This window comes from Polynucleobacter sp. MWH-UH25E (assembly GCF_018687095.1).
Classification (GTDB): Bacteria; Pseudomonadota; Gammaproteobacteria; order Burkholderiales; family Burkholderiaceae; genus Polynucleobacter.
Genome location: NZ_CP061286.1, coordinates 57672 through 288357, shown reverse-complemented (window position 1 = coordinate 288357; position 230686 = coordinate 57672). Strand labels below are relative to the sequence as shown.

General features: G+C 45.2%; 245 protein-coding genes, 2 tRNA genes and 3 pseudogenes (2 of these 250 only partly in view). 79 read left to right on the top strand and 171 right to left on the bottom strand.

Translation table 11 applies throughout. The features are described 5' to 3' along the window. Positions 1–413, top strand: partial view of an adenylate kinase gene (adk, locus tag ICV39_RS01540; protein WP_215390156.1) — the 3' portion only. 253 nt of this gene lie to the left of the window's left edge; the window shows 413 of its 666 coding nt (coding positions 254–666); its start codon lies off the left edge, out of view; its stop codon occupies positions 411–413. A gap of 89 nt (positions 414–502) precedes the next feature. On the opposite strand, the gene nrdR is transcribed toward adk, so the two are convergent. Next, positions 503–949, bottom strand: coding sequence for a transcriptional regulator NrdR (gene nrdR / locus ICV39_RS01535; protein ID WP_068320514.1), 447 nt, complete (start codon positions 947–949; stop codon positions 503–505). A gap of 38 nt (positions 950–987) precedes the next feature. Beyond that, positions 988–2232: a serine hydroxymethyltransferase gene (glyA, locus tag ICV39_RS01530; RefSeq protein ID WP_215390155.1), complete on the bottom strand. Its 1245-nt coding sequence runs from the start codon at positions 2230–2232 to the stop codon at positions 988–990. A 94-nt stretch (positions 2233–2326) separates the two neighbouring features. Here glyA and tolQ point away from each other — a divergent pair, with 94 nt between their 5' ends. The 7 genes from tolQ to queC all read left to right on the top strand — a co-directional run bounded on the left by tolQ (position 2327) and on the right by queC (position 7698). Then, on the top strand, positions 2327–2983 hold the full coding sequence (gene tolQ, locus ICV39_RS01525) for a protein TolQ (protein ID WP_215390154.1): 657 nt from the start codon (positions 2327–2329) through the stop codon (positions 2981–2983). 11 nt (positions 2984–2994) lie between these two features. Beyond that, the gene (gene tolR, locus ICV39_RS01520; RefSeq protein WP_215390153.1) at positions 2995–3414 is read left to right on the top strand and encodes a protein TolR; all 420 of its coding nucleotides are present in this window, start codon (positions 2995–2997) and stop codon (positions 3412–3414) included. A gap of 141 nt (positions 3415–3555) precedes the next feature. Continuing rightward, complete coding sequence (locus tag ICV39_RS01515) at positions 3556–4260, top strand: energy transducer TonB (protein WP_251372701.1); 705 nt, start codon at positions 3556–3558, stop codon at positions 4258–4260. Positions 4261–4272: 12 nt separating this feature from the next. After that, positions 4273–5583: a Tol-Pal system beta propeller repeat protein TolB gene (tolB, locus tag ICV39_RS01510; protein WP_215390151.1), complete on the top strand. Its 1311-nt coding sequence runs from the start codon at positions 4273–4275 to the stop codon at positions 5581–5583. A 127-nt stretch (positions 5584–5710) separates the two neighbouring features. Beyond that, positions 5711–6214 (top strand): peptidoglycan-associated lipoprotein Pal, encoded by a 504-nt coding sequence (pal, locus tag ICV39_RS01505; RefSeq protein WP_215390150.1) that lies wholly within the window; start codon positions 5711–5713, stop codon positions 6212–6214. Continuing rightward, positions 6215–6946: a tol-pal system protein YbgF gene (ybgF, locus tag ICV39_RS01500; protein ID WP_215390149.1), complete on the top strand. Its 732-nt coding sequence runs from the start codon at positions 6215–6217 to the stop codon at positions 6944–6946. A 14-nt stretch (positions 6947–6960) separates the two neighbouring features. Beyond that, complete coding sequence (gene queC, locus ICV39_RS01495; protein WP_215390148.1) at positions 6961–7698, top strand: 7-cyano-7-deazaguanine synthase QueC; 738 nt, start codon at positions 6961–6963, stop codon at positions 7696–7698. A 2-nt stretch (positions 7699–7700) separates the two neighbouring features. On the opposite strand, the gene ICV39_RS01490 is transcribed toward queC, so the two are convergent. The 8 genes from ICV39_RS01490 to ICV39_RS01455 all read right to left on the bottom strand — a co-directional run bounded on the left by ICV39_RS01490 (position 7701) and on the right by ICV39_RS01455 (position 12059). Then, positions 7701–8084, bottom strand: a complete 384-nt coding sequence (locus ICV39_RS01490) for a type II toxin-antitoxin system HigA family antitoxin (RefSeq protein ID WP_215390147.1) — start codon at positions 8082–8084, stop codon at positions 7701–7703. A 2-nt stretch (positions 8085–8086) separates the two neighbouring features. Further along, positions 8087–8389, bottom strand: coding sequence for a type II toxin-antitoxin system HigB family toxin (locus tag ICV39_RS01485; RefSeq protein ID WP_215390146.1), 303 nt, complete (start codon positions 8387–8389; stop codon positions 8087–8089). A gap of 112 nt (positions 8390–8501) precedes the next feature. Continuing rightward, positions 8502–9119: a riboflavin synthase gene (locus ICV39_RS01480; RefSeq protein ID WP_215390145.1), complete on the bottom strand. Its 618-nt coding sequence runs from the start codon at positions 9117–9119 to the stop codon at positions 8502–8504. 31 nt (positions 9120–9150) lie between these two features. Further along, positions 9151–10266 carry a bifunctional diaminohydroxyphosphoribosylaminopyrimidine deaminase/5-amino-6-(5-phosphoribosylamino)uracil reductase RibD gene (gene ribD, locus ICV39_RS01475; RefSeq protein WP_215390144.1) on the bottom strand — a complete coding sequence of 372 codons (1116 nt, stop codon included), beginning with the start codon at positions 10264–10266 and terminating at the stop codon, positions 9151–9153. Between the two features lie 16 nt (positions 10267–10282). Beyond that, on the bottom strand, positions 10283–10831 hold the full coding sequence (locus ICV39_RS01470; protein WP_251372746.1) for a GspH/FimT family pseudopilin: 549 nt from the start codon (positions 10829–10831) through the stop codon (positions 10283–10285). Between the two features lies 1 nt (position 10832). After that, positions 10833–11144, bottom strand: a complete 312-nt coding sequence (locus tag ICV39_RS01465) for a hypothetical protein (protein ID WP_251372700.1) — start codon at positions 11142–11144, stop codon at positions 10833–10835. 14 nt (positions 11145–11158) lie between these two features. Further along, positions 11159–11791, bottom strand: a complete 633-nt coding sequence (locus ICV39_RS01460; protein ID WP_215390142.1) for a hypothetical protein — start codon at positions 11789–11791, stop codon at positions 11159–11161. Then, on the bottom strand, positions 11715–12059 hold the full coding sequence (locus ICV39_RS01455) for a hypothetical protein (protein ID WP_215390141.1): 345 nt from the start codon (positions 12057–12059) through the stop codon (positions 11715–11717). Before ICV39_RS01455 ends, ICV39_RS01460 begins: the two co-directional genes overlap by 77 nt. 123 nt (positions 12060–12182) lie before the next feature. Between ICV39_RS01455 and ribBA the strand changes: the two genes are divergently transcribed. The 4 genes from ribBA (at position 12183) to ICV39_RS01435 (ending at position 15975) form a co-directional block, all read left to right on the top strand. Then, positions 12183–13316 carry a bifunctional 3,4-dihydroxy-2-butanone-4-phosphate synthase/GTP cyclohydrolase II gene (gene ribBA / locus ICV39_RS01450; protein ID WP_215390140.1) on the top strand — a complete coding sequence of 378 codons (1134 nt, stop codon included), beginning with the start codon at positions 12183–12185 and terminating at the stop codon, positions 13314–13316. Positions 13317–13340: 24 nt separating this feature from the next. Further along, positions 13341–13853 carry a 6,7-dimethyl-8-ribityllumazine synthase gene (ribH, locus tag ICV39_RS01445; protein ID WP_215390139.1) on the top strand — a complete coding sequence of 171 codons (513 nt, stop codon included), beginning with the start codon at positions 13341–13343 and terminating at the stop codon, positions 13851–13853. An 8-nt stretch (positions 13854–13861) separates the two neighbouring features. Continuing rightward, positions 13862–14377 carry a transcription antitermination factor NusB gene (gene nusB, locus ICV39_RS01440; RefSeq protein ID WP_215390138.1) on the top strand — a complete coding sequence of 172 codons (516 nt, stop codon included), beginning with the start codon at positions 13862–13864 and terminating at the stop codon, positions 14375–14377. Between the two features lie 119 nt (positions 14378–14496). After that, entirely contained in the window at positions 14497–15975 is a 1479-nt protein-coding gene (locus ICV39_RS01435; RefSeq protein ID WP_215390137.1) for an NAD-dependent succinate-semialdehyde dehydrogenase, read from the top strand. 50 nt (positions 15976–16025) lie between these two features. On the opposite strand, the gene trmB is transcribed toward ICV39_RS01435, so the two are convergent. Genes trmB through ICV39_RS01410 form a run of 5 tightly spaced genes read right to left on the bottom strand, consistent with a single transcriptional unit; the run spans position 16026 to position 20168 of the window. Continuing rightward, a complete protein-coding gene (gene trmB, locus ICV39_RS01430; RefSeq protein WP_215390136.1) occupies positions 16026–16844 on the bottom strand; it encodes a tRNA (guanosine(46)-N7)-methyltransferase TrmB in 819 nt (272 codons plus the stop codon). Continuing rightward, a complete protein-coding gene (locus ICV39_RS01425; protein ID WP_215390135.1) occupies positions 16834–17838 on the bottom strand; it encodes a glycosyl transferase family 90 in 1005 nt (334 codons plus the stop codon). The genes trmB and ICV39_RS01425 overlap by 11 nt, the downstream gene beginning before the upstream one ends. Before the next feature lie 33 nt (positions 17839–17871). Further along, positions 17872–18807 carry a UDP-glucuronic acid decarboxylase family protein gene (locus tag ICV39_RS01420; RefSeq protein ID WP_215390134.1) on the bottom strand — a complete coding sequence of 312 codons (936 nt, stop codon included), beginning with the start codon at positions 18805–18807 and terminating at the stop codon, positions 17872–17874. Between the two features lie 33 nt (positions 18808–18840). After that, positions 18841–19299: a DUF2721 domain-containing protein gene (locus tag ICV39_RS01415; protein ID WP_215390133.1), complete on the bottom strand. Its 459-nt coding sequence runs from the start codon at positions 19297–19299 to the stop codon at positions 18841–18843. Between the two features lie 23 nt (positions 19300–19322). Then, positions 19323–20168: an undecaprenyl-diphosphate phosphatase gene (locus ICV39_RS01410; RefSeq protein WP_215390132.1), complete on the bottom strand. Its 846-nt coding sequence runs from the start codon at positions 20166–20168 to the stop codon at positions 19323–19325. Between the two features lie 107 nt (positions 20169–20275). Here ICV39_RS01410 and ICV39_RS01405 point away from each other — a divergent pair, with 107 nt between their 5' ends. After that, positions 20276–21910 (top strand): TolC family protein, encoded by a 1635-nt coding sequence (locus tag ICV39_RS01405; RefSeq protein WP_251372699.1) that lies wholly within the window; start codon positions 20276–20278, stop codon positions 21908–21910. On the opposite strand, the gene waaC is transcribed toward ICV39_RS01405, so the two are convergent. The 13 genes from waaC to ICV39_RS01340 all read right to left on the bottom strand — a co-directional run bounded on the left by waaC (position 21891) and on the right by ICV39_RS01340 (position 33156). Next, complete coding sequence (gene waaC, locus ICV39_RS01400; RefSeq protein WP_215390131.1) at positions 21891–22937, bottom strand: lipopolysaccharide heptosyltransferase I; 1047 nt, start codon at positions 22935–22937, stop codon at positions 21891–21893. The genes ICV39_RS01405 and waaC overlap by 20 nt on opposite strands. Then, the gene (rfbC, locus tag ICV39_RS01395) at positions 22937–23512 is read right to left on the bottom strand and encodes a dTDP-4-dehydrorhamnose 3,5-epimerase (protein ID WP_215390130.1); all 576 of its coding nucleotides are present in this window, start codon (positions 23510–23512) and stop codon (positions 22937–22939) included. Before rfbC ends, waaC begins: the two co-directional genes overlap by 1 nt. A gap of 11 nt (positions 23513–23523) precedes the next feature. Continuing rightward, on the bottom strand, positions 23524–24450 hold the full coding sequence (gene rfbA / locus ICV39_RS01390) for a glucose-1-phosphate thymidylyltransferase RfbA (protein ID WP_215390129.1): 927 nt from the start codon (positions 24448–24450) through the stop codon (positions 23524–23526). Positions 24451–24471: 21 nt separating this feature from the next. After that, complete coding sequence (gene rfbD / locus ICV39_RS01385) at positions 24472–25425, bottom strand: dTDP-4-dehydrorhamnose reductase (protein WP_215390128.1); 954 nt, start codon at positions 25423–25425, stop codon at positions 24472–24474. Positions 25426–25441: 16 nt separating this feature from the next. Continuing rightward, on the bottom strand, positions 25442–26500 hold the full coding sequence (gene rfbB, locus ICV39_RS01380; protein WP_215390127.1) for a dTDP-glucose 4,6-dehydratase: 1059 nt from the start codon (positions 26498–26500) through the stop codon (positions 25442–25444). 33 nt (positions 26501–26533) lie between these two features. Continuing rightward, on the bottom strand, positions 26534–27346 hold the full coding sequence (locus ICV39_RS01375; protein WP_215390126.1) for a DUF5672 family protein: 813 nt from the start codon (positions 27344–27346) through the stop codon (positions 26534–26536). 35 nt (positions 27347–27381) lie between these two features. Continuing rightward, positions 27382–28302: a DUF6492 family protein gene (locus ICV39_RS01370; protein WP_215390125.1), complete on the bottom strand. Its 921-nt coding sequence runs from the start codon at positions 28300–28302 to the stop codon at positions 27382–27384. Positions 28303–28337: 35 nt separating this feature from the next. Then, entirely contained in the window at positions 28338–29690 is a 1353-nt protein-coding gene (locus ICV39_RS01365) for a hypothetical protein (protein ID WP_251372698.1), read from the bottom strand. 17 nt (positions 29691–29707) lie between these two features. After that, a complete protein-coding gene (locus ICV39_RS01360; protein ID WP_215390124.1) occupies positions 29708–30673 on the bottom strand; it encodes an aspartate carbamoyltransferase catalytic subunit in 966 nt (321 codons plus the stop codon). After that, the gene (gene pyrR, locus ICV39_RS01355; RefSeq protein ID WP_215390123.1) at positions 30673–31173 is read right to left on the bottom strand and encodes a bifunctional pyr operon transcriptional regulator/uracil phosphoribosyltransferase PyrR; all 501 of its coding nucleotides are present in this window, start codon (positions 31171–31173) and stop codon (positions 30673–30675) included. Before pyrR ends, ICV39_RS01360 begins: the two co-directional genes overlap by 1 nt. Before the next feature lie 43 nt (positions 31174–31216). Continuing rightward, positions 31217–31627 carry a Holliday junction resolvase RuvX gene (ruvX, locus tag ICV39_RS01350; RefSeq protein ID WP_215390822.1) on the bottom strand — a complete coding sequence of 137 codons (411 nt, stop codon included), beginning with the start codon at positions 31625–31627 and terminating at the stop codon, positions 31217–31219. Between the two features lies 1 nt (position 31628). Further along, on the bottom strand, positions 31629–32168 hold the full coding sequence (locus ICV39_RS01345) for a YqgE/AlgH family protein (protein WP_251372745.1): 540 nt from the start codon (positions 32166–32168) through the stop codon (positions 31629–31631). Positions 32169–32283: 115 nt separating this feature from the next. Then, a complete protein-coding gene (locus tag ICV39_RS01340; RefSeq protein WP_251372697.1) occupies positions 32284–33156 on the bottom strand; it encodes a YdcF family protein in 873 nt (290 codons plus the stop codon). Between the two features lie 20 nt (positions 33157–33176). Here ICV39_RS01340 and ICV39_RS01335 point away from each other — a divergent pair, with 20 nt between their 5' ends. After that, a complete protein-coding gene (locus ICV39_RS01335) occupies positions 33177–34655 on the top strand; it encodes a deoxyribodipyrimidine photo-lyase (protein WP_215390121.1) in 1479 nt (492 codons plus the stop codon). A gap of 32 nt (positions 34656–34687) precedes the next feature. After that, entirely contained in the window at positions 34688–35527 is an 840-nt protein-coding gene (locus ICV39_RS01330) for a symmetrical bis(5'-nucleosyl)-tetraphosphatase (RefSeq protein ID WP_215390120.1), read from the top strand. Between the two features lie 12 nt (positions 35528–35539). Here ICV39_RS01330 and ICV39_RS01325 read toward each other — a convergent pair whose 3' ends face one another. The 11 genes from ICV39_RS01325 to ICV39_RS01275 form a co-directional block, all read right to left on the bottom strand. Then, complete coding sequence (locus ICV39_RS01325) at positions 35540–37441, bottom strand: acyltransferase family protein (RefSeq protein ID WP_215390119.1); 1902 nt, start codon at positions 37439–37441, stop codon at positions 35540–35542. 15 nt (positions 37442–37456) lie between these two features. Next, positions 37457–38755 carry a glutamate-1-semialdehyde 2,1-aminomutase gene (gene hemL / locus ICV39_RS01320; RefSeq protein WP_215390118.1) on the bottom strand — a complete coding sequence of 433 codons (1299 nt, stop codon included), beginning with the start codon at positions 38753–38755 and terminating at the stop codon, positions 37457–37459. 41 nt (positions 38756–38796) lie between these two features. Beyond that, complete coding sequence (locus ICV39_RS01315) at positions 38797–38967, bottom strand: rubredoxin (RefSeq protein ID WP_071464595.1); 171 nt, start codon at positions 38965–38967, stop codon at positions 38797–38799. Positions 38968–39054: 87 nt separating this feature from the next. Beyond that, positions 39055–40512 carry a class I SAM-dependent RNA methyltransferase gene (locus ICV39_RS01310; RefSeq protein WP_215390117.1) on the bottom strand — a complete coding sequence of 486 codons (1458 nt, stop codon included), beginning with the start codon at positions 40510–40512 and terminating at the stop codon, positions 39055–39057. Positions 40513–40592: 80 nt separating this feature from the next. Then, positions 40593–41018 carry a CopD family protein gene (locus ICV39_RS01305; protein WP_215390116.1) on the bottom strand — a complete coding sequence of 142 codons (426 nt, stop codon included), beginning with the start codon at positions 41016–41018 and terminating at the stop codon, positions 40593–40595. Positions 41019–41045: 27 nt separating this feature from the next. Further along, on the bottom strand, positions 41046–42326 hold the full coding sequence (locus ICV39_RS01300) for a glutamate-5-semialdehyde dehydrogenase (protein ID WP_215390115.1): 1281 nt from the start codon (positions 42324–42326) through the stop codon (positions 41046–41048). A gap of 19 nt (positions 42327–42345) precedes the next feature. Continuing rightward, positions 42346–43407, bottom strand: a complete 1062-nt coding sequence (gene holA / locus ICV39_RS01295) for a DNA polymerase III subunit delta (RefSeq protein WP_215390114.1) — start codon at positions 43405–43407, stop codon at positions 42346–42348. Positions 43408–43435: 28 nt separating this feature from the next. Then, positions 43436–43963 (bottom strand): LPS assembly lipoprotein LptE, encoded by a 528-nt coding sequence (gene lptE, locus ICV39_RS01290; RefSeq protein WP_215390113.1) that lies wholly within the window; start codon positions 43961–43963, stop codon positions 43436–43438. A 19-nt stretch (positions 43964–43982) separates the two neighbouring features. Continuing rightward, positions 43983–46652 carry a leucine--tRNA ligase gene (gene leuS, locus ICV39_RS01285; RefSeq protein ID WP_215390112.1) on the bottom strand — a complete coding sequence of 890 codons (2670 nt, stop codon included), beginning with the start codon at positions 46650–46652 and terminating at the stop codon, positions 43983–43985. 51 nt (positions 46653–46703) lie between these two features. After that, positions 46704–47504, bottom strand: a complete 801-nt coding sequence (gene dapB, locus ICV39_RS01280; RefSeq protein ID WP_215390820.1) for a 4-hydroxy-tetrahydrodipicolinate reductase — start codon at positions 47502–47504, stop codon at positions 46704–46706. A 99-nt stretch (positions 47505–47603) separates the two neighbouring features. Then, on the bottom strand, positions 47604–48293 hold the full coding sequence (locus tag ICV39_RS01275) for an outer membrane protein assembly factor BamE (protein WP_215390111.1): 690 nt from the start codon (positions 48291–48293) through the stop codon (positions 47604–47606). A gap of 76 nt (positions 48294–48369) precedes the next feature. On the opposite strand from ICV39_RS01275, the gene fur reads away from it, so the two are divergent. Then, positions 48370–48825: a ferric iron uptake transcriptional regulator gene (fur, locus tag ICV39_RS01270; RefSeq protein WP_173955007.1), complete on the top strand. Its 456-nt coding sequence runs from the start codon at positions 48370–48372 to the stop codon at positions 48823–48825. 122 nt (positions 48826–48947) lie between these two features. Here fur and gap read toward each other — a convergent pair whose 3' ends face one another. Next, positions 48948–49976 carry a type I glyceraldehyde-3-phosphate dehydrogenase gene (gap, locus tag ICV39_RS01265; RefSeq protein WP_215390110.1) on the bottom strand — a complete coding sequence of 343 codons (1029 nt, stop codon included), beginning with the start codon at positions 49974–49976 and terminating at the stop codon, positions 48948–48950. Positions 49977–50044: 68 nt separating this feature from the next. Then, entirely contained in the window at positions 50045–52048 is a 2004-nt protein-coding gene (gene tkt / locus ICV39_RS01260; RefSeq protein WP_215390109.1) for a transketolase, read from the bottom strand. Positions 52049–52092: 44 nt separating this feature from the next. On the opposite strand from tkt, the gene ICV39_RS01255 reads away from it, so the two are divergent. Then, positions 52093–52851, top strand: coding sequence for a 16S rRNA (uracil(1498)-N(3))-methyltransferase (locus tag ICV39_RS01255; protein ID WP_215390108.1), 759 nt, complete (start codon positions 52093–52095; stop codon positions 52849–52851). Between the two features lie 31 nt (positions 52852–52882). On the opposite strand, the gene ICV39_RS01250 is transcribed toward ICV39_RS01255, so the two are convergent. Next, positions 52883–53503 (bottom strand): barstar family protein, encoded by a 621-nt coding sequence (locus ICV39_RS01250; protein WP_215390107.1) that lies wholly within the window; start codon positions 53501–53503, stop codon positions 52883–52885. Between the two features lie 128 nt (positions 53504–53631). After that, positions 53632–55953 (bottom strand): NADP-dependent malic enzyme, encoded by a 2322-nt coding sequence (locus tag ICV39_RS01245; protein WP_215390106.1) that lies wholly within the window; start codon positions 55951–55953, stop codon positions 53632–53634. Between the two features lie 103 nt (positions 55954–56056). On the opposite strand from ICV39_RS01245, the gene thiL reads away from it, so the two are divergent. Genes thiL through ICV39_RS01230 form a run of 3 tightly spaced genes read left to right on the top strand, consistent with a single transcriptional unit; the run spans position 56057 to position 58166 of the window. Continuing rightward, the gene (gene thiL / locus ICV39_RS01240) at positions 56057–57076 is read left to right on the top strand and encodes a thiamine-phosphate kinase (RefSeq protein ID WP_215390105.1); all 1020 of its coding nucleotides are present in this window, start codon (positions 56057–56059) and stop codon (positions 57074–57076) included. An 8-nt stretch (positions 57077–57084) separates the two neighbouring features. Continuing rightward, the gene (locus ICV39_RS01235; RefSeq protein WP_215390104.1) at positions 57085–57663 is read left to right on the top strand and encodes a phosphatidylglycerophosphatase A; all 579 of its coding nucleotides are present in this window, start codon (positions 57085–57087) and stop codon (positions 57661–57663) included. A gap of 8 nt (positions 57664–57671) precedes the next feature. Further along, positions 57672–58166, top strand: a complete 495-nt coding sequence (locus tag ICV39_RS01230) for a CinA family protein (protein WP_215390103.1) — start codon at positions 57672–57674, stop codon at positions 58164–58166. Between the two features lie 22 nt (positions 58167–58188). Here ICV39_RS01230 and corA read toward each other — a convergent pair whose 3' ends face one another. Further along, on the bottom strand, positions 58189–59154 hold the full coding sequence (gene corA / locus ICV39_RS01225) for a magnesium/cobalt transporter CorA (RefSeq protein WP_215390102.1): 966 nt from the start codon (positions 59152–59154) through the stop codon (positions 58189–58191). Positions 59155–59228: 74 nt separating this feature from the next. Between corA and pyrF the strand changes: the two genes are divergently transcribed. Further along, on the top strand, positions 59229–60068 hold the full coding sequence (gene pyrF / locus ICV39_RS01220; protein ID WP_215390101.1) for an orotidine-5'-phosphate decarboxylase: 840 nt from the start codon (positions 59229–59231) through the stop codon (positions 60066–60068). Positions 60069–60098: 30 nt separating this feature from the next. On the opposite strand, the gene mtgA is transcribed toward pyrF, so the two are convergent. From mtgA to mpl, 6 genes are read right to left on the bottom strand one after another with little or no spacing between them, the layout of a single operon-like run. Further along, the gene (gene mtgA / locus ICV39_RS01215) at positions 60099–60857 is read right to left on the bottom strand and encodes a monofunctional biosynthetic peptidoglycan transglycosylase (RefSeq protein ID WP_215390100.1); all 759 of its coding nucleotides are present in this window, start codon (positions 60855–60857) and stop codon (positions 60099–60101) included. A gap of 48 nt (positions 60858–60905) precedes the next feature. After that, positions 60906–61814, bottom strand: a complete 909-nt coding sequence (gene aroE, locus ICV39_RS01210) for a shikimate dehydrogenase (RefSeq protein WP_215390099.1) — start codon at positions 61812–61814, stop codon at positions 60906–60908. A 21-nt stretch (positions 61815–61835) separates the two neighbouring features. After that, complete coding sequence (locus ICV39_RS01205; protein ID WP_251372696.1) at positions 61836–62702, bottom strand: energy transducer TonB; 867 nt, start codon at positions 62700–62702, stop codon at positions 61836–61838. Positions 62703–62706: 4 nt separating this feature from the next. Further along, positions 62707–64740 carry a ribonuclease catalytic domain-containing protein gene (locus ICV39_RS01200; RefSeq protein WP_215390097.1) on the bottom strand — a complete coding sequence of 678 codons (2034 nt, stop codon included), beginning with the start codon at positions 64738–64740 and terminating at the stop codon, positions 62707–62709. Between the two features lie 2 nt (positions 64741–64742). Continuing rightward, the gene (fabG, locus tag ICV39_RS01195) at positions 64743–65477 is read right to left on the bottom strand and encodes a 3-oxoacyl-ACP reductase FabG (RefSeq protein ID WP_215390096.1); all 735 of its coding nucleotides are present in this window, start codon (positions 65475–65477) and stop codon (positions 64743–64745) included. Between the two features lie 49 nt (positions 65478–65526). Continuing rightward, complete coding sequence (gene mpl / locus ICV39_RS01190; protein WP_215390095.1) at positions 65527–66924, bottom strand: UDP-N-acetylmuramate:L-alanyl-gamma-D-glutamyl-meso-diaminopimelate ligase; 1398 nt, start codon at positions 66922–66924, stop codon at positions 65527–65529. 26 nt (positions 66925–66950) lie between these two features. Between mpl and ICV39_RS01185 the strand changes: the two genes are divergently transcribed. The 7 genes and pseudogenes from ICV39_RS01185 (at position 66951) to ICV39_RS01160 (ending at position 72704) form a co-directional block, all read left to right on the top strand. Then, positions 66951–67478: a TlpA disulfide reductase family protein gene (locus ICV39_RS01185; protein ID WP_215390094.1), complete on the top strand. Its 528-nt coding sequence runs from the start codon at positions 66951–66953 to the stop codon at positions 67476–67478. A 270-nt stretch (positions 67479–67748) separates the two neighbouring features. Next, positions 67749–68198 carry a type II 3-dehydroquinate dehydratase gene (aroQ, locus tag ICV39_RS01180; RefSeq protein ID WP_215390093.1) on the top strand — a complete coding sequence of 150 codons (450 nt, stop codon included), beginning with the start codon at positions 67749–67751 and terminating at the stop codon, positions 68196–68198. 36 nt (positions 68199–68234) lie between these two features. Then, the gene (accB, locus tag ICV39_RS01175) at positions 68235–68702 is read left to right on the top strand and encodes an acetyl-CoA carboxylase biotin carboxyl carrier protein (protein ID WP_215390092.1); all 468 of its coding nucleotides are present in this window, start codon (positions 68235–68237) and stop codon (positions 68700–68702) included. Positions 68703–68754: 52 nt separating this feature from the next. Then, on the top strand, positions 68755–70119 hold the full coding sequence (accC, locus tag ICV39_RS01170) for an acetyl-CoA carboxylase biotin carboxylase subunit (protein ID WP_173954987.1): 1365 nt from the start codon (positions 68755–68757) through the stop codon (positions 70117–70119). 35 nt (positions 70120–70154) lie between these two features. Continuing rightward, a pseudogene (gene prmA, locus ICV39_RS10045) lies at positions 70155–71075 on the top strand (50S ribosomal protein L11 methyltransferase); the annotation flags it as partial. Then, positions 71064–71672 carry a DUF3426 domain-containing protein gene (locus ICV39_RS10040; RefSeq protein WP_251372744.1) on the top strand — a complete coding sequence of 203 codons (609 nt, stop codon included), beginning with the start codon at positions 71064–71066 and terminating at the stop codon, positions 71670–71672. The pseudogene prmA and the gene ICV39_RS10040, both read left to right, overlap by 12 nt. Positions 71673–71744: 72 nt before the next feature. Next, entirely contained in the window at positions 71745–72704 is a 960-nt protein-coding gene (locus tag ICV39_RS01160) for a carbohydrate kinase family protein (RefSeq protein ID WP_215390090.1), read from the top strand. Between the two features lie 202 nt (positions 72705–72906). Here ICV39_RS01160 and ICV39_RS01155 read toward each other — a convergent pair whose 3' ends face one another. The 5 genes from ICV39_RS01155 to ICV39_RS01135 all read right to left on the bottom strand — a co-directional run bounded on the left by ICV39_RS01155 (position 72907) and on the right by ICV39_RS01135 (position 79607). Then, positions 72907–73152, bottom strand: coding sequence for a hypothetical protein (locus ICV39_RS01155; RefSeq protein WP_251372695.1), 246 nt, complete (start codon positions 73150–73152; stop codon positions 72907–72909). A gap of 307 nt (positions 73153–73459) precedes the next feature. After that, on the bottom strand, positions 73460–74653 hold the full coding sequence (locus tag ICV39_RS01150; protein WP_215390089.1) for a ribonucleotide-diphosphate reductase subunit beta: 1194 nt from the start codon (positions 74651–74653) through the stop codon (positions 73460–73462). 44 nt (positions 74654–74697) lie between these two features. After that, positions 74698–77661, bottom strand: coding sequence for a ribonucleoside-diphosphate reductase subunit alpha (locus ICV39_RS01145; RefSeq protein ID WP_215390088.1), 2964 nt, complete (start codon positions 77659–77661; stop codon positions 74698–74700). A 275-nt stretch (positions 77662–77936) separates the two neighbouring features. Next, positions 77937–78755, bottom strand: coding sequence for a 1,6-anhydro-N-acetylmuramyl-L-alanine amidase AmpD (gene ampD / locus ICV39_RS01140; RefSeq protein ID WP_256437478.1), 819 nt, complete (start codon positions 78753–78755; stop codon positions 77937–77939). 3 nt (positions 78756–78758) lie between these two features. Further along, complete coding sequence (locus ICV39_RS01135) at positions 78759–79607, bottom strand: inner membrane protein YpjD (RefSeq protein ID WP_215390087.1); 849 nt, start codon at positions 79605–79607, stop codon at positions 78759–78761. Positions 79608–79627: 20 nt separating this feature from the next. On the opposite strand from ICV39_RS01135, the gene ffh reads away from it, so the two are divergent. Beyond that, positions 79628–81010 (top strand): signal recognition particle protein, encoded by a 1383-nt coding sequence (gene ffh, locus ICV39_RS01130; protein ID WP_215390086.1) that lies wholly within the window; start codon positions 79628–79630, stop codon positions 81008–81010. Between the two features lie 18 nt (positions 81011–81028). On the opposite strand, the gene ICV39_RS01125 is transcribed toward ffh, so the two are convergent. Beyond that, the gene (locus ICV39_RS01125; RefSeq protein ID WP_215390085.1) at positions 81029–82771 is read right to left on the bottom strand and encodes a proline--tRNA ligase; all 1743 of its coding nucleotides are present in this window, start codon (positions 82769–82771) and stop codon (positions 81029–81031) included. Positions 82772–82819: 48 nt separating this feature from the next. Here ICV39_RS01125 and ICV39_RS01120 point away from each other — a divergent pair, with 48 nt between their 5' ends. Both ICV39_RS01120 and ICV39_RS01115 read left to right on the top strand, forming a co-directional pair. After that, positions 82820–83419, top strand: coding sequence for an RNA pyrophosphohydrolase (locus ICV39_RS01120; protein ID WP_215390084.1), 600 nt, complete (start codon positions 82820–82822; stop codon positions 83417–83419). Continuing rightward, positions 83419–83982 carry a CNP1-like family protein gene (locus tag ICV39_RS01115; RefSeq protein ID WP_215390083.1) on the top strand — a complete coding sequence of 188 codons (564 nt, stop codon included), beginning with the start codon at positions 83419–83421 and terminating at the stop codon, positions 83980–83982. Before ICV39_RS01120 ends, ICV39_RS01115 begins: the two co-directional genes overlap by 1 nt. A gap of 15 nt (positions 83983–83997) precedes the next feature. Here the strand turns inward: ICV39_RS01115 and proB are convergent. From proB to rplU, 4 genes and pseudogenes are all read right to left on the bottom strand, one after another. Next, positions 83998–84774: pseudogene (gene proB / locus ICV39_RS01110) on the bottom strand (glutamate 5-kinase); the annotation flags it as partial. 20 nt (positions 84775–84794) lie between these two features. Beyond that, a complete protein-coding gene (gene cgtA, locus ICV39_RS01105) occupies positions 84795–85871 on the bottom strand; it encodes an Obg family GTPase CgtA (RefSeq protein WP_215390081.1) in 1077 nt (358 codons plus the stop codon). A gap of 87 nt (positions 85872–85958) precedes the next feature. Further along, complete coding sequence (gene rpmA / locus ICV39_RS01100) at positions 85959–86219, bottom strand: 50S ribosomal protein L27 (RefSeq protein ID WP_173954974.1); 261 nt, start codon at positions 86217–86219, stop codon at positions 85959–85961. Between the two features lie 19 nt (positions 86220–86238). Continuing rightward, positions 86239–86550: a 50S ribosomal protein L21 gene (gene rplU, locus ICV39_RS01095; protein WP_011902040.1), complete on the bottom strand. Its 312-nt coding sequence runs from the start codon at positions 86548–86550 to the stop codon at positions 86239–86241. Between the two features lie 75 nt (positions 86551–86625). Here rplU and ICV39_RS01090 point away from each other — a divergent pair, with 75 nt between their 5' ends. Beyond that, positions 86626–87630, top strand: coding sequence for a polyprenyl synthetase family protein (locus ICV39_RS01090; RefSeq protein WP_215390080.1), 1005 nt, complete (start codon positions 86626–86628; stop codon positions 87628–87630). Here ICV39_RS01090 and ICV39_RS01085 read toward each other — a convergent pair. Then, entirely contained in the window at positions 87627–88562 is a 936-nt protein-coding gene (locus ICV39_RS01085; RefSeq protein WP_215390079.1) for a glycine/sarcosine/betaine reductase selenoprotein B family protein, read from the bottom strand. The genes ICV39_RS01090 and ICV39_RS01085 overlap by 4 nt on opposite strands. A gap of 54 nt (positions 88563–88616) precedes the next feature. On the opposite strand from ICV39_RS01085, the gene ICV39_RS01080 reads away from it, so the two are divergent. Beyond that, a complete protein-coding gene (locus ICV39_RS01080) occupies positions 88617–89384 on the top strand; it encodes a fumarylacetoacetate hydrolase family protein (RefSeq protein WP_215390078.1) in 768 nt (255 codons plus the stop codon). A 98-nt stretch (positions 89385–89482) separates the two neighbouring features. Here ICV39_RS01080 and ICV39_RS01075 read toward each other — a convergent pair whose 3' ends face one another. Both ICV39_RS01075 and ICV39_RS01070 read right to left on the bottom strand, forming a co-directional pair. Continuing rightward, positions 89483–90502 (bottom strand): 2-dehydropantoate 2-reductase, encoded by a 1020-nt coding sequence (locus ICV39_RS01075; protein ID WP_215390077.1) that lies wholly within the window; start codon positions 90500–90502, stop codon positions 89483–89485. Between the two features lie 101 nt (positions 90503–90603). Then, positions 90604–92019, bottom strand: coding sequence for a sodium:solute symporter family protein (locus ICV39_RS01070; RefSeq protein WP_215390076.1), 1416 nt, complete (start codon positions 92017–92019; stop codon positions 90604–90606). A gap of 119 nt (positions 92020–92138) precedes the next feature. On the opposite strand from ICV39_RS01070, the gene ICV39_RS01065 reads away from it, so the two are divergent. After that, the gene (locus tag ICV39_RS01065) at positions 92139–93137 is read left to right on the top strand and encodes a squalene/phytoene synthase family protein (protein WP_215390075.1); all 999 of its coding nucleotides are present in this window, start codon (positions 92139–92141) and stop codon (positions 93135–93137) included. On the opposite strand, the gene ICV39_RS01060 is transcribed toward ICV39_RS01065, so the two are convergent. Then, complete coding sequence (locus tag ICV39_RS01060; RefSeq protein ID WP_215390074.1) at positions 93134–93646, bottom strand: methylated-DNA--[protein]-cysteine S-methyltransferase; 513 nt, start codon at positions 93644–93646, stop codon at positions 93134–93136. The two genes, ICV39_RS01065 and ICV39_RS01060, sit on opposite strands and share 4 nt — an antisense overlap. 117 nt (positions 93647–93763) lie before the next feature. On the opposite strand from ICV39_RS01060, the gene ICV39_RS01055 reads away from it, so the two are divergent. Genes ICV39_RS01055 through zapD form a run of 6 tightly spaced genes read left to right on the top strand, consistent with a single transcriptional unit; the run spans position 93764 to position 99095 of the window. Further along, positions 93764–95053 (top strand): HlyC/CorC family transporter, encoded by a 1290-nt coding sequence (locus tag ICV39_RS01055; protein ID WP_215390073.1) that lies wholly within the window; start codon positions 93764–93766, stop codon positions 95051–95053. Beyond that, positions 95050–96144 carry a GspE/PulE family protein gene (locus ICV39_RS01050; protein ID WP_215390072.1) on the top strand — a complete coding sequence of 365 codons (1095 nt, stop codon included), beginning with the start codon at positions 95050–95052 and terminating at the stop codon, positions 96142–96144. Before ICV39_RS01055 ends, ICV39_RS01050 begins: the two co-directional genes overlap by 4 nt. Beyond that, a complete protein-coding gene (locus tag ICV39_RS01045; RefSeq protein WP_215390071.1) occupies positions 96135–97181 on the top strand; it encodes a type II secretion system F family protein in 1047 nt (348 codons plus the stop codon). The genes ICV39_RS01050 and ICV39_RS01045 overlap by 10 nt, the downstream gene beginning before the upstream one ends. Next, positions 97181–97690: an A24 family peptidase gene (locus ICV39_RS01040; protein ID WP_215390070.1), complete on the top strand. Its 510-nt coding sequence runs from the start codon at positions 97181–97183 to the stop codon at positions 97688–97690. Before ICV39_RS01045 ends, ICV39_RS01040 begins: the two co-directional genes overlap by 1 nt. Then, positions 97645–98316, top strand: coding sequence for a dephospho-CoA kinase (coaE, locus tag ICV39_RS01035; RefSeq protein WP_371816541.1), 672 nt, complete (start codon positions 97645–97647; stop codon positions 98314–98316). Before ICV39_RS01040 ends, coaE begins: the two co-directional genes overlap by 46 nt. Positions 98317–98342: 26 nt before the next feature. Beyond that, positions 98343–99095 (top strand): cell division protein ZapD, encoded by a 753-nt coding sequence (gene zapD / locus ICV39_RS01030; RefSeq protein WP_215390069.1) that lies wholly within the window; start codon positions 98343–98345, stop codon positions 99093–99095. On the opposite strand, the gene ICV39_RS01025 is transcribed toward zapD, so the two are convergent. The 6 genes from ICV39_RS01025 to secA form a co-directional block, all read right to left on the bottom strand. Then, positions 99092–99508, bottom strand: a complete 417-nt coding sequence (locus ICV39_RS01025) for an NUDIX domain-containing protein (protein WP_215390068.1) — start codon at positions 99506–99508, stop codon at positions 99092–99094. The genes zapD and ICV39_RS01025 overlap by 4 nt on opposite strands. A gap of 11 nt (positions 99509–99519) precedes the next feature. Further along, positions 99520–100377, bottom strand: a complete 858-nt coding sequence (locus tag ICV39_RS01020; protein ID WP_215390067.1) for an ATP-binding protein — start codon at positions 100375–100377, stop codon at positions 99520–99522. 14 nt (positions 100378–100391) lie between these two features. Then, positions 100392–101627, bottom strand: a complete 1236-nt coding sequence (gene argJ / locus ICV39_RS01015; RefSeq protein ID WP_215390066.1) for a bifunctional glutamate N-acetyltransferase/amino-acid acetyltransferase ArgJ — start codon at positions 101625–101627, stop codon at positions 100392–100394. 84 nt (positions 101628–101711) lie between these two features. Further along, entirely contained in the window at positions 101712–103832 is a 2121-nt protein-coding gene (locus ICV39_RS01010; protein WP_215390065.1) for a xanthine dehydrogenase family protein molybdopterin-binding subunit, read from the bottom strand. Positions 103833–103843: 11 nt separating this feature from the next. Continuing rightward, positions 103844–104302: a (2Fe-2S)-binding protein gene (locus ICV39_RS01005; protein ID WP_215390064.1), complete on the bottom strand. Its 459-nt coding sequence runs from the start codon at positions 104300–104302 to the stop codon at positions 103844–103846. A 161-nt stretch (positions 104303–104463) separates the two neighbouring features. Further along, complete coding sequence (secA, locus tag ICV39_RS01000) at positions 104464–107229, bottom strand: preprotein translocase subunit SecA (RefSeq protein WP_215390063.1); 2766 nt, start codon at positions 107227–107229, stop codon at positions 104464–104466. 53 nt (positions 107230–107282) lie between these two features. Here secA and ICV39_RS00995 point away from each other — a divergent pair, with 53 nt between their 5' ends. Further along, positions 107283–107786 (top strand): hypothetical protein, encoded by a 504-nt coding sequence (locus tag ICV39_RS00995; RefSeq protein ID WP_215390062.1) that lies wholly within the window; start codon positions 107283–107285, stop codon positions 107784–107786. Between the two features lie 10 nt (positions 107787–107796). Here ICV39_RS00995 and lpxC read toward each other — a convergent pair whose 3' ends face one another. The 19 genes from lpxC to bioB form a co-directional block, all read right to left on the bottom strand. Next, positions 107797–108711 carry a UDP-3-O-acyl-N-acetylglucosamine deacetylase gene (gene lpxC, locus ICV39_RS00990; protein WP_215390061.1) on the bottom strand — a complete coding sequence of 305 codons (915 nt, stop codon included), beginning with the start codon at positions 108709–108711 and terminating at the stop codon, positions 107797–107799. A gap of 37 nt (positions 108712–108748) precedes the next feature. Continuing rightward, positions 108749–109249 (bottom strand): peroxiredoxin, encoded by a 501-nt coding sequence (locus tag ICV39_RS00985; protein ID WP_215390060.1) that lies wholly within the window; start codon positions 109247–109249, stop codon positions 108749–108751. Between the two features lie 112 nt (positions 109250–109361). Continuing rightward, positions 109362–110705: a cell division protein FtsZ gene (gene ftsZ, locus ICV39_RS00980; RefSeq protein WP_215390059.1), complete on the bottom strand. Its 1344-nt coding sequence runs from the start codon at positions 110703–110705 to the stop codon at positions 109362–109364. A 50-nt stretch (positions 110706–110755) separates the two neighbouring features. Then, complete coding sequence (gene ftsA / locus ICV39_RS00975; RefSeq protein WP_215390058.1) at positions 110756–111985, bottom strand: cell division protein FtsA; 1230 nt, start codon at positions 111983–111985, stop codon at positions 110756–110758. A gap of 19 nt (positions 111986–112004) precedes the next feature. Then, complete coding sequence (locus ICV39_RS00970) at positions 112005–112787, bottom strand: cell division protein FtsQ/DivIB (RefSeq protein ID WP_251372693.1); 783 nt, start codon at positions 112785–112787, stop codon at positions 112005–112007. 71 nt (positions 112788–112858) lie between these two features. Beyond that, positions 112859–113866 (bottom strand): D-alanine--D-alanine ligase, encoded by a 1008-nt coding sequence (locus ICV39_RS00965; RefSeq protein WP_215390056.1) that lies wholly within the window; start codon positions 113864–113866, stop codon positions 112859–112861. Next, positions 113859–115295 carry a UDP-N-acetylmuramate--L-alanine ligase gene (murC, locus tag ICV39_RS00960; RefSeq protein WP_215390055.1) on the bottom strand — a complete coding sequence of 479 codons (1437 nt, stop codon included), beginning with the start codon at positions 115293–115295 and terminating at the stop codon, positions 113859–113861. The genes ICV39_RS00965 and murC overlap by 8 nt, the downstream gene beginning before the upstream one ends. Further along, on the bottom strand, positions 115292–116365 hold the full coding sequence (gene murG, locus ICV39_RS00955; protein ID WP_215390054.1) for an undecaprenyldiphospho-muramoylpentapeptide beta-N-acetylglucosaminyltransferase: 1074 nt from the start codon (positions 116363–116365) through the stop codon (positions 115292–115294). The genes murC and murG overlap by 4 nt, the downstream gene beginning before the upstream one ends. Then, positions 116362–117633, bottom strand: a complete 1272-nt coding sequence (gene ftsW, locus ICV39_RS00950) for a putative lipid II flippase FtsW (protein WP_215390053.1) — start codon at positions 117631–117633, stop codon at positions 116362–116364. The genes murG and ftsW overlap by 4 nt, the downstream gene beginning before the upstream one ends. Then, positions 117630–119249, bottom strand: a complete 1620-nt coding sequence (gene murD / locus ICV39_RS00945; protein WP_215390052.1) for a UDP-N-acetylmuramoyl-L-alanine--D-glutamate ligase — start codon at positions 119247–119249, stop codon at positions 117630–117632. The genes ftsW and murD overlap by 4 nt, the downstream gene beginning before the upstream one ends. Before the next feature lie 13 nt (positions 119250–119262). Further along, a complete protein-coding gene (gene mraY / locus ICV39_RS00940; RefSeq protein WP_215390051.1) occupies positions 119263–120432 on the bottom strand; it encodes a phospho-N-acetylmuramoyl-pentapeptide-transferase in 1170 nt (389 codons plus the stop codon). Next, positions 120423–121865 (bottom strand): UDP-N-acetylmuramoyl-tripeptide--D-alanyl-D-alanine ligase, encoded by a 1443-nt coding sequence (gene murF / locus ICV39_RS00935; RefSeq protein ID WP_251372692.1) that lies wholly within the window; start codon positions 121863–121865, stop codon positions 120423–120425. The genes mraY and murF overlap by 10 nt, the downstream gene beginning before the upstream one ends. Beyond that, entirely contained in the window at positions 121865–123415 is a 1551-nt protein-coding gene (locus tag ICV39_RS00930) for a UDP-N-acetylmuramoyl-L-alanyl-D-glutamate--2,6-diaminopimelate ligase (RefSeq protein WP_251372691.1), read from the bottom strand. Before ICV39_RS00930 ends, murF begins: the two co-directional genes overlap by 1 nt. A gap of 5 nt (positions 123416–123420) precedes the next feature. Continuing rightward, entirely contained in the window at positions 123421–125193 is a 1773-nt protein-coding gene (locus ICV39_RS00925) for a penicillin-binding protein 2 (RefSeq protein ID WP_215390049.1), read from the bottom strand. Beyond that, positions 125190–125456, bottom strand: a complete 267-nt coding sequence (ftsL, locus tag ICV39_RS00920) for a cell division protein FtsL (RefSeq protein ID WP_215390048.1) — start codon at positions 125454–125456, stop codon at positions 125190–125192. The genes ICV39_RS00925 and ftsL overlap by 4 nt, the downstream gene beginning before the upstream one ends. Beyond that, positions 125453–126403 (bottom strand): 16S rRNA (cytosine(1402)-N(4))-methyltransferase RsmH, encoded by a 951-nt coding sequence (gene rsmH / locus ICV39_RS00915; RefSeq protein WP_215390047.1) that lies wholly within the window; start codon positions 126401–126403, stop codon positions 125453–125455. The genes ftsL and rsmH overlap by 4 nt, the downstream gene beginning before the upstream one ends. Positions 126404–126415: 12 nt before the next feature. Beyond that, on the bottom strand, positions 126416–126844 hold the full coding sequence (gene mraZ / locus ICV39_RS00910; RefSeq protein ID WP_173956651.1) for a division/cell wall cluster transcriptional repressor MraZ: 429 nt from the start codon (positions 126842–126844) through the stop codon (positions 126416–126418). Positions 126845–127109: 265 nt separating this feature from the next. Beyond that, a complete protein-coding gene (gene coq7, locus ICV39_RS00905) occupies positions 127110–127739 on the bottom strand; it encodes a 2-polyprenyl-3-methyl-6-methoxy-1,4-benzoquinone monooxygenase (RefSeq protein ID WP_215390046.1) in 630 nt (209 codons plus the stop codon). Between the two features lie 14 nt (positions 127740–127753). After that, positions 127754–128791, bottom strand: coding sequence for a biotin synthase BioB (gene bioB / locus ICV39_RS00900; protein WP_215390045.1), 1038 nt, complete (start codon positions 128789–128791; stop codon positions 127754–127756). A gap of 89 nt (positions 128792–128880) precedes the next feature. Between bioB and bioA the strand changes: the two genes are divergently transcribed. From bioA to ICV39_RS00880, 4 genes are all read left to right on the top strand, one after another. Then, positions 128881–130227 carry an adenosylmethionine--8-amino-7-oxononanoate transaminase gene (gene bioA / locus ICV39_RS00895; protein WP_215390044.1) on the top strand — a complete coding sequence of 449 codons (1347 nt, stop codon included), beginning with the start codon at positions 128881–128883 and terminating at the stop codon, positions 130225–130227. Next, positions 130224–131468 carry an 8-amino-7-oxononanoate synthase gene (locus ICV39_RS00890; RefSeq protein WP_215390043.1) on the top strand — a complete coding sequence of 415 codons (1245 nt, stop codon included), beginning with the start codon at positions 130224–130226 and terminating at the stop codon, positions 131466–131468. Before bioA ends, ICV39_RS00890 begins: the two co-directional genes overlap by 4 nt. Further along, positions 131468–132193: a dethiobiotin synthase gene (bioD, locus tag ICV39_RS00885; RefSeq protein WP_215390042.1), complete on the top strand. Its 726-nt coding sequence runs from the start codon at positions 131468–131470 to the stop codon at positions 132191–132193. The genes ICV39_RS00890 and bioD overlap by 1 nt, the downstream gene beginning before the upstream one ends. 68 nt (positions 132194–132261) lie before the next feature. After that, positions 132262–133458 (top strand): M20 aminoacylase family protein, encoded by a 1197-nt coding sequence (locus ICV39_RS00880; RefSeq protein ID WP_215390041.1) that lies wholly within the window; start codon positions 132262–132264, stop codon positions 133456–133458. Positions 133459–133468: 10 nt separating this feature from the next. Here ICV39_RS00880 and ICV39_RS00875 read toward each other — a convergent pair whose 3' ends face one another. The 3 genes from ICV39_RS00875 to apaG form a co-directional block, all read right to left on the bottom strand. Beyond that, positions 133469–134245: an enoyl-CoA hydratase gene (locus tag ICV39_RS00875; protein WP_215390040.1), complete on the bottom strand. Its 777-nt coding sequence runs from the start codon at positions 134243–134245 to the stop codon at positions 133469–133471. Positions 134246–134302: 57 nt separating this feature from the next. Next, a complete protein-coding gene (locus ICV39_RS00870) occupies positions 134303–135442 on the bottom strand; it encodes a murein transglycosylase A (protein WP_215390039.1) in 1140 nt (379 codons plus the stop codon). Positions 135443–135602: 160 nt separating this feature from the next. Then, a complete protein-coding gene (gene apaG, locus ICV39_RS00865) occupies positions 135603–135977 on the bottom strand; it encodes a Co2+/Mg2+ efflux protein ApaG (protein ID WP_215390038.1) in 375 nt (124 codons plus the stop codon). Between the two features lie 49 nt (positions 135978–136026). Between apaG and rpe the strand changes: the two genes are divergently transcribed. From rpe to trpC, 5 genes are read left to right on the top strand one after another with little or no spacing between them, the layout of a single operon-like run. Beyond that, positions 136027–136752: a ribulose-phosphate 3-epimerase gene (gene rpe, locus ICV39_RS00860; RefSeq protein ID WP_215390037.1), complete on the top strand. Its 726-nt coding sequence runs from the start codon at positions 136027–136029 to the stop codon at positions 136750–136752. Next, a complete protein-coding gene (gene trpE, locus ICV39_RS00855) occupies positions 136752–138257 on the top strand; it encodes an anthranilate synthase component I (protein WP_215390036.1) in 1506 nt (501 codons plus the stop codon). Before rpe ends, trpE begins: the two co-directional genes overlap by 1 nt. Further along, on the top strand, positions 138241–138804 hold the full coding sequence (locus ICV39_RS00850; protein WP_215390035.1) for an aminodeoxychorismate/anthranilate synthase component II: 564 nt from the start codon (positions 138241–138243) through the stop codon (positions 138802–138804). Before trpE ends, ICV39_RS00850 begins: the two co-directional genes overlap by 17 nt. A gap of 31 nt (positions 138805–138835) precedes the next feature. Continuing rightward, positions 138836–139861, top strand: coding sequence for an anthranilate phosphoribosyltransferase (gene trpD / locus ICV39_RS00845; RefSeq protein ID WP_215390034.1), 1026 nt, complete (start codon positions 138836–138838; stop codon positions 139859–139861). Positions 139862–139894: 33 nt separating this feature from the next. Then, positions 139895–140698: an indole-3-glycerol phosphate synthase TrpC gene (trpC, locus tag ICV39_RS00840; RefSeq protein WP_215390033.1), complete on the top strand. Its 804-nt coding sequence runs from the start codon at positions 139895–139897 to the stop codon at positions 140696–140698. On the opposite strand, the gene ICV39_RS00835 is transcribed toward trpC, so the two are convergent. Further along, complete coding sequence (locus ICV39_RS00835) at positions 140679–141269, bottom strand: hypothetical protein (protein ID WP_251372690.1); 591 nt, start codon at positions 141267–141269, stop codon at positions 140679–140681. The two genes, trpC and ICV39_RS00835, sit on opposite strands and share 20 nt — an antisense overlap. A gap of 105 nt (positions 141270–141374) precedes the next feature. Between ICV39_RS00835 and ICV39_RS00830 the strand changes: the two genes are divergently transcribed. Then, complete coding sequence (locus ICV39_RS00830; RefSeq protein WP_215390032.1) at positions 141375–141725, top strand: hypothetical protein; 351 nt, start codon at positions 141375–141377, stop codon at positions 141723–141725. Between the two features lie 97 nt (positions 141726–141822). Here the strand turns inward: ICV39_RS00830 and ychF are convergent, their stop codons facing one another. Further along, positions 141823–142917, bottom strand: coding sequence for a redox-regulated ATPase YchF (ychF, locus tag ICV39_RS00825; protein ID WP_215390813.1), 1095 nt, complete (start codon positions 142915–142917; stop codon positions 141823–141825). 40 nt (positions 142918–142957) lie between these two features. Here ychF and ICV39_RS00820 point away from each other — a divergent pair, with 40 nt between their 5' ends. The 10 genes from ICV39_RS00820 (at position 142958) to ICV39_RS00775 (ending at position 154167) form a co-directional block, all read left to right on the top strand. Further along, on the top strand, positions 142958–144232 hold the full coding sequence (locus tag ICV39_RS00820) for an FAD-dependent monooxygenase (protein WP_215390031.1): 1275 nt from the start codon (positions 142958–142960) through the stop codon (positions 144230–144232). Beyond that, positions 144225–144965: a DsbC family protein gene (locus tag ICV39_RS00815; RefSeq protein WP_251372689.1), complete on the top strand. Its 741-nt coding sequence runs from the start codon at positions 144225–144227 to the stop codon at positions 144963–144965. Before ICV39_RS00820 ends, ICV39_RS00815 begins: the two co-directional genes overlap by 8 nt. 14 nt (positions 144966–144979) lie before the next feature. Then, positions 144980–146758, top strand: a complete 1779-nt coding sequence (locus ICV39_RS00810) for a M61 family metallopeptidase (RefSeq protein WP_215390030.1) — start codon at positions 144980–144982, stop codon at positions 146756–146758. Positions 146759–146765: 7 nt separating this feature from the next. Then, on the top strand, positions 146766–147545 hold the full coding sequence (locus ICV39_RS00805) for a uracil-DNA glycosylase (RefSeq protein WP_215390029.1): 780 nt from the start codon (positions 146766–146768) through the stop codon (positions 147543–147545). A 302-nt stretch (positions 147546–147847) separates the two neighbouring features. Continuing rightward, on the top strand, positions 147848–149164 hold the full coding sequence (gene hemA, locus ICV39_RS00800) for a glutamyl-tRNA reductase (protein ID WP_215390028.1): 1317 nt from the start codon (positions 147848–147850) through the stop codon (positions 149162–149164). Continuing rightward, positions 149165–150244, top strand: coding sequence for a peptide chain release factor 1 (gene prfA, locus ICV39_RS00795; protein ID WP_215390027.1), 1080 nt, complete (start codon positions 149165–149167; stop codon positions 150242–150244). Between the two features lie 18 nt (positions 150245–150262). Then, positions 150263–151141, top strand: a complete 879-nt coding sequence (gene prmC, locus ICV39_RS00790) for a peptide chain release factor N(5)-glutamine methyltransferase (RefSeq protein ID WP_215390026.1) — start codon at positions 150263–150265, stop codon at positions 151139–151141. Between the two features lie 68 nt (positions 151142–151209). Next, a complete protein-coding gene (gene grxD / locus ICV39_RS00785) occupies positions 151210–151518 on the top strand; it encodes a Grx4 family monothiol glutaredoxin (protein ID WP_215390025.1) in 309 nt (102 codons plus the stop codon). A gap of 20 nt (positions 151519–151538) precedes the next feature. Continuing rightward, positions 151539–152813, top strand: a complete 1275-nt coding sequence (locus ICV39_RS00780; protein ID WP_215390024.1) for a DNA recombination protein RmuC — start codon at positions 151539–151541, stop codon at positions 152811–152813. Beyond that, entirely contained in the window at positions 152788–154167 is a 1380-nt protein-coding gene (locus tag ICV39_RS00775) for an MFS transporter (protein WP_251372688.1), read from the top strand. The genes ICV39_RS00780 and ICV39_RS00775 overlap by 26 nt, the downstream gene beginning before the upstream one ends. Before the next feature lie 44 nt (positions 154168–154211). Here the strand turns inward: ICV39_RS00775 and ICV39_RS00770 are convergent. Beyond that, positions 154212–154283: transfer RNA gene (locus tag ICV39_RS00770), tRNA-Ser, on the bottom strand. A gap of 441 nt (positions 154284–154724) precedes the next feature. Here ICV39_RS00770 and ICV39_RS00765 point away from each other — a divergent pair. The 3 genes from ICV39_RS00765 (at position 154725) to ICV39_RS00755 (ending at position 157205) form a co-directional block, all read left to right on the top strand. Then, a complete protein-coding gene (locus tag ICV39_RS00765) occupies positions 154725–155204 on the top strand; it encodes a HEPN domain-containing protein (protein WP_215390023.1) in 480 nt (159 codons plus the stop codon). 577 nt (positions 155205–155781) lie between these two features. Continuing rightward, positions 155782–156225 carry an MbcA/ParS/Xre antitoxin family protein gene (locus ICV39_RS00760; protein ID WP_215390022.1) on the top strand — a complete coding sequence of 148 codons (444 nt, stop codon included), beginning with the start codon at positions 155782–155784 and terminating at the stop codon, positions 156223–156225. A gap of 11 nt (positions 156226–156236) precedes the next feature. Next, positions 156237–157205 (top strand): RES domain-containing protein, encoded by a 969-nt coding sequence (locus ICV39_RS00755; protein ID WP_215390021.1) that lies wholly within the window; start codon positions 156237–156239, stop codon positions 157203–157205. A gap of 98 nt (positions 157206–157303) precedes the next feature. Here the strand turns inward: ICV39_RS00755 and ICV39_RS00750 are convergent, their stop codons facing one another. Continuing rightward, a complete protein-coding gene (locus ICV39_RS00750; protein WP_251372687.1) occupies positions 157304–157543 on the bottom strand; it encodes a hypothetical protein in 240 nt (79 codons plus the stop codon). A gap of 255 nt (positions 157544–157798) precedes the next feature. Between ICV39_RS00750 and ICV39_RS00745 the strand changes: the two genes are divergently transcribed. After that, entirely contained in the window at positions 157799–157963 is a 165-nt protein-coding gene (locus ICV39_RS00745) for a hypothetical protein (RefSeq protein WP_215390020.1), read from the top strand. Positions 157964–158912: 949 nt separating this feature from the next. Here the strand turns inward: ICV39_RS00745 and ICV39_RS00740 are convergent. From ICV39_RS00740 to ICV39_RS00725, 4 genes are read right to left on the bottom strand one after another with little or no spacing between them, the layout of a single operon-like run. Beyond that, the gene (locus tag ICV39_RS00740) at positions 158913–159614 is read right to left on the bottom strand and encodes a hypothetical protein (RefSeq protein ID WP_215390019.1); all 702 of its coding nucleotides are present in this window, start codon (positions 159612–159614) and stop codon (positions 158913–158915) included. Further along, positions 159615–160478, bottom strand: coding sequence for a hypothetical protein (locus ICV39_RS00735; RefSeq protein WP_215390018.1), 864 nt, complete (start codon positions 160476–160478; stop codon positions 159615–159617). A 28-nt stretch (positions 160479–160506) separates the two neighbouring features. Further along, positions 160507–161394 (bottom strand): DUF1376 domain-containing protein, encoded by an 888-nt coding sequence (locus ICV39_RS00730; RefSeq protein ID WP_215390017.1) that lies wholly within the window; start codon positions 161392–161394, stop codon positions 160507–160509. A gap of 10 nt (positions 161395–161404) precedes the next feature. Further along, on the bottom strand, positions 161405–161593 hold the full coding sequence (locus ICV39_RS00725) for a hypothetical protein (RefSeq protein ID WP_215390016.1): 189 nt from the start codon (positions 161591–161593) through the stop codon (positions 161405–161407). A gap of 116 nt (positions 161594–161709) precedes the next feature. Between ICV39_RS00725 and ICV39_RS00720 the strand changes: the two genes are divergently transcribed. Both ICV39_RS00720 and ICV39_RS00715 read left to right on the top strand, forming a co-directional pair. After that, positions 161710–162369 (top strand): hypothetical protein, encoded by a 660-nt coding sequence (locus ICV39_RS00720; protein WP_215390015.1) that lies wholly within the window; start codon positions 161710–161712, stop codon positions 162367–162369. Then, the gene (locus ICV39_RS00715) at positions 162362–163354 is read left to right on the top strand and encodes a tyrosine-type recombinase/integrase (protein WP_251372686.1); all 993 of its coding nucleotides are present in this window, start codon (positions 162362–162364) and stop codon (positions 163352–163354) included. The genes ICV39_RS00720 and ICV39_RS00715 overlap by 8 nt, the downstream gene beginning before the upstream one ends. Before the next feature lie 73 nt (positions 163355–163427). Here ICV39_RS00715 and ICV39_RS00710 read toward each other — a convergent pair. The 6 genes from ICV39_RS00710 to petA all read right to left on the bottom strand — a co-directional run bounded on the left by ICV39_RS00710 (position 163428) and on the right by petA (position 167464). Then, positions 163428–163503, bottom strand: a tRNA-Thr gene (locus tag ICV39_RS00710). A 17-nt stretch (positions 163504–163520) separates the two neighbouring features. Further along, positions 163521–163928 carry a ClpXP protease specificity-enhancing factor gene (locus tag ICV39_RS00705; RefSeq protein ID WP_215390013.1) on the bottom strand — a complete coding sequence of 136 codons (408 nt, stop codon included), beginning with the start codon at positions 163926–163928 and terminating at the stop codon, positions 163521–163523. A gap of 22 nt (positions 163929–163950) precedes the next feature. Further along, positions 163951–164562, bottom strand: coding sequence for a glutathione S-transferase N-terminal domain-containing protein (locus ICV39_RS00700; RefSeq protein ID WP_108468304.1), 612 nt, complete (start codon positions 164560–164562; stop codon positions 163951–163953). Between the two features lie 84 nt (positions 164563–164646). Beyond that, on the bottom strand, positions 164647–165420 hold the full coding sequence (locus tag ICV39_RS00695; protein ID WP_215390012.1) for a cytochrome c1: 774 nt from the start codon (positions 165418–165420) through the stop codon (positions 164647–164649). Between the two features lie 30 nt (positions 165421–165450). Beyond that, on the bottom strand, positions 165451–166851 hold the full coding sequence (locus ICV39_RS00690) for a cytochrome bc complex cytochrome b subunit (RefSeq protein ID WP_215390011.1): 1401 nt from the start codon (positions 166849–166851) through the stop codon (positions 165451–165453). 10 nt (positions 166852–166861) lie between these two features. Beyond that, positions 166862–167464 carry a ubiquinol-cytochrome c reductase iron-sulfur subunit gene (petA, locus tag ICV39_RS00685; protein WP_215316770.1) on the bottom strand — a complete coding sequence of 201 codons (603 nt, stop codon included), beginning with the start codon at positions 167462–167464 and terminating at the stop codon, positions 166862–166864. Between the two features lie 137 nt (positions 167465–167601). Between petA and mscL the strand changes: the two genes are divergently transcribed. Next, entirely contained in the window at positions 167602–168024 is a 423-nt protein-coding gene (gene mscL, locus ICV39_RS00680) for a large conductance mechanosensitive channel protein MscL (RefSeq protein WP_215390010.1), read from the top strand. A 9-nt stretch (positions 168025–168033) separates the two neighbouring features. Here mscL and ICV39_RS00675 read toward each other — a convergent pair whose 3' ends face one another. The 4 genes from ICV39_RS00675 to ICV39_RS00660 all read right to left on the bottom strand — a co-directional run bounded on the left by ICV39_RS00675 (position 168034) and on the right by ICV39_RS00660 (position 174398). Continuing rightward, positions 168034–169443 (bottom strand): efflux transporter outer membrane subunit, encoded by a 1410-nt coding sequence (locus ICV39_RS00675; RefSeq protein ID WP_215390009.1) that lies wholly within the window; start codon positions 169441–169443, stop codon positions 168034–168036. A gap of 1 nt (position 169444) precedes the next feature. Next, positions 169445–170683: an efflux RND transporter periplasmic adaptor subunit gene (locus tag ICV39_RS00670; RefSeq protein ID WP_215390008.1), complete on the bottom strand. Its 1239-nt coding sequence runs from the start codon at positions 170681–170683 to the stop codon at positions 169445–169447. Next, positions 170680–173880, bottom strand: a complete 3201-nt coding sequence (locus ICV39_RS00665; RefSeq protein ID WP_215390007.1) for an efflux RND transporter permease subunit — start codon at positions 173878–173880, stop codon at positions 170680–170682. The genes ICV39_RS00670 and ICV39_RS00665 overlap by 4 nt, the downstream gene beginning before the upstream one ends. A 176-nt stretch (positions 173881–174056) precedes the next feature. Next, complete coding sequence (locus ICV39_RS00660; protein ID WP_215390006.1) at positions 174057–174398, bottom strand: hypothetical protein; 342 nt, start codon at positions 174396–174398, stop codon at positions 174057–174059. A gap of 580 nt (positions 174399–174978) precedes the next feature. On the opposite strand from ICV39_RS00660, the gene ICV39_RS00655 reads away from it, so the two are divergent. Beyond that, positions 174979–175698, top strand: coding sequence for a hypothetical protein (locus ICV39_RS00655; protein WP_215390005.1), 720 nt, complete (start codon positions 174979–174981; stop codon positions 175696–175698). Between the two features lie 179 nt (positions 175699–175877). Here ICV39_RS00655 and ICV39_RS00650 read toward each other — a convergent pair whose 3' ends face one another. Both ICV39_RS00650 and ICV39_RS00645 read right to left on the bottom strand, forming a co-directional pair. After that, positions 175878–177221: a porin gene (locus tag ICV39_RS00650; RefSeq protein ID WP_215390004.1), complete on the bottom strand. Its 1344-nt coding sequence runs from the start codon at positions 177219–177221 to the stop codon at positions 175878–175880. A 157-nt stretch (positions 177222–177378) separates the two neighbouring features. Next, positions 177379–178812 carry a porin gene (locus ICV39_RS00645; protein ID WP_215390003.1) on the bottom strand — a complete coding sequence of 478 codons (1434 nt, stop codon included), beginning with the start codon at positions 178810–178812 and terminating at the stop codon, positions 177379–177381. A 208-nt stretch (positions 178813–179020) separates the two neighbouring features. Here ICV39_RS00645 and ICV39_RS00640 point away from each other — a divergent pair, with 208 nt between their 5' ends. Then, positions 179021–180481: a tetratricopeptide repeat protein gene (locus ICV39_RS00640; RefSeq protein ID WP_215390002.1), complete on the top strand. Its 1461-nt coding sequence runs from the start codon at positions 179021–179023 to the stop codon at positions 180479–180481. 1 nt (position 180482) lies between these two features. Here ICV39_RS00640 and tatC read toward each other — a convergent pair whose 3' ends face one another. The 10 genes from tatC to hisB all read right to left on the bottom strand — a co-directional run bounded on the left by tatC (position 180483) and on the right by hisB (position 186314). Beyond that, entirely contained in the window at positions 180483–181253 is a 771-nt protein-coding gene (tatC, locus tag ICV39_RS00635; RefSeq protein ID WP_215390001.1) for a twin-arginine translocase subunit TatC, read from the bottom strand. Positions 181254–181319: 66 nt separating this feature from the next. Continuing rightward, positions 181320–181796 carry a Sec-independent protein translocase protein TatB gene (gene tatB / locus ICV39_RS00630; RefSeq protein ID WP_215390000.1) on the bottom strand — a complete coding sequence of 159 codons (477 nt, stop codon included), beginning with the start codon at positions 181794–181796 and terminating at the stop codon, positions 181320–181322. Between the two features lie 64 nt (positions 181797–181860). Next, positions 181861–182082 carry a Sec-independent protein translocase subunit TatA gene (gene tatA, locus ICV39_RS00625; protein WP_215389998.1) on the bottom strand — a complete coding sequence of 74 codons (222 nt, stop codon included), beginning with the start codon at positions 182080–182082 and terminating at the stop codon, positions 181861–181863. 64 nt (positions 182083–182146) lie between these two features. Further along, the gene (locus tag ICV39_RS00620; protein ID WP_215389997.1) at positions 182147–182503 is read right to left on the bottom strand and encodes a histidine triad nucleotide-binding protein; all 357 of its coding nucleotides are present in this window, start codon (positions 182501–182503) and stop codon (positions 182147–182149) included. Between the two features lie 40 nt (positions 182504–182543). Then, the gene (locus ICV39_RS00615; protein ID WP_215389996.1) at positions 182544–182945 is read right to left on the bottom strand and encodes a phosphoribosyl-ATP diphosphatase; all 402 of its coding nucleotides are present in this window, start codon (positions 182943–182945) and stop codon (positions 182544–182546) included. Positions 182946–183010: 65 nt separating this feature from the next. Continuing rightward, positions 183011–183436: a phosphoribosyl-AMP cyclohydrolase gene (gene hisI, locus ICV39_RS00610; protein ID WP_215389995.1), complete on the bottom strand. Its 426-nt coding sequence runs from the start codon at positions 183434–183436 to the stop codon at positions 183011–183013. A gap of 39 nt (positions 183437–183475) precedes the next feature. Next, entirely contained in the window at positions 183476–184234 is a 759-nt protein-coding gene (gene hisF / locus ICV39_RS00605) for an imidazole glycerol phosphate synthase subunit HisF (RefSeq protein WP_215389994.1), read from the bottom strand. Beyond that, positions 184234–184995: a 1-(5-phosphoribosyl)-5-[(5-phosphoribosylamino)methylideneamino]imidazole-4-carboxamide isomerase gene (gene hisA, locus ICV39_RS00600; protein ID WP_215389993.1), complete on the bottom strand. Its 762-nt coding sequence runs from the start codon at positions 184993–184995 to the stop codon at positions 184234–184236. The genes hisF and hisA overlap by 1 nt, the downstream gene beginning before the upstream one ends. 28 nt (positions 184996–185023) lie before the next feature. Next, complete coding sequence (gene hisH, locus ICV39_RS00595) at positions 185024–185680, bottom strand: imidazole glycerol phosphate synthase subunit HisH (protein ID WP_215389992.1); 657 nt, start codon at positions 185678–185680, stop codon at positions 185024–185026. 46 nt (positions 185681–185726) lie between these two features. Beyond that, a complete protein-coding gene (hisB, locus tag ICV39_RS00590) occupies positions 185727–186314 on the bottom strand; it encodes an imidazoleglycerol-phosphate dehydratase HisB (protein ID WP_173954894.1) in 588 nt (195 codons plus the stop codon). Positions 186315–186430: 116 nt separating this feature from the next. Between hisB and hisC the strand changes: the two genes are divergently transcribed. Further along, on the top strand, positions 186431–187498 hold the full coding sequence (gene hisC, locus ICV39_RS00585) for a histidinol-phosphate transaminase (protein WP_215389990.1): 1068 nt from the start codon (positions 186431–186433) through the stop codon (positions 187496–187498). Between the two features lie 22 nt (positions 187499–187520). Here hisC and hisD read toward each other — a convergent pair whose 3' ends face one another. The 16 genes from hisD to ICV39_RS00505 form a co-directional block, all read right to left on the bottom strand. Beyond that, on the bottom strand, positions 187521–188843 hold the full coding sequence (gene hisD / locus ICV39_RS00580) for a histidinol dehydrogenase (RefSeq protein WP_215389989.1): 1323 nt from the start codon (positions 188841–188843) through the stop codon (positions 187521–187523). A 14-nt stretch (positions 188844–188857) separates the two neighbouring features. Beyond that, complete coding sequence (hisG, locus tag ICV39_RS00575; protein WP_215389988.1) at positions 188858–189484, bottom strand: ATP phosphoribosyltransferase; 627 nt, start codon at positions 189482–189484, stop codon at positions 188858–188860. 42 nt (positions 189485–189526) lie between these two features. Then, entirely contained in the window at positions 189527–190801 is a 1275-nt protein-coding gene (gene murA / locus ICV39_RS00570; protein WP_215389987.1) for a UDP-N-acetylglucosamine 1-carboxyvinyltransferase, read from the bottom strand. A gap of 51 nt (positions 190802–190852) precedes the next feature. Further along, on the bottom strand, positions 190853–191101 hold the full coding sequence (locus tag ICV39_RS00565; RefSeq protein WP_215316732.1) for a BolA family protein: 249 nt from the start codon (positions 191099–191101) through the stop codon (positions 190853–190855). 81 nt (positions 191102–191182) lie between these two features. After that, positions 191183–191989 (bottom strand): ABC transporter permease, encoded by an 807-nt coding sequence (locus ICV39_RS00560; protein WP_215389986.1) that lies wholly within the window; start codon positions 191987–191989, stop codon positions 191183–191185. Continuing rightward, complete coding sequence (locus ICV39_RS00555) at positions 191986–192738, bottom strand: ABC transporter ATP-binding protein (RefSeq protein ID WP_215389985.1); 753 nt, start codon at positions 192736–192738, stop codon at positions 191986–191988. Before ICV39_RS00555 ends, ICV39_RS00560 begins: the two co-directional genes overlap by 4 nt. A gap of 13 nt (positions 192739–192751) precedes the next feature. Further along, positions 192752–193009 carry a lipid asymmetry maintenance protein MlaB gene (locus ICV39_RS00550; RefSeq protein ID WP_215389984.1) on the bottom strand — a complete coding sequence of 86 codons (258 nt, stop codon included), beginning with the start codon at positions 193007–193009 and terminating at the stop codon, positions 192752–192754. 13 nt (positions 193010–193022) lie between these two features. Further along, positions 193023–193664: a phospholipid-binding protein MlaC gene (locus ICV39_RS00545; RefSeq protein WP_215389983.1), complete on the bottom strand. Its 642-nt coding sequence runs from the start codon at positions 193662–193664 to the stop codon at positions 193023–193025. A gap of 82 nt (positions 193665–193746) precedes the next feature. Beyond that, positions 193747–194475, bottom strand: a complete 729-nt coding sequence (locus ICV39_RS00540) for a VacJ family lipoprotein (protein WP_251372685.1) — start codon at positions 194473–194475, stop codon at positions 193747–193749. A gap of 29 nt (positions 194476–194504) precedes the next feature. Beyond that, on the bottom strand, positions 194505–194987 hold the full coding sequence (gene mlaD, locus ICV39_RS00535) for an outer membrane lipid asymmetry maintenance protein MlaD (protein WP_215316721.1): 483 nt from the start codon (positions 194985–194987) through the stop codon (positions 194505–194507). Between the two features lie 21 nt (positions 194988–195008). After that, positions 195009–195809 (bottom strand): lipid asymmetry maintenance ABC transporter permease subunit MlaE, encoded by an 801-nt coding sequence (mlaE, locus tag ICV39_RS00530; RefSeq protein ID WP_251372684.1) that lies wholly within the window; start codon positions 195807–195809, stop codon positions 195009–195011. Further along, positions 195809–196657 (bottom strand): ABC transporter ATP-binding protein, encoded by an 849-nt coding sequence (locus ICV39_RS00525; protein WP_215389980.1) that lies wholly within the window; start codon positions 196655–196657, stop codon positions 195809–195811. Before ICV39_RS00525 ends, mlaE begins: the two co-directional genes overlap by 1 nt. A 9-nt stretch (positions 196658–196666) precedes the next feature. Further along, entirely contained in the window at positions 196667–198130 is a 1464-nt protein-coding gene (locus ICV39_RS00520; RefSeq protein WP_215389979.1) for a glutamate synthase subunit beta, read from the bottom strand. Positions 198131–198175: 45 nt separating this feature from the next. Beyond that, on the bottom strand, positions 198176–202921 hold the full coding sequence (locus tag ICV39_RS00515) for a glutamate synthase-related protein (RefSeq protein ID WP_215389978.1): 4746 nt from the start codon (positions 202919–202921) through the stop codon (positions 198176–198178). A gap of 183 nt (positions 202922–203104) precedes the next feature. After that, positions 203105–203809 (bottom strand): transposase, encoded by a 705-nt coding sequence (locus ICV39_RS00510; RefSeq protein WP_215389977.1) that lies wholly within the window; start codon positions 203807–203809, stop codon positions 203105–203107. A 12-nt stretch (positions 203810–203821) separates the two neighbouring features. After that, positions 203822–206158, bottom strand: coding sequence for a penicillin-binding protein 1A (locus ICV39_RS00505; protein ID WP_215389976.1), 2337 nt, complete (start codon positions 206156–206158; stop codon positions 203822–203824). A gap of 120 nt (positions 206159–206278) precedes the next feature. Between ICV39_RS00505 and ICV39_RS00500 the strand changes: the two genes are divergently transcribed. Genes ICV39_RS00500 through aroB form a run of 4 tightly spaced genes read left to right on the top strand, consistent with a single transcriptional unit; the run spans position 206279 to position 209708 of the window. Continuing rightward, positions 206279–206983, top strand: coding sequence for a hypothetical protein (locus tag ICV39_RS00500; protein WP_215389975.1), 705 nt, complete (start codon positions 206279–206281; stop codon positions 206981–206983). Continuing rightward, positions 206980–208080 carry a secretin and TonB N-terminal domain-containing protein gene (locus tag ICV39_RS00495; RefSeq protein ID WP_215389974.1) on the top strand — a complete coding sequence of 367 codons (1101 nt, stop codon included), beginning with the start codon at positions 206980–206982 and terminating at the stop codon, positions 208078–208080. Before ICV39_RS00500 ends, ICV39_RS00495 begins: the two co-directional genes overlap by 4 nt. 12 nt (positions 208081–208092) lie before the next feature. Beyond that, the gene (locus tag ICV39_RS00490) at positions 208093–208617 is read left to right on the top strand and encodes a shikimate kinase (protein ID WP_215389973.1); all 525 of its coding nucleotides are present in this window, start codon (positions 208093–208095) and stop codon (positions 208615–208617) included. 8 nt (positions 208618–208625) lie between these two features. After that, entirely contained in the window at positions 208626–209708 is a 1083-nt protein-coding gene (gene aroB, locus ICV39_RS00485; protein ID WP_215389971.1) for a 3-dehydroquinate synthase, read from the top strand. An 11-nt stretch (positions 209709–209719) separates the two neighbouring features. Here the strand turns inward: aroB and cyaY are convergent, their stop codons facing one another. Further along, positions 209720–210103, bottom strand: coding sequence for an iron donor protein CyaY (gene cyaY, locus ICV39_RS00480; protein ID WP_215389970.1), 384 nt, complete (start codon positions 210101–210103; stop codon positions 209720–209722). Here cyaY and ICV39_RS10115 point away from each other — a divergent pair. Further along, positions 210072–210230 (top strand): annotated as a pseudogene (locus ICV39_RS10115) (lipoprotein); the annotation flags it as partial. The gene cyaY and the pseudogene ICV39_RS10115 overlap by 32 nt on opposite strands. A gap of 119 nt (positions 210231–210349) precedes the next feature. After that, positions 210350–211648 (top strand): diaminopimelate decarboxylase, encoded by a 1299-nt coding sequence (gene lysA / locus ICV39_RS00470; protein ID WP_215389968.1) that lies wholly within the window; start codon positions 210350–210352, stop codon positions 211646–211648. A gap of 94 nt (positions 211649–211742) precedes the next feature. On the opposite strand, the gene ICV39_RS00465 is transcribed toward lysA, so the two are convergent. After that, positions 211743–212471 carry a cytochrome c gene (locus tag ICV39_RS00465; protein ID WP_215389967.1) on the bottom strand — a complete coding sequence of 243 codons (729 nt, stop codon included), beginning with the start codon at positions 212469–212471 and terminating at the stop codon, positions 211743–211745. A gap of 114 nt (positions 212472–212585) precedes the next feature. On the opposite strand from ICV39_RS00465, the gene yihA reads away from it, so the two are divergent. Continuing rightward, positions 212586–213251, top strand: a complete 666-nt coding sequence (gene yihA, locus ICV39_RS00460) for a ribosome biogenesis GTP-binding protein YihA/YsxC (RefSeq protein ID WP_215389966.1) — start codon at positions 212586–212588, stop codon at positions 213249–213251. Beyond that, a complete protein-coding gene (gene hemB, locus ICV39_RS00455; RefSeq protein WP_215389965.1) occupies positions 213229–214257 on the top strand; it encodes a porphobilinogen synthase in 1029 nt (342 codons plus the stop codon). The genes yihA and hemB overlap by 23 nt, the downstream gene beginning before the upstream one ends. A 55-nt stretch (positions 214258–214312) precedes the next feature. Here the strand turns inward: hemB and dsbD are convergent, their stop codons facing one another. The 31 genes from dsbD to rpsJ form a co-directional block, all read right to left on the bottom strand. Continuing rightward, complete coding sequence (gene dsbD, locus ICV39_RS00450; RefSeq protein WP_215389964.1) at positions 214313–215992, bottom strand: protein-disulfide reductase DsbD; 1680 nt, start codon at positions 215990–215992, stop codon at positions 214313–214315. A 2-nt stretch (positions 215993–215994) separates the two neighbouring features. Next, positions 215995–216351: a divalent-cation tolerance protein CutA gene (cutA, locus tag ICV39_RS00445; protein WP_215389963.1), complete on the bottom strand. Its 357-nt coding sequence runs from the start codon at positions 216349–216351 to the stop codon at positions 215995–215997. A gap of 75 nt (positions 216352–216426) precedes the next feature. Then, the gene (rplQ, locus tag ICV39_RS00440) at positions 216427–216822 is read right to left on the bottom strand and encodes a 50S ribosomal protein L17 (protein ID WP_215384400.1); all 396 of its coding nucleotides are present in this window, start codon (positions 216820–216822) and stop codon (positions 216427–216429) included. A gap of 16 nt (positions 216823–216838) precedes the next feature. Then, the gene (rpoA, locus tag ICV39_RS00435) at positions 216839–217819 is read right to left on the bottom strand and encodes a DNA-directed RNA polymerase subunit alpha (RefSeq protein ID WP_173954864.1); all 981 of its coding nucleotides are present in this window, start codon (positions 217817–217819) and stop codon (positions 216839–216841) included. A gap of 23 nt (positions 217820–217842) precedes the next feature. Then, on the bottom strand, positions 217843–218466 hold the full coding sequence (gene rpsD, locus ICV39_RS00430; protein WP_173954863.1) for a 30S ribosomal protein S4: 624 nt from the start codon (positions 218464–218466) through the stop codon (positions 217843–217845). A gap of 116 nt (positions 218467–218582) precedes the next feature. Then, positions 218583–218990, bottom strand: a complete 408-nt coding sequence (gene rpsK / locus ICV39_RS00425; RefSeq protein WP_173954862.1) for a 30S ribosomal protein S11 — start codon at positions 218988–218990, stop codon at positions 218583–218585. An 18-nt stretch (positions 218991–219008) separates the two neighbouring features. Further along, on the bottom strand, positions 219009–219374 hold the full coding sequence (gene rpsM / locus ICV39_RS00420) for a 30S ribosomal protein S13 (RefSeq protein WP_173954861.1): 366 nt from the start codon (positions 219372–219374) through the stop codon (positions 219009–219011). Positions 219375–219398: 24 nt separating this feature from the next. Next, positions 219399–219515: a 50S ribosomal protein L36 gene (gene rpmJ / locus ICV39_RS00415; RefSeq protein ID WP_012357167.1), complete on the bottom strand. Its 117-nt coding sequence runs from the start codon at positions 219513–219515 to the stop codon at positions 219399–219401. A 34-nt stretch (positions 219516–219549) separates the two neighbouring features. Beyond that, positions 219550–219768: a translation initiation factor IF-1 gene (gene infA, locus ICV39_RS00410; RefSeq protein ID WP_068320132.1), complete on the bottom strand. Its 219-nt coding sequence runs from the start codon at positions 219766–219768 to the stop codon at positions 219550–219552. 4 nt (positions 219769–219772) lie between these two features. Beyond that, positions 219773–221110 carry a preprotein translocase subunit SecY gene (secY, locus tag ICV39_RS00405; RefSeq protein WP_215389962.1) on the bottom strand — a complete coding sequence of 446 codons (1338 nt, stop codon included), beginning with the start codon at positions 221108–221110 and terminating at the stop codon, positions 219773–219775. Between the two features lie 18 nt (positions 221111–221128). Then, positions 221129–221569, bottom strand: coding sequence for a 50S ribosomal protein L15 (rplO, locus tag ICV39_RS00400; RefSeq protein ID WP_215389961.1), 441 nt, complete (start codon positions 221567–221569; stop codon positions 221129–221131). 27 nt (positions 221570–221596) lie between these two features. Further along, positions 221597–221785 carry a 50S ribosomal protein L30 gene (gene rpmD, locus ICV39_RS00395; protein ID WP_068947704.1) on the bottom strand — a complete coding sequence of 63 codons (189 nt, stop codon included), beginning with the start codon at positions 221783–221785 and terminating at the stop codon, positions 221597–221599. Positions 221786–221808: 23 nt separating this feature from the next. Then, complete coding sequence (rpsE, locus tag ICV39_RS00390; RefSeq protein WP_114639443.1) at positions 221809–222327, bottom strand: 30S ribosomal protein S5; 519 nt, start codon at positions 222325–222327, stop codon at positions 221809–221811. 17 nt (positions 222328–222344) lie between these two features. Then, positions 222345–222698, bottom strand: a complete 354-nt coding sequence (gene rplR, locus ICV39_RS00385; protein WP_173954858.1) for a 50S ribosomal protein L18 — start codon at positions 222696–222698, stop codon at positions 222345–222347. Between the two features lie 13 nt (positions 222699–222711). Further along, complete coding sequence (gene rplF, locus ICV39_RS00380) at positions 222712–223245, bottom strand: 50S ribosomal protein L6 (RefSeq protein WP_173954857.1); 534 nt, start codon at positions 223243–223245, stop codon at positions 222712–222714. Positions 223246–223255: 10 nt separating this feature from the next. Then, positions 223256–223651: a 30S ribosomal protein S8 gene (gene rpsH / locus ICV39_RS00375; RefSeq protein WP_068947700.1), complete on the bottom strand. Its 396-nt coding sequence runs from the start codon at positions 223649–223651 to the stop codon at positions 223256–223258. 24 nt (positions 223652–223675) lie between these two features. Next, entirely contained in the window at positions 223676–223981 is a 306-nt protein-coding gene (rpsN, locus tag ICV39_RS00370; RefSeq protein WP_173954856.1) for a 30S ribosomal protein S14, read from the bottom strand. A 9-nt stretch (positions 223982–223990) separates the two neighbouring features. After that, positions 223991–224533, bottom strand: coding sequence for a 50S ribosomal protein L5 (gene rplE / locus ICV39_RS00365; RefSeq protein WP_173954855.1), 543 nt, complete (start codon positions 224531–224533; stop codon positions 223991–223993). Between the two features lie 16 nt (positions 224534–224549). Continuing rightward, positions 224550–224858 carry a 50S ribosomal protein L24 gene (gene rplX, locus ICV39_RS00360; RefSeq protein WP_173954854.1) on the bottom strand — a complete coding sequence of 103 codons (309 nt, stop codon included), beginning with the start codon at positions 224856–224858 and terminating at the stop codon, positions 224550–224552. Between the two features lie 9 nt (positions 224859–224867). Then, positions 224868–225236 carry a 50S ribosomal protein L14 gene (rplN, locus tag ICV39_RS00355; RefSeq protein WP_173954853.1) on the bottom strand — a complete coding sequence of 123 codons (369 nt, stop codon included), beginning with the start codon at positions 225234–225236 and terminating at the stop codon, positions 224868–224870. A 183-nt stretch (positions 225237–225419) separates the two neighbouring features. After that, entirely contained in the window at positions 225420–225689 is a 270-nt protein-coding gene (gene rpsQ / locus ICV39_RS00350; protein ID WP_114639437.1) for a 30S ribosomal protein S17, read from the bottom strand. A 12-nt stretch (positions 225690–225701) separates the two neighbouring features. Then, positions 225702–225896: a 50S ribosomal protein L29 gene (rpmC, locus tag ICV39_RS00345; RefSeq protein ID WP_068947697.1), complete on the bottom strand. Its 195-nt coding sequence runs from the start codon at positions 225894–225896 to the stop codon at positions 225702–225704. Positions 225897–225910: 14 nt separating this feature from the next. Further along, the gene (gene rplP, locus ICV39_RS00340) at positions 225911–226324 is read right to left on the bottom strand and encodes a 50S ribosomal protein L16 (RefSeq protein ID WP_011901907.1); all 414 of its coding nucleotides are present in this window, start codon (positions 226322–226324) and stop codon (positions 225911–225913) included. A gap of 2 nt (positions 226325–226326) precedes the next feature. After that, positions 226327–227154 carry a 30S ribosomal protein S3 gene (gene rpsC / locus ICV39_RS00335; RefSeq protein WP_215389960.1) on the bottom strand — a complete coding sequence of 276 codons (828 nt, stop codon included), beginning with the start codon at positions 227152–227154 and terminating at the stop codon, positions 226327–226329. Positions 227155–227162: 8 nt separating this feature from the next. Next, positions 227163–227495, bottom strand: a complete 333-nt coding sequence (rplV, locus tag ICV39_RS00330) for a 50S ribosomal protein L22 (RefSeq protein WP_215317762.1) — start codon at positions 227493–227495, stop codon at positions 227163–227165. Positions 227496–227502: 7 nt separating this feature from the next. After that, positions 227503–227781: a 30S ribosomal protein S19 gene (gene rpsS, locus ICV39_RS00325; protein WP_011901904.1), complete on the bottom strand. Its 279-nt coding sequence runs from the start codon at positions 227779–227781 to the stop codon at positions 227503–227505. A gap of 19 nt (positions 227782–227800) precedes the next feature. After that, the gene (gene rplB, locus ICV39_RS00320) at positions 227801–228631 is read right to left on the bottom strand and encodes a 50S ribosomal protein L2 (protein ID WP_068947694.1); all 831 of its coding nucleotides are present in this window, start codon (positions 228629–228631) and stop codon (positions 227801–227803) included. A 2-nt stretch (positions 228632–228633) separates the two neighbouring features. Continuing rightward, complete coding sequence (gene rplW, locus ICV39_RS00315; protein WP_068947693.1) at positions 228634–228948, bottom strand: 50S ribosomal protein L23; 315 nt, start codon at positions 228946–228948, stop codon at positions 228634–228636. Then, a complete protein-coding gene (gene rplD, locus ICV39_RS00310) occupies positions 228945–229565 on the bottom strand; it encodes a 50S ribosomal protein L4 (protein ID WP_114639433.1) in 621 nt (206 codons plus the stop codon). The genes rplW and rplD overlap by 4 nt, the downstream gene beginning before the upstream one ends. 11 nt (positions 229566–229576) lie before the next feature. Continuing rightward, a complete protein-coding gene (gene rplC, locus ICV39_RS00305; protein WP_173956647.1) occupies positions 229577–230233 on the bottom strand; it encodes a 50S ribosomal protein L3 in 657 nt (218 codons plus the stop codon). A gap of 198 nt (positions 230234–230431) precedes the next feature. After that, on the bottom strand, positions 230432–230686 hold the 3' portion of the coding sequence (gene rpsJ, locus ICV39_RS00300; RefSeq protein ID WP_011901899.1) for a 30S ribosomal protein S10. 57 nt of this gene lie beyond the right edge of the window; 255 of the gene's 312 nt are visible here — the last part of the coding sequence; its start codon lies beyond the right edge, outside the window; its stop codon occupies positions 230432–230434.

The window sequence follows — 230686 nt, the reverse complement described above, 5'->3', positions numbered from 1 at the left end:
GTTTTCCAAGAACCATTCCTCAGGCACAAGCTATGAAAGATGCTGGTGTACCGATTGATTACGTTTTAGAAATCGATGTGCCATTCGATGCCATCATTGATCGCATGAGTGGCCGTCGCGTTCACCCTGCCTCAGGTCGCACCTATCACGTCAAATTCAATCCACCAAAAGTGGAAGGTAAAGATGATGTTACTGGTGAGCCCCTCATTCAGCGTGATGATGACAAAGAAGAAACCGTTCGCAAGCGTTTGCAGGTTTACGATAGCCAAACGCGCCCACTGGTTGAGTACTATTCATCATGGGCTGCCCAAGCGAGTCCCACTGACAAAGTGAAAGCGCCAGCTTATAGAAAAGTGAATGGTACCGGTAGCGTTGAAGACATTACAACTTCTATCTTTGCGGTATTGAAATAATTTTTAGTTCAAACGCCTTGCAAATAAAAAAGACTGCAATTGCAGTCTTTTTTACTGTCGATATAAACAAGCACTTCAAACAAGAGGGCTTACTTCAGTTCTTTAAGGGCGCTCTCAAAAGACTCAATATCGGCAAAGCTTCGATATACAGAAGCAAATCGAATATAAGCAACCTTATCAAGTCGCTTGAGCTCGCGCATCACCAACTCACCGACACGCTCACTCGGAATTTCTTTTTCACCCAAGCTAAGCAGTTTTTCCTCAATGCGAGCAATAGACTCATCAACAGAATCTGACGAAACAGGGCGCTTTCTAAGAGCAAGCTTTAGTGAGCTTGCCAACTTATCGTGGCTGTATTCAACGCGACTGCCATTCTTTTTAACGATTGCAGGTAGGGCCAGTTCAACCCGCTCATAAGTCGTAAAACGCTTATCGCACTTGGCACAACGGCGACGGCGGCGAATGGTATCCCCCTCGTCAGATACCCGGGTATCTAGAACCTGGGTATCGTCATTATGGCAAAAAGGGCAGCGCATTCGTTATTGATTATTGTTACTTGCTGTTACTTATTAAGTTAACCGTAAACAGGGAAGCGCTTAGTTAACTCTGCAACTTGCGCACGCACTTTGGCAATATTGCCAGGATCATTTGGATTATCCAAAACGTCCGCAATGAAATTACCCACCTGTCTTGCTTCAGCTTCTTTAAATCCACGCGTTGTCATCGCTGGTGATCCCAAACGAATACCACTAGTGACCATTGGCTTCTCTGGATCATTCGGAATACCGTTTTTGTTACAAGTGATATGAGCCTCGCCTAGAACACGTTCAGCTTCTTTACCGGTCATGTTCTTTGCACGCAAATCTACCAACATCACATGAGAATCTGTGCCGCCAGAAACAATACGTAAGCCGCGAGAGATTAAGGTCTCTGCCAATGCTTTTGCATTTGCAACAACTTGCTTTTGATAATCCTTAAAGCCTGGCTCTGCTGCTTCTTTGAAAGCCACCGCTTTAGCAGCAATCACGTGCATCAATGGGCCGCCTTGCAAGCCTGGGAAGACTGCAGAGTTAATTGCCTTCTCATGCTCAGCCTTCATCAAGATGATGCCACCACGTGGGCCGCGCAAGCTCTTGTGAGTAGTGGAAGTCACGATATCCGCATGTGGCACTGGATTTGGATACACGCCTGCAGCAACCAAACCTGCATAGTGCGCCATATCCACCATAAAGATCGCGCCCACTTCTTTGGCTAATTTACCAATGCGCTCAAAGTCAATTTTTTTGGAGTAAGCAGATGCGCCTGCAATGATCAATTTGGGTTTGTGCTCACGAGCCAAACGCTCCATTTGCTCATAATCAATTTCTTCATTTTTATCCAAGCCGTATGCGATTGGGTTAAACCACTTGCCACTCATGTTCAATGCCATACCGTGAGTCAAGTGACCACCTTCAGCCAAACTCATTCCCATAAAGGTATCGCCTGGTTTTAGGAACGCCAAGAAAACTGCTTGGTTTGCGGAAGCGCCGCAATGGGGTTGCACGTTTGCCGCTTCAGCACCAAACAAAGCTTTCACGCGATCAATCGCTAACTGCTCCGCAACGTCCACGAATTCACAGCCACCGTAGTAACGCTTGCCTGGATAGCCTTCAGCATATTTATTGGTTAATTGAGAGCCTTGAGCTGCCATAACCGCTGGAGAGGTGTAGTTCTCAGAAGCAATCAGCTCAATATGGTCTTCTTGACGCTTGTTTTCATTCTGGATGGCTTCCCATAACTGGGGGTCTATTTTGGCTAAGGTGTTTTGGCGGTCAAACATGATAGAAATCCTAGGGTGTTGAGTAATGAACTAACTAAGAATTGGGTTATTCCATTAAGTAAGTAAAATCAACCTACATCATACAAAATCCGCCATGACTACTACACAAGACCTTTCTTTTCTATCCCTAGTCCTCAACGCCAGCCTATTAGTACAGTTGGTAATGGTGTTATTAATGGGGATGTCTATAGCCTCTTGGACCATTATTTTTAAGAAAACCGCGATTTTGCGGGGGGTTCGCCAAGATACGGACCGTTTTGAGCGAGATTTCTGGTCTGGTGGCGACCTCAATACCCTTCTGGAGGCAGCCCAACGCAATACTCGTAGCGATGCCGTGCTGGAGCACATCTTCGAAGCCGGCATGCAAGAGTTCATGAAAGTTCATGAAATCGATGCTGCTCGCAGGGCAATGAAAGCCACCTACCAAAGAGAGATGGATGCATTGGAAGCGAATTTGCCATTTTTGGCTTCAGTTGGCTCTGTCTCTCCTTACATCGGCCTCTTTGGCACAGTATGGGGAATCATGCACTCTTTCCGCGGTTTAGCAAACGTACAAAATGCAACGCTCTCTGCAGTTGCCCCTGGTATTGCTGAAGCCTTGATTGCAACTGCGATTGGTTTATTTGCAGCGATTCCGGCGGTGGTTGCTTACAACCGTGCAGCAACCGATGTAGATCGTCTAGCGATTCGTTTTGAAACTTTCATTGAAGAGTTCACTAACATCTTGCAACGTCAAACGGCGGGTCGCTAAGGAGTATCAGCATGGCTAGCTCTTCCCTGCGCAACTCCAAACGTCGCGCCAAAGCTGAGATCAATGTAGTTCCCTACATTGATGTGATGCTAGTGTTGCTTGTGATCTTTATGGTCACTGCTCCCATGGTGAATCCAGGTGTAGTTAATCTTCCCACTGTTGGTGGCGCTAAAGTGCAAGCATTACCACCCATCTTTTTAACTATCGATGCCAATGAAAACGTCATCGTGCGTAAAGATGGTGAACCCGTTCAAACGCTCACTCCATTTGAACTAGGGGCCTTTGCTAGAACACAAGCCGAGAAATCAGCCGATCAACCCGTTGTGCTTGCTGCAGATAAATCCATTAAGTACGAGACTGTAATGAATGTCATGTCTAAGCTCAAAGAAAATGGCGTCAAACGCGTTGGCCTTGCGGTCAAGAGCCAGTAGGACTTTGGCCTATTTCAGCCATTTCATTTGCCCATGAATAGCGCAGCCACTTTTCAATCATCTCCCTCGCCATTCAAGCGGGGACGGTTGACCAAGCAAGAGAGCACGAAACGCGCCTTTACATTTTCGCTAATAGCACATTTGGGATTACTCGCTTTTTTAGTCATTGGCATCAGTTGGAATAACTCCACGCCATCTGGTGTTGAGGTAGAACTTTGGGACTCCACTCCTCAAGTTGAAACACCGCCAGAACCTGAAGTAAAAACAGTGGTTAAGGAAGAAGCTGCTGAGATTGCCATCAAGAAAAAGAAGGTAGAAAAAGAGCCGCCAAAGAAAGAGGTAGTCAAAGAAAAACCAAAAGCGGTAAAGCCTCCTCCACCTAAAGAAAAAGAGCAGCCAAAGAAAGTAGAGCCAGCCAAAAAGGTTGAAGCAAAATCACCGACGGAAACAAAAGCTAATGCTGCTGCAGAAAAAGTTCGTGCTGATCAATTGGCTAGACTCAGAGCTGCCGCCGGAGCTGAAGGGGGTAGTGGAGGCACATCAGGTAGCGGTGTTGGTGGCGGCGGAAACGCACCCCCTGGCTGGACAGACAAAGTGATTAAGAAGGTAAAGCCGCTGATTGTTTTCAATCCAGAATCCGTTTCCGGAAATCCAGCAGCCGTGATACAAGTGAATCTCGCACCTGATGGCGCAATTCTGAGCACCAGCGTTCTCACCTCCAGCGGTATTCCCGCCTGGGATCGCGCTGTTCTTCTAGCCCTGTCTCGTGCGGAGAGTCTGCCAAAAGACGACAATGGCAAAATTCCACAACGCGAAGTAAAACTGACCTTTAAACCCAAGGACTAAGAAGGCTATAGCATGCTGCAGTTATTCAAAAAAATGATTCGTAAATCTAATTTGCTTGGTATCGCAATTGCTATTTCGACTTTTAGCTTGATCAGTCCAGCCCTTGCGCAAATGAATATTGAAATTACCGGCGTGGGCCAGTCTCTCTACCCTATCGCAGTCATGCGCTTTAAAGATGAAACAAAACTGCCAACCAGCGTTACAGAAATTATTCGTCAAGACTTAGCTCGTAGCGGTTACTTCAAGAACACTGAAAACGGTAATGCTGTTGAAGGTGATGACGGCACACCCAATTACAAATCATGGGCTGCTCGTGGTGCTGATGCACTAGTAGTTGGTTCAGTCGTGCAAACAGGTAATGGCCAGTTTGAAATTCATTACAAATTATTTGATATTCGTAAATCGCAGAGTCTAGGTGGACTCAATATCAACTCTAGCGCGGATAACTTACGCGCAGCCGCACACAAAATTGCCGATGACATTATTTATAAATTACTAGGCGAGCGGGGCGTCTTCTCCACTCGCTTGTCCTACGTCATTAAAGAGGGTAAGCGCTATCGCCTGGTGATCTCTGATGCAGATGGTCAAAATATTCGTAACGCGATGAATAGTGGCGAGCCAATTATTTCTCCATCGTGGTCACCTGATGGTAAGAAAGTAGCTTATGTTTCTTTTGAAGATCGCAAACCAGTCATCTACGTTCATGAACTAGCTACTGGTCGCCGTATTTCCCTCTCTAACCAAAAAGGCAATAACAGTGCTCCCGCTTGGTCACCCGATGGTAAGAAATTAGCGATCTCATTATCGAAAGATGGCAATACCCAAATCTATGGCATCAATGCTGATGGCACTGGATTACATCGCTTAACTCGCGGCAATACCATTGATACCGAACCACAATATTCTGCAGACGGTCGCTATATTTATTTCACGAGTGATCGCGGTGGTAATCCGCAGATCTATCGTATGAGCGCTGATGGAGAGCAAGTAGAGGGCGCTAAACGCGTCACCTTTAAACAAGGCTTCGTGACCTCTCCTCGAATCTCACCAGATGGAAAATACTTAGCCTATATCGCCAATGTTGGTGGCGCATATCGTTTGTATATTCTGAACCTTGCTACCGGTGATGCTCAAGCATTAACCGACGGCACCACCGATGAATCTCCATCCTTTGCGGCCAACGGCCGTTATGTGCTGTATTCAACCAAGGTCAACGGTAAGCGCGTCTTAGCCGCGGTATCGGTTGATGGCAATTCCAAGCAAGTACTGAGTATTCCGGGATCTGATGTCCGTCAGCCATCCTGGGGCCCTTTCATGGACTAAAACACCTTTTTTGAAGGTGAAATACGCATTTTGGATGCTCTTGGGGGCATAATATTAACCATTGGCATATGCCCCCCCCTGAATTACATATCAACTTCATCACAGAGTTTGTAGGAAAAGGAAAATCATGACAGTTTCTACCACACGCCGTGCAGCAACCCTAGCCATCATTAGTATTACTGCGTTCTTAATGGCGGCTTGTTCAAGCGTGAAGTTAGACGACACCGATGGCGCTAACGGAGCTGGTGGTAGCGGAAGCTTTGGCTCGCAGCCATGGAACGATCCTAAGAGCCCACTCTTTGAAAAGAGTGTTTACTTTGGATTTGATGAGTACACAGTACAAACCAAATATCAAAAGATGCTTTCTGCTCATGCTAGCTACTTAAAAGCCAACCCAAATCAAAAGATCATTATTCAAGGTAATACCGATGATCGCGGTACCGCTGAGTACAACCTGGCACTAGGCCAACGTCGTTCCGATGCCGTTCGTAAATCATTGAACTTGATGGGTGTATCAGACAATCAAATGGAAGCCGTCAGCTTTGGTAAAGAAAAACCTAGAGCGGAAGGTGATAACGAAGCAGCCTGGGCAGAAAATCGCCGCGCTGATATTGTGTACATTGCAAACTAAATGAATAGCTCTTCACTCATCATCAAACAAACGCTCTCACGAGCGTTTTGTTTAAGTGCCGCCCTATTTTGCTTATGCGCTTCTAATAGTGCTTGGGCGCTATTCTCAGACGATGAGGCTCGCAAAGCCATTTTGGATTTGCGTAAGTCACTAGCTACCACTCAACTTGAGCTCCAAAGCCAGATCGACAAACTCAAAACTGAGAATGCAGAGCTACGAGGAAAAGTGGAAGAGCTTGAGAAGCAGAGTGAAGACATTTCGACCAGTCAGAAAACTTACTACCAAGATCTCGATACACGCTTAGGTAATTTTGAGCCACGTACAGTTACGATCGAAGGCGTGAGTGGCACCGTCCAGCCTGGTGAAAAGAAAGCTTACGATGATGCATTGAAAGCATTCCAGGCAGGCAATCTAAAAAAGGCTGAAGATGGTTTTGCTGCTTTCACTGCCAAATACCCTAAGAGCCCATATTTGCCTCTCGCACTTTACTGGAGTGGTAATAGCAAGTATGCCAATAAGGATTACGCTGGGGCCATCAGCCAATTACAAAGTTTGATTAAGAAATACCCAAACCATCCGCGCATTCCTGCAGCGATGGTTACTTTGGGAAATTCTCAACTAGAAAGTGGCAACAAAGCAGCCGCCAAAAAAACCTTTAGTGACATTATTGCTAAATATCCAGATACTGAAGCAGCGAAAGATGCTCAACAGCTTCTAGCTGCTACAAAGTAGACACTTACGCCTTCATGTCTAAGCTGTCTGCCGCTTTTGAGAATCTTGCACCACGTAAACTAGGCGCACCTGCAGTCATTCTCTTTTCAGGTGGTCTAGACTCCACAACCGTCCTAGCGCTTGCTAAAGATTTAGGCTACACACCCTATGCGCTTTCAGTAGGTTATGGACAGCGTCACTCCTCTGAACTGGCTGCAGCAAAACACATTGCGAAACAAGTGGGTGTGGCTCGTCATGAAGTAGTGAATTTAGATTTGACCCGTTTCGGTGGGTCAGCCTTAACAGATGCCTCTATTGCAGTGCCGATCACCCCCGGAAAAGATCAAGAGATCCCTGTGACTTATGTGCCTGCACGCAACACGATTTTGCTGTCACTTGCCTTGGGCTGGGCAGAAGCACTTGGCGGACTAGATATTTTCTATGGCGCAAACTCGGTAGATTACTCAGGCTACCCAGATTGTCGCCCCGAATATGTACGCTCTTTTGAGGCAATGGCCAACTTAGCCACTAAGGCTGGGGTAGAAGCTTCCAATAATGAAAACCGTTTCCGTGTACATGCACCCATCATTAACCTCACCAAAGCAGAAATTATTCAGCTAGGCAACTCGCTTGGGGTTGATTACTCACAAACTGTATCTTGCTATCAAGCAAACGATTTAGGTGAGGCTTGTGGCGAATGTGAATCTTGCCGCTTAAGGCAGGCTGGATTTAAGCAGGCTAATGTGAGCGATCCAACTCGTTATCGCAAATAAATCTAGGCGGGATGTAATTCATCGTCCTGCTTGATAAGACTATCTGCAGGTATTCCTAACATGGAATGCAACTTCCAAATCATTTTCAGAGTTAACGGCCGCTTACGATTTAATATTTCATAAACACGGTTTAATCCGCCAATCATGGGCTGTAAATCCTTAGGTTTTAGACCAGCCTGCTCCATTCTAAATTTGATTGCCTCAACTGGATCTGGTGGATCTATTGAATAATGCTTCGCCTCATAAGCTTCAATGAGCATCAAAAGTAATTCAAGCCGATCCGCCTCTTTGCTTCCTTTTTTGGGCTCTTTATCTACAAACAGAGATACCTCTGCCAAGGCAGACATGTAATCTTTTTCATTCCTTATGGGTTTTAATTCTTTCATAGTTACTCTATCTCCACTGATTCTGCGTTAATTCGATCATAAGCGGCGTGCGTTCCAACAAACTTTATATAAACCACTCCAAAACGATAAGCAACAGCAACGATTAACCGATAGTCATTCCCCTTGATGTTAAAAATCACTCTGTTTTTACCAACAAAACTGGCATTTCGATATTGATTTTTAATATCTTGGGGTGATTGCCACACTGAACTGATTGCCTCGTCATACCAAGCCTTGAGAGGCTGCTCAGAATCTTTGTGTTTGGCCCAAAACTTTATTAAGCATTTTTTAGCAATGACCCTCATTGTTGTATTATAGTCCCAAAATGGGACTATAATCAATGGGGTTATTTAACCTCGCCTTCAGAATGGCTTAAGCATACCCTCAATTAGGCCTAAATTATTAGTGTTCTTGGGATTACTTAACCTGAGCTTCAAGCATCCGCGCTACATAACGCGCTATCAGATCTACCTCGAGATTCACTGCATCACCTTGTTTCAGATTTCCAAGTGTGGTGCTTTGCAAGGTATGCGGAATTAAATTGATATCGACAATGCAAGCTTGAGTAGTGTCTTCTGTTTTGTTGACGGTGAGCGATACACCATTCACAACGATAGAGCCCTTGTAGGCCAAAAATGGCGCTAACACTTTTGGCGCTTCAATTCTCAATAACCAAGAGCCATGAGCATCTTGAGAAACTTGGGCAAAGTGGGCTACCTTACCAATACCATCTACGTGGCCGCTAACTAGATGGCCTCCAAGTCGATCATTTAAACGCAGTGCCTTTTCTAGATTAACTGGGCCAACTTGATCAAGTCCAACCGTTTTATTAAGAGACTCGCGAGAAATATCCAAAGCAAAAGTATTGCCATTGAATTGCGTCGCTGTCATGCAAGCGCCTTGAATGGCAATACTATCGCCAAGGGCCACATCATCCAAATAACCTGAGGGCACCTCAACGATTAAGTGCAAGCCATCGCCCTTTGCTTGAGTGCTTTTGATTTGACCTACGGCAGTGATAATTCCAGTAAACATGTAGTGATTTTAGTGTGTATCTTCAGTGTCATTAACGCTTCATCAGCCTAAGCCTAAAGTCGTCACCAATCAAGCTCTGATCAATGACTTGCCAGTCTTGGCGCGAACTTAATGAAGCCAAGGCAGAGACATTAGCCATACCAATGCCCTCGCCCATCAGGAATGGTGCGTAGTAAAGTAACAATTCATCTACGCAACCCTCTCGCAACATCGAACCATTTAGCTTAAAGCCGGCCTCGATGTGAATTTCATTCATCTCGCGCTCTTGAGCAAGATATGCAAAAAGCTTAGGTAAATCCACCTTTCCAAAAGCATTAGCCATCGCAACGACCTCAATGCCTCTTGCTTTAAAAGATTTTGCTTTTTCTTGGCCCTCTGGACTATCCAAGTTTGCGCAAACGATGATTACACCGGATTGGTCAATATTTTCCAGAATCTTCGCATTCGGTGGTGTCTCTAGCTTGGAGTCCACAATAATTCGCCAAGGCTGGCGTTGTGTTCCAACATCGCGCACATTGAGAGTGGGATCATCCTCCTTGACAGTCCCAACGCCAGTCACAATTGCACAGGCTTGGGCTCGCCAGTGATGGCCATCGGCTCTCGCCAACGGTCCAGTAATCCATTGACTCTCGCCACTGGGTAGGGCAGTTTTTCCATCAAGACTTGCCGCAATTTTTAAACGCACCCAAGGCAGACCTCGAGTCATTCGAGAAATAAATCCGCGATTCAACTGCTTTGCTTCAGACTCCATCAAGCCACATTGCACTTCAATACCAGCAGCCTTTAATTTCTCAAGACCATTTCCAGAAACTAATGGGTTTGGGTCACTCATTGCTGCAATTACTTTGGCTGGCTTTGCAGCGATCAATGCATCAACACAAGGTGGCGTACGTCCAGTATGACTACATGGCTCTAGAGTCACGTAGATAGTTGAGCCTGCAGAATCATTTCCATTCGCTTTGACATCTGCCAGCGCCTGGACTTCTGCATGAGGGCCACCAACAAGTTGCGTAAATCCTCGACCAATCACACGCCCATCTTTCACGATGACACAACCCACCCGAGGATTGGGGTTGGACAAATAGAGTGCTTTCTGAGCCTCGGCTAATGCCTCGCCCATCCATTGGTGATCAACAGCGGTATACATGCATCTATTAAACCATTCAATGGCAACGCTTTGTATCTCTGGCAGGGTCACAGATTCGCCAACGCCCACCACTGCCCAATATCAGCTGGCGCTCTAAGCCCGGATACCTTTGGTGGCCCAATACCAGACGATTGGCAACAAAACCGCCCTGAGCTGTTTTAGCAGCCCCTGCAGCATTAAACAGAATTCCAGTTTTGCCTGTATGGGGATCCATAAAGTATCTGCCCCCACCCCGAAAAAAGATGGGGTCAATTCTCCCTTGAGAAAGCCATACTTTGCTCACGCAATCAGGCTTGCTAAATTTACTTAAACAACCACTACTAATGACCCAGCCACCGTCCCACTTGCCGTCCAAGAGAGGTTCAATCCTCATAGACTCACCCAAGTGCAATGCATGCTGACGCGCAAATTGAGCGTGAGCAATCCATCTTCTGGCGACTGATTCGATTTCGCGAGAGGCAGTTTGCTTTTGCAGTAGTGGCATCGTGACAGTTGTGGCAATAGCAATAATCAACATCACCGCCATTAATTCCAGCAAGCTTGCCCCTGACTCCGGTTGGTGCATTTTATTCAAATGCTTGACGCCAATTTAGGCGGGTAATCACACCTAATTTTTCATCTACCAAAACATGTAGGTGAATACTCGGTTTTTCTTTACTAGAAATCAGCCATAAGCCCTTGCCTACAGACTGAATGAAGCAGTGATTTTCCATTAATGCAGATACCTTAGTAATATTTTCTTCGCATTCAAGAACTGATCTCTCTGCAGACATAAATCGCTCTTGTGCATACTCAATTGTTTTTGTCTCAAGCGCACGCAGACTGGTTAATCTCTCAAGATAAATAATGAGAGACGAACACAAAAGTAATAATGACATCACCCAAGCCAAAATCATGGGAGATTTCTGGTGATGAAGGTGCGCATGAATGTCTTCTGCAAAGAAGCTCCATCGGTCATTTCTAGTTTGATCCTAAAGGCCCTTTGGCCCTGGTTTATAGAGGGGTTTAGTTCATCAATCTTTAAGTGATTAATACCGTTCATCAGGGTAGTGTTTTGTATTCGGCCCTGACGATCTAGTGACTGACACATTAGTGAGCCACCATTAATTTTCGCCCCCTTTGGTAAGCCAGCTTGCCTTTCCACTAAAAAACCTTGCAAGGCTAAGTTGTGTTTTGTGCGATCGTTCGTTAATACATTTCCGATGCAATCAAAATCGATTTCATTTGATAACTCGTGTCTCGCAAGTAAAGAATCAGATCCCTGATAACCGGCACCCTTCTGAATCTCAATTGAATTTTTGATATTTTTCTTGCTTGCAATCTCTTGAGCTGATTTCATATTTCGATAGCCCGCCATCCGAATAGCGCGCCCAATCAACTCCAATGCGCGCTCCGCTTCTGAAGTGAGAGCTTGAGATTTTTCATACTCCATTTGCTTAACCCACAAATCAGCGCTGATTTTTAGCAGTGGATTTATTAGCAGGGTGCAAAGCGCGATTCCGACCAGACACTCGAGAAGATTCATGCTTCACATCCTTAATGGAAATATTGGGACTACTGGGTGGGCTGATTTGCTTGTTATTGGCGTTATTAACCCTAACTTGTTCTGCAAGCTCGTAGCTATCAAAAGTCTGCCTAAGATGGGAGCGTTTGCTCTCCTGCTGCTTAAACCGAAGAGCCAATCCTTGATAAGCGCCAATGGAAATCATCCAAACACCCAAAATGAGACTCATCGCCACTAATACCTCGAGCAAGATAAATCCATTCGCTGGGTTTTGGGTGTTGAGGCTCATATGGCATTTTCTAGAGCCCCAAAGGCTAATAAAACAGGACTCAGAGGGTCTTACCGTCAGATAAGCAGAAGAATGCCGTCGGAGACTAACGATAATCGCCTGCTCAGCTTAAAATACATGGCTATGCCAAATACCCTTTCCCCCACAGAAGAAATCATTGCCGAGCTTCGTGCTGGCCACATGGTCATTCTCGTGGACGAAGAAGATCGCGAAAACGAGGGTGATCTAGTTTTGGCTGCTGATCATGTCAGCGCAGAAACAGTCAATTTTATGGCCAAACACGGTCGTGGGCTCATTTGCCTGACATTGACCCGCGAGCGCTGCCAGCAGCTCAATTTACCGTTGATGGTGCGCGATAACGGCACCTCCATGGGAACCAACTTCACCGTCTCGATTGAGGCAGCTACTGGTGTGACTACTGGTATTTCTGCTGCAGATCGCGCCTTGACCATTAAGACTGCTGTGGCACCGAATGCCAAACCAAGCGACTTAGTACAGCCTGGTCATATTTTTCCGCTGATGGCGCAACCTGGTGGTGTATTGATTCGCTCTGGCCATACAGAGGCCGGCTGTGATCTTGCGGCAATGGCAGGTTGCTCTCCAACAGCGGTGATTTGCGAGATCATGAAAGATGATGGCAGCATGGCACGCTTGCCAGACCTACTAGAGTTCGCCAAAGAACATCAACTCAAAATTGGTAGCATTGCCGATCTCATCAAATACCGTAGCCAAAACGAAAGTATTGTGGTGCGTGAGGGTGTTCGTGAATTCATCACCCCATGGGGTAAGTTTGAGGGCATTATCTATCGTGACACCCCAAGCTCATGCATTCATATTGCACTAGTACATGGCAAACCATCCGAAGCGCAAGAAACCCTAGTACGAGTACATGAGCCTGTAACCGTTTTGGACTTTTTAGATTCTCAGGTTAGCACCCATTCTTGGCCATTAGCACAAGCACTCCAAGAGATTGCTAGCGCCCCTGCAGGAGTTGCCGTTTTACTCAATGCAGCAGGCATTGCTGCCCCCAATGATCAAGACTGGTTAGCGCAATTTAAAAAACTGAACCAATCCTCTGATGAAGTAAAACAAACGCTTACTCGTAAAACCGATTTCCGTAGCTATGGAATCGGTGCGCAAATCCTTAAAGATATTGGGGTTGGTAAGATGCGTTTATTAGCCAACCCAAGTCCAGTACCAAGTCTTTCTGGTTACAAATTAGAAGTAACGGGATACATTCCCTATCAACCAAAATAAGCATCATCTCTTTAAAAGATCATCATGACTCAATCGAACAGCGACGCAGTAGGAGTATTAGAAGCAGATCTCAATGGTCAAGATTTACGAATCGGTATCGTGCAAGCTCGCTTCAATGAAGATCATTGCGTTGCCCTTACTAATGCCTGCATTCAGGAATTGATTGCTTTAGGCGTTGCGCAATCCGACATTAAATTAGTCACCGTTCCTGGTGCACTCGAGATTCCTTTCGCCCTTCAAAAGCTTGCGGAGACAGGTGAATTCGATGGATTAGTTGCCTTGGGTGCAGTGATTCGTGGTGAAACCTATCACTTTGAGTTGGTCTCAAATGAATCTGCTTCAGGTATTACTCGTATTTCTATCGACTCTGGTTTGCCGATTGCCAACGGCGTCCTCACTTGCGATACCGATGAGCAAGCGGCTGTCCGCGTCAATGTGAAAGGCGCTGACTGCGCCAAAGCCGTAGTGGAAATGGCTAATCTTGCATTGGCATTGACCCCTGACATTGATTTTGAAATGAACGATGGTGAAGAGTAATAATCAATATGACTAAATCATCTCTGAATCCATCACAATCTAGCAAAGATGGGGATAACGCTAAATCTGCGGCACCTAAGCGTTCTCTCACCCCGCGTCGACGTGCCCGTGAATATGCTCTTCAAGGTGTGTATCAAAGCTTAGTGGTACGTCGTGCAGGAAGCTTACCTAACAGTGCTGCAATCGCCAAACAATTAGCTGAAGATCCAGCTTTTAAACGTTGCCAACTCGATTTGTTTAATGGCATTTTTCAAGGCGTACTAGAACGCACTGATGAGCTCGAAGCAATTATTACCCCAGCACTAGATCGACCGATTAATGAACTCTCCCCAGTTGAGCATGCTGCCCTACTGATTGGTGCCTATGAATTAGCCGCCGATTTATCTGTGCCTTATAAAGTCGCGATTAATGAAGCTGTAGAGCTTGCCAAAACCTTTGGTGGCACGGATGGCCATAAATATGTCAATGGCGTCCTCGATCTCTTGGCACAAAAACTCCGGGTCGCCGAAACTAAAGCTGATTAGACTGTTTTAGCAGGAGATTGCATTTGATAAAACTCACAAGGCAGCACTTGTGAGGTTTTTTATTTCTGGGGATAAAATCAATCTGAATAATGCATATACCCCGATCGGAAAAGTTCATCATGCAAAAAACAGATATTCGTAAGCTCCTCAAAGATCCTAGCTTATTTAAAGAGCAAGGCTTTATTAATAACGAATGGGTCAAATCTAGCTCTGATGCGATCTTCCCCGTCAATAATCCAGCCACCGGAGAAATCATTGCTCAGGTTGCCAACTTGAGTGCCCCGGATGCAGAGAAAGCAATCATTGCGGCTGATCAAGCCCTGCCGAAATGGAAGAGCATGACTGGCAAAGAGCGTGCCATCCTCATGCGTAAATGGTTTGATCTTATTTTGCAAAACAAAGAAGATCTTGCTGTACTAATGACCTTAGAACAAGGCAAACCTCTAGCCGAATCTACTGGCGAAGTTGTCTACGGCGCTTCTTTTATTGAGTGGTTTGCAGAAGAAGCAAAGCGTGTTTCAGGAACGATACCAACAACTATTTGGGGTGATAAGCGCTTTATGGTTCTCAAGCAGCCCATAGGGGTTTGCGTAGCCATCACACCCTGGAACTTTCCTAATGCGATGATTACCCGCAAAATTGCGCCAGCTATGGCAGCAGGTTGCACTATTGTGATTAAGCCAGCTGAACAAACGCCCTTATCAGCTCTAGCGCTCGCTGAGCTTGCAGTCAGAGCGGGCATCCCAAGCGGCGTTATCAATATTGTGACTGCCGATATGGATCAATCGATTGCGATTGGTAAAGCACTTTGCGCCTCGCCAACAGTCCGCCACCTTTCCTTTACAGGATCGACCGAAGTGGGTCGCATTTTGATGGCGCAGTGCGCGCCTACTGTGAAAAAGCTTGGCCTGGAATTAGGCGGTCATGCGCCATTCATTGTGTTTGATGACGCTGATATTGATGCGGCCGTAGCTGGAGCCATCGCTTCAAAGTACCGCAATTCTGGTCAAACCTGTGTATGCGCTAATCGCATTTATGTTCACAAAAAAGTTCATGACGTCTTTGTTGAAAAATTTGCCAAAGCCATTCAAGCTATCAAAGTTGGCAATGGCTTAGAAGCTGGCATCTCTCAGGGCCCCCTGATCGATCAAGCAGCATTTGAAAAAGTAGAGCGTCATATTGCTGATGCCTTAAGTAAGGGCGCTAAGCTCGTTACCGGTGGCAAGCCCTCACTTTTAGGGGGGACTTACTACGAACCCACAATTTTGGATAAGGTCACCAATGACATGCTCATTACTTATGAAGAGACCTTTGGACCAGTAGCGCCCATTATTAGCTTTGAAAGTGATGAAGAGGTAATCAAGTTGGCCAATAACAGTCAGTACGGCTTAGCATCCTACTTCTACAGCCGTGATATTGGTCGTATTTGGAAGGTAGCAGAAGCCCTAGAGTACGGCATGGTAGGCGTTAATAGCGGTATTATCGCCAACGAAGTTGTGCCGTTTGGTGGCGTCAAACAATCCGGCTTGGGCAGAGAGGGTAGCGTCTTTGGTATGGATGAATATCTAGAGCTAAAGTACGTCTGCGTTGGCTTGTAAACAAGCAGCTTGCAAACCCGTGTTTAATTTATGCACAGGCTTTTTAGGTCTTACTTCTTTTTATAGACTAGGTCCCAGACGCCGTGGCCTAGTTTGATGCCACGGTTTTCAAACTTCGTTACTGGGCGATAGCCTGGTCGCTCTACATAGCCTGGATGACTCATGGCCAACTGCTCAGCCGTGGGTTTAAATTCGTTCAAGCCTTTTGCAAGCTCTTCTGTTGTAGCAATATCTTCAGCAGCAAAGGTTTCAATCTTGATCAAATGACTAGAGGTATTTTGCAGGGCTGATTCAGCGTTGATGACTAAGAGCATTTGCTCAGCATAGTTATGCCAGTCTGTTGCTAAGTGCAGATAGCCATTTAGCTTTAAACGCGTTGCCAGTAATTTGACAAATTTCTCTTGAATGAGGCGACGCTTATGATGACGCCTCTTATGCCAAGGATCAGCAAAGTAAATATGGATGCCGTCCAAAGATTCTGGGGCAATCATATTTTCTAGAACTTCAACTGCATCATGACGAATGAGGCGTAGATTGCTGAGATTTTGCTCTCCAATCAGCTTTAATAGCGCGCCCACTCCAGGCAAGTGAACCTCAATTGCTAAAAAATCCTCTTCACTTCGCAAGGCAGCAATCTTAGCTGTGGTCTCGCCCATACCAAAACCGATTTCTAGAATCTTAGGCTTGGTTGAGCCATCAAAAAATCTCACTAAATCTAACGGCTGATCTTGATAAGGGATGAGAAAGCGAGGGCCCAAATCATCGATAGCGCGCTGTTGACCGGCAGTTGTTCTTCCTGCTCGCAGAACGAAAGAACGAATGCGTTCGAATTTACGACCAGCTTCACTAGTTATTAGATCACTCTTCAATGTGCTTTAGTGCCTTATTTATTTTTAGAATTGTATTTTTGAGCTCTGATTCATAAGAAAGGCTAAGAGCAAGTTCTTTGCCTGCTAGCCCAATTTTTTGAGCCTCATCATCATGCGCAATCAGCCAATGAACCTTGTCAACCAGATCTGATAAGTCTGATTTTACGGGAACAAAGTTTACCCATGGCACTAACTTATCGTAATACCACTGTCGAAATTGATTTGGAGAATCTACTTTTAATACCGTTGAGCCAGATAACAATTTTTGAAATAATCCAGACCAAGCATTCGAATTACCGTCAATATCGATCTGATATTTAGAACGCACACAATCCGTAATGGGCACAAAATCCCTTACCAATCCTGCCGCCTTAATCTCTTTAGCCTCTTTTTTTGAAACCTGCGCAAAAGCGCTAATACCCACATCAAAGAGAGATTGGGACTCAGATTGTCTGGCAATTTGACACAACTGAATTCTGGGCAAGTCTCTCCATGATTCACCTTGCCTAACACCAGTAGTGTTGCCACGCCAAAATGCGACTGGTTTACGCATGGCCCAGGGAGGAGAGTTCACCATAAAATCCAACATAGTCTGACGATATCCATAACTATGTAGAAAATCTCCATCAGGAATTAAGACTGAGTCTTGTCTATTAGAGCAAAATGTCAAACCAGAAGCCTGAGCCCAATCATCAAGGCTAATAAATATTTCTCCCGAAAGATAATGACTCGATAAATGGAATGCTTTAATTAGGGGTAATATTAGAGCAAGTCTAGCGACACAAATAAGGTATTTATCATGGTGTATCGAAGAATTAAAAATAAATTGACAAGAATCTTTGCTTAATAAGCGCCACTGAATCCCAACGGCAATGGTGGCTAACCTCTCCTCAGAAATTTGAATCTTCAGAGGTTGAGCAAATTCAGTAAATGCGCCACCAAGACGGTCCCATTCTTTGTACCTAACAAACTCAAAGAGTAACTTATTATTCACAGAGAGATATTGCCAATAACTTATCTATAAAAGCTATTTCACAATCTTCCTAAAATACGCAATCGTCTCTTTAAGACCATCCTCTAGATTGACTTTGGGCTGCCAACCAAGCTTTTGTTTAGCAAGCTCGATATTGGGTTGACGTTGCTTTGGGTCATCCGATGGTAGGGGTTGATGAATGATCTTCGATTTACTGCCCGAGAGTTTTAGAACTGTTTCAGCCAACTGCAGCATGGTGAACTCACCTGGGTTGCCAATATTGACTGGGCCTGTAAAACCTTTCTCCGAGTTCATCATTTTGACCATGGCATCAATCAAATCATCGACATAGCAAAAGCTTCTGGTTTGGTGGCCATCGCCATAAATCGTGATGTCTTTGCCTTGCAGTGCTTGCACAATAAAGTTACTGACCACTCGGCCATCATTGGGGTGCATACGTGGGCCATAGGTATTAAAGATGCGGACGACCTTGATGTCGAGATTGTGCTGGCGGTGATAGTCAAAAAAGAGGGTTTCTGCACAGCGCTTGCCTTCATCGTAGCAAGAACGAATACCGATTGGGTTCACCCTTCCCCAATACTCCTCAAGTTGCGGGTGTACCTCTGGATCGCCATAAACCTCGCTAGTAGAAGCCTGCAAGATCCGCGCCCTAGTTCTCTTAGCAAGACCGAGCATATTGATCGCGCCATGCACACTGGTCTTCGTTGTTTGTACGGGGTCGTACTGATAGTGCACTGGGGATGCAGGGCAAGCGAGGTTGTAGATCTGATTCGTTTCTACATAGAGCGGGAAGGTCACATCGTGACGCATGAGCTCGAGATTGGGATTAGGCAGTAAATGAGCCAGATTTGCTTTTGAGCCCGTGAAGTAGTTATCCACCACCAGCACATCATTACCCTCTTTTAAAAGTCTTTCGGCCAAGTGTGACCCGAGAAAACCTGCGCCGCCGGTGATGAGGATTTTGTTCATAGTTTTTGTCTAATTAAAGTTACTTTTGAAAACTTAATATTGTTTAGGAAAGTTCCAACCCGCAGAGCGGTAGGCATACACCACCTCAGCCAATACAACAGATAAAGAAGTCATAAAGGATATCAAACCCAATACAAAGGTCCAAATGACATAAGTGGTTTGCAGTGAGCGTACGGCGCCAGCTTGAAAGAAAAAGAGCTCTAGAACTGTCAGTGAAATCAATATACCACTCAACACATCAAAGAATATCGCTAGAGTACAAAGGCGGCCACGAATCTTGAACTCATTCGCTTCTTGATGCATATGCTCTAAAACTCTACCCTCCTTCGGCTCGCCGGAGTAGAGCGTATTTTGAATCGCTCGCATTCTGTCGACGTTTCTGGCCAGTCGGGCAGAAATAGCATTCAAAAGTGTAGCCACAGCAGTTAATAAAAATACAGGCGCCAATGCGAGCTGAATATTATTAGTGATCGCGTCTATTGATACATCCATATTAAAAGTCCAGTTTCTGTTAATTAATGAGACCAGGCAATTAAGCCACTATAGGATGTGAAAAGCACTAGCAAGCCAAATGCAATGCGATACCAAGCAAATGGAATGAAATTATGGTGTGCTACATAATGAATCAACCAGCGAACACAAATAAACGCTGAAATAAAAGCTGCTACAAAACCAACCACAATAGCAAGGCTAAAGTCTCCTGAGATAGCAACCGGGTTTTTCCAGAGCTTGAGCAGCTCGTAGGCTGTTGCTCCACCTATTACCGGAATGGCCAGGAAAAAAGAAAACTCCGTTGCTACAGTTCGTGGCAGACCGAATAACATTCCGCCAATGATGGTTGCGCCAGAGCGAGAGGTTCCTGGAATTAAAGCAGCACATTGCGCAATTCCCACCTTCAATGCATCTAAATAGGAAAGATCATCCACTGAATGTATGCGAGCATTCGTGTTGGTATTTTTTTCTTGACGGCGCTCAGCCCAAAAAATAATTAAAGCACCCACAATAAATGCACTAGCAACTGGAATTGGGGAAAAAAGCACGGCCTTAATATGTTTACTAAAAAGAAAGCCGAGCCCCATCGCTGGGATAGAGGCAATAATGAGGTTAAGTATGAAACGTCGTGAACTTGGGCTGCTTCCCAAGGATAGAATAACTTTCAGGAGTTTTTCTCGGAACTCCCAGCAAACTGCCAAAATCGCACCAAACTGAATAATGACTTCAAAGGCCTTGCCTCGGTCGTCATTGAAATCCAGCAAATCCCCCACCAAAATGAGATGGCCAGTACTAGAGATCGGCAAAAACTCTGTTAATCCCTCTACAACACCTAGAATGACTGCTTTTAGCAACAATATAAGATCCATAGGCAAATTTTATAGGGTTGTGAAGACGAAACATATATTTGGCAAAATAAGACCCAAATAAGCTACAGCAGCCATTTAGCCTTAAACTTCATGCACTTTAAGAATTAATGAATTTAATGACTCCAAACCGCTTCCGCCCCTCCAGATTGACAATCATGGGTCTAATTTTGGGGCAAGCGCTCGGTCTCAGCACTTGGCAACCTATGGCATTTGGGCAAAGCCCTAATGCGGCAGCAAAGCCAGCCCTTCCCATACCAGTTAGCGCTTCGTCCTTGATTGGCTTGGAGCAACCGCCACAAATTGCACCTGCACCAAGCAAACCAGCGTTGCCAACAAACGGTGCCCCATCCAGCGTGAATGAGAACACCCTCAATGCGCAAAAAGGGCAACTCAGTGATTTGATTCAGCTTTACCAAGATGCTGCCTTTAGCGACCCTATACTAAATGCGGCACGCTTTAATTACCAAGCGAGTAAAGAGCTCTACTGGCAAGGTCTATCCCTACTCTTGCCGCAAGCCAATGCCACACCTGGTGGCACGCGCTATTACCAGCATGGCGTTGGACAAACCGTTGTAGCAGCAGGTCCAGGTAACTCACGCGTCTTTGATCAGAAGAACTACACGGTCACCCTCACCCAACCCGTCTTCAATTTAGGCGCACTAGAAGCATTTAAGCAGGGAGATCTCAATACCAAGATCGCTGATATGCGTTTTTATTTAGCGCAGCAAGATCTGATTATTCGAGTTTCACAGGCTTATTTTGATGCTCTCACGAGTCAAGATAACGTTGAGCTTTATCGCAATAAAAAAGGGCTTATCAAGCAACAATTAGATGCTGCACAAGCTAAATTTGATGCTGGTCTCGCGACTATTGTGGATGTGAATACGGCCCAAGCTGCACTTGATCTTGCTAACTCTCAAGAGATCGCCGCTCAAGCAGATCTCGTGGTCAAAAAAGGTGCCTTAGAACAACTGGTTGGACATCCCGTTGGGCCACTGCGTCCACTCGTTAAAGAAGCAAAGATTGATGGCGTATTAAAGGATCCACGCTCCAAGAGTAAAGATCCCAAGAGTACCCCGGTTGCTGAGAGTGTTAATCCACAACTTCCTCCTGGACAAACTCTAGAGGATTGGATTAATCAAGCAGAAAGCGCTAACTTCAACGTATTAGCCAATCAACTTTCTGTAAGCCTTGCTGAGAGCACCTATCGTGCATCGCAAGCACTGAACTATCCCTCACTAAACTTAGTGGGAACATCTGGCTACAACACCTCTAATGGAACGCCAAATAGCTATACGCCAGCCAACACCAATGTATATAACAATACGATTGCTCTGCAAATGAATATTCCTCTTGTATCAGGAGGTTTCAATAGCGCTGTGATTCGTCAAAATGCTGCTCTAGTGGATGCAGCCAAAGCAAACTATGACAATGCCCGTCGTACTGCGGCACAAAACACTCGTACTGCATTTACTGGCTTCTATGGTGGCTTGGCAAGCGTGAAAGCTTACGAAGCGGCTGAACGCTCATCTAGCTCTGCTCTTGAGTCTAGTAAATTAGGTTTTCAGGTAGGTACCCTGATTAATATCGACGTCTTAATTGCTTTAGACACTCTGATCACTACGAGATCACAACTACAGCAAGCACGCTACAACACTATCCTAAACGCCATCAGACTAAAGGCGCATGCTGCCGCCCTAACAGACGAAGATTTAATCGCAATTAATTCTTTGCTACGTTAAGTAAATGTAGAGAAGCTTCAAGAGCTTCTGTCACTGTTGGTGGTTTTTGTATATCACCGATATTACGGATCTTGTCAGACCAATATCCCTCTGTCTTCCAGCGAGGTGAATCGCAGTAGATCTCAACCGTAGGTTTATTTAACACTGCAGCTAGATGTGTTAAGCCAGTATCAACACCAACTACAAGACTTGAGTTCGCAATCACTGGGAAAGCCTGTTCAATAGAAAATGCATTGGGAACAATCGATCCTGGAATTTGCGCGGCTAACTCACGACTAATCTGCTTTTCTGCAAGATTGCCCCAAGGAAGTACTGCCTGATAACCAAGCTCTGTCAGGCTTTTGCCCAACTGAATCCAATTTGCATTACACCAACGCTTAGCCTCTCGGGCGGTTGAATGGAAAAAAAGCACATAGGGTTTCTGAAAATCACCTGTCTGCTTAGTGTCAATTGAATCAAGATAGTCAGCCGGATAAAACTGGACTTTTTCAGATCGATCGATCAATAGCCAATCTAAAGCAGAGCTCGTTACATACCGAGATCGGTCAATCGCATGGCATCGAAATGGTACTTGAACACATTGACTATAAAACGCGCGGGCTATGGGTTCATAACCAGAGAACTCGCTGGCATTGGCAAGGCCAGCTACAACTGCGTTGGGTGTCTTATTCGCAAGAGCGCATACAAGCGCTGACTTTAATAAGCCCTGCGTCTCAATAATGACGTCATAACGAACTTGCTGTAACTGCTTCCTGAAAGCAAAAAACTCTTTCCAGGCTTGAATACTAAAGAGTGATTTTTTCCAGCGACGCAACCCAAAAGGGATGATTCGATTAATTCCCTGGAAACCATCTCGAGTAAGCAATGGGGTCAAAAGATTGACATAAGCTTCTTCAGCTACCCAATCAATTTGCGCATTTGGTAAACGCGCCCGAATATCCCAAACAATTGGCAAGTTATGTAACACATCCCCTAAAGAGGATAACTTTACTAATAATATTTTTGGGGCAGCGCTAGATTGATTCATTAAAACTTTGGGGCTTGTTCCCAAGATAATCCTGCAGCATCTTTAGCATTGAGATTGGGTGACACTCCTGATGCCAATGGCCACTGAATAGCAATGGTTGGATCATTCCATGCCAGGCAAACCTCACTTTGCGGGTGATAGTAATCCGTCGTTTTGTATAAAAACTCGGCGGTTGGCGAGAGTACTAAAAACCCATGAGCAAAACCCGCTGGCACCCAGAGTTGTTTATGATTTTCAGCGCTAAGCTCTACCCCAACCCACTTACCAAAAGTAGCAGAATCCTTACGCAGATCTACTGCCACATCAAATACTGAGCCCAATACAACTCTCACTAACTTGCCTTGGGTATGCTCCAACTGATAATGCATTCCCCGCAGAGTCGATTGCCGGGAAAAAGAGTGATTATCTTGAACAAAGTTCACGCTTAGGCCAGTTGCATCAGGAAAGTCTTGCGCATTAAAAGACTCAGTGAACCAACCACGCTCGTCACCAAAAACTTTTGGCTCAATAATTAACACTTCGGGTATTGCAGTTGCAGTGACTGCGACCTTAGGATGTGGTACTAATTGAGGCATCAAACCAGACATCAGCCAGCTTTCTTTTGCGATAAAGCAATAGGGGCTGAGCCGCTCTTCATTTCAGCCAAAATCTTGGTTAGATATTGTCCATAGCTATTTTTACTCAGCTGGGTAGCCACTTTTTGCACAGCCTCTGCATTGATCCAACCTTGACGGAATGCAATCTCTTCGGGACAAGCCACCATCAGGCCCTGTCTTTTTTGTAGAGTAGCAATAAAACCAGCGGCATCATGTAAAGAATCATGTGTTCCGGTATCTAACCAAGCAAAACCACGTCCCATAATCTCAACACTGAGTTGATTTTTCTCAAGGTAAATGCGATTAACATCCGTGATCTCTAGCTCACCACGTGCACTTGGCTTAATTGAGCTAGCGATATCACATACTTGATTGTCATAGAAATAGAGACCAGTGACTGCGTAATTACTCTTGGGATTCACAGGTTTCTCTTCAATAGAAACCGCTTTGTAGGATTTATCAAATTCCACTACACCGTAACGCTCTGGGTCGGTAACATGATAGGCAAAGACAGTTGCCCCATGCTGCCGTTGGTCAGCACTCTCTAAATTGCCTACGAGCTCATGCCCATAAAAGATGTTATCTCCCAGAACCAGAGCGCTAGGGTCATTTCCGACAAAGTTCTTACCCAAGATGAAAGCCTGCGCCAAACCATCCGGAGAGGGTTGAACACAATATTGAATATTGAGACCCCATTGAGAACCATCACCGAGCAACTCTGTGAATCGTGGCGTGTCATGCGGCGTAGAGATCAATAAGATGTCACGAATACCCGCAAGCATAAGCGTGGTTAACGGGTAGTAGACCATTGGCTTGTCGTAGACAGGCATGAGCTGCTTAGAAACTGCTTGGGTAACGGGATAAAGACGGGTTCCTGAGCCACCCGCCAAAATAATTCCCTTACGATTTACTGTCATTTCCATCGATACCCTATTTTGTTAAATCAAGCCACTGCGAGCTAAGCTAACAACATATTGCTTCACACTCTCATCCCATGGCATATTCCAATGCTGCAATTTTGTCACATCACCCTGGCGATCTAGAAAATCAGGGAGCTTTGCATTATTTAAACGGGAATTTTGAGGTCTTGGCGCAGGCAAAGGATATTCTGAAGCCAAAATAGGCTCTATTGACTGAGGACCGATCTTTAGCTGAATACCCTGCTCGGACGCCGTCTGAATAACCAAGCGCGCCAGTCCATGCCATGTTGTTTCACCATTAGGGACTGCATGGTAAATACCGGATGGGAATGAACGTAATTGAAAATGTTGATCTAAGACTAAATCTAAGCCAACCTGGGCAAGCCATGCAGCACTGGTGGGGACGCCATATTGATCATGAATCACCCTGAGTTGGTCGCGCTCTTTGGCCAAACGCAATATCGTGCGAATGAAATTTTGACCTTCACCGTATACCCAGCTTGTTCGTAATATTGCGAAGCGACCGCTCGCACTGTCAGAGAAAACATTCTCGATTAACTCTTCTCCTGCAGCCTTACTTTTTCCATAAATACCAAGAGGACTTCGCACATCAGACTCTAGATAAGGACGGTCTTGGGTGCCATCAAAAACATAGTCCGTAGAAAAGTGTAGCAAAGTAGCATCATGCTTACTTGCATAAGTAGCCATTAGTTCTGGAGCATTTGCATTGATTGCAAATGCTATCTCTACTTCTGTCTCGGCCTTATCAACTGCTGTATAGGCTGCGGCATTAATGATTAAATCAGGAGCAATCTTAGCCAAAACGTTTTTGACAGCTTCTTCATTTGAGAGATCACATTCATTACGACCAACATAATGAATATCTATAGACTGGCTAGCATTCGAGGATTTAAAAAGATCCCCGAATGCCTTGCCTAACTGACCATCTTTGCCGAAGACAATTATTCTCACGTTCAATTAGTGCGAATTAGTTATATTGCTTTTGCAACCAGTCGCGGTAAGAACCGCTAACAACGCCCTCAATCCACTTTGGATTATCCAAATACCACTGCACTGTCTTACGGATACCACTATCAAATGTTTCGGCAGGACGCCAACCTAATTCACGCTCAATTTTGCTAGCATCAATCGCGTAACGACGATCATGTCCCGGGCGATCTTTAACAAAAGTAATTTGCTCAGCGTAAGACTTCCCATCATTACGAGGCTTGAGCTCATCTAATATCTTGCAAATGGTTTTGACTACCTCAAGATTGGCTTTTTCATTCCAACCACCGATGTTGTAAGTTTCACCTAATACCCCCTTGGCCAGAACTTCACGAATTGCAGTGCAGTGATCACCTACGTATAACCAATCTCGAATCTGCTGACCATCACCATAGATTGGCAACGGTTTGCCATTGATGGCATTTAATATCACCAACGGAATTAACTTCTCGGGGAAGTGGTAAGGACCGTAGTTATTAGAGCAATTCGTTGTGACCACAGGTAGCCCATAGGTATGGAACCAAGCGCGCACTAAGTGATCAGAGGCCGCCTTAGATGCGGAGTATGGGCTATTTGGCTCATATGGATTGGTTTCGGAAAACGCAGGGTCGGTTGCCGAGAGCGATCCATAGACTTCATCGGTAGATACATGATGAAATCGAAATTGACTTTTTTCAGACCCTTTTAAACCATCCCAATACTCACGAGCGCATTCTAAGAGATTGAAAGTGCCCACAATGTTGGTTTGAATAAATTCTCCAGGACCATGAATGGAACGATCAACATGGCTTTCAGCAGCAAAGTTAATAATGGCGCGCGGCTGATATTGTTTTAGCAAATTGCTTACCAGCTCTTTGTCACCAATATCACCATGGACAAAGATATGACGTGGATCGTCTCGGAGTGATCCCAAGGTAGCCAAGTTCCCAGCATAGGTCAACTTGTCTAGATTGATGATTCCCTCATTGCCAGGAACCTTTAACCAATCCAGAACAAAGTTACCGCCGATAAAGCCCGCACCACCAGTTATTAGAATCATATGAACAAAAAATTGTTTTGGTTGTTGATTTTATTATGTTTTATTCAGCAAACAAATTTTCATAATTTGTAGCCTTAAAGCTAAAAACCGTCTACGCATCTTCCATCTAAATCGAATTCTGTGAGCAAGCTCGAGAGCTAATTTCAGCCTCTTTTGATTAATAAGAGCCCCAAATAGATCATAGGCATCCACCCCGCTCAGCGCGCTATCAGATAATAAATTTAAAAAATCGCTCAGCTGAGAATCACTTAAAACGTAAGCGAAATTAAAGAACCCATGGAATCCAAATGCTTCGTGCCAGGGGGCACGCTCTACTGCAAACTGATCTGCTAATTCTGGGGATGCAAATCGTATGTTGTATTGCTCTTCTAGAAATAGCTTGTTATCTACGCAGATGCAATAGTCTTCTGGATGCCTCTTGATAAATCCAGGTTGCTTGATGGCTTGCAACAGTTTTCTTGATCTAAGCGAGAACCCACCATTACCAACAGGATTCTCTGGATGATGAGGCCAAATGGGGCCAATGTAGTCATAGTCCAGAAAATGATCTGTCCATAGATGGGGATTTGTAATGAAACTATCCCATTGAATGACCAAAACGTGACTTCCCTCTACATACTGGTCAATGCCCGTGAGTAGTAAGTCGGAATAATCTTGGGTTGTCTTTATCTTCGGAGCCTGAACATAATCGATTCCGGCTCGCCTCTCTAAAACTCTATCTAAGTCTGTTAGAAGTACCACCTTTGCAAAGCGTACACCCCGCAAGCAACGCTCAATTGCCCAGTGGGCTAGCGCTGGATCACGAGTTTCAACACACAGCAAAGTGACTGAAGTGAGATCTAACATGCGTTGAGCGAGTTGCAGAACTCAATTGGCATGGATTAAATTAATCCTAGCAATAAAGAGAGCTTAAATTGGAGCTTTTTTAATGATCTCTTGATTGTGCGCCATACACGGGATGCAATACCTTTATTAGAGGGACCAAAATCGCCCCAGCTCTCCCAATTAGATTGATAGACCACGCCAAGATAGTCATGAGCTAGTAATTGCTCTGTATAGCCCAGGACCTGATGCGCCCAGAGTTGATGCTCATAGTGATAGTGCATAAACAACTGCTCTCGGGGATAAATTGGTATCGCCCTAAAGTTAATGAGTGATTCGCCATACCAAGTAAATTCAGATCCACACAGCAATACAGCATCTAAGAAATTTATACCATTTGGAGTCAAGTAGTTTTTATCTAAAGACTCCCATACTTTACGGCTCCACAAAAATGGGGCATAACCAAAATCATATGTCACACCTTTACGCCCTAAAGCAGCCTTGATGGGCTCTCGATCGGCTAAGAAATGCTGACGAATTTTCTTAGGGCCAAATCGCTCTGTCGCCTGCAGAACATCACGTCCTTCATGAATAACTGAGTACGGGATATCACCAGAAACAATAAAGTCACTTTCATCAAAATCTCGAATGAAGATGCAGTCAGAATCGAGCACCAGGTAATTTTCAGAAATCCCTAGTCTCCAAAACTCCGATTTAATGACTTGCTGTCTCAAGCCACCACGAATTTCATATAGCTTTTGAATATCTAATTTTGGATTCGCCTGAAATATGTCTTTCTCGTCGAAAACAATAACCTCATAGTCTTTTAGATATTGCTTAAATAATTCAACATCATCGGCTGGCACGGAGATATAAAAGGGAATATGGCTCTTATTGTGCTTTTGTATGCTCTGCGCAAGCTTGACAGTCCTCAATAAATCTTTGCGAAAAGTACAGCAATAGAGTACAAAATTAAGCATAGATATTTTTAGAAGTAATGTTGGAAATATTGCTGTTAAATAGTATTTAAGATTGTAGCGACTGCTTGTTTTACGGCGATCGGATCTCCTTTGGGGGCAGATAAGGCGTTTTGCTGCCAATCCAGCCAAATTCGCTCTAGTGCCATATCAATTCCTATCTTGTCTGATTGATGGCTTAAATAAGAACCCCGATCTAAGAGCATTTGATCAAGCTGAGGATTGCGGTGTGTTATTCCCCATATTGGACGACCCGCCCAAAGGTATTCATAAAATTTTGAGGGGATGTATTCAGCGCACCATTCATCATTTCCATGGAGCAAAATTAGTACATCAGACTTTTGGAGCTCCTGCACAACTCTTTCGCGACCAGAAATTCCGGTCACGGGATCTTTTTCAAGCCTCCCATGATCAATTAGGACATCGTGATACTGATACTGCTCAAGCGCTTGTTTTGTCAACGAATCAAGTGGAGCACCATATACATTGATGCGAATTTGCTGACGAGCTTCTGGGTACTTTTGAAACAAGGAGTGCAGTGCATGCAAAATGGTTGAGATCGAACGGTCTTTTGCCAATGATCCAGAATGAGATAAGTGCAGCTTATCCCCATAGCGATGTTCTTTATTGATCTTGAGGCCCCCTGGTGGTTCGGCACCTGGCAAGACGATAAACCCACGCGCGTTACCTGGGGTATTGAGATTGGGATTTCTGACTTTCGCATAATGTAATGCGCCATTCGTAAACCACCAGACATCATCCGCAAACTGACAAATACTTTTTTCTAGCGAATGACGAAATCGCGCATCCCGATTTCGCAGTATGCCAAAGCCATCATCAGCTGGGTTGCTACGAATAACTAAAGGATCATGGATTTCAGCGATCCATTTCACGCCAGTGATTTTTTTTAACCATAACCCTGCCAAATGCGCAGACCATGCCCCGCCAGTTGAATAAACTAAATCAATCTTTCCGGCGCTTATAAGCCTCCATCCATGAATAAATGCAGGCATCGCCCATGACCACTGACTTGAATAGCCCAAAATTAATTTTTCTAGGCCAATCAATGGAGCTAATAGAATAGAAACTGTTCTCGTCAGCAACTTATAGATAAATCCACGCCCATACTGGTTGGCAATCCAATGACGAAAATCAAAGCGAAAAGCGGCAGGGCCCCAGGCTAAATACTGCTTATGTGGAAAGCGCTCATCTTTGATACCAGTAATGGCACTAAATACGGTTGGCTGAATACCTGCTTCAAGCAGGTAAGGCATCTTATCTGTAATTGTCTGGCTTGATGCACGGCCATCCATATTAAAACCATGGGACAGAATCAACCATCTCTGATTTGAGAAATCCTTCAATTGAATATCTTGAACAGAATGATTCACGCTAAATAGTTATTAGACTAATTTCCCGCCACAATCGACATCACAGCCATACGAACTGCAATACCAAACGTCACTTGGTTCAAAATCACTGACTGTGGCCCGTCAGCAACTGCCGAATCAATCTCCACACCGCGATTCATGGGGCCAGGGTGCATCACAATTGCATCAGATTTAGCAAGCGCTAAACGTGATGGTGTGAGGCCATATTGCTTAAAGAATGCAGCGCCTTCAGGGACTTGACCTGCTTCCATGCGCTCTTTCTGAATGCGTAAGGTCATCACCACATCAACATCCTTAAGACCCTCTTCCATGCTATGAAATACTTTGACGCCGAGCATGTCAAGGTCACTCGGCAACAAACTCTCAGGACCAATTGCCCGAATGTCTTCACAACCCAAAGTCGTCAACGCATGAATATTCGATTTAGCTACGCGGCTGTGCACGATATCGCCAACAATGGCTACTTTTAAGCCTTTGAAATTCTGCTTGAAGTGACGCATCGTATACATGTCAAGCAAGCCCTGCGTGGGGTGCTGATGACTACCATCACCCGCATTCACAACATGGACATGAGCAGGAACATGATTGGCAATTTCAATTGGCGCTCTTGAAACACTATGGCGCACAACAAAGATATCCGCTTGCATTGCCACAAGATTGTCAATGGTATCTAAAAGACTTTCACCCTTTGCAGTAGATGAAGTAGAAATGTCTAAATTAATAACATCGGCAGAAAGACGTTTGGCGGCGATTTCAAAGGTGGTTCTTGTGCGAGTCGAGTTCTCAAAAAACAAATTGAAAACACTTTTTCCTCTTAGCAAGGGAACCTTTTTTACTTCGCGAGAAGGATCTGTAACGCTCACAAACTGCTGAGCTGTATCCAAAATATGCAAGATCTGCTCTTTTGGCAAACCCTCCAAAGTTAAAAGGTGCGTCAACTCTCCCGCAGAATTAAATTGATTTACAAGATTATCGACACCCATTATTCACGCCCCTCAAGCTGAAAACTCAATTTTCCAGCGGAATCTTTCTCTAAAACCAATATATGGTTATCGGCTACTTGCACTTGCTCACCCACAAAATTCGCTGCAACTGGAAGCTCACGATGACCGCGATCAGCCAGCACCATTAGTTCAACTTGCGCTGGTCTACCAAAATCAAATAATTCATTTAAGGCGGCGCGCACTGTTCTACCGGTAAACAAGACGTCATCAATCAAGACGATGTTGGCGCCATTCACTTCAAACGGTAAATGAGTCGTCATAGTGCTGGCAGTGCGCAATGCAGTCATTCCTTTTTCTGCATAGTCATCTCGATGAAAAGCCACGTTGATGACCCCATAATGAGGCATACCTAAGTCCTTGGCTAAACGCTCCGCAATCCAAGCGCCGCCCATTGCCAGTCCAGCCAGCTCAAATGAGCCCTGTTGAGCTCTTTTTTTGACAGCTCCTAGCAACTTTTCGTACATCAATTCAGCGTTCATTTATTTATTCCAACACTTCTCAATTTCAAACGATATCAAGCAATTATTGTTCCGCAAAATACTGCTCCAAAATGAGGGCAGCAGAGTGCGCATCTAGATTGTCCCGCATCTTCGCGTCCGCCTCTAAAACCGCCGAAGAATAACGTTCATCCACCCAAACCACTGGCAAATTAAGGCGTCCATGCAACTGATTGCCAAATCGGATGGCTTTAGCAGTCATCTCATGCTCTGCACCATCAGGATGTAAGGGGCGTCCAACCACTAGTCGATCGGGCTGCCATTCTTTTATTAGCGCCTGAATCTCTATAAACAAAGCGTCCAAATTTGGTGCAGCAATCGTTTTTAAGGCCTGTCCTGATTGCGTTACCGAGTTTCCGACTGCAACACCTACACGACGGGTTCCATAATCAAAAGCCATTACCGTAATTGACTTATCAATCGATGAATCAGACATCTCAGGCATGCCCTGCTTCACCAGATAGAGAAGATAAGTCAAAGCCAAGATGACTCATCGTCTTCTCATATCGCCTGCTAGATGGCGTATTAAAAATGATTTCCATCATTTGTTCTCGCGATAAAGGCACATTCATCCAGCCATTTAAGGTAATTTCTTCTTCAAGCTGGCCGGCACCCCAACCTGCATAACCTAATGTCATGAGGAAATTTTTGGGGCCATTACCTATAGCGACCGCCTCAAGTACATCTTTAGAGGTCGTCATTGTCAAACCTCCAGGAATGATCAAGGAAGAGCTATAGGAAAGTTGGGGGTTTGATTCATGAAGGACAAAACCACGCTCAATTTGCACGGGGCCACCAAAATATACGGGCTGCTCAAGCAATGGTGCAATTTCGAGTTTCAGCTCTATCTTGTCAAATAAAGTAGCTAAATCAACTTCAGTGGGTTTGTTCACCACCAAACCCATTGCACCTCGCTCATTGTGCTCAAATAAGTAAACAACAGAATTAGCAAAATTGGGATCTACCATGCCTGGCATGGCGATTAAAAATTGATTTGCTAAATGATCGGCCGAATGAGATACCCAAGACCCAGAATCGGAATCATGCGGGGCGTTTTTGGCCGTAGTCATATGTGGCTATTTTACCGAATATCTAGATTTTTCCAGTAATCCAATAGGCAAAAAGTCCGACAAACTCATGAATTAACTTATTCCAATTTTGGGCACCATCGACTAAATCAAACTCAGTCCAGCGAAGACTGGCTGCCGTCTGGTAATCGACTGGCACGGGAATCACGGCAATACTTTGCTTTTCAAAAATCTTTGCAGAGCGATACATGTGACTAGCGGAAGTAACTAGTAGCCATGGCCTCAAAGCACCAGACTCATTCTTTTTACCGAACTCTTCAATTATTGGCTTCACATAAAGAGCATTCTCATAGGTGTTTCGCGACTGATTCTCATAATGCGCAGTTTTGTCTGTTAGCTCAGTAAACCCCTGCTCTTGAATCAACTGTTTGAATGCTTCTGATTCTGAAATACCTTTGTGGCTAATTCGCCCTGAGTAGCCGCTAAATATGAATGGCAAGTTTGGATATTTTCGAACGAGTTCAAAAGCCTTGGTTACACGCTCAGCTGAAGAATATATGGATACCTCTCCTCGATCGATAGCAATTTGACCACCCTCTATCGCACCACCTAGGATGATGATTCCACCTAAATCGTTTTCTGAAAGTCCCGCAAGCGAGGTTTTTGGAATAATCCCCTCGAGATACCTCAAACCCATTTCAGAAGTCGGCAACCAACCGACCACCAACAGATCAAAAAGTGCCAGCAGGAGAAAACGCTTGCAAAGCGCTAGCTTCCGCAGGATCAGGAAAATCAGACTGAGAATAATAAAAAGAATTACCCAATTCAGTGGCTCTATGCAGAACTGCACTACCTTCGAGAGAATAAAAAAGATCGTATCCATCATTGTTTGAAATCTTAACCTTTTAAATGAGGCCCTCTCAACAATTTTTATCAATTAGCCCTAATATAGGGTCTATGAATAAAGGACTTGTTTGGCTTAGACGTGATCTCCGCTTATATGACAATGCGGCACTTCACCATGCTCTCGTGAACTGCAAGCAAGTCTGGCTTACCTTCATTTTTGACACTGAAATTCTGAAACCCTTGTTACAAGGCGAGCTTGACTCAAAAGGGCTCAAACACGACCGTCGGGTTGACTTTATTTGGCAGGGTATCAAGCAGATAGACGAGGAACTGCGGAAGCTTGATTGCGGACTTATCGTCCGTTTTGGCAATCCAACCGAATGCATCCCTCAGATCGCAAAAGAGCTCGGTGTTAATACTGTATTCACTAATCGAGACTATGAACCTTCCGCAATTCATAGAGATGAATTAGTCCAAAGCTCACTTGAAAAATTAGGCATTCAATTCGAGACCTTTAAAGATCAGGTGATCTTTGAGAAAAAAGAAATTCTCACAAATTCCAATACCGTCTTTTCAGTTTTTACTCCATATAAAAATAATTGGCTGAAAACACTTCAGGAAAAAGATCTTGCAGCTTATGATTGCAATCCAAAGCCAGGGCAATTCGCTCCTGTTCCTAAAAAACTGGATCTAGCGCTACCCTCTTTAGAGTCGATGGGCTTTTGCTCTACGGGCATCGAAAGCTATCTACCACCTGGATCTCAAGGTGGTCAACTATTTTTAGAAGACTTTCTCTCGCGCATTGATCAGTACCAGATTGGCAGAGATTTTCCTGCAATTAAGGGGGTAAGTTATTTATCAACTCATTTGCGCTTTGGAATGCTCTCTATTCGAGGTCTCGTGCGTGAAGCACATCGTCGAATGCTTGCGGGTAGCATGGGCGCTACGATTTGGCTTAGCGAACTGATATGGCGAGATTTTTATTTCATGATTCTTGCCAACCATCCACGCTTGGCAGAAGGGCTCTCATTCAAACCCGACTATGACAATATTGTTTGGGAAAGTGGTGCTCACGCTAAAAAATTATTTCAAGCTTGGTGTGAAGGGAAAACGGGTTACCCACTAGTGGATGCAGCAATGCATCAACTCAATCAAACTGGTTACATGCATAATCGCCTGCGCATGGTGGCGGCTAGTTTTTTGACAAAGGATCTCGGTATTGATTGGCGCTGGGGCGAGGCATACTTTGCTGAACATCTCAATGATTTTGAGTTCTCTTCCAATAACGGTGGTTGGCAATGGGCATCCTCTTCAGGTTGTGATGCTCAGCCCTATTTCAGAATCTTCAACCCCATTACCCAGTCCGAGAAATTTGACTCGGAAGGGAAATTTATCAAACGATACCTACCGCAGCTAGAGAAACTCTCTAAAAAATCCATTCATGCGCCTTGGCAAGCCGGACATATCGAGCTTGAAAGCGCAGGCCTTGTTTTAGGAAGAGACTACCCATACCCCATCGTAGATCATGATGAGGCTCGCAAAAAAACATTGCTACGGTATAACGTAGTTAAAAAAGTTACCCAGTCTTAAGCCGACCCTAGCATTCCGCTTTAAGATAAGGCATGAGCAAGATTTATGTTGTAGGGGACGTACAAGGATGCGCGCCCTCTCTAAATAACCTCGTTAAAAAACTTCCAAAACAATCAAAAATGATTTTTTTGGGAGACTTGGTCAATCGTGGTCCAGACTCCTTGGGTGCACTACGAAAACTAAAGTCTCTCCAAGAATCTGGTCGAGCTGAATGCATTCTCGGAAACCATGATCTTCACTTATTGGCGATAGACGCTGGTATTCGCAAAACTCGTGGGCTAGATACTGTGGAACCCATTCTAGATGCCCCCGATAGAAAAGAGCTTATTAACTGGGTTCGCAAGCGTCCTCTCGCCCTGAGTAATGGCAAGGTTCTCACTGTTCATGCTGGCGTTCTACCTCAGTGGGATTTACAGCAAACCATCGAATGCGCACAAGAAGTTGAAAAGGTATTGCGCAGTAAATCTTATAAAGACTTCTTAGGGAATATGTATGGCAACACCCCTAATGAATGGAGCAATTCCCTAAAGGGCTATGATCGTTTGCGAGTTATCACAAATGCATTAACCAGAATGCGCTTCTGCACACCTAGCGGAAGAATGGAATTTGAAAGCAAAGAGGGCCTGGAGGATGGTCCCAAGGGTTATATTCCCTGGTTCAAGACCCCAAAGAGAAAAACCCAGGACACAGTCATCTACTTTGGCCACTGGTCCACCCTAGGGTTGATGCGTCAACATAATGTTGTTGGCTTAGATACTGGTTGCGTATGGGGTGGAAAACTTACTGCCATGCAAATCTCTGACTCCAATAAAGATATGAAACGCTCTGAGATTATTCAGGTGGATGGCTATGATCATCCACTGCGCATGTGAGCTCTGATTAACTCAATTTAGAGGAAATTGCTTTTTAATTGCCAAGCCTTGAATATTTGATCCCGATTCAGATAGGTGATTAGTGTCAGTAAACATTACCTTTCCATCAATCACCGCCCCACACAATCCATTAGGGCACATAAAGGTACTGGGATCAAAGAATTTAATATCCGGATTCTCACTCTGAATATTTTTGATACTAGAACGATAAATTCTTTGGCGCTCACTCTCGTCGACAAGCGAGACTGAGCAGGTATTTGAAGGTTTATTTCTACCTAAAGGCAGCTCTCCAACACATAGCCTTGGATCATGGCCTAACTCCGGTACAGAATAAGCGTAAATAACCTGCTTCTTTGCACTTAAAAATCTATTAAAAGTTTTTTGAATCGACAGTTCAAAATCCTTGGTATTCGAAGTGTTCAGACCTTGAGGATATCGATGAAAAATAAAGACTGTCTTGATAGTGGGATTATCGGCAATCCATTGGATCTGCTGGTTAATATTTTCTTGGCAATTAGGATATATTCCAAACTGACCAGCATCAAGGAATGGAAGGCATGCACCCTGGCCAATCAATCGAGTCACATGCTGATTCTCGTAAGCCTTTGCGATACCCCAATATGAGCTAAAGGCATGACTGTCACCAAACACAGCAATATCAGCGCCCAATGATGCATTACTGGTTGCGCAAACATGAGCCTCGGGATAGATAAATCCTGGCTGGCAATTACCAACTGGGAGCATGCCCTTCTTCTCCCACTTTTCAAAATCTCGTCGCTGGTCGTCTGAGACGGTGATGTATTTTCTCAAGCGATACTCTAGACCTTCTCTATGCAAAGTATTCCATCCCTGAAATCCAATCACCGCCATCAACAGACAAAGAACAACAACGGTCTTTTGTTGTAGCTTGCGAACTCTCTTTTCAATCAATGCATAGCTGATGAAAGCTAAAAATAAACTAATGAGCAATAGCCAAACAGTCTCATATTGGGATAAAGACGAGCCTTTCATAAGACGACCAAGGCTCAAAACCGGCCAATGCCACAAATACAAAGGGTAGCTAATCAGTCCTATCGCTACCATCCACCTATTGGAAAAAATTTTTATAGGCCACGCATCAGATTTAACTGTGGCCAAAAACAACACCGCCCCCAAAACAGGTGGCAAAGCCGACCATCCTGGAAAAACAGATTTTGGAGATAGATAAAATATGGGGCTCAATATTCCCACTAAGCCCAAAATTGCAATAAGGCTATTAATCTTTATGTCTTTTAAGCGAGCAGGATAAATTGCAAGCAAGCCCCCCAATCCCAACTCCCAAGTACGTGCGAATGGCAAATAGAAAGTTGCAGATGGATTGGTTTTTACAAATAAGACATTAATTAAGAACGATGCGGCAATTATTCCAATCAAAACCTTGCGCAGATTTAATCTCAATCTCAACGCAAGTAAGATAATGCAGGGCCAAAAAATATAGAACTGCTCCTCTACACCCAAAGACCAGAGATTTAGTAAAGGCTTTAATTCTGCCAACTCATCAAAATATCCGGCCTCCAACCAATACACCCAATTAGATATGAACGCAGCTCCAGCTGCAATATGCTTACCGAGTTGCATGAACTCGTTTGGCAACATGACAAACCAACCGAGTCCATATACGGCCATGAAAACAAGAATTAAAGCTGGAAATATTCTCCTAATGCGACGCGAATAAAAGTCGACAAAGGAGAATTGATTGGATGTTGCCTTATCGACAATGATCTGAGTAATGAGGTAGCCTGAGATAACAAAGAAAACATCTACACCTATAAACCCACCTGGAAATACTTTTGGAAACCCATGAAAAAGAATTACTGACAATACTGCGAGGGCACGCAAACCATCGATAGATGGAATGTATTTATGCATTGTCATATGTAGAGCCGAGTATTAATGGCTCAACTTTGCGAAGGACTTCTCAGCCGCAGCAATAATTGCAGCAACAACATCATTGTCATGCGCAATCGATGTGAATCCAGCCTCATAGGCTGAAGGCGCTAAATACACACCCTCATCAAGCATGAGATGGAAGAATTTCTTGAAGGCTTCAATATTGGTTTTTGTAACCGCCTCATATGAAGTTGGTACATCTTTAGCAAAATAGAAACCAAACATTCCGCCAACACTATCAACCGCAAATGGAATATTTGATTTATCTGCAGCTTGCTTCAATCCCTTCATCAATTTTTCTGTTTGGCCAGTGAGGCACTCAAAGAAACCCTCTCTAGAAATAATCTCTAGCGTTTTGAGACCAGCAGCTACGGCTACGGGATTGCCGGATAAAGTGCCAGCCTGATAAACATTGCCTAAGGGGGCTAATTTCGACATGATCTCTTTTTTGCCGCCAAAAGCGGCTATTGGCATACCGCCACCCATGACTTTTCCTAGGCAAGTCAAATCAGGTGTAATTCCATGCAATGATTGGGCACCACCAAGCGCAACTCTAAAACCAGTCATTACCTCATCGTAAATTAATACGCTACCAAACTTGCTCGTCAAATTACGAATAGCGCCTAAGAATTCTTTTGAAGGTTGAATTAAATTCATATTGCCAGCGATGGGCTCCAGAATTACCGCTGCAATTTGATTTCCTTGCTTGGTAAACACCTCTTCAATTGCTGCAACATCGTTGTAAGGCAACACTAAAGTGTGCTTCACTAAATCTTGTGGAACGCCGCCAGAAGATGGCGCATTCTGGGTAGAGTCTGCAAAAGTCAACAGACCTGAACCTGCCTTTACTAATAAGCTATCAGCATGACCGTGATAACAGCCCTCGAATTTAATGATTAAGTCTCGCCCAGTAAAACCTCGAGCCAAACGTAAAGCACTCATCGTCGCCTCAGTTCCACTCGAAACCATTCGTACCTGCTCAACACTAGGCATCAATGCGCAGATGCGCTCTGCAAGCTCTATCTCGCCTTGAGTAGGAGCGCCGTAGCTAAAACTGGTTGAAGCTGCTTTTTGAACTGCCTCAACTACTTCCGGGTTCGCATGACCAACAATCATGGGACCCCAGGACATAATTAAATCGATGTAACGCTTGTTATCAGCATCCCAAAAATAGGGGCCTTGAGCTTTGGTTACAAAACGAGGTGTGCCGCCTACTTGACGAAAGGCACGCACTGGAGAATTGACTCCGCCCGGAATAGTCTTTTGTGCTCGCTCGAATAAAGCCTCGTTTTGACTCACGCTTATCTCAATCCTGATCTATTTTTGTTGCTAATAATTTATTAGATTGCCATCATTTCAAAATCTTCTTTGCGGGCACCACACTCTGGACAAGTCCAATTCATTGGCACATCTTTCCAGAGAGTGCCTGGAGCAATACCTTCATCCGGCAAACCCGCAGCCTCGTCATATACCCACCCACAAATCAGACACATATAGGTTTTGAATTCCATGAATACTATCTCCGCTTATATCAATAGAGTTAACGCATTGTGACGATACACCGATTGCTCGCTTTCATTTTAAAACGCATTGCCACTTCATTCAGCCTCGGAATGCGAACTTACAGCACGTTTTTGATGCATCTCAAATTTAAATAGTCGGCACTCCAGAGGGCCGTTAAATAAAGGGGTGCGTTTTGACTCTTTAATCCGTAGTTGGCCCGGCAAAGCCATATCGGCAGTCAATACAAAGACATTCCAGCCACCAAAAGCATTTTTAAGGTGTTGTCCAAATTGACGCAAGAACTCCACAAATTTAGGGTCTTGCTCTTCCTGAGCTTGGAGTTTTTTAAGAGATTCCCGACTGGATCGTTTGGCGCTTTGTCGACCTGTTTCCAGGTTCAGCTCGAAACGGTTTTCTGGTTCACTAGTGTCATCACTTACATCGCGCAAATTAGTACCTTGGCCACGACCCCCCTTAATTACCAAACGCTCTCCATAAGGAGGATTCAACAACATGATTCCATCTTGCGTATTACTCGGCGGCTTACTTGCCATTGCGTCGACCTGTCTAACTGGTGGCTGATCCGGTAATTGCGCTCTTTGCCAATTGCCTTTGAACATCGAAACCAACTTCTCGTTAATATCGCTACCGCTAATTCCCAGGGACTGAGCATCTGGATATTGTTTACGTTTTCCCAGAATCTCATTTAAGGATGACTCTTTTAAACTTGCCCAGCGCTTTTGTTCGGCAGCTTCGTTAAATGGCTTCAGTCTCTGGAAACCAAACCCATCAGCAGAGGTCACTAGTGGGCGATAAGCCAATTTGCTGGGCTTAGCGCCATCACCATACATCCCAGCCCGAATGCCTCCAGGAGGAATAGCCAGCGCCTTATGCGCTGCTTCAATTAAAAAGGTTCCACTGCCACACATGGGATCGAACAGAGTCTGCCCAGGCCTCCAGCCTGTGATTGTCAAAATGCCTGCCGCTAAATTTTCTTTTAAGGGAGCATCCCCTTTTTCATCACGCCAACCGCGCTTGAAAAGAGCCTCACCAGAAGTATCTAAATAAATCGTGACATGGGTTGCGGTTAAATGCGCTTGTACACGAACGTCCGGAAAGGTCGTATCGATATTGGGGCGATCACCAGTGACGTCTCGCAAGCGATCCACAATCGCATCCTTAATCTTCAGGGTTGCGAAATTTAAACTCTTCAAAGGTGAGCGATGGGCTGTTACATCCACTCTTAATGTCTGCTTTGAGCTAAACCAATCTTCCCAAGCTAGACCGGAGGCTAATTTATAAAGATCATCTTCTTGTCGATAAGGCGCCTGGGCCATTTGCAACAAGACACGACTAGCAATTCTGGAGTGCAGATTCAGGGCCATTGCCGCTGAGAGCGGTCCAGCAAGCCCAATACCACCAGTAGGACTGGTTGGAGTTGGGTCGATAACCCATGCTCCCAAGGCTTGAGCATCTGGACGCTGAGCAATTTCCGCTAGCTCCTGCGCTAGCGGAACTTCTAAACCGCCTGGGCAAACAACAAAAAATCGCATAGGGCTAACAGTCTTAAATGAAAAATGGGAATAAAAAATTCAGGGCTTTAATTGCTTAACAGAAATACTTGGTTGACTGCTTAGGGCTTGAAAATCACCAAGGCCACAATCACCAATAACAAAATCACAGGAACTTCGTTGAACCAGCGATACCAAACGCCAGATCTGGTGTTGAGATCAGCCCGAAACTTCTTGAGCAAACTAAAACAAGCATGGTGATAACCCATCACCAAAAAGACAAAGAATAGTTTGGCATGCATCCATACATCACCAGCACCAATACCAAACCCAAGCCAAAGGGTTAGTCCAAGCAAAATAGCTGGCACAGCTAGGATAGTCATAAAGCGATAAAGTCTGTCCGCCATTCCTAAAAGACGGGCATAGGCATCGGGATTTTTCTCATCCGCCAGGTTTACGTAAATTCTGGGGAGATAAAACAATCCAGCAAACCAAGAGGTAATGAACACAATATGAAGCGTTTTTACCCAAAGGTATGCGTTTGTCATGATGGATTCGATCTTTTAATCTGTCAGTTAAGTCCGGATTTCACCATGGCCTAAGACAACATACTTCAGCGAAGTAAGTCCATCCAAGCCAACCGGTCCGCGGGCATGTAACTTGTCATTAGAGATACCAATTTCAGCGCCTAGGCCATATTCAAAACCATCAGCAAAGCGCGTACTCGCATTGACCATCACGCTAGCGCTATCCACCTCGCGCAAAAATCGATCTGCATTCGATTTGTTATTCGTAATAATCGCATCCGTATGCTTGCTGCCATAACGCTCAATATGATTCATGGCTTCATCGATATCAGCGACTGTCTTGATTGACAAAATTGGGGCAAGGTATTCTGTTTGCCAGTCTTCTTCGGTAGCATCGACTAAATTTTTGAAACCACTCGCTTCCAAAGTAGTGCGGGTGGCGGCATCAACACGTAATTCAACACCCTTATCCTGATAGATCTTACATAACTCTGGCAAAACCTTTGCCGCAATATCTTTATTGACCAATAGTGTTTCCATGGCATTACAGGGCGCATAACGCTGTGTCTTTGCGTTATCGCAAACTTTAACCGCCATCGCCAGATCAGCATCTGCGTCAATGTAAGTATGGCAAATACCATCTAAGTGCTTAATCATCGGCACACGGGCTTCCGCCATGAGACGTGCAATCAGACTTTTTCCTCCGCGAGGAACAATCACATCAATGTATTGCGTCATGGTGATCATTTCACCTACCGCACTGCGATCGGTGGTGGTCACTACCTGCACCGCATCTTTAGGAAGATTTGCCGCAGCAAGCCCTTCTTGAATGATTTGTGCCAACAATGTGTTGGAATCAATCGCCTCCGAACCACCACGCAATATCACCGCATTACCTGATTTGAGACACAATGCGGCAGCATCTATCGTGACGTTTGGGCGTGATTCATAAATAATCCCGATTACACCCAAAGGCACTCTCATCTGACCAAGTTCGATTCCAGAAGCCTGTTTTTTCAGGGCTGAGATTTTTCCAATCGGATCTTCCAGAGAAACAATCTGTTCAAGACCCAAAGCCATCGTTTCAATCGTCTTTGGCGTCATAGTAAGACGATCCACAAATGCAGCATCCTGACCATTCGCTTTGGCACGCTCAACATCTACAGCATTTACTTTTTGAATCTCATCTGCTTTTTGGCGAACTAACTTAGCAATGTGCAATAAAGCTTGGTTCTTTTGCTCGCTAGATGCGCGAGCCATAGCACGCGAAGCACTGCGTGCTCGTTGCCCAATATCCTGCATTATTTTCTGAATTTCTGTGCTCATCATCGCTATTTTCTACTAATTCTTATCGCAGTAGATTTCCTACCAAACGTAGCCCATCCCAAGGGTCTGCAGGCAACTCTGCCGCAGATAAACCCTTAACTTGACGATCCAGGCCTGCTGCCACTTGCATAGCCCTACGCAACTTCAGCGGCTGAATTCTTCTCAAAGCATTGGGATACAGGCGCTCCTTGTTACCCCAAATGCGATTGGCACGCATGAGTTGCTGTACCGACTCTCCAGCATCACTAGCCGCCTTTAGCGTAGATAGCAGTCTTAACTCTTCGGTCACGCTCCACAGAATTAATACTAAGGGCTCGCCTTCGCCCTTTAAGCCATCCAACATACGATTCAGCCTAGGTAAATCTCCAGCTAACATCGCCTCAGTCAACTCAAATACGTTATAGCGCGCTACCTTGAGAATAGAAGAACGAATTTGCTCCTCTGTAAGTACTCCAGCTGGGTAAAGCAATCCCAACTTTAATATCTCTTGATGAGCTGCGATTAAGTTACCCTCAACCTGATCCGCAATAAATTCCAGGGCGCGTTGACCCTCTGGGCCACTCTCTACTTCTTGATTTTGTTTTTTCAGACGCGCACCAATCCATCTTGGTAAGTTGGCGCGATCGATTGAATCAATTTGAATTGCCATACCCACTTCATCCAAGGCGCTAAACCAAGCTGAGGTTTTGGTTTTGCCATCTAACCTAGGTAGAACAATACATACCACCGTATCAGGACCCTCTGAACCATTGGGCTGAGAGGCTATTTGCGCAGCAAATTGCTTTAAGGCATCCGCTCCATCACGCCCAGGCTTACCAGTCGGGATACGCAACTCTACCCATCTTTTATCACCAAACAAAGACATTGTTTGGCCAGCACTCAGTAAGGTACTCCAATCGAAGCCGCGCTCTTGCAGTAAGACCTCTCGCTCAGTAAAGCCTAATTTCTTGGCGGCAATGCGTAATTGATCCATGGCCTCCATCATTAATAGCGGCTCATCGCCACTAAAAACATAGAGGGGTAGCATAGCCCCTTCAGAACTCAAAGATTTGAGATGGGCTTGCAAGGCGTCAACTTTAACCATGCGAGTCTAGATTCTCTGAATTTTCTTATTAGAAAGATTTAGTTCTTGGTGCTCTTGCAGCGGCAGAGACACGTCGCAGAATTTGCACGGCTAGATCTTTGCGCATCAAGGACAAAAATTGTTGTTGCTGAGCATCTGTCGCCAACACAGTGGTATTCGAGAAGTCCATATCGCGAGTCATATAAATCTCGCTATCTGGAATTATTTCAGCACCAGAATTGTCATAAGCCCGGAACCCAACGCGGATGTTCAAACGGTAAGCAGAAACCTGACCTGCCGAGTTATAAGCCAAAATTTCACGGCCATTAATATCATTCGTGATCTCAAGAATAAGGTCTGCGTCCTTTGAACTAATAGCAACCTTAGCATCCGTTCCTTGCAAAATAGATGTCTGAATATCAGCACGTAATGGTGGCGAAGGATTTCCAGTGATCGCAATTGCCTTAAATGGCAAATCCACCATGCCACGCAAGCGATAACCACAGGCTACTAAGCCACTGACTGGAGCGCTAGCAATCAGACCAAGCAATACGCGACGAAGTGGGCTGGCGACCATAGTTATGCTTTCTATAGACCTATACAACGATATTGACCAAACGGCCCGGAACCACAATCACTTTCTTTGGGGTTCCACCATTAAGCGCTTTTTGTGCAGGCTCACTATCTAAGGCGATAGATTCAATTTGCTCTTTGCTAGCCTCAGCTGGAACCTTAATATCACCACGCAGCTTGCCATTAATTTGCAACATCAAAGTAATTTCTGTTTGCACAAGTGCAGACTCATCGACTGATGGCCATGGGGCATCCAATAATGATCCAAACGTATTGGCATAACCCAGATCTTTCCAAAGAACATGAGTCAGATGCGGCACTACTGGATAAAGTACACGCAACAGAATACTGAGACACTCGCGCAGTACTGGCGCACCAATTGCGCAATCCTGACCTAACTTAATTGGCTCCAGAACATTGAGCATCTTCATTGCAGCAGATACCACAGTGTTGTACTGACGACGCTGATAATCAAAATTTGCCTGCTTCAGCACCGAATACACTTCTCTACGCAATTCTTTTTCTGCGTCGTTTAAGTTGCCTGGTACTGCATCCTGTGCTTCACGAACAAAACTAGCTTGACTGCTTGAGTAAGTCCAAACACGCCGCAAGAAACGGGAGGCGCCATCTACACCAGCTCCTGACCACTCAAGCTGCTGCTCGGGTGGGGCTGCGAACATCACGAATAAACGAGCAGTATCAGCGCCATATTGATCAATCAGAGCTTGAGGATCAACGCCATTGTTCTTGCTCTTGGACATCTTCTCAACGCCACCGATCATGACTGGTGATGAAGCCTCACCTTTGATCTTAGCTCCCTGTGGACGCCCTTTTTCATCTAAATCTAATTCAACATCCAAAGGGTTGAGCCAAGTTTTTTTACCGGAAGCTTCTTCGGTGTAATAGGTTTCGTTCAGAACCATTCCTTGGGTCAACAAATTCTGGAAGGGCTCGTCAAAGGTAATTAAATTGAGATCGCGCATGACCTTAGTCCAAAAGCGCGCATAGAGCAAATGCAAAATCGCATGCTCAATGCCACCAATGTACTGGTCCATTGGCATCCAATACTCATTGCGCTCATCAACCATACTCTTGGCATCTTGACTGGTATAGCGCATGAAATACCATGAAGAATCCACGAAGGTATCCATCGTGTCGGTTTCTCGACGGGCAGGCTTGCCACACTTCGGGCACTTTACATTCAAGAAATCCGCGCGTTTATTCAGCGGATTACCACTGCCATCCGGCACACAATCTTCTGGCAACACTACGGGCAAGTCAGCCTCTGGAACGGGAACAGCACCACAACCAGAATTTTGCTCGTCGCCACAATGAATGATCGGAATCGGTGTACCCCAATAGCGCTGACGTGAGATGCCCCAGTCACGCAAACGATAGGTGGTCTTGATTTCACCAATGCCCATTTCACTCAAATCTTTGGCGACTGCATTTACTGCCTCATCATGAGAAAGGCCATCATATTTGCCGCTATTGAAGCAAACTACACCTTCTTTTTGAGCATACCAATCTTCCCAGCGAGTGGCATTAAACATCGGTGATTCGCCTTTTAATGCGATTACTTGCTTAATGGGCAAGTCGTATTTAAGCGCAAAGGCAAAGTCGCGTTCATCATGCGCGGGCACACCCATCACCGCACCATCGCCATATGACATCAAAACATAGTTACCAACCCAAACCGGCACTGGCTCATTCGTTAATGGATGTGTCACATACAGGCCTGTGAACATACCTTCTTTTTCTTGAGTGGCAAGATCTGCTTCAATCACACTGCCCGTTTTACATTTCTCAATAAATGCTGCTAAGGCAGGATTATTTTCAGCCGCCTTAGCAGCCAATGGATGTTCTGCAGCAACTGCACAGAAAGTAACGCCCATAATGGTGTCGGCACGTGTCGTGAACACATACAGCAAACCATCTTGAATGAATTTGCCATTTGCATCCGCAATCTCATGCTTAAAAGCAAAACGTACGCCACGGCTCTTACCAATCCAGTTTTGCTGCATGGTTTTGACACGCTCAGGCCAACCCAAACCTTCTAAACCAGAAAGCAACTGCTCTGCATAAGCAGTAATGTTGAGGTAATAACCTGGAATCTCACGCTTTTCAACCAAAGCCCCTGAACGCCAACCGCGACCATCAATAACCTGTTCGTTTGCTAAAACAGTTTGATCGATGGGATCCCAATTCACGACCTGGGTCTTGCGATAAGCAATACCCTTTTCCAACATTTTCAAGAAGAGCCATTGATTCCAGCGATAGTAATCTGGACTGCAAGTAGCGACTTCTCTTGACCAATCAATTGCTAGACCCATCGCCGCCATCTGCTTTTTCATATAAGCGATGTTGTCGTAAGTCCACTTTGCAGGCGGAACCTTGTTCTGAATAGCCGCATTTTCTGCGGGCATACCAAAGGCATCCCAACCCATTGGCATCAAGACGTTATAGCCCTGCATGCGCAATTGACGAGCCATCACGTCATTGATTGTGTAATTGCGGACGTGACCCATATGCAATTTACCTGACGGGTAGGGCAACATTGAGCACGCGTAATACTTCGGTTTTTTCTTGCCGTCTGCACCGACAGCATTTTCTGCAATTTTATAAGCTTGGGCAGCATCCCAGTCTGCCTGTGCTGCTGCTTCAATCACCCGGTAATCGTAATCCTTGCTCATTCAATACAACTCTTTTCTTCTTTTACTTTATTTATTGACTGTATTTTTGATTCAGTTGCGCAATCCCAAAACATCTTGCATGTCATATAGACCTGAATTTTGACCTTGCAAGAAACGCGCGGCGCGCAATGAACCCTGCGCATATGACTGACGACTTGATGATTTATGGCTAATCTCGATACGCTCGCCATCACCAGCAAATAACACCGTGTGGTCACCCACAATATCTCCACCACGAATAGTGGCAAAACCAATGGAACCTTCTTTACGCTCCCCGGTATGGCCCTCACGCGCATACACAGCAACATCATCCAATTGCTCACCAAGAGCTTGTGCAATCACTTCGCCCATTTTTAGCGCTGTACCTGATGGCGCATCTACTTTATGGCGGTGATGGGCTTCGATAACCTCGATGTCATATCCTTGATTCAACATCTTGGCAGCGATTTCTAAAAGCTTAAAGGTGGCATTCACACCAACACTCATATTGGGAGCAAATACGATTGCCAATTTAGAAGATGCTTTTTTTAGATTAGCGATTTGATCTGCACTAAGACCTGTTGTACCAATAATCATCTTGGTGCCTGTTTTTTCGGCTACAGCCAAATGTGCCATCGTGCCTTCAGGTCTTGTGAAGTCAATCAAAAACTCTGCGTTAGCTAGAACAGCAGCAACATCAGACGAGATAACAACACCAGTTTTTTTACCTAGGAAAGATCCAGCATCTTCACCCAACTGAGGGCAGGAAGAGTGCTCAAGCGCACCAACGAGTTGCGCGTCTGGCGCATTGAGTACGGCCTCAATCAACATCCTTCCCATGCGACCAGTAGCTCCGGCTATTGCAATTTTCATCATGTGTTTCTTCGCTTCTAATTAAAGGAATTTCAATTGGCTATTGAATGCCTGTTTTTGAAATTCCCATGGTGTTGATACAAAAATTCTATAAATCTTTTATTGCTTTGCTTCATTCGCAGGTGGAGTATTTAAAGCCCCTGGGCCAAGCGTTTCAGGTTGAGCATCAGATTTGCTTGAAGAACCAAAGAAGTCCCAGAAAGAACTTTTACTTTCTGCAGGCACCGCAGGAATAGCTGCTCCTGCTGGCAAGTTATCCGTCTTGCTGGTAACCATCACTTCCGGTTGCTGCAAAGGTGGGGTCACTGGAGGCTTGTTTGATCCAGTCATAACATCCCAAAATGAACGCTTTGTTTTAGAGTAGTTATCGATCTCCGCCACTAACTCAACTTCTGTTGGCAATGCATCGCCTTCAAATTTCACTAATTTGTCGCCATCGAAATACACGGTGACATGACGCTCAGCACCCACACGCTGACCGGCACGCTTAAATTCAAATACGTAATCCCAACGATTTGCATGGAAGTAGCTTGCTAATAAAGGTGTACCCAGTATTTGACGTACTTGCTCGCGTGACATGCCAAGCTTCAATTTGGCATATTGCTCGCTAGAAATAAAGTTACCCTGAACCACATCCGGAACATATGGACGAAATACTTTATTCATCCAAGCACGTTGGGTCTCATCCACCGCTGTTGAGCAGCCACTAACCCCAAGGGTTATAAATGCGGCAATCGCCACAACGCCTCCCCTCGAAGGAGTAAAAACCCCTACTAGGAGTGCACTCAAAAAGCGACTAAAAAGTTCAAGGCAATTTTGCATAGCTGGTCGTATCATTAAGACATTGATTTTAGCCTCCAAAGCCATGAATACGAACCAAAACCCTACTCCTGAAAATCTACGCGATATTGGCCTCAAGGCCACAGGACCGCGCATGAAAATTCTGGACTTTTTTCATCAGAATAGCGGCACACACTTCAGCGCCGAAGATGTATTTATGGCCTTAGCCAAAGAAGACCAAGAAATTGGTCTAGCCACGGTTTACAGGGTATTAACGCAGTTTGAACAGGCTGGCTTATTGCTACGCAGCCATTTTGAGTCCAGTAAAGGTGATAGCAGGGCGATCTATGAACTCAATGAGGGTCAGCACCATGACCATTTAATCTGCCTAGATTGCGGGCATGTTGAGGAGTTTGTGGATGAGGCTATTGAGAAAAGGCAGCGAGATATTGCCAAAAACCTTGGATTTAAGCTCCAAGAGCATGCTTTAGCCATGTATGGCCATTGCCAAAAGAAAAACTGCCGAAATAAGCAAAAATAGGTCTTTTTACAGGCTTTTGGCTTATTTTTAGCCTCTCAGACAACAAAAAAGACCTCAAATTGAGGTCTTTTTTGCTTTTTAACGACTTTTAAATACAGTAAGCGTTAATTAAATGCTTTTAATTACTTTACAGCCATTAATGCCTCTGCTGCATTGAGCATTTGGACTGAGTAACCCCATTCGTTGTCATACCAAGCCAATACCTTAACCAATTTGCCGTCAGCAGAAACACGAGTTTGGGAAGCATCATAAATACTTGGACGTGGATCGTGGTTAAAGTCGATTGAGACCAAAGGCAAAGTATTGAAGCCCAAAATTCCTTTGTGCTCACCCTCGCTAGCCGCCTTCAAAATCGTATTCACTTCATCTACGCTGGTTGCGCGGCTTGCGGCAAAGGTAAGATCCACCACCGAAACGTTAATCACTGGAACACGCATGGCGAATCCATCAAAACGTCCTGCTAATGCTGGCAATACCAAACCAACGGCTTTAGCGGCGCCTGTTTTAGTTGGAATCATGCTGCTTACTGCAGAGCGCGCACGACGCATATCCTTGTGATACACATCCGTTAATACTTGATCGTTTGTAAAGGCATGAATGGTTGTCATCAAACCAGATTCAATGCCAATATTTTCTAGCAATGGCTTTACCAATGGAGCCAAACAGTTTGTAGTGCAGCTTGCGTTCGACACAACAACATCACTTGGCTTTAATACATTTTGATTGACGCCATAAACTATGGTCGCATCCACATCTTTTTCACCAGGAGCAGAAATGAGTACTTTCTTGGCGCCTTGCTGAATATGAATCATGGCTTTTTCTTTTGAAGTGAACTTGCCAGTGCACTCCAAAACTAAATCGACGCCCAACTCGCCCCATGGGGTTTCCGCAGGATTGCGAGTGCAAAACATTTTGATGCGATCGCCATTTACTACCATGCAATCGCCATCCACTGAAACCTCAGCTGGGAAGCGGCCGTGCGCTGAATCATATTGGGTCAGGTGAGCATTGATGGCGATATCGCCCATCGCATTAATTGCAACAACTTTGATGTCACGACGTGGTTTGCCATTGACTTGATCCTCATATAAAGCACGCAATACCATGCGACCGATACGTCCATAACCATTAATTGCGACACGAATTGTCATCGATTTCCCCTAGCTAATATTGAATTCATTTGCACTGTGCATTTTGTACTTTGGTTTCGTATTTCAAATTACTTTTTCGAGATGCACTGTTTCACAGTCTTCGCAATTTGATCTACTGTTAAACCAAAATATTCATACAACTGACCTGCAGGTGCAGACTCACCAAAGGTGTCCACCCCATGAACTGCTGCACAGCCATACTTCCACCAAAAATCACTCACGCCCGCCTCAATGGCAATGCGTGGAATATTGGACGGCAAGACTGATGCTTTGTATGTTGCACTCTGTTGATCAAAAACAGTGGTTGAAGGCATTGAAACAACACGAATGCCAATCTTTCCATTACTTTCTTTTTCTAAATGTTCCGCAGTCTGTAGTGCCAAAGCAATTTCAGAACCGGTAGCCATAATTACTGCATCAATTTTTCCAGACTGAGGATCACGCAATACGTAACCGCCATGCGCAATATCTTTGATTTGCGCTGCAGAGCGTGAAACAAACGGGCAATTTTGACGACTAAAGATCAGCGCGCTTGGGCCGTTCTTGCGTTCGATGGCAGCACCCCAAGCTACGGCACTCTCAGTGGTATCGCAAGGACGCCAAACCATCAAATTAGGAATCAAGCGAAGGCTGGCTACATGCTCTACAGACTGATGGGTCGGCCCATCTTCCCCCAAGCCAATAGAGTCATGGGTAAAGACAAAAATACTGCGCAGCTTCATCAGTGCAGCCATACGGATGGCATTGCGACTGTAATCTGAGAACGTTAAGAAGGTGCCACCAAAAGGAATGTACCCGCCATGTAGTGCAATACCATTCATGATGGCGCTCATACCAAACTCACGCACACCGTAATTAATATGGTTACCCCATTGATCACCACGCACAGCTTTGCATGCCGACCAATTGGTTAGATTTGAACCTGTCAAATCTGCAGAGCCGCCCATGAATTCAGGCAAAGCTGGAGCTAATGCTTCAATCGCATTTTGACTTGCCTTACGAGTTGCAACGGTTTCTGCTTTAGCTTGGCATGCCTTCAAATACTTATTGAGAGTTGGCGCAAAATCTTTAGATAAATCCCCTTGCATGCGACGCTGTAATTCTGCGGCAAGTTCAGGAAATTTATTCTTGTATTTTTGGAACTCTTTATTCCATTCATGCTCAAGTGCTTGACCACGTTTTTTGAAATCCGACGCAGCATAAATATCTTTGGGCACTTCAAACGGAGCATACGGCCAATTCAAGGCAACACGTGTTGCTGCAATTTCAGCAGCACCTAATGGTGAGCCATGGACCTTATCGGTGCCAGCCATATTGGGTGAGCCTTGGCCGATCGCGGTCTTACAGCAAATCAAGGTTGGTTTCTCACTCTTCTTGGCTTTTGTAATCGCCTTGGAAACAGCTTCTGCATTGTGGCCGTCGACATCGCGAATCACATTCCAACCGTAAGCCTCAAAACGTTTTGGCGTGTCTTCATTGAACCAAGAAACTACCTTGCCATCAATAGAAATGCCGTTGTCATCCCAAAGCGCAATCAACTTGTTTAACTTCAAGGTACCCGCTAATGAGCAAACCTCATGACTAATACCTTCCATCAAACAACCATCACCTAAGAAGACATAGGTGTAGTGATCAATGATGTTGTGACCAGGACGATTAAATTCTTCAGCAAGCAATTTCTCTGCCAACGCCATGCCAACCGCATTAGAAATACCCTGACCTAATGGTCCGGTTGTTGTTTCCACTCCAGGAGTAATTCCATACTCAGGGTGACCCGGAGTTTTGCTGTGTAGTTGACGGAAATTTTTTAATTCTTCAATTGGTAAGTCGTAGCCAGAAAGATGCAATAAGGAATACAACAACATCGAGCCATGACCGTTTGACAATACAAAGCGATCGCGGTCAATCCAATGAGGGTCTGTTGGGTTGTGCTTTAAATGCTCATTCCATAGCCCAACAGCAATATCTGCCATACCCATTGGCATACCAGGGTGACCTGAATTTGCCTGCTGAACTGCATCCATGGATAAGGCGCGAATGGCATTGGCCATGCGAATTTGAAGATTTGACATTGTAAAAATGGTCTCTGGGAAAATAAATTGGCTATATTTCAGTAATGCCTCAATTTTATCTTCCCGGACCATGGGATTCCGAAAAGCCAACTGCCCTTACCCCTGAGGTAGCCCACCATTTACGTGTCAGGCGAATTGAGCCTGGAGAAACCTTCCCGATTTTTGATGGAAAAGGCCAGGTTGCCAAAGCCAAACTCCTCTCCCTTAGTGGAAAGAGTGGCTCCGCCCAATTAAGCGAAATTCGCATGGATATCCACCGAGAGACACCTTATGCCATTACCTTGGCGCAAGGTCTTGCGGGTGGTGACAAAATGGATTGGATTGTGGAAAAGGCTATTGAAACAGGTGCCCAAGTCATCGCCCCAATACAGTGCGAGCGATCAATCCTCAAGTTAACCCGATCAAGCGATCAAGAGCGAGCCCAAAAACGGCTTACTCACTGGAAAGGGATTATTCAGGCAGCATGCGAGCAATGCGATAGAACTGTTCTTGCAGCACTAGAGCCCATTCAAACTTTTGATGAGTATTTGAAGGAATCCAAACCTAAGTTAAAGCTTCTTCTTAGTCCCGATGCAACTCAAAGTTTGTACTCAGTTCTCATGGAAACAGAACCCCAAGATCTCGTTCTCATGATCGGCCCAGAGGGAGGTCATTCGCCTGAGGAGGAGGCGCGCGCTCAAGCTGCCGGCTATCAAATCGTTTCTTTGGGCGAACGAGTGCTACGCACGGAAACAGCGGGCGTTGTAGCGATAACCGCCGTGCACAGTGTGTGGAACCCAGAAATGCAAAAACGCCTCAAGTGAGGCGTTTCAAGGGTTTGAAGGCAATACTCTTTTAAGCGAAAGAGTAAAACACGCGATAAGGCGTGCGACGCTCAGCCCAATAATCAACAGCATCACGGAATACATCTAACAAAGTTTCACGAGCTTCTTTGTCAAATTTCTGCGTGCAAGGTAAGCCTTCAAGCACCACTACGAATCCAGGTTGTTGACCAGCTTTGTCAGTGGTTGTAGTTAATGCATCTAACAAGGGATCAAAATTCTTGGCCTGCTGTTTTGTAAAGGTGTAAGCAATTGCGATTGCTTCAAGAACTTCGCCCTTAGTCATCGCATTTGCGCAATTTGCGTAAATAAAATGTTGGCCGAGCTCAGTAGCAGCTTCTTGCAAATCAGGTGTGCGAAATGCGCGAATCGATTGCACGATGTTAGTGCGCACGCTGCGCAACATAGCCGGTGGTCCGGCATCACGAACGGCCAAAGCGGCACGCCAAGAAGCTGTCACTTTTTTCCCCGAAACTTGATTTGCTGCAAAGGTTTGTAAACGAGATAAACCGCCCTGTGCATAAACATTGGCAGCAGACGATTCCATTTCAAGTCGATCGTTGCTATCCCAACTTTCAGCGCGGCTATGTTCTTCGAAGCTGGCTGTATTGGTGTTTTCAGAGCGATTATTCATGATGGGTGCTAGGTTACCCTTAACACGCCATCAAATCAAGCCCAAATACGATGACTTATTTATAAGTCGTTGATTTATATGTAATTAATTTATGTAAGTTATCACTAACTTACATAAATTATAAAGACTTACGAGATGCCCCTAGCGTTGCTTGCGGCTTCAACAACTGCCAAAGTTGTCACATTCACGATACGACGAACGGTGGCAGCCGGAGTCAGAATGTGGATTGGCTTAGCAACGCCTAATAGCAACGGTCCAATTGCAATGCCATTACCAGCTGCAGTTTTTAACAAGTTGTAAGAAATGTTCGCCGCATCAATATTTGGCAATACCAGCAGATTCGCGTCGCCTTTCAATGGCGATGAAGTGACTGTGCCAGCGCGAATGGTTTCATCAAGAGCACTATCCCCATGCATTTCACCATCAACCTCTAGGGTTGGGTCTGCTTTTTGGAGTAAAGCCAAGACTTCACGCATCTTCACTGCGGAAGGAGCATTGCTTGAGCCGAAGTTTGAATGGGACAAGAGTGCAACCTTTGGCACCAATCCCAACTTACGCATTTCGCTAGCCGCCATCAGAGTCAACTCTGTCAATTGCTCTGCTGTCGGATCAATGTTGATATGGGTATCAACCAAAAATACTTGGCGTCCAGGAAGTATCAATCCTGACATTGCACCATATACAGTAGCACCAGGCTCAGGCCCAATCACTTCATGAACATATTTCAAATGCGTAGCGATATTGCCAACAGTGCCGGAAATCATGCCGTCAGCCATACCCTTCTTAATCAAGAGGCTGCCGATCAAGCTATTGCGGCGGCGAACTTCTAACTTAGCAAACGATTGGGTTACACCCTTGCGCTCTGTGAGTCCAAGATAGGTTTGCCAGAAATCACGGAAACGATCATCCTTCTCAGGGTTCACGATTTCAAAATCTTCGCCAGACTTCATTCGCAGACCAAACTTCTCAATACGATGATCAATGACCGCTGGGCGACCAATCAAAATTGGTTTAGCCAGGTTTTCATCGATGATGATCTGGACAGCACGCAATACGCGCTCATCTTCACCCTCGGCAAAGACAATACGCTTCTGATTCGCCGGTACACGCTTAGCGATGCTAAAGAGCGGCTTCATTAAAGTACCAGAGTGGTACACAAATTGCTGCAACTGATTGCGGTATGCATCAAAGTCTTTAATAGGGCGAGAAGCAACACCATCATCCATTGCTGCTTTAGCAACTGCAGGTGCAATGACTGTAATCAAACGTGGATCAAATGGTTTTGGGATTAGATACTCAGGACCAAACGACAAATTCTCAATACCGTATACAGATGCCACTACTTCGCTCTGCTCTGCTTGAGCCAACTCAGCCACAGCTTTTACTGCGGCAACTTCCATGCCACGGGTAATAGTAGTTGCACCCACGTCCAATGCGCCGCGGAAAATAAATGGGAAGCACAAAACGTTATTCACCTGATTCGGATAATCGGTGCGTCCTGTCGCCATCACTGCATCTGGACGAACTGCTCTTACCTCTTCCGGCAGAATTTCTGGGGTTGGGTTTGCAAGAGCGTAGATGAGCGGCTTGTCTGCCATCTTCTTCACCATCTCTTGTTTCAAGACACCACCAGCAGAAAGACCTAAGAAAATATCTGCCCCTGCGATCACATCATCCAAAGTACGCAAATCGGTCTCTTGGCAGAACGGCTCCTTCTCTGGATCCATTAATTCTTTGCGGCCCTTATAAGCAACACCTGCTAAATCGGTTACCCAAATATTTTTACGTGGGATACCCAAGTCAACCAATAAATCCAAGCAAGCTAAGGCTGCAGCGCCGGCACCAGAAGTAACTAACTTCACATTGCCAACATCTTTACCAACTACCTTCAAACCATTGAGGATCGCAGCAGCTACAACGATTGCGGTTCCATGCTGATCATCATGAAAGACGGGAATCTTCATGCGCGCTTGTAACTTACGCTCAACCACAAAACAATCTGGTGCTTTGATATCTTCCAAATTGATGCCGCCGAATGTTGGCTCGAGTGCGGCAATAATTTCCACCAATTTGTCAGGGTCGTTTTCATTAACCTCGATATCGAAAACATCGATGCCTGCAAATTTCTTAAACAGGACTGCTTTACCTTCCATCACCGGCTTACTAGCGAGCGGTCCAATGTTTCCCAAGCCGAGCACAGCAGTACCGTTTGTAATCACGCCAACAAGATTGCCTTTGGCGGTGTACTTAAATGCGTTTGCAGGATCCTTGACGATCTCTTCACAAGGAGCGGCAACCCCAGGCGTATAAGCCAAGGCCAGATCGCGTTGATTTGTGAGTTGCTTAGTAGGTGCAATCTCAATCTTTCCAGGAACTGGAGACTCGTGATACTGAAGGGCAGCCTGTCTCAAAGCTGCAATTTGTTGTTCTTTACTGTTATCTTTGCTCATCAACGAACTCACTAGTTTGTTTTACTTTTATCTTTAAATGCTAAATAGATCATTAATTCTATTCCTCTCGAGCACTCCAGTCCCAAGAGCCATAAAATAGGACATGCACTCTTCCTCCAAGCCTTTGGGTGAATTTGACCTGATTGAGCGTTTTTTTAAAACGCCATCCATCGCACAACCTCCCAATTCTGCAATTCATTTAGGTATCGGGGATGATTGCGCACTCATCAAACCACCATCAGATGAAGAAATTGCCATCACCAGCGACATGCTCGTTGAAGGTCGACACTTCTTAAAGGGGGCTGACGCTGAACAGCTGGGCCGCAAAGCCCTAGCCGTCAACCTTTCAGACCTAGCGGCAATGGGCGCTAAACCCCTTGGGCTTACCCTCTCGATTGCCTTACCGAATATGGATGAGCAATGGTTAAAGGCTTTTTCTAAAGGTTTATTTTCAATTGCTAATCAGTTTGATTGCTCACTCATAGGTGGGGACACTACTGCAGGCCCACTCACCATTTCTATCACCGCTATCGGTAGCGTGCCCAATGGAAAAGCCATTCGGAGATCAGGGGCAAAGATTGATGATGAAGTCTGGGTCTCTGGAGCAGTAGGAGACGCAAGACTCGTTCTTGCTGCGCTGCGTCATGAAATCTCATTAAGCAAAGATGAGTTGGGCACCATTGAACATCGCATGCATCAGCCCACCCCCAGAATTGAATTGGGACTGAGATTAAGAGGTATCGCCAACGCAGCCTTGGATGTATCTGATGGGCTACTTGGAGACCTGCAACATATCTTGCGCCAATCACAAGTAGATGCAGAAATATTCCTAGATCGTCTACCAAAGTCAGATGCCCTAAAAAAACAAAGCATTCAAACCCAAAATCAATTCGCTGCTTGCGGGGGAGATGACTATGAGCTTTGTTTTACAGCACCCAAGAGCCAACACGAATTCATTTTAGAAATAAGTCGCGCACTCGATTTACCGCTGACTTGTATTGGTCGCATCATTCACAAAAAAAATCATTCATCACAAGTTCATATTTTGAATACTGATGGAAAAATTCTTTCTGATACTGAAGCAGCGCAACTCCTCAAATCCTTTGATCACTTTGCAGTGTGAACAACGTCATGAATAAGGCCACTCAACAAGCGTTTAGTCTAAAGCCCGACTTCAAGTGGATGTTAGGAAGTGTGAATAGAATCTTCGCGTTTGGATTTGGTAGCGGTCTTAGCACTGTTGCCCCAGGCACGGCTGGCACGCTATGGGCTTGGGCCATCTACTTAATTGCCGACTATATTTTTTCTTTGTCTGGTTCCCCCGCACTCTTATGGGCTCTAGGAGTTGGATTCATCTGGGGTTGCTGGATCTGCGGCTTCGTCAGCGAAGAATTAGGTAAGCGCGATTTTGGCGGCATTGTTTGGGATGAGATGATTGCGTTCTGGCTCATTCTGGCATTCATCATGCCAAGTAATCTTTGGATTCAAATTTTGGCTTTTGCATTGTTCAGATTTTTTGATGCAGTCAAACCAGGTCCAATAGGCTGGATTGATCGGCATTTTAAAAAGACAGGGAATTTGGACATAGCATCAACAAATACACAAATATGGTGGCGAGGTTTTGGCATCATGATTGATGATCTTGCGGCAGCCTTTTCCACACTCATGGTAATTGCACTAATTCAGATAATCGCAATGTACTTGACCTGAATCTCATCATGAAAACCGCAGACATTGTTAGCACTCTCGCTGAAATTCTGAAATCAAAGAATTGGAAAATGGCTGCGGCCGAGTCTTGTACTGGTGGATTGGTTTGCGCGAGCTTGACCGAAATTGCCGGCTCTAGCAATTGGTTTGAGCGTGGCTACATTACCTACAGTAACGAAGCAAAAATCGAGTGCCTAGGTGTTCCAATTAGGCTGCTTGAGGTTTATGGGGCAGTAAGCGAAGAGGTTGCCAAGGCCATGGCTGAAGGCGCTCAAGTGAATTCTGGGGCCAATGCCGCCCTCTCTATTACCGGCATTGCCGGCCCTAGCGGCGGGTCCACAGAAAAACCCGTCGGCATGGTTTGCTTTGGATGGGCCATTCGGAGCGATGCTGGCGATAACCGAATCATCACCAAAACGATGCGCTTTGATGGAGATCGGCAACACGTACGGCAACAAGCGTGCGATTTCGCACTCAGTGAATTAGCAAAACTTCTCGAGAATTAGTACTACAAAAAGCTTAGTGGAGTTACTTCATCCACCCTTTGTGATAGAAGTACCACAACGGAATAATCGCAGAAACGATCATCGCAATAATGGCCATTGGGTAACCCCAAGTTGCATCAAGTTCTGGCATGTATTTGTAGTTCATACCCCAAACGCTCGCCAATAAGGTTGGCGGCATTAAAGCAACGGATACAACCGAGAAGATCTTAATGATCTTTGATTGGTTCAAGTTAATGAAACCTACGGTCGCATCCATCAAGAAGTTAATCTTGTCGAACAGGAAAGCGGTATGGTTTTCTAGTGAATCGATATCACGCAAAATCTGACGTGCTTCTTCTTGCTGCTCATCAGAGAGCAACTTACTGCGCATTAGGAAAGATAAGGCTCTGCGGGTATCCATGACGTTGCGACGGATACGACCGTTGGTATCTTCTTCCTTGGCAATCGTCTCGAGAACCTGTTCAGCATCTGCATCATTAATGTCATCTTGCAAAACACGTTTTCCTGCTTGTTCAAGGTTTTCATAAACCTCTTCCAAGGCATCTGCAGAATACTCGGCGTCTGTTGAATACAAATCCAACAACACGTCTTTAGCATTGCTAACAGATCCAGGGCGCAAACGAGCGCGCAAACGTACCAAGCGGAACACGGGCAAATCTTCATCATGAATGGAGAACAAGACTTGCTTGGTCAACACAAACGCAACGCGCACGTTGCGAGAAGTCTCTTCTTCATCTAATAAGAAATCTGTACGAATATGAAGGTGACCATCATCTGCCTCAAAGTAACGAGCAGAAGCCTCTAGGTCTCCTAAATCATCTAGCTCTGGCAAAAGTACGCCAAAAGCCTCTTTAATCCAAATGAGTTCTTCCTCTTCAGGGTCGACCACGTCAATCCAGATAGGATTGGCATACTGCAATAATTCATTGCGATCTTCTACTTGCTCTTGAGAGAGGCGGCCATTTTGCAGGACGAACAAGTTGATCATGGTGAACTCCTAAGGAATGTGCGCTAGTTTATCCTATAGAACATGACCGTTTCATTAAAATAAGCTAAATTCGAATGAACTCTCGCTCAAATACCTTTACCCAGCAACTCCAGTCCGCATGGGCTTCCCAAGGCAGCATGCTGTGCATTGGTTTCGACCCAGACCCCAAGCGTCTTCCAGACTCCTTGCAAGGTAAGCCGGAGGGTATTTTTGAGTTCTGTCGCGAAATTGCGGATGCTACAGCAGACCTGGTTTGCTCCTTTAAGCCCCAATTCGCTTACTTTGCGTCTCAAAGGGCTGAGGCTCAGCTCGAAAAGCTGATTCGTCACATCAAAGATAAATATCCCCACATCCCGGTGATTTTGGATTCTAAGCGTGGTGATATTGGCAGTACAGCTGACCATTACGCCCTTGAGGCATTTGAACGTTATGGCGCCGATGCCATTACGGTTAATCCTTATATGGGGTTCGATACGATCGAGCCCTACCTCAAACATACTGGCAAGGGCGTCATCGTGCTGTGCCGCACATCCAACCCTGGTGGATCCGATCTACAGTTTTTAAATGTTGCTCCAAGTGGCGAACCCCTGTATTTGCATGTTGCCAAACTAGCCGCCACCAAATGGAATAGCAGCGGACAAATTGGATTGGTTGTTGGGGCGACCTTTCCTGAAGAGATTGCAAAAGTACGCGCCATCGTAGGTGATATGCCTCTGCTGATTCCAGGCATTGGTGCTCAAGGCGGCGATACTGAGGCAACTGTCAAGGCGGGTGCTATTGCAGGCAAACCTGGAACTGGCATGATCATCAATTCTTCTAGAGCCATTTTGTATGCCAGCTCCGGAAACGATTTTGCACAAGCAGCAAGAGCTGTTGCGATCAGCACTCGTGATGCATTAAAAGCAGCAAGCTAAGTACTGTAAATATTACTTAGTGAATATTGCTTAACGCTTAGAATTTTTGGGTGCAGGGATTGGAGCTAGCGCAACGCGCCCCATATTTTCTAGAATAAATTCTTGGCGGGCTGAATAGTTAATACTTCCCCTGTAGCAATACTGTTGCTTATCAAAACATTTGGGGGCAGGCAAAGCAGAAGCCAAAGCGGCAGCTTGATCCACATCTAATCTAGCAGGAGTGCTTGCATAGTAATGCTTGGCGGCAGCGCCAATGCCAAAAATGCCTTCACCCCACTCTACTGAATTTAAATAAATCTCGAAGAGCCTTTGCTTTGAAAGTATCAACTCCAAGAGGCCAGTGATGATCAGCTCTTGGGTCTTGCGGAAATAATTTTGCTCAGATGATAAAAATAAGTTTTTTGCTAACTGCTGCGTGATCGTTGAGCCACCTCGCAAGATAGGCTTTGTCTTTGTGCCAGAGCGTGATTTTTCCTGGGTCTGCTGTTGATTTTTCTCCCAAGCCTTTTGCATATCCTCAACACGCACCCCTTTGTGCTGAAAGAAGATGTCATCCTCACTCACCAAGACCGCCCGCTTGAGATTATTGGAAATCTTGTCATAGGGCACCCATTGAGATTGAATATCACATGTGAAATGCCATGAACATAAACGCCAACGTTCAGCCCTCTGAAAGGCTGTGCTGCTGGGGTCTAGACTAGCCCACAAGCTAACTTGAATTACGAAATAAAGCTGCATGGCAACAAAGCCTGCCAGCAGACATTTGAATGGATACAAAATCCAACGCATTGAAAAAATAAGTGTTTGCTTGTTTTTGGGCTGTTATTTGTTGCTTGCTTATGAGCTACGTAATTTAGCTAAAACAGCGCGCGGATTGATCTCTGTAGCAAGCTCAGCGCCGCGCCATATTAAGAACGCATCTGCTGCTTGCTCTACTAGCATTCCCAAACCATCGCTAATACGAGCGCCATGCTGCAAAGCCTGATTCATAAAGGCAGTGTTTTTGCCGTACACCATGTCATAAGCAAACGACCCGGGTTTAAAAACCTGCATTACTGCCGCCTCACTCAAAGGTGAGTCGTCTGTTAATCCCGCAGCCGTTGCATTAATCACCAGATCAAAAGAATGAGAAGTTTTCTGGCTATTTTCCAAATCAGCCAAGGTGCGTGACTCTAAGGCGACTTGTTTGCGAGCAGCTAAATCAGCAAACAACTTCACCAATTCATCTGCCTTGGCAGTAGATCGATTAGCAATCACTAGACATTTAGGCGAGAGCTCTAATAACGGTCCAATCACGCCGCGAGCCGCACCACCCGCACCTAACAACAAAATACGTGCCGCATGAATATCAATCCCCTGTGCCAATAAATCTCTTACCAGGCCTGCGCCATCAGTATTGTCACCATAAATTTTTCCATCTTGAATCCACAGCGTATTTACTGCACCCGCCAAGCGAGCACGGTCTGTTAATTGATCTGAAAATGTCTTTGCATCCAATTTAAAAGGAACGGTGACATTCATACCTTTGCCACCAGCAGCAAAGAAGGACTTTGCTGCTTTTGTAAAACCATCTAATTGAGGTTGCATTCGGCCATAGTGCATAGCCTGCTGAGCCTGCTCTGCAAACGCTTGATGAATTGTGGGTGACTTGCTATGCGATATGGGGTTTCCTGCAACCGCATAAACATCCTTCCCCTGGAAAAAACTGGGGTCTGTATGCAGATCAAGAGTGGCGTTTAGCGTCATAAGGCTTAAAGAATAAGCGAATTAGTTTCGTAATTCCAAATGATCGTTTCCGTCTCGCGTAAAGTCAAAAGTCGAAATCCAATCCAGCACATCGATTTGATTTCGCATTTCTGCTGGGAAGGGCCCAAATGGCGCAGAAGCCCTCACAATCGCAAGCGCCTGACGATCTAGCTCTGGGTTGCCGGAGCTTCGCCCAATGGAAAGGCCCTCTTTTCCCTGGGCATTATTGGTAATACGGCCTTGAGCATCCACGCTCACCACAATGATCAAGCTCCCATACAAGGGTCGCCCATTGGCTCTTGGGAAAAACGTACTGCCATAAGCCTCGATTTTCTGGCGCATAGCATCAAAGTAATGAGCAAAAGTTACTGCTTTTGTATTGGCGCCAGTTAACACTTTTCGACGGGGTTGACGACCATCTTGCTGAAGTCGTTTAGCCAGTTCAGCCTCTAACGAATTAAGCTGTTGAACTGCCTTTTGATCATCACCACTCTTTCTACCACCAGAGCGAGCACGCTGCTCATCGAGCTTAGCCAACATTTGCTTTTGTTGTTTTTCCAAAACTTCAAGGCGAGCCTCAGCCCCCAATCTTGCGCGATGCAAGGCTGTGGCATCTTGCGTATCTGACTTTCCGCCGCCTTGTAAATCAGCCTGGGCTAATTTATTTGCCTGCTTGGGGGGCGCCTTATTACTGGCATTCACAAGAACTACGCTGAGCGGTGTATTCAATCGGCGATTCTGAATCTCGCCCATACCCCAACGAAACGATAGAAAGATGATGTGGATGCCTAATGAAACCAGTAGAGCCAAACGAAACGGATGCTTTCTCCAGGCTTCTTGAAAATAAGAAATCAGTCTTTCTATTTTTTCAAAATGCGGAAAATGCATTGGTCTAATCCAGGCTCGCATCTTCTTCCGCCTCTCCGGATGGCAATACTTCTTGGCCCTCAGTGGCTTGATCATCCGACTGTGTCGACTCAATCTTCAATACTCTGACCGCAGCACTTAATTGCAATAGATCTACATCAGACACCATCACGTGGGCCCGAGTCATGCGCGGATGACTTGCCAGCTCTGGAACAGGTAAGTGCAAAGGTACTGGCTCAACCCTCGACATACCCTCTTTCAGATGACGTACATAAACTGCCTTTAACTGATCGTCTTGCGTCATCCAACGTAAGCACCAGTATTTCTCTAAACGATCTTGGTACTCACCGTAGGCTTGATAAGAAGATTCGAAATCTGCGGCAATTCCCATTAACACCGCATCTCGCGGAGGAAAAGGAGCAACCATCTTGGCAGTAACGCCATGCTTTGCCAGCGCAAGTAATTGCCATTGATTGACCAAGTCGGAGTAACGACGCAAGGGGGAAGTAGACCAGGCGTAGTAGTCCAAGCCCAAGCCTTCATGAGGACCAGGGGTAGTTTGCATACGAGTGCGCATTGGACCCCAGCCCTTTTGCGTCCTAAATAAACCTGGCAATCCATGGTCAGCCAGAAGTTGGCCTGATGCACTATTACAGAAGATCATCCACTCGGCAACAATCGTATCCAGAATAGAGCCACGCTGACGTGGGGTAATTTCTACCCGCTCCACTCCATCATTATTTTTGATCTGAAAATGGAAATCTCTTGCTAAAGCGTTTGGATCTACTAAACCTAATTGTTCTGCACGTAAGCCATTGGCGACTCTTTTTTCTTGGCGCCCAGCATGCAAATGTTTTGCGGCTTGCCACAAAATACCTAATTCTTTTTTGAAAGGGTATTCAGTATCGGTATCAGACAAAGTCTCATCGCTTATCAAGTCTTCGATATTTTCAAGGCGCAAATTAGCGGCAATCGGAACCATTTCCGCGCGCATCTGCACAGTCTCTCGGTTAACCAAGCCGTCTGCATCAATATCTACATAGACTGATAAAGCGGGTCTTGCAGCCCCTTCATCTAAGGAGAATTGCTGAATCACCGCATCCGGCAACATCGTGATTTTGTCACCAGGAAAATAAACCGTAGACATCCGGCTACGAGCCACTTGATCTAACGCATCATCTCTAGTTAAGGCTAACCCTGGTGCTGCGATATGAATACCAATACGATGGCCGCCACCCACTAAATCAGTTACAGAAAGCGCATCATCGATTTCTGTAGTGCCAGAATCATCAATTGAGAACGCCTGGACTTCTGCAAGAGGTAACTCAGCAATCGCAGCATCATAAGTATCTTGATCAACCTCCAGATTGGGATTATGAGCAGAACCATGGGGGAAATGAGCCTTTAAAAACATTCCTTGGTGATACGCCAATGGAGAGTCGATCGCCCCAGATCGAATCATCAACTGAGCAGGCGACTCACCAGTCTCGGTGCATGCAGAATTTAAGGCCTTATATGCAGAACTGTTTTTATCGGGAGAGAATAATAACTGCTTGGCAGAGGCTTTCAGAGCTTCTGGAAATGACCCTGCCACCAATTCTTGTTGCCACAGGGACTGTTGCTCTAACTCTTTTTGTTTGCGTCCTAACGCCGCTAAGCCTGCCTGCAACTGCTCTAAAGGCGCCCTCTGAAAACGGCCTCGCCCTTTGCGCCGAAAAAAGACTGGCGCACCTTGCAAGGCAATTGCCAACGAAACTTGTTGCGGAATGGAGGCTTGATCCCCAAAGTACTCATGAGCAACATCCACCAATCCAAACTCTTCATCTGGCGCGCAGTCCCATAGCAATTGCAAATCAATTTCTTTAGATAGCGTTAGTGCTTCGTCCATCACAGCCTGAGCATCAGGCTTTTCAAAGCGCAACCAAACCTCTTTAGCCTTGAGCTTGATTTTTTTACCAGACAAGCTGGTTGCCTGCCAAGACTCTGCATCACCCATTCCGGTTGCAGACTGCACTGTGGCGATTTTGATATCGCCACCCTCTTCATATAAGAGATTCATGCTTAAAGTGAAATTCCGCCGCTAGCTTCTAATGCCACGCCATTGACATAGCTAGCCTCATCGCTAGCCAAGAACAAATACACATTAGCCATTTCTTCAGGGGTACCCAGACGCCCAAGCCAACTGCGCTTCTCAATATCTTTCAGAATATTTTCTGGCATTGCTTTCACCATTTCGGTAGCGATGAATCCTGGACATACCGCATTTACACGAATACCTTTAGGGCCAAGCTCGCGCGCCCAGGTCTTAGTGAATCCAATCACGCCAAATTTTGTAGCGGAGTAATTGGTTTGACCAAAGTTGCCATACAAACCAACAACACTCGAGGCATTCACAATCGCGCCTGAGCCGGCCTCCAGCATATGTGGAGCAATCAATTGGGTGCAATTGAAGACCCCTTTGAGGTTCACATCAATCACTGCATCAAATTGAGCCTCAGTCATTTTGATTAGACGCGCATCTTGAGTAATACCTGCGTTATTAATCAAGATATCGATACGACCATGTTTCTGTATCACTTGATCTACAACCCCCTGAATACTGGCGCGATCAGTCACATTCATGACATGTGCTTCGCTATTGGGAATTTGCGCAGCAGCATTTTTGACTGCTTCTGGATTGACATCGGCAACGATCACAATGGCGCCCTCTTGCGCAAAACGCTGGGCAGTTGCAAAACCAATCCCTTTAGCTGCTCCAGTAACAATTGCCACCTTACCTTTTAATCGATCGCCCACAAATTTACTTTCAGTATGTGTTTTATAAGTGAAGTTGCTGCAAGCAAATTTAACTTGCGATCTTCTTTAATAATTTTTGGTGTACGCCGCCAAAGCCGCCGTTGCTCATGACCAAAATGTGATCCCCTGGCTTAGCCTCGTTTGCAACTGCAAGCACGAGAGCGTCTAGATCATCAAAAGCCTGGGCTTTTACTTCACCTTTAGCATTAAGCGGTGCTAAAACCTCCGCCAAGTCCCAACCCAAAGACTCTTTGCCGCTACTGGCGCCATATGCAAATACTTTGTCAGCCTGTTGTAGGCTATCGGGCAATTGAGCCTTCATAGTGCCAAGCTTCATGGTGTTAGAGCGAGGCTCGAGAACAGCCAAGATACGAGACTTGCCTACGCGTCGACGTAAACCATCAACTGTCGTTGTAATGGCGGTGGGATGATGCGCAAAATCGTCATAGACCGTAATATCGTTAGCAACACCGATGGTTTCGAGACGACGCTTGACGTTTTTAAATTCCGCCAATGCGCGTGCAGAATCTTCCGGTGAAATGCCAATATGATTCGCAGCAGCAATTGCAGCTAATGCGTTTAATTGATTATGTCTCCCCATCACGCCAGAGTCTGGCGCCCACGTCACAGTTGCAACATTCTTGCCTGCTTTACGAACAACAAAACCATCTGCTTCTTGCGAAACCAAAGACCATTCATTAGCGGCATCTTGGCCGAAACGCTCTACTGGCGCCCATGCACCCCTGGTTACAACCCTCTCCAATGCGGGCTCTTCGCCATTGACCACCAACAATCCATCGCCCGGAACGGTACGCACTAAATGATGAAATTGGGTTTCAATTGCAGCAAGATCCGCAAAAATATCAGCGTGATCGAATTCCAAATTGTTTAATAAGGCGGTACGTGGTCTGTAATGCACAAACTTACTACGCTTATCAAAAAACGCCGTATCGTACTCATCTGCCTCGATGACAAAATACTTACCCTCGCCTAAACGAGCAGAGACTGTGAAATTCAAAGGCACGCCACCAATCAAATAGCCTGGCTTATATCCATTGAATTCCAATATCCATGTCAGCATTGCAGAAGTAGTTGTTTTGCCATGCGTGCCTGCTACGGCTAAAACATGTCTGCCATACAGAACTTGCTCGCCCAACCATTGAGGGCCAGAGATATAAGGAAGCCCTTGATTCAAAATCGCTTCCATGAGCGGGTTGCCACGGGAAACGACATTACCGATCACAAATAAATCCGGCATCGTCTCAAACTGCAATAATTGTTCTGGTGAGAAACCCTCAATCAGTTCAATACCTTGAGATTCAAGTTGCGAACTCATTGGGGGGTACACGTTGGCGTCGCAACCTGTTACGCGATGTCCAGCTTGTCTGGCAATTGCGGCAATGCCGCCCATGAAAGTACCGCAAATGCCCAAAATATGTATATGCATTAATGAATTTTAGCGAAGGACTTGAGATGAACCGAAGACAATGGATTGTGATTGCTGGCGTCAGCGTAATGGCACTTCTAACTGGCATCTTTACCTCGCAATGGATTTCTCAATCTGGTCTAGCCAGTGAGCCATCGATTAAGGCATTTTTTGCTAATCCTTGGCAAAGTCCAGATGGAAAACCAGTCAATAGTGAAAATTGGCAAGGAAAGGTCTTAGTGATTAACTTTTGGGCCTCTTGGTGCCCTCCTTGCGTAGAAGAAATGCCAACTTTGGATCAAGTTTCGAAAGAATATGCTTCAAAAAATGTTCTATTTGTCGGTATCGGCATCGATTCACCATCTAACGTACGCGAATTTCTACAAAAAACCCCTGTTTCTTACCCGATCGTCATTGGCGGATTAGAGGGTAGCAATTTAGCAAAGCAAATGGGCAACTCCCAAGGGGCCCTACCTTATACCGTCATCATTAGCCCAAGCGGAAAGTCGACTTTTACAAAATTAGGAAAAATAAGTGAAGATGAGCTCAAAAAAGCTATTAATGGCGCATTATGAGATCATTTAACCCATTTTCTTTTGATTCTACCGATTATCAATTGCTGAATTAATAAGCAATTTTTAGGCTAATTTTCATTATTTGCTCTTAAAAGTAGTGAAAATTTCATTTTCACTACCCAGTTTTAGACTTTTCAGATATTTCTGAGGGTATACTTTCACCCATGGCAGCTGAAGCAAAAAAGAAGCAATTGCAGTGTGGGTGGCTCAATACCTAAATTTAGCCAAATTAAATAATTGACACTTAAATGCCTCTAAAAACAGGGATCTATGTCTAAAAAAGCTTCAATTCTTGTAATTCAAGGCCCAAATCTCAATCTATTGGGCACTCGTGAACCAGAGGTTTACGGCAAAACCACCCTTGAAGATATCCACCAAAGACTGGGAGAGCTTGCAAAAGCCCAGTCTGTCGAATTAAGCACATATCAAAGCAATCATGAAGGCGAACTCATCGATCGCATCCAAAAAGCGAAGCAAGATGGGGTTGATTTCATCATCATTAATCCAGGCGCCTTTACCCACACCAGCGTGGCTTTGCGCGATGTATTAGCAGGCGTTGCTATTCCATTTACCGAAGTCCATTTATCCAATATTCACCAACGTGAAGAGTTTCGGAAACATTCCTATTTATCCGACATTGCGACGGGAGTGATTTGCGGACTTGGCGCGATTGGTTATGAACTTGCATTACAGACTGCAATTGCCCGTTTACAAAAATAAGCTTAATTACAGAATTTCAAGAGAGGACACACTCATATGGATCTTAGAAAACTCAAAACCTTGATCGACCTAGTTTCTGAATCAGGGATTTCTGAATTAGAAGTAAACGAAGGTGAAGATCGTGTTCGCATCGTAAATTCCGGCTCTCCAGTTGCTGCGGGTCAAGTTGTCTATGCCAACCCCGCTCCGGTACAAGCTATTGCCGCAGCTCCCGTTGCTACAGCCGCTGCACCACAAGCGCCAGCTACAGAAGCACCCGCTGTTGAAGAAGGCTTTGTTGCCCGCTCTCCGATGGTAGGCACCTTCTATCGCGCACCAAATCCAGAGTCTCCAAACTTTGTAAATGTGGGTGACACCGTCAAAGTAGGTCAAACACTTTGCATCATTGAAGCAATGAAACTGCTTAATGAAATTGAATCTGAGAAGGCTGGCGTTATCAAAGAAATTCTGTGTGAAAACGGCCAAGGTGTTGAGTTTGATCAGCCCCTATTTGTCATCGCTTAAGCACTTAAGCGCCCTGACTTTTTCCAAACCCCTTACTTAACTCAGAGCCGACATGTTCGATAAGATTCTGATTGCCAATCGCGGAGAAATCGCTCTTCGCATCCAACGCGCATGCCGCGAGTTGGGAATCAAAACTGTTGTGGTGTATTCCACAGCCGATAAGGAAGCGAAATACGTAAAGCTTGCCGATGAAGCCGTTTGCATCGGTCCAGCACCATCACCACAAAGCTATCTCAATATGCCGGCCATTATTTCCGCAGCGGAAGTAACGGATGCTGAAGCAATCCATCCAGGATACGGCTTCCTCTCTGAGAATGCTGACTTTGCTGAGCGTGTTGAGAAATCTGGCTTTGCTTTTATTGGTCCTACAGCGGCTTCCATTCGCTTGATGGGTGATAAGGTTTCCGCTAAGCGCGCCATGATTAAAGCTGGCGTTCCTTGCGTTCCAGGATCTGAAGGCGCATTACCAGACAATCCAAAAGAAATTATTGCCGCTGCGAAAAAAGTGGGTTACCCCGTGATCATTAAAGCTGCTGGTGGCGGTGGCGGTCGCGGCATGCGCGTAGTTCATACTGAAGCGCACTTGATTAATGCCGTCAACATGACTCGCGAAGAAGCAGGTCGTGCATTTGGCAACCCAGAAGTCTATATGGAGAAGTTTTTAGAAAAACCTCGCCACGTAGAAATTCAGGTTCTGGCAGATACCCATGGCAATGCGATTTGGCTGGGTGAACGTGATTGCTCTATGCAACGTCGCCACCAAAAAGTAATTGAAGAGGCGCCAGCTCCAGGCATTGATCGTCGCTTAATCGCCAAAATTGGTGAGCGCTGTGCGGATGCCTGCCGAAAAATTGGCTACCGTGGTGCTGGTACCTTTGAATTCCTGTACGAAAACGGCGAGTTCTTCTTCATTGAGATGAATACCCGTGTTCAGGTTGAACACCCGGTAACCGAGATGATTACGGGCGTCGATATCGTGCAAGAACAAATTCGTATTGCAGCCGGCCTAAAGCTCAGCTATCGCCAGAAAGACATTGTCTTCCGTGGGCACGCCATTGAGTGCCGTCTGAATGCAGAAGATCCATTCAAATTCACTCCAAGCCCCGGTCGAATTGGCTCATTCCATATGCCAGGCGGTCCTGGCATTCGTGTGGACTCACATGCCTACAGTGGCTACATGGTTCCGTCTAACTACGATTCCATGATCGGCAAACTCATTTCTTACGGCAACACTCGTGAACAAGCGATCCGCCGTATGCAAATTGCCCTTTCTGAAATGGTGATTGATGGCATTACGACCAATGTTCCCCTTCACCGTGAACTCATGCTCGATCCTAACTTCATGGAAGGCGGTACTAGCATTCACTACCTGGAGCATCGCTTAGAAGAACAAGCCGCTAGTCGTGGCAAGTCTTAATGCGCCCTAATTCATGCGAGTTATAAGAGCCTTAAATGTCTTATCGTGAGCTGGTATTCACGGTAGCAGCAGAAACTGCTGAGCCTTTAGGAGATGCTTTACTCGAGCTGGGTGCACTATCGGTCACCGTTGAGGATGATGCTGCGGGTGGATACGATGAAAACCCGCTCTATGGTGAGCCAGGTTTATCGCCTGAAGTGCAAGCGTGGGATCGATCATCCGTTACCGCCCTCTTTAATCCAGAACTTGATGAATCAGGTTCTGCGGAATTTATCCCGGAACTGCTTGCCGCTCTCAAAGAAGCCGGTTTCAAACTATCGCCGCCTCAAGAAAAAACAGTAGAAGAGCAAGACTGGGTACGATTAACTCAAAGTCAGTTTGCCCCCATTCAGATTGGCAAACGAATTTGGGTAGTCCCTTCTTGGCATGAAGCACCTAGCGATCCAAACGCGATTTGTCTTGCGGTTGATCCAGGACTTGCTTTTGGTACTGGCAGTCATCCAACCACCCATTTATGCCTACTTTGGTTGGAAGAACATCAAAATCTCTCAAACCAAAGTCTGTTGGATTACGGTTGTGGATCTGGCATTTTGGCAATTGCCGCTGCAAAACTGGGTTGCAATCCCGTAGTTGGCACCGATATTGATCCACAAGCGATGGTTGCCGCGCGCAGCAATGCGGAGATTAACAATACAGAGATCCGTTTTGTATTACCGACTGAAGGCGCCCCAGAACTTGCCGCAGAAAGAAAATACGATATTGTGATGGCCAATATTTTGGCTAACCCACTACAAGTCTTAGCGCCTGCATTGGTCAATAAAATGCGTCCAGGCGGTCAAATTGTTTTATCTGGCGTTCTTGCTCGCCAAGCAGATGAAGTGATTGCAACCTACAGTCAGTGGCTCAAACTCTCTGTCTGGCGAGAGAGTGATGGCTGGGTATGTTTGCATGGCACCCTGAACTCCGAATCCGCTCAAAAAAAAAGTATTAAGCAGTCGAAATACTTAAAACCGACTCTACTAAGTCTTTTTTTCATCCTGTTGCTCATTTTTGGCGAGCATCTTTCCAGAAATACACTCATCCCAGCATTAGCACCACGCATCGATGGCTCATCAAATGTCGTTGCCGTGCGCGCATTTTCGGTTTTGCAATTGATTGATCAAAAATTATGTAGTGCACTAGGGTGCTTTAATCGCCCCGTAAGCGATTTTTCTGCATGGAAAATAACTTCAGCAACACTTTCGCCTGAAAACCCGCGTGATGGCCTTAAAAGCCCTGCAAATCAATCTATCTTGCAAATTGAAATACAAAATCGTCTTGCAGTTCCTGTTTTATTCCCAAATTTAGAAATTTCTCTGACCGACGCAGAAGAATCTGAACTCAAATCGATTCAATTGAGTCCGAAAGAATGGCTCCCATTCTCTTGGCAAGAATCACATCCTGATTTTTTAAAAAATGGTGCGCCCGCTGGTGAAATCATTCAATCCGAGCTGCCTATCGCGCTGCCAGCGAATGCTGCGGGCTATCGAGTGCATGCGATTTATCCGCACTAATTCGATTATCGAAACCTATTTACTCATCATTTCCCATCTAATCACACTCACCACCCAAACAGAAAGCAATTTATGGCTAGCCTGATCTGCGGTTCTATCGCATACGACACCATCATGAACTTTGAAGGCAAATTTGCCGATCAAATTCTCCCAGAGCAAATTCATATCCTGAATGTGGCGTTTTTGGTTCCAACCATGCGCCGTGAATTTGGTGGTTGCGCAGGAAATATTGCCTATAACCTCCACCTTTTGGGTGGCGATCCCATCATCATGGCAACCGTTGGTGGCGATGCGAACCCTTACCTGGATCATTTAAAGCAACTGAAGATCGACGCAAGCCATATTCGCCAAATTGAGAATGCTTTTACAGCGCAGGCCATGATCACGACCGATCAAACCAATAATCAGATTACCGCATTTCACCCAGGGGCGATGAGCGAATCACACCTCAATGAAGTTGCAGCAGTGGTTGCTGAGCGTAGCAAAAACGCCAAAGGCGCAGCAAAATTCGGAATTGTTGCCCCAGATGGCAGACAAGGAATGTGGGAGCACTGCCACCAGCTCTCAGACGCGAACATCCCATTTATCTTTGATCCAGGCCAAGGTTTACCGATGTTTGATGGGCCAGAACTCCTGGAGCTAGTTGAGATTGCGAGCTATTTAGCGGTAAACGACTATGAAGGTGAAATGCTCTCCAAAAAAACCGGTTTGGAGCTGGCAAAAATTGCTGAGCGTGTAAAAGCACTGATCGTCACCAAAGGTGCTCAAGGTGCGGAGATTTATACGCAAGGCAAATGTATTTCGATTCCACCCGTTCCCGCGGCAAAAGTCATTGATCCCACTGGATGTGGTGATGCCTTCCGTGGCGGACTACTTTTTGGCCTTGAAAATGACATGGACTGGGAAACGACTGGGCGTTTAGCCAGCCTCATGGGCTCAATCAAAATCACCCATCAAGGACCTCAAAACCACCAACCAAGCAAAGCTCAGATTGCCGAGCAGTTCAAATCGGCTTTTGGATTTAGCTTCTAAAGATTTCGGCTGTTTCGGAAATAAAAAAGGGGTCTCGTGAGAGACCCCTTCTAATAACACCCGTCTAAAGTCGAAACTTAAGGACGTGTGCCAGTTGGGAAGGGCCAAGCAGCGGCAGGATTCAACGCACTAGTCGCTGGTGCAGCTTTCTTAGCCGCGGGCTTTTTTACAGCAGAGCCCGCTTTCTTCGCAGCAGGCTTACTTACTTTTTTTTTGCTACGCGCTTTTTTGCTACTTTACGTGTTGCTTTTTTAGCAGCTGGCTTTTTAGCAGCAGCTTTTTTAGCAGCTGGGCGCTTCTTAGCTACTTTTTTAGCAGCTGGCTTTTTAGCAGCAGCTTTTTTAGCAGCTGGGCGCTTCTTAGCTACTTTTTTAGCAGCTGGCTTTTTAGCAGCTACTTTTTTCTTAGCAGCTGGTTTCTTTGCAGCAGGTTTTTTCTTTGTTGCCATGTGTGTTACTCCTTCACGTGAGGATTAGTACAAACTACATTAAGAAGACCCGACCATTCAGAATGAACGAGCGAGCCATTCATCGGCGCGCGGCTTGAAGCTAAGTGCTGCACGCTAATGAATCCTGGAAAAAAAGCCGTGGCCCCGAAGGACAACGGCTTCTTAAATGTGCTGGAAAAAACGGGGAGAATAGCCCTAGCACCCTTGAGCAAGGGTTTTCGGATTTGAGTCTGTTTTTGCTGACTTCCTAAACTAACCAACCGTCTAATCTCCTATTTAGCCAGTTGTGCGCTTTAAAACTAGCTGATTACTCCCAACTTAGCGCACCACCGGTTTGATACTCAATAACGCGTGTCTCAAAAAAGTTTCTTTCTTTCTTAAGATCAATCATTTCTGACATCCATGGAAATGGATTCTCTTCATTTGGGAACATCGCGTCAAGTCCTATTTGCAAACATCTGCGATTACAAATGTATCTTAGGTAACCTTTGAACATCGGAGCGTTCAATCCGAGCACTCCGCGAGGCATCGTATCTTCAGCATAACGGTACTCCAACTCAACCGCTTTTTCGAAGATCGATTTAATCTCGTCTTTGAACGCGGAAGTCCATAACTGCGGGTTCTCCAGCTTGATTTGGTTAATTAAATCGATACCAAAATTGCAGTGCATTGACTCATCACGAAGGATGTATTGATACTGCTCAGCGGCACCCGTCATTTTGTTTTGACGACCCATCGCAAGTATTTGCGTAAAACCAACATAAAAGAACAAACCTTCCATTACGCAGGCAAAAACAATCAAAGATCGAAGTAATTTTTGATCGTTTTCGAGTGTGCCAGTCTTAAATGTTGGGTCGGTGAGCACATCAATAAACGGAATAAGGAACTCATCCTTAGCGCGAATCGACTCAATTTCGTGATACGCATTGAAGATTTCGCCTTGGTCCAAGCCCAAAGATTCCACAATATATTGATAGGCGTGAGTATGAATTGCCTCCTCGAAAGCTTGGCGCAACAGGTATTGGCGGCACTCTGGAGCGGTAATTTGGCGATATGTACCCAAAACAATATTGTTTGCCGCCAAAGAATCCGCTGTAGTGAAGAAGCCAAGATTGCGCTTAATGATGCGGCGCTCGTCTTCTGTAAGGCCATTTGGATCTTTCCAAAGCGCGATGTCGCGGTTCATATTGATCTCTTGTGGCATCCAGTGGTTAGCGCAACCCGCTAAATATTTCTCCCAGGCCCACTTGTATTTAAATGGAACGAGCTGATTAACGTCGGTTTTCGCATTGATAACACGCTTGTCAGCCACATTAACGCGACGAGTTTCCATACCGGCTGCTGGCGCGTTTTGTGTTTGCGCTGCCGCAGGTGCGGCAGCTTGAGGTGCTGCCATAGCTACTTGGTCTGGCTGCGGGCGTTGCGGTTCAGCCACAACCGGTTGTGGCGCAAGACCAGCTTTCGCTAGTGCTGGAGCTACTTCCTCTTCCCAATTCAACATAACTTTCTCCTAAATTCTTTTATTTCTGACCAATAAACCAATGTTTATTGGCATGCTTCACATTCTTCAAACCCAGCATCACCTGGACGCATTGTGCAGACTGGACCATCCGCCTCAACAGGAGCCGCAGCTACACCACCACCTTCGGCACCGCTAGAAACAGAGTTCAATTGACCGCTAGCCACAGTGGATTTCTCCACGTGGGTTGCCGCCATTGTGCGGAGGTAGTAAGTCGTTTTCAGACCACGCAACCAAGCCAACTTGTAGGTGTCGTCCAATTTCTTGCCGGATGCGCCAGCCATGTAGATATTCAAAGACTGGGCCTGATCAATCCATTTTTGACGGCGGGAAGCAGCTTCAACCAACCAACTTGGCTCAACCTCAAATGCTGTTGCATACAAATCACGCAGATCTTGAGGGATACGGTCGATCTTAGACAAGGTGCCGTCAAAGTACTTCAAGTCAGCAATCATGACCTCATCCCATAGTCCACGGTCTTTCAAATCACGTACCAAGTACTCGTTTACCACTGTGAACTCACCAGAAAGGTTAGATTTCACAAACAAGTTTTGGAATGTTGGCTCGATACAAGCAGAAACACCAATGATGTTAGAAATTGTTGCGGTCGGAGCAATTGCCACGCAATTGGAGTTGCGCATGCCGTGTTGCTTGATACGAGCACGTAAACCAGCCCAATCCATTGTTGAAGAAGTATCCACCTCAACATAGCCACCACGCTCTGCGGCCAACATTGCTACGGTATCTTGCGGCAGGATGCCACGATCCCACAATGATCCCTTATATGTGCTGTACACACCACGCTCTTCAGCCAATTCGCTAGAAGCTTGGTATGCGTAGTAGCAAATTGCTTCCATTGAAGTATCTGCAAACTTCACTGCCTCTTCGCTAGCGTAAGGAATGCGTTGCATATGCAAGCAATCTTGGAAGCCCATGATGCCCATGCCTACCGGACGATGCTTCAAGTTGGAATTACGAGCTTTAGCGACTGCGTAGTAGTTGATATCGATTACGTTATCAAGCATACGCATTGCAGTGCGTACGGTTTTTTGAAGTTTCTCGTGATCCAGAACCAATTTACCGTTTGCATCGGTAGTCATATGCGCAGTTAAGTTCACAGAACCGAGGTTACAAACTGCAATCTCGTCCTCATTTGTATTGAGAGTGATCTCAGTGCAAAGGTTGGAAGAGTGAACTACGCCAATATGCTGTTGTGGGCTACGAATATTGCAAGGATCTTTGAAAGTGATCCATGGGTGACCAGTTTCGAACAACATACCGAGCATCTTGCGCCACAATTGTTGGGCTGGAATTCTGCGGAATGGCTTGAGTTCACCACGATCGGCTTTTTGCTCATAAGCAACATAAGCCTCTTCAAACGCCTTGCCAAACTTGTCATGTAAGTCAGGCGTATTGGATGGAGAGAACAATGTCCACTCACCGTTTTCCATTACACGCTTCATAAACAAGTCAGGAATCCAGTTAGAAGTATTCATATCATGCGTACGGCGACGATCATCACCAGTGTTCTTACGCAATTCCAAGAACTCTTCAATATCCAAGTGCCATGTTTCCAAATAGGCGCAAACCGCACCCTTACGTTTACCACCTTGGTTTACGGCAACTGCAGTGTCATTCACTACCTTCAAGAATGGCACAACACCTTGTGATTTACCGTTAGTGCCTTTGATATGACTACCTAATGCACGAACATTGGTCCAGTCGTTGCCCAAGCCACCTGCAAACTTAGATAGCAATGCATTCTCTTTCAATGCCTCATAGATGCCATCAAGATCATCTTCAACAGTCGTCAAGTAGCAGCTTGAAAGCTGTGGACGTGTTGTTGCTGAATTAAACAAGGTTGGTGTGCTGGACATGAAATCAAATGTAGACAGGATTTCATAGAACTCAATCGCACGACGCTCGCGATCCAACTCATTCAAAGCCAAGCCCATTGCAACGCGCATAAAGAATGCCTGAGGCATTTCAATACGGCGATCTTCAATGTGCAAGAAATAACGGTCATACAAAGTTTGTAAGCCAAGGTAGTTGAATTGCAAATCTCGGCTAGCATTCAAAGCAGCAGCAAGACGTGGCAGATCAAACTCACGCATACGTGGATCTAATAATTCAGCTGAAATACCTTCATGAATGTACTTAGCAAAATAAGTGCTGTACTCAGCTTGCATATCGCCTTGCAATACTTCTTTACCCAAGATCTCTTTACGAATCACGTGCATCAAGATACGCGCTGTCACTTGGCTATATGCTGGATCTTTTTCAATCAAAGTGCGTGAAGCCAAAATAGCAGAGTCATACACCTGCGCCATTGGTACGCCATCGTACAAATTCTTGATAGTCTCAGTGATGATTGGGCTTGCATCAATGTGATTACCCAAACCTTCACAAGCAGCTTCAATCACTGTGCGTAACGCGGCCATATCGAGCCACTTTTCTACACCGTTGTCGGTTACCTTGATGCCAGACTCCGCAGCCTGATTTGCAGTCTGAGCTTCTTGAGCAACCTCTTGTTGCGCAGCACGCTCTTGATTGCGCTTTTCACGGTACAAAACATAAGCACGAGCAACGTTGTGCTCGCCACTGCGCATCAAAGCCAATTCAACTTGGTCTTGAATATCTTCGATATGGAAAGTGCCGCCGTTAGGACGGCTGCGCAATAAAGCGCGCACAACGGAATGAGTTAATTGCTCAACTTGCTCACGTACGCGAGCAGATGCAGCACCTTGACCACCATTAACCGCCAAGAATGCTTTGGTTACTGCAATCGCAATTTTGGATGGCTCGAATGCAACAACTGAGCCGTTACGGCGAATAATTTTGTAATCAGACAATTGGGTTGCCTGAGTACCACCAACTCCGCCGGCTACAAAGCTGGCAGAAGGGGTCTGATTGATTGCCCCTGCAGGGTTAATTCCTGGGTTACTTGCACCAGGTGTTTGGCCTGCCGTCTGTGGATTTGCGTATGTCATGTTACTCCTGCGTCTATATATAGTTATTTGGACAAAATATCGTTAAAAAACAATGGGGTATTGCTAGATTCAAACACTACATCTAGTGTCTTGAAGCGCATTAGGCACTAAGTATAGGGAAATATTGAGTCCTTGATAAGTCTTTTCTTACAAAAATTTATCAGTACTTTTACTAGGTAATTGACCATTTTTGGGGGTCATTTTGGTGCGGATTTTTTTGCCCGTTTTGCCTAAAGGCTAAACAAGTAAGCGTACGCTCACATACAAAAAAGGGGCTATCGAGAAGTCAGGCCGTATGGAAGATTTTTTAATGAAATGTTTGTCTCTTTTTGGAACTTTTTCCAATCAAAATACATTCCAGGATCAGTCTTTCGATCGGGCGCAATATCACTATGCCCTGCAAATTGCAGATTGGGGTAACGGGATTCCAATGTTCGGATCAGTTTTTTTAAGGTTTGATATTGCGCCTCCTCAAATGGAGAATCCCCATCGCCTTCTAGCTCAACCCCAATTGAAAAGTCATTGCATTTTTCTCTACCCATAAATGAAGAAACGCCGGCATGCCATGCTTTATTTTGAGTTGAAACAAACTGAATCAATTCGCCAGTTCGAGTAATCAAAAAATGACTGGAGACTTTTTGCCCTGCAATCTCTTCAAAATAAGGGTGCGCTTTTGCATCTAATTGGTTTTGAAAAAAATCAATGATGTATTGGCTGGCCTCTTTTTCTTTAAATTCACCGGGCGGCAAACTAATGTGATGAATCACCACTAAATCAGGTGAAATATTTTCTGGACGCACATCTTGATTTGGTGAAAGACGCCACTTTGCATAACCCATCCAACCTTGTTGATCGAGTGTATTGAGATGATCCTGAGAGCAATAAAAACGCTCATCAAAGATCTTGGCTTCTGATTTTGGAAGATGTACTTTGCAATACTGGCATTGCACCATCTCCTCGGGCTCTGTGAGCCTTTGGGCCTTATTTGACTTGGGGTTATGGGTTTCTCTTCCCCTAGTCTGAATATGCTTTTTACCCCTTAACCAACGATAAAAAAGGTAAGCACCCGCAAGTAATAAAAGCCACTTGAACAAGAATTACGCTCTCTGCAAAATAACTTCTAAAACGAATCGACTTCCCACATAAGCGAGCAGTAAAGCAATGTAAGCACTCAACACCCAACGAATCGCAGCTCGACCACGCAAACCTACGCGCCAACGCGCCAACAATAAGCCGGCGAATAAAAACCAAGATACCAAAGCAAAAATAGTTTTATGGTCAAACACCAGAGGTCTACCAAACAGCGTCTGTGAAAATAGCAAACCAGAAAAAACCGTCAAACTCAATAATGCAAAGCCAACGTATAGTAAGTTAAATAAAAGACTCTCCATCGTCATCAATGGAGGCAAGTCTTCGAGCCAATGGGCGACTCTACTATTGGGAACAATCGCTAGCTGACGATGCAATGCTCGGTCTTGAATACTCATCAACATCGCATGCATTGCAGCCAAACTAAGCAAACCTACTGAAATCGTGGCAACAATGAAGTGCCCCTTAAACCAAGGATCAGAAACTGCTCTTGGAGAAATTAATGTTCCTGGGAAAAGGCTTGGCAAAAGTGAACAGGTCAAGGCAAACAGTACAGCTAGCCAACGCAAGCTGGAAATCGGCAGAAACCAAGATTGAAACCAGTAGAAAGCCAGGCCAACCCAAGCAATCAGGGATAAATCTTGGGCAAAACCGAAAACGAAACCTTGGGGTGTAAATACCGAGTCATGCAGCTGCATTCCATGGGCCAGCAAGGCCAAAAGAATAAAGGCTTGGATCAGTGGTGAAGATTCTGAGGGCTTGTCTTTGCCCTTTGGGCTAAAGCTCAAAAAAAGCAAAAGAAGTAGATAGAGTGCGGATGGAAGCAACTCGTACGCTGGGTGACCTAAAATATCCATCTACAAAGTCTAATCGATAAATGCTAGAAAACCTTACAGATCGCCTATCCCGTGTTGTGAAAACAATGCGAGGCCAAGCCCGCCTTACTGAAGCCAATACCGCAGAAATGCTACGGGAAATCCGTCTTGCCTTATTAGAGGCAGACGTAGCCCTACCTGTAGTGAAGTCTTTGCTAGAGCAAATTAAATTTAAGGCGCTCGGTGAAGAAGTGGTTGGCAGCCTTAGTCCTGGTCAAGCTCTGGTTGGAGTCGTGCAACGCGAGCTGGCTCAAGTCATGGCAGGCGATAGTAATCAAAGTGGTGAACTCAATCTTGCCACCCAACCGCCTGCAGTCATTTTGATGGCTGGTTTACAAGGTGCGGGTAAAACTACATCGGTTGGCAAACTCGCTAAGTGGCTGCAAGAGAAAAAGAAAAAGAAAGTACTTACGGTTTCTTGTGACGTATATCGACCTGCTGCTATTGAACAGCTAGAGACAGTCACAAAACAAGTTGGCGCAGAATTTTTCCCTAGCAACGTTAATCAAAAACCAAGTGATATTGCAGCTGCCGCTTTAGATTGGGCACGTCGCCACTACTTTGATGTAGTGATTGTCGATACTGCGGGCCGTCTAGGCATTGATGAAGCACTCATGCAAGAGATCAAAACTTTGCATGCCAATCTCAATCCGATCGAGACCTTATTTGTGGTGGACGCAATGCTAGGTCAGGATGCCGTCAATACTGCCAAGGCTTTCCATGAGGCACTCCCCCTCACGGGAGTCATTCTGACGAAGCTAGATGGTGACTCTCGTGGTGGCGCAGCACTCTCTGTTCGCCAAGTCACCGGTGTACCGCTCAAATTTATTGGCGTAGCGGAGAAGATGGATGGCTTAGAAGCCTTTGATGCGGAGCGCATGGCAAACCGCATTTTGGGTATGGGCGATATTCTTGCCTTAGTTGAACAAGCCCAGCAACACGTTGACGTTGCAAAAGCAGAAAAGCTAGCGAGCAAAATTTCTAAGGGTGGTTTTGATCTTGAAGATTTTCGAGATCAATTGATGCAAATGCAAAAGATGGGTGGCATGGCTAGCCTAATGGATAAGCTTCCCAGCCAAGTAGCGCAGGCTGCCTCGAAGGCAAACCTTAGCAATGCGGATAAACAAACCAAACGCATGCGTGGAATTATTGACAGCATGACTCCTCAAGAGCGCAGAAAACCAGAGCTATTGAAAGCCAGCCGTAAGCGTCGCATTGCTGCAGGATCAGGAGTAGAGGTACAAGAAGTCAATCGCCTGCTGGCTCAGTTCGAGCAAATGCAAACGATGATGAAGCAGTTTAAGGGCGGCAAGATGGCGCGCACTATGGCCGCAATGGCCGCTAAAGGAGCCGCCAAAGGTATTGGCGGTCTCTTTAAAAAATAAAATTAAGAACTATATTAATTAAGCGACTGTATTTTTAGCAGTTTGAACTGCTGCAATGACGGTATCTTTAATTTTCGCCAAAGGTATGTTCTGGGACTCAGAATCGGTACGGCCTTTAAATTCCACCTGAGAATCTGCCAAACCACGATCACCAATCACTACTCGGAAAGGCGCGCCAATGAGCTCCCAGTCAGCAAACATTGCGCCTGGACGCTCATTGCGATCATCCAAGATCACATCAATACCGGCAGCAAGCAATTCGTCATGAAGTTGGTCACATGCAGCTTTAACTTGTTCTGACTTTTCGTAACCCATTGGACAAATAACCACCTCAAATGGCGCCATCGAGATAGGCCAAATAATTCCCTTATCGTCATGACCTTGTTCAATAGCCGCACCCAGTAAACGAGTTACACCTATGCCATAACAACCCATCACCATTGGCTGAGCTTTACCTTGTTGATCCAAGTAAGTACAACCCATTGCTTCGGAGTAACGGGTACCTAATTGGAAAACGTGACCGACTTCAATGCCGCGACAGATATCTACAACACCTTTTCCATCGGGCGAAGGATCGCCAACTACCGCATTACGAATATCTAATACCAAAGGCTCTGGTAAATCACGGCCCCAGTTGACACCTGTCAAATGGTGACCAGCGTCATTGGCGCCACATACAAAATCCGACATATTGGCTACAGTGCGATCAGCAACAACAGTGACGTCTGCACTCACACCGACAGGACCTAAATAGCCTGCAGGGGCATTACATGCCTGTTTGATTTCTGCTTCGGTAGCAAAACGTGACTCAGCCATACCCGGTACTTTGCTTGCTTTGACTTCATTGAGCTCATGATCACCGCGCACTAGCAACATAAAGAGTTTTGCTGGACCATTTTCTTGATCAGCTGCGAACAATAAAGACTTTACGGTTTTCTCAAGCGGAATATTGAGGAGCTTCGCCACGTCTGCGCAATTGGTTTTATCAGGCGTTGCCACCTTTGCCATTACTTGAGTTGCTGCGGCCCGTGCGGCAATCAATGCCAATGATTCTGCAGCTTCTAAATTGGCTGCGTAATCCGAATTCGGGCAATACACAATCGCATCTTCTCCAGTATCCGCAATCACATGGAACTCTTGACTACCAGAGCCGCCAATAGCGCCGTTATCAGCGGTCACTGCACGAAACTTCAAGCCCATTCGCTTGAAGATACGGGTGTATGCGTCAAACATGATCTGATATGACTTCTTCAACCCGTCGGTATCGCGATCAAACGAATACGCATCTTTCATACTGAACTCACGGCCGCGCATGATGCCAAAACGAGGACGACGCTCATCGCGGAATTTCGTCTGGATTTGATAAAAATTCACCGGCAATTGTTTGTAGCTCTTAATCTCATTGCGAGCTAAATCGGTAATTACTTCTTCGGAAGTTGGCTGTATCAAAAAGTCGCGGTCATGGCGGTCTTTGATGCGCAATAACTCAGGCCCCATTTTTTCCCAACGACCTGTCTCTTGCCATAACTCTGCCGGCTGAATCATTGGCATCAATAATTCAATTGCACCCGCGCGATTCATTTCCTCGCGAATGATGTTTTCTACCTTGCGAATCACTTTCAAACCCAAAGGGAGGTAGTTATAAACACCAGCGCTCAGTTTGCGGATTAAACCGGCACGCACCATGAGCTTATGCGAAACCACCTCAGCGTCAGAGGGGGCTTCTTTTAGCGTCGCGAGAAATGATTGTGATGCTTTCATGTATGGATATAATCAAATCATTGATTTTAAAGGATTTGGGGCACGATCATGCTTGACCGTGAAGGGTATAGACCCAATGTCGGCATTGTCCTCCTTAACAGCCGTAACGAGGTTTTCTGGGGAAAACGCGTTGGGCAGCATTCGTGGCAGTTCCCACAGGGTGGGATAGCTCATGGCGAAAGCCCTGAGCAAGCGATGTACCGCGAATTGCATGAAGAGGTTGGCTTGCTACCGGAACATGTCCAAATTATTGGGCGCACTAGGGACTGGCTTCGCTACGATGTCCCTGAGGAATACCTACGCCGCCAACATGCCACACGTGTTCACCGCGCCGCATATCGAGGTCAAAAACAAATCTGGTTTCTGTTGCGCTTTGTTGGTTTAGACAGTGACATTCAATTACGTGCCACTGAACATCCTGAATTCGATGCTTGGCGATGGGTACCGTTTTGGATTCAATTAGATGCTGTGATTGGCTTTAAGCGAGAGGTTTATCAACTAGCCTTATCTGAACTAGCGCGCTATCTTGCCAAGGGAGTGCGTATGCAACAACTCGCCTGGGGAACGCCGCTCGATATCTTTCAGTCCTTTTATTCTAGGGGTGAAGAAAACCCAAAAGAATCCATTAAATCAGACAAGCAAAAATAATGAGCACACTCTTTCAAAGATTTAGCCAAATACTAGTTTGCATTTGTTTTGCATTAACTCTCTTCGCTTGTGCTGGTGATCCAATGGAGAGTAGCTTAGATCCATTTGCGCCCATGGTATTTAAGGAAGGTGTCACCAAGATGCCCACAAACCCGCCCAATCCGTCAACACTGGTACCTTTTTACGTCTCTCAACAAACAATTTTTAAATTCGCCATCGACACCGACTCTATTTCTATTGGAGCAGACGGGGTTACGCGCTATGTCGTCGTGATGACCAATCCCAGTGGTGGACAACAAGCCCAGTATGAAGGTATCCGCTGCGATTCTTTTCAGTGGCGCCTCTATGGAACCCTAGAAAATGGATCCTGGAGAGAGAACCCTCTTTCTAGCTGGAGATCAATACAAAGCAATGTGCCCAATCGTTACCAAGCGTCCTTAGCGCAAGGCGCTTTCTGCAACTTCAACTCGCAAGAAAAAAATATCAAGACTGTGGTTCAGTCATTGAACCCCAGTGGGTTTACTGGCGGCACAAAACCCACTAACTCTCTTGGAATTCAATAAACCAAGAATTTATTTGGCCCGCAAACGTGTGCCAATCTTCTCTCCAGCCATTAAGCGCGTTAGAACATTCGGCTCACGCCCTGAGGCGATAACAGTTGTCGCGCCTGTCTGAGCTGCAATTTTTGCAGCCAGCACTTTTGTAAGCATACCGCCCTTACTGAGCTCGCTACCCGCACCACCAGCCATCTTTTCTAGAGCTGGATCGCCAGCAGTGGCATCACTTAATAATTTGGCATCGGGATTCTGACGTGGATCTGCAGTAAATAAACCGCCTTGATCAGTCAAAATCACCAATAGATCCGCATGAACTAAATTACTCACTAAAGCAGCCAAACTATCGTTATCACCAAACTTAATTTCGTCGGTCACAACGGTATCGTTTTCATTAATGATAGGAACAACGCCTAACTTCAACAATGTATCTAGAGTACCTTTAGCATTGGCATTACGTTCAGCATGCGCTAAGTCTGCATTGGTTAATAAGATCTGCGCACTGCGCAACTGAAACTGTGCAAAACTGCTTTCATACACTTGTATTAGGCCCATTTGACCAACGGCTGCTGCTGCCTGTAATTGATGAATCTCTTGTGGGCGCTTAGCCCAACCTAAGCGTTGCATACCCTCAGCAATCGCACCCGAGCTCACCATCAATACTTCGTGACCAGCCTTTAATAGTTCAGCAATCTGCCCAGCCCAATTAGCAATAGCGGCATGATCTAAGCCCTCACCATTATTCGTAACGAGGCTAGATCCTACTTTGACAACAATGCGTTTTGTTTCTTTGTGACTCATAAAAAGTACTGGTTAACTTATTAATCTGGTGCTTGATCTTGATATCGTGGATCTGCAGCACGCTCTTCAGCATCGTCACGATCGCGACGGACTGAATCCAAATAATCCTGTAGCGCATAACAGAGCTTCTCGCAGCCCATGCCTGTCAATGCTGAAATCTCAAAAACAGGGCCGTTCCACTTAAACTTTTTCACAAAGTCAGCAACTACTTTTTTGCGATCCTCTTCGGGGATCATGTCGACCTTGTTTAATATAAGCCAGCGTGGTTTCTCAACAAGAGACTCATCATATTTACGTAACTCATTGACGATGGCGTTTGCATCAGCCACTGGGTCGACATTTTCATCAAATGGAGCAAGGTCAACTAAATGCAAAAGCACGCCAGTACGCTGTAAGTGGCGCAAGAATCGATGGCCCAAGCCAGCGCCTTCGGCAGCACCTTCGATCAAACCTGGAATATCGGCAATCACAAAGCTACGCTCACTACCCACACGCACCACACCTAAATTAGGATGCAAAGTAGTAAATGGATAATCAGCAATTTTTGGACGCGCATTCGATACGGCGGTAATCAATGTCGACTTACCTGCATTGGGCATTCCCAGGAGGCCAACGTCAGCCAACACTTTTAACTCCAGCTTGAGCTTGCGACGCTCGCCAGGTTTGCCATTGGTCTTTTGGCGTGGTGCACGATTAGTACTGCTCTTAAAGTGAATATTGCCCCAACCACCAACACCACCTTGCGCCAAACATAGGCGCTCGCCATGTGTTGTCAAATCTGCGATTGGTTCACCGGTTTCGTAATCGGTAATGATGGTTCCAACTGGCATACGCAATTCAATATCATCGCCTGCACGACCATAGCAATCTGCACCACGGCCTGGCTCACCATTTTTTGCAGTGTGCGTTTTAGCATAGCGGTAATCAATTAAGGTGTTGATATTACGATCAGCAACCGCCCATACACTTCCACCCCGACCGCCATCCCCGCCATCAGGACCACCAAACTCGATAAACTTTTCTCGGCGCATAGAAGCACTTCCGGCGCCACCTTGGCCGGCTATTACTTCAATACGCGCTTCGTCTATAAATTTCATGAATAAAAAAGGCCTCGCTTAGCGAGGCCTGTTCCTAAGAGTTAAATTCGGAGTAAATCTGAATCAAACGTGTCTCAGTCAGGCGCCTTATGAACGAGGCAATACTGAAACTTGGGCCTTCTTCAAAGCGCCCTTAACGCCAAATTCCACTTGACCGTCAATTAAGGCGAACAAAGTGTGATCTTTACCAATACCAACGTTAGCACCTGGATGAACACGTGTGCCGCGTTGACGAACAATGATGCTGCCAGCATTGATCTGCTCGCCGCCGTAAACCTTAACGCCTAGGCGTTTCGATTCTGAGTCGCGGCCATTTCGTGTTGAGCCGCCGCCTTTTTTCTGTGCCATATCTTTCTCCTACCCTGAATTAGGCTTTAATCGTGTTGATCAAAATTTCAGTGAAATTCTGACGATGGCCTTGGTGCTTTTGATAATGCTTGCGACGGCGCATCTTAAAGATTGTCACTTTATCGTGACGTCCTTGGGAGACGACAGTGGCCATCACAGCTGCACCATTAACCAATGGATCACCTAATTTCAGTGAAGCGCCTTCGCCAACAGCGAGGACTTGGTCAAGAGTGATTTCGCTGCCGATTTCCGCTGGTATCTGTTCTATTTTCAATTTTTCGCCAGCAGCAACTTTATACTGTTTGCCACCGGTTTTTATGACCGCGTACATGGTTTGAAACCTCAATTAATATCTACATTTAAGCTAATCCACCCTGGATAAGCTAAGCCGATTATTATATCTTGCATGACGAGCACTGTCAAAAACAACGACCTAAGCCAAATCCTGGCACCAATTTCCTTAGAATTCAAGGACTTAGACCAGGTAATTCGGGATCGTTTAGCCTCGAAAGTAGCGCTAATTGACCAGATTTCGACCTACATCATCCAAGCTGGTGGTAAGCGCGTAAGACCCGCTTTATTGATGTTAATTGCCAAGGCCTTGGCCAATGGCAAACCAACCCCGCACACCCTAGAAATGGCTGCTGTGGTTGAATTTATTCATACTGCCACCTTACTACACGATGACGTAGTCGATGAATCAACCCTCAGAAGAGGCCGCGAAACCGCGAATGCCGCCTTCGGGAATGCAGCCAGCGTTTTAGTAGGTGATTTTTTGTATTCCAGAGCCTTCCAGATGATGGTTGGCCCGAACGATCTTCGAGTGATGCAAATTCTGTCAGACGCAACTAATACGATCGCCGAAGGCGAAGTATTGCAATTGCTCAACATGAATGATCCCGAAGTAGATGAAGCAAGTTATCTACAAGTCATTCGCTATAAAACCGCTAAATTGTTTGAAGCATCCACTGAGCTCGGCGCCATTTTGGCTAAAGCAAGTGATGCACATCGAGAGCAAGCCGCAGCATTTGGCAGACATATTGGCACAGCCTTCCAGCTCATGGATGACTTATTGGACTACACCGCCAATGCGGCCCAAATGGGCAAAAATGCTGGGGATGATTTGCGCGAAGGGAAGCCTACGCTCCCATTAATCTACCTACTTGAAAATGGCACAAACGCAGAGCAACTCTTAGTACGTGCAGCAATTGAACAAAACCAAGATTTACCGGAAGATGTCTTTGCACAAATCTTAAGTGCGGTACAAAATTCTGGCGCACTTGATTACACACAAGCTGCAGCTAAGCGCGAAGCAGACTTAGCCTTGGAATGCATTCAAGACTTTCCAAACAATGAAGCAACCACTGCCTTACGCGACCTCTGCGTCTACTCGCTCGCTAGACAAACTTAAGACCCAACGCTATTCATGCGTAGTTCACGCGCAGTAATACGAGCCTGCTCGGCCTCCTCACGCAGTCGTGCAACCTCGTCTTTCGAGAGCCTCTCAAGATTTGAATAGTCTAATTTCCAGCTCGGATCAGACGACCAAACCAGAGGAGATTGCACAGTTGTTCTAGGCACTGGTGCTGACTCCAGAAGACGTAAAGCTAACTCGAAATTGAATCGCCCAGATGAAGGGTCATGGGGTCTTGCAGCAGCATTACCCAATGGGAAATCACTAAATAAAAATCTTGGTACACCACAATACTCCACGATATCTTTTGCTGCACCCATTACGACTGTAGAAATTCCTTCAGCCTCTAAATAGCGCGCCAACAAACTTTGACTCTGATGGCAAATAGGGCAATTTGGAATTAATACCGCAACATCCACATGATCAGCGCGCAACATCTCTAAAATTATTGGAGCATCTATCTCTAAGGTATGCCTCTGACTACGATTGGTTGGTAAGCCATAAAAATGGTGTGATAGCGCTTTGATCCTGCCTTCCTTTTGTGCCTGCTTAGCAGCCCCCAAAGGAAACCAGCAGTTGCTATCTGCCATATTGGCATTTTTGCGATCAATACCAACATGCGCAATACGAAGATCGGCATCAGCATCGATTGAGTGTTTGTATGGTTTATAAAATTTTGCGGCAGCGTTATAAACCGCGCCAGGTCCTTGGTCACCCTTTTGCGAGTCATACGGAACTGCAGTGGTAATTAACCCCAATACAGATTGGTTAAGAGGCTTTCTAAGGGGGCTAAATGGAACCTCGGTGTAGTGTGCCCATACATAAGGATTGTCATAGCCTAAGCCTAAGTAATAACTCCGAGTGCGATCAATATAAGGAACGGGGCGATCCCATTCTGGTGCAAAAACTAGCTCAGAGACTTTAGACATTTACTCGCCCTGTAAGATATCGCATATTAAATATTTAACTTTTAGGAACTCATTATGGCTCAATGGCTCAGATTTCAGTATCAAGGCAAAAGTGGATTAGGACAAGTTCAGGGTGATCAAATTTCCGTCTACTCCGGAGATCTATTTAACAATCCACAAGCTACTGGCGAAACACTCAAATTAGCTGACGTCGCCATTGATATTCCTTGCACTCCTTCCAAAATGGTTGCGATGGTCGACAACTTTCATGCACTTGTTACCAAACTAGAGCATGCAGTACCTGCTGAGCCGCTGTATTTCTTAAAAGGAAATAATTCATTCCTGGCGGCAAATCAAGTCATTCGTACGCCAAAGTCTTACTCGGGAAAAGTAGTTTACGAAGGTGAATTGGGCATTGTGATCGGCAAACGCATTCATGAAGTAGATGAATCTGAGGCAGCAAAAGCCATTTTTGGTTACACCTGCATTAACGACGTCACTGCAATTGAAATTCTGAATCGTGATCCCGGCTATGCTCAATGGACACGCTCCAAGAGCTTTAATACCTTTGGTGTATTTGGCCCATACATCACCACGGATGTTGATCCGAGCAAGCTCACCATCAAAACGATTTTGAACGATCAAGAACGTCAAAACTATCCAGTGGCGGACATGATCTTCCCGCCAGCGAAATTGGTCAGCCTGATTTCCCAAGATGTTCCTCTTGAGGCTGGCGACATCATTGCTTGTGGCACCTCAGTAGGGGTTGGATCCATGAAGCCTGGCAGCAACGTCAGCATCATTATTGATGGCGTTGGTAGACTTGATAATCGCTTCGAATAAACGCTTATTCAGGAACCATAAAGCAAAAGCCCTTGCTGTTTAGCAAGGGCTTTTTGTTTGCCGTAAGAATAAATTACGTAGGTTGCTTCAAATTGGTTTTAGTAACCAGATACTGAAGGCAACGCCAAACTTCCTTTAGATGCCTGCACGTTTTCGTCTAAATATTTAGTTAGAGCAAAGACTGTATTCAAGCAAGGGGTTGGGGTCTGAGTAATGCGGCCTAACTCAATTACAGACCCCAAAAGCGCATCAATCTCTAAGCTACGACCAGCTTCTAGATCTTGCAACATTGACGTTTTATGCTTACCCACTTTCTCAGCACCAGCGATACGGCGCTCGATATCCACACGGAAAGTAACCCCCAATTTTTCAGCGATGGTTTGCGCTTCAGCCATCATGTTACGCGCCAACTCTTTAGTTAACGGATACTGACAAATGCCCTCAAGCGTTCCATGCGTCAACGAACTGATTGGGTTGAAAGTCATATTGCCCCAGAGCTTTAACCAAATCTCTGAGCGGATATCGTCCAGAATCGGGGACTTAAAACCTGCAGCACTCATCATCTCTGACATTTTTTGGATACGATCAGTTGTCTTGCCATCCAACTCGCCCAATGGGAAACGATTACCTTCAACGTGACGAATCACACCAGGAGCTTGTGTAAAGGTGGCTGGATAAACAACGCAACCAATGATGTTATTTGGATTAATTGCTTTCTTAGCAAGTCCACCAGCATCTACTGTCTCAACAGAATGATCTTGATACTCGCCACCTAACTTCTGGAAATACCACCAAGGAATTCCGTTTTGCATTGGGATCAAAATGGTTTCGGGCCCCATGATGGCCGCTAAGTCATCAATAATGGGTTCGACTTGGTGGGCTTTAACCGCCAAAATGACCACATCTGGAGTTTCTGCATCACGAATTTTTTCTACTGCTTTTACTTGAGCAACTAAAGGCTCAGGTTGATCATCCATGATCAGCGCCAAACCACGCTCTTTAATTGCCGCAAGAGTCGCGCCGCGCGCAACTACCGTGACATCATTGCCCGCTCGAGCCAACATGACAGCTAGGTAGCCGCCAATAGCGCCACCTCCACCAATCACACAAATTTTCATAGGAACTCCACAAGAATAAAAATTTTGAATTAGATCTATTTTAATGTGGATGTTTTGCGGTGCAACAAATTTTATTGCCTATTTTTTAGGCATATATTGCTTTAAACCGCTTTGAGCTCGTCCTTAGGGACTAGGCTGCCCAAAATCATCCCGGCGATACTTGCCAGCAGGCCAGCTAATTGAGGCGGCATGAGGGCGTTAGGAGCCAGAATTTCTGAACTAATCCATACAGTCAAACCACCAACCACTGCCAGCAACCCGCCCAAAGAATTTGCTCTGGGCCAATACACCCCAAATGCGAGCGGGACAAATGCGGCAACCAAGGTCACCTTATAAGCACTCTCCACCATTTTGAAAATAGACAGCTCGGAGTTGACAGCAAAAAATGTCACCACTACAGCAAAACACAAGACCGTGATTCGCATAATTTTCAGCAGTGCATGATCAGACAAATGCTTGAAAAAGCCTCGGACAATATTTTCAGCAAAAGTAACAGATGGCGCTAAAAGAGTTGCACTTGCACAACTTTTAATCGCAGAAAGTAAAGCGCCAAAGAACATCACCTGCGCAATGATTGGGACATGATTCAAAATCAACTTAGGCAGAATCATCTGAGGATCAGTAGTTAAATATTGCTTCACTAAATCCGGGCTAATCAAAGTTGCTGAATATGCCAAGTACATCGGCACAAACGCGAAAATGAAATAGAGCACGCCACCCAATATTGCAGCATTCACTGCAATATTGACGTTCTTGCTTGAAGTGATTCGCTGGAACACATCTTGCTGAGGAATGGAGCCGAGCATCATGGTGCAAAGCGCAGCAACAAATCCCAAGATGGACGCCAAATTCATATCAGGCCAAAAATTGCTGAATTGCCCAGCTGCGGCGGCATGCCCAATTACCACACTAATGCCACCTGTCTGCGCCGTCATCTCTCCGCCGATATACAGCATGCCAATCACAATAATGATCATTTGAATAAAGTCGGTAATTGCCACAGACCACATGCCACCGAACAAGGTATAGATCAAAACGCTAGCAGCGCCAATCATCATGCCGCCTGTTTGAGAAATGCTGCCCTCAGATACAACACTAAAGACCAAACCCAAGGCCTTAATCTGGGCGGCTACCCAACCCAAATAAGAAACGACGATGCAAAGCGTTACTAGAACTTCAACTGTGCGGCCATACTTTTCACGAAAAAAATCGCCGATCGTCAACATGCGTCTGTTGTACAAATGACGAGCAAAAAAGAGACCGACCAAAATTAAACATAAAGAGGATCCAAATGGATCGGAGACCACCCCACCCAGACCCTCTTTTAGGAAAGTAGCGGGAATACCTAAAACTGTCTCGGAACCAAACCAAGTAGCAAAAACAGTAGCCGTAACAATTGGCATGGGGAGACTATGTCCTGCCGCAGCAAAGTCAGCAGTATTTTTAACGCGTAGCGCAGCCCACAAGCCAATGCCGACTGATACTACCCAGTAAATGATGACGAACCAAATCAGCACGCCAGATTTCCCCTAAAAGAATTTGATCAAATTATATGGCTATGTCACTTTTGTCAGTAAGGAAATGAAAGTGCAATTTACTGCCGCTTTACGACCACTACGTCTGACATAATGAGCGGGTGCAATCGCCTACATCAAGCCTAACCGCAAGCCCTAACTTCAGCCAAGCCCAGGATCTGGCTTACCAAAAGACCATTTTGCGGTCGGTATCTAGAACCTTTGCACTAACCATCCCCCTTCTGCCCCCTGCAATCGAAAAGGTCGTAGGGAATACCTATTTGCTTTGTCGCATCATCGACACTATCGAAGACGCGGCCAATTTAAGCGTCAGCACGAAACAAGAGTTATCAAAGTTATTTTTAGATTGTGTTTTAGAGCGATTGCCAGCACAGGATTTTGTTGACTCCTGCCTCGTGGCACTGAGGGATTACAGCAATCTCGATGAGCTAGATCTCATTGCACATACGCCAACGGTCTTAAGAATTTTGCATACTTGCTCCAGAGAAGATCAAGCAGCAGTAAGTAGATGCGTATCGATCATGTCAGATGGCATGTCTTATTTTCATGGCAAGCAAACCCAAGCGGGGCTTCAAGATCTAAAAGAATTTGAAAAATATTGCTATGTTGTTGCCGGCGTTGTCGGGGAGCTCTTAACAACGGTATTCAGCAATCACTCAACTACATTCTCCAAAAGCTTTCAGGGCAAAGAGAATCTGGCAATCGCTTTTGGCCAAGCACTACAAATGACCAATATCCTAAAGGACTCTCCTGAAGACAAAGCGCGTGGAGTTTCTTGGAAGCCTATGGATATGAGCCAATCCGATCTTCTGCAGATTGCCTATGAAAAACTACAGGACTCTTTGCGGTACATTTTGCTAGTTCCAAAACAAGATAGTGGAATAAGACGTTTCTGCTTTCTGGCTTTTGGCTTAGCTGTGATGACACTCAGCAAAATTGCTCAGCGTACCGAATTTAACAATAAGAATGAAGTGAAACTATCTAGAAGAACAGTGATGACTTTTTATAGCTTCACTAGCATAGCCGTTCACAGCGATCTATTGATGAAAATCTTTTTTCACTGCTCCTCTAAAACTCTTAGAAAAATGACTAAGGCCTAGAGTACGCCCTCGTGCCTTAGTAGCCAAGTTTTAATTTGGCGATACAGCCCTGGTGAGTTTTCTTTCATGAAACCACCAATACCCTGAGCAGACACTACTCGATGGCAGGGAGTAATTAGAGGGAAAGGATTTGCGCCACAGGCTGTGCCAACTGCACGTGGCCCACTCTTAATTGCACCCGCAATCTCACCATACGTTTTTGCCTCCCCCATCGGAATCTTCCGAATACTTTGCCAGACTTTTTGTTGGTGAACGGTCCCTGATGGCTTCATGGGGAGATCGAATTGATAGTTCGGATCTTTAAAATACGCTTTACATTGCTTGGCCACTTCTTTAGCTAAGGCATTTTGGGGTGATGACAAAGCCTTGGTTGCAGGGAGATAGTCAATTTTTGACAACATCAGACTGCCATCTACTAATTCAGTCGCGATACCTAATCGACCAAACGGGGCTTCAATCACGCAATAGCTCGCGCTTTTGATAGTTGCAGAGTCTTTTGTACGAGGCATAAGAAAGATTCTCACACAATTTCAGCAAAAAGGATGATGACTTGCCATATTTGATCTATAGCTTGTGCAACCCCACTTTGCTATATTGAATCATCCTGCATTTATATAGGCACACAGATGGATAACTTTTTTGACGATTGGCCCCTCTATAGTCAGGCAGCCTTAGTCCTATTTTTACTTGCGCTTTCTGGCTTCTTCTCTATGGCCGAAACCAGCATGATTTCTTCGAATCGTCATCGCCTGCGGGCGATGGCTAATAGCGGAAATACAGGGGCAGCTTTAGCGGAGAAATTACTCAAACGCATTGACTCATTGCTATCAGTTTTGTTGATCTCCAACAATTTGATCAACACGATTCTTCCAATTCTGGTTACTGGGATTGCCTTACATTTATTTGGCGAGAGCGGGCTTGTTCTATCTATTGCTACCCTAGTAGTCGCTCTGCTCATTATTGTGTTCAGCGAAATCACCCCGAAAGTCATTGGCGCAGCCTTTCCAGAAAAGATCGCATCCAATGTTGGCTGGTTAATTCTGCCACTGACATTTCTTTTTGCACCACTACTCTGGCTAATTAATAACTTTGTATCTGGATTAATGAAGATCTCAGGTCTGCAATCATCCTCCGACAGCAGAGCCATGAGTAAAGAGGAATTGCGCAGTCTTGTTCTGGAATCCAACCGCTTTGTGTCAAATCATCATCGCAATATTTTGCTCAATTTATTTAATCTAGAGAACATTACTGTTGATGATGTCATGACACCTAGGTCAAAAATAGAAGTGCTAGACCTATCTAGACCCATTGACGAGGTAGTTCAGCAACTAGAGACTTGCTATCACAATAAATTACCAGTTTGCGACGGTGATTCAGAGCGCATCGTCGGAATTCTGTCGGTCAAAAAGGCTCTATCACTATTAGGCGATTCCGATTTAAAGCATGAAGATTTCCGCGCCTTGCTCAATGAGCCTTACTTTATTCCTACTGGTACGCCAGTATTGCAGCAGATGCAATTTTTCCAAGACAACCAACAACGCTTGAGTTTAGTAGTCAATGAATATGGTGAAGTTTTGGGTTTGGTGACATTCGAAGATATCGTTGAAGAATTAATTGGCGAATTCACAACCTCCTTTTCAGATCTCTCTACTGATCCGCGCTGGTTGCCAGATGGAACCTATCTTGCCAGTGGTGGCGCCTCATTACGCGATCTCAATCGCCTCTTGAACTTAGATCTCCCGCTAGATGGCCCACGCACCTTGAATGGCCTTATCCTCGAAAATCTAGAAGCCATCCCAGATCATGATGTCAGCATCAAAATTGGAGGCTTAGTAATGGAAATTGTTCAGTTTGACGATCAAGGCGTAAAAACGGTCAAACTTTACCGCCCTAAGATTGATCAAGATTTAGCTTGATCAGCAATCATGATGAATCCTTCATTATTCGTACTTGGCAAGAGATAGCAGAAAATGCACTTCACGCCAGGGCGAGTGATATTCACATTGAGGCTCGCCCTTTAAGCAGCCTTGTACGTATTCGTGTTGATGGATTGCTACAGACTCAATACGAGTATCCGATTGAATTTCATGAACGACTCATCACTCGGATCAAAATACTAGCGCGTTTAGATATTGCGGAGAAACGCGTTCCACAAGATGGGCGTCTGTGTATCGGCTTCAATTTTTCAAAGCCCGAAATTGATTGCCGCGTCTCTTTACTGCCAACACTTTATGGCGAGAAGGCAGTTATTCGCATACTACAAAGTCAAATTGAGGAGCTCGACCTTAAAAAGATCGGCTTACTGCCTGAGCAGCTGGATCTCTTGCAAACTTCAATTGCCCAGCCAAACGGTCTCATTCTGGTGACTGGCCCAACTGGTAGCGGCAAAACGCGCACTCTCTATAGCTGCCTTAACAAACTTAATCAAACTCACCGCAATCTATGTAGCATTGAAGATCCCATTGAAATTCGTCTGCCTGGAGTCAATCAAGTGGCCTACCATCCACGTGCTGGCCTAGAGTTTTCAACCATCATCAAAGCCCTATTGCGTCAAGATCCTGATGTCATCATGATTGGTGAAATCCGTGATGCTGCTACTGCAAACCTAGCCATTCAAGCGGCACAAACTGGTCATCTTGTTCTCAGCACCCTTCACACGCGTGATGCAAGAAGCGCCCTGCCTCGACTTCAAAGCCTAGGCATAGAAAGAGACCTGCTCGAATCTTGCTTGCTGTGCGTCAGCTCACAACGTCTTGTCAGAAGCTGTTGCATTTATTGCAGAAAACCAAAACCTCATAAAGAATCTAATCAAACTATTGAACTTTGTAACGCCTGTAATGGAATTGGATACCTAGGTCGCGTTGGCGTTCATGAGGTTTTAAATGTCAAGCAGGTCTTAAATCCTTCATTGGCATATATCAGCATGAGCGAAGCCGGGGTACGGCATATTCATACGGGATTCATTGACGAAGCATCTTTGAGTGCGGAAGTTTGCCCATGGCACTGAGTGCGCAATGTCAATTGGCATTCTCAGAGCAGTTATTGACACTTCTTAACGCCGGGCTACCCCTTCTCAATTCTGTACAACTTATCCAGTCTAGCGCGCCCAGAGGCTGGCAGCCATGGCTTGAGGACATTCAGAGTCAACTTAATAAGGGCAATAGCTTTTCTCAAAGCTTAGATACCCAAGGTGATTTATTTGCTATTGAGTTAATTAATCTCATTCGAGTCAGTGAGCGCACAGGCAATATACAACTCGCACTTGAAATCATCACCCAGCAACTAGACGCTCAAATTCAACTCAAGCAGAAGATTAGACAAGCGCTAACTTACCCAATCACAACATTGGGAACTTCTTTTTTATTATTGATTGTGATGATGGTATGGGTGATACCCGTATTCAAAGAAGTTTTTGACAATTTTCAAGCAGATCTGCCCCCTGCCACTAAAACACTTATTCTGATTTCTACTACCACTCAAAATTACTTTATTGAAATATTGATTGTTCTCATCGCCTGCATCATCGCGCTTCTCTTCAGCTGGAACAAGTACACCTATCTACAAAAGAAAGTTGACCAATGGGCGCTTCGTATCCCCTTGCTGGGAAAGTTACTGCGGGTTGCAGCCCTTCAATACTGGTGTCGTACATTGGGTCACTTGCTAGAATCAGGCCTACCCCTTCCAGATGCACTACGAGTTACAGCCCACTCCTCCAATCACTGGATTAGTCACGATCTTAGTGCCGAGGTATTCAAACACATTACGCGTGGTTGGCCGCTAGGGAAGGCCCTCCAGAAAGCTGACCCCAAATATCGGTTCTTTGATTTTGAAACCCTTCAACTTCTGCATATTTCTAGTGAGAGTGGCTTTCTGGCAAAGATGCTTAATAAACGCGCCAATACCCTCAGCGACCAACTCAGTAAGCAACTCAATAATCTCGGGCAAACCTTAGAGCCCTTGCTAATCATTTTGATTGGAATCATTATTGGCGGTCTTGTGATAATTTTGTATCTACCAATATTTCAGTTGGGGCAAATTGTTTGATGGATGCATTTACTTTCTTAGTAATACTAAAAATTGCGCTCATCACCGCACTTATTTTTCTGGCATACATTGATTTAAATTCTTTTCAATTGCCTAATGCCATCACCATTCCGCTGATTGCAATTGGATTAATCTTCAATGCGGTTGGCGCACTGCTATACACGGGGTTTGCAAGCCCCCTAAATAGCCTTCTCGGTGCAATTACTGGCTACACTCTGTTGTGGACCCTTGACCAAACGTACTTTCTGATCAAGAAACAGCATGGGATTGGCTTGGGGGATGCCAAGCTCTTGTCAGCCCTCGGGGCATGGCTTGGGGTAGGCGCCATACCAAACATTCTTCTAATTGCTTCTATCAGCGGCGCTCTTGGAGGAGTCCTGTGGCTGCGTTATCAAAAGCAAACTATTCATTCTGCGTTTCCATTTGGACCTTTTCTTGCGTTTGCTGGCATTATTGAGTTGTTATGGCCACAGCATCTTCAAGCCCTCGTTCTGAACAGTCTGACTTAAAAGGACTTAAGGGAGTCATTCCCCTTATTGGCCTCACAGGAGGAATTGGCTCCGGAAAAACTGCTGTCAGCGATCAATTAGGGAAATTAGGCGCTGGGATTATTGACACCGATGTCATTGCCCATCAAATTACCGCAGCAAATGGCTCAGCAATTAATCCTATCCGCGAGCATTTTGGCCCAGACTACATTGATGCCAATGGCGCCTTAGACCGGAGTAAGATGCGCACCCTGGTTTTTAATAAGCCAGAAGCCAAGAAGGTATTGGAAGCAATCACTCACCCGCTCATACGCCAAGAAACTATTCAACAAGCCTTCCAGCAAGCAAAAAACGGGGTGCCTTACCTCGTTTTTGTCGTTCCACTCCTTCTGGAGTCTGGCACTTGGCTGGATTTGATTGACCGATTGGTAGTGGTTGATTGCCCTGTAGAGACCCAAATTAGCAGGGTAATGCAGCGCAACAATTTACCCAGAGCCGAGGTTGAAAAAATTCTCCGATCCCAAGCCTCTCGAGAGGACCGCCTGGCTCACGCCGATTTTGTTATTGAAAATCAAGGTGGCCTCGATCAGCTGATTGAGGAAGTGAATCAGCTAAACCAAAAAATCCTCCAAATTCAGAAGGGGTAACGCAGTTCGTCATAGAATATGGGCTTGTGATCGTCTACGAATACCCTTTCAATGAATTAGTTCGAAGCATGCTTCGACTGGAGTATTTGTTCGCCCGCTTTAATCATTTCATTCGGTCGGATGACCCTGAATTGCATCACAATGCTATTGCCATTTTGTTTGATCTTGGCGATATCGGTGCACGCGGCGATATTAAATCTTTGCTCTTAAAAGAATTTGAGCGTCAGAAATATGCTCTAAATGGTTTGAAGTCATCACAAAAGGTTGATCAAGAAGCGCTGACACAAACCTTAAATGAAATTGATACTGTCGCATCCAAAATTAATCAATCAGCCGGCAGACCTAATTTAATGATTTCTGAGAGTGAATGGCTTAATGGCATACGCACTCGTCTAAATATTCCTGGCGGAACAAGTCCGATTGATTTGCCAAGTTATCACGCTTGGAAAAATAGTCCATCGACCGAGCGACGCAAATTATTAGAGAGTTACATTGCGCCCCTGTTGCCATGGCAAGATGCTTGTCAGTTATTTTTGCGTTTACTGCGTCAATCAGGTGAAGCAAAAGATGTTGTTGCTCACAGCGGATCTTTTCAGCAAGCACCTTCTGGAAAAGTCTACCAACTCATGCGAATTGCTGTTGAAGATGACACACTCTTCTCAGAAATTAGCGCCAATAAATATCTGCTTTCGATCCGCTTTATGCAGTCCGATCGAGACAAAAAAGCGCAACCCGCGAATAAAGACGTTCCTTTTAAACTGACACTCTGTCAGTTCTAGGTCAATAAGGCCTTTAGCCTTTCTAGCATTGGCCAAGCGGCCGGCAACAAGGGCTCGACACTTGGCTTTTCAGCACCCAAAATCTCCCAAGATAAAGCCTGCCCCTCGCAGCCCTTCGGGGCACCACTCCAACTTCGAATAATGCTGACGTGCAAACGGACATACGCATGCGGGTAATCATGCTCAAGAACAGTTAATTCTTCACTAGATTGGATATCAATTCCCAACTCTTCATGAAGTTCTCGCTTTAAGGCCTGAAAAACGGATTCCCCTTTTTCAATTTTTCCTCCTGGAACTTCCCAGTAGCCGGCATATGGCTTACCTTCTGGTCGTTGACCTAAAAGATAGCAACCAGATTCATCAATTAAGATGCCAGCCGCTACTTCAGTGATAGGTCGATCAGTGATTGTCACAAGAATCGCTTTTATGCGTGAGAGCCGGCCCAATGTTTTGCAAACTGCCAAGCTACACGGCCCGAACGTGAACCGCGCTCTAAAGCCCACACAAGCGCTTCAGATCTAGCTGCTTCTATTTGCGAAGTACTTAGGCCAAAATGTGCCAACCAATGTGCAACGATTGCAAGATATTCGTCTTGCTTTGGTGGATAGAAAGAAAGCCACAAACCAAATCGCTCTGAAAGAGAAATTTTTTCTTCTACGACTTCACCTGGATGAATTTCACCATCATCACTATGCACATAGCCTTCGTTATCTTTCATATACTCAGGCAATAAATGACGGCGATTTGAAGTGGCATAGATCAGAATATTGTCGACTTGGGCTGAAACTGAGCCATCCAAGGCTGATTTCATGGCTTTGTAGCCCGACTCGCCATCTTCAAACGACAAATCATCACAGAAAATAATGAAACGTTCAGGGCGGTCTGCCAGAAGCTCGGTTATATCAGCGAGATCAGCTAAATGTTCTTTCTCTACCTCCACTAAACGCAATCCCTGGCTCGCAAATTCATGCAGACTAGCCTTGATAAGGGAAGACTTTCCTGTGCCCCTTGCACCAGTTAGCAAAATATTATTTGCTGGCTTTTTTTGTATGAAATTTTTGGTGTTATCTCGAATCGCATCACGTTGACGATCGATATTTTGAAGATCTTCAAATGTAATATCCGCAACATGTTTTACAGGCTGCAAAAATCCAATGCTGCCAAAAATACTATCTCGACGACGCCATCTAAAGGCGGTAGACGATTTCCACTGCTCTTCGGTTAATGGCTTAGGTAAAAAAGTCTCTAGATGGTCTAAAAGACGGTCTAATTTTTCATTCATGGGATTGATCTTGCTTATGAGCGATAGTCTGCGTTAATTGACACATAGTCATGCGATAAATCACATGTCCATATCGTTTGAGATGCAGTTCCCCGACCCAAATCGATCTTGACCGTGATTTCAGAGGCTTGCATTACTCGCTGGCCATCTGTCTCTTGATAGTCCGGATTACGTCCGCCATTTTTAGCCACCCAAACGTCACCAAGCCACATTTGGACACGGTTTACATCTAAGTCCTGAACACCGGCATATCCGATCGCAGCTAATATCCGCCCTAAATTTGGATCACTAGCAAAGAAAGCTATTTTGACCAAAGGTGAATGAGCTACTGCTTTAGCAACCAATCTACATTCTTCTGGGGTTTTGCCGCCCAGCACTTCAATCGTCATAAATTTTGTTGCGCCTTCACCATCGCGCACAATCATTTGAGCTAATTTTCTAGCGAGAGCAACCAGAGCTTCGCGCACTACTGCATAACTGGGATCGCTTGTCGACTGAATACTTACCGTCGATTGACCCGTTGCCATGATGATGAAAGAATCATTGGTGGATGTGTCGCCGTCAATAGTGATGGCATTAAATGAAAGATCTGCAACCTCGCGTGTAAGCTCAGCTAGTAATCCTGGAGCAAAACCTGCGTCAGTTGCAATAAAACCCAACATCGTAGCCATATTTGGATGGATCATGCCGGCACCTTTACAAATACCTGTCAGCACTACTGGACCGGCTGGTGTTTGCACTGTGACAGAGCTCGCTTTTGGCTGAGTGTCGGTAGTCATAATGGCTTCAGCAGCATCAAACCAGTGATCCTCACCAAGATTTGCAACCGCCTTAGGAAGCGCGCTAATAATTTTCTGAATTGGCAATGGCTCTAAGATCACGCCCGTTGAAAATGGCAAGATCTGTTCGGGGTTGAGCTTTAATTCTTTAGCTAGGGCCTGACAAGTTTCTAGGGCATGCTTCATACCCTGCTCACCAGTGCCAGCATTAGCATTGCCAGTATTTACAACCAAAGCCCTTATTTCACCTTTGGCACCATCCTGCGCCAAATGCTCACGACAAACCTGAACCGGAGCAGCGCAGAAACGATTTAGGGTAAATACGCCAGCCACCTGCGATCCAGGTGTAAGTGTCATCACTAGCAAATCTTTGCGATTAGTCTTTTTAATGCCGGCTTCTGCAATGCCCATAGCAAAGCCTTTAACGGGCTTCAGATCAGCTTTTTGAGGGAGGGGTAAATTAACGGTCATAGTCCGATAATTGTAGATGAGGCTTAAAAACAAAGCGCGCCGTATTTGGCGCGCTTTATCTAAATCAACCTCAGAATACTGGGATCAAGCCTTGACTGGCAATCCCCGAATACGCTTACCTGTGGCTGCCGCAATCGCATTCACCAGGGCAGGAGCAACTAATGGAACCCCGACTTCACCCAATCCCCCTGGTTTTTCTTGACTAGGGATTAAATGCACTTCAATTGTCGGCACCTGATTTTGGCGAAGACTTGGATAGTTGTTGAAATTTGTCTGCTGAACTCGACCATTTTCAATCGTAATCGCATTACCCAAAGCTGCACCTAAGCCATAAATTACACCGCCCATCAGCTGAGCTCTTGCTTGATCTGGGTGAACTACAATTCCGCAATCAGACACAAAAGTAATCTTCTTCACTTTGGTATCGCTAGACGCAGTATCTAATTCAACAACACATGCTGAATAAGTGTCGTAACACTCCATCTGGGCCACACCAAATCGTTTACTACCGGCGGTATAGCCAGACTTCTTCACAGCAGTCTCAAGAACCGCTTTTGCGCGCGGATGCTTATTTAAAGAGGCCATACGAAATGCAACAGGGTCTTTACCTGCGGCATTTGCAGCCTCATCAACAAAACTCTCGATAGCAAAAGCATTCAATGCGTTACTCACTGAGCGCCAGTAGCCAACTCGCACACCAGTATCGGTAATGACGTTGGTGATTTCCATATTCGGAATGTCATAGGTCACATTATTTGAACCCTCAACCATGAAGGGATCAAAGCCATCCTTCACAAATCCTGGAAATGCCCGTGCAGTCACGGACTGCGAAACCATCTTCGCCTTCATCTGCTCTAGCTGTCCATTAGCACCAATCACTCCATCTACTCGATGAATGCTCATTGGGCGATAGAAGTCATGCGTAATATCGTCTTCTTTTGTCCAAAGCATCTTGACTGGCATACCTGCTGCCTTTGAAATCTCGGCGGCCTGACGAATAAAGTCGAGTTCTAGCTTGCGACCGAATCCACCGCCCAAGAAAGTGGTTTCAATGGTCACATCTTCTGGTTTAACACCCGCGGCTGCCGCAGCAACTGCTTGCCCACCTTGTTGAAACTGAATAGGGCCAATAATTCTGCACTTTCCATTAGAAACATCTGCAGAACAGTTAACCGGCTCCATAGTGGAGTGAGCCAAATACGGCAAGAAATACTGTGCACTAACTGCTTTACCGCCTGAGGTGGACTTATTGACATCACCAACCGTCTTAATCACCGCACCCTTTTGGGATAGTCCAGCCTCAAGAGACTTGCGAACAGTTGCATTGCTTAAGCTTGCATTTGGACCTTCATCCCAATTAATCTTCAGGGCATCCCTACCCTTGCGGGCGGCATAAAAGTCTTTTGCTAAAACAGCCACACCATCAGAGATTTGAACAACCTTAATAACACCAGTCACCTTGAGTGCGCCAGATGCATCATAAGATTTTGGAGTACCTCCAATCACAGGGCATTGCGCCAAAGAAGCGATCGCCATACCTGGAATCTTGACGTCGATACCGTAAACCGCTTTGCCAGCAACTTTTGCTGGCGTATCCAAGCGACGCATGGTCTCTTTTCCAATCACCATGAAATTGGCTGGGGATTTCAGGGCAGGCTTTTCTGGGAGGGGCAATTTAGCAGCATCAGCAGCCAATTCACCATAGGTGGCTGACTTACCGCTTGCGTGCATCACCTTGCCGTTCAAAGCTTTACAGTCAGCTGCAGCAACATTCCAGCGTTGCGCTGCTGCTTGAACCAAAACAGATCGCGTTGCCGCACCAGCTGTCCTCAATTTATCAAATGCTTCACGAACTGAAGTAGAGCCACCAGTAATTTGGCCGCCTAACATGGCATTGATATAGACCGGAGCTACACCCGCAATTTCTACCTTGACCATCGAGAGCTGAAGATTTAATTCTTCCGCAAGTAAAGCGGGCAATGATGTGTAGACATCCTGCCCCATTTCTGATCGAGCACAAATCAGAGTAATTTGATTGCTTGGTGTTATTTGAATCCAGGCATTTGCCAAAGCAGGCGTAGCGCTGGTAGTTGCAGCCTCACTGGCAACAGGTAGATGCATTCCAATTACGAATGCTCCAGTAACCGCAGCACTTTGCTGAAGAAATTGACGACGGCTTACATTTTTTAATGAATGATTTTTCATATATTTATCCCTTAAGCCAATTTATCAGCAGCGCGTTTGACTGCCTTCTCAATACGGGAATAAGTTCCGCAGCGACAAATATTACCGGCCATAGCATTTTTAATATCATCACTATTGGGCTTTTTATTCTTGGCTAATAAATCTGCCGCAGACATCATCTGGCCGGTTTGGCAATAACCACATTGCGGCACATCAAATTCTGTCCAAGCATCCGCAAGTGCTTTACCTACTTTTGGAGATAGCCCCTCTAAAGTGGTTACCTTTTTTCCAGAAGCTACTGAAACTGGTGTAGAACATGAACGAATTGCTGCACCATCTAAATGAACGGTACAAGCACCACAAAGCCCAGCACCACAACCATACTTAGGACTGTTGACCTCCAAGTGATCGCGCAAGACCCAAAGAATGGGAGTTTCTGGATCTCCATCAAAATTTACTGCTTTGCCATTGAGAGTAAAGGTTACAGCCATAGCGCCCCCTAGTAATGAATATGTAATAAGCTAAAAATTAATTTAGAACTTATAAATCATGACAGATATCACTGATGATCGTCGCATGAAATGACTAGGGATTTCACCAAGAAAAAAGGCTCAGAAATCTGAGCCTTTGAGTAGATAAGCAACATATCCTATTAAGTCAATGCGCCGCAACAATTCTTATATTTTTTACCGCTGCCACAAGTGCATGGATCATTGCGTCCAATCTTTGGACCATTGCGAACTGGTGCCGGCTGGATATCAATCAAAGCACCACGATCACCAGTTGAGCCCGCCACTTCCATATCAGCATCGGCATGCTGATATTGCAGATCTTTTAACTTAGCCAAATCCTCATTCATGGACTCAGATGCTTGATCCAATTCGCTTGCACTGCGAATTTGCACAGTCATGATGCTTTTTACGACGTCGTTCTTGATGACATTTAAGAGTTCGCCATATAGTTCGAATGCCTCACGACGATATTCCTGTTTCGGATCCTTCTGGGCATAGCCTCGCAAATGAATACCTTGGCGCAAATGATCTAAAGCAGCTAAATGCTCGCGCCAATGGGTATCAAGACTATAGAGAAGAACAGAACGCTCAAAACCAGCAAAGGACTCGCGACCAGCTAGATCCACTTTTGCGTCATAAGCATCCTTGGCTACTTGCAATACTCGCTCGACGATTTCAGAATCATCAACGCTTTCCGCACCGTCAACCCAGTTCTGTAGATCGACTGTTAAACCCCATTCGCTTGCTAGAACATTTTCAAGGCCTGGTAAATCCCACTGCTCTTCCATTGACTCCGCAGGGACATAGTAAGAACAAACGGAACGGAGAACGTCTTCACGCAAATTAGCAATGAGCTCACCAACATCGGCACTCTCGAGCACTTCATTTCTAAGGCGATAAGTTTCTTTACGCTGGTCATTGGCTACGTCGTCATACTCCAACAACTGCTTACGTATATCAAAGTTACGGCCTTCAACCTTGCGTTGAGCAGACTCAATGGAGCGAGTCACCATGCCCGCTTCAATTGGTTCACCATCAGGCATCTTTAAGCGCTCCATCACAGCGCGTAAACGATCCCCTGCAAAGATACGAAGCAATGGATCGTCTAGTGAGAGATAGAAACGCGATGAGCCTGGATCGCCTTGACGTCCTGAACGACCTCTAAGCTGATTATCAATACGGCGACTCTCATGGCGCTCAGTACCAATAATATGCAAGCCGCCAGCAGCTAAAACTTGATCATGAATGCTTTGCCACTCATCTTGCAATTGCTTGATCTTGGCGGCTTTTTCAGCGTCAGATAAGGAAGCATCGGCCTCAATCAGGGCGGATTGCTTGGCAACATTACCACCCAATACGATATCGGTACCACGACCAGCCATATTGGTTGCAATCGTGATCATCTTTGGACGACCTGCTTGCGCAATGATCTCTGCCTCACGAGCATGCTGCTTCGCATTTAATACCTGGTGCGGCAGCTTACGCTTATCTAATAAGCCAGCAATTAGTTCTGAGTTCTCGATTGAGGTAGTACCAACCAATACTGGCTGACCACGCTGATAACAATCTTCAATGTCCTTAATAACAGCGTCATAGCGCTCGCGCGAAGATTTGTAAATTTGGTCTTGGCGATCTTTGCGCTGACTAATACGATTCGGAGGAATAACGACTGTCTCAAGGTTATAAATTTCTTTGAATTCATAAGCTTCAGTATCGGCTGTACCAGTCATACCAGCCAACTTGCCATACATCCGGAAATAATTTTGGAAAGTAATTGTCGCTAGAGTCTGATTCTCATTCTGAATCGGTACGCCTTCTTTAGCCTCTACCGCCTGATGCAAACCATCTGACCAACGACGACCTTGCATGAGTCGACCAGTAAACTCGTCAACAATAATGACTTCGTTATTTTGTACAACATAGTGTTGATCGCGGTTATACAAAGTATGTGCGCGCAAAGCTGCATAAACGTGATGCATCAAAGTAATATTTTGAGGTGCATACAAAGAATCGCCATCATTTAAGGCGCCGATCTGCACCAACACCTGCTCAGCTTTATCGTGACCCTGCTCAGTCAAATAAACCTGCTGAGACTTCTCATCTACCCAATAATCACCTGGCTTCTCAACGCCAGTGCCATCAGCTTTTTCTTCGCCAATCTGACGCTCTAAATATGCAGGCAGTTTATTAATCTTGATATAGAGATCGGTGTGATCATCCGCCTGACCAGAAATAATCAATGGTGTGCGCGCCTCATCAATCAAGATCGAGTCAACTTCATCCACAATTGCGTATGCCAAGCCACGCTGAACGCGCTGGTCTAGATCCTGCACCATGTTATCGCGCAAATAATCAAAACCAAATTCATTATTGGTGCCATATGTGATATCGGCCGCATATGCTTCTTGCTTGGTTTTGTGATCCATCTGCGATAGATTCACGCCAACTTTCATACCCAAGAAGTTATACAAAGTCGACATCCACTCAGCATCACGTTGCGCTAAGTAATCATTCACAGTAACAACGTGCACACCCTTACCGGTAAGTGCATTTAAGTAAACGGGAAGAGTCGCAGTTAATGTTTTTCCTTCGCCTGTTCCCATCTCGGCAATCTTGCCTTGGTGAAGCGCAAGACCACCCATGAGCTGAGCATCAAAGTGACGCATCTTCATCACACGTACACTAGCCTCACGCACAACAGCGAAAGCTTCTGGCGCAATGTCATCCAAAGATTCGCCAGCAGCCAAACGAGATTTGAATTCATCTGTTTTGGCCGCGAGTGCGATATCGTCCAAAGCCTTAAGGCTAGGCTCAAAAGCGGCTACTTTGGCAACGACTTTGCGATACTGTTTTAATAGGCGGTCGTTACGACTGCCGACCAGGGTTTTAAGAAGACCGATTACCATGGGATATTGAAGAAAATGAAGACCTTGAGTTTATCATCCGAACCCCATTTTTTATGAACTTTGCTCGCAAACCTTCCCGTAAGCAGACGGCCCACGAATGGGTGGATTATCTCCGCGAATCCAATGGTTTAGGCGGGATTTTGGCTAAAACTGAAGGTCTTGTGAAGCTCAAACTCACCCTTGAGCAAGCATTGGCAAAGTTGGATCTCGAGCACCTCAGGTCAAAAATTGAGTCCGGGTGGAGCTCAAGCAAAGAGAATACGCTATTTTTACTGGTAAATAACGCTAGCATTGCGAATCGCTTGCAGCAGAATTTACCTAGCCTAATCAATGAGTTACAGAAATTAGGCGTTCAATGTACAGTCATTCAAGTCAAAATAAAACCTGCGCCCGCAAGATGGGAGATGAAGCCGCAAGAAAGCGCCCAAGATCGCAGTCCAGCACGGGGCTTTAACGAGATAGCTAAAAAATCCTGGGAAGATCTATTGCAAAAACTTGCCCCCGATTCAGAACTACGAAAAACGGTAGAAAGACTACTTCGGCACAAACCGAAGTAGAGAAAGCCCTTCAGAAAAAGAGGGGCTGATTTTCTTGAGAATAGGCGGCAGGCGCCTTATTTTCTGCAAAAGTACTAATTTCGTAAGAACTTGGATCTTCCAAGAGCTTGCGTAACAGTGCGTTATTTAATGCATGCCCTGACTTTTCGGCAACGTAAGCGCCCACAATCGGGTGCCCAACCAAGTACAAATCACCAATAGCATCCAGAATTTTATGGCGCACGAACTCATCTTCGTAACGAAGCTCTTCATTATTCAAAATACGATGCTCATCAAGCACGATCGCATTATCTAAACTCCCGCCGCGAGCCAAACCCATTTCCCTGAGCGCTTCCACTTCGTGCGCAAATCCAAACGTACGAGCGCGACCAATCTCACTACGATAGGCATGCTCTGCGAAGTCCACTACAAATCGCTGACCAGTTTTATCTACTGCAGGATGTTTGAAATCGATCGTGAAATCTAACTTAAAACCAAAGAAAGGCTCAAGGCGCGCAAGCTTATCGCCCTCACGAACTTCAACTGGTTTCTTAATCACAACAAACTGACGTGGAGCGTCCTGCTCAACAATTCCAGCTGATTCAATCAAGAACAAGAAAGAGGCAGCACTGCCATCCATGATGGGAACCTCTTCGCCATCAAGCTCAATAAACAAATTATCCAAACCCAAACCTGCGCAAGCCGAAAGCAAGTGCTCAACTGTAGATACGCGAACACCATCTTTTTGAATAACGGATGCTAAACGCGTATCGCAGACAGCCAAAGCTGTCGCAGGTACAAGAGATTGTTGTTCAGTATCAACCCGAACAAATTGAACCCCTGAATTCACTGGTGCAGGCTTAATGACAATTGTCACCTTACGACCAGAGTGCAAACCAATTCCCACGGTTTTCACCGGAGAGGCTATGGTTCTTTGCTTCATCATGATCGTTTTTCTAAATTCAGGGGGTATTGATAAAAAATTACAGCTTCTTCAAGATAGAAGCAGCATCACTTACTTCAAATTTTCCAGGGGCTTCGCGATCTAAAGATTTCACTACGCCATCTTCAACAATCATGGCATAACGATCTGATCGAACACCCAAACCACGAGCTGTTAAATCCAACTCTAAGCCTAATTTTTTGGTGAACTCGGCACTACCATCACCTAGCATGCGCACTTTCTTGCCTACCTTTTGGTCACGTCCCCATGCGCCCATTACAAATGGATCATTGACGGAAACACACCAAATTTCATCTACACCTTTAGCCTTGATAGCATCATAGTTCTCAACATATCCAGGAACATGTTTAGCGGAGCATGTTGGCGTAAAAGCACCAGGCAATCCAAAAATCACAATCTTTTTGCCAGCGGCAATTTTTTCAACTTCAAATGCATTTGGTCCTAATGCGCAGCCCTCAGTCTCTTCATCAAAAAACTCATAAAGGGTGGCATTTGGTAATTTTTGTCCAATAGCAATCATGTTGTCTCCAATAAGTAATTGTTAGTCAGCGTGCCAACGCAAGCGCAGGATTCGTCGTCCGGAGGGGCGCTGTGCTGGCATCTTGCAATTACCTATTGTATTGAGCAGTCAATTAATCTGCTTGCTTACGCAAAAACGCAGGGATTTCATAGTAATCAGCCCCTTTGTCCAATAAGGTCTTCGCTTGCGGAGAACTATCCGCACCTAATGTAGGCGCAGGAGTCGCTTCACGAGAGCTACGAAAAACCCGTGGCAAATCGTATTGACTGTAATCAACCGCACTACTCGCCGTTGGCTGTGCCGCCATTGTTGGCGCACCAGCAGAACCAGTCATCGCCATTCCTGCGCTAGTGCTTAATGCAGAATCAAGACCAACCTTACTAATTGCTGCAGAAGCGCTTGCAGGCGCAAAGCTATTTAGGTCGGCCATTGTTGGAATCGCATCGTGCGTACCGGTAGCCTGTCTCCATACAACTTCTGGTTGATTGCTTTGACGAGCCTGTGGATTATTTAAGCCAGTTGCAACTACAGTTACGCGCAAAGCATCGCCAAGGCTATCGTCATACACAGTTCCGAAGATCACAGTTGCATCATCGGCGGCGTAACCACGAATAGCAGCCATGACTTCACGAGTTTCAGACAACTTCAATGAACGGCTAGCAGTAATGTTTACTAATACGCCACGCGCGCCAGACAAATCTACGCCCTCTAACAGTGGCGAAGCAACTGCAGCCTCAGCAGCCAAGCGTGCACGATCCATACCAGAAACAGTTGCTGTTCCCATCATGGCTTTGCCTTGTTCACCCATAACAGTCTTAACGTCTTCAAAGTCCACGTTAATCAAACCTTGAACGTTGATGATTTCAGCAATGCCAGAAACTGCATTATGCAAAACATCGTCAGCGCAAGCGAATGCCTTGTCAAACTCAGCATCTTCACCCATTACTTCAAATAGTTTTTCATTGAGCACAACAATTAATGAATCCACATAAGACTCGAGTTCGGTAGCGCCGTTCTCAGCAACCTTCAAACGCTTCACGCCCTCAAAATCAAACGGCTTGCTAATGACACCAACTGTCAAAATTCCCATCTCTTTTGCCACTTGAGCAACAATTGGAGCAGCGCCAGTACCTGTACCGCCACCCATACCGGCAGTAATAAATACCATGTGTGCGCCTTGCAATACATCTGCAATACGAGCGCGAGCCTCTTCAGCGGATGCAGCACCAATTTCTGGTTTTGCGCCAGCACCTAATCCGCTAGAGCCCAGTTGCAAATTCACAGATGCTTCAGAACGCTGTAACGCGCCAGCATCGGTGTTCATGCAAATGAACTCTACGCCGTTAACTCCGCGACGGATCATGTGTTGGACTGCATTACCACCAGCCCCGCCAACGCCAACCACTTTAATAATGGTTTTGCCAGCAACTTCTTGATCTAACATTTCAAATTCCATATACCCTCCTAGGTAAAAAACGTACTACATTCACGACGACGAAAAACAACTTAAAAATTTCCTGCAAACCATTCCTTCATGCGCGCGATCACTCCTTGCAATGCACCTGATTGAGATACGCGACGACCACGCAATACTTGAGCTTGGCCTTCCATCAGTAAACCAATACTGGTAGCAAAACGTGGGCTACGTAAGACTTCATGTAAATGACCGCGGTATTCAGGCGTGCCGATGCGTGCAGGTCTTAAGAACACCTGCTCAGCCAACTCAACCATGCCCGGCATTAACGCTGTGCCACCGGTGAGCACGATTCCTGAAGAAACCATATCTTCATAACCAGAGTCACGTACAACACCTCTTACCAAAGTAAATAACTCTTCCACGCGAGGCTCAATGACTGCCGCCAAAGCTTGTTTGGACATTGGACGAGGCTCACGATCACCTACGCCCGGTACATCGATCATCGCCGCTGGATCAGCCATCTCTTGACGAGCAATACCATGCGCGATTTTTAAATCTTCAGCATCAATGGTTGGAGTACGCAATGCCATTGCAATGTCATTAGTGATCTGATCGCCCGCGATGGGGATTACTGCTGTGTGACGAATCGATCCTTGGCAATAAATCGCAATATCAGTTGTACCACCACCGATATCAACCAATACAACACCGAGCTCTTTTTCATCTTCGGTTAACACCGCCAAGCTTGACGCTAATGGCTGCAGAATTAAATCATTTACTTCTAGTCCACAACGGCGTACACACTTCACAATATTTTGAGCGGCACTTACTGCACCAGTAACAATATGTACCTTCACTTCGAGTCGCAAACCACTCATACCAATTGGCTCACGAACATCCTCTTGCCCATCAATGATGAATTCTTGAACCAGAATGTGCAGAATCTGTTGATCCGTTGGAATATTGATTGCTTTAGCAGTTTCAAGCACGCGCTCGACATCGCCTGCACTCACCTCTTTATCGCGAATGGCCACCATGCCGCTGGAGTTGAAGCTCACGATATGATTACCAGCAATTCCAGTGAATACTTGCACGATCTGGCGATCAGCCATGATCTCTGCCTCTTCTAAAGCTTTCTGAATAGACTGAACAGTTGCCTCAATATTGACAACAACACCCTTCTTCAAACCTTTTGAAGCTGTTTGACCAACGCCTACAACATTGAATTGTCCATCCGGCGCTAATTCAGCAACCAAGGCAACCACCTTAGAGGTTCCAATATCTAAACCAACCAATAAATCGCGATTGTCTTTACTCATACCAATTCCTTCATTACCTTCATTGCTTCAGCTCACTCTTCTTGCCATCAACATCGTTCTTTTTCAAGCTTGCAGAGGCAAGATGAACTGCAAAACCATTTGCATAACGTAAATCCACTGCATCAATTCGATTTGCCCACTTCTCTTGCACCTGTGGCCAATACTTAAATAGACGAGCAACTCGCTCTTCCGTCAAATTTTTATCGGAGCTTTCTTCGTCGCGACCAAACTCCACTTTCATGCCGTTCGAAAGTTTGATGTGCCAGGCATAGCGTTCGGTCAATGCCAAGCTCGTTACTTCAGCGCCCCAAGGCTTAAACCAGTTATTCGCTTTTTCGTAAAGACTCATGACCTCTTTACCGGCATCATCCGGCCCATGAAAATCAATGAGCCGAGCACCATCACCTATCTCAGAAACACGGCCTGCAAAAAGCTCACCATATTTATTAATCAAGGTATTACTGTCTGAACCATCCCATGTACCAAAGGCTTGCTGCTCTTCAATGCTCACAATCAATCCATTTGGCCACACTCGACGAACATTGGCATGACGTACCCAAGGCATACTCTCAAACCCACGCTTTACATCCTCTAAGCGAACACTAAAAAAATTGCCTTGTACAGTCTCAGCAATTTGGCGCTTTACCATCGCCTTATTAATATGTTTTAAGGTTTGGCCAGCAACCGGCTCAATCTGAATCTGCTTTAGCGTAAATACAGGGCGCTGACCTAACCAAACTAATAAACCAATCACCACCATCAATACAAAGCAACGCATCAAGAAACGGCTGAGTTTCTGCATCCGATCGGAATGATTCCAGAGCGGAGACATCAACATAGCGAAAATTTCGCCGAACCGGTCCATGAAATTACTCATGCGCTGGCGCCCTCTTTTTGCTGCATTGTCTGAAGTAATAACCAAAGCACTAAATCGGCATACTCAACGCCCGTTGCCTTTGCGGCCATTGGCACCAATGAATGCGAAGTCATACCTGGTGAAGTATTCATCTCTAGTAAATAAGGCTTGCCAGTTTTTTGATCTAACATCACGTCAGCTCGACCCCAGGTGCGACATCCCAAAGCTTTGTATGCAGCCAAGGCAAGCTCTTGAACTCTTTCATTGACCTCAGTCGGAAGGCCTGTTGGGCACAAGTATTGGGTTTCATCTGAAAAATACTTGTTATGAAAATCGTAGTTAGCTTGCGGTGGAATAATCTTGATGACTGGCAATGCTTCCGCACTATCCCCTTGCCCAACTAGTGGACAGGTGAGCTCGTCACCAACAATGCAAGTCTCGGCAACTACTTTGGTATCTAAACTCGCAGCCAATGCATAAGCGGCAGGAAGCTCTTCCACTGATTTCACTTTAGTTAGACCTAAGGAAGAGCCCTCGTGAGCAGGCTTCACAATCAAAGGCAAGCCGAGATGCTTTGCAACCGCACTCCAGTCACTATTGGCTGTTAATTCTTCGAACTCTGGTGTAGATAAGCCATTACTAATCCAGATTTGCTTAGTGGCTATTTTGTCGATTGCTAAGGCAGAGGCTAACACTCCACTACCGGTATACGGCAGTTCAAGCAATTCCAATAAACCTTGGATCGTGCCATCTTCACCATAACGACCATGTAGAGAAATAAAGACACGATCAAATTTCTCGCCGGCCAATTCAGTGGGATTACGCAATCCAGTATCAAATGCATGCGCATCAACACCTTTAGAAATAAGGGCTTGCAACACTCCATTACCCGACATCAGAGAAATTTCGCGCTCACCCGAACGGCCACCAAGCAAGACCCCTACTCGCCCAAGCGACTCGACCTTCAAACTAGTCAATTGGGATTTCACGCGATCGCCCCACAAACCGAGACTGCTCTTAGACATGCTTTGCCTCCACTAAGGTGTGTGGCAAGGCTGATATTGAACCAGCGCCCATCGTAATCAATACATCTCCATCTTTTAATATCTGACTCAGTTTTTCTGGCATCTCAGCAACATTAGATGCAAATACCACTGCACTTGAGTTGAGAAGAGATTGGGTGGATTTGTCTTCAAGCATTGCTGCTTTCATCAAACTCTTCCCATCCGCACCTGGAATTTTTGCTTCACCAGCTGGATATACTTCGGTCAATACCAAGGCATCAAAATTTTTCAGCACCTGAACGAACTCGCCAAAACAATCACGCGTTCTAGTAAATCGATGAGGCTGAAACGCCAACACTAAGCGGCGATTTGGATATGCACCACGCGCTGCCGCTAATGTTGCAGCCATTTCTACCGGATGATGACCGTAATCATCAATTAATGTGAAGCTACCACCAGACGCTAATGAAATCTCGCCATATCTTTGGAATCGACGGCCAACACCACCAAACTCAGATAGCGCTTTTGTAATTGCCTCATCGCCAACGCCTAGTTCAGTTGCAATACCAATTGCAGCCAAAGCATTGCGAACGTTATGCAATCCTGGGAGATTCAAGGTTACATTGAGTGGGCCTGGCTTGTTACCATGACGGCGGACAGTACGGCGGTCTACTGTGAAGTGCATTCGAGTGCCATCAGCACGAATATTGCTTGCACGAATATCTGCATCTTCAGATAGACCATAACGTAGTACCGGTTGAGAAACAAATGGAATAATGTCGCGCACATTTGCATCATCAATACACAAAACAGCTACACCATAGAATGGCATTCGTTGGATAAATTGCACAAAGGCTTGCTTCAATCTAGCCATATCATGCTGATAGGTATCCATGTGATCAGCATCTATATTGGTTACAACTTCCATTGCAGGGAATAATTGCAGGAAAGATGCATCAGACTCATCTGCCTCAACCACAATGAAGTCACCTTGACCCAAACGCGCATTGGCCCCAGCAGAATTGAGTTTTCCACCGATCACAAATGTGGGATCTAGGCCACCCTCTGCCAATACAGAAGCAACCAAGCTTGTAGTTGTGGTTTTTCCGTGAGTACCAGCGATCGCGATGCCTTGCTTTAAGCGCATTAGCTCGCCCAACATCACAGCGCGTTGAATCACTGGAATTTTCGCAGCACGTGCGGCTAAGACTTCTGGGTTATTACCAGCTACTGCAGTTGAAATGACAACCGCCTCCGCAGTACCAACATTTTTTGGATCATGACCTATCTGAATAACCGCGCCCAAGTCTCTCAAACGCTTTGTTGTCGGGCTTTCCGCCAAGTCAGATCCTGAGACCTGGTAGCCAAGATTAAGCAATACCTCAGCGATACCACTCATGCCGGCGCCACCAATTCCGATAAAATGAATTTGCTGAACGATGTGTTTCATATACCTACTCCCGCGCAATCAGCACACACTTCAGCAACGCGCTGAGTTGCATGCGGCTTAGCCAACGCATGAGCACGCACTGCCATCTCTTTAAGCTTCTCCCGTTGCAAGCTTTGAATCATTGAAGCTAAATCCTGAGGGTTTAATTGCTTCTGCGGCAAGAGAACGGCAGCTTTTGCATCTGACAAGAAGCGAGCATTTGCCGTTTGATGATCATCAATCGCGTGTGGAAATGGAATTAGACAAGAGGCAACACCACAAGCCGCTAGTTCGGAGACTGTCATTGCACCAGATCGACAAATGACTAAATCAGCCTGAGCATAGGCACTTGGCATATCATCAATAAAAGGACGAACATCAGCCTCTACACCATACTCAGCATATCGAGCCTGCAAATCGACCAGATGTCTATCGCCCGCCTGATGAATCACTTTAGGGCGAACCTCTGCTGGGATCAAAGCCAAGGCAGCGGGAATATTTTCGTTTAATGCAGCCGCACCCAGACTTCCGCCAACAACCAAGATTGAGAGTGGGCCTTGGCGCTGTTCATAGCGCAAAGCAGGTGCCGGCATATTGTCAAACTCTTGACGGATTGGATTGCCAACCCACTCTGCCTTATCCATCGTATTAGGAAAGCCAGTCAAACTACGCATCGCAATTTTGGCCAGGGCAAGATTTGCACTACCCGCCACAGAATTGGATTCATGCAATACCAATGGGCGCCTCAATAACTTACTTACTAGACCGCCCGGGAAGGTAATGTATCCACCCATACCCAATACAACACTGGGCTTGAGGCGACGCATGATGTTCCAACTTTGATAACAGGCGCGAGCTAAATTAATTGGGAGCATTAGTTTGGCCTTTAATCCTTTGCCACGGAGACCGCCAAACTCAACCGCTTCGAAGGGAAAATCACAAGACTGCACCAAGCGGCATTCCATACCATTCCGATTGCCTAACCATGAGACACTCCAACCACAGATCCGCAAATATTCAGCGACAGCCAGCCCTGGGAAGATATGCCCACCAGTACCACCAGCCATAACCAGTATTGAGGGTCTTGTCACAGTTTCCCTCCGCGCATCAAAATTCGATTCTCATAATCAATGCGCAATAGCATGGCTATTGCAACTGCATTCATCAAAATGCCCGAGCCACCATAGCTTACCAATGGCAAAGTTAAACCCTTTGTTGGGAGTAAACCCAAATTCACGCCCATATTGATAAATGCTTGCCAACCGATCCAAATAGCCACACCCTTAGCAGCTAAGCCTGCAAAGCTTCGATCCAATTGCAAAGCAGTACGACCAATCATGAATGCGCGACGCACAATCCAATAAAACAAGAAGATCATGACAACAACGCCAACAAAGCCAAGCTCTTCACCAATTACAGCCATGATGAAGTCGGTATGCGCCTCAGGTAAGTAATGCAGTTTTTCTACACTACCGCCAAGTCCAGTACCAAACCACTCACCCCGTCCAAATGCCATTAAGGAGTGTGTTAACTGGTAACCCTTGTTTGCAGCGTTATCTACTTGCCAAGGATCCATAAAAGCCAACATACGGCCGCGCCTAAATGGTGATAGAGCAATCATGGCGGCTCCACTAAGCAAGCCAACCACAATCAAGCCGCCGAATAACTTTGCGTTGATTCCGCCCAAGAACAAAATGCCAAACGCAATCAATGCCACCACCACGAAAGCACCCATGTCTGGCTCTTTCATTAAGAGGCCACCAACAAGGGCAACAGCGATACCCATTGGCAACATTCCTTTTGAGAAGGAATGTAAATATTCTTGGCGTTGCACTGTGTAGCTTGCGGCAAAAATGACGGCAGCAAATTTCATCAACTCAGAAGGCTGGAAATTCATTACACCCAATGGAATCCAGCGCTTAGCCCCATTAACCCCCTTGCCCACGCCAGGAATCAACACAGCAATCAGCAGAATCACCGTGAAACCAAAAATAACTGGGGAGTAACGATCCCAAACTTTGCTAGGAATCTTAAATGCCCAAATGCCAACACCAATAGCAATTGCCAGCGAAATTAAATGACGAATCAAAAAGAAATTGCTACTGTAGTTCGCATACTTAGGTCCATCAGCTAAAGTAATTGAGGCTGAATAAACCATTACCAAACCAATCAGCATGAGAGATAAAACTGCCCAGACTAGCAACTGGTCATACTCCATCATGCGCGAACGTGTTTGCTCGACTCCAGAAACTGCATCACGCAAACCAGTACGGAAATTATCAATGCCGCCTCTAGAAAAATTCCAAAAGCGATCCAAACCAAGGCGATTTTGAGGGAACAATTTTTCTTTTAAGCTCATGCTTGAGCTCCCTCGAAACGCATTCCCAACTCTTCAACCTCAGATACAAAAACCTGGGCACGCTCTACATAATCACGGAACTGATCTAGACTTGCGCACGCAGGAGAAAGAAGAACCAAATCGCCTGATACCGCTTGCGCAGCGGCAGCGCTTACAGCCGCAGACAAATCACCGCTGATGACGCAAGGAATATCATCACCAATCGCTTGTGCAATTCTTTCACCATCTTTGCCAATCAGGAATACACCCTTTACAAACCGAAGCGCCGGTTCGCGCAGAGGACTAAAGTCTTGCCCCTTGCCTTCGCCGCCAGCGATCAACCAAATTCGTTTGCCTGCTTCATTGCTACCCAAACCATTCAAGGCAGCTACGGTTGCACCTACATTTGTTCCCTTGCTGTCATCAACATACTCAACATCATTTACAACTGCAATGCTTTGAACACGATGAGGTTCGCCATGGTAGTCGCGCAGACCATGCAACAAAATATTCATTGGTAAATTCGCTGCACGTGCTAAAGCGAGTGCAGCCAGGGCATTTAATGCATTGTGGCGACCGCGTATACGTAATGCATCCGCTGGAATTAAGCGCTTCAAACGCAAAGGTTCGTCTTCTACAGCGGCAGACTTACGGCGACGTTTTGGCTGCGGCTCAACCTCCTCGTCCACTTCAGCCCAAACCAGCCAATCAATTCCACCGGCACGTAGGTCATGTTCAATACCAAAGGCGCCTTGCTCGTCTGGGCTATTTGATCCAAAGGTAACAACTACTCTTTCAGATTTTTGCTCATCGGAGAGCAAACTCATAACGAGAGAATCGTCTCGATTCAGAACACAAATAGTGTTTTTACCAAATATCTTGGCTTTAGCTTGTGCATATGAAGACATGTTTCCATGCCAATCTAAATGGTCTTGGGTAATATTCAGCACCGTTGCTGCGGTTGCGTTTAGCGAATCCGTGAAAACCAACTGGAAGCTAGAAAGCTCTAGTACCCATACATCCGGCATATCTTCAATTTGATCAGCGGCATCCAAACAAGCCATCAACTTATCAAGAGCTGCTGGACTAATATTGCCGGCAACAGCTACTTTCTTGCCAGCGCGCTCGCATAACTGGCCAGTCAAAGCAGTTGTCGTGGTTTTACCATTTGTGCCAGTAATAGCAAGCACTGACGTTGCATAACTAGACTGTTTTTCAACCGCAATACGCTCCATTGCGGCAACAGCTCGAGCAAAGAATTCGATTTCACCCCAGACATCCACCCTAGCTTTACGGGCTTTTACTAAGAATGATTCTGTTGGCTCTTGAAGTGGAGAGAGTCCTGGACTAATGCCGATAACGTCAATGTCATTAAGTAAGTCATCACTCAATGGTCCAAAGCAAGCTTCTTTCAAACCGGCAAACTCAAGCTCTGCAAGCCATGCCAATTGGCGCTCAGATAATGTAGAGCGATCACGCGTATCCGCGACCCGTACAAATGCGCCGTTTCGTAAACACCATTTCGCCATTGCTACGCCAGACTCGCCCAACCCTAAAATTAGAAAGCGATGTGGGGCCTCGTAGCCTGAATCTGCCACTGCAGCGGGATTTGCGAAGACGTTAACTAAATTCAACATATATTAATTTGGCTCACCGTAATTTCAAACTGGATAAACCAACTAACACCAACAGAATGGTGATGATCCAAAAACGGACAACTACTTGGGTTTCTTTCCATCCACCTAATTCAAAGTGGTGATGCAAAGGAGCCATACGGAAAATACGACGCCCTTCACCAAAATGCTTTTTAGTAAGCTTGAACCAAAATACTTGCAGCATCACTGAAAGCGTCTCGGCAACAAAAATTCCGCCCATGACGAACAAAACAATCTCTTGACGAACAATTACTGCGATTGTTCCGAGCGCGCCACCCAAAGCTAGAGCACCCACATCGCCCATAAATACTTGAGCCGGGTGCGTGTTGTACCAAAGAAAAGCAAGACCAGCGCCGCCCATAGCCCCACAGAAAATCATGAGCTCACCGGCACCAGGGATATATGGGAATAAAAGATATTTTGCGTAAATGGCATTACCCATTACATAGGCAAAGGCACCAAGTGCCGCGCCCACCAATATCACCGGCATGATCACCAACCCATCAAGACCATCCGTTAAATTGACTGCATTACTACTACCAACAATCACTAAATAGCTCAGAATGATGAAGCCCATCATTCCCAATGGATAGCTCACTTCTTTCATGAAGGGAATCAGCAAATTAGTCTTTGCTGGTAAATCTAATGCAAAACCACTCTTTAGCCATTCATAAAATAATTGCAATACTTTTAGGTTGTTTACTTCGGATACCGAGAATGCCAAGTAGATAGCAGCAAATAGTCCAATTAAAGTTTGCCAAAAGAACTTTTCTCGAGAAGCCATGCCTTTAGGATCTTTGCGAGCCACCTTCCGGTAGTCATCTACCCAACCTACTGCGCCAAAACCAAAAGTCACAATCATGACGATCCAGATAAAGCGATTACTTAAATCTGCCCAAAGCATGCAGGAAACAAAGATGCCAATCAGAATTAAGACGCCGCCCATAGTAGGCGTACCGGATTTAATCAAATGGGTTTGTGGTCCATCGGTACGCACTGCCTGACCCATTTTTAGCTCGGCTAATTTACGAATCACCCAAGGTCCGGCCGCTAACCCAATTAACAATGCTGTCACAGTAGCCATGACTGCTCTAAAGGTAATGTAGTTGAAAACACGGAAAAAACCGAAGTCTTCTTGTAACCATTGCGCCAACATTAAGAGCATGTTTTAGCCTCCTCTAACAAGGCTTGCACTACACGCTCCATGCGCATAAATCGTGAACCTTTAACTAAAATATTTAAATGTTGATTACCGTCAGCCAAATGCGAGCGCAACTCTTCATTTAACTTTGAAATTAAATTCTCAACGCTAGTGAAATGACTAGCACTTGAGGCAGCGCCAGTTTTTGCAGAGTCAAAACCATTTACAGCAGAGACGCACTGCTCACCTAAGGCAAACAACTTGGTAATTCCTTGCTCCGCAGCATAAGCTCCAACCTCCCGATGAAATTCAGGCCCTTGATTACCTACTTCACCCATATCACCCAAAACAAGCCATGAAATACCAACCGACTGCTTTAGAGCGTCAATTGCAGCCCTGACTGAATCGGGGTTGGCGTTGTAACTGTCATCAATTAACGTGTACTTCGAGTCAGAAAATTTGATCTGCATGCGGCCATTGACTGGGGCAAACGCTTCAAGTCCTTGCTTGATTTTTTCAAGAGGGATTTCTGCGGCTAATGCCACAGCGCTTGCTGCCAATGCATTACGCACGTTGTGAGCACCTAGCGTATTTAATTGAACTTCGATTGAATGCGTACCAAGATTAATCTGCACACAACCATTATTGAGTTGGTGACCGCTTACTGCTGCGCCCGAGCTTGACGAGGTAGATGACAATTCAAAATCTATTACCTTGCGACCCTCCGCCGCTGTTTTCCAAACTCCTGAAAATTCTGAGTCAGCCGGAAATACCGCAATTCCATTTTTTGGCAACGCTCGAATAACATCGGCATGTTCTTCTGCAACTGCGGCAACAGTCTCCATAAACTCCTGGTGCTCGCGTTGCGCATTATTAATTAAGGCGATATTGGCCTGAGCTATCGAAGCCAGCTGAGCAGTTTCACCAGGGTGATTCATACCAAGCTCAACTACTGCAAGGGCATCCGTGGAGCGCAGCTTTAACAGTGTTAGCGGCAAGCCAATCTCGTTATTAAGATTACCTTTAGTCACTAAGGTATGGGCTTCGCCCGTCGCTGCTTTAAATATCGCAGCGATCATTTCTTTAACGGTAGTCTTCCCATTGCTACCAGTTACGAGAGCCAAAGGAATAGCATGGCTTGTCCGCCACGCTTTTGCTAGCTCACCAAGACCTAAACGAGTATCGGACACGCATACGGCCGGGAGATTATCTGGACATTTCTTGACATCGCTAACGAGTGCGGCACCCGCTCCAGAATTTGCAACATCAATCAAGAAATCATGGGCATCAAAGCGTTCGCCTGTTAAAGCAATAAACAATTCGCCAGAGTCAATCTGACGACTATCAGTTCCCACCCTGGTCAACATTAATTTCTCTGCGTCTTTTGCAGAAATATTTAATAAATGACTGCCAGGCAGCATTGCGTGCACCTGAGCAAGAGTAGTCATTGCAGCCATTAGACTAGACCCCCTGCTGCAAGGCGAATATGCTCTTGATCTGAAAAATCAAAACGCTTACCACTAATTTCCTGAGTAGTTTCATGACCTTTGCCAGCCACTAATACAATGTCACGCGCGTCAGCATGACGAATGGCTGCCATAATGGCAGCTGCGCGATCAGGAATCTCTTGCACATTAGCGTTAGGAAATTTAATTCCTTGGCGAATCATTTGAATAATTTGCAAAGGATCTTCTGACCTTGGGTTATCGCTGGTGATCACAATTTGATCAGCGAATTGCTCGGCAACAGCACCCATTTGAGAACGCTTGCCAGAATCTCGGTCTCCACCACATCCAAACACACACCAAATTTTTCCACCACGTTGTTCAGCAATAGGACGCAACGCTTTTAGTACTTTCTGCAAGGCATCAGGGGTGTGCGCATAATCCACCACCGCCAATAGCCCCTCAGATTTTGTGTGCTTACCTAATGAAATCAACTCCATGCGGCCAACAACAGACTCCAACTGGCCTACGCGATTACTTGATTCAGCAATACTTAAGCCTTGAGTTAGTAATGTTGTCCAAACTGCAAGCGCATTACTTAAATTGAACTCTCCAAGCAGTGGAATATGAAGATTTGCTTGACCTACTCCATCCAAGACAAAGATAGAGTCATAGCCTGAACGACTAAATGAACTATCAAGCGCATAAATTCTTTGTAAGCGATCACCAAACTTTTCAAATCCTTGGAAAGCAGATTTATTAAGCGCAAAAGCCCAGACTTTCAGCGTGTCTTTAGCCAACAGATTCATAGCCAATTCACGACCAAAGGCATCATCCAAATTAATAACCGCATGCTGCAATCCTGTCTGAGCAAATAACTTTGCTTTTGCTTGCGCGTAATCAGCCATATTGCCGTGATAATCCAAATGATCTTGCGTCAAATTGGTAAATACCGCGCAATTAAATATAGTTCCTGCAATACGATCTTGATCTAAAGCATGAGACGATACTTCCATTGCGACTTGCTTTGCGCCTGCGTCTAATAATTCTTTTAATTGCGTCTGCAATTTTGGAGCGTCTGGAGTTGTATATCCTGTTTTCTCTAAGGAGCCAGGAAAGCCTGTCCCCAATGTTCCTAGCACCGCTGTGCGGTGACTCGGTGTGTCCAAAGCTTTTGCAAGCCATTGCGTTACGCTGGTTTTACCATTCGTTCCGGTGACCCCAATCATGCGCATTTGTTTGCTTGGGTTGCCATACCACTCTGAGCAAAGCTTCCCAGCAAGTGAAGCCAAGTTTTCAACTGCAACACATTGCGGATGCCCCATATAACGAGTGTAACGATTGGAAGAATCTGTGGGATCAAATACAACGCATGCCGCACCAGCTTCCAGCGCAGCATCAATAAATTGACGGCCATCACGCAATGCATTCCCATGTCCAACTGGATATGCAAAAAAGATATCGCCAGGATGAATCTGACGACTGTCAGCACTTACCTTTGCAGAAGAATTTGCTAAGGAATGTAAGTGCTCAACCAAGTGATCGGGATTTATATTCAACATCGTCCTCATCGTTTCAAGACCGCATGTTGAGTCTGCACATTTGCAGTACGAACTTCTGTGGAACCCTTATCATCTAGCGCCATTTGCTTGACTTTGTTATCTGGAAGAACATTCAATGTTCTTAAGGTCTCACCAACAATGGTTGAGAACACTGGCGCGGCTACATCGCCACCATAGTGGCTTCCACCAGTTGGCTCATCAATCATGACGGCAACCACAATACGCGGGGCGCTAATAGGAGCAAGTCCAGCAAAGTAAGCTCTATATGAGTTTCCATATCCCTTGCCCACAAGCTTGTGTGCTGTACCAGTCTTGCCGCCAACTCGATAGCCTTCTGCCTGAGCCTTAACAGCCGTCCCCCCCGGTTCAGTCACGGTTTCTAACATTTCGCGCATTTCAATTGCTGTTTTGGCCGAAAGAACTCGAGTACCTGGTTTAGGGTCTGGGCTACGCTCAATGGTTAATGGAACTAGCTCCCCATCGCGCGCAAAAATGGTGTAAGCACGCGCCACCTGAAATAGAGAAGCGGAAATGCCGTAACCGAATGCAATACGCGCTTGATCCGTTGGCATCCATTTTTTATATGGGTGCACTGTGCCAGCAACAGCGCCAGGGAATCCAATTTTGGGTGACTGACCTAAACCAACGGCAGTATAGAAATCCCACATTTCTTCGGGCGACAGATTATTCATCGCAATTTTTGCTGTGCCGATATTGCTTGATTTTTGAATCACCTGAGCAACGGTTAAATTGCCGTAAGGATGCGTATCTGTAATCGGCTTTGGACCCACTAGATATTTAGCTCCAATAACCATATTGGTATTTGGAGCTACAGATCCCTTCTCAAGCGCAATAGAAATCGTTAGCGGCTTCATAGTGGAGCCAGGCTCAAACGTGTCAGTCAATACGCGATTACGTAATTGCTCGCCACTTAAGTTTCGGCGATCGTTGGGGTTATAACTTGGGTAATTTGCTAGCGCTAATATTTCACCTGTTTGCGTATCCAGAACTACAGCTCCACCAGCTTTTGCATGATGTTGCTCAACAGCACTCTTTACTGCGTTGTATGCCAAGAACTGAATTTTGCTATCAATTGAAAGTTGCAAATCTTTCCCGTTCTGAGGTAACTGTTCAATCGCAATATCTTCAACTACGCGCCCAAGCCGATCCACTACCACGCGTCTTTGACCAGGATGGGCAGCTAAATCTTTTTCCCTGGAAAGCTCCATGCCTTCCTGCCCCTTATCGTTGACGTTTGTGAAGCCAACTACGTGGGCCATTGCCTCGCCCTCGGGATAGAAACGCTTGTACTCGTTATTTAACCCAATACCTGGAATTTCTAACTGCATAATTTGTTGCGCGACCGCCGGCTCTACTTGGCGCTTTAAGAAAACCTGTTTGCGCTCTTCTTTTAATTTCTTGCGCAACTCGGCCTCACTGATTTGCAATAGGCTTGCTAACTTATGCACTTTGTCAGCAGCTAAATCATCAGGAACAGTATCGTTATAGGCAATGATGGACTTAGCCTCAAGACTTGTGGCGATGACCTGACCATTACGATCCAAAATTTTTCCACGGCTGGCGGGCAACTCTAATTCACGCTGTGTTCCACGCACTCCTTTAGCTTCGTAGAAAGCATTTCCTGGACCCTGAATCCAAAATGCTCTCAATAAGAGCATCATGAAAACAAAGAACAAGAGGAATAGCATTAATCTTGAGCGCCACATTGGCAGGCGCAAGACTAGATTTGGAGTTGTCGAGAACCCAACTGGCCTCATTGAGCCTCCCTCAAGTACAAAGTACGCTCAGGAGAAATAGGGACCATGTGCAATTGATTACGTGCGACATCACGAATACGGGCAGACTTTGAAAGATTGCGCTGCTCGTACTCCAAACGTAACCATTCTTGATTTAACTTACGCTCTTCAATTTGTGCTCGCTCCAAGGCGACAAAAAGTTTACGTGCGCGTTGTTGCGCGGCCACTAGCGATAAGGCGCAAATCAATAACAACGCGAGCAATGTCAAGGTAGCGCGATTCATGCAGCCGCTCCCATCCGTTTCTCAGCAACACGCATGATCGCTGAACGCGCACGAGGATTCTCAGCAATCTCCACATCGGTTGGCTTGACGCGCCCAATAATTTCTAATGCGCTTTGTGGCAAATCTTTTTCTCGCACCGGTAAACCACGCGGCACTTCAACTGTCGAATGGGACTGAAAAAACTGTTTAACGATGCGATCTTCCAAAGAATGAAAGCTAATCACCGCAAGTCGAGCGCCTGGTTTCAATAGCTTCAATGCGGCTTTAAGCCCCAACTCCAAATCTTCTAACTCGCGGTTAATAAAAATACGCAGTGCTTGAAAAGTTCTTGTTGCAGGATCTTGACCAGCTTCACGAGTGCGAACCACGCTTGCAACCAAGTTTGCTAACTGTGTAGTGGTTTTTGGAGACAATCCCTGCTCTCGCTTAGCTACGATAGCTTTGGCGATTTGAAATGCGAAGCGCTCTTCCCCGTAAGTTTTAATCACGTGCGTGATTTCCTCTTGAGAAGCCTGCTCCAACCACTCTGCCGCTGTGAAACCTTGATTGGTATTCATGCGCATATCGAGCGGGCCTTCTCGACGAAACGAGAAGCCGCGATGTGCTTCGTCTACTTGTGGAGAGCTGATACCGAGATCCAACAAAATACCATCGACTGACTCTGCTTGCGCATACTGATCCATCTGCGCAAAGCTGTCGTGAATGATTGTCAAACGAGGATCGTTGATCTTCTTTGCTACTGCTATTGCATCCAGATCTTTGTCGAAGGAAATCATCCGGGCTGAATTTGGCAACTCCTTCAGTAATGCTTGCGTGTGACCACCACGACCAAAGGTTCCGTCGATAACTAAGATATTTTTTGTTGAGTTTTGATTCTGAATGAGCGGGCCATTGATCAGCGCCGTCACCGCCTCGGCCAGCAACACTGGGCGATGAGTTATGTTCATAGCACTCCGTCATCAAAAATTAAATTGCTTGAGTGCTTCAGGCATACCTTGTGCAATCGCAGCCTGTTCTTTTGCAGCATAGGTTGCCGCATCCCATAACTCTAAGTGACTACCCATACCAAGCAAGATCACTTCTTTTTCAATTCCTGCGGCAGCACGCAATTCCGGGCTCACCAAAACTCGACCAGCACTGTCTAAGTCAATCTCTGCAGCATTGCCCAAGAAAATTCTGCGCCACCAATGCGCATCCATTGGGAGTTGAGCAACTCTAGATCGAAAGCTTTCCCACTCTGGCCTTGGAAAAAGTAGCAAGCAGCCATCAGGGTGCTTAGTGAGCGTAACTCGGCCTTCGCCCTGTACCAAAAGGGCGTCACGATGCTTTGCCGGAATCGACATCCGGCCTTTTGCATCTAAATTGAGAGCTGACGCACCTTGAAACACCATTTACCCCACTTTTTCACACTTCCTCCCACTTTAGAGGATCGGCATATTAGGGTCAAGTGTTTTTGGGTATTTTTTTAGGAATTTCTCTAATGTTTACAAACACTTAGCGTCGTATGTTGATAAAATGATGACAATAAAATTGCTTCTATAAACAATGGCTTGGAAAATATACTTAAGACATTATCTTAGATATAGAGCCTAATAATCTAAAAAATACTGTGTTTATGTCCAGTATTAAATAAATTATTTGATTTTTTAAATACTAAATTTTGTAAGCAGTCGTTGTCATTACCTTTGAGACTGTTTGCATGATTTTCTGAATTGGCTCAGGAAGGGTGACACCGCCAGCATGCAAAGCGGCTTGTCCATGCTCAATCTCATCGATACGCATTTGATCAACGATTGCACGAGAACGTTGATCATCAATTGGCAATTTCTCAAGATGATTTTCAAGATGTGCTTCGACTTGTTTTTCTGTTTCAGCCACAAATCCTAAACTCCATTTGTCGCCAGCTAAACCAGCTAACAAACCTATTGCAAAAGATCCTGCATACCAAAATGGATTTAAATAACTTGTGTGTGAATCTAATTCTTTAAGACGAGTTTCACACCACGCCAAGTGATCCATCTCTTCTTGCGCAGAATGCTCTAGCATTTCTCTGATTTGAGGATCGCGCGCAACTAATTTTTGCGATTGATAAAGTGCTTGTGCACAAACTTCACCAACGTGATTTACGCGCATCAATCCAGCCGCATGCTTACGCTCAGCAGCATCAAGAGAATGTTTTGTAGTTGACTGAGAGTCTGGTGTTGGTCGGCCTGCATTCGCACCGCCAACTACTGACCGCAGCGCAGTATCAAACTCAATAATCAGACGATCAATAGGCGACATTGACTAAAAATTACTTAAACCAAAACCTCTGCTTTGCAGCTTTGCTTTGTCTTCAAACCCAGCTCAGCTAAGAGCGCGCGGTCTTGCTCTGCCTCAGGATTACCGGTAGTGAGTAGTTGCTCACCATAGAAAATAGAATTCGCGCCAGCCAAGAAACACATTGCCTGAACAGCCCTGCCGAGCTCTTGGCGACCTGCTGATAAACGCACTCTCGCTTTGGGCATTGTGATGCGTGCAACCGCAATTGTTCTTACAAATTCCAATGGATCTAATGGCTTTTGATCAGCTAATGGCGTGCCTGCAACTGGAACTAAATGATTAATCGGAACGGATTCTGGATATGGGCTTAAGTTCGCTAAGCGTGTCAAAAATGCAGCACGTTGCTCACGTGATTCACCCATACCAACGATGCCGCCACAACACACTGACATACCCGCAGATCGCACATTTGAAATCGTATCTAAGCGATCTTGATAGCCGCGAGTAGAAATAACAGAGCGATAAAAATCTTCGCTTGTGTCAAGGTTGTGATTATAAAAATCGAGACCTGCTTCAGATAGTGCTTTAGCTTGATCGGCTTCTAACATTCCTAAAGTTGCACAAGTTTCAAGACCTAAGGCTTTGACGCCTTTAATCATCGCAGTCACTTTTTCAATATCGCGATCTTTGGGTTCACGCCATGCCGCACCCATACAAAAGCGATTTGAACCTGCTGCTTTGGCTGCTTTAGCGGCTTCCAAAACTTCCTCTAAGCCCATTAACTTTTCCGCCTTCACATCAGTGTCATAGCGAGCTGCTTGAGGGCAATAACCGCAGTCTTCAGGGCAACCGCCGGTCTTAATTGACAAGAGAGTCGCCAATTCCACATCACCCTCAGGAAAATAGGTCTTATGGGTCTCCTGGGCTTTAAGCATTAACTCGTTGAAAGGCAGGGCAAACAAGGCCTCCACCTGAGTTAGTGTCCACTCACCTGCCGCATCAAGCTCTTTTCGCAAATCCGCTTTGGATTTGATCTGAGTGAGGGGTTTTTCAACGGTTTGCGCGTCCAGCATGGGTAAATTCCAGAAAGTAGGTGAATCTCAGGCATAAACATAACAGATGGAAGCCTTGATTAGGAAAAACTAGTGGTCAAATATCGAACATGAAGGTTATTCCTGATCCAAATCAACCCACCCTTATTGATCGCAGCCTGGCAGCCGTTTGGCACCCCTGCACCCAAATGAAGCACCACGAATCCTTTCCCTTGATTCCCATCGCCAAAGGAAAGGGGGCTTGGCTTTATGACGAGCAAGGAAATGCCCTTCTGGATTGCATCAGTTCTTGGTGGACCAACCTATTTGGACACTCTAACCCTCGCATCAACCAAGCCATTCATGCGCAACTAGAAAAAATTGAGCATGTAATGCTTGCTGGCTTCACGCACCAACCTGTCGTTGAGCTTTCTGAGAAATTATCCGCCCTCACCAATCATCACTTAGGTCATGTCTTTTATGCATCGGATGGCGCCTCAGCTGTCGAGATTGCGCTCAAGATGAGTCACCACTATTGGCAACACAACAATAAACCAAACAAGAAAAAATTTGTTTGTCTTGAAAATGGTTATCACGGGGAAACATTGGGCGCATTAGCAGTAACTGATGTGGCTATTTTTCGTGAAGCATACGGATCGCTTCTACAAAATGTTTTTACTGCACCATCTCCTGATGCACGCAAAGCAACAAATGGAATGAGCGCTGAAGAGGTTGCAAATGATGCGGCTCAAAAACTGAAAGAGTTATTCGCCAAAGAACATGAAAATATTGCTGCCATCATCGTTGAGCCACTAGTTCAGTGTGCCGGTCAAATGGCGATGCATTCACCTCAATATTTACGTCTAGTGAGAGATTTATGCGATCAATATGAAGTACATATGATTGCCGACGAAATAGCCGTAGGATGCGGGCGTAGCGGTAGATTCTTTGCTTGTGAACATGCTGGGATTTGGCCTGATTTTCTGACGCTTTCCAAAGGGATTAGCGGCGGATATCTCCCACTATCACTTTGCATGACAACGGACGAAATTTACCAAGCGTTTTATCAAGATCAAACGCGACATGGTTTCCTGCACTCGCATTCGTACACCGGAAATCCTCTTGCTTGCGCAGCTGCTCTAGCCTGCTTAGAAATTTTCGAATCAGAAAACGTACTTGAGAAAAATAAAATTCGCTCACAGGAACTGGCAGCAGCTTTTGAGTGGGCTAAGACTGATTCGCGAGTTGAGCATTGGCGTCAGCAAGGGATGATATTGGCATTTGATATCAAATCATCTTGTTTAAAAAATCCAAACACCTTCCCCCGAGAAATGTTTTCGCAGAGCTTGTCTGAAGGCATCCTCATTCGACCCATTGCCAATACGATTTATGTCATGCCACCCTACATTCTTTCCACAGAAGAGACTCAAGCCATGGGGCAATCAGTGAAGAAGGCTTTAGATAAGGTGCTTGCATGAGTCAATCACCAAGCTCATCATTTAAGGCATTAGCGCTAGCCGAAGAACAAATTTCAGACTTGGACTTGCAGTTGCTAAAGCGCAAATTACGCGTTACTGAAACCCCTTGCGATACCAAAGCATTCGTTGGCAATCGTGAACTAAAAGCTTTTTGTAGCAATGATTACCTGGGCCTAGCCAATCACCCGGCAATCACCGAAGCTCTTGCAGAAGGTGCTCGCAAATATGGGGTTGGTAGCGGTGCATCCCATTTAATTAGCGGCCATAGCCTTGCACATGAATTACTAGAAAAACAGTTGGCGGCATTTCAGGCTGCGTACATTCCCAATGCCCGCGCATTATTTTTCAGCACGGGATACCTTGCTAATCTGACTGCTATTACTGGTCTAGCAAGGCTTGCTCTGCAAGGCGATGTCAGTATTTATTCTGCCAAGCTTAATCATGCTTCACTCATTGATGGCGTTCGTCTAGCAAGTGCTCAAACCAATGCCAGTGTCACACTCTTTGATCACACCCAGCCCGAGATCTTACTTAAGGATCTACAAAAGGACACTAAAGCGCTGAAACTCATCGTGACGGATGCTGTTTTTAGCATGGACGGTGATCTGGCGCCTGTAAAAAAATTACTGGCTATTGCTGAGCAATGTGATGCACTTCTGCTAGTAGATGATGCTCATGGCTTTGGAGTGTTGGGCAAGCAAGGTCATGGGGTTTTAGAGCAAGAGCAAATTTGCTCCGACCGGATTATCTACATTGGAACTTTAGGTAAAGCGGCTGGGGTCAGTGGCGCATTTATCTGTGCAGAAAATACTTTTATCGAATGGTTAATCCAGAAGGGTCGTCCATATATTTACAGCACGGCTACCCCGCCAGCAATTGCCCATGCTTTACTGCAAAGCTTGAAAATCATTGATTCTGCAGAAGGCGCCAAACGTCGCGCCCATCTGAACCAATTGATTAGCATTTGGCAATCAGAAATGAAGTTCTCTAACTGGGAGAAAGTACTTTCTTGCACACCAATTCAGCCAATCATTTTGGGCAGCAATGCCAACGCTTTAACGGCTGCAAAGTTATTAGATGAAGCAGGCTATTGGATTCCAGCCATCAGGCCACCTACCGTTCCGATTGGTAGCTCACGCTTGCGCATTACTTTCTCAGCAAACCATAGCGAAGAAGACCTGCGTGCACTCATGGGCACACTGCAATCCATTGAGCAACGAGTCATTGAAAAGGCTCATTGATGAACACATCTTCTGGTTTTTTTATTACTGGCACCGATACTGAAGTTGGAAAAACTTTAGTCAGCGGCGCTTTGATTCTCAAGCTTCGTGAATTGGGTAAACAAACCGTTGGATTCAAGCCTGTAGTCGCTGGAACCTATCCAGTATCCACGGGTCAGCATTTAAATGAAGATCTCGAAACATTGCGAATTGCCTCAAACCTAGAGCCCGGTGAGCTCAGCCTTTGTCCTTATGTTCTAGATGCTCCAGCAGCGCCGCATTTGGTCGCAAAGGCGCAAGGTATTCGCCTTGAGATCCAGGATATGCTGAAGGCATATAAAGATCTGCAAAAGGAAAATGGCTGTGTTGTTGTCGAGGGGGCAGGCGGTTTTCTTGTTCCAATAAATGATCAAAAGGACTTGGGCGATTTTGCTCAGCAAATTCAGTTGCCAGTCATCTTGGTAATTGGCATGAAACTGGGGTGTATTAATCATGCGCTACTTACCATTGAGGCAATCCGCGCACGTAAGCTTGTTATTGCGGGATGGATTGCAAATACCTTAGATAAGGAAATGGCTTTATTGAGTGAAAACATCGAAACGCTTCGAGAGCGAATCGATGCGCCCTTTTTGGGATTGATACCCAGACTGTCTACGAACTTACAGAAATTGAGCAATCAACCCTATTCACTTGAAGCGCTAGAGTTTGCTGCGCAGCATATTCAATTACCCACTCAAAAACTCTAAATACACAAGAATTCACCCGTACCTGGGTTTGAGGTGCACTCCATTTCAGTTTCGGATAAGATGAAGCAATGCATTTAATTCCAGAAATCATTGAGTCCGCGCAAGAGATAAAAGAAATTCGGCGCAACATTCATGCGCATCCCGAGTTGCGTTTTGAAGAAAACCGCACCGCCGATCTTGTTGCGGAAGCGCTCTCCAGCTGGGGCATCAGCGTATTTCGAGGAATGGGTAAAACGGGCGTCGTTGGGCGACTCGATGGAGACTTAGGTCCCGGCAAGATGATTGGCTTGCGTGCTGATATGGATGCTCTACCCTTACAAGAGCACAATAATTTTGCGCATACCTCGCGTAATCCCGGGAAGATGCACGCCTGCGGTCATGATGGGCACACTGCCATGCTCTTAGGAGCTGCGCAATATTTATCAAATCATCGAGATTTCAAAGGTAGCGTGATTTTTATTTTTCAGCCGGCTGAAGAAGGTGGTGCTGGCGCTCGCGAAATGATCAAAGATGGTTTATTTGAACAATTTCCTTGTGATGCCGTATTTGGATTGCATAACTGGCCTGGTTTGGCTGAGGGAGATTTTGGTGTGACGCCAGGGCCAATGATGGCCTCCAGCAATGCGTTTGAGATTACCGTCACCGGCAGAGGCGGTCATGCCGCTCTTCCACACAACAGTGCTGATCCAGTGCTAGCTGGTGCGCAAGTGGTCTTAGCTTTGCAAAGCATTATTACTCGCAATAAACGTCCTGTAGATGCTGCGGTACTATCAGTAACGCAATTCCATGCGGGTGAAACTAGTAACGTCATTCCGGATAGCGCTTTTATTGGTGGCACTGTGCGTACCTTCACCTTAGAGGTGCTAGATCTGATCGAACAACGTTTACGAGAAATTGCTCATAACGTGGCCAGCGCATTTGACTGCCAAGCTGAAATTACCTTTTCTAGAAACTATCCACCCTTGATCAATCATGCAAGTGAGGTTGAATTTGCAAGCCAGGTTATGAGCGAGTTGGTAGGAAAGCAACGTGTCAATACATCCATTGACCCCACGATGGGCGCAGAAGACTTCGCCTTTATGTTGCTAGAGAAACCCGGTTGCTATGTCTTTTTAGGTAACGGTGATGGCGATCATCGATCCACAGGTCATGGCATGGGCCCATGTCATCTGCACAACCCTTCCTATGACTTTAATGATGCATTGATCCCAGTAGGTGTGAACTACTGGGTCAAATTAGCTCAACGCTTTTTAGAGAAGCATTAGTCAGCAAAAACTAAGAATTCGTAAATTTGGCGGGGCGCTTTTCCATAAAGGCAGCCATACCTTCTTTTTGATCGTTAGTTCCAAAGCATGCATGAAACAAGCGGCGCTCAAAATGAATGCCTTGTGACAACGTTGTCTCGTAAGCTGTATTTACCGCCTCTTTCACCATCATCGTTGTTAGCAAAGGCATATCAGCAATATCTTTAGCGATTGCTTTAACTTCTTTTAACAAATCCGCTTTTGGGAATATGCGCGATACCAGACCAGCGCGCTCCGCTTCAGCAGCATCCATCATGCGGCCAGTTAAAGCCAAATCCATTGCTTTTGATTTTGATATAGCACGGGGAAGACGTTGCGTTCCGCCAGCTCCAGGAATGATGCCTAGTTTAATTTCAGGTTGAGCAAATTTTGCATTATCAGCAGCCATGATCATGTCGCACATCATTGCTAATTCGCAACCGCCACCCAATGCATAACCTGATACTGCTGCGATCACAGGCTTACGCACTTTCTGCATGTGCTCCCAATTGCGAGAAATGAAGTTATGTCGATAGACGTCTTGCAAGCTACGTTTTGCCATAGCGGCGATATCCGCACCCGCAGCAAATGCCTTTTCGCTACCTGTGACAACGATGCAGCCAATGTTGTCGTCCGCATCAAACTTCAGCAAAGCTTCGCCAAGCTCATCCATTAATTGATCATTCAGCGCATTTAGTACTTCAGGTCGGTTTAATGTAATAGTGGCAACTTTATCTTCCACTTCGGTCAAAATTGTTTGATAGCTCATCGACTTCCTTTTGCTTTCTAGTTTGTACTTTTTATTTATCTGCTTTGAATCGCTGCATTACCGTGGTAACAACAACCACATCCTGCCATTCTGCTTCATGCGTCCAGCCGCCTCACCAGCGGCATCACCCGACCCCCAATAGTAATCGGCTCGAACCCCACCGACAATGGCTTTGCCTGTATCTTGCGCAAAAACCAGCTTTTGCAGTGGTTGATTACTTAAAGGTCTAGTCGTGGCTAAAAATACAGGTGCACCCAGCGGCATCGCTTGCAAATCAATAGCGATACTTCGCTCACCCGTTAATGGAACGCCCAATGCACCAGTGGGGCCCAAATCGACATCTACATTGCCAGGTAATTCTTTAAAGAAAATAAAGCGAGGATTGGCATTGAGCATCTCATTCACACGATCTGGATTACGTTTAGCCCACTGCGAAATTCCTTGCATTGTCGCTTCACTTCTTGTGATTTCCTTACGATCTAGTAACCACTGCGCAAAAGATTTGAATGGTTGATCATTCGTTCCCGCAAAACCTAAACGCATTACCCGACCGTCTTCAAGACGAATTTTTCCAGATCCCTGAATTTGCATAAATGCTGCAGCAACCGGATCTTGAACCCAAGCAATCTCAGAACCCTTTAACATCCCAGAGCTGATTAATTCAGCACGAGTGGGTGCTGGATTTGGTTTCGATTTTTTCCAAGCATTAGGATACGCGTAGAGCGGCACGCTATATGCGCTGGTTCTGGTTTGAGAACCATTCATTACTGGTTCGTAATAACCAGTAATTAAGCCTGTATCAGACCCAGAATTGTTTCGAACTTCATATGCTTGAAAGTTGTTTTCAAAATATCGACGAATGGCTTGAGAATCGCGGCTCGAGACACCTGCAGCTTGCGCACACACTTGTCGCCAATTGACTTCGCCGTTGCGTGTATTGCGTTTAAGCAAGCCCTCACAACTCTTTTGCCAAGCTGGCCATGCCTGTGCCAACTCATCCTCCTGCCACCCTGGAATTACCTGCCATGACACAGCGCTAAAGTTTGCGATAGATGAACTGTATGTTGAAGGTGCAGCTCCTGAGCCACTAGCTCGATATCCTGTTCCGCGTGTCGGTGGAGTTGAACATGCAGTTAATAAAGCAATTATGGAAATTGCGACTACACTTGCTTGAAGCCATTTATATTTAAAAATCATGATTGCCAATTTACTTGATGAATACCCGATGCTACTGTTTGTCATTGAAGGCGCTATTGCGCTAGGACTTTTGTTGTTTATTGTCCTATGGACAGGCAAAGGCAAAAAATAATCGACTGGGTGCCATTGCCTTAATGCCCCCTTTGGTTACTGGATCAACTTAATGCAGTGTCCGCGGCATTACTAAGGCAAATTCTGGAATGGGTGCCTGAAAAAACTGAGCATCCTCTGTAACGCAAAAATACTCACCGCGCATAGTTCCCGCAGGGGTTGGGAGGGTAGCCCAGCTGGTGTACTCAAAATGCTCCCCTGATCGCAATAAAGGCTGCTGTCCCACCACCCCTAGGCCCTTGACTTCCTGAACATCGTTATCCCCGTCTGTAATGAACCAATGGCGGGCTATGAGCTGAATACTGGCTGACCCCGTATTACGGATGGTGATCGTATAGGCAAAGGCAAATTGGCGATTATCTGGGTCAGATTGGTCTGCAAGGTACTGAGTCTTGACCGTAATGCTGATTTCATGAGGATTCATGCTGGAATTCTGCTCCATCCTAAGGCCAACTGCAAGCTAGAATCTAGGGATGGAAAGCGAAAAAACATCACCAAATCCTCAATTTGTCATTGCCCCGTCCATTTTGTCGGCTGACTTTGCCTGCCTTGGCAAAGAGGTCCAAGACGTCTTGGTAGCTGGTGCCGACTGGATTCACTTTGATGTGATGGATAACCATTACGTTCCCAACCTCACCATTGGCCCCTTGGTTTGTGAGGCTATTCGCCCTTATGCCAAGAAGAACGGCGCGCCCGCAATGATTGACGTTCATTTAATGGTTGAGCCAGTAGATCGCATCGTTCCCGACTTTGCCAAAGCCGGCGCAAATTTAATTAGCTTTCACCCAGAAGCAAGCCCCCATGTGAATCGCACATTAAATTTAATTCGTGATCAAGGCTGCCAAGCCGGTCTTGTTTTAAATCCAGCGACACCACTTGATCATCTTGATCACACGCTGGAATTATTAGACTTAGTGTTACTGATGTCAGTTAACCCTGGATTTGGCGGTCAATCTTTTATTCCAAGCACTCTGCAAAAAATTACTCAAGTACGTGCTCGACTTGATCGTCATGAAGCTGAAACTGGTCGCAAAATTCGTCTTGAGGTAGATGGCGGTATCAAAGTCGACAACATTGCACAAGTTGCTCAAGCAGGCGCTGACACATTTGTAGCGGGCTCGGCAATATTTGGCAAAGATAACTACGAGCAAGTCATCAAAGAAATGCGTGCTGAATTAGGAAAGTCAGGAAAAGCCTAATGCAGCGCGAAGAATTTAATATCCTAGCAAAGCAGGGTTTCAATCGAATTCCTCTGGTCAAAGAGGTACTAGCCGATTTAGAAACACCACTATCGCTTTACGTCAAACTTAGCCAAGCTTTTGGCAGTAAAAATACTTACCTTCTTGAGTCCGTTTTAGGAGGCGAGCGTTTTGGTCGCTTCTCCTTTATTGGTCTACCTGCGAAGACGATTGTTCGCACTGTTGGCACGCCATTAAAACCAGTAAACGAGGTAGTAACAGACGGTAAAGTAGTTGAAACGAATACTGATAACCCACTAGATTTTGTAGATGCCTACTTCAAGAGATTCAAGGTAGCAGTGCAAGAGGGACTTCCACGCTTTTGCGGAGGATTAGCAGGATATTTTGGCTACGATACTGTTCGCTACATCGAATCACGCTTGGCTAAACACGATTTACCTGATGAGCTAGGCGTCCCAGATATTCAACTTATGCTGACTGAAGAGTTAGCCGTTATCGATAACGTTGCAGGCAAGATTTATTTTATTGTTTATGCTGACCCTAGCATTTCTGATGGCTATGAGAAGGCGCAAACGCGCCTAAAAGAATTGCTTGCATGCCTTAGCAAGCAAGTCAGCATGCCGCCCTCATTGGCAAGCACAAAAACTGAGCTAATTCGAAAATTTAAAGCGGATGATTTCGAAGATGCAGTTCGTAAAACCAAAGAATACATTTTGGCCGGCGACTGTATGCAAGTTGTCATTGGTCAACGTATTAGCAAACCATTTACAGACTCACCGCTATCCCTATACAGAGCCTTACGCTCACTCAATCCTTCGCCTTATATGTATTTTTATGACTTTGGCGATCTGCAGATTGTGGGATCTTCTCCTGAAATTCTGGTTCGCCAAGAAAAACGTGCGGCAGAAAAGATTGTGACCATTCGTCCGCTTGCTGGCACCCGCCCTCGTGGCGCAAATCCAGAAGAAGATGAGCGACTTGCCAAAGAACTTTTAGCTGATCCCAAAGAAATTGCGGAACACGTCATGTTGATCGATCTTGCACGTAATGATGTAGGACGCATTGCGAAAACTGGCTCTGTCAAAGTAACGGATTCAATGTCAATTGAAAAATACTCACATGTTCAACACATTGTGAGCTCTGTTGAAGGTGATCTTCTAGACGATATGAGCAATATGGATGTATTAAGGGCGACTTTCCCTGCAGGCACCTTATCTGGCGCCCCAAAGATTCGCGCAATGGAAATCATTGATGAAATGGAAATTGTGAAACGCGGTGTTTATGGTGGCGCAGTAGGCTATCTTTCCTTTTCTGGTGATATGGATGTTGCGATTGCAATTCGCACTGGCGTGATCCGGGATGGCATGCTGCACTCCCAAGCTGGCGCTGGCGTTGTTGCAGATTCAGACCCGACAGCTGAATGGAAAGAAACCGAAGCAAAGGCTCGCGCTGTACTGACTGCAGCTGATTTAGTTCAAGGAGGACTTGATGCTCCTAATGATTGATAACTACGACTCATTCACCTACAACCTCGTGCAGTACTTTGCAGAGTTAGGTGAAGAGGTCAAAGTCTTTCGTAATGATGAGATTGCGGTTGCGGATATTGCCAAGCTAAATCCAGCACGCATTTGTATTTCTCCAGGACCCTGCAGCCCTACTGAGGCGGGGATCTCCGTTGAAACCATTAAGCAATTTGCTGGAAAACTTCCGATTCTCGGCGTATGCCTCGGACACCAAGCTATTGGTGAAGCATTTGGAGGCAAAATCATTCGTGCCCAGAAAGTAATGCACGGCAAAACGGATGACATTCATCACACCGGTGTGGGTGTTTTTAAAAACCTACCCAATCCGTTTAAAGTAACTCGCTATCACTCTCTAGCCATTGAAAAAAGTTCATTGCCAACTTGTCTAGAGGTAACCGCCACTTCCTCAGATGGTGAGATTATGGGTGTAAGACATCGCGAGATGGCTGTTGAAGGCGTTCAGTTTCATCCGGAGTCCATTCTTTCCGAGCACGGACATGCATTACTCAAGAATTTTTTACAAATGTAACTACAGAATTTAAATAAGCTAAACAAGTCTTATGCCAATTACTCCACAAGAAGCCCTGCAACGCTGCATTGAACATCGCGAACTGTTTCATGATGAGATGACCGACATGATGCGCCTCATCATGAGCGGTGAAATGGCGCCAGAGTTAGTTGCCGGCTTATTGGTTGCTCTGCGCACCAAAAAAGAAACTGTTGGTGAAATTGCGGCAGCTGCACAAGTCATGCGTGAATTTGCAACCGCGGTAAATGTCGAGGATCGCTCTCACCTTGTCGATGTTGTAGGCACCGGTGGTGACGGCGCACATACTTTCAATATCTCTACCGCAGCTATGTTTGTTGCGGCAGCTGCTGGTGCAAAGATTGCTAAACACGGTAATCGCAGCGTTAGCAGCAAATCCGGTAGTGCTGATGTTTTAGAGGCCCTGGGCGTCAATTTGGCGCTATCCGCCGATCAAGTTGCTAAATGCATCTCTACAGTTGGGGCTGGCTTTATGTTCGCCCCCAACCATCATCCTGCGATGAAAAATGTTGTACCCATTCGCAAACAATTAGGCGTGCGCACCATTTTCAATATTTTAGGGCCATTAACCAATCCAGCTGATGCGAAGCGCATTTTGATGGGCGTATTTCATCCCGATCTTGTTGGTATTCAGGCAAGGGTTTTACAAGCCCTGGGCATGGAACATGCATTGGTAGTTTATGGCCGTGATGGTCTAGATGAAATCTCACTCGAAGGCCCCACCTTGGTTGGCGAACTTAAAGATGGTGTCGTGCGCGAATACGAAATCCATCCAAAAGATTTTGACTTAAACACTGCACCAACCAACAGCTTTAAGGTGGCTAATGCTGAAGAGTCCAAAAAAATTGTGCTTGATGTGATTGATAACAAACCAGGACCAGCAAGTGACATTGTTTGTTTAAATGCAGGCGCTACACTGTATGTAGCTGGTATTGCATCAGATATTGCCAGTGGTATCGCCAAAGCCAAGGCAGCCATCAGCTCTGGCGCTGCACGTCAAAAATTAGACGCATTTGTGGCAGCTACTCAATCCAATTAATTCCCTAATGAATTCTTTAATGACTCTTGTTTCATGAGCGATATCCTACAAAAAATTGTTGCGACTAAGAAAATTGAAGTTGCAAACAACTTAAAGAAAATTTCACTCGCGAGCCTATGCGAAAAGGCTCAAGCTAATAATCAAGACTCACAACAAAAGCCACGGGGTTTTATTCGTGCTATCGAGCAAAAAATTACCGCAGGTAATGCAGGCGTCATCACTGAGATTAAAAAAGCAAGCCCAAGCAAGGGTATTCTGCGTGAACAATTCATTCCCGCCGAAATTGCTAAATCCTATGAAAAACATGGTTCAGCCTGTTTATCTGTATTAACCGATGTAGACTATTTCCAAGGAAGCAACGCCTACCTTCAAGAAGCTCGTAATGCTTGCAGCATTCCGGTTCTACGCAAAGACTTCACCATAGACCCCTATCAAATTTATGAAGCGCGCGCGATTGGTGCGGACGCGATTCTGCTCATCGTCGCTTGTCTTGGACTCAATCAAATGAAAGAGCTTGAAGCCTGCGCCCACGAACTCGGTTTAGATGTCTTGGTAGAGGTGCATGATGGGACTGAGCTTGAACAGGCACTTGAATTAAAGACCCCACTACTTGGAATCAATAACCGCAATCTCAAAACTTTTGAGGTGACATTGCAAACCACTCTGTCACTTTTGCCCTTAGTGCCCAACAATAAAATTTTGGTTACTGAATCTGGAATATTGAATCGCGACGATGTACAACTGATGCGTAGCAATCAAGTAAATGCCTTTTTGGTTGGAGAAGCTTTCATGCGCAGCGCTGATCCAGGTAAAGCTCTTAGCGATCTATTCTTTTAAACCGCTTGATTAGATCTAAGCCAAATTTAATCAATGCTATTAGCAAGATAGAGCCCATCACATCACCAATCGCCATAACTGCGAAGTGATTCATGCTTCCAGTATTTTCAAGCCCTACAGTGGCATACCAATATTGATGCAAGCCAGCACTCATCAAGGCATAAATCAAAATACAAAGTAATAACTTTTGTAGGTTCATATTGCTCAAGTCTGGCTCTAGCCTGATGTTACTAAAGACAAATATCCTGGCAAGGTATGGGGCAAATCCAGAAATAAGGCCGGTACCAATGCAAATCACCAAATCGGATGAGAGCTCGCCGCTGTAACTAATTAAGGCTGAAGCTAATGCAATACCTAACGCTCCTGGCAAACCAAATATCAGAGTGAGAAATAATCTCAGCCCTGCTGGCAAATAAATCCAATTCACGCCAAGACCAAACACCAATTCACTAGTAATCCAACTATTGATATAAAAAAGAAGTGCATATACAGATGCACTAATAATTACATTGATTAATCCTATACGCATAAGCGTTGTTAATTGCGCAAGAGTTGAGAGAAATTTCGACATTAGGGCAGTGTTGAGGATTGTTATGACCAAAGTCAATGGCAACTTTTTCAAATCGCGAATAGAATGATATTAGCCTTATAGCTATAAATTTTTATCAGTTCACCTATGTCAACAGAAAAGCCATCCGCCTATCTTCGTTTTTTAAATTTGATCGACACACTTGATCGAATTAACCCAGGTAAGAAGTTAGATGCGATTGAAAAAAGTTTACTAGACAGAATTGTTACTGCAGCACATACAAAACAAACTATCTTGGTGGGAGACCTTATTTCACTCTCCGATCTAGGATCTCAGGCCACACTTCATGGACGTCTCAAGAATCTTGTCGCTATGGGTTATATCAAAATGGCCTCAAATGACGATGGTCGCAAGAAAGAAGTACTCCCCACCAAAGCGGCTATCAAACGATATGAAGACATTTCAAAATGTCTAGAAAAAGCACTTAAATCGGCTTAAGAGACCCCGACTTAGACATCCTGAAAACATTAAAAAAGCCCTGTTAGTTTTAACAGGGCTTTTTCTTTATATCTTCTGCGTCTTATTCACTTAATCCTTAAACGTTGAATAAGAAGTTGAGCACATCTCCGTCCTTCACAACGTACTCTTTACCCTCGGCGCGCATTTTTCCAGCTTCTTTGGCACCTGACTCACCCTTAAATTGAATAAAGTCATCGTAGGAAATCGTTTGCGCACGAATGAAGCCACGCTCAAAATCAGTATGAATGACACCTGCCGCTTTTGGGGCAGTATCGCCCTGATGAATGGTCCATGCGCGCACTTCTTTAACGCCAGCAGTGAAGTAGGTATGCAATCCCAACAGCGCGTAACCAGCACGAATAACCCGATCTAGGCCTGGCTCATCCATGCCTAGATCTGCCAAGAATGCTGATTTATCAGCGTCGTCCAAATCCGCGATCTCAGCTTCAATGGCCGCGCATACAGCCACTACTGGTGCCTTTTCTTTGGCAGCATGTTGCTTCACCGCTTCAAGATGTGGATTATTTTCGAAGCCATCTTCTTTAACGTTTGCTACATACATAGCAGGCTTTGCAGTAATTAAACACAAAGGCTTAATCAATAATTTTTCCTCATCGGTCAGGCTCAAACTACGTACTGGTTGCGCAGAATCCAAATGTGCCTGCACTTTGGTGAGCACTGCAACTAAAGCGGCAGCTTCTTTATCGTTTCCCGACTTAGCGGCCTTACTTGAGCGAGCAAGTGTTTTTTCAACTGTGGCCAAATCCGAGAGCGCCAACTCAGTATCGATAACACCAATGTCAGCAATAGGGTCAATCTTGCCCGCAACGTGAATCACATTAGGATCTTCGAAACAGCGCACCACATGAGTAATCGCGTCAGTTTCCCGAATATTAGCCAAGAATTGATTCCCAAGACCTTCACCCTTAGAAGCACCTGCGACTAAGCCTGCGATATCCACAAACTCCACCGCTGCAGGCAGAATGCGCTCAGGCTTTACGATCTCAGCCAAGGCAGCTAAGCGAGGGTCTGGAACCTCTACGACGCCAACATTGGGCTCAATCGTGCAAAAAGGGTAGTTTTCTGCAGCGATTCCAGCTTTGGTAAGCGCATTAAAGAGGGTAGATTTGCCGACGTTAGGCAGGCCGACGATGCCACATTTCAAAGACATAGCCATATTGTAATGGGGCTGGTTTCGATATCATCGAGCTATGTCGGAAACGCACAATCATCACCCATCTAAAAAACCGGTAAATCCTTCACAAAAACGGTCCGTCGATGTCGCCGTAGTAGGCGGAGGCATTGCTGGTAAGGCCTGCGCCTTGGGCTTAGCCCAGCTTGGGCTGACTACAGCAGAAATTGCCCCTGATTTGGGAAGTCCTGCGCCAGCGCCTCAAGGCGCTCAGTGGGGCCAAAGAATCTACGCCTTTTCGCCAAGCACCCAAAAATTGCTGGCTCACCTACAGATATGGGATGCCCTAGACCACAGTCGCCTGCAAGTTGTGCGAGACATGCGCATTTATGGCGATCGCGGAGAAAAAAATGATCAACTCCATCTCTCTGCTTTTGAGGCTGGCACCTCACAACTTGCCTGGATTGGTGAGTCTAATTTAATTGAACACACACTTGATCAAGCCTCACGCTTTCAGAATAAACTCGAGCGTATTGCTGATGCCGTAGAGACAATCGAAGTGGATGCGCAAGGCAGCACTTTATATCTTCAGAATGGTGAGTCTATTCATGCGCAATTAGTAATAGCAGCCGATGGTGCAAACTCACCGATTCGCTCTGCAATCGGAATTACCGCTAGCGAGGAAAGTTACTCACAAAGTGCTGTAGTTGCAAATTGGGTTTGTACTTACCCTCATCTTGAAACTGCTTTCCAATGGTTTTTACCTGGCGGAGATATTGTGGCAATGCTACCTTTGCCAGGCAAACAGGTATCAATGGTGTGGTCAACCACACCAGAACATGCTGCAGAACTCTTAAAACTTGACCAATCCCAATGGCAAGAACGTTTTTCATTGATTGCCAATGGCGCCGTTGAAAAACAATTGGGCGAACTCACCCTCAACTCCACACCAGCAGCTTTTCCATTGCGCAGAATTAGAGCTGCACGCTTTATCGGTCCAGAGGCCAATCCTCAAGCAGCTCTCATTGGGGATGCAGCGCATGTGATGCATCCATTAGCGGGTCAGGGCCTCAACCTAGGCTTGAGAGATGTTGCCGTGTTGCTCAATGTCATTAGTAAATGCGAGCCCTTCCGTAAATTAAATGACTTGACCCTGCTCCGTCGTTACGAACGACAGCGACAAGGCGATACCGATGCGCTTTTATGGGTGACAGATAAATTAAAAAAACTATTTTCTGGCACGAGCACTACAGAAAAACAATTACGTAACTGGGGTCTTGGCTTAGTAAATAAAAGCCACTTCATTAAACAACGCCTCATAGAGCGCGCACTAGGAGAAATTGATTTTGATTAAATCACCTTCATCATTACTCTCTACTACCGCACTGATCGCTGGAATATTTTTTATCAGCCTTGTGCCTTCAAAATTCGCATTTGCGCAAACAGAGCAGCAAATTAAAACTGAGATTCAGAAAAAGCTGGGTAGTAATGCGAAAGTACGCAGCGTTACAGCTGCTCCAGTAACCGGCCTGTATGAGGTTTTGGTTGGTAATGAGATTTTCTACACTGATACTTCTGGTAAATATTTAATTCAGGGCGAAATCATTGAGCTCGCCTCAGGCAAAAACCTTACAGAACAAAGGCAAGCTGACCTCAATCGCATTAAATGGGCTGACTTAAATCAAGCGAATGCATTTAAAACAGTTCGTGGCAATGGTCAACGCCAATTAGCTATTTTTTCAGACCCCAACTGTGGTTACTGCAAGCGATTAGAAAAATCTTTACAGCAATTAGATAATGTCACCATCTATACCTATCTCATTCCAATTCTGTCACCAGACTCCGCACAAAAATCAAAACAAATTTGGTGCAGTGCTGACCCCTATAAGAGCTACATTGATTGGATGGTAAATGGGGTCACACCATCAGGGAAAACTGACTGCAGCAATCCTTTAGATAAAAATTTGGCATTTGCCAAAGCGTATGGCATCACAGGCACCCCCACGCTTTTCTTTATAGATGGCAGTCGCTTTCCTGGCGCAGTTCAAGTAAGCGATATTGAAAAGAAATTTAATGCGCTTAAGTAACCAATAAGAATCTCATGAACAAATCTGATTTGCCAGCAATTCAATACACTATATGGCCTGCAGACTTGCACGGTCATCGATTTAAAGTAAAGCTACACATTGCTAATCCCAACCCCACGGGGCAGGTGTTACAAATGGCGGCATGGATTCCTGGTAGTTATTTAATTCGAGATTTTTCTAAGCACATTGAAAGTATTGAAGCCTGTGGCGCCTCAAGCAAAAAGAAATTCACTCTTGTGCGCATCGACAATAATCAATGGGGATTGCCTGCAAACATCAATGAACCAGTTGATATTGTCACAACGGTATACGCATTTGATAACTCAGTTCGTGCAGCCCACTTAGATACTGAACGTGGATTTTTCAACCCCACCAGTCTGTGTCTAGCAGTCAGCGGTCAAGAAAATATTCCCTGCTCACTGGCCATTGTCAATCCCGAAAGCGCATCTACTGAAAATTGGACCGTACAAACGAGCCTAAGAAAAGCCAAAACAGATGATCGTGGCTTTGGCTATTACTTAGCCAAAAATTATGATGACCTTATTGATCACCCCGTAGCGATGGGTGAGTTCCAGATAGTAAATTGGAATTCAAACAATGTACCTCACAGTATGGCTATACAAGGGCTCTTGCACCCTGTTGATGCCGCCCGTCTCGCAAACGACTTACAAGTTATCTGTTCATGCACTATCAATCTGTTTGAACCCAAAACAAAAGAAGCGCCATTTGCCAACTATCTCTTTCTGGTAAATGCAGTACTCAATGGTTATGGTGGTCTTGAGCATCAAAATAGCACGGCCTTGCTCTGCCGCAGAGACCAAATTCCCCAAAAGCAGATTCCACTTGATGAATCGACTTATCGCGAATTTCTGGGTCTATGTAGCCATGAATATTTCCATGCCTGGTTGGTAAAACGTATTAAGCCCAGGGTATTCCAACCCTACGACTTACAAAACAGAAACCATACGCAATTGCTTTGGCTTTTTGAAGGCTTCACTAGTTACTACGATGATCTTCAGCTCTTCAGAAGTAAGCGAATTACCTTAGATCAATATCTCAAATTAGTTACTGATAATTGGAATGGGGTTTTACGCGGCCCTGGAAGACTCAAGCAAAGCCTAGCGGACAGCTCTTTTGACGCCTGGACAAAATACTATCAAGCGGATGAAAACACCCCGAACGCTGTTGTGAGCTATTACGGCAAAGGGGCATTACTTGCGCTGGGGCTAGATTTACAAATCCGCGCATTCTCTAAGAACAAAAAATCGCTGGATGATTTAATGCACTTAATTTGGCAAAAGCATGGCGTAACGCTAGATGGGATTGCGGAGCAAGGTTTAGATGACTTAATTGAAGCGCTACTTGGTAGTGAATTTCAAAAAATATGGGGCGACTTTAAGTCACGCTATATATACGGCACTGAAGATATTCCACTACAGAAGTGGATTTCATCAAGAGTAGTATCTGTAAATTCAAAAGTGCAGACCAAGCTAGAGAAGATCAAATTACAACTGGGATTACGTCATACTGATACTAATGGCTGGCTCAAAATTACCCACGTCCTCGATGGTAGCGCCGCTCAAGAAGCAGGCTTAGCGCCTGGTGATTTATTGGCGAGTATCAACGGTCAGCGCATCACGACTAACCGCTGGGATAAAGTACTCAATAGCCTGTCGGAACATCAACATATCTCCGCTTGTTTTTATCGAGATGATCTTGAGCATGAACGTATCTTAGTATTGCAGCCATCGCAGTTACCAATGCAATACGACTTAATCCCTGCCGCTAAATAATCAAAAGATGTTTGCTTTCTCTAGGGAGCTTATTCCTCAAGACTGGCGCCACTTATTGGGTGACTATTTCGACACCTCTGACTGGAAGGTACTTAAGGAAAATATTCAAAATGAATTAAATGCCAACCCAGAAATTATTCGACCTGAACCACAAAATTTCTTCAAAGCACTTGAATTAACTCCGCTTGATGCAGTGAAGGTGGTCATTCTTGGTCAAGATCCTTATCACTCGCCCGGTCTTGCACAAGGCCTGGCATTTTCTATACCGAGCAAGATCTCGCCAAACTCACGAGAGTTCCCTAGCTCACTACGCAATATCAGCAAAGCTCTCAGCATCGAGGGTTTTGGCACCTTATCCAATGGCGATTTACATCACTGGGCAGAGCAAGGAGTGTTGTTGCTGAATACCGCCCTTAGCGTCAAATTAGGCGAAGCTGGAAGTCATGCCAGCTTAGGCTGGAAAAGCCTAATTGATCGATTGATATCTGCGCTATCGATCCAAAAACCACACTTGGTCTGGATGCTGTGGGGTGGACATGCCCAGTCTAAGTTACCTTTGATTTCGCAAAACAATGATCAAATGATTCTGCAATCCTCACATCCCTCAGGTTTAGGTGTCTATAAAACAAATACGCCTTTTTTGGTTACCGGCGATAAAGATAGTTGTCGACACTTTACAAAAACGAACGACTGGTTAGTTGCCCATCGACAAAAGCCAATTCAATGGGTGAATTCTGCAAGCGCCAAAGATAAACAAATTCAGGGCAATTTATTTAGCCAGGGCTGAGTAGATACATCCGATAACGCTTGAGGCCAAAATAGCGCAAGCCCACTCCAGCATTTGGCCAGATTGAAAAAAATGGGCATATTGGCCCAAATAAGAGCTCGCTAGAGCCCCCATAAAGCCAAGAAGACTAGCAACCAGTAGATTCTGCAAATTGGCGGTTTTAGACCGATTTTTTGAGCTTCTTGGGTACATAATCCAGGCAGCGCCTCCTGTGGCACCCCCGATTAGCAGAAAAGCCAAAAAACCCATTTTTATCCCCTTTTGCACCCATTATTGAGGGCATCAAATCTATAATTGCCATTATGAAGTTGTTGACTCTCGGCATCAATCATCACACAGCGCCGGTCGCCATTCGGGAAAAGGTCGCCTTTGATCCTGAATTTCTTCAAGAAGCGTTGCACGATCTTCGCCAGCATTTGCTGGGGGCGAATCAATCTGGCTTGCCTGAAGCAACCATTTTGTCCACCTGCAATCGCACAGAAGTCTATTGCGCAGCAAATGATGCAAACGCCGCTGATGTTTTACATGAGGCCACTTTTGATTGGCTTGCAAAAACTCAGCAACTTGCCCCAAGCAGTCTTCAGCCTCACATTTACTCTTTGCCACAATCCGACGCCGTTCGTCACGCCTTCAGAGTGGCCTGCGGTTTAGACTCTATGGTGATTGGTGAAACCCAAATTCTTGGGCAGATGAAGGATGCTGTTCGCACCGCAAATGATGCTGGCGTATTAGGCACTTACTTGAATCAGCTGTTTCAGAAGACCTTTGCTGTTGCCAAAGAAGTTCGTGGATCTACAGAAATTGGCGCTCATTCTATCTCCATGGCTGCGGCTGCAGTTCGCTTATCCGAAAGAATTTTTGAAAAGATTGCTGATCAAAAAATTCTATTTATTGGTGCGGGCGAAATGATTTCTTTGTGCGCAACCCATTTTGTAGCGCGCAAACCTAAAAATGTCGCAATTGCTAATCGCACCATTGAGCGTGGACAAGAATTAGCAGACTCCATCGCCGCACAAGATGTGCAGGCAGAATCATTCAAGCTATCCGAGCTACCTGGTCGACTACACGAGTTCGACATTATTGTTTCTAGTACCGCATCCTCGCTACCCATCATTGGCCTTGGCATGGTGGAAAGCGCCCTAAAACAACGTCGCCATAAACCCATGGTGATGATCGATTTAGCCGTCCCTCGCGACTTTGAACCTGAAATCTCAAGACTCGATGATGTGTATCTCTATACCGTTGATGACCTTGGCGTCATGATTCAAACGGGCGCCAATTTACGTCAAGCAGCAGTCAGCCAAGCAGAAGCAATTATTGAAGATCGTGTTGGCAATTTTATGCATTGGATGCAAGGACGCAATGCGGTTCCGCTAATCCAAGATATTCAACAACAAGGTGAGCGCTTAAGACAGCTTGAGCTAGAGCGCGCTATGAAACGCCTCATGCGTGGCGATGATCCACAAGAAGTTTTAAGTGCTATGGCACAAGGTCTTACCAATAAATTCTTGCATGGCTCACTGCATGCATTACAACACTCCAATGGCGCAGAGCGCGACGCCTTGATTAAGCTATTACCAAAACTATTCGCCTCTCACACCAAACCAGAAGACCATTAGATGAAGCCCAGCATGCGGGCTAAGCTGGAACATCTAGACACGCGCTTAGCCGAACTCAACTCCCTTTTAACCTCAGAAGAGGCAACCAAAGATATGGATGCCTATCGCAAACTCACGCGTGAACATGCGGATATAGCGACGGTGGTTGAGCAGTTTGGCCTGTACAAGCAGGCCGAAGCCGATGCACAAGCGGCTGAAGAAATGCGCAAAGATCCAGAAATGAAGGATTTTGCCGATGAGGAACAGAAACAAGCGCAATCCACAATGGAAGAGCTGGAGGCTAGCCTACAGAAGCTACTATTACCCAAAGATGAGAATGACGAGCGCAATGTTTTCTTAGAAATTCGGGCAGGCACTGGCGGTGATGAAAGCGCCCTTTTTGCTGCAGATTTGTTACGCATGTATACCCGCTTTGCAGAGCGGCAAGGGTGGAAAGTAGAAATAGTCAGTGCTACCGAATCAGACCTTGGCGGCTATAAGGAGGTTGTGCTCCGCTTAGTCGGTCAATCTGTTTACTCACGCCTCAAATTCGAGTCAGGCGGTCATCGAGTGCAGCGCGTACCTCAAACCGAAACTCAAGGACGCATTCACACTTCAGCTTGCACGGTTGCTGTTATGTCCGAAGCGGACGAACTAGAAGCAGTCAAAATCAATCCCGCTGAATTACGTATCGACACCTTCCGAGCCTCTGGTGCTGGTGGGCAGCATATTAATAAAACAGATTCAGCGGTTCGTATTACCCACTTACCAACAGGCACTGTGGTGGAATGCCAAGATGATCGCAGTCAACATCGCAATCGTGAACAAGCGATGAAAGTACTCGTTTCAAGAATCATGGATGCCCGCGAGCGCGAGAAACATCAACTCGAAGCGCAAACTAGAAAATCACTAATTGGGTCTGGAGATCGTAGCGATCGTATTCGCACCTACAACTTCCCACAAGGCCGTATCACCGATCACCGAATCAATCTCACGCTCTATAAGATCGATGCCATGATGGATGGTGACCTAGATGATTTATGCAATGCACTTGCATCTGAACATCAGGCTGAGTTGCTTGCAGCGCTTGGCGATAACTAAGTTTTCATCACTTCGCTTATGAGCAAGGACTTGAGTCTGCGATCCCTATTGGGCAGCACCTTACTGCTTCGCAATGAGGCTCATATCTTGATGGCATACGTGTTGGATAAGCACTACCAGCTACCTCGCTCAACGCTTATTTCTCACGATGAAATGAAGCTTAATGGACAAGCTTTAGAGGAATGGCAATCGCTTGAATCTCGAAGGCTTAACGGCGAGCCAGTTGCATACCTAATTGGTAAGCGAGGATTTCACAATATTGAGCTTCAGGTAGCACCCGGCGTCTTGATACCGCGCCCAGAGACAGAAATGCTCGTTGAAATAGCTCTTAATGAAATCAAGCGACTTGAGGGTCAGGTAAAGTACCCGAAGCTTTTGGATCTAGGAACAGGATCGGGTGCTATTGCACTAGCAATTGCTCACGAAGCGCCGCATGCTCTAGTCATTGCCACAGATCAATCTAGTGAAGCACTTTCAATCGCGAAAGCTAATGCTAAATTCTTAGGGCTTGAAGCAGGTGTTGAATTTGCTCAGGGTAGCTGGTACGAAGCACTCAAAGATGGGTTGATGTTTGATGTCATATTAAGTAACCCACCATATATTGCCAATCAAGATCCACATCTCAGTCAAGGAGATTTGAGGTTTGAACCCATTGATGCTTTAACAGATCATTCCACCGGCCTAGGCTGTCTTGAGTCAATCATCATGGGATGTCCTATGCACCTCAAACCAGGGGGTCTCATCGCTGTAGAGCATGGATTCGATCAGTCTGATGCAGTGGCTGGCTTAATGAAGGAAGTTGGATTAGTTGATATTCAAGCCCATCTAGATTTAGCTGGTCACCCGAGGGTTGTTTCAGGCAGGAAGCAAATCAGCAACTGTCTTTTTTTGGATTAGGTCTTAAAATTGGCAGCATCAGACTGATAAATCGTTTTTTACTGCATTAACGCATTTTAGGAAAAATTATGGATACCCAAGCTCAAATTAAAGAAATCATTACCAGCCATCCTGTTGTGCTGTTCATGAAAGGCACTGCGCAATTTCCACAATGCGGCTTCTCTGGAAATGCCGTCAATATTCTTCGCGCTAGCGGCGTTGAGAAGTTACATACCGTGAATGTTTTGGAAGATCCTGCGATTCGTCAAGGCATTAAAGAATTTGCGAACTGGCCAACGATTCCTCAGCTCTATATCAATGGTGAATTTATCGGCGGCTCAGACATCATGACCGAGATGTATCAGTCAGGCGAATTACAAAAACTTGTTAAGGCCTAATCAGCTTTAGCTATTAGTACGTGACTTTTGATTTAGCCTCTCTTTTACTATTTGGCCTGCCACTAGGATTGTGCGCAGGCCTTTTGGTTTATGTCTTTAACCTTCGCTCGAATCTAAAACGTCTAGAACTTCAGAGTCAAGAAGGGGTAGAGTTAGCCAACACCTTGAGAGTTGAGCGGGATAAAGCATCACAAAATGCAATTCGTCTCGAGGCTGAACTCGAATCAGAGCGTAAACAAGGGCTTGGTCGTATTGAAGCATTGAACGAAGCCAAAGAGGCCCTCACCAATCAATTTAAAAACCTAGCTAACGAAATTCTAGAAGATAAATCCAAGCGCTTTACCGAACAAAACGCCGCCAGTCTTGATGCGTTACTAAAACCCCTACAAACCAAACTTACAGAATTTAAAGAGCAGGTCAGCAACACCTATGGCAATGAAGCGCGAGAGCGACATGCTCTTAAGAGCGAAATTGAGCGATTAGCCAATCTCAACCTAAAAATGTCTGATGAAACTCGTTCCTTAACCCAAGCCCTTAAAGGCGACTCCAAAGTACAGGGTAATTGGGGCGAGCTAGTACTGGAATCAATCCTAGAATCGTCAGGTCTACGCAAGGGTGAAGAATACGTCGTTCAAGATAGTCATACACAAAGTGATGGCTCACGCCTTCAACCGGACGTAGTGATTAAGCTCCCAGAGGGAAGAAGTCTCGTTGTGGATAGCAAGGTCTCTATTACAGCCTACGCAAAACATGCTGAAACCACAGATTTCAATATTGCAGAACGTGAGCTAGCTGCCCATATTCAATCCTTACGTCAGCATATTCAAGGTTTGTCGAGCAAGAACTATAGCTCTCTATATGGGGTGAGCTCTGTAGACTTTGTATTGATGTTTGTCCCAATTGAGCCCGCCTTCTTGCTGGCCCTGAAGACCGCTCCAAACCTCTATCAAGAGGCTCTTGCAAAGAATATTGTGCTGGTCTGCCCAAGCACCTTAATGGCTACCTTGCGCACTGTTGCTCACCTTTGGAGACAAGACCATCAGAACCGCAATGCACTAGAGATTGCTAAACAATGTGGCAATCTCTATGACAAATTTGTGGGCTTTGTGGATGATCTTGAAAAATTAGGTCAACGACTCGATCAAGCTCAGACCAGCTACCACGATGCTTTCAATAAGCTCAAGACCGGCAAAGGCAATTTAATACGCTCCGCTGAGAAAGTTCGCGAATTAGGCGTTAAACCTGCCAAGAACTTATCTACCCAATTAATTGAATCTTCGTCAGATTCTGAATAAATTGGCAATACATCGAAAGTTGGAAGATAAACAAAACCTCAAGGGGGAATCTTCATACAGAAAGGTAGCGATTGCAACTTGCTTTGGCACTTTTTTAGAATGGTATGACTTTCTAACTTTTGCGAGTTTAGCCGTCATTTTTGGTCCGCTATTTTTTCCATCCAGTGACCCCAATTCAGGCCTTTTGGCTAGCCTAGCAACTTTTGGTGTGGGCATGGTGGTTAGACCCATAGGTTCGGCTCTGTTTGGCTCCTTAGGGGACCGCATTGGGCGTAAACCCGTTTTCATGATTACGATTACCTTAATGGGCATAGCAACAGTTGGCGTAGGTTTCTTGCCAACCTACGCCCAAATTGGCATCTGGGCGCCAGTTATGTTGGTCACCCTTAGATTGCTGCAAGGGTTGTCGGCCGGCGGAGAAATTGGTGGCGGAGCAGTTTATCTTGCCGAGCATGCAGGCAACAAACAAAGAGGTTTTAAAACAAGTTTCTTGCAACTCATGGGGCCTTTAGGCATTCTGGCATCAACTATTCAGATTTCTTTACTCCAAAGCCTTCTCACTATTGAGGAATTTCAATCTTGGGGCTGGCGAGTGCCGTTCTGGATCTCCCTATTACTCCTACTAATTGCGTTTTACATTCGCAGATCCTTGGAGGAGACGCCCGTGTTTTTGGAACTAAGCAAACTAGATCAAACCAAATCGCAACTGGTAAATAATTTTAAAGATAGTGAAATTCGCAAGAGAATGTTTCTGTTATTTTTTTGCGTCTCTTCAAGTGGGGCGATCTTATTTTTCTGCGTACAAGTCTACACAGCAATTTTTCTAAAAACATCCGTCAAGCTCGACTCATCATTTGTAGATAAGCTCAGCATTATTTCTACCCTCGCTTTATTTCCTCTAACTATATTTACTGGGTGGCTATCAGACAAGATCGGAAGAAAGCCAGTAATTCTTACGGGGATTTTCTTGGGCACAACCTTGATACTTCCAATCTTTCAATTGCTGATGTTTTTAGGTGGCAACTACTTAAATTATGAGAGCCCGCTCATATTGGTCTGCTTGGCATTAATTCTCATACTTTTATCTTCCATACTTGCACTAGTAGTGGGCCCTCAAACCGCTATATTGGCTGAATTATTTCCTGCAAAAAATAGAAATAGTGCTGCAACTCTTCCCCACAATTTAGCGGCCGGATGGATCGGGGGCTTACTTCCTTTAATCATTACTTCGCTAAACCAATTTTGGGAAGACAGTCTTATTGGACTCTGGTATCCAATAGTACTTCTTGGGCTAGCCGGTATTTTGGCGTTTCTATTTTTGCCAGAGACAAACAGGGTTAAATTAAATCCCTGAGAAATAAATGAAAAAGCCTCTAATGAATTAGAGGCTTTTGAATTTGGTGCCCCTTGTCCGACTCGAACAGACCACCTACTGATTACAAAGCAGTTTAACAGCTTTGCCAGTTGGGCCTCCCCTATACAGCCATTGGGCTTCGTTAGTATTAAATCACATTGGATCACATTTTTTATTGCTTGGGTTGACACTTTGTTGACAGCTTCTGGTTATGAGTTCTTAACACATCAACCAACCATAGCCCCCTAGAAAGAAAACTTACACCACTGCTAGTAAGTTTAAGCTAGATGGGATCATTGCCTTTTACTGATACATTATTAGAAAGTGGCTAGAAAAACCTCTCCCACCAATTTAAAGACAACTTTTGTAGATTCTATTGGAAATAAATTTGCAGTTTTTTATCCCCTAAAAATAAGATTCGCACTACCATCCATTTCATTGAATTTCGCTAGCTTTGAATAACAATTCTTGTGACGGTGGCGATTCAAAATTTTTAAGTAGCTGATTTTATTGATTATTCAAGTTGAATATAACCCCAAGACCTCCAATATCAGCATATGTCACCGAGAATATTTACAAACCAAGATGGATTGTTTCCAAAAGACTTAGTTAGATATGGGTTAGACCACATTGCCGCAGGTTTTAAACTTTTTCGGCATCCATTTCATTTTGACTCAGCGGGCTATCTTATTCATATTGGATATGAATGCTTGTTGAAAGGCTGGATATTAGAGCTAACAGGTCAGTTTGATGCTGTTCATAGCATCAAAGTTTTAACCCAACAAATTCCTGTATTACAACTGGAAACTCTTTCTCCAGAATTCATCAGCGCTCTTACATTAATTGACGATTATCAGCATCTTAGATATCCAAATCGAAAAGAGCCTAGAGAGGTCGGCACAGAAGAAATGCTGAAAATTAAAGGACTTGTAGACTTTACCGTTTCCATGCTTCCGGATGAGTTATGTACTACCGAGGAGGAAGCGCACATCCACAAAGGCGGTCGACTTTTAATGAAGAAAAAGATCTCACCTTGAATTAAATTAGATTCCAAATTTGTAAGTCATTGTTTTTATTGAATGTTCTACTAGAACATTACATTTTAATGCGATTTCGAGCAACTTTTAAATCTTCTCAAGTAGCCCAGCAACCTAGCATTCAGCTTTCAAAGTAGTCCTTTGACGACACACTCTTTAAGCCATCAATTCAAAGACCAGATTAAGCAAATATCTGGGTATTAGACTTCCCTGGGGAGCAAAAAAGCATGTCGATCCAGATATTCTGAGCATTACCAAATCTCTTTGTCAGCAATATTGGGCTAGTTAGTTCAGAGAAAATAGTCTCGTCTCCATCCTGCATAATTTTCAAGTCATATTTCTCAAAAAGAATCCTAAATTCCTTTCTAAACAAGGTTATTAGCAACACGCTACGCTGAATAATCACCAAAATAGGGCTCTTGAAACACAAATCATTGCAAAGGTTGATTGATATAGCCCGCTACCAATGCCTCAAAAAGCTACATTTTTACTGTAAAAGTATCTTATTATTATGGTTATACAGTGGTTTAATCATGGTTTATAAGTGGTTTACAATGACTTCCTTACCCGAAAAAATATGACTACCAAGCTCACATCCCCAATTCAGATTACCAAACCACCTCTAGGTCTTTTTGATACCGTACCCGAGGACGCATTCAACTTCGGCATGGGCAAACGATTTGATGCGAAAAGAATTGCTGAACTTCTAAATTTGAAGAAGCAGGATGTTTCTCGCCTAGCCTCAGTTTCAGCACAATCTGTTCGCTATGATGAAGCCATCCCTGAACAAGTTCGTGATCGACTTGAGGAAATTGGCATCACAATTAACATGGTAGCCAAAGTCTTTGATGGAGACGTTGAAAAGACTGCAGTCTGGTTCCGTGCACGCAATCCACTGTTGGGAGATGTATCGCCTCGCGACATGATTCGATTAGGACGCTTTGAACGCTTACGTAAATTCATTATTACTGCCATGAGCGCCAATGAAGCACAGGTTCGTAGAGCCTTAAAAACTAGCTAATTAGCCTACCTATGGCTCGACCCAAAAAACCTACAATTCCAAGCAGGCCTCATCTCGCTAAACCTCCACGCAATATTCTAGAATTAGATCGTTTCTCCGAAGCCAACCTACGTCAATGGCAATCGGCATCAGAAAATCTAGACGAATTAGAGGATGTGCTCTATTTCAATCTAGAGCCCGAGAGACGGAAACATAGACCCCAGTTATTGTCAGCTCTACAAGCAATAGCGCCGCTAGAGCGCGAAATAACTAACTGGGGCAGACTAATAGACTACCAATATAGTGATGAGCCCCTTAGTTGCGCAGGCAGCCTATGCAGCCCCGAGGGTGGAGGAAGGTTTAATGTTGGCATCGAACTTGATGCAGGAACTATTTCACCCTGGTCAGCACTGTATATTGCCCAGGATCATGAAACAGCATTTCGTGAAAAATTTCAGATGGAAAGTAATGGCAACGTAGACGGCCTTACAGGCCCTGAATTAGCACTAAAGCCCGGCATTAATTTCACCTATATATCGCTTACTGGAAAATTATTTAATGTCTTTGACTTGCGCACTGATACTGCCGTCAAAAATTTAGCCCAAATTCTCGGAAAAATTGCCATGCCAGCGAGAGCGCGAGTGCTAGCAAAAGAATTAAAAATACCAGCCGCCGAATTATTTATGGTCAGAAGCGCTCAACAAGTGCGTGATATGGCCCTTAAAAATAACTGGAGAACCCTTCCAGTTCAGTTTGGACTGCCATCCCAAAGCCATATTCTTGCAGAGCTAATTAGGGCCGCTGGTTTTGAGGCGATCCTATACAAATCCACAAAAGGTCCGGGTGATTGCTTAGCAATTTTTCCAGATCGTATGGCTGATCTCTCATTTATTGAGATAGCGGGGAATATACCCTCGACCGTAAAACATAAAAGACTTGATTCAAACTCAGCTAGAGATTTAGAGGGTTGGGAATGGACTCCACGCAAATTTCACCCATAAACAAGGATTAAATGCGGTGGTTAATAACAAAGTGGGCTTAGGACACTTTGTTATTACTTGCAACTATGGGTAACCCACGCAATATTTTTATGTCTACTTTAGACCAGGCTGATATTGATGTAATGAAGGCAACCTAGACGTGCGTTGCTGCGGAGAAGCAATTGCGTGAACATGGCATAACTGGAGGTCTTGCCAGTGTCTTTTGCTTCGAACCAAATTTCCTTGGTTTGAATATCGATTAGGCCTTTTGTGTAGCCCTTTAAGCCTAGCGCCTTGATATAGGTATCTTTGACATCCTCTTCACTTTTGGCGTGCTTTGGCTGCTCAAAAAGGCCCATTTGATTCCCCTTATATTTAGAATAATCAATGGTAACTTTTATAGTTCTCTGCGAACCGTTTGGCGAGCGGTGCGGTAAATTCTCTCACCTTTGATATCTTAACTTATTGATTTTATTGATTTATTTAATTTAAAATACCAAAATACGAAGACCGACCAGCGGCTATCTTGGTGTAAATCTCCTTACTTTTAGTTCTGTGCGAACCGCCTGGCTACCCCTTTACTAAATATCACCTATTTGCCCTTGGGAATAAATATGAGCCGCATTATCCGCACAATAGATCGCCTTAAAGGCCTGCTGCGTAAGCCTTCCCAGCCAGTTAGCCTTGAGCAAATGAATAAAGCGATTGAAGAAGGCTGGGCAAAATACAAGAAGGAAAATCCCTCTAAGGTAGTTAAAAAAGCTCACCTAAAGCCATAAATTCGCGGTTCGTATAAAACTACTATTTAGCCACCCAACCGCCTTTAAAGACCAGATTGTGAATATCTTTAGATGCCCTACCTCTGATTTTTCTCACCTAAAACCATAGATTCGCGCATCTTGGCGTAAAACTCCTAACTTGTTGGTGTAAATCTCCATACTTTCTTAGTTCTCTGCGAACCGTTTGGTCACCCCTTTAATAAATGGCACCGAAACCAAAATGTGAAGACTTGTGGAGGCCATACCTCTAATTGGGTGTAAGTGAGAGAATTTATAAGTTGCGGTGTAGGAAATCTAGAAGTTAAGCACAGCAAACCTATAGACCCAGGAATTTGAACCAGGAAGTTTGGAGCCGCTGCACAGAATCCCAAAAACCAAAGGCCAGATCAATCCATGATCTAGGGCTTTAGGTTTCTCAGGGGAGCCAAAAAGATTGCCGACCTAGGCAATCTGAGCATCACCCGATTCCCCAGAATCGGAGGCTGCCTACAGCCGAGGTGATGATTTGGGGGCGGAGCCCGCCGCGAACGAAGTGAAGCTAAATACGAAATCAAGCAAAGTACAGATCGCTTAAAGGCGAGATGTTTTGCGTCCCGGCCAATACAGGCTCAATTAATTGAGAATGAATTAGGCTGGGTGTTATTTCGTATTTAGCTTCACTTTTGAAGCGGCCTGCAAGCCTCTGGAAGAGGTGCGCAACGTAGTGGAGAAATGGCGTGAGGCCCGTCCAGGGCCCAATCAACCAAGAACCCTTATGCAATAAGGGCGTGTACAACGTCGCCAACGGCGATTTGGGTGATGGCAGTCATTTTATTTTGGTCAATATCTGCAATTTATATCTAAGTGAAATTGACCACATATCACAGTTGATATCTAAGTATGGCTACTCAGTCGCCCACTTAGATAGTAACTTTGCAGTTGATTCTAAGGAAATCTAGAGTCTTGAGACTCAAGATTTGATCGATTTAACGAGCTCCAACGCATCCAATAAATCTTTAATGGATCGTTTTGCTTCTGTCGAATCAAAATTGCCAACTAATTGACCTACTTTAATCAGCTTAATATTAGCGTCTGCAATTTCCGCATTTCTCGATAAGGCAGCGTCAAGATGTTCGACGGCCTCAGCATGGCACTTTTCAGCTTTAGATGTGTTGGCAAGAATCACTGCAATCTCCCCCTCTTGCTTACTCATGCGCTCGTTATGACGCTGATCATCTTGGTCTAGTTTCTTTTTCCTGGCCTCTAATTTTTGCTCCTCAACTCTGATTGGCTCCATCCCAGCTTGGATTTTTTGATTCAACTCCTCATTCAATTTCATCAATGCCCCATACTTTTTCTGGGCCTTGCTTGTACTCCATAGCGTAAATATGACCAATGTCAAAGTCATTGCACCCAGCAGCAGAGAGTATCTCGTTATAACCTCAAGGCTTGAAACAAAATAGCTATCCCACTCGCCTCGATTGTGGGCATCAATTTGAGCCTGTAAATTAGCCTCCAATAGCTTAAGCTTTTGGTCATTTTTTATTTTTTCAGCTTCCGTTAGTACAAAATTCTGCCTTTCTTTTGCCACCACTCCAGACGTATAGTCTTGGCATACGACATTACATCCGCTCATAACAATTGCCACAAAAAGGGCTATCAATATCTTCATCTAATCCCCCTTATCCGACTTGGGGCGTAACAATGGAAAGAAGTCTGATTTACAGATAGTCATAAATCTTCCCTCAATAGACTCCGGCACCCTTCGATTACCCTCAATTTCCACCCAACGATTTCGACTATCTTTGCGGTATTCAACAATGGGTGATCCAACTGCCATAGCTGCCTTATAGGCTTTTTCTATTCCAGGTTTGTCGGTCACCAGTAAAAATGTATCGATACGATCATCTAAATTATTGGTTGTAAGTGAGTCCACTACTCGACTTACAAAAGTATGGGCATCGCGTCCAGTTTTCTTCGTTAACTCAACTTCTAATCCCCAACGCTTTTTTGCATCCATATGCCATATAACATCAGGTTTTTTCTTGCCAATTAGGTTTTTTTCGTTAGACCGTGACTCTGGCTCAAATCCCTTAATACGACCTTGCTGTAGGTTTGTAACCGTTAGAATCTGTGCAATTAGGTCATGCAAGAGGTGGTTTTGGTTTAGTCCAGAGGGATCTTTTGCCCATCTGTAGCGATACATCTCATCGGTATGGCGTTCTACATAATCTAACCCCGCTACTGTTAACGTCACAATTTTCTTAGACACACCATCAAAGCCCCCAGCTTTTGAATTTTGAACCCTCAAAAATCCACGCTCAATAAGTTTTTGCACTTTTCCATATTGATTCGAGCCGCCTACTTTCTCTAGGATGGGAATGGTTGATTTTTCAAAGGCATACACCCAGTGCAATATCTTCTGGACTCTTAGCTCGCCAGCTGCCCTAGGAGAAAGTCCATCCAAGGCAAGATCTCTTGCCTTACTCATTCGCTCTTGAAATGCGGCCTTCTCCTCGGGGGAATTTCGATTCAATCTAAGACTGGGCGCTTGACTTAAAAATTCATCCATTATTTACACCAATTGGTTTTTGTTTTAATTCACCTTTTTCACGGTAGTTCAACACGAATGCCTTCATTTCCGCATAACTCCCAAATCTTGATTGGGTTGGGTCTCCGCCACATTCAACCTTGTATGCATGGGTTATTTCAGCATCGGTTCGCAGGGGTAAGGCAACTTTCCAGTCGACCAAATATTTATCCTCGGGACCCAAGAATGTAGCTGGTGAATATATGTACTTTGAGGGCATTTGCGATTGAATGACATATACGGAATAACGCTTGGCACCAGCTACCATCTCTTGCGCATGCTTACCATCTGCAAGCGCTTGTTTCCATGCCATGTCGAAGTCACTCTCTGTAACCCCGGGTCGGATTGGATAAATTTTGAAGAATTCCAAAAAATAAACATCGTTAGTGTTTTTAGTTTTTTGGTTATTGGTTTCTAGTTCCTGGTTATTGGTTAGGGTTATTTGTGGGTTGCCGGTGGGTTTTATTTCAAAACCATCTGGGTTATTTGTGGGTTTTATTTCAAAACCGCTTGGGTTACTGATGCTGTTGTTTTGCTGTTTTTTGCTTGGTCTACCCCCCGTTTTGCCATTTTTACGATTTATTTCACCTTTTAGGTGATATTCGTCCATCAGCTTTTCTGAGGGCTTATGCACCCAATTTCCATCCAAATCTGGCATGAAATGCTCCTCAAGCAACTGGTCAGCAAGAACCGCGTGCTCCGTAATGCGTAATTTTCGGTAGGTTTGTGCCGTATTCTTTGGAATGGGCTTTTCAGTTGCCATGAAATGATTGATGAGCCTAAGGCAAATACCCTCTTCCTGAGGTGAAAGATGCCCCATTTCAAGCCCCCAATCCCCAATGTTGAATTTCCAGTAATGCATATACCTCCCTTTATTTGAGCCCGCCTGCCAGATCAATTCGCAACTGAACTAAATTGATAAATCTCCGTTTGCCAACCTTGTAGACTGGAAGCTGGCGGCGATCTAGCTGCCCACGAACCACTCCTATTGGCAAACCGACCAATTCGGCATATTTCTCGGCAGACACTAAAAATAAGTTCTCTTGTTGAATTGAGTTCATATATAGAACTATAATTAGAATTTGAAACATGTCAAGAATTATTTTCTACTATTGAATAATGTTCAAATATAGAAAAATATGAGAGAATAAAGTTATCAAATAACTAAAAAGACATCATGGCCATTGAAGAACGCTTATTCCAAGCCTTAAAGGAAGAAATGACATCAAAATCGAGTCAGTTTTTTGCTGAGCTCGAAAAAGCTAGCGGAATCAAGGCTAGCTCGTGGAAGCATGTTTATTACGGCCATCAACGAGCAACGTCAGAAATGATTGAGTTCTGCTGTCGTTTTTTACCCAACTATGCGTATTGGATTGGTACGGGCGCAACCCCTGAAAGCTCTATGGATCACATGGCTCCAAGGGGGGAGTTTCTCAAACCAGATATCTTGGAGGAGATTGTTCTTAAAGAGCCCGTTGACTGGACCACAGAAGAGGTCGAAATTGTTGCGCGCAATTTATTTGGCGGGACAGGCATTAACCCGGCATTAATGCGTTTGATGTCCGATGGAATGTTGGCTAGAGAAAATAAGAAGCTTTTAAATATAAAGGGGCTTACCCTTCCGAATATTCTCAAGAAAGAACCTGAGCTCTGGTCAGAGACTGAGATGAATTACGTTTTATTTAAAAGATTTCTTAATCCTTTAGATCAGACCCCTTTTGCGGACTTCGTAAGAGCGAACCTAAACCCCAAGGATTCTCTGGACTTGGATTTAATTGCTAGGCAAGAGGAGAAAATTGTCTATGTAATTGAGCGTGCAGAGTCAATGCGTGATTAAAAAGACTACCAGCGGATGGCAAGTAGATATTCAGCCTCAGGGTCGAGGCGGTAAACGGTTTAGGAAAATTTTTGCAAACCTTGCTGAAGCGAAAAATTGGGAAGCATTCATCCGCAGCTCTACAAACAAAGATCAAGATTGGATACCAGAAAAAAAGGATCTTAGAAAGTTATCAGAAATCATCAAGATTTGGTACGAAGCTCATGGCAAGAACTTAAGCAATGAAAGAGATACTTATTCCAGATTAAAGAACATGGTCACGGCGCTAAAAGATCCCATTGCGGATCAACTAACGCCTCAGATGTTTACAAAATACCGAAGCGAGCGAATTGAGGGTGGGCTTAGCCTTAATTCATTTAACCGGGAACATTCCTACCTACGAGCAGTATTTAACGAGCTCATTCGCCTTAACCTCTGGAAGAAAGCCAACCCAGTAAGCGCGATCAGACAATTTAAGATTGCCGATAAAGAGCTTGGATATCTTGATGCAGATGAAATTAAAAGATTGCTTACTGAGCTTTTAGATGCCGAGAAAAATAGTGACGTGTATTTGATTGCAAAAGTTTGCCTGTCTACTGGGTCAAGGTGGTCAGAAGCAGAAAATCTTCGCCCTTCAAATATAAAAAAGGGTGTGATTGAATTTATTAATACCAAAAATAAAAAAATGCGGGCCATTCCCATCTCAAAAGAATTGCAAGACGAGATTCAAGCCCATGATGTCAAAGAAAACGGGCGATATTTCGGCTCTTCAATGGGGGCATTCAAGTCTGGGGTTGCTAGAGCTGGAATTGCATTGCCCGATGGTCAATTAACTCATGTCTTGCGCCACACCTTTGCTAGTAGCTTCATGCAGGGAGGTGGAAATATATTAACTCTACAAAAAATACTTGGCCATCAAAGCCTGCATATGACAATGCGTTACGCTCATCTTGCTCCCACACATCTCGAGGCAGTGAAATTACTGAACCCATTAGTTAACTTATAAAGTTACGTTGACACTTTGTTGACAATCAATGAAAAAGGCCCACTAGCAATTAAGCAGTGGGCCTTGTATTTATTGGTGCCCCTTGTCCGACTCGAACAGACCACCTACTGATTACAAATCAGTTGCTCTACCAGATGAGCTAAAGGGGCAATGGGGATATTTTAGCCTATTTCACAATTCTTAAGGATGGTTTTCCTAATTTAGGCTTTTCTGGCGACTCATCAGAGCTATCCGCAAGGTGCAAATCGCGTGCCTGAGTAGGATCAAATGGGAATGACATTCCCTGCCCATTTTCTCTAGCGTAGACTGCAAGCACGTGGCTAACTGGCACCATGATCCTTCTAGGAATCCCCCCAAATCTGGCTTGGAAACTAATCCAGTCATTTTCAAGTTGAAGTTGATGGCAAGCCTCTACCGATAAATTAAGAACAATCTCATTGTTCTTAACGTACTCCATAGGCACCTCTACCCTACTATCAACAAACACCGCTATAAATGGCGTAAAGCCAAAATCCGTGCACCACTGATGTAGCGCACGGATTAGATAGGGTTTATTGCTTGGAACATCAGACATTCTGTCTGCTAGTAATGGGTCTTTAGCGACGCATTACCTTCTCGGAGGGGGTTAATGCCTCGATGTAAGCAGGTCTACTAAAAATACGTTCTGCGTATTTCAGGAGTGGCGCAGCATTGCGAGATAAATCAATGCCATAGTGCTCAAGACGCCATAGCAATGGAGCTATTGCAACATCAAGCATAGAGAACTCATCACCCAGCATGTATTTGTTCTTAACAAAAATGGGGGCAAGTTGAGTTAAGCGATCACGAATTGCCAAGCGCGCTTTCTCATGAGTTTTCTCAGCTGCTTTACCTTTTTCATTTTCCAAGGCGGCAACGTGTACAAATAACTCTTTTTCAAAGTTAAAGAGGAACAAGCGTGCGCGTGCGCGCGCCACAGGATCTGGCGGCATTAATTGTGGATGAGGAAAGCGCTCATCAATGTATTCATTAATGATGTTGGACTCATACAAAATTAAGTCGCGCTCAACCAAGATAGGAACTTGGCCATAAGGGTTCATTACTGAAATGTCTTCTGGCTTATTGAATAAATCAACATCGCGGATTTCAAAATCCATGCCTTTTTCAAAAAGCACCAAACGGCAGCGTTGCGAGAATGGGCAATTCGTACCCGAGTACAACACCATCATAAATTTATTTCCTTAAATATCTACTTCAATACAACAAAACAACTTGGGACACTATTCAATTGAGGTCCACAAGGACCTCAATTATCAATGAACGTCTTTCCAATAGGCCTTGTTAAGACGCCAAGCCAACAATGTGAAGATGGCTAAGAATATCAGCACCACAACGCCGAGACGCTTGCGCTCTAATTGAACTGGCTCTGCCATCCAAGACATAAACGCTACTAAATCAGCGATATTGTCATCATATTCTTGTGGCTTCATCGTGCCAGGGGTTAATTGCTCAAACCCGACGAAGACCTCTTCAGACTTACTTTCGTCATGAGGATCTTTACGCTCCTCAAACTTGGCGGCACGCTCACCTTGGAGCTGCCACAAGACATGCGGCATACCTACTTTCGGATAGACCAAGTTATTCCAACCTGTCTGAGTTGTGTCATCTTTGTAGAAAGTACGCAGATAGGTATACAACCAATCTGTACCGCGAGCACGCGCCTCTACAGATAAATCAGGAGGATTTTTTCCAAAAAATGCCTTACCTTCTTTTGGCGTCATTGAGATAGTCATCAAATCACCAACCTTGGCATCATTCAAGATGAGGTTATCTTTGATCTGCTGATCTGTTAAACCTATGTCGCGCAAACGGTTGTAACGCATGCTAGAAGCTGCATGGCAGTTCAAGCAATAGTTCACAAATAACTTTGCACCATTTTGCAATGATGCATTACTACTTACGCGGTTAGGTGCCGTATCTAGTGGAAAACCACCTTCATTCGCGCTCACATTCACACTTAAACCAATAGCACTAGCCAATACAGCAACTTGGCAAATACGCATCATAGTTTGCAGAATTCGTTTCATACTAGTTCCTAGTTCTCTCTAGATTCTCGATTAATGGGACTTAAAAGTAACGCGTGTTGGAACTGACTTGAAAGTGCCAAGCTTGCTCCAGAATGGCATTGCCAAGAAAAAGCCCAAATAGTAAATCGTACAAACCTGAGAAATCTTTTCAAAGACTGGTGACGGCGGCTGAATGCCCAAGTAACCCAAGATCACAAAGCTCACAACAAACACACCATAAATATATTTATGGAATTGTGGGCGATAGCGAATCGACTTCACCGGTGATTTATCAAGCCAAGGCAAGAAGAACATGATCACAACAGAACCGCCCATGATCACAACACCCCAGAACTTCGCATCAAATAGATAGAAGCCACCCGCTAGAACGAGTGCAATTGCTACAAATACACCTTTCAATTTCAAACTTTTAGCTTTTAATGCAAACATTCCCAATATCACTGCCAAGAAAATCCATAGCGGCATCAAGAAGCTGGAGGTAGTTGCTCGCAACATTGAGTAGAACGGTGTGAAATACCAAACTGGTGCAATGTGCGGAGGCGTTTGCAATGGGTTTGCAGGAATGAAGTTGTTTGCTTCAAGGAAATAGCCACCCATTTCTGGTGCAAAAAACACAATGCCAGCAAATATCATTAAGAACACGCCCAATCCAAACACATCGTGAACTGTGTAATAAGGATGGAACGGAATGCCATCGACCGGATGGCCATTCGCATCCAAATTCTCTTTAATCTCTACCCCATCAGGATTATTTGAGCCGACTTCATGCAAAGCAATGATGTGAGCAGCAACTAAGCCAATCAGCACCAATGGAATTGCAATGACGTGGAAAGCAAAGAAACGGTTTAGCGTTGCATCACCAACAACATAGTCGCCACGCAACCACAAAGAAAGGTCTGGGCCAATAAATGGAATGGCGGAGAACAAGTTCACAATCACTTGAGCGCCCCAGTAAGACATCTGACCCCATGGGAGCAAGTAGCCGAAGAAGGCCTCACCCATCAAGCACAAGAAAATTGCGCAACCAAAAATCCAGATGAGCTCACGTGGTTTGCGATATGAACCATAAATCAGTCCACGGAACATATGCATGTAAACCACTACGAAGAACATAGAGGCACCGGTAGAGTGGAGATAACGAATCAACCAGCCCCATGGCACTTCGCGCATGATGTACTCAACAGACTCGAATGCCTTTGCAGCATCTGGTTTGTAGTTCATTACCAAGAAGATGCCGGTAATAATCTGGAGCGCTAAAACTACGATGGCTAAGGAGCCAAAGAAGTACCAAAAATTCAGGTTTTTAGGTGCGTAATACTCAGTTAAGTGCGCCTTAATTGAGGATGTCAATGGGAAACGGGAATCAACCCAAGCCAATACCTTCTGGGCTACTGGAGCATTGGCTGGAACTTGTTTTTCTTGAAATGCCATTTATCTCTCCTTAGGCCTTCTTATCTTCGCCAATCAGAATCTTGGTATCGCTCAAGTACATATGAGGAGGCACTTCAAGATTATCTGGAGCTGGTTTGTTCTTATAGACACGTCCTGCCATATCAAAAGTAGAGCCATGGCATGGGCAAAGGAAGCCGCCTGGCCAAGTGTTTGGCAAAGAAGGTTGTGGGCCTGCTTCGAATTTAGCAGTTGGTGAACAACCTAAATGGGTGCAAATACCCACAACTACAAGGTACTCAGGCTTGATAGAACGCCATTGGTTTTGGGCATAAGGAGGCGTAAATTGAGCTGGATCACGCAGAGAATTTGGATCCGCGAGTTCGCCATCAAGCTTAGACAGTTCAGCTACTTGCTCGGGCGTACGACGAATTACCCATACAGGCTTCCCACGCCATTCAACCGTTCTCATCTCATCAGGCTTCATGCCTGTAATATCGATCTCGACAGCAGCACCAGCCGCTTTTGCGCGCTCTGATGGCTCAAAACTGTCTACAAACGGGTATAGGGCTGCTGCCGCACCTACACCACCTACTGCGGAGGTGGCGATCAACCAATTACGGCGATCCTTATCCATACAGGGCTTGTCACTCATTTACAAAATTCCTAGAAAGGGTATTTATGGGTGGAAATTGCTTAAAGGTAGGATTTTAAAGTAAAAAGTGGGGTAAGCAAGAAAGTTATAGGGTTAATCTTAAGTTAGGCAAGATTTAGACAAAAAAGGGAGTAAATATGGGCGTTTTGAAGGAATTTCGGGACTTTGCGGTCAAGGGAAACGTGATTGATTTGGCGGTAGGTGTGATCATCGGCGGCGCCTTTGGAAAAATCGTTGATTCCCTAGTAAATGACATTGTCATGCCGGTAATTTCTACCCTTTTAGGGGGTCATATTGACTTTACCAACCTGTTTATTGTCCTTGGACATGTCCCAGAAGGGGTTCCGAGAACCTTTGATGCCCTCAAGAAGGCCGGTGTGCCCATTTTTGCTTATGGCAACTTCATCACCATTTCGATCAACTTTATTCTCTTGGCATTTGTCATCTTTCAAATGGTAAAAGTTGTGAATAAGATTCGAATTATTGACACCCCGCCTGCGCCACCTGTTCCAGAAGATATTCTTTTGCTTCGTGAAATCCGCGATAAGATTAAAAATTAATATCTATCTTTACCAATATCCACCAAGCGCTTTTATTAACAAAACTCTATCGATTAGCAGCTGAGTTTGATAGTCAAGTTGGACAGATTTAGCTTTGGATTGATCAATCGCAGCATCCACAATCTCCAAATAACCAGAAATTCCCTCTCGATATCTTGCTGTGGCAATTTTGTAGGTTTTTTCAGAGTACATTAGGCTATTGTTGACATTACTTAAAGAATCTTCACGATTCTTTAATTGAACCAAAACATCCTCAACTTCTTTAATGGCTGTCAGCACCGTGTTTTTATAAATTGCGGTGTTTTCAGCATTTCTTGCAATCGCTTGATCGACAATCGCAGACCTCCTACCACCATCGAAAATTGTTAAAAATGCCAAAGGTCCAATTGTCCAAAATGCATTTGGAGCCGCAAGAATATTTGCCTGATTTGCTGTTTGATAACCACCAAAAGCAGACAAAGACAGTACAGGGAAAAAGGCGCTCCTCGCAACACCAATCTCTGCATTGCTAGCCGCAACCCTCCTTTCTGCAGATGCAACATCAGGACGACGCTCAAGCAAAGTTGAGGGCAACGAAACAGCTATAGATGGCAGTGTCAAATCGGAGATGCTTCCTTTCGGTAGCGAGAATGATGACGGTGACTCCCCAACTAATACAGCAATGACATGCTCAAGCTGCGCACGCCGAGTTTGTAGAGTCTTTTCCCGAATGCGCCCACTTTCAACCAAACCTTGCACTCTATAAAAATCAACCCCTGAATTAATGCCTTCTTTGTAACGCTTTTGCATAAGGTCTGCTTGCTTTTGATATAGCTCTAAGTCATGCTTTAAGATGACCTGCTGGGACTCAATACCCCGCATTGCTATGTAGCTATTGACTAGGTCAGCTTGAATGAGTAGGCGCACAGACTCTAAATCCTCTTGACTTGCTTCTGCCAGTGCTGATGCTGAATCAATACTAGAGCGGACGCGGCCCCATAAATCGACCTCATAAGTTGCTAAACCGCCAAAAAAATTATTGTCATAAATATTTGGCTGGTTTGCCCCACGAAGTGGTCGTCCAGCAGACTGCCGGTTTTCTGTTGCGGCACCAGTCACTGCTACTTGCGGGTATAAACCTGCATTGTTCACGGCCAAAAATGCACTTGCATTTTCATAACGAGCTACTGCGGCCGCAATTTGAAAGTTATTAGTCTCAGTTTTTGCAACTAATTCATCCAAAATTGGGTCGCCGAAATTTTTCCACCAAGACCCTCTTTTCATCTGATCGGCAGGTTTCGCAACCACCCAATTCTCTGATATCTCCTTAAAGTTGGCTGGCATTTGCATTTGGGGGCGCTTGTAATCGGGAGCAAGGGAGCAGCCATAACAAAGACTGAGCAGTCCAACTCCTAGTAAACGTCGAAATTGATTTGACATACTATTTCGCCTTATTTCCACTCGTCTCTTTGGCAAGAGTCACTAATTCGCCAGCAACCAATGAATCAGGTGGATTGTTAATGATCTTCGATTCACTCGTAATCGGCCCAATCACCTCAACCTCTTGGCCAAAATCCCTGCCAATCACAACTTTGGTAAATACCGCCTTTTGATCTTTACCAACCTCAGCTAAAAATGCCCCGTTCTTACGAATGATTAAGGCTGAAGATGGTACGCGAGGGATATTTCGATCGGAGGGCAGGTCAATATTAACTTGTGCAAACTCGCCCGCAGTTAAAACATGATCCTGATTATCCATTTCAATTTCTATCAGAACTGTTCCAGAGCTTTCGTTTACCGCGCCAGCTGAACGCACCACTTTTGCTTCAAATACTTTCTCAGGAAACTCAGGAACACGAATTCTTGCTGGAATGCCAGGCTGAATATCGTTCATGAATACCTGTGGAATATTTACAAATAGTCTTAACTTGTCTATGTTGGCCACGTTAAAGAGGGGCTTACCAGAGCCAGCCGTTACTAAAGCACCTACGTCGATATTACGCTCAGTAACTTGCCCCGCAAATGGTGCCGGAATATTTTTGTACTCTGAAAAAATCTCAGCCTTTTGTAAATTTGCCTCAGCAATTTGGCGCAAAGACTTTCTTGTTTCATATTCCGTAGTCTTTTGATCCAATTCCTGCTTTGAAACAGCATCTTCAGCAAAAAGATTTTTCCATCTTGTCAAAGAAATCTTCGCGAGAGCCTCATTACTCTTTGCAGCAATCAAGTCAGATTTTGCTTGCTGTAGCTGCTGGTCTACCTCTGGGGCCTCAATTCGTCCTAAAATTTCACCTTTTTTCACTTCAGCGCCAATGTCCTTATCCCATTTCTTCATATAACCATTAACGCGGGAGTAGATTGGGGCATTTAAGTAGGCCTCAAGGCGACCTGGGAAAGAAATCGAATTTTCAGCGCCGCCAACAACTGGCATCACAACAGTAACCACCCTTTGTGCACTTGCTTCTGAGCGTAATTTAGCGGAAATAAAACCATAAATACGAAATCCAAAATTTAGGATGACGATTACAAGTACCGCGTGAACTAAACGCTTCTGATTTTTCTCAAGCCCCTGATATTTTTGAAATAATGCAATTAAAAATTCCTTTGATATTGCGAAATACTTCCGCATTAAAGGAATGACATTTTTCAGAGAGTCTTTATTAAATTTAATTGTTTTCATGCTTTTTCTGATCCATAGTTTCTATGTACAAGGCTAAACACAACCGGTACAAAAATAAGGGTTGCAAAAGTTGCAAAAATAAGCCCCCCGACAACAGCTCTTCCTAGGGGGGCATTCTGTTCACCACCCTCTCCAAGACCCAACGCCATGGGAGCCATACCAATAACCATTGCCAATGCAGTCATCATCACGGGCCTGAATCTAGAAAATCCAGCCTCTAAGGCTGCCTTGATTGGATCTCTATCGATTGGCAATCGCTCACGAGCAAAGCTAACGACCAAAATACTATTTGCTGTTGCAACACCCATACACATAATTACCCCGGTGAGAGCGGGCACCGATAAGTTTGTAAAAGTCAAAAATAATATCCAAATAATTCCGGCTATTGCGGCTGGTAATGCAGTAATAATGACAAATGGATCTAGCCAGGATTGGAAGTTAACAACCAGTATTAAATAAATTAATACGATAGATCCTATTAAGCCCAAACCGAGTCCAGTAAAGGCGGAATTCATGGTAGAAACTTGCCCCCTTAATTCTACGGTTGTGCCCTTAGGGATATTCTTCGTTTCCTCCTCGATGATGCGATTGATATCAGATGCAACCGCCCCTAGGTCGCGCCCTTGAGTATCAGCATAAATATCAAATGAGGGCTTTATGCTGTCATGCGTCACAACCGCATCGGCAAAATTTCTTCTAAGGGATGAAATTCCACCAAGAATTGTGCCTGTTGATGCATTAGCTCCAGCCACTGGAATATTCAATAAATCCGATATGCTCGAAACTTGAATTTGCGGTGTTTGAACAACCACTGGATAAGAAATACCATTGGATGGATTTAACCAGAATGCTGGCGCAACTTGTCCACTTCCAGCCAGCGTTGTTACCATGTTATTCGTAATATCTCTTTGTGTTATTCCAATCTTTGCAGCCTGGACACGATCAACATCGACGTTAATCTGAGGATAATTTGTTGCTTGTTGAATACGTACGTCCACTATTCCTGGAATGTTTTTAACGCGCTCTAGTAATTTAGCTGTGAATACAAAGTTTTCATCTCTTTTGGTCCCCTTGACAATGATGTCGATCGGAGCAGGGGCTCCAAAATTCAGAATCTGACTGACGATATCTGCGGGCAAAAATGAAAAACTTGTTGATGGAAACTTCTTGGGTAGCTCTTCCCTTAACTGCTTTACAAATTCATCCGTTGGTGAATGCCCCTTAACGAGGGATACCAAAATGTCCCCGTCTTGTGGTCCAATTGTGCCGGTATTGCTATACGCCATATTGATTCCACTGACAGATAACCCAATATTGTCAACAATGCTTTCAATTTGATCATTTGGTAGCAAACGTCGAATTTCAGCCTCAATCTCGTTGAATTGACGTGCAGTCTCCTCAAGACGAGTTCCGACAGGTACTCGGACATGCATTTTAATTTGTCCACCATCAACAGCCGGAAAAAATTCTCGCCCGAAAGAAAAGATCAAAAGATACGAGCCCAATACACCCACCATAAATATAACAATGAACTTTTTTTGGTTGGTGATAACTGATTTCAAAAATTCAAAATAACTTTTCCTGATGGAGTTAAATACATTCTCAAATTGATATTGGAACTTAGCCAATCTTCCTTTGATTCTGACTGCTGGATTGGTATGATTAATATCCATCGCCCAGCGTAAATGTCCAGATGCATGCTCATCATGGCCATGAATTTCTTTTAGGATAAAGTTTGCAAAAGTAGGCACAAATGTGCGTGACAGGATGAAAGATCCAATCATTGCAAACATAACAGCCTTAGCCATTGGCACAAATAAAAACTTAGATACGCCCTCTAAAAAGAACATAGGCACAAACACGATACAAATACACAATAGAGCCACAAATGCTGGCCCTACAATCTGCGCCGCACCATCCAAAATTGCCTCTTGAATAGGCTTTCCCTGCTCTAGGTGCCAGTTAATATTTTCAATCGTTACGGTAGCATCATCAACCAAAATACCCACCGCCAATGCAAGACCCCCCAAAGTCATAATGTTCAGAGTTTCACCGGTAATATTCAGCATAATTACCGCAAACAAGATTGCAAGCGGGATTGAAGAAGCAATGATTACTGTTGAGCGCCAACTACCTAAAAATAGTAGGATCATTAAACTAGTCAATGCCGCAGCGATAAGCCCCTCATGAATTACGCCACTAATGGAAGCCTTTACAAATACTGATTGATCGCCATTAATATTAATATTCAATTCTGGTGGCAAGGACTCTTTTAATTTTGGTACGAGCGCTTTAACGCCATCAATAATATCTAGAGTAGAAACTGCGCCAGATTTCAAGATAGTCATCAGGACTGCCTTGCCGCCATCCAATCGCACAAGATTGGTTTGTGGTGGCGAGCCATCTCGGACTTGAGCTACATCTCTTAGCTGAATTACTGCACCGCTTGCTAATTTAATTGGGAAGTCAGCAATTTCCTTGAATTCATTTACTCCATTATTCAACTTAATGCTGTACTCATACTCTCCAATTTTTTGTGTGCCGGTTGGGATAATCAGGTTTTGTGCTGCCAGTGCACTAATGACATCATTTGGTGTTAGCTTTCTTGCCTGTAATGCAGCTAAACGTAAGTCGATCTGAATTTGCCTAGTCTTTCCTCCATATGGCGACGGTACGGCACTACCAGGAACACTTGCTAAGGCCGGCCTAATAAAGTTTTGGCCAAAGTCAAAAATTCTTTGCTCAGATAATGACAGACTGGACAATGCCAACTGCACGATTGGAACTGTTGCTGCGTTGTAATTCAAAATTAGAGGTGGCGTGATTCCAGGCGGCATCTGCTTGAGGACCGTCTGCGATATAGATGTTACTTGCGCTGTTGCAAGACGAATATCAACGCTAGGTTGAAAAAATATTTTAACGATGCCATAACCGGGCAGCGATTGCGATTCAATATGCTCAATATCATTTACAGTTGAACTTAATGCGCGCTCGTAGGAATAAATCACACGGCCTGCCATATCCTCAGGCTGCATGCCGGTATAGGACCAAACCACACTAATGACTGGTATGCGAATCTCTGGAAAAATATCAATCGGGGAGCGCAGTGCACTAAAGATCCCCATCAGAGCTATCAAGATTGCCATCACCACAAATGTGTAAGGCTTTTCTAAAGCTAATTTAACTAACCTAATCATTTTTAATCTTTATTAAAACTAAAATTCAATAATTGAGTTTGCTGATTGCATACGGTCTGTGGGTTGGCAATGGCAAGATTAGCCCATCAACTCTAAAACATTCAACCAAATAGGTATGTATACAGCTATGGCGAGATCGATTCCAATAAATAGAAGATCTACCAACTTTGGGAACGCTATGCGGTTCTCGGAGGCCTGAAGATTGAGGAGCTTGTTAAGCTATTTACACCATCAGTGACACGAATATAAAAACTTAATCTTTCATCGGCAGAAAAGAATACTAAGGAAGCCTCATGAATGTCCCCCAGTACATGAGCGCTTAGATTAATCTTAAGGTTTGGCTCTTTTTGCTCCGAAGCCTTTGAAGATTCATCTAAGAGATTAACGTCTTTTTGGACACCAATATATGTTTGGGATCTTTGAACTGCATTTTGGACAAAAATTTGCGCTCCGGCAGTCTTCACGAGAGCCAAGAAAATGCAGCTTATTAAAATAAACACTTTTACAAATTTTTGCATTCAACGATTACATTCTTGTTCATGTTTCTTGTCAAGATTTTATTTTTTCAGGATTAATTTGCTGCACTGCAATAAATTAATCCTGTCAGAGTCACACTCGATCAATTGAACAAGTAAACATTCAGTTTATTGGCGCCTCATCTACAAAGGTGATGTTGGCCAGTGGGAACACCCCAGAGGATTGATTAGCCTTTACCCCCGTTTTTGATCCGATGGATTCTCTTGCACCCTCTTTTCCCATTTGAGGTATCGCACCTGAGGATGGGTCTGGCTCAAATTACAGATATACAAACGTGATGCGAGCGCCAAGGAGCTTTTGAGCCTTCAATTCCACCAAGATAAATCTCTTCCATTGATAGTTTGAAGATAGGAAATTACAGCTTACTTTTTGTAGAAGTTCATGGAAACTGAAAATCAGTTTAGATGACTTTCTAAGACGTAGGAGGGGTCAGTCACTGGGTTCTCCATGAGTAATGTAACTGGCCAACCTATGACATTCTCTCGCCTACTTCAGGCTACCAAATAAGATTAATTGGTATAAGATGGAACTACTTAAGGTGTCACTTGAAGAGATCTGTCCATGAAAATGAATACGCTAATTAAATATTTTTTATTGTTGCCAACAACAGTTGTCCTTGGCCTTTTTCTATCTGCGTGCGCAGGAAATGCAGGTTTTACCATCTCTGAATCTAAAACAGATTCTGGACCAAACTATGAAGCCGTCAGAAAGATGGCCATTGGTCAACAATGGATATATAACGTACGAAATCTTTATAACAATCAGATAATCGATACGATTACCGAAAGCGTAATATCTGTAGCACCATTGATTGAAATTAAACGAGAAAGTAAAAATTCTGGCCCACTCCCGTCTGAGATTCAATCTGCAACAGGTCTTGTTTTACAAGACCCCTACTGGAATCCAGTTGTTAGCTTTACAAGCCCTATGCCTATTTGGCCTCAATCAAGCAGTAAATCAGAGAGATTTACTACCCAATATAAAGTTCTAGATGGCACAAGCACATTTCCTTGGTCATCCACAATTACCTATGCCGGATCTAAGGTTGTTAATATTCAGGGCAATCAATTTAATACACTAAAAATCAACAACTCTATCTACTTTCAGAGCGATGATTTTTCTCGCCATACTTCCTTGCGATACTCTACCATTTGGATCGCACCAAATATTGGTCGCTGGGTTATCAAGAGAACAAATGGGTCTTATTTGGATGTGAACACTGGTATAGGCAATGACCGCCACGAGAGTATGTTGCAGTATGAGTTAGTCTCATATAAATAAAGCCTGAATCTACTAAGTTCAGAGATGGATCTGAAATCCCAATCCCTCTGAACTTAGTAAAAATCACATTTGCCTTTGCAGCCAAGATGCTTAGTGTAGATACATCACAAAGGCGGGATTAAGCATCTCCCCTCTTTTTCATAGATCCCTAAAAGAGGATCCATGAAAAAGCTTTTAAATTAAAAGGTATGGCGCATTCCCATGCCAAAGGTCTGCTGTGTACTTACAGTCTTGCCGCTTAACATGCTCCCCGCTGGTAATGGCTGAACGTTTGAACCTGAAGTATTGATGTTGCCAATACCCAAATACAAATTAGTACGCTTACTCATATAGTAATCAAGCATGGCAGACTGAAATTGCTGTACTCCACTAAGCTGAGTACCCGATTGCAGCGTTCCCGCATAGTAATAACCTATAGAGCCAATCAAAGATTGAGTAAAGTTGTAGTTGGCACCCACCCAATATACATTAATGTTGTAGTTATTTCGATTAGGGGTCCAGCTCGCGATTGAAAATCCACTGGGTAATACAGGCAATCCAGAATACATCTGAAAATTACTTGGCGTACCAATAAACATACGCTCATATCCAGCCTTCAAATTCAATTTATCAGTTGCTTGGAATTTGCTAGTTAATTGCAATGCAGAGGTATTTGCTAGAGTAACCAAAACCTCATTTGTTCCAGCCTTTGTAGCGCCTACCGGGGAAACAGCACCATTTGCTGTAGAAATTGTTGTGCCATAGGTAATACCTGTCAGTTTAGTTGCATCAGTAGTATGGGTTGCAATGGCTTGCACGCCCCACTTAGCCTCTTCATAGCCTAGCTGAAAACCGCTAGTAGTACCCGCTGAGTTATTACCCGCTACACCACCAGGCGCATACATCGCCTTGAGATTAAAGCCATTGTATTTTTTAGCGTATTGAATAGCGCCGCTCACATAAGCATTATCAGTATAGCCACCACCACCATAGGTACCCGAGAAAGCAATCGGTGAAAACATCTGCGCATTGACTGGGTTATAACTACCAATGTTTTGCAACATGAGTCCTTGCTGACGACCTAGCGTCAAGGTGCCGTACTGCTCATTACCTATACCGGCATAGGCACCGCGACCAAATAGCAATCCTTGCAGCGCGTTATCTCCACCTTGGCTTGCGCTAGTGGACGATCCGTTACCAGCCATACCATTGCTTGCGGTTACCCCTGTTGCTGCATTAAAGCCTTGTTCTAATAAAAAGAAAGTTTTAGTGCCACCCCCCAAATCTTCTGAACCCTTAAAACCCAGGCGGCTTTGGCTCTCGCCACCTGTCATAAATCCAAACACGTTACCGTTTTTCACCCCAGGATAATTTAATGGCGCACCCGAGTTACCCCAGGTGGAGGTATTGAGATTACCCGCATTGGTTTGTGCCATAACGCCCACATCGAGTAAGCCATAGACTGTCACACTTGACTGGGCTTGTAGGGCTCCAGCTGTGCAAAGCAAGCTAGCAGCCAAAGCGAATTTATTGAATGTTTTCATAATGTACTTAGATTAGATTGCTTGACCAAAATCAAGAAATTGTTATTGCTTAAAAACACAAAACCCCCACACTTTCGTGCGAGGGTTTTATGAACTACTGTATTACTAAATACTTACTGCATTTCTAAATCAAAGTAGGTACAAGACCTACGTTAAATTAGAAAGTATGGCGCATACCTAAACCGTATGTGAACTGTTGGTTGATGGTTGCCGAAGTAGGACCACCACTAAAGCCTTGTGATGGAGACTGTGCAGCACCAGTAAAGTTCACTTGTGAAGCAGCTGCGTACAGGTTTGTACGCTTGCTCATGTAGTACTCAGCCATTGCCGAAATATAAGTTGTTCTGCCAGAAAGAGCACCAGTAGTTGCTGCGTTTGCTTGGTTAGTTGCAGTACCGTTTTGAAGAGCGTTCTGCTGGTAGTAACCCAAAGAACCTTTGATTGCTGGTGTAAAGTCGTAGTTAGCACCTAACCAGAAAGTGTTCTTGATTTGAGGATTTGTAGCTGCTGTGTATGAGAATACGCTAAAGCCGCTTCCGTTAGGCAATACTGGTTGACCAGAAACATATTGGAAGTTAGATGGAACACCCAAGTTGATGTACTGGAAACCAGCTTTTAACCACAACTTGTCCATTGGAGACCATTTACCAGTCAAGGTCGCTGAACGAGCGTTGTACACAGTTGCGTTAACTTGGTTTGTGCCAGCAGTTGTTGGGATTGAGCTGGCACCAGCACCGCCAGCTGCAGCAGTATTATTACCAGGAACTACTGCGCCAGCTGGAAGACCTGAACCATAGGTTGTACCAGCCAATGCAGTTGCATCTTCTTGATAAGAAGTCAAAGCTTGAACACCCCACTTAGCAGCTTCGTAACCAATTTGACCTTCTAAACGTGTACCAACACCGTTGTTACCAGCGTAGCCGCCAGGTGCGTATAAGGCATTGACATCAAAGCCCATGATTTTTTCTTTGAGCTTGATTGCGCCGTTAGCACGTGCATTGTCAGTTGTACCACCACCACCAAATTGACCAGAGAAGGCTAAAGGTGAGAACTGTTGTGCGTTTACTGGGTCATAGCCACCGATGTTATCTAACATCAAAGTTTGTTGGCGACCGAGTGTCAATGTACCCCATTTGTCATTGCTCAAACCAGCGTATGCGCCACGGTTAAACAATTGACCTTGGTTAGAAGAGTCACCAGTGTTTGACATATTACCCATGCCAACAGTGGTTTTGCCGTTACCTGGCAAACCAGTAGCGAATTGTGAACCGTTATCCATGTTCACGCCCTGCTCTAATGTGAAGATAGCTTTAGTACCGCCACCTAAGTCTTCTTGACCCTTGAAACCCAAACGGCTAGCAGACTGACCGCCTTGCATAAAGCCAAAGGAGTTGCCATTACGTGGGTAGCTAGCAGAGCCTGAACCACCATAACCAGCAGAAGTACCGCCAGTAGAGCCGTTTAACATGTTGGAATTGCTTTGACCCATCACACCAACGTCCACCAAACCGTACACGGTTACGCTGGACTGAGCTTGAGCAGCGCCAGCAAATGCTGTCAGTGCTGCGATTGCTAATAGCGATTTTTTCATTCTGTAAATCTCCATAAATTGAAAGTAATGCCCAAATAAAGCTGGGACTTATGAATTTTCAGGCTTTTGTTCTACCAGACTGGGGGTTGGGGCATTTAGAGACTGTTTTTGCTTGTCAAAAGGCAGTTTTTTGGTTTTCTTCGTTGTATCACGGCAACAAGAGGGGTGTTTCTTGCCTTTTTTGGCCGTTGAATGACAAAATTGTCATATGGCAAGTCGCGAATTCTTAAAAATCCTCAGTTCAGCACGTACGGGTGATGTATCCGCGCAACAAAATCTAGCTGAGGCCTACCTAACTGGCTTGTTCAAAACCCCTATTCAGCCTGCTAATGCATTGATTTGGCTGGAAAAATCCTATCTATCTATCCAAAACCAATGGTTTGACTCTGAAAGCACCAAAAATTCGCAGGTTTTGAGAATCTTGAACCAAATTGCCAGCATTCCCCTTGCAGAGACTTTTAATACCCCAGCTTTTGGGTTTGGCTGGGATCTAATCTGGAGTCTTACCAAGTCTACTTCTGCTCCAGTTGAAATAATTCTTTTAGCGAAGTGGCAATTAGCCAATCTAATTGCAGACCCAAGTCGCAGCGATATTCAAAATCAGATTGACGAATGGCTCAAAAAAAGACCCGTACCAGCTGACAATGCTTATCCGACAGAATTTAGTGCTATTCAAAAAACAGTGCGGCAATTTTTGAATGAAGTGGCAGAGAGCAACGAGTCTTTTTCCCAGTCTGCAAAAGAATTGTTAATCAAACTTCAACCCAAAAATGAAGCTCTCTCATCTTTATGGAATGCTTGGCAGCAAGATCAAAATGAAGACGCTCTTCAACAAGCAGCAGAACTAGGACTCACCAGCGCGAAACTGACTTTAGGTCTGCGACTGGCGCAGCCAAATAAGAATGCTGAAAAAAAATCTAACGCCTCACTTAAAAAAGCAGCCCATTGGTTAGAGCTTGCAGCTAAAGATGGTGATCGTGATGCTTGGTATGCCTTGGGCGAGATTTATCGTCGCCCTCAATTCTCGGGATATAACGCACAAGAAAGTGATCGCTGCTTTGATCGCGCAGCCGATCTTGGTCATCCAGAGGCACAGTTTCGCAAAGGCGCCAATCTGTGGCGCAAGCGTGAAAAGATTGAAGAAAAGATTCGCGGTCTTCAAGCGTCCTATTGGTTGTGGCAAGCGCATCAACAAGGTATTGCAGAAGCAAAGGAATTACTCGACAAAATATTACTCAGGTGCCCTGAACCAAAGGAAAATGATTGGTATGAACTTGCCCAGTTTGCTGATGCGGCAATTAACCATCATGCTGAGCACAAGCTTAACGAAGACTGGGTGATGCTTTGCCATCGAATTATCATCGCCAATCAATTTAATTTCAGCAAAGCAGAGCTATTACTCAGCAAAGTCGGTGAGCTACAACACGAACATTGTGTAGCAGTTGATATTCGCTGGGAGCTACCCAAGATCTTGCCTAGGCTCATTCAAATTGAAACGATTCAGCAGCGACGTGCTCTCTTGGCTGCCGGAAAAGTATTTGCAGGGGCTGATATCGAGATTGAGGGCAATTTGCGTCAAAGGCGCTATCGCTTTGATCAAGTCACAGATTGGTTATGCACAACTTTTGCGAAAAGTTTTAATAAGCAAGCAAATTCAGAGCTGGCCTAATTTAAGTTGTCGCCTCAAAGTCTTCGCTTGATTTGGGTACATATAACCTAGCCACAAGCAAACCTAACTCGTATAACAAGGTCATTGGCACAGCCAATAGTAATTGAGATAGCACGTCTGGTGGAGTGACGACAGCTGAAATAACAAAAGCACCAACAATCACATATGGACGGATTTCTTTTAGCTTTGCTAATGACACCATGCCCATACGCACCAGAACTACCACGACGACTGGAACTTCAAAAGTAATGCCAAAAGCCAAGAAAGTGGTCATCGCAAAACTTAGGTAGTTATCAATGTCGGTAGTCATCTCCGCACCCAGTGGAGCGTTATAGCTAGCCATGAACTTGAAAACTGTTGGGAAGACTAAGAAGTAAGCAAACGCCATACCAATAATGAAGAGGGTGTAGCTGCTCACTACCAAAGGCAAAATGAGTTTGCGCTCATGCAAATAAAGACCTGGCGCAATAAAAGCCCATAACTGATACATCACGACAGGCAAGGCAATCAAAAATGCTACCAGCATCGTTACCTTCATTGGCACAAAGAAAGATCCCGTTACATCAGTAACAATCATTTTTCCACCAGCCGGCAACGCTTGAAGTAAGGGCCGGGCAAAGAGATGAAAAATATCCGGGGCCCAATAGACCAAGCAAACAAAGACAACGATGATTGCCAAAGCGGACTTCACTACGCGATCACGCAACTCAAAGAGATGCGATAGGAAAGATTCCTGAATTCCAGAATCTTCAGTTGCGTTGTTATCAGTCATGTAGCTGTCTTCTACTTTTTTATGGTTTTTAATGGATATTTATGTTGGTTCTGTCTGCCGCTTTTATTACTTACCCACACTGTGATGAAAGCGCTTCATTCTGGCAGCGCCCGACTGCACTCGAGTACGAATACCGGAACTACGCTTAAACCAAACTGGTCTTACGGCACGCCTGACGCCCCAGCTATTGCGGCCTTGTCGCTTCGTTTTGCGAAGAACCTCTTTTTCATCGAGCGGAGGCTTTTCAAAGCTAGCTTCGAAGATGTCTGCCTGATCAGTTAGGTTTGCGCTTGCCTCATTAGCAACTGAGTGGATACTGTTCTCGACTTCTTTTAAAACAGAAGCGCTCTCTTCGCGGAATTTTTTAAATTCCTCCATCTCCATTTGTCGATTGACTTCAGACTTCACGTCTGCCATGTAACGCTGAGCACGCCCAAAAAGATTGCCAGCCATCCGCGCCACTTTTGGCAAACGTTCAGGGCCAACTACTACTAGAGCAACAACCGCTATCAGCGCAAGTTTTGAAACTCCTAAATCAATCATTTATCGCAATCATCAAGACTATAGGAGTTTCAAATAATGCAGTGTGCTGATATGCCGCTAGGAATTACTTATTTACGTCTTTAGCTTGGACGTCAACGGTTTTATCCGCAGTGCCAGCACTTTGCGTAATCTGCTCTTTTGTCTCTTCACCAGACTTCATGCCTTCTTTGAATCCTTTGACAGCACCGCCTAAATCTTGGCCAATATTGCGTAATTTCTTGGTACCAAAGACCATCATCACAATCACTAAAACAATTAACCAATGCCAAATGCTAAATGAACCCATTTTGAATCTCCTTGGAATACCTTAATTTCTTACTTAAGTTTCTTACTTGTATTGCTTGCATGCCTTACTTTTTCCAGGGGCGGGGTCCGCCCATCACATGCAAATGCAAGTGATAAACCTCCTGCCCACCATCAGCACCGTTATTCACCATTAATCTAAAGCCACCATCTTTTCCGGGACGGCAACCCTGTTCTTTGGCGAGACGAGGTGCTAATTCCATCATTCTACCCAGCAAAGGGGCATCTGCGCTTTCCGCTGACTCCAACATGGGAATATGCTTCTTAGGAATGATTAAAAAATGTACTGGTGCTGCAGGATGGATGTCTTTGAAGGCATAAATTTCTTCATCCTCATAAACTTTGGAGGAAGGTATTAAGCCTTGCGATATTTTGCAAAACAAGCAATTAGGATCGTGACTCATGCTGTTGTTCTTTGTGGCTGACGTTGATTACTCTTTTTGACTACTCTTTGTTAGCAGCTTTTCTGGCAGCTTTTTCTTCAATACCAGATGTTCCCAAACGGCGATCTAATTCAGCAATTACATCTTCGGGACGCAAATCAAATTGAGAAAGCGCGATCAAACAGTGAAACCAAAGATCCGCCATTTCACCAACCAATAATTTTTTCTGATCCGAAGCAAAATTGGAAGAGCGCACATCTTTAGCGGCCATGACCGCTTCGGTAGCTTCCTCGCCAATCTTTTTCAGAATACCGTCATCACCTTTTGAGAAAAGCAAAGCGGTGTAAGAAGTCTTTGGGTCGGCATTCCCAGCCTTGAAAGCATCTCGGCGTTGATCAACCACATCAGCTAAATGCGCTAATGCGGAATCCAAATTAGAAGGTTTATTCACTGAGCTGCTCATGGGCTTATTTTATGTCTTTTGTTGAAAGGTCTGGGCTAACTACTAAATGCCCATTGCTTTACCTATCACTTGCTTTTGCTGGATTTATCTACCCAGGCGGCTTTACTTGAATCCCATTGCTGAAAGAAACAGCTATGTTCACCCGTATGGCAAGCAATCCCATCTTTTTGCTCCACAATCAGCAAAATGGTATCTCCATCACAATCCAGACGAATTTCTTTCACTTTTTGAGTATGGCCTGACTCTTCACCCTTATGCCAAAGCTTTTGACGTGAACGTGTCCAATACACAGCCTCGCCCAATCGTAAGGTTGCCAACAAGGCATCACGATTCATCCAAGCCATCATCAAAATGTCATTACTGCCGAACTCTTGCGCAATGACGGGTACCAAGCCTTGCTCATTCCAGCTCACTGCGTCAAGCCATGGACCTGCCTGAAGTGATTGAACAGGGGTAAATGTACTCTTAGGCTTATTTTGGGATTGCGTCATACCTCAACTTTACCGTGAAACGCACCCTGTGAGTGCCATCTAGATGCGAACGGGGATTCCTTGGGCAGCGATATATTCTTTTGCTTGCCCAACGGTATATTCACCATAGTGAAAAATGCTGGCAGCTAAAACCGCATCGGCATGACCCTTGGTAATGCCGTCGACCAAATGCTGCAGATTACCTACCCCACCAGAGGCGATCACGGGCACAGACACTGCATCACTCACTGCTGCAGTTAAAGCAAGATCAAAGCCATCTTTACTGCCATCGCGATTCATACTAGTTAATAGAATTTCACCAGCACCACGTTTCGCTACTTCGGTAGCCCAAGCTACTACATCAATACCAGTAGCCGATCTGCCACCATGAGTAAATACTTCCCAGTTGCCAGCATCTGTCTGCTTGGCATCAATCGCAACAACAATGCACTGCGAACCGTAATAAGCAGCGGCATCAGACACCAAATCGGGATTAGCTACTGCAGAGGAATTCATACTCACTTTATCGGCGCCAGCATTGAGCAGACGACGCACATCGGCGACAGCGCGAACGCCACCACCAACCGTTAAGGGAATAAAGACTTGCGAGGCGACATCTTCAATGATGTGCAGAATTAAGTCGCGACCATCAGATGTTGCAGTGATATCAAGAAAAGTCAGCTCATCAGCGCCTTGCGTGTCGTAGCGCTTGGCGATTTCTACAGGATCACCAGCATCACGCAGACCCACAAAATTGACACCTTTAACAACTCTTCCTGCTGTTACATCAAGACAAGGAATAATTCGTTTAGTTAACACTAGATAATTTTCTTTGCGTACTTCAGCGTTAGTTCATCAGCGTATTTTTGAGCCGCTGCCAAATCTAAATCGCCTGAATAAATTGAGCGGCCAGCAATCACCCCCATGACACCCTCTTCTTCGGCCTTACATAGCGCCTCAATATCTTGGTTGTTAGAGAGGCCCCCGCTCGCAATCACTGGAATGCGAATTGCTTGAGCCAGTTTGATCGTAGCATCAACGTTGACGCCCTTAAGCATGCCGTCCCGACCAATATCGGTATAAATGATTGCCTCAACACCCCAGTCTTCAAACTTCTTAGCAAGGTCAATTACTTCATGGCCAGTAATCTTGCTCCAGCCATCCGTGGCTACCTTGCCATCACGGGCATCCAAGCCCACCATGACATGCCCTGGAAATGCAGTGCAAGCATCCTGTACAAAGCCTGGATTTTTCACTGCAGCAGTACCGATGATCACAGTGCTAATACCGTCATCCAATAAACGCTCAATCGTCTCAAGATCACGAATGCCGCCGCCAAGCTGCACTGGAATCTCGTCACCAACTGCCTTCAGAATAGATTTAATTGCTGACTCATTTTTTAACTTGCCAGCGAAAGCTCCGTTGAGATCAACCAAATGTAAACGGCGTGCGCCCTTACTAATCCAGTGTGCGGCCATTGCACCAGGATCTTCAGAGAACACGGTGGCCTTATCCATGTCACCTTGTTCCAATCGAACACAGTGCCCATCTTTAAGATCAATTGCAGGAATGAGTAGCATAGTAAGACGCTAAAAAATAATTAGGTAATTAGGGTTGCCAATGAACAAAATTTTGATACAGCTTTAATCCGTATTCTGCGCTTTTTTCTGGATGAAATTGTGTTGCAAAAATATTATCCCTTGCCACAGCAGAAGTAAACCAATCGCCATATTCAGTAGAGCCAACGATATCTTCGGTGCGTTTGGGGACAACATAGTAGCTATGTACAAAATAAAAACTGCTTAGATCTGGAATTCCCTTCCAAATAGGATGCTGGCGATCCTGTCGCACTTGATTCCAGCCCATATGGGGAACTTTGTAAGCAGAGCCATCGGCCTGTTTTTTGCCAGCCAATTCAAAGCGGCGCACTTCCCCCGGTATCAGCCCCAGGCAAGCCGTCCATTGATCACCGGGACGCACCTCAGCACTCTTATCTAAGAGCATTTGCTCGCCTACACAAACACCCAATAATGGCTTGCCTTTCGATGCCTCTAACAATGCCTCTAAAAGCCCAGACTCTTCAAGATGCTTCATGCAATCTGGCATGGCTCCTTGGCCCGGCAAGACCACACGATCAGCGCTACGAATTTCCTCTGGCTTACGAGCGATCAATACATTTTCATCCGGAGCCACATGATGGAATGCCTGATACACGGAACGAAGGTTACCCATCCCGTAGTCAACGATCGCAATGGTTTGCGCCAAAATTAGCCTATCTTTTGCACTGTTCTAAGAAGAAGCAAAAATCGAGTTAAAGGCTTCCCTTAGTTGAAGGAACTGCACCAGAAGCGCGTGGGTCTATCGCTAGAGCCATACGTAAGGCACGGCCAAAGGCTTTGAAGACTGTTTCAATTTGGTGGTGAGCATTGATGCCACGCAAGTTATCAATGTGCAATGTCACTCCCGCGTGATTCACAAAACCACGAAAGAACTCAATACTGAGGTCAACATCAAAGTCACCTACACGCGCACGTGTAAAGGGCACATTAAATTCCAAGCCTGGACGACCAGAAAAGTCAATCACTACGCGTGACAATGTCTCATCCAACGGCACATAGGAATGTCCGTAACGAGTGATACCTGCTTTATCGCCTACTGCTTTTGCAAAGGCCTGACCCAATGTAATACCCACATCCTCGACGGTGTGGTGATCATCGATATGGGTATCGCCTTGGGCCACTACTTTGAGGTCAATCATGCCGTGACGTGCGATTTGATCCAACATGTGATCCAAGAAAGGTACGCCTGAGGCAAGCTCAGCCTTACCAGTACCATCTAAATTGATGGAAATTTGAATTTTGGTTTCCGAAGTGTTTCGGGTTACGTCGGCTTGCCGCATGCTTCTTTACGCCGCGAGGCGAAGTGTTGATTGAAGCCTCATAATATCATTCCTAGCAGAGTTATAAATGCTGAAATGATTTCACTTTCTTACCTATATTTAACCCGAGTAGCCTCATGAGCCGTTTTTGGAGCCCCGTTGTCAGAAGTCTGACCCCTTATATTCCAGGGGAACAACCGCAAATGCAGCGACTGGTCAAGCTCAATACCAATGAGAGTCCTTACGGGCCATCTCCCAAGGCTCTTGCAGCCATTAACCAGCAAACCACTGATGATTTACGGCTCTACCCAGATCCAGAAGGAAAAGCCTTAAAGCAAACGATTGCTAAATTGCATGGCCTCAATCCAAACCAGGTGTTTTTGGGCAATGGTTCTGATGAGGTATTGGCTCACGTTTTTGCAGGACTACTAAAACAAAGTAAGCCAATTCATTTCCCTGACATTACTTATAGTTTTTACCCGGTCTACTGCAAGCTCTTTGACATCGAATACAAAACCATTCCATTGGGCAATGATTTTGAAATCAATCTTAATGACTATGTGATCCCAAACGGCGGAATCATTTTTCCTAACCCCAATGCGCCAACTGGCAGATCTGTTGCTCGCTCAGAAATTGAAAAATTACTTTCTCAGAACAAAGACTCCGTTTTAGTGATCGATGAAGCCTATGTCGATTACGGAACAGAGTCCTGTATTCCACTATTACGTGGCGCCAACTGCCCAGAAAATCTACTCGTTGTTCACACCCTATCTAAATCAAGGGCGCTGGCAGGTCTAAGAATAGGTTTTGCACTGGGGCATCCCGATCTCATCGAAGGTCTTGAACGCGTCAAGAATAGCTTTAACTCCTACCCTTTAGGCCGCTTGGCACAAGCCGGGGCAATTGCCGCAATCGAAGATCAAGCGCACCTTGAAGCAACGAGTGCGAAAGTAATTCAGACTCGAGCTCAATTGATTGAGCAGTTAAATCAGTTAGGCTTTAACACGCTTCCTTCTACTGCAAACTTTATTTTCACGCGTCATCCAAATCATTCGGGTGCCAAGCTATATCAGGCACTAAGGGATCGCGGCATTATCGTGCGCCACTTCAAATCACCTCGCATTGAAGAGTTTTTACGTATTACGATTGGCACCGATGAACAAAGCGGCGAACTAGTCGCCGCCTTAAAAGAAATTCTCGACTAATTTTTTGTCTTTATTTGCGCGTTTATTGCTTGAGACGCATCTCAGCTGCGCGTGCGTGCGCTTGCAGGCCCTCTCCGTGAGCAAGCGTGCTCGCTACTCGACCTAAGCTTTGTGCGCCAGCCTCACTCACCTCAATCATGCTTGAGCGCTTAATGAAGTCATATACGCCCAGTGGAGAAGAAAAACGAGCGGTTCGAGCTGTTGGCAAAACGTGATTTGGGCCTGCACAGTAATCCCCTAAGGATTCACTAGTGTAGTTACCCATAAAAATCGCACCGGCATGACGAATTTTCTCAGCCCACTGACGTGGCTCAACGGCGCAAATCTCTAAATGTTCAGCAGCAATCGCATTAGCAATGTCACATGCCTCTGCCATATCCTTTACCTGAATTAGTAAAGCACGATTTGTTAATGACGCGGTAATCACCTTAGCTCTTGGCATTTCTGGCAATAGTCGATTAATGCTCGCTTGCACTTGTTCAATAAAAGTCGCATCAGGGCATAACAAAATCGATTGTGCTTGCTCATCATGCTCTGCTTGAGAGAAGAGATCCATGGTAACCCAGTCAGGGTTGGTAGACCCATCACATAAAACCAAAATCTCTGATGGACCAGCAATCATATCGATGCCAACCGTACCAAATACTCTACGCTTAGCAGCAGCAACGTAGGCATTACCTGGACCCACAATCTTATCGACTGATGGGATGGTCTGTGTACCGTATGCCAAAGCAGCAACTGCTTGAGCTCCGCCAATCGTAAACACCCGATCAACACCAGCTAGATAGGCAGCCGCCAATACCAAAGGATTACGTGCGCCATCAGGCGTCGGCACCACCATGATGACTTCAGTAACGCCAGCCACCTTCGCTGGGATTGCATTCATTAATACAGATGATGGATATGCAGCCTTACCTCCGGGAACATAAATCCCGACGCGGTCTAATGGAGTTACTTTTTGACCAAGCTTGGTCCCATCAACCTCTTCGTATTCCCATGAATGGCAACCAGCCTCAATTTTCTGACGCTCGTGATAAGCACGGACTCGCTTCGCTGCAATATCTAAAGCATTTTTTTGCTTGGCCGTTAAGTCTTTATAGGCCCTCTCTAGATCCTGACGAGGTATCTCAAGCTCAGAAACACTGGAAACATTAAGTCGATCAAATTGCTTTGTAAATTCTAGAACCGCAGTATCGCCCTTCCCTTTTACAGCTGACAAAATTTTGACCACTGCAGCATCTATGGCTACATCATCTGCCGTTGGTAAAGAAAGGCTGGAGAGCAGGGTTTCTCTAAAACCTGCATCTCCACTGTTGAGTCGCTTAACCTGAACTTGGGATGACATTGATCTGTATTGATTTATTTCAGCAAATCAAAAATGGGTTGTAACTGAGCCCGCTTACGCTTATAGGAGGCTTGATTTACTACCAAGCGAGCACTGATATTCGCAATTGGCTCGACTTCAACCAAACCATTTGCCTTTAAGGTATTTCCTGTGGAAACAAGGTCAACAATCGCGTCAGCCAAACCAACCAATGGCGCAAGTTCCATAGAGCCATACAGCTGAATGGTATCGATATGCACACCCTTGTTAGCAAAGTGATCACGCGCGCAATTGACGTACTTGGTTGCTACTTTCAGGCGTGAGCCTTGCTTTACCACAGCGGCGTAGTCAAAGCCATCACGTACCGCAACAGACATACGACACTTTGCGATGTTTAAGTCAAAAGGCACATATAAACCATCAGTGCCTTTTTCCATCAGAACGTCTAAGCCAGCCACACCAAAATCAGCGCCGCCAAATTGCACATAAGTGGGGACATCAGATGCGCGCACAATAATTAAACGCACATCAGGATTGGATGTCTCGATAATGAGTTTGCGAGACTTTTCAGGATCCTCTTTTGGCACTATGCCAACCTTAGATAGGATCTCTGCGGTCTCTTCGAAGATACGTCCTTTTGAGAGGGCTAAAGTCAATTTCATGACTTAATTATCTCTTAGTTAAGCAATTGACTTACGCAACCCTTACTTAACCCGCTCAATCTTGGCGCCCAGAAGGGTTAACTTCTGCTCCATGCGGTCATAGCCACGATCTAGGTGATAAATCCGGTCAACTTGGGTCTCGCCTTGAGCGGCAAGCCCTGCGATGACCAAACTGGCTGATGCGCGTAGATCGGTTGCCATCACAATCGCACCTGAGAGTTTTTCTACCCCCTGGGCAATCGCTGTATTACCCTCAATCGCAATATCCGCACCCAAACGATTGAGTTCTTGCACGTGCATAAAACGGTTTTCAAAAATTGTCTCGGTAATGGTTGAGTTGCCATTCGCTACGGCATTCACAGCCATTAACTGAGCCTGCATATCGGTTGGAAACGCAGGGTATTCAGAAGTGCGAAAACTCACCGCTTTTGGGCGGGTCTGCATAGAAGCTTTAATCCAATCTGGACCGACTTCCATTTGCAAGCCAGCCTCTTTCAGCTTCACAATTACAGCATCTAAAGTATCAGGGCGACAGTCCTTCACGAGGACTTCGCCACCTGCTGCAGCAACTGCACACAAGAAAGTGCCTGCTTCAATACGATCGGGAATAACAGAGTGATCAGCACCATGTAATTTTTCCACGCCTTCAATCACTAAGCGATCACTTCCGATGCCCGAGATTTTTGCGCCCATCTTGACGAGCAATTCAGCAAGATCGCCAACTTCCGGTTCCCGCGCCGCATTTTCCAAAATCGTAGTGCCTGAGGCCAAAGTCGCAGCCATCAATAAATTCTCAGTGCCCGTCACTGTGATCATGTCAGTCAAAATGGATGCGCCCTTGAGACGATCAGTTGGGGGCTTTGTTTCTGCCTGAATGTAGCCACTCTTAATTTTGATACTGGCACCCATAGCTTTTAAGCCCTTGATATGCTGATCTACAGGGCGTGCACCAATAGCGCAACCGCCTGGCAGAGAAACCTTTGCGCTATGCATTCTGGCGAGCAATGGGCCCAAGACCAAGATAGAGGCGCGCATGGTTTTTACCATCTCATATGTTGCCTCAGAGCTTTTAATCACTGCCGCATTCAAGACAACATGACTACGATCTTTTGCATCAGGAAAACTAATAACTACACCAATTTCCTGAAGTAATTTCAGCATTGTGCGCACATCCTGAAGGTCTGGAACATTGCGCAATGTAACTGGCTGATCCGTTAATAAACAAGCACACAAAATGGGTAAGGCGGCATTCTTAGCCCCGGCAATTTTGACTTCGCCCTTCAGCGGAGTCCCGCCTACCATCCGTAATTTATCCATTAAATGATTCCAGTAAAAACTTTATTGAGTTTGCTTATTTAAGCTTGATTGTTATGCCGAGGGATTTTGCGCAAACTCTTCTGGAGTGAATGCTTTTATTGATAGTGCATGCACTTCAGCCTTCATGCGATCACCCATTGCTGCATATACCAGCTGATGACGCTGCACGAGACGCTTGCCATCAAACTCTGGACTCACAATGGTTGCAAAAAAATGCTGCCCATCGCCCTCAACCTGAATATGAGTGCATTGAATGCCTTGCTTGATATAACCCTCAATTTGTTCTGGGGTTGGCAACATACTTCTCTCCTAATAAAACATTACATACGACGAATACGACCAAACAATCAACCAATATTAATGGCGCAGTTAATGACGCAACTAATTGCGTAACTTATAGCCTTTTTGCAATAGTCGCAAAGCAATCGCTGAAACCGCCACAAAGAAACAAAACACAATAGCTAAACTGCTCCAGGGGGATACGTCCGAAATCCCGAAAAACCCAAAACGAAAGCCATCGATCATATAAAAGAAGGGGTTGAAATGCGAAACCGCCTGCCAAGCAGCCGGCAAAGAATGGATGGAATAGAACACTCCAGACAGCATTGTTGCCGGCATGATGATGAAGTTCTGAAATGCAGCTAATTGATCAAATTTATCAGCCAAAATTCCGGCAATTAATCCAAGACTACCCAAGATGGCAGCGCCCAAAAATGCGAATATCAAAATCCATAATGGGTATTCAAGCGTGGGGATATCAAACCAAAGTGTGATCAACAATACGCCCAAGCCCACAACAATTCCCCGAAAAACTGCCGCCAATATATAGGCCGTATAAAACTCAAGGTGACTGAGAGGGGCCAACAAAACAAAGACAAGGTTTCCCGTTATTTTTGACTGAATGAGAGAAGAAGAGGTATTTGCAAATGCGTTTTGCAACACACTCATCATGACTAAGCCAGGAATCAAAAAAGCGGTATAGCTTAAACGCCCATAGACCTCTTTACCCTCAAGCACATGACCAAAAATCATGAGGTACAAAATGGCAGTCAATACTGGCGCGGCAACCGTCTGAAACGCCACCTTATAAAAGCGCTTCACTTCCTTACACAATAAAGTCGGAAAGCCACTGCCATACTCTAATTCCGGCTTATTGAGGGCTTGAGCTGCTTTATTCACTATAGTCATTGAGCCGTTCCCGACATAATGTTTACAAAAACATCTTCGAGATCTGTTTTGCCCTCACCATCTTTTTTAGCTGAACCATAACGCGTTAATAAATTTGCAGTGGTATCTAGCGCCACAATCTCGCCCTGCTTGAGCATGGCAATGCGCTGACAAAGCGCCTCGGCTTCTTCTAAATAGTGCGTCGTCAGAACAATCGTGTGGCCATCTTGATTTAGTCTGCTGATAAATTGCCACAGAGATTGACGTAACTCCACATCGACACCTGCAGTCGGCTCGTCCAAGATGATGACTGGCGGACGATGTACTAATGCCTGAGCCACTAGAACTCGCCGCTTCATGCCGCCCGATAAAGCACGCATATTGCTGTCAGCCTTGCCAGTGAGATCGAGGTTGGCCATGATCTCATCAATCCAAGCATCGTTATTCCGAATACCAAAGTAACCCGATTGAAAACGCAAGGTTTCACGAACGGTAAAGAAAGGATCGAAAACCAACTCCTGCGGAACTACACCGAGCATCCGGCGCGCATCACGAAAGGATTTCTGAACATCGGCGCCCAAGATAGATGCATGACCCTTATCGGCCTTGACCAAGCCCGCCAATATAGAGATCAAAGTAGTCTTACCAGCGCCATTTGGGCCTAAGAGGCCAAAAAACTCGCCAGGCTCAATATTCAACGAAACATCATTGAGTGCCTGTAAAGCCCCATATTGTTTTGAAATATGCTGAATCGAAATTGCTGAGTGCATGCTTCTGTTTTATTTAGAAACCTAGCAAAGTGGAAACGCCATACACCTTGGCCAATACTTTGAGTTTTTCTGGGGCATGCTCAATAAACAAGAATTGCTGGTTTTCTTGTAACTTTTTTCGCCAAGCCAAGAGTACTGCTAATACTGTCGAATCAAAATCCTTTAACTGAGAGCAATCAATAGAACTTAGACTGGCGAGATTACGTAAGCCCTCAGTCTCCAACTGTGTTGCAGTTTCTTGCGTTACGGAAGCAGGCAAGGAAAAAGCCATTTGCTGAATATCTTTAGTTTGTAGGTTTAGCGCTTGCTAGCTGTTTATTGCGATCTTGTAAAAATTTCACAAGGCCTTCAATGCCATTCTGGCTAATCTGGTTAGCGAATTGATTGCGGTATGCCTCAACTAACCAGACACCCATAATATTCATGTCATAAACCTTCCAGCCTTTATCCGTCTTCTCTAGACGGTAATCCAAAGGCACTGGGTCGCCACGGCCGAGAACAACGGTTTTTACAACTACTTCTTTATCATCTGGCGCAGCGCGAAGAGCCTTAAATTGCACAGTCTGATCACGCAACTGACTTAAAGCGCCTGAATAAGTTCGGATCAATAAGTTTTTAAATTCTGAAGTCAGTTGCGCTTGTTGTTCTGCACTTGCCTTTTTCCAATTAGGGCCCATTGCCATCTCGGTTGTACGGCGCATATCGGTATAGGGAACAATTTTCTTTTCCACTAAATCAACAATCTTTGGAATGCTGCCCTTTTGAATCTCGGGATCAGCCTTTACCGAAGCCATCACATCGGTCACGACCATCTTAATGAGGGCATCAGGAGGTGTTGCTGCATCAGGAGTCTGTGCATGAGACAGTCCTGCAAACAAAAACATGCTAAACGCAAAAAATAATGATGCTGGTTTGATGTTTTTCATTAGGACTGTCTTTCAACTCACTTAGTTTGTTACTTTGTTTGTTACTTAGTTAGGGCTTATTTTAGACCCTTAAGCCATATGCTTATTCATATGGATTTTCATAAACAGGCATTTGAGGCTCTTCATCATCACGACCTTCGTTGATCTGATACTGGCGCCTCTGAATATAAGCATCCCGCATAAAACTGTACTTATCAATTGCAGCGCCATCCAATAAATCACCCGCCTCGTAATAGGTATTTCGGGCATTCACAACACGCAATCCCGTGATGCTGTTACGTAAAGCGACGTTTGGAAGCAACCTAAACAGATAATCAGACTCTAGGTCAGCAACGGTGCCGAAGGTGTCGCGCACATTGCTCGGACCAAAGAAAGGAAGGACTACATATGGGCCTGCAGGAACACCCCATACACCTAGCGTTTGACCCCAATCCTCTTTGTGCTTTTCAAGACCGCCGGGAGTGGCTAGATCCAATAAACCACCAAGCCCCATTGTGGTATTCACAGCAACTCGCATAAAGTCATTAAAAGCGTAGTCTGGTTTGCCTTGCAGTAGATTAAACAACGCTGTGTAAATATCGTTGTAGTTACTAAAGAAGTTATAAATGCCCTCACGCACAAACTCGGGCAATACAAATCGATACCCAGCAACAACAGGCTTTAGTAAATAGGCATCTAAGCCCTCATTAAATTCAAACACAGAACGATTGAATGATTCCCAAGGATCTTGGGGGGAAGGCTCCACTCCAGCAGGAATAGAAGCGCAACCAACCAGCACCGTAGCCATGCAAAGCAAGAGAAAACGTTTCATCTTGTTAATCAGAGCCACTACTGAAAACATTATTTAGCCGCGCTTTTTTCTTGACCGCTATCAGCTGCCTTGTTGTACAAGAACTGACTGATTAAGCTTTCCAGAACGATGGCAGATTGAGTTTGGGTAATTTTTTCACCATTAGCCAACATATCATCCGAACCGCCAGCCTCAAGGCCAATGTACTGTTCTCCCAAGAGACCTGAAGTCAAAATCTTGGCAGAAGAATCTTTCGGAAACTTATAAGCATCTTCAATTGTCATGACAACCGTTGCTTGATAGGTCTTATCGTCGAATGAAATATTAGCGATACGACCAACAACCACGCCCGCACTCTTAACAGGCGCACGGGGTTTTAAGCCGCCGATGTTGTCAAAGCGCGCAGAAATTTTATAAGTCGGCGCAAACGACACAGCATTCATATTGCCAACCTTCAATGCCAGAAATAATGCAGCCAACAAACCAATGGCAACAAAAATTCCAACCCAGATATCAATTGCGCTTTTTCTCATGAGAGCCCCAGTTTATTCTTTCTAATTCGAGAACATCATTGCGGTTAACAAGAAGTCCAGTGCCAAAACCGATAAAGATGAAATCACCACAGTGCGAGTCGTCGCTTGTGAAACACCCTCAGGTGTTGGCTTCGCCTCATAGCCTTGATACAAGGCAATAAAAGTCACCGCCACACCAAAAACCAAACTCTTAATGAGGCCGTTTCCAATGTCCGAGAACAGGTCTACTCCGCCCTGCATCTGAGACCAAAAAGCTCCAGAATCGACGCCAATCAATGGAACCCCGACAAAATAGCCGCCCAGCACACCCACTGCAGTAAAAATCGTCGCCAAAATCGGCATGGCAATGATGCCTGCCCAAAGCCTTGGAGCGATGACGCGGCCTAATGGATCCACAGCCATCATTTCCATAGCACTCAATTGTTCACCAGCCTTCATCAAGCCAATTTCTGCAGTCAATGAGGTTCCAGCGCGACCAGCAAACAAGAGAGCAGTGATCACTGGCCCTAATTCTCGAGTAAGCGATAGGGCAACCAATAAACCGAGCGCCTGTTCAGAGCCATAGCGATTCAAGGTGTAATAACCCTGCAACCCCAAAACAAAGCCAACAAATAAACCAGAGACGGCAATGATCACAAACGAGTGATTGCCAACAAACAAAATTTGATCAATTACCAAACGCGGTCTTTTTAATAAAAACCCAGAACGCCAAATTACTGCCACAAACATTCGCGCAGAGAGGCCAAGGCTACTTAAATTGCGACGAATAAAAAATCCAAGGTCACCAAATAAATTCAGAAGCGAAGTCATTAAATTAGTCATTAAGCCCTCACCCCAAAATCATCTTCCAAGCTTTGCCCTGGGTAATGAAAAGGCACAGGACCATCTGGCGCCGCATCCAAAAACTGCCTTACAAAAGGATCAGTTGATCGACTCAGTTCATCTGGCGTGCCTTGCGCACCAATTTTTCCATTGGCAATGAAATACACGTAATCCGCAATTTCAAAGGTCTCTTCAACATCGTGAGTCACCAATAAACTCGTGGCTCCCAGGGCGCTATTTAAATCCCGAATCAATCTTGCCGTGATTCCCAAAGAGATGGGATCTAAACCCGCAAAGGGCTCGTCATACATGATGAGCGGTGGATCTAATGCAATTGCTCTAGCGAGCGCAACGCGTCTAGCCATACCTCCAGAAATTTGCGATGGCATTAAATCACGCGCACCACGCAAACCTACAGCATTCAGCTTCATTAACACTAAAGAACGTAAAAGCTCTTCACTTAAATTGGTGTGTTCACGCAATGGAAATGCGACATTTTCAAAAACACTTAAGTCAGTAAATAAAGCGCCGAACTGAAATAGCATTCCCATGCGACGACGTGCGGCCATTAATTCCTTGCCGCTCATCCTGCCAATATCTTGGCCTTCAAATAGTACTTGTCCAGATTGCGCGGAAAATTGGCCGCCAATTAAACGCAGAATGGTGGTTTTACCGCAGCCGGAACCGCCCATCACTGCGACGACTTGGCCACGTCGGAACTCCATATTGAGACCCGACAAAATTTGTCGCTCACCAGGCGCGTAGGAAAAGTCGACGTCTTTAATGGAGACGACAACTTCGCCTAGGGATTTATTAATATCCAGCGCGCTTGGTTGATGACGATTCATATGCCCACATTATCGGGGCAAAACGGATGACCCCATTAAATACTGGTCTACTGCTTGGGCACATTGACGGCCTTCGCGAATAGCCCAAACTACTAAAGATTGGCCACGGCGCATATCGCCAGCGGCAAATACCTTGGGAACATTCGTTTGATAGGCATTTTGACCTTCTACAGTCGCTTTTGCATTGCCGCGAGCATCTTTCTCAACACCAAACGCATTCAATACCTGTTGCACTGGGGAAACAAAGCCCATTGCCAAAAGCACTAAATCAGCTTTGATCTCAAACTCAGAGTTTGGAACTTCTGACATTTTTCCGTCTTTCCATTCCAAACGTACGCCAATGAGTTTTTCAACCTTGCCGTTTTTACCTTCAAAACGCTTTGTTCCTACAGACCAATCGCGATCACATCCTTCTTCATGAGAAGAAGATGTGCGCAATTTGGTAGGCCAGTATGGCCAAACCAATGGCTTATTCTCGACTTCTGGTGGTTGAGGCAACAATTCAAACTGGGTAATTTTTGTTGCGCCATGGCGATTAGAAGTGCCAACGCAATCAGAACCCGTGTCACCACCACCAATTACAACAACGTGTTTATCCGTTGCACGAATTTCATTTTTAAAGTCGCCTGCGTTTTCTTTATTTTGCGGAATCAAAAATTCCAAAGCAAAATGCACGCCACTTAACTCACGGCCTGGTACAGGAAGATCACGTGGCTGCTCTGCGCCGCCAGTAATTACCACCGCATCAAAGTCTTTCATGAGCTGCTCAGGTGAAACTGTTTTGGTGGAGTAATTTTTTACTTCGGCGCCAATGGCCTCTTTGCCAACAAAAACGCCTGTTTCAAATTTCACGCCTTCAGCTTGCATTTGCTCTACGCGACGATCGATGAGCCACTTCTCCATCTTGAAGTCAGGGATGCCGTAACGAAGCAAACCACCAATACGATCATTCTTTTCAAATACAGTGACATCATGACCAACGCGCGCCAATTGCTGTGCGGCCGCCATACCCGCAGGGCCACCGCCAACAATCGCTACTTTCTTGCCAGTCTTAGTTTTGGATGGTTGCGGCTTAACCCAACCACTTTCCCAGCCCTTATCAATAATGGCATGCTCAATTGACTTAATGCCAACTGGCGCACGATTAATTCCCAAAGTACAGGCTGCCTCACATGGCGCTGGGCAAATACGACCAGTAAATTCTGGGAAGTTATTGGTTGATTGCAAAACATCTAATGCATTTTTCCAATCACTATGAAAAACTAAATCATTGAAGTCTGGAATGATGTTGTTAACTGGGCATCCGTTATTGCAAAATGGAATACCACAATCCATACAACGCGCACCCTGAACTTTTGCCTCTTCATCAGTTAATGCCGCAACAAACTCTTTGTAATGGTGGAGACGTTTAGCAGGCGCTTCGTATGTTTCATCTACGCGCTCAAACTCCATGAATCCAGTGACCTTACCCATATCTAATCCTTAGTATCTTTTCTTAATATCTATTGGCTATATTGATTACGCTGTAACCACGTTCTTCTGTGACTTTTCCCACAGCTCACCCAAGGCACGTTTGTACTCGGTTGGGAGAACCTTCACAAAGCGATTGCGGGCATTTTCCCAATCGGCCAATAACGCTTTAGCGCGCTCTGAACCGGTGTAGCGGAAATGACGCTCAATCAAACCTTTCAAGATTTGCTCATCAGTCAAACGCTCGCCACCATCTTTAACATCAACAGGAGCATGCCACTCTGATTTAGGCATCTTGGCAATCTGCTCAGCAGAAGGCAATACCTTTTCTAAAGTCGCCATACTGGTATTGCAACGTTGACCAAATAAACCATCCTCGTCATATACATAAGCAACGCCTCCGCTCATGCCAGCTGCAAAGTTGCGGCCAGTAGTGCCGAGCACTACCACTGTTCCACCAGTCATGTACTCACAACCGTGATCGCCCGTACCTTCGACAACCGTAGTTGCACCAGAGTTACGCACAGCGAAACGTTCGCCAGCAACACCGTTAAAGAAGGCTTCGCCAGCAATCGCACCATAAAGAACCGTATTGCCAACAATGATGTTCTTAGAGGTATCACCGCGGAACTCATGTGGAGCACGTACGATGACACGGCCACCTGATAAGCCCTTACCGACGTAGTCATTACCATCGCCCACTAAATCCAAGGTGATACCGCGGGCTAAGAATGCTGCAAAGCTTTGACCAGCCGTACCATTCAACTGAATATGAATGGTGTCGTCTGGCAAACCAGCATGACCATAACGTTGAGCCACTTCACCTGAAAGCATTGCGCCAACAGTACGATTCACGTTCTTCACAGGAACGATGAAAGAAACTTTTTCACCACGCTCGATAGCAGGCTCGCTCTTCTCAATCAAGATATTGTCTAGCGCATTAGCTAAACCATGGTCTTGAGTGAGCACTTGGTAACGAGGAACATCAGCGGCAACTTGCGGCTCAGCAAAAATCTTGCTGAAATCCAAGCCGTGCACTTTCCAGTTCTCAATACCCTTGCGAGTATCCAAAAGATCAACACGACCAATAAGGTCATCAAACTTTCTGATGCCAAGTTGCGCCATGATTTCGCGAGCTTCTTCTGCAATGAAGAAGAAGAAATTCACAACATGCTCCGGTTTGCCAGAAAACTTCTTACGCAACTCAGGGTCTTGTGTCGCAACTCCAACTGGGCAGGTATTAAGGTGACACTTACGCATCATGATGCAGCCCTCAACTACCAATGGGGCCGTTGCAAAACCGAATTCATCCGCGCCTAACAAGGCGCCGATGACGACATCGCGACCAGTCTTCATTTGACCATCAGCCTGAACGCGAATACGGCTACGCAAACCATTCAACACTAGAGTTTGCTGAGTTTCAGCCAAACCTAACTCCCATGGTGATCCAGCATGCTTAATTGAGGAGAGCGGAGATGCGCCAGTACCACCATCATGACCTGCGATCACAACGTGGTCTGCTTTTGCTTTGGCAACACCAGCAGCAACCGTACCAACGCCGACTTCAGACACCAACTTCACAGAAACATCAGATTTTGGATTTACGTTCTTGAGGTCATGAATTAACTGAGCGATATCTTCAATTGAATAAATATCGTGGTGTGGAGGAGGAGAAATCAAACCTACACCTGGTACGGAGAAGCGCAACTTACCAATGTAGTCAGAAACCTTGCCGCCAGGCAATTGACCGCCTTCACCAGGCTTTGCACCCTGCGCCATCTTGATCTGAATTTGATCAGCAGAACGCAAGTACTCAGTGGTCACACCAAAACGACCAGAGGCAACCTGCTTGATCTTCGAACGCAATGAGTCGCCATCTTGCAATGGGATGTTTGCCTCAACTACATCTTCACCCAAGATGCTAGCAAGGGACTCACCCTTCTTAATTGGAATGCCTTTGAGTTCATTTACATAACGATTTGGATCTTCACCACCCTCACCGGTATTGGACTTGCCGCCAATCCGGTTCATGGCGATTGCCAAAGTAGCATGAGCTTCGGTAGAGATAGAACCCAAGGACATTGCGCCTGTTGCAAAACGTTTAACAATCTCTTTTGCAGGCTCAACCTCATCCAAAGGAATGGCTTTGCTTGGATCAATCTTGAACTCAAACAAACCACGCAAAGTCATCTGACGCTTAGTTTGGTCATTGATGATGTTGGCGTACTCTTTATAAGTTTGATAGCCCTTCTCTGCACCAATACGAGTGGAGTGCTGCAACTTAGCAATCGTATCTGGAGTCCACATGTGATTTTCACCACGAATACGGAATGCATACTCACCACCCGCATCCAACATATTGGTCAATACAGGATCATTACCAAATGCGGCTGTATGCATACGCAAAGCTTCTTCGGCAACTTCAAACACGCCGATACCACCCACATTAGATGGTGTGCCTTTGAAATACTGATCAATAATGTCGCGATTTAAACCAATCGCTTCAAAAATCTGTGAGCCGGTATAAGACATGTAAGTAGAGATGCCCATTTTAGACATCACTTTTTGTAAGCCTTTACCAACAGCTTTCACAAAGTTCTTAACTGCTTTCTCACCAGACAAATCGCCTGATAGGCCTTTGGCCATATCGACTAATGTTTCCATTGCAAGGTACGGATGGACTGCTTCAGCACCATAACCAGCCAAGAGAGCAAAGTGGTGAGTCTCACGCGCACTACCTGTCTCAACCACGAGACCAACGCTAGTGCGCAAACCTTTTTGTACCAAATGCTGATGAATTGCTGATGTTGCCAAGAGCGCAGGAATAGCAACGTGCTTCTCGTCAACTTGACGATCGCTCACGATCAAGATGTTGTAGCCAGAACGAACTGCATCAGCAGCTTCAGCACACAATGATGCCAAACGCGCTTCAATACCTGCTTTACCCCAAGCAGCTGGATAGCAAATATCAAGTTCATAGGAGCGGAACTTGCCATTGGTGTAATGACCGATGTGACGAATCTTTGTGATGTCATCAAAATCCAAAATAGGCTGACTAACTTCTAGTCGCATTGGAGGATTGATGTTGTTGGTGTCTAACAAGTTTGGCTTTGGTCCAATAAAAGAAACCAAAGACATCACCATGTTTTCACGAATCGGGTCAATCGGAGGATTGGTCACCTGTGCAAACAACTGCTTGAAGTAGTTGTACAACGGTTTGTTCTTGTTTGAGAGAACCGCTAATGGGCTGTCATTGCCCATTGAGCCGATGGCCTCTTCACCATTCATGGCCATTGGGGCCATGAGGTACTTGATATCTTCTTGCGTGTAACCAAAAGCCTGCTGACGATCGAGCAATTTAGCAGCTGGACGAATGGTAGTTTTTTCATCTACCAAATCCGCTTTGCTAGCATCAACTTCATCAAGCTTCACGCGAACTGCATCAATCCAACTCTTGTATGGCTTGGCTTTTGATACTGCATTCTTAAGCTCAACGTCATCAATGATGCGACCTTGTTCCATGTCGATCATGAACATCTTGCCTGGTTGCAAGCGCCACTTTTGAACGATCTTGCTCTCAGGAATTGGCAATACGCCTGCCTCAGAAGCCATGATCACCAAATCATCATCAGTAACGTAGTAACGCGCTGGACGTAAACCATTGCGGTCCAAAGTTGCGCCAATCTGACGACCATCAGTAAATGCCATTGCCGCCGGGCCATCCCATGGCTCCATCATGGACGCATGGTATTCATAGAATGCACGACGATTGTCATCCATCAATGTGTGCTGTTCCCATGCCTCAGGGATCATCATCATCATGGCTTGTGCTAATGGATAACCTGACATCACTAATAACTCTAAACAGTTATCAAAACATGCGGTGTCTGATTGACCTGGATAAATGAGTGGCCACAATTTTTGCAAATCATCGCCAAGCACTGGGGAGCTAATCGCGCCCTCACGTGCATTCACCCAATTCACATTACCTTTAACGGTATTAATTTCACCGTTGTGGGCAATCATGCGGTACGGGTGAGCCAACTCCCAAGCAGGGAAAGTATTGGTTGAGAAACGTTGATGTACCAATGCCAACGCGGAAACCGTACGAGGATCTTGCAAATCTTGGTAATAAGCGCCAACTTGGTTGGCCAACAGCAAACCCTTATAAACAATGGTTCGCGCGGACATCGATGCTACGAAATATTCTTTGCCATGCTTTAAGTGCAAGTCTTGAATCGCATGACTTGCTGTTTTACGAATCACATACAACTTACGCTCAAGCGCATCAGTTGTCATGATGTCGCGACCGCGCCCAATAAAAATTTGACGGATGAATGGCTCAGTCATTTGCACTGTTGGAGACATCGGTAACTTCACATCAACCGGCACATCTCTCCAACCTAAAACTACTTGACCCTCTAAACGTACTGTGCGCTCGAGTTCTTGCTCGCATGCTAAACGTGAAGCATGCTCCTTCGGCAAGAAAATCATACCGACGCCGTATTCGCCTAAAGGTGGCAATGTGATGCCTTGCTTTGCCATCTCTTCGCGATACAAAGTATCTGGAATCTGAATCAAGATACCCGCGCCGTCACCCATCAACGGATCAGCACCAACTGCTCCCCGGTGATCCAAGTTCTCCAGAATCTTTAAACCCTGAGAAACAATCTCATGAGATTTCTTACCCTTGATGTGGGCTACAAATCCTACGCCACAAGCATCATGTTCATTTTGTGGGTCATACATCCCTTGAGCAACTGGACGAATCTGGGTATTTAATTGAGTAGTCATAGTATTTCTCAGAGGCGCAACGGCCTGATTACGTTTGGAGGATCAAATATAGGTGAATACCCATACTGTTGCAATAGAAATAAAATGACTCTGTCCCATTTATTTTGATATTTGTCGGGCTAAATTCTTTTAATTAGGGACAGAGTCAATCTTTAGACTCTGTAAATTAACCCTCTTTAATACCTATACCACTGAATTTAAAGGGATTATTTTCTTCGGGCGCCCTCTATGGCGCATTTGAATCAAATCTGGCGAATCTTTGAACAACTTTTTAGCGTAAGCATCGCTTACCCAAGGCTTAGATCGAATCAAGGATTCTGTGATTTGACGATCCTCCCAATGGGGGGCGCCTTCTTTAACGAAATTAGCCCAATTCATCTGGCGCTCAAAAGGAGTGTTTCCCAGCCTCCAAAATTGAGGATGATCCATCAGCCAAGGCTCAGCATTTCCCCCAATATGAGTAGCAAAACTAGTCCACTTGGAATCTTGGGGGCTGGACTCATAACCGGCTCTGACCGGATTTAATTCAATGTAACGCTGGCAGCGCAAAAAGTAATCTGGATCAATCAAAGAAGATCGATACCTACCTTCCCAAATGGTTCCAGATCGATGGTGCTGTTGATTGAAGTATTGCGCGTAACGTCGTCCCAAAGATTGCATTGTTTTTGCAAGAGAATCTTCGTTTTGCGGGGTAAGCAACAAATGCACATGATTAGGCATCAATGCAAATGCGTGCACTGCGCAAGAAAATTGTCTTGCGGCATCGCGTAACCACTCTAGATAAATTTGTCGATCTTCGTCTTTGAAAAATAGCGTTTCGCGATTGTTACCACGAACCATCACATGCATTGCTTGACCAGGTACAACAGTGCGCGCTTGCCGAGCCATCGTAATTCCGAACTACTGTAGTTCGCGCACTCCGCCATTGGTTGCGAAGTCTGGAACATACCAATCGCCATCGAGCTGCGTTACGCCACTAGGTACCTCACGAGAAATCTGCGGCACATCCTTTAAGGCTGTACCCATATAGGAAATCCACATTGGTAAGGCTAAGCCGCCACCTGTTTCACGATCACCCAAACTGGCGGGCTTATCAAATCCAATCCAAGCAATAGCAACTACTTTAGGGTTGTAGCCAGCAAACCAAGCATCATGAGATTCATTAGTAGTACCGGTTTTACCGGCAATGTCTGAACGTCCCAATTTGCCACGTGCGCTTGCCGCAGTACCCGTCTTTGTTACCTCTTGCAACATGCTATCCATCACAAATGCGGTACGCGCATCTAATACACGAGGCGCACCATCACCAACACTTGCGGGCTTAGCTTCAAACAATACGGTACCTTTTGAATCTACCATTTTGTCAATCAAAAAAGGATCAACACGATAACCACCGTTAGCAAATACGCTGTATGCAGAAGCCATTTGTAACGGCGTTACTGAACCCGCGCCCAAAGCCATCGTTAAATACGGCGGATGTTTTTCAGGTTCAAAACCAAAACGCTGAATATATTCTTGAGCATATGAAGGGCCGATAGCGCGAATAATACGAACAGAAACCAAATTCTTGGATTTAGCCAATGCATTACGCAAGCGCATCATGCCGTCATATTTACCGTCATAGTTTTTTGGTTCCCAAGCTTGGCTACCTGTCTCGAGACTGCCAATCGATAATGGCGCATCGTTGACCATAGTGCTAGGTGTAAAGCCTTTTTCAATTGCAGCCGCATAGATAAAAGGCTTAAATGAAGAGCCTGGCTGACGCAGTGCTTGAGTGACGTGATTAAATTGGTTGCGACGGAAATCAAAGCCGCCAACCAAAGAAAGAATGGCGCCCGTCTCTGGATTCATCGAAACAAAAGCGGCTTCAACTTGAGGTAATTGCGCTAGTTTCCATACTCCACCATCAGACAGTAATCTCACTACCGCGCCAGGACGAAGACGTTTTTTGGGTTGAGTGCTGTCGGTTATTGATGCGGCCGCCAACTTCATACCCTCACCTTTAATGGTGATGGTATCGCCTGTTGAAATCATCACCTGCATCTCTTTTGGCTTAACGTCTAAAACTACGCCGGACTGTAGGTCATCTAATTGAGGGTAAGCCAACAATGCTTCATCAATTGCGCGTTGTCGCTTAACTGGATCCTCTGGCAAATCAATGAATCCTTCAGGCCCTCTGTAAGCATGACGCAAGTCATATTCAAAAATCCCACGGCGCACAGCTTTATAAGCCGCATCTTGATCGGCCTTACGAATAGTTGTGTAGACATCGATTCCTTGCGAATAGATCGCCTCACCATATTGCGTGAAAAGTAATTGGCGCACCATTTCCGCGGGGAAATCCGCACGTACAGCAAATTCATTACCAAGCCCGCGAATGTGCAATTCTTCTGCCATAGCCTTTTGATACTCATCGGTGCTGATGTACCCAAGGTCACGCATACGCTGCAAGATATATTCTTGGCGCACCTTAGCGCGCCTGAAATTGGTTACCGGGTTGTAAGCCGAAGGAGCCTTTGGCAAGCCCGCCAACATCGCAGCCTGCGCAATCGTAATGTCCTTGAGTTCAATCCCAAAATAGATCTGTGCTGCGCTAGAAAATCCAAATGCTCTTTGACCCAAGAAAATCTGATTCATGTAAATTTCGAGAATCTTGTCTTTCGTTAGCTGTGATTCAATTTCCCAGGCCAGCAGCACTTCATAAATTTTTCGGCTGAAGGTCTTCTCATTGCTTAAGAAAAAATTACGCGCAACCTGCATCGTGATGGTAGAGGCGCCCTGAGACAGGTGGCCACGTAGGTTGGTCGCTGCCGCTCTTAATATACCCACATAGTCCACACCACCATGGGAATAAAAGCGATCGTCTTCAATTGCCAACACGGCATTACGCATGCTGAGTGGGATCTCGTTAAGCGGAATCACTTTGCGACGCTCTTCACCAAATTCACCGATTAATACTTTGTCAGCAGTGTAGATGCGTAAGGGCGTTTTTGGGTTGTAGTCCGTTAAAGCAGAAATTTTTGGCAAATTGGGTTTCGCCACTAAGAATGCATAACCGAATAGCAGCGTCACCACGAAAGCTACTGCAACGCCAATAATGAGCAATGCCTTCATCAAAGGACTGCCGGATGATTGCCTTGGTGAACCTGGGTTTACTCCAGGCTGACGAGGACGTCTATCGGGCGGACGAATAGGACGTCGATTAAACGTCGGCTTGTCTTTTGGGGGAAGCGCCATAAGTTCAAATTATAGGGTGCTTAGCTTCTTTCATTAAAACATCCAAAACCTGTGTTTTCTGACAAATCATTCGGTTTAGTCCGATATTTTTGCTAGCCGCCAATTTTCACAATAAAGGGCATGCCAGCCCGAAAAATCTCCCCGCAATCTTTTGATGACATTTTGAGTGAACTTGGCGATGACCCTGCTATTCCAGACCCCCATGGAATTCGTAAACCCAATAGCCCCAATAATTACAACCACCCTGAATGGGCTGATATGGCCACCCCCCAGAAACCCAAAATTCAGCTCAATTTTCAAGACCAAATCCCACACCTGGAAAGCTTGAAAAAGGTCGGTTTGCTTATAGGGGCTGGAGTGCTGGTAATCGCTTCAGCAGTGGCACTATTTTTGACCTTCAACCCAACCAGTCCGATACAGAATCCTAGCCTTGAAGTATCCAAACAAGACATTGCTGAATTGAAAAAGGAGTTGGCTTTATTGCGAGAGGAAATGCTAGATTCTGAGGATGGCATATATGAGGCAATAGAATTAATAGAAGTGAGTATTCACTCATTAGAGAAAATCAAGATACAGCCAGCCCTCAAAGCCAAGCCTCCTGCCATTCCTTTTGAGTCTGAAGTGCGTCGCTGGCGCTATTTGGGGGTCAGTCAAATGGGAGGCTCACATCGCGCCTTTTTTCACAACGGCAAGACCACGCTGATGATTGAAATGGGAGGGCTTTTGCTTGGGGATTGGAGACTAAGCAATGCGGATAAAGAGGCGGCCACTATCAACCACCCCGAAGGCAAATCCCTCACTCTGAAAGCTGCGATTTCCGAATGATTTTCAAATCCAAAATTACCAATCTGTCGATAGCCCTCTTGCTAGTTTTGTTGATTAATCCCGCTGCAGGATCAAACCCTCCAAACACAAATTTGCAGGTCCCAATTAGCTTGCAATTTACTGACATAGAACTGACTAATCTTTTGCAAATTCTGGCAAAACTAGGAAACACCAATTTTCTATTGAGTGAATCCATCAAAGGGAAGATCACAGTAGATCTTCAAAACACCCCCTGGCAAACCGCCCTTCATTCCATTTTGGCTAGCCGTGGTTTGCGCATCATTCGCAATGGTGACATTTATTGGATTGGCCCTCATGCAGAAATTGTGGCATTCCAAAAATTTCGTCGTGAGGATGCGGCACTTCCATTTGGTGGCGACCACATCAATAGTCCTAGACAGATTTTGATAGAGGCGCGGATTGTGGAAGCTGACGAACGCTTTGCACGAGAGCTTGGGGCGAAACTCAACCACCAGGCAAACTCAATTAATAACAATCCAGAAAACAAAATGGGTGGCAATTTCGACCTATCTGGCTCAGGCCTGAATGGCTTTAATCCTACTGCATTCGCGGCTACCTTGGTATCCAAAAACGCCAGCCGTCTTTTGCAATTAGAACTATCGGCACTGGAGTCTGAAGGCCAAGGAAAAATTCTGTCAAACCCTCGAATAATGACTGGCGATCAAGTAAAGGCAACTATTGAACAAGGTACCGAGCTTCCCTATCAAACCACCTCACAAAATGGCAGCAAATTGCAATTTCGAAAGGCCAATCTTCGCCTAGAGGTTTTACCCAAGATTCATCCAGATGGAAAAATCTCTATGCTGGTGGGCATTAATAAAGACACCATCGGAATGAAAACAGAACAGGGCTATGCCATCGATACCAAAAGCTTAAGTTCAGAAGTGACTGTTGAAAATGGAGGGACTGCCATTATTGGGGGAATCTTTCAAACCACAGAAAGAGAGGATGAGGTCAAAGTCCCTTTATTGGGAGATATCCCCCTTCTTGGCCATTTATTTCGCCATAAATCAAAATTACAAGATAAAACTGAACTCTTGGTCTTCCTTACCCCTACCGTCCTAGATAAACCCTAATAAAATCGAGGGGTGAACTCTACGACAAACAATATCTTTCTAATCGGCCTCATGGGCGCCGGAAAGTCGACCGTCGGTAAAGTCCTCGCAAAAAAATTAGGTCGCCGTTTTCTAGATGCTGATCATGTGATTGAAGAGCGTTGTGGCGTCAAAATTCCAGTGATTTTTGAAATGGAGGGTGAAGAAGGCTTTCGTAAACGCGAAGCTCAAGCCATCCGAGAAATCACAAACGAACACAACATTGTTTTAGCCACCGGTGGTGGAGCAGTTCTGCTTCCTGAAAATCGCAAAGCACTCAGCGAACAAGGCACCGTTATTTATCTTCACGCAAATCCAATCGAGCTATGGCATCGCACTAAAGGTAGCGAAGGGCGCCCATTACTACGCAACGGTGATGCTAAAAAAATTCTAGAAAACTTATATGCAATTCGCGATCCTTTGTATCGAGAAATTGCTGACCACGTGATTGAAACCGGAAAGCCCAGCGTCAATCAACTGGTCAACACTCTTATCATGCAGCTTGAACTCTCCGCTTGAACACAATCATGAAAACACTTGAAGTTGATCTTGGTAATCGTAGCTATCCCATCTATATCGGCGCCGACTTAATTGATCGCCCTGATCTCTTTAAGGCTTGTGAGAAAGCTAGCTCTATTTTTGTTGTTACCAATACCACTGTTGCTCCCTTGTATGCGCAGCGCCTCACCAAGACCCTAGAAACCTTTGGCAAAACAGTTAGAACTATTGTTCTGCCTGATGGGGAGTCTTATAAAGACTGGAAAAATCTACAGCTTATTTTTGATGATCTTCTAAAGTTTGGCGCTGATAGACAAACGATGCTAGTGGCCCTAGGTGGGGGCGTGATTGGCGATATGACTGGTTTTGCTGCAGCCAGTTTCATGCGGGGTGTTCGCTTTATTCAAGTGCCAACCACTCTTTTGGCGCAAGTGGATTCTTCTGTCGGTGGCAAAACAGGCATCAATCATCCGCTGGGTAAAAACATGATTGGCGCCTTTCATCAGCCTATCGCAGTCATTGCCGATCTCAATACATTAAAGACGCTCCCTGCGAGAGAACTGTCAGCGGGACTTGCTGAAGTTGTGAAACATGGTGCAATTGCGGATGCCAATTTCTTAGATTGGATTGAGGCTAATGCAAAACCACTGCTGGCATGCGATACCGATGCAATGAGCCATGCTGTTTTACGTTCTTGTGAAATTAAATCTGCAGTTGTATCTGCCGATGAAAGAGAGGGTGGCATACGCGCAACCTTAAACTTTGGTCACACATTTGGCCATGCGATTGAAGCTGGTATGGGCTATGGCGAATGGCTTCATGGTGAAGCCGTGGGTTGCGGCATGGTACTCGGTGCTGATTTATCTTGCCGACTTAACTACATCACCAAAGCAGAAGCAGAGCGTCTGACAAAAATTATTCAGTCCATGAATCTGCCGATCGTTCCTCCAAAATTTGGCGGGAAACGTTATCTAGAATTGATGCAAGTCGATAAGAAAACCGAGAGCGGTCAAATTCGCTATGTTGTTCTAGAGAAAATCGGCAAGGCCCAAATTCAGGGCGTACCAGACGCCCAGGTTCTAGAAACTTTGAGCGCTACAGGGGCTGCTTAAGCCCCAATCTACTAAGATTTAATTAGCTGAATTTTGATTGGCTGGCCAGCTTGCACGCTAGCAAATTCAGAAAGATCACTTAGCAACTCTTTACCCGTCTTGGTATCGAGCCACACCGGTTGAGCTACAGTGCCAGCCCAACGATAGTGGTAACCACCGGATTTAGCGGCAACCCAAATCTCATGTAAAGGCGGTTGTGTATTGACCACAATGACGCTTTTATCCCGAAAACGGATATTGATGACATTACCACCTTGGCGCTCAACATCGAGATCTAAATCGAGCTCATCATCAGCGGCCTCTAATGCCACCTCAATGGAGTGCAACAATTGCGCGCCCAACTGGTGAAACTGCTTGTCATCAATGACTTCTACATTCGAGCTATTTACATTCATAAAAGGGGCCTGCGTGCTATATTCAATCATTCGTTTAGAGACATTCATGATAGCGATTCTTTATAGATACCTTGGTATTGCCATCCTAATATCCCTAGTTGGATGTGGGGTTAGGGGTCCGCTATATATGGCAAATGTGCCACCGGCTCCAACTGCGCCAACAGAGCCAGAACCCAAAGGCAAGCTCTATCCGCCGCAAACCACAACAACTGCACCAGCAAGCAGCAACCCCTCATCGGCTAATTAATGACAAGCAACACACCTCCAATTCCTCGCTTATCTGGTTTTACAGAGCGCAATGGCGCTTGGTATGCCGAAGATATTGCTTTGGCAGATTTGGCAAAAGATTTTGGCACCCCACTTTATGTATATAGCAAGAAAGCGTTGACTGAGGCGTACCAAGCGTATGACAAGGCCTGCGTTGATACCCAAGGCAAACGCCGCGCACGCGTTCATTACGCCATGAAAGCCAATAGTAACTTAGCAGTTATTAACTGCTTCAAAGAACTCGGTGCTGGCTTTGATTTAGTCAGCGGCGGTGAGCTAGCACGCGCGCTGGCCATTGGCGCTGACCCCAAAGGCCTTGTATTTGCTGGGGTTGGCAAATCTGCGGCGGAAATTGCCTCTGCTTTAAAAGCAGGCGTGAAGTGTATCAATGTTGAATCCATTGCAGAGCTTCACAAAATTAATCGTGTTGCTACTGAGCTTGGTCTACGTGCGCCAATTTCACTACGAGTCAATCCAGATGTCGATGCACAAACACACCCCTACATCTCAACAGGATTAAAGGGAAACAAATTTGGCATCGCATATCACGAAGTTTTAAAAACGTATCGTGAGGCATCACTACTTTCTCAAGTTGATGTAGTTGGTATTGATTGCCATATTGGCTCACAAATCACCACCACAGCCCCTTATTTAGATGCGCTTGATAAAGTGCTAGATCTAGTTGAGCAACTCAAAAAAGAAGGTATCGTCATTCACCACCTCGATTTGGGTGGTGGCCTTGGAATCGCCTACAGCGATGAAACTCCACCTGACATTACGGAGTTCACCAACACCCTCTTGAACCGTGTAGCTGAGCGTGGCTTTGGTCATCTAGACGTTGTTTTAGAACCTGGCAGATCCCTTGTCGGTAATGCTGGCGTCCTATTAACAACCGTGGAATACCTTAAACCAGGGGCAGAAAAGAACTTTTGTATTGTGGATGCGGCCATGACTGAACTGATGCGCCCCGCCCTATATGAAGCTCACCATGGCATTGTTCCAGCTCAGGCAAAACAAACAAAGAGCCTGAAATATGACGTAGTTGGTCCAGTGTGCGAATCTGGTGACTGGCTTGGTAGAGATCGTCAACTAGCAGTTGATGAGGGCGATCTGCTAGCAATCCTTTCGGCAGGAGCTTACGGGTTTGTCATGGCGTCAAACTACAACACACGGCCCAAACCTGCAGAGATTATGGTGGATGGTAAGAATGCTTATGTCATTCGTGCTCGTGAAAATACCCAAGATCTCTTTGCGAATGAAAGTGTTTTGCCTAAATAATTTTTGAACTTTGATTCGCTTGAAATGAGCAAATAAAAACCCCGCTGATCTAGCGGGGTTTTGTTTTTGGTTACTGCCTATTACTGCTTATTTTTTAATGTAAGCCTGCGATGTAATCAGATACCGCTTTCATTTCTTGATCGGAAAGCTTAGAAGCAATCGTTGTCATTTGGCTGCTGTTCTTACGTACACCGTCACGGAATGCAAGTAATTGTGCATTTGTGTAATCAGCCCATTGACCGCCCAATCGTGGGTACTGAGCAGGAATACCAGCGCCATTAGGGCTATGGCATGCCGCGCAAGCAGGCACGCCTTTTGCGGCAATACCACCGCGGTAAATGCTTTGACCTAATTCAATTGTGTCTTTGTTTTGAGCAACCCCTTGTGAAACGGGTTGCTTGACCAAGAATGCAGAAATGTTTTGCATATCTTGTTCTGTCAAAGTAGCAGCCATACCCATCATCACTGGGTTTGCGCGAGTACCCTCTTTAAAGTTCTTTAATTGCTTTGTTAGATAAGCCGCATGCTGAGCAGATAACTTAGGCCATGTAGCAGTAGCACTCTGACCTTTTGGACCATGGCAAGTTAAGCAAGCAGTTACTCCGCGACTTGCATCACCATTGGAATACAGCGCCTCGCCTGCAGCAGGATCGACTTTAGGCTTGCCTGGTACTGCAGGCTTTGCTTCAGCGGCAGCCGCAGGAGCTGGAGCAGCATCATTTGCAATTGCCAGTCCAGAAACGCCAATCAAGGCGAAAATAGAAAGGGCAGCAAAACCAGCGCGCAAGCTAGTGAATTTGGAGATTTGGGAGGTTTGACGCATTATGTTTACCTTGGCAAAAATTCCTAAAAGTGTTTGGGCCCTACTTTTACAACCTTTTACCCAACACCATGAGATATTTCATGATTTTGCGTGATTTTACAATAGCTTCTAGACATGTCTAAACTCTTTCAAGCCCGATTCGCCACCACAGTCAATGACACCCATTGCCTGCCTGCCGCCCCTCTGAGGGAGGTAGCGTTTGCCGGTCGCTCAAATGCGGGTAAATCAAGCGCAATTAACGTCCTGTGCAACCAAAAAAGGCTTGCTTTTGCTAGTAAGACCCCAGGTCGCACTCAGCACATTAACTATTTCGGTCTTTTCTCAAAAGACGAGCTTTTGGCCTATCTAGTCGATTTACCAGGGTATGGCTACGCAGCCGTCAATCACGAAACAAAATATCACTGGAATACCCTACTTAGCGATTACCTCCAAGAGCGCGAGCAATTGGTGGGCATGATCCTGATCGTGGACTCCAGGCGTGGACTCACCGATTTAGATGAACAAATGATTCAGTGGTTTGTACCAACTGGTAAACCTATTCATGTCTTATTAAGCAAGTGCGACAAACTCAATAAAAGCGAATGCAAGCACGCGCTTGAAGCGGTTCGTAAACAGCTTCAACAATACGATCCTGCATTGCCCGAAGGCACTGGAGAATCAAAACAGCTTACGGCACAATTATTTTCAAGCACCAAGCGTATCGGCCTAGAAGAGGCAGATAATCTCATTATTAAATGGCTATTTGAACCACAAACCCATGAAGATCAAATCCCAGGCTAATACTTTGCTCAAATTTCCAAATCATCGCCCTCGCCGTATGCGTCGTGACGACTGGTCTCGTCGACTCATGCTAGAGAACGCCGTTTCTGCAAATGATTTGATTTACCCAGTCTTCTTGTTAGAGGGCAAAGGTAAGTCTGAAGCTGTAGCTTCAATGCCAGGAGTGAACCGCCTCTCCTTAGACCTGCTCATGCCGGTCGCGCAAGAGTGTGTTGATTTAGGCATTCCTGTTCTTGCTCTCTTTCCTGTCATTGATGCTTCACTAAAAACACCAGACGGCAAAGAAGCCTTTAACCCCAATGGCTTGATCCCAAATGCAGTTCGTGAACTCAAAAAACATTTTCCCAATTTAGGGATCATGACGGATGTTGCACTTGATCCTTACACAAGTCACGGTCAAGATGGTGTTCTAGATGAGCAAGGTCGCATTCTGAATGATGAGACTACCGCCATTCTAGTAAAGCAAGCAATTGCACATGCGCAAGCTGGAGTTGATATCGTTGCGCCTTCAGACATGATGGATGGTCGCATTGGAAAAATTCGTGAGGCGCTTGAAGAGCAGAAGTTAATTCACACACGCATCATGGCCTATTCAGCCAAATACGCATCCGCTTTCTATGGTCCATTTAGAGATGCGGTTGGCTCAGCAAAAAACCTTGGCAAGGCCGATAAAAAAACCTACCAAATGGACTGCGCCAATGGCGACGAGGCTTTGCGGGAGGTTGCCCTCGATATTAGTGAAGGTGCTGATATGGTGATGGTCAAACCCGGCATGCCTTATTTAGACATCGTACGCCGAGTGCGCGAAGCATTTGATTACCCCACATACGCATACCAAGTCAGTGGCGAATATGCCATGCTCAAAGCAGCAGCTCAAAATGGCTGGCTTGATCATGATGCCGTCATGATGGAATCACTGCTCGCATTTAAACGCGCCGGAGCAGATGGTGTATTGACTTATTTCGCGCTAGAAGCAGCGCGTTTAATAAAAGCAAACCGCAAATAAATACCTCTTATTTATTTGCGGTCATTTGTTATTAGTTTGCCGCTTCCTTACTACGTTATTGCGTTTTAATTACTTGTTTTAAGCGCTCTGTAAAACGCTCTGGCGACATATAGCCAACCACTCTTTGGTCCTTTTGCTCTTCAGAATTTTGATTAAAAAACAAAATTCCAGGGGGGCCATACAAACCAAATTTCTTAAGTAATGCCTGGTTCTCAGGGCCATTCGCAGTCACATCGGCCTGCACTAAAACCACTTGTTTTAATTGCTTGCTTACCTCAGGATTAGCAAATGTATTCACTTCCATTTCTTTACAGCTAATACACCAGTCAGCATAAAAATCAAGCATGACAAATTTGTTTTCTTGTTTTGCTTTTGCTAACTGCGCATCCAACTCTGCTGGCGAATGAATTACTACAAAAGATAAATCTCCTACCTGACGAATGCTTTGACCGTTACTCATTTGGCTCAAGCTGTTGGTTTGATTTTTTTCAAAGATCGGGGAAGCAATCCAAGCTGCGGTTGCTACCAATAAAACCCCAAGGGTGCGCTGCAACCACAACATCCAGATACCGGTTGAAGGAATTAATATGCGAGCTTCAATCGCAATAAAAAACAATGGCAAGCCCATACCGAGAGCCATCACAAAGAGTAGGCTTGCACCCAGGCTCATTGACCCAGTTTGCGCAATAAAGGCCAAAACTCCTGCCAATGGGGCCGTAATACAGGGGCTAGCGACTAAGGTAGAAATACCGCCCAACGCAAAGGCACCAAAGACGCTGCCCCCTTTTTGGCGGCCTGCCAGGCGATCAATGTGCTGATGCCAGGCTTGGGGAAGACGCAGATCATAAAGGCCAAAGAGGCTGCCTGATAGGACTAAAAGCAAGGCTGCGAAGGCGATTAGGGCAATGGGGCTTTGCAGAACACGCTGAACGCTTCCGCCAAGAGCAGCCATTAGTACTCCCGCCAACGCATAGATCAAAGCCATACCAAATACATAGGAAAGTGCTAAAACACTAGCGCGTCCTTTGGATACAGCTTTGCCATCTTGCGCACCAAATATGACGCTCGACAGAATTGGCAGCATTGGCAATACGCAGGGCGTAAACGCCAAGGCAAGACCCAAAACAAAGAATGCTAAAAATAAATAATGAGTTGAAGCGTTTTCTAAAAAACGTCCAATCGCACCGACATCATCTCGCTCGCGCCACAAATCGCTCAGAGTGAATTCAGCGGATGGAGAAGCTTGTCCTTGTGCTTGCGAGTCAAACGCTTCTAGAATAGGCGACACCCTAACCCCAGGACCCGAAAGGAATAATTTCAGGGTCATTGGCGGATAACAAATCCCGGCTTCTGCACAACCCTGCAGCGTTACTTCCAAATGTATTGGTTTACTTGAATTTACTTTCGTATCCACAAATACCAAGAAAGGCTCTTTGTATACTTGCAGTTTTTTTCCAAAGGTTTCATCAAACTTTTCAACACCTGGTGGAAGTGAAGGCCTTATATTGCCTAGCTTGGCGGCCTGTTGTCCCATCTGAAACTTCAAGGACTCTTGATAGATGTAATAGCCTTTAGCAGGCAAAAATTCGATTTCAATTTGATTGGCATTTTCCAACCAAGTAGCCTCAACGCGAAAGGCTTTTTCGGGTGGTAGAAAATCTGGAGCCGCAAATAACTGGGTTGATACCAGAATGAAGAGTGCGAAAACTCTCGTAAATAGTGAATGCAATTTCATGACTAGGAATTTACCTCTGAATTCACCCATGCGCCATATTGCTTAGAGTATTGTTCTGGAGTAAATGCCAAAATCTCGGGCAAATCATAAGGATGATTTTTCTGAATAAAACTAGAGATTATTGGCCATTGATTTGCAGTTGTTTTGGCTGAGAGCAATACTTCTGATTCCTCGCAAACTTTACCCTCCCATCGATAAATCGATTGGATGCCACCACTCAGTTGGACACAGGCAGCAAGTTCTTGATCCACAAGGTCGCGTGCAAGGCTTTGAGCTGCCTCCATACTGGGAAGACTGGTTACCACCACCAACAGCTGACTGGACTTAGATTGGGCTATTTCGGGAAGGTTTTGAGGCATACCGTAGTTATAAACCGATCAATGAAAAAAGCCAGACCGAGGCCTGGCTTTCTGAATTACCGCACAACTAAAGGCTTAAGCCTCTTCAGCTACAGCTGCTGTTTCTTCAACTTCTGGGCGGTCAACTAACTCAACCAATGCCATTGGAGCATTGTCGCCATGACGGAAGCCAAACTTCAAAATGCGAAGGTAGCCACCTGGACGTGTTGCGTAGCGTGGGCCAAGTTCTGTAAAGAGCTTAGTCACGATATCGCGATCACGAGTGCGATTAAATGCCAAGCGGCGGTTTGCTAAGTTATCTTTTTTACCCAAGGTAATCAAAGGCTCAACAACCATGCGCAATTCTTTTGCTTTTGGCAGAGTGGTTTTAATCACTTCATGCTCCAAAAGAGAATTGGACATATTGCGTAGCATCGCCAAGCGATGTGAAGATGTTCTATTTAGTTTGCGTAAGCCGTTTCCGTGACGCATGATGCTTCCTTTCTAATTATTTCTCGAGGTTAGCTGGAGGCCAGCTTTCGAGTTTCATGCCGAGACTTAAGCCACGAGCAGCCAATACGTCTTTGATTTCATTCAAGGACTTACGGCCCAAATTAGGCGTCTTCAACAATTCATTCTCTGTACGTTGGATCAAATCACCGATGTAGTAAATGTTCTCAGCCTTCAAGCAGTTTGCAGAGCGAACTGTAAGCTCAAGATCATCTACTGGGCGCATCAACATTGGATCAACCATTGAAGAGCGGCTTGGCGCCAGATCACCAGAAACTTCGCTGCTCTCAAGAGCCGCAAATACAACCAATTGGTCAACCAAGATACTAGCAGCTTGACGAATTGCCTCTTCAGGAGACAACACACCATTAGTTTCGATAGTCATTACGAGACGATCGAGGTCGGTACGTTGCTCAACACGAGCAGATTCAACAGCATAGCTAACGCGGCTAACTGGGCTAAATGATGCATCTAAAACGATGCGGCCAATAATCTTAGAAGTTTCGTCGTTGTACTGACGAACGTTACCAGGAACATAGCCACGACCTTTTTCAACCTTGATCTGCATATCCAACTTGCCACCAGCAGACAAGTGAGCGATCACATGATCAGGATTAATAATTTCCACATCATGTGGTAAATCAATATCTTTAGCAGTAACGACGCCAGGGCCTTCTTTACGCAAATTGATAGTGACTTCGTCACGTGACTGCAACTTAAACACGATGCCTTTGAGGTTTAGCAAGAGATTTACAACATCTTCTTGCACGCCATCTAAAGTGGAATATTCATGTACTACACCTGCAATAGCTACTTCAGTTGGAGCATAACCAACCATCGAGGACAAGAGTACGCGACGTAATGCATTGCCGAGTGTGTGGCCATAGCCACGCTCAAACGGCTCCATAACAACCTTAGCTTGGTTGGCGGTAAGCGCTTCAACAGAAATAATTTTTGGCTTGAGCAAATTTGTTTGCATATTTTTTCCTTGAGAGTGCCTAATTAACGTGAATACAATTCGACGATCAAACTTTCATTAATTTCACCGCTAATATCTTCGCGGTCAGGCACTTGCTTAAATGTTCCCTCCAGCTTGGCTGCGTCAACTGAAACCCAGGTAACTGCAGACATTTGCTGAACCAAATTGAGTGATTCTGTAATACGAGCTTGCTTCTTCGCTTTTTCACGAATTGCAACAACATCGCCAGGTTTAACCTGAATCGATGGAATGTTCACCGCGCTACCATTCAACATAATGGCGCCGTGAGAAACCAACTGACGTGCTTCCGCGCGTGTTGAACCAAAGCCCATGCGATAAACCACGTTATCGAGACGTGACTCTAGTAACTGGAGCAATGTTTCACCAGTATTGCCTTTACGACGCTCAGCTTCTGCGAAGTAACGACGGAATTGACGCTCTAATACGCCATAGATACGCTTAACCTTTTGCTTTTCACGCAATTGGTTGCCGTAATCAGATGTTCTTGAGCCAGATGTACGACCATGTTGACCAGGCTTAGTATCTAACTTGCACTTGTCTGACAGGGCGCGACGTGCGCTCTTTAAAAATAAGTCGGTACCTTCCCGACGTGCTAATTTGGCCTTAGGGCCTAAGTAACGTGCCACGATGTTTTCCTTTCTTTGCCGCAGTCTTGCGACCGGCGGTGAGTTCGCCCTTTAAATCAGGCGAACAGTGGGCTTTAATAAAAAACTACTAAAACTTGTACTGCCAACTTCCTAGCTTAAATACGACGACGCTTAGGAGGGCGGCAACCATTGTGAGGAACTGGAGTTACGTCTTGAATCTCAGTGATCTTGATACCCAATGAGTTCAATGCACGAACTGCTGATTCACGACCTGGGCCTGGGCCCTTGATCTGAACTTCCAAGTTCTTGATACCACATTCAATTGCTACCTTGCCAGCAACTTCCGCAGCTACCTGAGCAGCAAAAGGTGTTGATTTACGTGAGCCTTTGAAGCCTTGGCCGCCAGAAGTTGCCCATGAAAGCGCATTTCCTTGACGATCAGTGATCGTAATGATGGTGTTGTTGAAAGAAGCGTGAACGTGCGCAATACCGTCAGCAACGTTCTTTTTAACCTTCTTACGAGCGCGCTGTGCAGCGGCGGAAGCGGATTTTTGTTGTGCCATGTCAATAAACTTTCTTGATTATTTCTTCAGTGCGATGCCAGACTTACGTGGACCCTTGCGAGTGCGCGCATTTGTCTTAGTACGTTGACCACGTACAGGCAAGCCCTTACGATGACGAACGCCACGGTAGCAACCCAAGTCCATCAAACGCTTGATGCTCATAGTTACTTCACGACGAAGATCACCCTCGGTGATGAACTTACCTACTTCATCACGTAACTTTTCTAAGTCAGCGTCAGTAAGATCTTTAACTTTTTTGTCAATTGCAACACCTGTGGTTTTGCAAATTTGATGTGCACGAGTTGTGCCAATGCCAAAAATTGCTGTTAAACCGATAACAGTATGTTGATGATTTGGGATGTTTACCCCAGCGATACGTGCCATGAGATTTCCTCTTAATTAACCAGATCAGCCTTGACGCTGCTTATGACGTGCGTCTGAAGAACAGATCACGCGCACAACGCGTTTGCGCTTAATGATCTTGCAATTTCTGCAAATACACTTAACGGATGCTAAAACTTTCATAACTCACCTCTTAAAAATAGGTACTACTTAATCTTTACTTCGCACGGAAAATGATTCTGGCGCGGGTTAGGTCGTAAGGAGTCATCTCCACCGTCACCTTATCTCCAGGCAGAATACGGATATAGTGCATCCGCATCTTTCCAGAAATGTGCCCTAAAACCACATGTCCGTTTTCTAGCTTTACGCGAAACATCGCGTTCGGCAAATTCTCTACAACTTCTCCCGCCATCTGAATTACATCGTCTTTAGACATTCAGTTAAGCGCCCATCTTAAAGTTAGCTTTTTTCATCAAAGAGCCATATTGCTGCTGCATGACAAATGACTGAACTTGAGCCATGAAATCCATTGCAACAACCACAATAATCAACAATGAAGTACCGCCGAAATAGAACGGCACGTTGTACTTCAACACCAAGAATTCTGGCAACAAGCAAACCAGAACCATATAAATTGCACCAGCCAAAGTCAGGCGCACCAAAATCTTATCGATATAACGCGCTGTTTGATCGCCAGGACGAATACCAGGAACAAAAGCGCCGCTCTTCTTCAAATTCTCAGCAGTTTCACGGCTGTTAAATACCAAAGCGGTATAGAAGAAACAGAAGAAAATAATCGCTGCCGCATACAAAATGGTGTAGACGGGTTGGCCTGGAGCCAAAGTAGCAGCCAAATCCTTAATGATTCTGCTAAACATATTGGTTGGCTCGCCTGATGTGAACCAGCCAGCAATAGTTGCAGGGAACAAAATAATGGAAGAAGCAAAAATTGGAGGGATAACACCTGCCATATTCAACTTCAACGGGAAGTATGAAGATTGGCCGCCGTAAATCTTGTTCCCAACTTGGCGTTTAGCATAGTTCACCAAAATACGGCGCTGACCCCGCTCTACAAACACTACAAAATAAGTCACTGCTACAACGATCACCACGATCAAGAGAGCAGAAATAATATTCATTGAACCGGTACGAACTAGCTCTAACAAACTAGCTAATGCATTTGGCAAGCCAGACACAATACCGCCAAAAATAATGATGGAGATACCGTTACCTAAGCCGCGCTCTGTAATTTGCTCACCGAGCCACATCAAGAACATCGTGCCAGTAACTAAAGTAACAACCGTATTTAATTCAAACATCAAACCTGGATTGATAACCAAACCTGGCTGAGCTTGTAATGCAACAGAAATTCCTAATGCTTGGAATGTTGCCAAGAATACGGTGCCATAACGGGTGTACTGAGTAATCTTGCGTTGACCAGCTTGACCTTCTTTCTTCAATGCTTCCAACGAAGGTAATACGATAGTCATTAACTGCATGATGATCGATGCAGAAATGTAAGGCATGATTCCAAGGGCAAAAACAGTGAAGCGGGATAAAGCGCCACCGGAGAACAAGTTAAACATTCCTAAGATGCCATCTTTTTGACCAGCAAATAGCTGTGCCAATTGGTCTGGATCAATACCAGGAACTGGAATATGTGCGCCCAAACGATAGACGAGCAAAGCCAACACCAGGAAAACCAAGCGACGACGTAAGTCGCCGAACTTGCCTCCTGCTGTAGCAGTGCTAGCGCTATTGGTAGGTGCTAATGCCATATTTACTAAAAAGACCTATTAAGCCAACTCAACAAATTTGCCGCCAGCTGCTTCAATCGCTGCTTTAGCGCCAGCAGTTGCTGTGATGCCTTTGAGGGTTACAGCAATCTTGAGTTCGCCAGTTTTAATAACTTTCACTGCATTGATTTGCTCACCAGCAAAACCATGAGCTTTCAAAACCAAGAGGTCAACTTCAGGCAAATTGATTTTTGCCAAGTCATTCAATGTGATTTGTCCAACATGACGACGTGTCAAAGATACGAAGCCGCGTTTTGGCAAGCGACGATACATAGGCATCTGACCGCCTTCGAATCCAACTTTGTGGAAACCACCAGAACGGGATTTTTGACCTTTGTGACCACGGCCAGCAGTTTTACCAAGACCAGAGCCAATGCCGCGACCTACGCGACGACGTGCCTTCTTAGAGCCTTCTGCGGGTTTGAGTGTATTGAGTTGCATATTCTTCGCCTATTTACTAGCTAGTTATTAGCCAATGACTTTCACTAGATAAGAAACTTTATTAATCATGCCGCGAACAGCTGGAGTGTCTTCCAACTCGGAAACTGAGTTGATACGACCAAGACCTAAACCACGTACCGTTGCACGGTGGCTTTCGCGTGTACCGATCAAGCTGCGTACTAATTGCAGTTTGACTTTGGAGTTTGATTTTGTCATTTGTAGATTCCTAATATTGGGTCTTAGCCGAGGATCTCTTCAACTGACTTACCGCGCTTAGCAGCAATCTCAGCAGGAGTACTCATCTTGCTCAAACCATCAATCGTTGCGCGAACCATGTTGTAAGGGTTTGTTGAGCCAAGAGACTTTGCTACAACGTTTGTTACACCCATCACATCAAAAATAGCGCGCATTGGGCCACCAGCAATAACGCCAGTACCATCTTTAGCTGGAGAGATCAAAACGCGTGAAGCGCCATGTTGACCAATCACTGAATGCTGCAATGTACCTTTACGCAAAGGCACCTTGATCATCTTGCGACGAGCTTCGTCCATTGCCTTTTGAACAGCAACCGGAACTTCTTTTGATTTGCCCTTACCCATACCGATACGACCATCGCCATCGCCAACTACTGTGAGCGCAGCGAAGCCGAGAATACGGCCACCCTTAACCACTTTAGTTACACGATTAACAGCGATCATCTTCTCGCGAAGACCATCATCACGCTCTTCGTTTTGCATCTTAGCTTGCATTTTTGCCATGTTTTTTCCTAAACCTATTAGAACTTCAAGCCGGCTTCACGCGCAGCTTCAGCTAAGGCCTTAATACGGCCGTGGTAACGGTGACCGGAGCGATCAAAAGCAACATCCACAACGCCTGCCTTAACAGCACGCTCAGCAACTAACTTGCCGATTTGTTTAGCCGCATCAGCGTTACCGCCGTTTTTGATTGCTTGACGCAAATCTTTTTCCATTGTTGAAGCAGCTGCAACAACTTTGGTTCCGCATGGGCTATAAACCTGTGCAGAAATATGCGAATTGCTACGGATAACTGTTAAGCGATTTGCCTGAGCTTCGGCAATGCGAATACGAGTCTGCCGAGCGCGTCTTTGTCTAGATTCGTCTTTATTCATTTTCTAATCTCGCTTACTTCTTCTTAGTTTCTTTCAGATGCACAACCTCATCCACGTAGCGAACACCCTTGCCTTTGTATGGCTCTGGTGAACGGTATGCGCGAACTTCTGCTGCGACCTGGCCAACTTGTTGCTTGTTGGAGCCTTTGATAATGATTTCAGTTTGCGATGGAGTCTCAGCCTTCACACCCTTTGGCAGGTTGTAAATGATGTCGTGAGAAAAACCCAGCTGCAACTTCAATGTTTCGCCTTGAGCTTGAGCACGGTAACCAACGCCTACCAAGCTAAGCTTGCGCTCAAAGCCAGTAGTTACGCCAACAACCATGTTGTTAACCAATGCGCGTGCTGTACCTGACTGAGCACCAGCTTCTGGTGAGTCGTTATTCAAAACAACTGTCAGTACACCATCTTCTTGTTTCAAACCAACAGAAGGATGCAGGTTATGTGTCAATGTACCCAATGGGCCTTTAACAGTAATGTTTGCACCGTTGATGCTGATTTCAGCGCCCTTCGGAACTGTAATTGGTGATTTACCTACGCGGGACATATTTCTCTCCTTAGGCTACGTAGCAAATAACTTCGCCGCCCACGCCTGTTGCACGTGCTTTACGGTCTGTCATTACGCCTTGAGGGGTTGAAATAATTGCAATGCCCAATCCATTCATTACTTCTGGAATGTCATGACGGCCTTTATAGATGCGTAGACTTGGTGTTGATACACGGTCGATACGCTCGATAACAGGACGGCCTGCATAGTATTTGAGATCGATGTGGAGCACTGGCTTAGCTGCTTCACCTTTGATTTCAAAACTCTCGATATAGCCTTCGTCTTGCAATACTTTTGCGATGGCTACTTTAACTTTTGACGACGGCATTGTGACCAAAGGTTTCTGCACTGCTTGCGCATTGCGGATCCGGGTCAACATGTCGGCGATTGGATCGCTGATACTCATGAGTTCTCCTAATTCTTTCGCCGCTTACCAGCTGGCCTTGGTTAAACCGGGGATTTCGCCACGGAAGGCGATTTCACGAATCTTGCCGCGAGCCAAACCGAATTTACGGAATGTGCCACGTGGACGACCGGTTAATGAACAACGATTTCTTTGACGAATCGGGCTTGCATTACGTGGAAGTGCCTGTAGCTTCAAGCGCGCTTCATAGCGCTCTTCATCGCTGCGTGATTGATCAGCAATGATCGCTTTGAGTTCTGCACGCTTAGCAGCGTACTTCTCTACAGTTTTTGCGCGCTTATTTTCGCGCTCAATTAGGGATAGTTTTGCCACGTTAGCCTCTTAATTGCGGAAAGGGAATTTGAATGCCGCCAACAAAGCTTTTGCTTCTTCGTCGGTCTTAGCAGTCGTCGTAATACTGATATTGAGACCACGGAGGGCATCAATCTTGTCGTATTCGATTTCAGGGAAAATAATCTGTTCTTTAACGCCGATGTTGTAGTTACCGCGGCCGTCAAATGCTTTACCAGAAATACCGCGGAAGTCGCGTACGCGTGGCAAAGCAACAGTTACAAAACGATCTAAAAATTCGTACATGCGTTGACCACGCAATGTCACCATGGCACCAATTGGGTAGCCCTGACGAATTTTAAAACCTGCAATCGCTTTTTTAGCTTTAGTTACAACTGGCTTTTGGCCTGCAACTTTAGTTAAATCGCCAACTGCATTTTCGATAACTTTTTTATCGTTCACTGCTTCGCCCAAGCCCATATTGAGAGTTACCTTGGTGATGCGTGGAACTTCCATTACAGACTTGTATCCAAACTTGGCGATCAAATCTGCAACAACTTTAGCTTGATAGTGCTCTTGAAAACGTGTGCTCATAATTTCTCTCCGCCCCTTATGCGCTCAATGTTGCGCCAGTGGTTTTGAGGAAACGCTGCTTTTTGCCATCAACGAGTTTGATACCAACACGTGATGGTTTGCCGTTACCGTCAACCAAAGCCACATTAGAAATGTGAACGGGCATAGTCTTATCAATCAAGCCGCCGGTAACACCAGCTGCTGGATTAGGTTTAACACTCTTCTTGTAAACATTTACGCCTTCGATAACGAGTTTGTCATCGAGAACAGCCGTAACAGTTCCTTGCTTGCCTTTATCGCGGCCAGTCAATAGAACGACGGAATCACCTTTACGAATCTTATTCATGTCAGCCTCTTAAATTACTTCGGGGGCAAGAGAAACGATCTTCATGAACTTCTCAGTACGCAATTCGCGTGTGACAGGTCCAAAGATACGTGTGCCAATTGGCTCTAACTTAGCGTTGAGCAATACCGCAGCGTTGTCATCAAACTTAATCAATGAACCGTCTGGACGGCGAACACCCTTAGCTGTTCTAACAACAACAGCGTTATAAATATCACCTTTTTTTACACGGCCGCGCGGAGCAGCTGACTTCACAGTGACTTTAATTACATCACCAATACTGGCGTAACGACGCTTAGAGCCGCCCAATACTTTGATGCACAAAACTTCACTGGCGCCTGTGTTATCGGCAACCTGCAATCTACTTTCGGTTTGTATCATTTCTAATCCCCAACTTATTAGCCAAAGGCAAACAGTCTTGGTTCCGTCTATGGGCTTTAACGAAAGCTAAAACCCGGAATTAATGAAAAACACTGCTTCTCCAATAAAACCAGAGAAGCCTTCTATTCTACTACGAAAAACAAGGTTTTGGGAAGAAACTTCTCCAAAACCCTATAAAAAGCCTTAAATACCCTTTGAAGCCTGAACCAAACGGGTCACAACCCAAGATTTAGTGCGTGAAATTGGCTTGGATTCAGCAATTTCAACGGTATCACCCATCTTGTATGTGCCTGCCTCGTCATGAGCGTGGTATTTTTTGGACTGGCCAACGTACTTACCAATCACCGGATGCTTCACTTGACGCTCAACCAACACGGTCACAGTTTTTTGCATTTTATCGCTAACAACGCGACCCACGAGGGTACGGCGCAAGGGTTTAGATAATTCTGTCATATCCCTTTTTCCTTATTTCTGAGCAGTCTTTTGAGCAATAAACGTCTTCACGCGAGCAATATCACGCTTCGTTTTACCCAATTGGCTGGTATTGGTCAGTTGCTGAGTACCCTTTTGCATACGGAGCTTAAAGTTGGTCTTTAAGAGCTCTGTCAATTCTGCGTTCAAGGCAGTCAGATCTTTCGCTGCTAATTCTTTATTTTTCATAATCTCTATCCCGATCAACCTAAGTGGCGAATCACGAAGGTAGTCTGTAAAGGCAACTTAGCTGCGGCAAGCTTAAAAGCTTCACGCGCCAATTGCTCATCCACACCATCCATCTCGTAAAGCACTTTGCCTGGTTGAATTTCAGCTACGTAGTACTCTGGGTTACCTTTACCGTTACCCATACGCACTTCAGCAGGTTTTTGTGAAATTGGCTTATCTGGGAAAATACGAATCCAAATACGGCCACCACGTTTAATGTGACGGGTCATTGCGCGACGTGCTGACTCGATTTGACGAGCAGTTAAACGTCCACGACCAACGGCCTTCAATCCAAAGTCACCAAAGGCTACAGAACTACCGCGTGTTGCCACGCCAGTGTTACGGCCTTTTTGTTCCTTACGATACTTGCGACGCTTTGGTTGTAGCATGCTTACTCTCCTGACTTCTGCGCATCAGCGGCAGGTGTTTCAACCTTACGCACGCGCTTTACTGCTGGCTTAGCAGCAACTAATGGCTTGTCAGCACCAGCAGCTGGCTTACGAGCAGCTGTTTTGCTTGGAGCACGACGAGTTTTCTTTTCTTCTGCAGCTGGTTCAGCAGCTGGAGCAGCTACTTGAGCTTCTGCACCGCGACCCAATGTGTCGCCTTTGTAAACCCAAACTTTTACACCGATGATGCCGTATGTAGTTTCAGCTTCTGATGTTGCGTAATCAATATCAGCCTTCAATGTATGAAGTGGAACGCGGCCTTCACGGTACCATTCGCGACGTGCAATCTCTGCACCATTCAAGCGACCAGAAGACATGATCTTGATGCCTTGTGCGCCAAGACGCATTGCGTTTTGCATAGCGCGCTTCATCGCACGACGGAACATAATGCGCTTCTCTAACTGTTGAGTAATAGAGTCAGCAATTAATTGTGCGTCAACTTCAGGCTTACGAATTTCTTCGATGTTCACGTGAACTGGAACGCCCATACGCTTTTGTAATTCGCGACGGAGAACTTCAATATCTTCGCCCTTCTTACCAATCACAACGCCAGGACGTGAGCTATAGATAGTGATGCGTGCGTTCTTCGCAGGACGCTCAATCACAACCTTGCTAACAGATGCATTCTTTAACTTCTTCTTCAAATAGCCACGGACATCTACGTCCTCTTTGAGCATTTTTGCGAAGTCAGTATTGTTTGCATACCAACGTGATGTCCAATTCTTCGTTACCGCGAGTCGGAATCCGGTAGGGTTAATCTTTTGGCCCATATTTTTCCTTAGTTACTCAAGGTCACGCTAATGTGACAAGTTTGTTTTTCAATTTGATTGCCACGACCCTTAGCGCGCGCTGTGAAGCGCTTCAAGGATGTTGCCTTATCAACGATGACCGCTGATACCTTGAGCTCATCAATATCAGCACCTTTATTGTGTTCAGCATTTGCAATCGCTGACTCAACTACTTTTTTCACAATGAAGGCAGCTTTTTTGGGGCTGAAGTTCAAAATGTTTAATGCGCGAGCAATTGGCAAACCACGGATTTGGTCAGCGACCAAACGTGTCTTTTGCGCAGAAATGCGGGCACCCTTGTGAATAGCTTTAACTTCCATCATCATCCCCTTACTTCTTCGTTACTTTCTTGTCAGCAGCGTGACCTTTGAAAGTACGGGTCAAGGCGAACTCGCCTAACTTATGACCCACCATGTTTTCTGATACATAAACCGGAACGTGTTGACGACCGTTATGTACAGCAATCGTCAGACCAATGAAGTCTGGGAGGATTGTTGAACGGCGTGACCAAGTTTTGATCGGCTTTTTGTCCTTGTTGGCTTGTGCAACTTCAACTTTTTTTACTAAGCTGGCGTCGCAGAATGGGCCTTTTTTAGCTGAACGTGTCATATCTATTTATCCTTATCGCTTAACGTTTTTGACGACGTTGAACGATCATCGAAGTTGTACGCTTATTGCGACGTGTGCGATAACCTTTGGTTGGAGTGCCCCATGGAGATACAGGTACACGGCCTTCGCCAGTTCTACCTTCACCACCACCGTGTGGGTGATCTACTGGGTTCATTGCCACACCGCGAACGGTTGGGCGAATACCACGCCAGCGATTTGCACCTGCTTTACCAATTTGACGCAAGCTGTGTTCTTCGTTACCAACTTCACCAATAGTGGCGCGGCACTCAATCAGAACACGGCGAACTTCACCAGAGCGCAAACGTACTTGAGCGTAAACACCCTCACGTGCCAACAATACTGCTGAACCACCAGCAGAACGTGCAACCTGCGCACCTTTACCTGGAAGAATTTCTACGCAGTGAATAGTGCTACCAACTGGAATGTTACGAATTGGCAAATTGTTACCAGACTTGATTGGCGCTTCAGAGCCATTCATGATTGCCTGACCAACAGTCATACCTTTAGCAGCTGGAATGTAGCGACGCTCACCATCAGCAAACACAATCAATGCAATATTTGCACTGCGGTTTGGATCGTATTCCAAGCGCTCAACTTTTGCTGGAATACCATCTTTGTCGTTGCGCTTAAAGTCAACAACACGATAGTGATGCTTATGACCACCACCTTTATGACGAGTAGTGATGTGGCCGTTGTTGTTACGACCCGCTTTTTGAAACTGTGGCTCTAACAATGGTGCAAAAGGCTTACCTTTATGGAGGTCAGGATTGACCACCTTGACCATTGAGCGACGACCTGGTGAGGTCGGTTTAGTTTTCATCAAAGGCATGATTAATTCGCCTCCGCTTCAAAGTTAATTTCTTGACCTGGCTTCAAATTCACATAGGCCTTCTTGGTGTGGTCACGACGACCTTCAAAACGGCCATAGCGCTTAGGCTTACCTTTTTGATTCACGATTTGAACTGAGTCAACTTGCACCTTAAAGAGCAATTCAACTGCTTGCTTCACATCGCTCTTATTTGCGTCGCGAGCTACTTGGAAAACTACTTGTTCGTTTTTCTCTGCAACCATAGTGGCTTTCTCAGAGATAACAGGACCAAGCAGAACCTTCATCAGGTTGTGATCGTTTTTACGGACTTGGCTCATTTCAGCAACTCCTCAATTTTTGCGATCGCTGCTTTGCTTACCAATACTTTTTTGTATTGAACCAAAGCTAATGGATCAGCGTGCTGTGGCTCAACCACGGCAACTTTATGCAAGTTACGTGATGCCAAGTACAAATTCTCACTAACTTGATCAACGATGATCAAGACTGAATCTAAGCCCATTGCTTTTACTTTTTCAGCTAAAACTTTGGTCTTTGGAGCGTCAAGATTAAATTGATCAACCACATTCAAACGACCTTCGCGAGCCAACTGAGACAAAATGGATCTCATACCAGCGCGGTACATTTTCTTGTTTACTTTTTGGCTGAAATTCTCTTCTGGAGAATTCGGGAATATACGACCACCTCCACGCCACAGCGGTGAGGAGCTCATACCAGCGCGTGCACGTCCAGTGCCCTTTTGACGCCAAGGCTTTTTGGTTGTGTGCTTAACTTGCTCACGGTCTTTTTGTGCACGATTACCGCTACGTGCATTTGCTTGGTAAGCCACTACAACTTGGTGTACCAATGCTTCGTTATATTCACGCTCGAATACTTCTGGTGAAGCTTGTACGCCTGCACCTAAAGTACCGTTGTCCTGGAGAAGCTTAAGTTCCATATTCGCTCTCCTTATTTCTTCTTCAACGGTGTTTTAACCGCTGGAGTAACAATAACTTTACCGCCTGGGGCACCTGGAATAGCGCCTTTAACCATGATGAGATTGCGTTCTGCATCAATGCGTGCGATGACTAAATTTTGTACGGTACGTGTAACGTCACCAAGGTGGCCAGTCATGCGCTTACCTGGGAAAACACGACCTGGATCTTGTGCCATACCAATAGAACCTGGTACGTTGTGTGATCTAGAGTTACCGTGAGATGCGCGACCAGAAGCGAAGTGATAACGCTTGATGGTACCTGCGTAACCTTTACCGATTGTTACGCCTTGCACATCCACTTTTTGACCAGCAGTAAATGCAGCGTCAGCAGGAATTACTTGTCCCGGTGTCATTTCTGCGATTTTTGCTGCATCTAATTGGAATTCGTTGAGTGCATTACCAGCCATTACACCTGCTTTAGCAAAGTGACCAGCCATTGATTTGGTAACGCGAGTAGCTCTACGTGTGCCATGTGCCAACTGGATAGCGTCATAGCCATCAGTTGCCTGGGTCTTGATTTGAGCGATTCTGTTGTCGCTCACGTCAATTACGGTGACAGGAATCGCTTCCCCTTCGTCCGTAAATAGACGGGTCATGCCGACCTTGCGGCCGATTAAGCCTAAGCTCATATTCATGCTCCACGCCGACTTCGATTGGTCGGCAAAATTAATTTAAGTGATTTACAAGTAAAAGTACTTCTAAATCAATAACTTACAACGTTTTTAATGCTAATAAAACCACAAAATCTGCCAAATTTGACTCAGCAGAGCCTTAGATTCTATCCCGAAAACCCAGTCTTGGCAAGTGCCGAGACTGGAAACAACAAATTATTGCAGCTTAATTTCGACGTCCACACCTGCTGGGAGGTCTAATTTCATCAAAGCATCTACAGTTTTCTCGGTAGGATCAACAATATCCATCAAACGCAGATGGGTACGGATCTCTAACTGATCACGAGATGTCTTGTTTACGTGTGGTGAACGCAAGATATCAAAACGCTCAATACGGGTTGGCAAAGGTACTGGACCCTTAACAACTGCACCAGTGCGCTTAGCTGTATCAACGATTTCAGCTGCGGACTG

Coding starts and splice junctions, on each gene's coding strand:
- nrdR (WP_068320514.1), bottom strand. CDS start 949: ATGCGCTGCCCTTTTTGCCATAATGACGATACCCAGGTTCTAGATACC.
- glyA (WP_215390155.1), bottom strand. CDS start 2,232: ATGTTTGACCGCCAAAACACCTTAGCCAAAATAGACCCCCAGTTATGG.
- tolQ (WP_215390154.1), top strand. CDS start 2,327: ATGACTACTACACAAGACCTTTCTTTTCTATCCCTAGTCCTCAACGCC.
- tolR (WP_215390153.1), top strand. CDS start 2,995: ATGGCTAGCTCTTCCCTGCGCAACTCCAAACGTCGCGCCAAAGCTGAG.
- tolB (WP_215390151.1), top strand. CDS start 4,273: ATGCTGCAGTTATTCAAAAAAATGATTCGTAAATCTAATTTGCTTGGT.
- pal (WP_215390150.1), top strand. CDS start 5,711: ATGACAGTTTCTACCACACGCCGTGCAGCAACCCTAGCCATCATTAGT.
- ybgF (WP_215390149.1), top strand. CDS start 6,215: ATGAATAGCTCTTCACTCATCATCAAACAAACGCTCTCACGAGCGTTT.
- queC (WP_215390148.1), top strand. CDS start 6,961: ATGTCTAAGCTGTCTGCCGCTTTTGAGAATCTTGCACCACGTAAACTA.
- ICV39_RS01490 (WP_215390147.1), bottom strand. CDS start 8,084: ATGAAAGAATTAAAACCCATAAGGAATGAAAAAGATTACATGTCTGCC.
- ICV39_RS01485 (WP_215390146.1), bottom strand. CDS start 8,389: ATGAGGGTCATTGCTAAAAAATGCTTAATAAAGTTTTGGGCCAAACAC.
- ICV39_RS01480 (WP_215390145.1), bottom strand. CDS start 9,119: ATGTTTACTGGAATTATCACTGCCGTAGGTCAAATCAAAAGCACTCAA.
- ribD (WP_215390144.1), bottom strand. CDS start 10,266: ATGTATACCGCTGTTGATCACCAATGGATGGGCGAGGCATTAGCCGAG.
- ICV39_RS01470 (WP_251372746.1), bottom strand. CDS start 10,831: ATGCACCAACCGGAGTCAGGGGCAAGCTTGCTGGAATTAATGGCGGTG.
- ICV39_RS01465 (WP_251372700.1), bottom strand. CDS start 11,144: ATGTCATTATTACTTTTGTGTTCGTCTCTCATTATTTATCTTGAGAGA.
- ICV39_RS01460 (WP_215390142.1), bottom strand. CDS start 11,791: ATGAATCTTCTCGAGTGTCTGGTCGGAATCGCGCTTTGCACCCTGCTA.
- ICV39_RS01455 (WP_215390141.1), bottom strand. CDS start 12,059: ATGAGCCTCAACACCCAAAACCCAGCGAATGGATTTATCTTGCTCGAG.
- ribBA (WP_215390140.1), top strand. CDS start 12,183: ATGCCAAATACCCTTTCCCCCACAGAAGAAATCATTGCCGAGCTTCGT.
- ribH (WP_215390139.1), top strand. CDS start 13,341: ATGACTCAATCGAACAGCGACGCAGTAGGAGTATTAGAAGCAGATCTC.
- nusB (WP_215390138.1), top strand. CDS start 13,862: ATGACTAAATCATCTCTGAATCCATCACAATCTAGCAAAGATGGGGAT.
- ICV39_RS01435 (WP_215390137.1), top strand. CDS start 14,497: ATGCAAAAAACAGATATTCGTAAGCTCCTCAAAGATCCTAGCTTATTT.
- ICV39_RS01420 (WP_215390134.1), bottom strand. CDS start 18,807: ATGAACAAAATCCTCATCACCGGCGGCGCAGGTTTTCTCGGGTCACAC.
- ICV39_RS01415 (WP_215390133.1), bottom strand. CDS start 19,299: ATGGATGTATCAATAGACGCGATCACTAATAATATTCAGCTCGCATTG.
- ICV39_RS01410 (WP_215390132.1), bottom strand. CDS start 20,168: ATGGATCTTATATTGTTGCTAAAAGCAGTCATTCTAGGTGTTGTAGAG.
- ICV39_RS01405 (WP_251372699.1), top strand. CDS start 20,276: ATGAATTTAATGACTCCAAACCGCTTCCGCCCCTCCAGATTGACAATC.
- waaC (WP_215390131.1), bottom strand. CDS start 22,937: ATGAATCAATCTAGCGCTGCCCCAAAAATATTATTAGTAAAGTTATCC.
- rfbC (WP_215390130.1), bottom strand. CDS start 23,512: ATGCCTCAATTAGTACCACATCCTAAGGTCGCAGTCACTGCAACTGCA.
- rfbA (WP_215390129.1), bottom strand. CDS start 24,450: ATGACAGTAAATCGTAAGGGAATTATTTTGGCGGGTGGCTCAGGAACC.
- rfbB (WP_215390127.1), bottom strand. CDS start 26,500: ATGATTCTAATAACTGGTGGTGCGGGCTTTATCGGCGGTAACTTTGTT.
- ICV39_RS01375 (WP_215390126.1), bottom strand. CDS start 27,346: ATGTTAGATCTCACTTCAGTCACTTTGCTGTGTGTTGAAACTCGTGAT.
- ICV39_RS01370 (WP_215390125.1), bottom strand. CDS start 28,302: ATGCTTAATTTTGTACTCTATTGCTGTACTTTTCGCAAAGATTTATTG.
- ICV39_RS01360 (WP_215390124.1), bottom strand. CDS start 30,673: ATGGGTGTCGATAATCTTGTAAATCAATTTAATTCTGCGGGAGAGTTG.
- pyrR (WP_215390123.1), bottom strand. CDS start 31,173: ATGAACGCTGAATTGATGTACGAAAAGTTGCTAGGAGCTGTCAAAAAA.
- ruvX (WP_215390822.1), bottom strand. CDS start 31,627: ATGTCTGATTCATCGATTGATAAGTCAATTACGGTAATGGCTTTTGAT.
- ICV39_RS01345 (WP_251372745.1), bottom strand. CDS start 32,168: ATGCCAGGCATGGTAGATCCCAATTTTGCTAATTCTGTTGTTTACTTA.
- ICV39_RS01335 (WP_215390121.1), top strand. CDS start 33,177: ATGAATAAAGGACTTGTTTGGCTTAGACGTGATCTCCGCTTATATGAC.
- ICV39_RS01330 (WP_215390120.1), top strand. CDS start 34,688: ATGAGCAAGATTTATGTTGTAGGGGACGTACAAGGATGCGCGCCCTCT.
- ICV39_RS01325 (WP_215390119.1), bottom strand. CDS start 37,441: ATGACAATGCATAAATACATTCCATCTATCGATGGTTTGCGTGCCCTC.
- ICV39_RS01315 (WP_071464595.1), bottom strand. CDS start 38,967: ATGGAATTCAAAACCTATATGTGTCTGATTTGTGGGTGGGTATATGAC.
- ICV39_RS01310 (WP_215390117.1), bottom strand. CDS start 40,512: ATGCGATTTTTTGTTGTTTGCCCAGGCGGTTTAGAAGTTCCGCTAGCG.
- ICV39_RS01305 (WP_215390116.1), bottom strand. CDS start 41,018: ATGACAAACGCATACCTTTGGGTAAAAACGCTTCATATTGTGTTCATT.
- ICV39_RS01300 (WP_215390115.1), bottom strand. CDS start 42,326: ATGATGAGCACAGAAATTCAGAAAATAATGCAGGATATTGGGCAACGA.
- holA (WP_215390114.1), bottom strand. CDS start 43,407: ATGGTTAAAGTTGACGCCTTGCAAGCCCATCTCAAATCTTTGAGTTCT.
- lptE (WP_215390113.1), bottom strand. CDS start 43,963: ATGGTCGCCAGCCCACTTCGTCGCGTATTGCTTGGTCTGATTGCTAGC.
- leuS (WP_215390112.1), bottom strand. CDS start 46,652: ATGAGCAAGGATTACGATTACCGGGTGATTGAAGCAGCAGCACAGGCA.
- dapB (WP_215390820.1), bottom strand. CDS start 47,504: ATGAAAATTGCAATAGCCGGAGCTACTGGTCGCATGGGAAGGATGTTG.
- fur (WP_173955007.1), top strand. CDS start 48,370: ATGAATACGAACCAAAACCCTACTCCTGAAAATCTACGCGATATTGGC.
- gap (WP_215390110.1), bottom strand. CDS start 49,976: ATGACAATTCGTGTCGCAATTAATGGTTATGGACGTATCGGTCGCATG.
- tkt (WP_215390109.1), bottom strand. CDS start 52,048: ATGTCAAATCTTCAAATTCGCATGGCCAATGCCATTCGCGCCTTATCC.
- ICV39_RS01255 (WP_215390108.1), top strand. CDS start 52,093: ATGCCTCAATTTTATCTTCCCGGACCATGGGATTCCGAAAAGCCAACT.
- ICV39_RS01250 (WP_215390107.1), bottom strand. CDS start 53,503: ATGAATAATCGCTCTGAAAACACCAATACAGCCAGCTTCGAAGAACAT.
- ICV39_RS01245 (WP_215390106.1), bottom strand. CDS start 55,953: ATGAGCAAAGATAACAGTAAAGAACAACAAATTGCAGCTTTGAGACAG.
- thiL (WP_215390105.1), top strand. CDS start 56,057: ATGCACTCTTCCTCCAAGCCTTTGGGTGAATTTGACCTGATTGAGCGT.
- ICV39_RS01235 (WP_215390104.1), top strand. CDS start 57,085: ATGAATAAGGCCACTCAACAAGCGTTTAGTCTAAAGCCCGACTTCAAG.
- ICV39_RS01230 (WP_215390103.1), top strand. CDS start 57,672: ATGAAAACCGCAGACATTGTTAGCACTCTCGCTGAAATTCTGAAATCA.
- corA (WP_215390102.1), bottom strand. CDS start 59,154: ATGATCAACTTGTTCGTCCTGCAAAATGGCCGCCTCTCTCAAGAGCAA.
- pyrF (WP_215390101.1), top strand. CDS start 59,229: ATGAACTCTCGCTCAAATACCTTTACCCAGCAACTCCAGTCCGCATGG.
- mtgA (WP_215390100.1), bottom strand. CDS start 60,857: ATGCGTTGGATTTTGTATCCATTCAAATGTCTGCTGGCAGGCTTTGTT.
- aroE (WP_215390099.1), bottom strand. CDS start 61,814: ATGACGCTAAACGCCACTCTTGATCTGCATACAGACCCCAGTTTTTTC.
- ICV39_RS01205 (WP_251372696.1), bottom strand. CDS start 62,702: ATGCATTTTCCGCATTTTGAAAAAATAGAAAGACTGATTTCTTATTTT.
- ICV39_RS01200 (WP_215390097.1), bottom strand. CDS start 64,740: ATGAATCTCTTATATGAAGAGGGTGGCGATATCAAAATCGCCACAGTG.
- mpl (WP_215390095.1), bottom strand. CDS start 66,924: ATGCATATACATATTTTGGGCATTTGCGGTACTTTCATGGGCGGCATT.
- ICV39_RS01185 (WP_215390094.1), top strand. CDS start 66,951: ATGAACCGAAGACAATGGATTGTGATTGCTGGCGTCAGCGTAATGGCA.
- aroQ (WP_215390093.1), top strand. CDS start 67,749: ATGTCTAAAAAAGCTTCAATTCTTGTAATTCAAGGCCCAAATCTCAAT.
- accB (WP_215390092.1), top strand. CDS start 68,235: ATGGATCTTAGAAAACTCAAAACCTTGATCGACCTAGTTTCTGAATCA.
- accC (WP_173954987.1), top strand. CDS start 68,755: ATGTTCGATAAGATTCTGATTGCCAATCGCGGAGAAATCGCTCTTCGC.
- ICV39_RS01160 (WP_215390090.1), top strand. CDS start 71,745: ATGGCTAGCCTGATCTGCGGTTCTATCGCATACGACACCATCATGAAC.
- ICV39_RS01155 (WP_251372695.1), bottom strand. CDS start 73,152: ATGGCAACAAAGAAAAAACCTGCTGCAAAGAAACCAGCTGCTAAGAAA.
- ICV39_RS01150 (WP_215390089.1), bottom strand. CDS start 74,653: ATGTTGAATTGGGAAGAGGAAGTAGCTCCAGCACTAGCGAAAGCTGGT.
- ICV39_RS01145 (WP_215390088.1), bottom strand. CDS start 77,661: ATGACATACGCAAATCCACAGACGGCAGGCCAAACACCTGGTGCAAGT.
- ICV39_RS01135 (WP_215390087.1), bottom strand. CDS start 79,607: ATGGATATTTTAGGTCACCCAGCGTACGAGTTGCTTCCATCCGCACTC.
- ffh (WP_215390086.1), top strand. CDS start 79,628: ATGCTAGAAAACCTTACAGATCGCCTATCCCGTGTTGTGAAAACAATG.
- ICV39_RS01125 (WP_215390085.1), bottom strand. CDS start 82,771: ATGAAAGCATCACAATCATTTCTCGCGACGCTAAAAGAAGCCCCCTCT.
- ICV39_RS01120 (WP_215390084.1), top strand. CDS start 82,820: ATGCTTGACCGTGAAGGGTATAGACCCAATGTCGGCATTGTCCTCCTT.
- ICV39_RS01115 (WP_215390083.1), top strand. CDS start 83,419: ATGAGCACACTCTTTCAAAGATTTAGCCAAATACTAGTTTGCATTTGT.
- cgtA (WP_215390081.1), bottom strand. CDS start 85,871: ATGAAATTTATAGACGAAGCGCGTATTGAAGTAATAGCCGGCCAAGGT.
- rpmA (WP_173954974.1), bottom strand. CDS start 86,219: ATGGCACAGAAAAAAGGCGGCGGCTCAACACGAAATGGCCGCGACTCA.
- rplU (WP_011902040.1), bottom strand. CDS start 86,550: ATGTACGCGGTCATAAAAACCGGTGGCAAACAGTATAAAGTTGCTGCT.
- ICV39_RS01090 (WP_215390080.1), top strand. CDS start 86,626: ATGACGAGCACTGTCAAAAACAACGACCTAAGCCAAATCCTGGCACCA.
- ICV39_RS01085 (WP_215390079.1), bottom strand. CDS start 88,562: ATGTCTAAAGTCTCTGAGCTAGTTTTTGCACCAGAATGGGATCGCCCC.
- ICV39_RS01080 (WP_215390078.1), top strand. CDS start 88,617: ATGGCTCAATGGCTCAGATTTCAGTATCAAGGCAAAAGTGGATTAGGA.
- ICV39_RS01075 (WP_215390077.1), bottom strand. CDS start 90,502: ATGAAAATTTGTGTGATTGGTGGAGGTGGCGCTATTGGCGGCTACCTA.
- ICV39_RS01060 (WP_215390074.1), bottom strand. CDS start 93,646: ATGCCTCGTACAAAAGACTCTGCAACTATCAAAAGCGCGAGCTATTGC.
- ICV39_RS01055 (WP_215390073.1), top strand. CDS start 93,764: ATGGATAACTTTTTTGACGATTGGCCCCTCTATAGTCAGGCAGCCTTA.
- ICV39_RS01045 (WP_215390071.1), top strand. CDS start 96,135: ATGGCACTGAGTGCGCAATGTCAATTGGCATTCTCAGAGCAGTTATTG.
- ICV39_RS01040 (WP_215390070.1), top strand. CDS start 97,181: ATGGATGCATTTACTTTCTTAGTAATACTAAAAATTGCGCTCATCACC.
- coaE (WP_371816541.1), top strand. CDS start 97,645: ATGGCCACAGCATCTTCAAGCCCTCGTTCTGAACAGTCTGACTTAAAA.
- ICV39_RS01020 (WP_215390067.1), bottom strand. CDS start 100,377: ATGAATGAAAAATTAGACCGTCTTTTAGACCATCTAGAGACTTTTTTA.
- argJ (WP_215390066.1), bottom strand. CDS start 101,627: ATGACCGTTAATTTACCCCTCCCTCAAAAAGCTGATCTGAAGCCCGTT.
- ICV39_RS01010 (WP_215390065.1), bottom strand. CDS start 103,832: ATGAAAAATCATTCATTAAAAAATGTAAGCCGTCGTCAATTTCTTCAG.
- ICV39_RS01005 (WP_215390064.1), bottom strand. CDS start 104,302: ATGGCTGTAACCTTTACTCTCAATGGCAAAGCAGTAAATTTTGATGGA.
- secA (WP_215390063.1), bottom strand. CDS start 107,229: ATGGTAATCGGTCTTCTTAAAACCCTGGTCGGCAGTCGTAACGACCGC.
- ICV39_RS00995 (WP_215390062.1), top strand. CDS start 107,283: ATGAACTTTGCTCGCAAACCTTCCCGTAAGCAGACGGCCCACGAATGG.
- lpxC (WP_215390061.1), bottom strand. CDS start 108,711: ATGATGAAGCAAAGAACCATAGCCTCTCCGGTGAAAACCGTGGGAATT.
- ICV39_RS00985 (WP_215390060.1), bottom strand. CDS start 109,249: ATGATTGCTATTGGACAAAAATTACCAAATGCCACCCTTTATGAGTTT.
- ftsZ (WP_215390059.1), bottom strand. CDS start 110,705: ATGGAATTTGAAATGTTAGATCAAGAAGTTGCTGGCAAAACCATTATT.
- ftsA (WP_215390058.1), bottom strand. CDS start 111,985: ATGAGTAAAGACAATCGCGATTTATTGGTTGGTTTAGATATTGGAACC.
- ICV39_RS00970 (WP_251372693.1), bottom strand. CDS start 112,787: ATGCAGAAACTCAGCCGTTTCTTGATGCGTTGCTTTGTATTGATGGTG.
- ICV39_RS00965 (WP_215390056.1), bottom strand. CDS start 113,866: ATGTCTAAGAGCAGTCTCGGTTTGTGGGGCGATCGCGTGAAATCCCAA.
- murC (WP_215390055.1), bottom strand. CDS start 115,295: ATGAAACACATCGTTCAGCAAATTCATTTTATCGGAATTGGTGGCGCC.
- ftsW (WP_215390053.1), bottom strand. CDS start 117,633: ATGAGCTTAAAAGAAAAATTGTTCCCTCAAAATCGCCTTGGTTTGGAT.
- murD (WP_215390052.1), bottom strand. CDS start 119,249: ATGTTGAATTTAGTTAACGTCTTCGCAAATCCCGCTGCAGTGGCAGAT.
- mraY (WP_215390051.1), bottom strand. CDS start 120,432: ATGCTCTTAATGTTGGCGCAATGGTTACAAGAAGACTTCGGTTTTTTC.
- murF (WP_251372692.1), bottom strand. CDS start 121,865: ATGGCTGCAATGACTACTCTTGCTCAGGTGCACGCAATGCTGCCTGGC.
- ICV39_RS00930 (WP_251372691.1), bottom strand. CDS start 123,415: ATGTTGAATATAAATCCCGATCACTTGGTTGAGCACTTACATTCCTTA.
- ICV39_RS00925 (WP_215390049.1), bottom strand. CDS start 125,193: ATGAGGCCAGTTGGGTTCTCGACAACTCCAAATCTAGTCTTGCGCCTG.
- ftsL (WP_215390048.1), bottom strand. CDS start 125,456: ATGAATCGCGCTACCTTGACATTGCTCGCGTTGTTATTGATTTGCGCC.
- rsmH (WP_215390047.1), bottom strand. CDS start 126,403: ATGAACATAACTCATCGCCCAGTGTTGCTGGCCGAGGCGGTGACGGCG.
- coq7 (WP_215390046.1), bottom strand. CDS start 127,739: ATGTCGCCTATTGATCGTCTGATTATTGAGTTTGATACTGCGCTGCGG.
- bioB (WP_215390045.1), bottom strand. CDS start 128,791: ATGCTGGACGCGCAAACCGTTGAAAAACCCCTCACTCAGATCAAATCC.
- bioA (WP_215390044.1), top strand. CDS start 128,881: ATGAAGGTTATTCCTGATCCAAATCAACCCACCCTTATTGATCGCAGC.
- ICV39_RS00890 (WP_215390043.1), top strand. CDS start 130,224: ATGAGTCAATCACCAAGCTCATCATTTAAGGCATTAGCGCTAGCCGAA.
- bioD (WP_215390042.1), top strand. CDS start 131,468: ATGAACACATCTTCTGGTTTTTTTATTACTGGCACCGATACTGAAGTT.
- ICV39_RS00880 (WP_215390041.1), top strand. CDS start 132,262: ATGCATTTAATTCCAGAAATCATTGAGTCCGCGCAAGAGATAAAAGAA.
- ICV39_RS00875 (WP_215390040.1), bottom strand. CDS start 134,245: ATGAGCTATCAAACAATTTTGACCGAAGTGGAAGATAAAGTTGCCACT.
- ICV39_RS00870 (WP_215390039.1), bottom strand. CDS start 135,442: ATGATTTTTAAATATAAATGGCTTCAAGCAAGTGTAGTCGCAATTTCC.
- apaG (WP_215390038.1), bottom strand. CDS start 135,977: ATGAATCCTCATGAAATCAGCATTACGGTCAAGACTCAGTACCTTGCA.
- rpe (WP_215390037.1), top strand. CDS start 136,027: ATGGAAAGCGAAAAAACATCACCAAATCCTCAATTTGTCATTGCCCCG.
- trpE (WP_215390036.1), top strand. CDS start 136,752: ATGCAGCGCGAAGAATTTAATATCCTAGCAAAGCAGGGTTTCAATCGA.
- ICV39_RS00850 (WP_215390035.1), top strand. CDS start 138,241: ATGCTCCTAATGATTGATAACTACGACTCATTCACCTACAACCTCGTG.
- trpD (WP_215390034.1), top strand. CDS start 138,836: ATGCCAATTACTCCACAAGAAGCCCTGCAACGCTGCATTGAACATCGC.
- trpC (WP_215390033.1), top strand. CDS start 139,895: ATGAGCGATATCCTACAAAAAATTGTTGCGACTAAGAAAATTGAAGTT.
- ICV39_RS00835 (WP_251372690.1), bottom strand. CDS start 141,269: ATGTCGAAATTTCTCTCAACTCTTGCGCAATTAACAACGCTTATGCGT.
- ICV39_RS00830 (WP_215390032.1), top strand. CDS start 141,375: ATGTCAACAGAAAAGCCATCCGCCTATCTTCGTTTTTTAAATTTGATC.
- ychF (WP_215390813.1), bottom strand. CDS start 142,917: ATGTCTTTGAAATGTGGCATCGTCGGCCTGCCTAACGTCGGCAAATCT.
- ICV39_RS00820 (WP_215390031.1), top strand. CDS start 142,958: ATGTCGGAAACGCACAATCATCACCCATCTAAAAAACCGGTAAATCCT.
- ICV39_RS00810 (WP_215390030.1), top strand. CDS start 144,980: ATGAACAAATCTGATTTGCCAGCAATTCAATACACTATATGGCCTGCA.
- ICV39_RS00805 (WP_215390029.1), top strand. CDS start 146,766: ATGTTTGCTTTCTCTAGGGAGCTTATTCCTCAAGACTGGCGCCACTTA.
- hemA (WP_215390028.1), top strand. CDS start 147,848: ATGAAGTTGTTGACTCTCGGCATCAATCATCACACAGCGCCGGTCGCC.
- prfA (WP_215390027.1), top strand. CDS start 149,165: ATGAAGCCCAGCATGCGGGCTAAGCTGGAACATCTAGACACGCGCTTA.
- prmC (WP_215390026.1), top strand. CDS start 150,263: ATGAGCAAGGACTTGAGTCTGCGATCCCTATTGGGCAGCACCTTACTG.
- grxD (WP_215390025.1), top strand. CDS start 151,210: ATGGATACCCAAGCTCAAATTAAAGAAATCATTACCAGCCATCCTGTT.
- ICV39_RS00765 (WP_215390023.1), top strand. CDS start 154,725: ATGTCACCGAGAATATTTACAAACCAAGATGGATTGTTTCCAAAAGAC.
- ICV39_RS00760 (WP_215390022.1), top strand. CDS start 155,782: ATGACTACCAAGCTCACATCCCCAATTCAGATTACCAAACCACCTCTA.
- ICV39_RS00755 (WP_215390021.1), top strand. CDS start 156,237: ATGGCTCGACCCAAAAAACCTACAATTCCAAGCAGGCCTCATCTCGCT.
- ICV39_RS00750 (WP_251372687.1), bottom strand. CDS start 157,543: ATGGGCCTTTTTGAGCAGCCAAAGCACGCCAAAAGTGAAGAGGATGTC.
- ICV39_RS00745 (WP_215390020.1), top strand. CDS start 157,799: ATGAGCCGCATTATCCGCACAATAGATCGCCTTAAAGGCCTGCTGCGT.
- ICV39_RS00740 (WP_215390019.1), bottom strand. CDS start 159,614: ATGAAGATATTGATAGCCCTTTTTGTGGCAATTGTTATGAGCGGATGT.
- ICV39_RS00730 (WP_215390017.1), bottom strand. CDS start 161,394: ATGCATTACTGGAAATTCAACATTGGGGATTGGGGGCTTGAAATGGGG.
- ICV39_RS00725 (WP_215390016.1), bottom strand. CDS start 161,593: ATGAACTCAATTCAACAAGAGAACTTATTTTTAGTGTCTGCCGAGAAA.
- ICV39_RS00720 (WP_215390015.1), top strand. CDS start 161,710: ATGGCCATTGAAGAACGCTTATTCCAAGCCTTAAAGGAAGAAATGACA.
- ICV39_RS00705 (WP_215390013.1), bottom strand. CDS start 163,928: ATGTCTGATGTTCCAAGCAATAAACCCTATCTAATCCGTGCGCTACAT.
- ICV39_RS00700 (WP_108468304.1), bottom strand. CDS start 164,562: ATGATGGTGTTGTACTCGGGTACGAATTGCCCATTCTCGCAACGCTGC.
- ICV39_RS00695 (WP_215390012.1), bottom strand. CDS start 165,420: ATGAAACGAATTCTGCAAACTATGATGCGTATTTGCCAAGTTGCTGTA.
- ICV39_RS00690 (WP_215390011.1), bottom strand. CDS start 166,851: ATGGCATTTCAAGAAAAACAAGTTCCAGCCAATGCTCCAGTAGCCCAG.
- petA (WP_215316770.1), bottom strand. CDS start 167,464: ATGAGTGACAAGCCCTGTATGGATAAGGATCGCCGTAATTGGTTGATC.
- mscL (WP_215390010.1), top strand. CDS start 167,602: ATGGGCGTTTTGAAGGAATTTCGGGACTTTGCGGTCAAGGGAAACGTG.
- ICV39_RS00675 (WP_215390009.1), bottom strand. CDS start 169,443: ATGTCAAATCAATTTCGACGTTTACTAGGAGTTGGACTGCTCAGTCTT.
- ICV39_RS00670 (WP_215390008.1), bottom strand. CDS start 170,683: ATGAAAACAATTAAATTTAATAAAGACTCTCTGAAAAATGTCATTCCT.
- ICV39_RS00665 (WP_215390007.1), bottom strand. CDS start 173,880: ATGATTAGGTTAGTTAAATTAGCTTTAGAAAAGCCTTACACATTTGTG.
- ICV39_RS00660 (WP_215390006.1), bottom strand. CDS start 174,398: ATGCAAAAATTTGTAAAAGTGTTTATTTTAATAAGCTGCATTTTCTTG.
- ICV39_RS00655 (WP_215390005.1), top strand. CDS start 174,979: ATGAAAATGAATACGCTAATTAAATATTTTTTATTGTTGCCAACAACA.
- ICV39_RS00650 (WP_215390004.1), bottom strand. CDS start 177,221: ATGAAAACATTCAATAAATTCGCTTTGGCTGCTAGCTTGCTTTGCACA.
- ICV39_RS00645 (WP_215390003.1), bottom strand. CDS start 178,812: ATGAAAAAATCGCTATTAGCAATCGCAGCACTGACAGCATTTGCTGGC.
- ICV39_RS00640 (WP_215390002.1), top strand. CDS start 179,021: ATGGCAAGTCGCGAATTCTTAAAAATCCTCAGTTCAGCACGTACGGGT.
- tatC (WP_215390001.1), bottom strand. CDS start 181,253: ATGACTGATAACAACGCAACTGAAGATTCTGGAATTCAGGAATCTTTC.
- tatB (WP_215390000.1), bottom strand. CDS start 181,796: ATGATTGATTTAGGAGTTTCAAAACTTGCGCTGATAGCGGTTGTTGCT.
- tatA (WP_215389998.1), bottom strand. CDS start 182,082: ATGGGTTCATTTAGCATTTGGCATTGGTTAATTGTTTTAGTGATTGTG.
- ICV39_RS00620 (WP_215389997.1), bottom strand. CDS start 182,503: ATGAGTCACGATCCTAATTGCTTGTTTTGCAAAATATCGCAAGGCTTA.
- ICV39_RS00615 (WP_215389996.1), bottom strand. CDS start 182,945: ATGAGCAGCTCAGTGAATAAACCTTCTAATTTGGATTCCGCATTAGCG.
- hisI (WP_215389995.1), bottom strand. CDS start 183,436: ATGACGCAATCCCAAAATAAGCCTAAGAGTACATTTACCCCTGTTCAA.
- hisA (WP_215389993.1), bottom strand. CDS start 184,995: ATGCTACTCATTCCTGCAATTGATCTTAAAGATGGGCACTGTGTTCGA.
- hisB (WP_173954894.1), bottom strand. CDS start 186,314: ATGCGGCAAGCCGACGTAACCCGAAACACTTCGGAAACCAAAATTCAA.
- hisC (WP_215389990.1), top strand. CDS start 186,431: ATGAGCCGTTTTTGGAGCCCCGTTGTCAGAAGTCTGACCCCTTATATT.
- hisD (WP_215389989.1), bottom strand. CDS start 188,843: ATGTCATCCCAAGTTCAGGTTAAGCGACTCAACAGTGGAGATGCAGGT.
- hisG (WP_215389988.1), bottom strand. CDS start 189,484: ATGAAATTGACTTTAGCCCTCTCAAAAGGACGTATCTTCGAAGAGACC.
- murA (WP_215389987.1), bottom strand. CDS start 190,801: ATGGATAAATTACGGATGGTAGGCGGGACTCCGCTGAAGGGCGAAGTC.
- ICV39_RS00565 (WP_215316732.1), bottom strand. CDS start 191,101: ATGTTGCCAACCCCAGAACAAATTGAGGGTTATATCAAGCAAGGCATT.
- ICV39_RS00560 (WP_215389986.1), bottom strand. CDS start 191,989: ATGACTATAGTGAATAAAGCAGCTCAAGCCCTCAATAAGCCGGAATTA.
- ICV39_RS00555 (WP_215389985.1), bottom strand. CDS start 192,738: ATGCACTCAGCAATTTCGATTCAGCATATTTCAAAACAATATGGGGCT.
- ICV39_RS00550 (WP_215389984.1), bottom strand. CDS start 193,009: ATGGCTTTTTCCTTGCCTGCTTCCGTAACGCAAGAAACTGCAACACAG.
- ICV39_RS00545 (WP_215389983.1), bottom strand. CDS start 193,664: ATGAAAAACATCAAACCAGCATCATTATTTTTTGCGTTTAGCATGTTT.
- ICV39_RS00540 (WP_251372685.1), bottom strand. CDS start 194,475: ATGAAACGTTTTCTCTTGCTTTGCATGGCTACGGTGCTGGTTGGTTGC.
- mlaD (WP_215316721.1), bottom strand. CDS start 194,987: ATGAGAAAAAGCGCAATTGATATCTGGGTTGGAATTTTTGTTGCCATT.
- mlaE (WP_251372684.1), bottom strand. CDS start 195,809: ATGACTAATTTAATGACTTCGCTTCTGAATTTATTTGGTGACCTTGGA.
- ICV39_RS00525 (WP_215389980.1), bottom strand. CDS start 196,657: ATGAATCGTCATCAACCAAGCGCGCTGGATATTAATAAATCCCTAGGC.
- ICV39_RS00520 (WP_215389979.1), bottom strand. CDS start 198,130: ATGGGTAAGGTCACTGGATTCATGGAGTTTGAGCGCGTAGATGAAACA.
- ICV39_RS00515 (WP_215389978.1), bottom strand. CDS start 202,921: ATGACTACTCAATTAAATACCCAGATTCGTCCAGTTGCTCAAGGGATG.
- ICV39_RS00510 (WP_215389977.1), bottom strand. CDS start 203,809: ATGGCTCGGCAAGCGCGCACTGTTGTACCTGGTCAAGCAATGCATGTG.
- ICV39_RS00505 (WP_215389976.1), bottom strand. CDS start 206,158: ATGGCGCTTCCCCCAAAAGACAAGCCGACGTTTAATCGACGTCCTATT.
- ICV39_RS00500 (WP_215389975.1), top strand. CDS start 206,279: ATGCCAGCCCGAAAAATCTCCCCGCAATCTTTTGATGACATTTTGAGT.
- ICV39_RS00495 (WP_215389974.1), top strand. CDS start 206,980: ATGATTTTCAAATCCAAAATTACCAATCTGTCGATAGCCCTCTTGCTA.
- aroB (WP_215389971.1), top strand. CDS start 208,626: ATGAAAACACTTGAAGTTGATCTTGGTAATCGTAGCTATCCCATCTAT.
- cyaY (WP_215389970.1), bottom strand. CDS start 210,103: ATGAATGTAAATAGCTCGAATGTAGAAGTCATTGATGACAAGCAGTTT.
- lysA (WP_215389968.1), top strand. CDS start 210,350: ATGACAAGCAACACACCTCCAATTCCTCGCTTATCTGGTTTTACAGAG.
- ICV39_RS00465 (WP_215389967.1), bottom strand. CDS start 212,471: ATGCGTCAAACCTCCCAAATCTCCAAATTCACTAGCTTGCGCGCTGGT.
- yihA (WP_215389966.1), top strand. CDS start 212,586: ATGTCTAAACTCTTTCAAGCCCGATTCGCCACCACAGTCAATGACACC.
- hemB (WP_215389965.1), top strand. CDS start 213,229: ATGAAGATCAAATCCCAGGCTAATACTTTGCTCAAATTTCCAAATCAT.
- dsbD (WP_215389964.1), bottom strand. CDS start 215,992: ATGAAATTGCATTCACTATTTACGAGAGTTTTCGCACTCTTCATTCTG.
- cutA (WP_215389963.1), bottom strand. CDS start 216,351: ATGCCTCAAAACCTTCCCGAAATAGCCCAATCTAAGTCCAGTCAGCTG.
- rplQ (WP_215384400.1), bottom strand. CDS start 216,822: ATGCGTCACGGAAACGGCTTACGCAAACTAAATAGAACATCTTCACAT.
- rpoA (WP_173954864.1), bottom strand. CDS start 217,819: ATGCAAACAAATTTGCTCAAGCCAAAAATTATTTCTGTTGAAGCGCTT.
- rpsK (WP_173954862.1), bottom strand. CDS start 218,990: ATGGCACAACAAAAATCCGCTTCCGCCGCTGCACAGCGCGCTCGTAAG.
- rpsM (WP_173954861.1), bottom strand. CDS start 219,374: ATGGCACGTATCGCTGGGGTAAACATCCCAAATCATCAACATACTGTT.
- rpmJ (WP_012357167.1), bottom strand. CDS start 219,515: ATGAAAGTTTTAGCATCCGTTAAGTGTATTTGCAGAAATTGCAAGATC.
- infA (WP_068320132.1), bottom strand. CDS start 219,768: ATGTCTAAAGACGATGTAATTCAGATGGCGGGAGAAGTTGTAGAGAAT.
- secY (WP_215389962.1), bottom strand. CDS start 221,110: ATGGCATTAGCACCTACCAATAGCGCTAGCACTGCTACAGCAGGAGGC.
- rplO (WP_215389961.1), bottom strand. CDS start 221,569: ATGCAACTCAATACACTCAAACCCGCAGAAGGCTCTAAGAAGGCACGT.
- rpmD (WP_068947704.1), bottom strand. CDS start 221,785: ATGACAAAATCAAACTCCAAAGTCAAACTGCAATTAGTACGCAGCTTG.
- rpsE (WP_114639443.1), bottom strand. CDS start 222,327: ATGGCAAAAATGCAAGCTAAGATGCAAAACGAAGAGCGTGATGATGGT.
- rplR (WP_173954858.1), bottom strand. CDS start 222,698: ATGAATAAAGACGAATCTAGACAAAGACGCGCTCGGCAGACTCGTATT.
- rplF (WP_173954857.1), bottom strand. CDS start 223,245: ATGTCCCGCGTAGGTAAATCACCAATTACAGTTCCGAAGGGCGCTGAA.
- rpsH (WP_068947700.1), bottom strand. CDS start 223,651: ATGAGTATCAGCGATCCAATCGCCGACATGTTGACCCGGATCCGCAAT.
- rplE (WP_173954855.1), bottom strand. CDS start 224,533: ATGAGCACACGTTTTCAAGAGCACTATCAAGCTAAAGTTGTTGCAGAT.
- rplX (WP_173954854.1), bottom strand. CDS start 224,858: ATGAATAAGATTCGTAAAGGTGATTCCGTCGTTCTATTGACTGGCCGC.
- rplN (WP_173954853.1), bottom strand. CDS start 225,236: ATGATACAAACCGAAAGTAGATTGCAGGTTGCCGATAACACAGGCGCC.
- rpsQ (WP_114639437.1), bottom strand. CDS start 225,689: ATGACAGAATTATCTAAACCCTTGCGCCGTACCCTCGTGGGTCGCGTT.
- rpmC (WP_068947697.1), bottom strand. CDS start 225,896: ATGAAAAATAAAGAATTAGCAGCGAAAGATCTGACTGCCTTGAACGCA.
- rplP (WP_011901907.1), bottom strand. CDS start 226,324: ATGCTACAACCAAAGCGTCGCAAGTATCGTAAGGAACAAAAAGGCCGT.
- rpsC (WP_215389960.1), bottom strand. CDS start 227,154: ATGGGCCAAAAGATTAACCCTACCGGATTCCGACTCGCGGTAACGAAG.
- rplV (WP_215317762.1), bottom strand. CDS start 227,495: ATGATGGAAGTTAAAGCTATTCACAAGGGTGCCCGCATTTCTGCGCAA.
- rpsS (WP_011901904.1), bottom strand. CDS start 227,781: ATGACACGTTCAGCTAAAAAAGGCCCATTCTGCGACGCCAGCTTAGTA.
- rplB (WP_068947694.1), bottom strand. CDS start 228,631: ATGCCTTTGATGAAAACTAAACCGACCTCACCAGGTCGTCGCTCAATG.
- rplW (WP_068947693.1), bottom strand. CDS start 228,948: ATGAGCCAAGTCCGTAAAAACGATCACAACCTGATGAAGGTTCTGCTT.
- rplD (WP_114639433.1), bottom strand. CDS start 229,565: ATGGAACTTAAGCTTCTCCAGGACAACGGTACTTTAGGTGCAGGCGTA.
- rplC (WP_173956647.1), bottom strand. CDS start 230,233: ATGAGCTTAGGCTTAATCGGCCGCAAGGTCGGCATGACCCGTCTATTT.